Origin of the sequence: Dulcicalothrix desertica PCC 7102 (assembly GCF_003991905.1) — a bacterium.
Classification (GTDB): Bacteria; Cyanobacteriota; Cyanobacteriia; order Cyanobacteriales; family Nostocaceae; genus Dulcicalothrix; species Dulcicalothrix desertica.
Genome location: NZ_RSCL01000008.1, coordinates 1 through 230,686, shown reverse-complemented (window position 1 = coordinate 230,686; position 230,686 = coordinate 1). Strand labels below are relative to the sequence as shown.

Here is a 230,686-nt window from a genome sequence, read left to right as displayed (position 1 = left end):
TTAAAACGTCACTGTGGGTAAATTTGTTGCTAACATCAATCAATTCAATTGCAGCGCCGATGTTTGCTTCATTATATGTGAAAGGTGATATGGTTGGGCTGCAAAAATTAGTATCGACCAGCGTTAAGTGGATGTTTTTTCCTGCCCTTGCAGTTGGTTTGGGAATGATTATTTTTGCAGAACCTGTACTGCGAATGTTTGGTGAGGAATTTGTCAGCGCGAAGTTTGTATTAATAGCTTTGATTTTAGGGCAACTAGTTAACGTGGGTGCAGGTTCGGTGGGGTATTTGTTGCAGATGACTGGACATCAAAATCAGTGTGCGGTGGTTGTGGGTATCAGCGCACTCGTTAATATTGTACTGAATTTGATTGGTATACGCACTCTGGGAATTTTAGGCGCCGCATTAGCAACAGCGTTTTCGATGATGCTATGGAATTTATGGTTACATCGCTTGGTAGTCAAGCATTTGGGTATTCGTCCTTCGATTGTTGCTGCATTGTTAACACCCTGTATCAATCGTTGAATATCCAAATATTAATATTGCTAGGGTTATAATGATTATTTTAATCCATAAATAAATATTATCTTTTTTATTATTATGTAACGCTGGGAGTATTCCTACTAGAGTTCCGATTAGCGCACCCATTATTAACCATGCAATAGAAGGTTCTTTTATACCTATAAATTTTAGTGGAGATACGAATAAATCCAAAATTACGATAAAACAAAAACTAACTAAAGTTAAAAGGTAAAAAAGTTGACCTGATGTTATAATTATTGGTAATAATATTAAAATAGAAATTATTATTAAATGAACAAAGTTACCGAAAAAATCAAAAATTTTTGTAACAAAATTTACACTTGTAAACTTTGGCAATATTATAATTATTAAACACCCAAACAAAGTTAGGATAAAATTAGGCTCTAAGTTTGTGATTAAAGATATAAGATTATTGTTTGTATTATTAAGATAACAAAAACTTCTCAATTGTACTAATGAAAATGAATTGACAAATCGAATTAGTCCAAGACTGCATCCCGCAAAAAAAGCATAGAAAAAAGAAATAGATAATATATTTTCCCATCTTGTTGGAATTTTGAAAAGTATGGGAATCGAATATTCGCCGACGTTTGTTTTTATAATAATTTTATCTTCATGCGAGCCTAACTGCATTAATCTTGTATCAACTTTTAAATTTATATAAAATTTTGAGCTTTCAAATATTGTCGGTTTTATTTTAATATGCTCTGGCCCAAAAGAATATGCTTGAGTTGAAATAGTACCTTTAATTCTACCTGTAGGTGGTTCGCAACTTACTTTTATTATCTCATCGAATTTAACTTCATCACCTTTAATAACGCCTAAATTTAATTGAGCAGGTTCTAAATAAATCTTAAGTTTTGTAACTTTGTAATTAATATCAATTCGACAATCATAGTCAATATCTTCCAAATAAATATTAATAGTACCTTGATAATCTCCTGGTAATGTGTAAAGTGTATCTATCTCAACAAAAATTGATTTAGTAGTAAGTGAACTAAAAGACGTGTTCATTATAGTTATACTAGGAACATCTCCTTCAATTGTTATCTCACCCCAAGCAAAGCCACGTCCATTATTGCCTATTTCTAAATAAACTTGTTGTTGATATCCAATTGGAATTGTACCAAAGTCTAGTTTATTTGGTTTTACAAAAATTTTGGGGTAAGGGTCGATTTCTTCTGTGCTTTTACAAAGTTCTCGTACAAACATCTCTAACCCTCTGCGTTTGTCCTGTTTATACTCAGATACAAACTTCGTTGATATGCTTGCTAAATCTGTTCTTCCTAAATGTCCTACAAACCATTGCTCAAAATAGTTAATAAATAGAAATTCCGTAGCTTTTTCAGGATATTTGTCGCATAAAGCAATTAATTCTAGTACATTAGACGCTTCTTCGTCATTGTTAAATTTAAAACGTATTAATTTCCAAGCTTGTGCTTGACTTGCTTGTAAAAACTGATAGTCATCGTTGCTCAGTATTTTTTTATCTGCCCATCGCAGTGCATCTTCTAATGCTTTTCCTTGTAATAATCGCGAATCATCCATACGTTCAGACATTAGCCAAGCATTTATTGCTTCAGCGTATGGTCGTAATTTCGCCAACTCCTTGTTAATCCAAGTCTGGTCAAATACTACTTGATAAATACGGTTATAAACTTTTAGCTTGTTTTGTTTTTCAACAACTAACCCAGATAGACGTAGTTCCATTTCTTCTAGATTGTCATTAGGTGCAACTTCGTCGTTTTGCAAAATATGTTGATATAAGCCTAATAATCTTCCAGCGCTCTCGCTTTCTAAAATTCTATCGCGGATTGTGCGTAAATGTGCTTGCTCATCTTGATATTCCCAATCATTAATCACGCGAGCTTGTACCAAGTTTTGGATTGATTCCGCTTCATTACCTGCAATTATATATGATTGTGATTCATTAACAAGTTTACAAAGTCTGTGTGTAAGATATGGTTGTCCTCCTGTCCAATTTAATATCTGCGTCAATATTTCTAACGGGTTATCAACTTTTCCTTCTAACCCTTTTGCTAAAGGGTCTACTTCGTTCAACTGAAAACCATTAAGTTCAATTGCTTGACCGATATTAAATGGTGTACGTGTTTTATCTTTGATTAAATCAGATGGAGTCGCTACTCCTAAAAGTGCAAAAGTTAGGCGCCTATATTCCAGGTTATCGGCACGTTGATTAAAACAGTATCGAATGAAAGCAAAAAAATCATCTATTTTAAACTTAAGACTAATAATGCTGTCGATTTCATCTATAAAAATTACAATTTTTTCATAATTATAATTGATTAAAATTATTTCAATAAATTTATTAAATTTTTGTGTTGGAGACAAACTTTTGTAACTAAACCACCAATTGTCTAAATTAAAATTATCTGCTAAATCTAATTCATTAATTAAGCAATCTATTAAATCAGTGTACCATTCCTCTAAAGAAACATTAGTATTGATGCTAATATCTATTGCAGCACAAAGAATGCCTTCCTCTTTCAACCGCTGCATAGTTCTTACCCGAAGACTAGATTTACCCATCTGCCGCGAATTAAGAACATAACAAAACTTCCCTGCTTTTAGTGCTTGGTAAAAATCCTCATCTGCTTGCCGTGTTACATAAGTCAAAGATTCAGCAGGTAAAGTGCCTCCATCTTGGTATCCGTAATTTCCTTGAAATACTGCATTCATGAATTAACCTCTAACCTATCTTTAAAATAAAGGCGAAATAAATCACATAAAATCTCAACGGAATTACCTTTTGATTTTACTAACCCCATATTTTTCAATTTTGATGCATTCTTAGCATCTATTTTTACTGGAGTATTTGCATTTACTATTTGCTGAAGTGCTTCAAGTAACTCTTGATTATCTTCTAAGAAACTTAAATAGCGCAGTAAGTAGTCACCGTACAAACCTTCTTCAGTAGGAGCAGTTTCAAGAAATTCTTCAAGTGTGATTTTTTTATATGCAATTTGCTCCAATGCTGTCAGTACTAAATAGGGATGACCACCTACCATTCTCATCAGTTGTTTGACTTGTTCTTCATCCCAATTTAATTTATATTTTTGTACTAACTGAAAAACTTGCTTCTGACTTAATTCTTGAAGTTCGACGTTCTTGCCAACATTAAATGGGGACTGATTTTGAGGTAGATAAATATTATCTTCTCTGGAGTAAGCTAGTATTAATCGTAATTTTTGCCAAATTGGCTTTACCTTCGCGTCTTCATGCCAACTACGTAGTAAGGAAAAAAAGTCGTGAGCAGTTGTTAAGTTAGAAAACAGTAAATCAACATCATCTAATCCTAAAATCAAAGGGTTATCAATTGATGCTAATAAATATTTTTCAAAATAATTACTGCAATTCCTTTTTATACCTCTTGTTTGGCGCCAATATTCATCTAGCTTATCTGACAAATTTATTTCATCAGTAATTTTAGAACAAAACCACTTTAAAAATTGTTCTGAATCGATAAAAACATTTGAGTCTGCTTGCTTAAAATCTACTCTTACAAATTTATATCCTTTTTGATTACCATAATTTAAAATGTGCATCATTAAGTATGTTTTTCCCCATTTTAAAGGAGCTTTTACTCTAATTAATGCGCCTGGTTTATCAATTTCTTTACAGCAATCAGAATAGAAACTAGAATCCAATAAATAATCTTCTGATTCTGTTAATAATTCTTGATGTGTAGCGTGCAAATCTTGTTTTTTATCGGAGCTTGGTAATGTTTTAGAATGAACACTTTTTTGTGGAAAATTATTTAAGTCTTCAAGTAACTTTTTAATGTTGAGTAATTCCTCATGATTTTTCTGTACATTAGTACTTGTCCGAGACTGAGACAAAGTTGTAAAGATGCGATAAAGTAACTCATACTCTACTACTTCTTCTAAAAAACAGTCAGATATTTTTTCAAATAAGCCACTTTTTTGGTGCTTTAGCTTTTGCTCATAGATAGCTACGGGGCAGTTTTCTAGCGCTAATGGTAGTAGTTTATCTATAAGACTTGTAGAGGTTGAACAATCGGCTCCAGCTTTAGATGCTAATAGTTGCTCAATTTCTGTTAGACTAAAAATAGGTATACTGCTTGGGTTCTTTTTAATCAAAAGTAACTGTTTTTTTAGAGAGTCAATTTTATGTTGTAGATTATGAATATCAATATGGTTTTGCTCTGGCTTATAGGTAATTAGTCCGCGATAATTAGCTTGGGTAGAATTACGTTTGAGTTCTTCAATACATTCGTTTGCAATATTTTTTTGTGCATTAATAAAACATTTAGCAAGTGCCGAAGCTAAATATTGATTTAATTGATGATTATTTCTTATTTTTAAAATGAAAGTTTCTAAATGTAATACTTCTTCAATTACATCATAAGCTACATTGGTTAAACAGCCTTGCCAAACAGTATTAAACAGTGCCACCATACATGTAGAAGAAATAATATCCATCTTACCTCCATTTGGTGTTCTGCCACTGCCATTGAGAATTTATATTTATTTATACCAATAAATACCAAGACCGTCTGTTTTATTTATTACAATAATCGAAGTTTAAGTTTTTTACTTTAACTATAGTTTTAAAATCCCCCTAACCCCCCGCATGAAAGGGGGGTTGGGGGGATTAAATACGTATTGAATTTTACTTTTCAAACATCTTCTAACACTGCTAATACTGCTTTTGGTTGTAATTTGTCTTTGAACCAAACTATGCGTGCGGGTACGTCGTTTAATTTTACACCTGCTTTTTCTAAGTTGAGTCTTTCAGAAATAGCCAGTATTAAATTATTACATGCTGAACGTCGCACTTGAGAAAATTTCTTCTGTAGATATTCTGGGCGCCAGTACCCTACAATTTCTAATAAGTAATCTCTACCGTCAGGATGAACGAGACGAAAATCGGGAATCATGACACTACCGGGAATGGGAACTAAATCAACTTCACGTTCTAGTTTCCATTCGGTTTTTAATGAATCCCATTTATCAGCAAACGATGCTTCTAACATGCTATCGTATGGTTTGCCAGGTGGGTAATGTGTAACTAAACCACAATCTGCTGAATTCAACGCAAATCTTCCGATTTTCCAAGTATCGTTGTAAGTATCGCGGACTTGTAATGTTGCTGCTAGACTCCATTTCGTGACGTGAAGTATAGCGGGAATTAATTTAGCTATAGCAAGACCATACCGTGTACTCGGATTAAATAAACTAACTGGCCCATCAATAGTAATAGTAAACCCGTGGTCTGAGTCACCTTCGATATAAGCCATTAATTGAAATAATTTTAAGTACCTAAATAATAACTTGTACTCTCCAGGGTTGTTACGATGTGCGTTGATAACTAGCTGACTCGCTTTGTAAAATATCCCCTGCACTTGTGACAAGTTGTATCTATGTATCAAAGCTTCAGGATTTGGTTCCTCAAAAGCTGTTAAAATCCTATTTTCTGACAAATCGGCATATAACCCTGATTTTACCTGTTCGGGTAACACCTCGCGTTCAAGTTCTTTAGTTAATACATCAGCTACATATGTAAGTGTAGCCTGCGTTTGATTTCTACTAGGAACAGATAATGCAGCACGTGCGAATACACGTTCGCGTAGTAAAAGTGGGTCAATGGGACTGACTATTTCAAAATTGCAAAAGCTGCTTTTAAGAATATAAGCTAATCCTCGCTTCACACGGTAATCAGTACTTTCCCCCTCTAATTCAGACAATTGTCGTTCTAAATCACCTTGGGTTTTACCTCGCATACTGAGAAAACAATTAATTAGCTCAGTCGCTAACTCCAAACTTTTCGATTCAATTTTCAAACGTTTAGGTATAATCTGTTCACCATTTTGGCGATAAATAAGTAAATCAGTTGTTAACATGGTCAATACCGTAGGGGCGGGTTAACCCATATCCTAAAACTGTATAACTATTTCGTAAACGTTTGATGATACAGTCATACCAAATAATGTTTGGAAACTAACTCTATCTTATCATCATAGTTGTTGATTTTTTACGGCATATTGCCGTATATAATAAAAATGTAGGCTTAAGCTTATTTTCTATGAATGATACAAAGATAGCTCGACTAGAAGCGCGCGTTAATCCTGAGATAAAAGCTTTATGGCAAAAGGCTGCTGACTTACAGGGAGTCACGTTAACAGATTTTGTCATCGCGAGCGTTCAACAAGCAGCTTGCAAAGTTATAGAGCAGCATCAAACGCTCAAGCTAAGTTTAGAAGATGCTGAAGCTTTTGTAGAAGCCCTAAAGCAGCCAGCGATACCAAATGATGCTCTGATTGCAGCAGCTTTACGTTATAAACAGGTGATGCAAAATGGTATTAACGATTGAGTTGCTCGATAGTAAAAGGCATAATCGTTCAGTATTTTCCTGTGGAAACGATAGTTTAGATAACTACATACGTAAATCCGCATCCCAAGACCTCAAGAAAAAAGTTGCTACAGTGTTTGTTTTGATTGATTCACCAAGTACTGATATTATTGCTTACTATACTTTATCTTTTTATACGCTAGATATTAATAATTTAAACGAAGCTTTTGCTAAAGGTTTACCTCGCTATCCTTTGCTTCCTGCTATTTTACTTGGTCGCCTTGCTGTTGATAGTAATCGGCAAGGTCAAGGTTTGGGAGGGGTCATTTTAATAGATGCTATGAAACGCGCGCTTAGAACGACAGAGCAAGTTGCATCCGTTGCTGTAGTTGTAGAAGCTATAGATGAAAATGCAGTTGCTTTTTATCAAAAGTATGGTTTTCAACAATTTAAGGAATATCCCTTTAAGCTGTATCTGCCTGTTAAAGCAATAGAGGAACTTTGTCAACGTTTTGATATTTAACTTTATTGAAGTAAGTAAGGGCGGGCAAGGATGCCCACCCCACAAGAGTTAATTTAGAACTAACTAGTTAATCATCTTTTTTATTTGGTGACCGTTTTTTATCATCGTCATCATCGTCATCGTCATCGTCATCGTCATCATCACCTTCGTCGTTGCTGCCACCATGTGGACGGGAGTTACCTGGGTCACATCCTTCGGCGCCGTTTCCGATACCTTGGTTACAGGGACGTTTAGGTTTTTTGCGCTCTGAGTCATCATCGTCATCATCGTCGTTGCGCGATTCAATTTCGGTTTTGTTTCCTCCACCAACATACTCAGAAGAAATGTCGCTAACTTCACCTTTGCTAACCAATGCTTTGTAAATTAAAGCACAAACTTCGGCGCGGGTTGCGACTTTATCAGCATTGAGAGTTTCGATATTTGGATAGTTAACGACGATACCGCGTTCGGTAAGGGCAGCAATAGAAGAGCGAACATCACTACGAATGGTAGTAGCATCGCTGTAAGCTGCTAATATTGCTTCGGTTGAACCTGTAACTGTGTAATTCAAACCGCGTGCTATTGCTAGCATTGCTTCTAGACGCGATAAACCTTGGGTTGGTTTAAATTGACTACCAGAACTAGTTAAAAATCCTGTTTGATAAGCTTCGCGAATTGCATTAAATGCCCAGTAACGCGAGGAAACGTCGCTGAAGGAAGCTACTTTGCGAACTTTCGCTTTTTCAAATGCTTGGGCAATCATTGCTGCAAATTGGGCACGAGTTACTTGTTCTTCGGGACGGAAAGAACCATCGGGGAAACCTTCGATAACTTCCATTGCTGCTAACTCGGCAATAAAATCTTTTGCCCAGTGATTTACAGATACATCCGAGAATTTAACTTGAATACCGTTTGCAACACCTACTTCACGATAGTCCATCATCTTTTGACTGACATCGAAAGTTGAGTCATCGCTAACTTCATTCACTTCCACCAACTGACTTGGCGCCGCTTTGAGTGCTGAAGCGAGATTTGTACTAGAAGCACTCACAGACTGTCGAACTAGCGCATATTCACCTTGGGTAAAAGATGCAGGATAAACGCTGCGACTGGCAACTGCTGATAATCCTTCAATTTGGAATTGACTGACATTTACTTGCTGCGAACTTCTTAAGAAAGTAACGCGCTGTTCGTTTACTTGGGTAAAATAATCGTAAGTTGTGCTACCTGAGTCAATGGCGCCATCAAAATTGGTATCTAAACCATAAACGGTGCGAACAACTTTATAGCCACTGGGATTATTCGACAAAATCAGATTAACAGCAGTATTTGCCGACAAACATTCAAATTCGCTGTAGCCGATAAAGCGATTTTGAGTATCATACAACCGGACAACAATTCTGTCGCCAGCTTTCAAACCTTTAACAAATTTGGCTTTTTGTTGGATTTTGTACTTATAATCACCCAAAAAGCGTTCTTTGAGATAACTCTTACCGCGTTTACCTTTTATAGAAACGCGCGCTATAACTTCTTCAAAACTACCTGACGGTTGCAGAATTGCCAGACTGAAACCGGGTTTTTTGCTTTTTACGTCAACAGTTGCAGCACTAACTTGCATACTACTGCGACTAACAGCATTTATATTTGCTTCATCCTCACGACTAACCGCAGTAGTTCTGGCAGCGAGTACTTGACTGCGACGTTGAATAGTAGTAGTGCGACTGCTAATTTGTTCGTTAACAGTTCGTGTTTTGAGAATTGTTGCAGTCACTGACTGACTTGATGTTTCATCAATTTTGGCTATACTGCCAGATTCATTAGTACGATAAACCCAAGCTTGGGTACTGCCAGCAACGACGACTTGCCAACCAGGAAGCAACGTTTGTGAACAAACTTCATCGGATTTTAAACCCAAACAGCCATTAGACCAAGTAGTCTTTTCGGCTCTAAGAACGCGCAAAGAAGAAACTTCTACATTTGTGCGCTGAGAAATATCTTTAAAAACAGATGTTTTAACGACTTCCGGCAAATCATCATCATCGTCATCGTCGTCGTCATTGTCATCGTCTGCGCTTGCTAGTACTTTTGATTCTTGCGGATTAGTAGATTCTTCAATGCTGGTAGGCAACCCTGATGCTGTATTTGCAGAAGCTATTGGTGAAACCATTGCCACATAGGCAACTGCAAAAATAACTTTGCTAAAAAAAGCCAAGAAACTTTGATTTTGGTTTTTCATCCTACACCATACCGAATTAATAAAACTCCAAGAAGCGATAATCACTTCTTGTCCTAGTTATCCCGTGTGGCGCCTTAAACCAAACATCAAACACAAACCCTTAAGCAATTTTCATAAATTATGTAATTATACATAATAAAATTATGGTGGGCACTGCCCACCATACGTAAGTATTTTAAAAATTAGGTGTATCTCCTGAATCATTCCATAAACCTAACTGTTCAGCAGCGCGCGGAGTTTTCTTTTGCCCAGTACCATACACAACCTTTAAATCTCCTTTCTTCTCCCCCTCTTTGCTTTGAGTCCTTTGTGTTCTTTGTGGTTCATTCCTTCTTCTTGCGGATGTTCCTTCCTCGCTAGTATCTTCCGTCACCACCTCATATAAAATCGCTTGCTTATTAGCTTCCTGACCCTTTCTCAACACCCGCCCCAACCTCTGCGTATATTCCCGTACAGACCCAGTGCCAGACAAAATAATTGCTATTCGTGCAGCAGGCACATCCACCCCTTCATTCAACACATGAGAAGCAACCAAACTCTTAAACTCACCTTCTTTAAACTTAGTCAAAATCTCATGTCGTTCCTTCACAGGAGTTTGATGAGTAATCGCAGGAATTAAAAATTCATTAGAAATTTTATACACAGTATTATTATCAGCAGTAAAAATTAATATCCTGTCTGGATAATGCTCTGCTAACAAATCGGTGAGAATTCTAATTTTACCATCAGTACCCAAAGCAATCTCCTTCGCTTCCCGGTGCGCTAACATCGCTTTGCGTCCAGCTTGCGACCGAGCGGAAGCCATGACAAAATGTTGCCATCCTTGAATGCTGCCCAAAGATATTTTTGATTCTCTTAAAAAATCGTTGCGAATTTGCATTAATTTATTATATCTTTCCCGCTCATGCTGCGATAATTTCACCTTAATTTGGACGATTTCGTGTTCAGCTAAAGCTTTCCCTGCTAAATCTTCCGCGCGCTTGCGATAAACCTCCTTACCAATCAAAATATTTAAATCAGCGTGTTTACCATCGGTACGTTCAGGAGTTGCCGATAAACCCAGTCGATAAGGAGCAATAGCATACTCCGCAATTACCCTATTAAAATCAGTCGGTAAATGGTGACATTCATCGAAAATAATTAGCGCGTACATACTACCTATCGTTTCCGCATGAATTGCGGCACTATCATATGTCGCTACTAATATAGAACTTTTATCGCGCGAACCTCCTCCTAATAAACCCACATCCGCATCTGGAAACGCTGCTTTAAGATGCGCGTACCACTGATGCATTAAATCTAACGTTGGCACCACTATTAATGTAGTTCGTGGTGTCGCTTGCATTGCCATTTGCGCTAAATACGTCTTTCCTGCTGCTGTTGGAAGCACAACAACACCTTGCCTACCTGCCAACTTCCACGCTGCTAGCGCTTCACTTTGGTGCTGGTAAGGTTCCATTTCAAGACTCGCTACCAAGTCCACCTGGTAAAACGCTTTAGCATCATCGTTAAAAATAGTATTCTCCGCTTGTAGTGATTCGACAAGCGCGCGGTATTGAATCGCGGGTATACGGAATTTTTCTACCCGGTCATCCCATGTGGCAAAATCCATCCAACTTCTGCCCCTAGGTGGTGGATGTAAAATCAATGTGCCACGATCAAAAGTTAAAGTAGGGGTGCGAGCCATTTTTCGCGGTGAGCGTTGTTGTATCTATTTATTACTAATAGCGCAAAAGTGGCAACGGATGATAAACGGATATAACGGATGATTTATACAATTCAGGAAGTCTTTTTAAGGTACCATAAATAATGGTTACTATTTTCACAAAATAAATAATCCCTTACATCCGCTCTCATCCGTTGCTAATTCACGTTTATCTATCGGCGCCAATTTAAAATAGTATCAGGTGAAAATTACCCCTTCCCCCTCTTCAGGCATGAAGCTACCATTGATTCGACGACAGATTAATCTTGGTTTAGGGTTAACGCTGTTACTAGTTATTTTTAATGCAGCGCTTTCCTATCGTAATACTTTGAAAGTAGTTCAGAATGAACGGTCGGTTGCTCATACACATGAGGTAATTAGTACACTTGAGAAAACTTTGTCTATGCTTAAAGACGCGGAAACTGGGCAACGTGGTTATTTACTTGTAGGTGATGACCGTTATTTAGAACCTTATAAGACTGCTATTAATACAGTTAATCAACAAATTGCTGGTTTGCAGCAGCTAACGAGCGATAACCCTCAACAGCAGCAACGGATTGTTGATTTAAAAAAGTCTGTAGATACAAAGTTAACTGAGCTTGAAGGTACTATTGATATTCAGCGAACTCAAGGACAACAGGCTGCTTTGCAACTACTGCGAAGCAATCGAGGTAAGCTGATAATGGATAAAATTCGGCGCCAAATAGCTTCGTTGCAACTCGAAGAAAATAAACTGTTGCAGCTACGTAATGCTGAGTCTAAAGCTAGTATTGATAGTACATTATTATCTTCAGTTATAACGAATAGCGTAAATATACTAGGAATAGGAATTATTTATTACTTATTTCGTCGTGATAGAATTCTTCGGCATCAAGAGCAAACTAAGCAAAATCAGCTTTTCTCTGAGTTGCAGGCAGAACGTAATCGTTTGGAAACGATGATGCAACAATTACCTGTAGGCGCCGCAATAGCAGATAATGAAGGAAAATTAATTCTTGGTAACAAGCAAGCAGAAAAGATTTTAGGACACGCACTTGTTGCAACAGAAAGTATGGATGATTATAGCGAATACCAAGCTTTACACCCAGATGGACGACCCTACGAAGCTCATGAGTATCCAATGGTTCGCGCTTTGACCACAGGGGAATGTGTTGTAGATGAAGAATTTAGGTATCCTCAACCCGATGGTAGCGAGAAAGTTGTATATATTAGCTCTACACCTGTTCGCGAGTCTAATAAAATTGTTGCTGCGGTTGCAACGTTCTATGATGTTACCCAGTTAAAAACAACCGAAGCAGAATTACGCAGCAGCGATGAGAAATTTCGCCAGCTAGCAGAAAGCATTCATGAAGTTTTTTGGATTTTTGACCCACGTAACGGCCAATTAATTTATGTTAGTCCCGCATATGAGAGAATTTGGGGACGCACAATTGACAGTCTTCAAAATAATCCTATGGGGTGGAGTGAGGCTATTCATCCAGATGATAAACAGCGTCATGCAGAACTACACCGAGAAAATATACATCGTGGAACGTTAAATATAGAGTACCGGATAATTCGTCCAGATGGTGAGGTGCGCTGGATACAAGACCGAGGTTTTCCGATTCGCAATCAAGAAGGAGAAATTTATCGAGTTGCTGGTATAGCAGAAGATGTCACCGAACGCAAGTATAAAGAGGCAGAAATTCAGCTACTTAATGAGACATTAGAGCAACGAGTCCAAGAACGCACTTTACAATTACAAGAAGTGAATTCTGAAATGGAGGCTTTTGCTTATTCAATATCTCACGATTTACGGGCGCCGTTAAGAACGATGCAGGGTTTTGCTCAAGCTTTACAAGAAGACTACGCTGACCAACTTGACGAAATTGCACAGGAATATATTCAATATATAACCGAAGGCGCCGTTCAAATGGATGCTCTCATCGCCGACTTATTATCATACAGTCGTTTAACGCGCGTTCAAATAGAACTACAACAAGTAGATTTGAATAGCATCGTCCAAGAAGCATTGAAACAACTTGGCGCCTCTATCAAAGAAAAACATGCCTTAATTACAATAGACACGTTACCATCAGTAATGGCGCATCGTCCGACATTGATGCAAGTAATTACAAATTTAATTAGCAATGCCATTAAATTTGTAGAACCAGCAATACAGCCAAAAGTACATATATACGCACGCAAACAGCAAAATTCGGTATATTTATGGGTTGAAGACAACGGTATAGGTATTGCACCCGAACACCAAGAAAGAATTTTCCGTGTTTTTGAACGCTTACACGGTGCAGAATCTTATCCAGGTACAGGTATCGGTTTAGCTATTGTACGGAAAGCCGTAGAACGTATGGGCGGCAAAGTTGGGGTAGAATCACAAGTTAATAGTGGCAGTAGATTCTGGATTGAATTGATCAAAAGGGTGTAGGGGCGGGTTTACCTATATCCTGGTAAATAATTGAAAATATCGGTGAACCCGCCCGTACACTATATCCTGGTAAATAATTGAAAATATCGGTGAACCCGCCCGTACACGTATTAGTAGTAAAATGCTCCATGTCTTAGTTATTGATGATAACAAAGCAGACCGTGCATTGGTAATTCGAGAACTAAAGCGCGAATTTGCTCAAATTGAGATTCAAGAAATTCTTGATGAAAAGGAATTAGCTGCTGCTATCACAGCAAAACAATTCAATGCTGTTGTTACTGATTATGACCTACGTTGGACTACTGGACTTGATATTTTAAGAACTGTTAAACAGTTATACCCTTACTGCCCTGTAATTATGTTTACTGGTACAGGTAGCGAGGAAATTGCCGTTGAAGCAATGAAGTCTGGATTGGACGATTATGTTCTCAAATCGCAATCTAAGTATATTAAATTACCAATCTCATTACGCATTGCGATTGAACGCTTAGAAAATCGACGCTCTTCTGAGTTATTAGAAATTCAGTTGCGTAGATTACTCAATCAGTTGCAGATAGGAACGTTTAGGGCAAACAGTAATGGCAATTACATTGAAAGCAATACAGTTTTTCTCAAATTGCTAGGCATAGATAATTTAGCACAATTACAAACCAGAGATATACTGAACATTCGCGAATACTACTCAATCTTAGAAGAGCTACCAGAACCACAGCAAGAGCTAGAAATTGAATTGCAACGTCCTGATAGTACATTTATTTGGATAGCTTTAAGTATAACTATGAATGAGATTGATAAAGAAAAGGTACTTGATGGCTTGATTGAAGATATTACTACACGTAAGCAAGTTGAACTCGAAAGACAGCAGCTAAACTCAATTTTAGAACAGCGAGTAATTGAACGTACTGTTGAACTCGAAGCTACAAATCGTGCGCTAGATGAAACAAATCAAAAGTTAATCATTGCAAACCAAGATTTAGAAACATTTAGTTACTCGGTTTCTCATGACTTGCGCTCACCACTACGTGCAATTCAAGGATTTGGTACAATACTGCAAAATCAACAACTTGAGCCAGAGCGTCAAAAACAATATTTACAGCGTATTATTATTAGCTCACAGTCTGCTTTCAGACTTATTGATGATTTGTTGACGTACAGCCGTATTAGTCGTAGCGAGTTACCATTAAGACTTATTGATTTGTCTTGTGTAGTCGCAGAAGTATTAATGCAGTTAGAATCAACAATACAGCACAGACAAGCAACAGTACAAGTCGAAGAACCTTTACCTGAAGTGATTGGCAATTATACCATTTTAATTCAAATTATTTCTAACTTAGTAAATAATGCGATAAAATTTGTTGCTCCCGAAGTTAAACCTGTGGTGCGAATATATACCGAGTACACTTTTAATAAAATACGTCTCTGGATAGAAGATAATGGGATTGGAATTGCTCAGAACTATCAAGAGCGTATATTCACTGTATTTACGCGCTTACATAGCAATGACGAATATCCCGGTACTGGTATCGGTCTAGCTATCGTCCGTAAAGGCGCCGAGCGTTTGGGCGCCCATGTTGGTGTAGAATCACAGCCAGGACAGGGTAGTCAATTTTGGATCGAATTTAGTGCTGAGTGCTGAGTACTGAGTGCTTAGTAATACTCCTAACCCCTAACTTTGAATAAATGAGTAGTCAAGACACTATATTATTGATAGAAGACAATCCTAAAGATGTTTTGTTAATGCAACGTGCGGTTCGTAAGGCAGGAATTGCCAACCCGCTACAAGTTGTTAACGATGGTGATGCCGCAGTACTGTACTTATCGGGACAGGCGCCTTATAATGACCGTAATAGTTATCCTCTACCTGTGCTGATTTTACTCGACTTGAAACTACCACGTCGGTCAGGGGCTGAAGTTTTAATGTGGTTACGACAACAACCTGGTCTCAAACGCTTACCTGTTGTTGTTCTGACTGCTTCTCAAGAATATATAGATATTAACAATGTTTACGACTTAGGTGTAAATGCTTACATAGTCAAACCTGTTGCTTTTAATGATTTAGTGGAAATAGTTAAAACTCTCAATTTACATTGGATAATTTTTAACGAAAAACCACAAATCACTATATGACTAACAACAGTTCTTTAAATATTCTTAATCTTTATATAATTTTCAAGAATTTTTAAGAATTTAATAAATTTTAGATTATGCTAACCATATGATAATTTTTATATATTAATTATTGTTCACATTTATTTGTTACGTTTAATTTAAAAAGTCTCGTGTTTGTTTTCGCACATTGATGGTGAGTTGAAAGTGCGTATTTTACTTATTGACGATAACTACGATGACCGCTTACTCATAACTCATGCACTCGAACATGAATTTCCAGAAGTAGAACTTCAAGAAGTTTTTAGAGCGCAAGACTTAGAAAAAGCTTTATCTTCAAGGCAGTTTGATTTAGCGATTACTGACTATGAACTGCGCTGGACTGATGGTTTGACCGTGGTGGGAGCTATTAAAAGTTTATACCCTGATTGCCCAGTAATTATGTTTACCGCAAGTGGTACGCAAGAAATTGCTGTGGAAGCGATGAAATTAGGGTTAGATGATTATATTTTAAAATCTGCTCATCATTACGTTCGTTTACCTGCTGCCGTTAAATCAGCTTTAGATAAAGTTGAAGCGCAGCGTAAAGTCGCAGGGTTAGAATCAAGATTACAAACGCTGCTCGATAATTTAAATGTGGGAATTTATCGTTTAGGTGAAGGTGGGGTATTACTCGAAGCGAATAAAGCATTTTTACGACTTGCTGGCTTTAGTTATATCACACAGAATGCTGAGATATTGAGTAAATTAGAGTTCAACGGTACACGCGATAGGGAAATTATCTTGCGTTACGAGAATGATATCCCAATTTGGGTACGAATTAGTCAAACTGTCACAACTAAAGAAGGCGCCGTTATTATAGATGGGTTGATGGAAGATATTAGCTTATCTAAGCAGCGTGAAGCAGAACGTTCTAGAGTCATGGCAGAGTTAGCAACTGCGAAAGAGGAATTAAAAAGGCTTTTAGGAGAAGCATGTGAAGCTAACCGTATTAAAGACCAGTTTATCGCAATCGTGTCGCATGAACTTCGTAGTCCCTTAACTTCAATCTTGGGATGGGCAAAAATACTCAGAAGTGGAAAAGTCAGTGAAACAAAGCTAGCACAGGGTTTGGAGACTATTGAGCGAAATGCTAATCTCCAAAACACGCTGATAGAAGATATATTAGATATTTCGCGCATTATTCAAAATCGATTACGTTTAAACAAGCAACCAATTAATATAGCAGCGATTATTCAAAGTGTTTTATTAGATGTGAAACCGCGAGTTCAAGCAAAATCCATTACTCTTGAGTCTAAAATCGGCGCCGAGGTTGGTAGAATAATGGGAGATGCAGCGCGGTTACTGCAAGTTATTTCAAATTTGGTCAATAATGCCATTAAGTTTACTCCGCAGGGTGGACATATATTTGTCGAGTTGCAACAAATTAATTCTTCTATCCAATTTACAGTTAAAGATACAGGAATTGGAATAGGCGCCGATTTTTTGCCACATGTATTTGAACCCTTCCGTCAAGCAGATAACACTAAAGCACGCACACACAATGGTTTAGGTTTAGGTTTGGCAATAGTACGTAATTTAGTTGAAATGCATAACGGCGCCGTCAGCGTGAAGAGTGAGGGTATCGGCAAAGGTGCTACATTTACAGTGGAGCTTCCTATATATAGTATCCCTAGTCAGGAAATAAACGAATCGTTAGAAAAATCTAAGCAAGATGAAGTTGAAGAAGTTCCATCACTTTCTGGAATACATATATTAATAGTGGATGATGATAAAGATACACGCGAGTTACTAGCTCAAATAATTGAGGGGTATGACGCAAAGGTTACGACTACTGCATCTGCCTCTGAAGCATTATCCGTACTACTTCAATTAGAACCTGATATATTACTATCGGATATCGCCATGCCACAAGAGGATGGTTACTCATTAATTCGTAAAATTAGAAGTCAACCTGGAGATATACAGCGTATCCCAGCTATTGCTTTAACTGCTTTTGCACGTGAAGAAGATAGAAAACAAGCATTAGAAGCAGGTTTTCAGCAGCATCTCGTTAAACCCGTTAACCTTACAGAGTTAGTTAGTGCGGTTTGTAGGTTGGGTATACGCGCCAATCTCAGATAATCATTGTTGGGTTATCAGCAGTTACAATTGTATTGCTGCTATATATATTTTTTGCTGTGTCTGACTCTCTATCATTGCGCGATAAATATCTGGCTTTAATCTCGGAAATCGTCGAAGCCACGTTAAAGGGTAAGATTAGTTCTGTTGAGCAGGTTTATCAAATGCTGCTCAAGGGAGTTAGTGTTGATACAGGGGAAGTGTTTGAGATGATATTGGGGGAGCAGGTTAGTTCTACCCAACTTTCGGTTGACTCAGAAAAAGACGAGCTTAAAAAAGCTAAACTAACCCGTAGTCTACGTGCGATGAAGACTATTCAAACGCAATGGCAACGTGCAGAGGAGCAAAACAAAGCGAGTGCAGTAACTGCGTCGGCAATTAGAGAAATTATTACGGCAGAGTCAGATAAACAGTTAGGTGTATTTTTACGTGCGGTTGACCCAAATCAAAAGCAACCTTTGAATATACAGCAAATTCAACAGTTGGCGAAGTCTTTACAACAATACGCCCAAGCAGATTCTAATTTACAACAAATATATGATGGAGTCAATCGTGGCATTGCATCATGGCAAAGAATCCAAGATAACTTGGTAAGTTGGATGTATGAGCGGCAAGAAACAATGGGATTTGGTGGGGCGCCTTCTGAAAGTGGTCCTTGGGCAACTTGGGCAAAACACGTAAAAAGTGAAATACCCCAAGCGTTGTTTAAGACTTTGGCAGCAGAAAAATCAGCAATCGAATTTGCCGAACAGCAACGCGCGTTAAAATTAAGTGATTGGGTTGAGTTAGCTATCGTTTTACAATATATTCAACGTGGGTTAGTTCACTGGTTCGATCAGCAACCATATAATGTCAAGGCAGGTTCCAAACTTTCGATTTCGACGTTTTTGACTTTTGCCGTAATTTGGAGTTTGCTAGCAAATGGTTTTCAGAGTATTTCTAAGATGTACACTGATGGCTGTTGGCAAATTATGATACAAATATTACGGACTTTTTCACAGCGTCAGTATTTTCCTTTGTATGGAGGAATTTTTGCGTCGTTTTCAGGTAATTATTTACGCGATGCATTAAATTATTTAGACGAACCACTACGTAATGCTGAGGGAACGCAAGAAAAAGCCAGAATTTTAACGTTACTTGGATATTCACAACGTGCGATGGGACAAAACCAGCGTGCGAAAGGTTTTCATACCGAAGCGTTAGAAATAGCAAGAAGTGCAGGTGATAGAACTTGTGAGATAGCAAACCTCAACCATCTGAGTCGTAGTTGTGTGGAAGAGAAAGATTATAGTGAAGCAATAAATTATAGTCAGCGTGCATTAATATTTAGTCGGCAAGCAGGTGATAAAGTAGGGGAAGAGAATGCGCTGGTTAATTTAGGCTACAGCGAAGTCATGAACTTACAGCAAGAAGATGCTGAAGCTGATAGTTATGAAATGCCGATTAATTATTTACAGCAAGGTTTAAAGTTATCTGAGCAACTCGGTGATATACAGGGTAAAGCTTTGTGCTTGAGTAGTTTGGGGATAGCGTATCAAGTCATTGGAGAATTACAACTTGCTGTCACAAATTTAGAAGCAGGGTTTCAAGCTGCACAAGTAGCGGGAGACTTATATTCACAGGGATTAAATTTATCGCATTTAGCTGCTACTAATTATAGTCTCGCCAATTTTGAGCGTGCGGTATATACTGCTTCGTTAGGAATGTACTTATTAAATCAAATTGCATCACGCGAATGGCATAAAGCTGCATCATTACTAGTTAGACTAGAATCACAATTAGGTGAGAATAGTTTTCAACAAGCATTAACCCAAAGTCGTCCTAGAATTATTGCGGTTATCGGTGTAGATGGTTATGATTATCTTCCACAATTATTAGAAGATTATAAACGAGAATTATAATTGTATGCAAATTACTCTTGTAGAATGGGCATCCTTGCCCGTTCCATATAAATAATCCAAAAGTAGTACCGTCAATTATCATTCACTATTTAAACATCAATCTTAAACGAGTCGGCGCCTAAACTAGTAAACGACTATAATTTAATTTGATTATAAAAAGCACTATGTATATAAAAACACCTTCTTGATCTTAAATATGACAACACTAATAAACTACTACCAACAAGTAAAAGATAAATTAAAGTCTCAGCTTCAACCTAACACGGCGCCTGAAGTCGCTGTCAAGGTTATTCAACGAGAAATTAACGCACTTACAGATATTAATAGTGAGTATATGCAGAGCTTGACTCCACCTCAAGCACGTCTAGCACAGACTTTGTTACAATCTTTGAGTCACTATACAAGCGTATTATTATTAGTCAAACCTCAGATAGATGAAAATAATGTATTACCACAACAAAATTTTGCAGAATTAACGACAAAGTTAGTATCACCGATAAAAAATGCAATTACGGCGCCTAATTATAAGTTAGCATTGATACAAAAAGCACAGCAAAGTAGAGAATTGCTAAGTAGTTTTCTAGCTGGGGGTTTGGCAGGAGTTCTTGAAGGTGGATGGTATTGGGGATTGATAGGTGCCGCAATAGGTGGTATAACTGGAGGCACAATAGCACAAGTTATAAAACCAAAGAAAGAAAATCAGGCTTTAGAAATAAATCAAACTGCAGTGACTGAAGTAAATATAGATATAGATAAATTACTAAATTATCTTTATCAAGCTTTGCAGTCAATCGATATAACAGTAGCAGGATATAGAAACGAGGATAAAGTACCCAAGGAAGGTATAGAGAATAATCTTGACTTATTAGAGTATCTGCAAGATTTAATGGCAGATGGACTCGATGATAACATTGATTTGCCTGTAAGTGTAAGGCGCCGGATAGAGCAAGCAGCAAGTATTTTAAGACATCATGGAATTGAATCACGTACCTACCAACCAAATGTAGACCAAAACATGTTTTACTTTGAGCCAAGTTTGGATGCAGAAATTACCGACTATATTACGCTAAAACACGCATTAGTAAAAGATAACCGCGTTTTACTACCAGGTTACGTTCTTGAACCCAGCACAAAACCCTCGTAATAAGCACTTCAGTGCTTTCCAAAAAACAACCATGCAAGATTACCTAAATACAAAAATTATCGGTTTCGACTTAGGTCACGGAGAAACATCACTCACCTGGGTCAGCGCAAATAACCAAGACACTCCCCAAAGTCTACTAATCAACAACCGCAAAAGTCAAATAACCGCCATCGCCAACCACCCAACACGCGGTACACTAATAGGCGATATGGCTTTTCAAATATCTGATGCCAACACATTTGATATAGCATTCAAAAGTCGCAGATTCGATGATAAACAGTACCAAAAGACCATCCAAGACTTTGTTACAGCCATCTATGACCACTTAATATCTACCACACAAATCCAAACCTCCGACACAAATTACTTCTTTATCGGTTGTCCTTCGGGATGGTGGCAAGAAGAAATTAACACCTACAAACAGCTTTTAAGCGAGATTTTACCCAATTCTAACATCGTCAAAGAATCCCGTGCAGCTTTAATGCACGCCAAAGAAAGCGGTATATTTACAATTCAAGAACTCCAAAAATCTGTATTAATCATCGATATCGGCTCCTCAACAACCGATTATACCCTAGTCAAAGGTATGGCTGATACCCCTATTGACTTTGGATATGATTTAGGCGCCTCGCTCATCGACAAAGAAATATTACAATTAACTTTAGAACTACACCGTCAATACCGTCAAGGAGATGAAAAAATAATTCATCTTGCTGACCATCTCAGTGAAGGTGAAATTTTGCAGTTAGAAGAAGTCGAACAGCTAGAAGCGATATTTCAACAACATCCTATATATAGAAACCGTTGCGAGTTACGTTGTCGCAAAGCCAAAGAAGAATATTTTAACTTTTTTCAACTACACGAAGATAGTTTTGTAAATGTCGGTAGTGAAGATATTCAGCGTAAATATAAATTTATGCCTTTGGTTAATGGCAAAATAATGGATGTTATTTTAAATAAACCTTTGGCTAAGTTAGATAATAACAGTTGGCGCCAAGCATTTACTGAGCAGTTAGTAACAGTACAGAAAAAATTATCAGAATTAGATATTGAGCCAAGTGCTATTTTACTTACAGGTAGTGCATCTAAAATGTACTTTATATTAGACACCTGTCAAGAGGTATTTCCGCAACTGTCTTGTAAACGTGATGGAGAACCCGAACTTAGTATAGCTAGAGGACTTGCACGTTGGGGAAGGGTATATCTTCGTACATCTGGCTTTGTAAAAGAAATAAGTCAATTTCTTGACAAAGAACTTACAGATATTGTGGGTAATTACGTACCAACATTTTTAGATAGACTTGCACAAGAGCTAGCAACAGGTTTAGTTAATGAAGTAATTACGACTAGTATAAAAGACTGGCGCCAGCGTAAGATTATTACATTAAAAGCACTCGAAGCAGATATTGAGCAAAAAGCCAAAGCTTGGTTAGCAGGAAGTGAAGGAAATCAAAAAGTCACAAATTGCTTGTTAGACTGGTTATCTACAGTGCAAAGTGAAGTTCGCGAACAAACTGATGAAATTTCTCGTAAATATAGCTTGCCAATAGGTACATTAAATGCTAGAGAAATAAATTTAAGTGACCAAACCGAGAAAGTATCAACATCGGTATCGTTCGATGACTTAACTGGACTTTCGGTGTTTATGGGACACTTAGTTGGGTTAATAGTAGGCGCCGTTTTAGCAGGGTTATTCCATATACTACTATTTGCGGGAATATTGGCGCCTATTTTAGGAATAGTCGCATACTTTGCCGGAGAATCTTTGGTTAAAGAAACTGATATACCAGGTTGGGTACGCAACTTCATCTCCGACACCCGCATTAGTAACCTAGCAACAACAAAGAAACCAGAACTCCAGCAAAAAATCCATGAAACCCTAACAAAAGACCCGACTATTGCAATTAAACTAGCTAAAGCTATCAGTGAATGGTTAAAAGAAAGCGTTCAAGAACAAGCAGACAAAGCAAGGTTATTAATAGCTTAAAATAAACTCTTGTGGAGCAGGCATCCCTGCCTGCCTCCCCAAAAATATCTTCTTATTTACCACAGAGACACAGATTATTTCTTTGCTTAGAGATAGCTGTTTGCCGTTTGCTCAAAAAATATTTGAAGATTGGGGTGTTGCGAATTACACTCACAGGACAGACGCGCGTTATTGCCAAGCTACCTGGAGCAACGAGCGGAATTGCTTTAGAGTCACCAGGGGTTTATATTGTTGCTGTTAATCGTCAGGATGTGAAACCTGCCACAAGTCTATGGCGCACGTCGTGTCTTTAACTCGCAAAAACAAACAACAAGCAATATTCATCAGTAAGGCAATTACATTCATAAGCTATAACTCATGCTATGCATAGTTTTGTTTAATTTGCTAGCTGCATAGAGTTTGCTTATCATATTTATCTCTTGCGGCTTCTACTGCATCAAAATTTTGATTTGACCAATCACATAATGATTTTAGTACCCCATTTAAGCTTTCTCCTAGTGGCGTTAAAGAATACTCTACTACTGGCGGAACCACTGGATACACTTTTCTGTTTACCAGCCCATTACGTTCTAAATCTCGCAAGCTTTTCGTTAGCATTCGCTGAGAAATATCACCGATTTCGCGTTGTAACTCCCCGTAGCGTTTCGTTCCGTTTGAGAGTACGTACAAAACTGCCACAACCCATTTATCGGCAACCAATTCCAGCGTTTGTCGCAAGAAAGGATGGTTATCTAGCACGTTTAAAGATATATTTACTTTCGACTCTCGACTCATTCAATCTCCCCCATACATACATTTTTGTATGTATAGCAGTTTTTTGTTCGTACTTGTCAATCTTAATTAATGATTTGATAATTAAATCATGCAGAGCTAAGGCAGTGTTAACTAGGGCTGGCAAAGCTATATTTTTAAAGCTATCGAGGTTTTTTATGAGCGAGCGCAATCTCTTTTCATCGATTCAGCTTGGTGTACATCGTCTGGCAAATCGGATCGTGATGGCTCCCATGACGCGGTTGCGAGCAGTGGATTCAATACCTAATGCTACGATGGCAGAGTATTACCATCAACGAGCATCTGCTGGACTGATAGTCACAGAATGTACAATGGTGTCGCCCATGAGCAATGGATACATCAACTGTCCGGGTATTTATTCGCCTGAGCAAGTTGCAGGCTGGCAACAGGTGACTGATGCTGTCCATCAATCTGGTGGCAAGATTTTTCTACAACTTTGGCATTCGGGTCGGATTTCTCATCCTGCGTTACTCAATGGGGAGTTGCCTGTAGCGCCCAGCGCGATAGCACCTGTGGGAACGCTACATACCCCAGTAGGAAAAGTCACAATGGAAACTCCGCGCGCCTTAGAAACCGAGGAAATAGCTGGTATTATTGAGCAATTTCGTCAAGCTGCAAAAAACGCTATGCAAGCAGGATTTGATGGTGTGGAGCTACATGGAGCATTTGGCTATTTAATAGATCAATTCCTACAAGATGGCTCCAATCAGCGAACTGACCGCTATGGCGGTTCGGTTGAAAATCGCGCTCGCTTTCTTTTGGAAGTTGTGGAAGCCGTTTGTCAAGTATGGGGTGGAGGGCAAGTTGGAATTAAGCTATCTCCCAGCAATACGTTTTATGGAATACGTGATTCCAATCCTATCACAACGTTCAGCTATGTAATCCAACAACTCAATCAATTCAATCTGGCTTATATTCATTTAATGGAGCCAAGTGAAGACGACCTCAAAACGGAAAGCGTAATCAATCCAGTGCTAAAAACCTTTCGTCCCTTCTATTCTGGCTTAATTATCACAAACGGAAATTACAACAAAAGCAAAGGCAATCAAGTTCTTTTGAGCAACGAAGCAGATTTAGTCTCCTTTGGCAGACCCTTTATTGCAAACCCCGATTTACCCCATCGGTTTGTCCTCGATGCACCTTTGAACGAGGTAAATTTTGCAACTGTTTATGGTAAAGGCAATCAAGCTTTAGAGCAAGGGTATACAGATTATCCTGCTCTAGCAAGATAACTCTCGCCACATCCCCGTCATGGAGTAAGTGTCATTAATTTTGATAGAGCAATATTTTCTAAAACCCTGGCGTTCGTAGAAGGAAATATTGCGCGAATTGGAAGAAACAAGGTAACACGGAAGTTGATTTTTATCTGCGTAATCAAGAACGGGTTTGATTAAATCTTGACCGATACCCTTTCCTCGTGCGGATGGTTTCAACCCAAGAAAAAACACTTCACAATGACTTTGTTGTGGTTCGTGATTACCAACTTGTTCTATTAAATGTTGAAAACGTTGAGCGGATTCTTCTCCAGCAAGCTTGGTAAGAGTTTTAATAACTTCCATCAACATTTGCTCAAATTGTTCGTCAAAAATTTCCACTTCGGTTGGATACCAAATACAAGCACCTTGCAAATTAGGCGCCATAATAATTTTGCCGCGTTTGGTGGCATCCGCCACAAATGGCTCAAAAAAAGCACGTATAGTAGCTAAACGATTGGGATTTTGACCAAAGACAAGGTTAAAGCTAGGGTCATCAGCAAATGATTCTGCCAACACCTGGGCAATGGTAGAGATAGAGCTATAAGATTCCAACGTCAAATTATTACTCATCGTTACTGTACCGCTATTTATGCCGAATTTATTTAGATATAGGACTTGGGCTGCATTGAAACCCTGAAGCTTACTTGCTTTTGGGTGGCAAACATAATTAGAATTTAAAAAGTTTTTAGCGAATGTGCTATTTAATTCTTGCGGTAATACTACAATCTTGCTGCATCTTTCGCCTTGAATGCAATTCCTGTCAAAATGAACGATGAACATAGCACTCAACTCAGAAATAACAGAAATAATTTATTCATCCAATGAAGGCTTAATTGTTTCCAGCCAAGATTTAGGTTGGGAGTCAATTATTGTAAAGGAATACCGTTTACCACCGAGTCAGTGTTCCTACCCAGCTTTGGCTGTACATGATTTTACCTTGTGTCTCTCAGCACGTCCCCAGCGTATCCATCAGATGATGGGACGGCAACGCTATGTAGGAATTTATCGCAAGGGAGATATTTGTATTACACCCGCAGGAATTGAAGGTACATTTAGGTCGGAAGGTGGAGACCATTTTGTTCAAGTTCAAATCGAACCGCAGCTATTAAAGCTTGCAACTCAGGAAATTGCAGAAATTGACGCAAGCAACCTAGAACTAATCCCTCAATTTCATTCTCGTAATTCTCAAATGGAGCAAATTACAATGATGTTGCATTCCGAACTCATCCAGGGTAATGGTTGGGGAAACAAGTTGTATATCGAATCCTTGAGGAATGCTTTGGCTGTAATTTTACTGCGGAACTATTGTATCAACAGAATCAGCACAAGTTTTTACGAGGGAGGATTATGTAATCGTTTGTTACTTGTAGTTACCGATTATATTAATGACAATTTAGCCACAGAAATTAAATTATCAGATTTAGCAGAGCTAGCAGGAATTAGCCAGTTTCATTTTAGCCGTTTGTTTAAGCAATCTATGGGTATGTCTCCATATCAGTATGTGATGACAGAACGCATCGAACGAGCCAAATCTCTTTTAAACAATTCCCACCTATCTATTACCGAAATCGCCCTAACTTTAGGTTTTAATAGTCACAGCCATCTCGGTAAACACTTCCGCAAAGTCATGGGTGTTACACCTAAAGATTATCGTAGCAGATATTATTAAAATTGTATTAGCGGCTCTTCCGTACTTGGCGTGCTAAATGTATTGATAAAATAGCTTGAAAATCCTGCTATGCCTATCTTGCAGCCATTATTACCTTTGTAAAAAATAAAATTCCCAAAATTTCAACTATAAGTGCCTGTAAGCCTTGATTTTAAAGGAAAAGTATCGATTATAATTAAAATTTAGCACGCTACATACGCAAGAACCAGGACTGTCTAACCATCTATAATAAATCATCCCGCTTGCTCCAAAGATTTCAACAGCAATTGGTATTGCGCTTACTCAACCTCCTTTAATTGCCATAGCTATTTTTGAAGTATTAGGCTTTGGGTTAGCACTTCCTTATGTAGTAATCTGCTTCACTCCAGGGTTACAGCGCATCCTACCAAAACCAGGCGCCTGGATGGAAACATTTTCGCAAGTTTTAGCCTTTCCAATGTATGCTGCCACCGCTTGGTTGGTATGGATACTAACATTACAAGCAGGAACTAATGGTTTAGCTGCTGCTTTGGCTGGACTTGTATTAATTGGTTTTGCTGCTTGGTTCCACCAAAAAACACGTTTAGCCAAAGTACTATGGCAACGTTTAGGAACCATAGGCGCCTTAGTAGTAGTTGGATTTGCGTTAACTTTAGCCCAAATTCCCAATAACACTACAAACACAGTCGCAAATAACCCTTCTCAAAACAGCTTAATTAATTGGCAACCGTATACTTTAGTACGGTTAACCGAACTTCGACAAGCAAGAAAACCAGTATTTGTAAATTTTTCCGCAGCTTGGTGTGTAAGTTGTCTCGTAAACGAACAAGTAGCTTTAAATCAACCAGATACAATTGCAGCTTTTAAATCAAAAGGCGTTACTTTGCTCAAAGCTGACTGGACAAATCGTAACCCAGAAATTACCAAAGCATTAGAATCTTTTGGGCGTAGCGGAGTACCCTTGTATGTTTTATATCCTGCTACCAACTCCGACAAGCCGATAATTTTACCTCAGTCGCTTTCAGTAAGCGAAGTTGTAAACACCTTGCAACGGATTTAACGGATGTAACGGATGATTTATTAGTTAAAAAAACAACCTTCTTTACGAAGCCCATTTATTTATCCGTTACATCCGCTGTATCCGTTGCCATCAACCCATAAAACCAACCATGAAAACACGTCTACAAAAACTCGACTGGAAAAAGCTAGCTATAGCAGGAATTACTACACTAGCTATAGCCTCAACAGCAGGTTGCCAAAGTTCTACTAATTCAGCAGATAGCTCGGTGCCACAAAATGTATCAAGTCCTGTTTCACAAAATACTGATACTACTGCTGTTAGAGTAGGCGCCCCTGCACCTGCATTTACAGCAGTAGATAGCAATGGCAAAACACACAATCTTAGTGATTTCAAAGGTAAAACAGTTGTATTAGAATGGACAAATCACGAATGTCCATTTGTGAAAAAGCATTATGAAAGCAATAATATGCAAGCGCTGCAAAAGGAAAAAACTGGTAAAGGAGTGGTTTGGCTATCAGTAATATCCTCGGCGCCTGGACAACAAGGAAATGTAGCTCCACAAAAAGCCAACGAATTAACAAAAACTCGTAATGCAAATCCGACAGCAGTACTTATTGATGCAGATGGAAAAGTTGGTAAATTGTATCAAGCTCGTACAACGCCTCATATGTATGTAATTGATAAAAACGGCGTGTTACAATACACAGGCGCCATTGATGATAATTCGTCTAAAAATCCTCAAGATGCCAAAACAGCCAATAATTATGTGCGTGCGGCTGTAGATAGCGTCCTCAAGGGTGAAGCAGTAAAAACATCTACAACTCAACCTTATGGATGTAGCGTCAAATACGCTACATAAGTGTAGCCCCAGTGTAGCCCCAGTGTAGCCCCAGGCTTCAGCCTGGGGTATGGGGTATGGGGTATTGGGGAATAAGAGATTATTCGGGATTCAATATTTTGGGCACTTTGAAAAATTCGCCTTCTTGAGCAGGCGCCCCATTTAGAATTGCTTCACGTTCAGGATAAGGTTGTAAGTTATCGGCACGTGTGACATTACTAACATCAATTGCTCGCGTAGTGGGAAGAACATCGGTAACGTCTAGTTCGTCTAATTGGTCTACGTATTCTAAGATACTTCCCAATTGCGTAGTGAATTGCTCTTCTTCTTCAGGTGTTAATTCTAAGCGCGCTAAAAAGGCGACTTTATGTACTAGTTCGCGGTCAATCATTTTTTAATTTATGGATTATTGACATATGTATTGACATATGTAGAGACGTGACATGTCACGTCTCTACATTGTTGGCTTTTAAAAGAATATGTCAACTTGGGAGCGTCCGGTAGTCTTGAGCCAATTTTGTGCTTCGATGTAGTTGTTCGGCGCCAAACGAATTGCACGAATCCAATAATCGGTAGCTTGGTCAAACAGCGCTTCCCCTGCATCGTTGTCACCTGCTTCCTTGGCTCTTTCACCTTGGAAGTGGTAAATTACGGCGATGTTATTCAATGCTTGAGGCATTCGTGGGTTTAGTTCGATGGCTTGGTGGTAATATTCCAAAGCCTTATTATGGTCGCCGTTACTTGCGTATATTAACCCCATGTTGTAAAGAACGTAACTACGGTCATTGGGGTCTTGTTCAAGTTCTAGCGCTTCATTGTAATAATCTAAAGCTTCGGCATACTCACCTTCTGCCTGTGCCGACATTCCGTCACGGTAGTAAACGAACGCTTCTTTGGCTTTTTTGTTTGCTGGCAGTATCTTAAGGATGATGTCCGCCATTACTGTGAAGGATTTATCAATAAAGTTATCGTTTTTCTGGGTTCTTGGCATATCCGCCTCTTTAATAGTTATATCAATAGAAATATTGTAGAGGCAGGTTAAGGCGTAAATCAGGACTATATACAAATTAATAAAATAAACCTGCCTCTATGTGCCCCGTTATCCAACAGGCGCCACGCACTCAGGTGTATTGTTTTTGGGACTGTTTACGATGGTGCTTACTGGATATGCCGTCATAGCTTCGGTTGAATAGGGCTGCAATAGTGGTTGTAACATTTTTGGGTCTTGCACTTGCACGTCAAGCCACAAATCGTAATCTTCTGGCTTTAATATTACTGGCATTCGGTCGTGAATTGGCGCCATTAGAGAATTGGCACTCGTTGTCAAAATAGTACATGTATCAATTTGTTCGCCTTCATTTGAGTGCCATTGCTCCCAAAGTCCAGCAAAGCCAAACGGTTGAGAGTCCTGAAGTTGGAAATAATAAGGCTGTTTTTTACCTTCTGTACGCTGCCACTCGTAAAACCCGTCTGCAATTACCAAACACCGACGCTTTTTAAACGCTGACCGAAATGAGGGTTTCTCAGCGACTGTTTCTGAACGCGCGTTAATTAGTTTTGATGCGATGCTGGGGTCTTTTGACCACGAAGGGATTAATCCCCAATGTAATAATTGAAACACATGATGATGTTCTGGATGATGCAATACTGTCATGACGGTTTGCGTAGGCGCCACATTGTATTGTGGTTTGAAATCTGGAATATTTGGAATATCGAAAACTTCAGCCAATTTTTCCTCTAATCGTGTTAAAGTAAATCTTCCACACATAATTTAAACCTTTAGTACCTTGCTAAAAATGAATTTCGCGCTTCCGGAAATTAAACATTACTTTATAAGGGAGATTTCTCTCTTTTTTATACCTTCGATAAGGTATATATAAAATTTTATCCTAATTATTGGGTGAATCTGATAATATATAGTTTTTTCCCCCTTCTTAAAAATATCAACTTCATCCCAATTTCTTGGCATGGAAACTTTGCGTTTGTTCGATTTTTTACCTTCTGGAAATGGTTATAAGATACGGCTTTTACTAACACAACTGGGGATACCTTTTGAGCGCATAAATCTGGATATAACCAAGGGTGAGACTAGGAGTCCAGACTTTTTGAGCAAAAATCCAAATGGTAAAATACCTGTGTTAGAAGTACAACCGGGTCAGTATTTAGCAGAATCAAATGCTATTTTAATTTACCTTAGTGAGGGTACTGAGTATTTACCATACGACCGTTGGCAACGCGCTCAAGTTTTGCAATGGTTGTTCTTTGAGCAGTTTAGTCACGAACCTTACATCGCATCACCGAGATTTTGGATTTCTATTCTCAAAACTCACGAGGAACATCAAGCCGAAATCGAAAAACGACAGCAGCAGGGTTATGCAGCACTACGCTTAATGGAAAATCATTTACAAACGAATAACTTTTTTGTGGGAGGACGTTACTCGATAGCAGATATCAGCTTATTTGCATACACGCATGTGGCACCTGAAGGTGGTTACGATTTAACACCGTTTCCTGCTATCGGCGCCTGGATTGATAGAATTAAAAGTCAACCCGGATACATTGATATTACGGAAGATTAAACACAAAAGATGTAGAGACGCCATACGTAAAGACGCGATTAATCGCGTCTCTACATATCAATTTCAACTAATTTCTGCCGTGCGGATAAACCAGATTTGATTGTAACGTCAGATTTTGGCACATTATATTTCTCAGCAAGAGTCTTAATTAACTCCTCGTTTGCTTTACCATCCACTGGTGGCGATTTAAGATGTACCGTAAGGCTACCATCTTCTTCTTCAATAATTTTCGGCGCCTTGGAGTTAGGTTTTACTTTGACTCTTATTTGCATTTTGATAACTATTCACAATAATAAAAATGCTCACCGCGACGATGAGCAAAGAGAGGATTACGTTTCAGCTTTAAAGCTTAGACTGTATATAATAAGCAAAACGCCAAAGCTTAAAAGTTTTGTAAATAACTTTTTGACTTTGGCGCCTCCTAAAAGCTTACTAATTTTCTAAGGTTCGCTACGACTACCATTACCAATTACTGATATTTTATGGCGATATACAAGTTCTCCACCATACCAGCCAGATAACCCTAAAGCTGTAGCGACTATAAGTGAAATAACAAGCCCCCAAGGTAGTACCGCAGAAACGGGATGATTCCAACGAATTAACAAGTTAACGAGTGTTAAACCTAAAACGATAACATTTAAAATTAAGTGTGCCCAACCTGCGGTGCGCTTACGAACTCTCTCAATACGGAAAAAGTCTGATAGTCCAGTAGCAGCAGCGGCAAGTCCAGCAACGAAACCACCAAGAATTAACCAGTATGCACCTAGTGCCCAGAAACTATCGCGATTAAACCAAAAAACTACATCTGCTAATGTGGAGCCAACCAGAAAAGCAACTGGGAACTGAACCAAAATAGGATGAATTGGATGTCCAGCAATTGCTACTGTGCTTGGTACACCAGTATCACGAAATTCGCGACTATCGCTTTCAAGTACAGCAGGAATGTTTGGATATGGGGTAGTGTTTCTTTGTTCGGTTTCCATAGTTGTTTGTATTAATGGTTTGTTGATAACTAGAAACCTGGTTACTTTGTCGATATATCGTCATAAAAACAATAATTTCGTGTAGAAACCAGGTTTCTTTCGGTTTGTTTTAAGCTGAAGGAATTTGCTCTACATAAGCTTCAGCAGCAATAATGAATTGACCAACTTCAGGGTATAAACCTTTAATGGTCAGCGTCATACCTTGTAAATCAAAATTATCCAGGTTTAAGATTTCGCTTGTAGCATCAATCAAGGATTGTGTGATTGACGAGCTTTCTTCTCCTTGTGGATATTCGACGTTTTCTAAATTAATTGTTTTGCCGTTCGCGCTAACAGTTGGAACTGCTGAAAATTCAACTAGATGATTCTCATTATTGTCTAACTGCACATCGGCTTTTAGTTCAACTCTATTTTGTCCTGGCAAATGAAAGTCAACTTGCTTCAAACTAACTGCTACAGGTTGACCTGATAAGTTAATTGTTTGGCTTTGCAATTTGCTGCGAATATAATCTGAGTTAAACGCGCAATTAATATCAGTTTCAGTCAAAACAATCTTTGCACTGCCTTGAGTTGGTCTTGTCAGTTCGACTTTGCCAAATGCAACGCTAAGAGGATTTATAGCAACGTTGTCAACCTGCATGTGCAATTCTTCCACACGCAGACTTTTTTGCATTACTAAACCTTCACCATCGATTTTGACGCTATCTAGTTCCCCCTGCATAAGTTTTAGAGGATCTGTCTTTACGTTTACATCTAGGTTTTCCACTTCGTCTAATTGGCTAGTTATACCAATTTCGGCAGCTTTATTCAACGCCTGCTCGCCTAATCCAGGATTGTTAGGCATTATTAGTGCAATCTCCCATCTTAACCTTCACTGTCAATCTAGAAAATTGCAATAGAATTTTGCTCTATCTATTGGAATAGGACGTATTCATTTTGGCTCTATCGAAAAGTATAAATCTAGTTTTGACAATTAGTTCTTTATTTATTAATACAATGCAAAAAATAAAATCATGCGTTTCTACCTTACGGTTTTAATGGTAATCGCTCAAAAGTCAGATGGAAGCTCGTAATCTATGTGGCAACCTTGAAATTAAGGAATTAAACAAAACCCTTTAACAGGAGAACACACAAATGGTAGCTACATTAGACGATACCAAGCGCTTTGCTATCGGCATGAAGCTAGCTGATATGAAAGCGTTGCAAGAATTGTTGATTCAAAACGAACAGCAGTTTTTGCGTGAGTCAAATGATTCTGAAATTTCTGAGCGCTTCCAGAAGATGCTCGAAGATGACCAAAAGAATCTAGGTGTTTTAGATACTGTTATCGTACAGTACGGCGTACAAGCACAACCTGAGCAAACGATCACCAAAATGATTGACACGCTTAAGCAGTTGATGCAAGGTTCAGAGTTAAGCTTCTACGAAAAAGTATTCCAACATGAATTGTTGAAGCACCAACAAGTAATGAGTGGTTTGACCATTCATAAGGCAGCACAAAAAGTTGGCGCCGATGTGATGATGGCAATTGGACCTTTAAACACCATCAACTTTGAAAACCGCGCGCACCAAGAGCAACTCAAAGGTGTATTAGAAGTACTAGGTGTTCGCGAACTAACCGGACAAGATGCTGACCAAGGTATCTGGGGACGGGTACAAGATGCTATGGCTGCTTTAAGCGGTGTATTTGGTAGCGCTGTTACCCAAACCAGTGATAAGACTGACATGAACATTCAAGACATTATTCGTCTTGACCACAATAAGGTAAATACCTTGTTCACTCAGTTATTTGCGAGCAACGACCCTCAAAAAATTCAAGAGTACTTCGGTCAAATCTACAAAGATTTATTAGTACACTCGATTGCAGAAGAAAAAGTTGTATACCCCGCAGTACGTCCTTTCTACGGTGAAGACGACACCAAAGAATTGTATGACGAACAGGCACAATTGAAAGTAGAGTTAGACCAAGCCAAGGCAATGGATCCAGCTTCTCCTCAATTCAAAGACAAAATCAAACAGATCATGGATGCAGTTGGCGACCACATTCGTCAAGAAGAAAGCACCATGTTTGCTGCTATCCGTAACAACTTCAGTACTGAGCAAAGCGAGCAATTAGCTACACAGTTCAAGAGTGTTAAGAGCGAAGAACAACAAAAAATGGCTAAAGAAGCCGGCATGATGAAGTAATCGTAGGGTGGGCACTGCCCACCGTACATATTCGATATAATATTAAAATTTGTAGAGACGTGATTAATCACGTCTCTACATTGTTTTGTAACTATCATGGAAAAAAGTATGTAGTTTAATTGAGATATGTTGACTGATATAAAAGATTTAGCAACAAAGTTGGCGCCTCGCTTAATTGAAATTCGTCGTCACCTGCACTCGCACCCAGAACTAAGCGGTCAGGAATATCAAACGGCAGCTTTTGTTGCTGGTGTTTTATCTTCGAGTGGTCTACATGTACAAGAAGGTGTAGGCAAAACAGGTGTAATTGGAGAGTTGCAAGGTACTGGAGAAAGTAATCGCATTTTAGCGATTCGTACTGATATGGATGCACTACCAATTCAGGAGCGTACAGGATTAGATTTTATCTCGCGCGCGTCGGGTGTAATGCACGCTTGTGGTCATGATGTCCACACAACAGTTGGTTTAGGAACAGCAATGATATTGTCGCAATTAGCAGAAGAATTACCAGGAAAAGTTCGGTTTTTATTTCAACCTGCTGAGGAAATAGCTCAAGGTGCAAGTTGGATGGTTAAAGATGGGGCAATGAATGATGTTACCGCAATATTGGGAATACATGTTTTTCCGTCAATACCTGGTGGTTCGGTTGGGTTACGTTACGGCGCCCTAACTGCTGCGGCTGATGATTTAGAGATTATTATTATAGGAGAATCGGGACACGGCGCCCGTCCACACGAAGCAGTCGATGCAATTTGGATAGCTTCGCAGGTAATCACAACATTACAACAAGCGATTAGTCGAACCCAAAACCCATTACGTCCCGTAGTATTGAGTATTGGACAAATTAATGGAGGACGGGCGCCGAACGTAATTGCCGATAAAGTAGAATTAAAAGGAACAGTACGCTCATTACATCCAGAAACACGAGCAAATTTACCAGCTTGGATTGAGAATATTGTGGCAAACGTTTGTGACTCGTATGGCGCCAAATATGAAGTTAAGTATCGTCAAGGAGTTCCCAGCGTCCAAAACGATTATACGTTAACGCAATTACTACAATCCGCAGCCGAAGAAGCATGGGGATGCGAGAGAGTTCAGGTACTACCAGAACCGAGCTTAGGCGCCGAAGATTTTTCAGTATATTTAGATTATGCACCTGGTAGCATGTTCCGTCTCGGTGTCGGCTTTAAAGAAAGACCAACAAACTACCCATTACATCATCCACAATTTGAAGTAGATGAAAATGCCATCATTACAGGTGTAGTCACAATGGCATATGCTGCATCCAAATTTTGGAACTCATAGAATAAACATCTTGTGGGGTGGGCATCCTTGCCCACCCTTTAAAATCAGTCTCCACCCAGTTCTACCAACTTACCAATATTAAAATCAATCCTTATCCAACCTCGATTTTTCTGCAAATTTTGAATTAACAGCAAGAAAATTTGCCAGTGAGGATTCATCAAAAACGGTAACGGGTCTTGCCAAGAAAAAATAGCATCTTTACCATGCTTAATAATTTTGAATCTATAAACAAAATCTGACCAGGAACGAGTATTAAATAGGCGCCATATTTCATGGTATGTCCAGTAAGTTGGTTTACTCGTAAATTTTGGTTGAATAGGTTCTGCCAAATTATTTCCTGTACCTAGATATGCATCTGCTACACCTGGATGATTATAAAACATCGTGATAGCACTGTGAGTACGAGGATTACATTCAATAGCGTATATATTCCCGTCTTCTGCTTCAATAAAGTCAAAAGAAACCTGCCCAGTAATACCTAGCTCTTTAACAAAACGACTTACCCATTCAAAAATCTTAGGGTTATCAACATTTTCATAGTTGACTTGAAACGCACTAGACTCACAGCAGCAGTGCAATGTAATTACCCCATTACGAACGGTACTGTGGGTGCAATATTCTTTACCTGGAATAAATTCTTGCATAATCCAGGGTTTTTCTGAACTAATAGGTAAACTTCTCACGAATGCTGCGGTTGCTTCGGGAGTATCGCAGGGAAGTCTAGTTAAATCTAACCTACGTACTGAGTCGTAAGGAATACTTTTAAGAATGTATTTACGCTTTTCTTGGGAGAAATCAAAGTTTATAACTTGTTCGGGGTCAGTAATTTTAAAAGACTTAGGAACTGATAGACCAAAACTTTGTGCAGTTTGTGCGAATGCGTGCTTATCATCAAGCATTTGTGTCATTTCTGCATCGCAATGTATAACTTCACATTGTGGCAGTGCTTTCTTCGCGAGAGAATCATAGTAACTCGCAACAGGACTACACACAGGTACATAAACATCGATATTTTCTTTTTCTACGATGTCTACTAATGACTGAATATAACCTTCTGGGTCTTTTTCAGGCGCCTCAACTGTGTAAAATTTATTTACAGCAGACGAAAAGCGGTGTCCAGTTAACCAATATTTATGCGCTTCTAATAAAATAACTCGATGCCCAGCATTATGGAACGAGCGCGCAAGTTGTAATGCTTTGGTCATTTTACCACCGCTAATCAAAATATTTTTAGGTTTTTCAGTGGTAAAATTTTGAGGACGCAAACTTTTTAAAAGTAGTGCGACCAAAACAAGAGATGCATTTAATGGTAAAGCAAGCAATAGAAGTGTAAGAGTGCCTAAAGTTTTTAGCGAAGAAGCGCTAATACCAGGAGCATGTGTTTTTGCAGGTGAGGAAAGCGAAATTGACTGTGCCATGTGTATAATCAAATTCTTCTAATCAAAGTAACGCCATCACGCAAAGGTAATATTACTTGCTCCACACGGGAATCATTTGCGACCACTTGATTAAATTCAGTAATTGCTTTACCGTTAACACTACGTTGTTCGTTAGGTAGATATACTTGTCCTTGCATTAATGTGTTATCAACACATATCAAACCACCAGGCGCCAGTAAGCTGCTGTCTAATATGGTGTGGAAGTATTCAATATACTCTTTTTTATCAGCGTCGATGAAAATTAAATCAAACGACTCACCGTTTTGAGCTAACTTACGTAGTGTTTCAAGAGCAGGCGCCACTTCTACACTAATTTTATTACCATGAGGGGAATTTTGAAAACAAGCTTGAGCAAAGCTAGCAACATAAGCATCAACTTCACAGGCCACAAGTTTACCATCATCGGGTAATGCTTCCGCCATTGCCAACGCCGAATAACCAGTAAACATACCCACTTCAAGAACACGTTTGGCTTTAGTCAAGTAAACAAACATCTTCAGCGTTTGTCCTTCAACATGTCCAGATAACATTTCTTGTTCGAGTTGACGAACAGTTTCACCATCAGAAAACCGCTTAGACCAATCTTCAGTACTCGTCTTCTGTGCAAGTGCCTTCAAACCCTGAGATTCATTCGTCGTATATTCACCAATATAAGGTTCCAAACCTGCCGCTAGATTATATATCTGCTGTAATGAAGTCAATACCTCTGCGGAAGTATTTGATGATTGCGCGAGTTGTAATGTACTTTGGAGCAATTCCACCAAAATACCATGAGGTGTAACAGCTCTCGGTTGATTAATTTGAGTAATAGTCATTAGATTTTAGATTTTAGATTGTGGATACCATAGGGGCGGGTTAACCAATATCCTAAAACTGTGTGTACCATCTCGTAAACCCGCCCCTTACAGATATCATAATTTTACAAACCACCCCGTAATATTTACACCGCAGCCATTTCCACCTCTTCTGTGCCAATATAAGCATCAATACCAGCACCAGAACGCGGTAAAGCTGCACAAATTTCTTTATGCGCGACAACCGCAGCATCTAGCTCCTCGCGAGTCAAATCATTAACAAAGAAGCAAGTTCCAATTGGTTTTGGCATTGCTGCACGTAATTTCCCATCACGAGTCTGAGTAATTGACTCAGTAGCGTGCCAAAGTAAATCACCTTCTAATAGTGGATGGTCAAGTGACAAACCAATGCGAGACATTAAATCGAGAATACGGTCACGTTCTCCTACAGAAATATATCCGCGTCGAGATGCAATTGTTGCCGATAATGCCATATCAATATTTACCGCATGACCATGATATAAAGGAACGCGCGGCGCCAATTCCAGTGTAGGACTCCAAGTATGACCATAGGCAATTACCCGGTCAAGGTCGATTTCATGCAAATTAGGTGTTTCTAACTCTAGCATTGTTTTAATCGCTTCGTAATTCACCTTATGAGCGATTTCTTGTAAATGCTCTGAACCATTTACATAACCAAAGTGAGTTTGTAGTAAATCATGACCGTACTCGTACAGCAGTTCAAAAACTTCAGAATTTGAGACTACGGCAATCTTGACTAGCTCTGCCATTCCGTTACGAACTTGTGCAACAGGCAGAGTTTTTAAGAACGAAAAGTCAAGAATTACCTTCTGTGGTGCATGATAGGCGCCTAAACGGTTCTTCAACTTCTTGTGATTCACTGCAACTTTAATTGCGACACCTGCATCAATTAAACCAATAAGCGTTGTTGGAATACGGATATAGTTAGTCTTACGACGATAAGCAGAACAAGCAAAACCCACTACATCAGTAACTAGTCCACCACCCACTACCAAAACTGGTTCTTTACGAATCAAACCAAAATCAGCAAATGCATCTACAACCGATTCAAACGTCGCTAGCGTCTTTGCAGGTTCGGTAATAGTAACAGGATGTACCGTCAAATCAATGTCATAGTAACGGAAGTAAGCTCGAATTTGCTCACCATACAAACGGTTAACGTTCGCATCAACCACTGCCAAACAGCGTCCAAACGGTTGGTAGCTGTCTGCGACTTCAGTATTTTTAATATCAAACGCACCGTTGACATACTCTAGACTGAAGTCTATTTTTTCATACCCAGTAACGTGAAACGCTTTTTCAGTCGCTGTAAAAGATGCGTGAGGTATACCCATATCTCTCGTCCTTGATTTAATAATTCAAAATCGAACAAAATTGAAAATACTGTGCTTTAACGTCAGTCACCCGACGACCATTACAACTCAACAGAACAGACTATAATCAAACAGAAACCGGGTTTCTACACCAAATCGTCATTTTTATCACAGATTTCAACGAAGAAACCCGGTTTATAATGCCCTAAATTTGGACATTCGGGAGTAAAAATATTAATGTTTTGCTTCTGTTCCTAGTAATACTAAGTATGTTTACTGTGGAACCTCTAACGTAATCACTAGTAAAATCTGTACCGTGGAAGATAGTTTATTTTTATCTCCTAATTTCCACTTGAGATTACAGCCCTGATTAATATTCAGTTCGCTGCCTTTAAGCATTCACTTTTGACCTCATTTAGCTAGAAACAGAAATAATTTGCAGCAAAGACTGCCGCATTGGCCGTGCTTACATTAGTAATATCGGGCAAATTGGATGTGAAGTTATTTTTCGCTATGAACCATAAAATTCAGATTAACTCTATTAGGTGACATATTTACCAATCGAAATATTAGTATTAATTATCGGACACAACAAATTAAATAATTATTAAATATATAGAGAATCTTTCAAAAGTATGATATGGCGTAAGGTGGGGATTGCCTACCCCCACCGTCAAGATAATTATTCGCGTCTTTCTGTAGTTTCCTCGGTTATTTGCTCGGTTGAACAAACGCTACCACGCGCGCCCCTCTCAATCTTAAATTTTTCGCAATCACGTTTTTGAGGACGTTGTAATGACCAACCATAAGGTTTGTCACCAGTAACTAGACCGTTAGACAACGTTGTTAAACGAAAGTTGGCGCCGCGCATATTTACCATCATGCTGGTTGAACCTTTAAGGTTTGCACCCTCTAAGTTGGCGCCCATCATGCTAGTAAACCTCATATTGGCATTTTCTAGGGATGCTGACTTTAATAAGGCGCCTGTGAAAGAAGTAGCAGTAAGATTTGTATTACTTAATATAGCACCTTCCAAATTTGCACCAGTTAAGTCAGCACCACTTAAGTTTGAGCCGCTAAAATTGGCGCCTTTGAGGTTGGCATCGCGTAAAATCACCCTAGTTAGATTAGCTCCGCTTAAGTCGGCGCCGCTCAAATCACAACGAGAACAGACACCAGTAGCCTTAAACTGCTCTAAATCTTGTTGGTTGACTGCTTTAGCTTGTTGAGTTAATCCCAAACAAGCTAGTACCGCTAAAGTAGCAAAAATTGTATGTTGTTTATGTCGCATATTTTTAGAATTTTACCAATCGTGCGTATAGCCATACTTACATATAGGACTTTTTTCGCAAACAATAGGAATAAAGAAAATGTAAAGAAATAGTAAAATAACTATAAACTATACACTTACATAGGTTGTGTTGGTACGATACATGTAATCTAACAAACAAAAAACCTCAGTAATGCCTGTAAATACTAGAGATAAGACGCATGTAAACATAAAGAGCCTGTAAAAACTCTGTGAAAATACCATAAACTCGCGTCTTTGAACCACCGAATATTGGACGTAGATATTAGAATGGACATAACTGCTAATTATACAGAAACTCTATAGTCTAAGCCTTATGTAATCCCTCGGTCAGATAATGACTGGGGGATGAATATTTATGAGTAATGAGTGCTGAGTAATATTCTTAATTCCGCTCCACAGCACTCAGCACCCAGCACTCAGCACTCTTTACTTCCAACCTAAAAGCTTTAACCAAGGAACTACTAAATAATGACTTAGAGCTAGGTAAAAGCTGTTGAAAATACCTAGTAAGCTAAAAAAGATAACTTTAGGCGCCAGTTGAGATGCTTCTGTGGAAAGTAGAAAGTTAAATAAGCTAGGTGACAAAATACCAAGATTAATTAGTAAAGCAAAAGTTAACGCTGTACCGAAAGCGCTAGTTAGTGCATGAACTATGTTATGACTACGTAGTCCTAAACCAAGAGTTAGCAAAGAAACCGCGATTAATATCAACCCCATTAATCCTTCGGCTGTAACTGAGTAAGCGAGATTAGCAGTAGGTACACTAATACTAGCTAATACTACCCATCCTAAACCGTAGCCAATAATACTTGTAATTAAAGCGATGAAGTAACGGCGCCTTTGTCCAAATGCACCGCTAATAGTTAGTGCCCATGAAGTTCCTAAACCAGCAACCGCGAATGATATTATTTCTGACCCTGACACATTGCTTGTATTATTCAATACACCTGGAAGTTGGTTAGCAATATATACAGAAAGTTGTTTTCCCCAGATGGTGTTATTAGCGAGTAGTAAACCAACGATTGTACCAATACAGGCGCCAATTGCAGCAAGGAGCATTGCCCAAGTAGTACTAAGACAAGCGAGAATAGTATTAATAAAAGTCTTGACTGTAAAAAGTACTGTTTGAGAAGTCGCTTGTGCGAATGCAGTAGTTATTTGTACGCTTGTACCTTTTAACCGTTGCCAGAAGTTAGATAACGGTGATGCGGTGTTATTAACTTGATGGGTAATTTGAGTAAATTTTTTCTGAACGTTTTGCCCAACCTGAGAAAATAATGATATGGCAGGCGCCGCTTGAGAAATACTAGCGAGTCTTTTTTGAATAACGGTAGCAGATGCAGGACGAGAGCGGGCATCGTATTTAACCATTTCGTCAAGTAAATCGCCCAATTTGGGTTTAACGTCAACTAAATGGCGCCAGCGTAACTCTCCTGTAACAGGGTCTTCCAAATCTGCAGGGTTTTTCCCAGTAAGTAATTCTACCATCGTTCGACCAAGCGCATAAAAATCGGCTTGGGGTCCAACGTTAGCACCAGTTAGCTGTTCTGGGGGACTATAACCCGACGAAAACAACCGCGTTGAGCGACTAGGAAAGCGCAGCAATGCCGAACTAACTTGCTTGACTCCACCAAAGTCAATTAACACTAGCTGGTCTCCACGTACCGCCCCACGAGAAAAGGCGCCTGTACGTAGCATAATATTAGAGGGTTTAATATCACGATGGATAATTTTACGGGAATGCAAGTGATTTAAAATATCAATCGCTTGCAGCAGCCAGTTGAGTACTAATACTTGAGGACAACCTTGCGGGTAGTGCTTTTGAATTTCCTCCAGCGTCAACCCATGAATTTTTTCCATCACCAAACATGGCAGTTTGCGAGGTTTGGGGTGTGAGAACTCAACCTGAAAATGCCCGCAAATATCAACAATCGGAACTCCAGGGTGTTCAAGATTACATAATATTTCTGCTTCTTGTACAAACAGTTCGAGTGCTTTAGGTGAATCTTCAATTAAGACTTTTAGAACCTTTTCGGTTTGCGCTATTGTATCCCAAACCGTATAAATTTGGGCAAATCCACCAGAACCTAGGGTTTGCAATGGCACATAACGTTCAAGTAGCTGTAGATTGGCGCCACAGCTATTGCAAAATTTATTACCCCAAGGTTGCGGATAGGGACGCAAACAATCAGGATTTATACAATGAATCGCACTCTTGTTTACCTGGGACACAACTGTTTAAGAGACACTAGCTTAGTTGATTATACTAAACACAGGGTAACGCGAACTGTGTCTCATTAACTATTGTTAAGCTTTTACGGGTCTAATCGTTACAAAATTTGTAATTAAATTATTATCTCATTGTCATACTGAGGAACGTTAACGCAGTTTTCCCGCAGGGTAGCATCTTGCATTTGTCACACTCAAGAACAAAGCATCTCCTTGTCATGCTGAGGAACAAAGCATCTTACATTTGTCATGCTGAGGAACGTTAACGCAGTTTTCCCGCAGGGTAGCATCTTGCATTTGTCATGCTGAGGAACGTAGCATCTTGCATGTGTCATGCTGAGGAACGAAGCATCTCTAAGATTTTCTTATAATATTGTAGGAACAGGAGACCCAACAAAGAGCTTCTTACGAAGATATTCTGTGAGAAACAGAGATTATTTCTCAATCTTTATAAAATTCGCTGATGATTTCTAGGATTTCGTTTACTTGAATATGTTCTCTATCAAATTTTGAAGAAATTGTTATCACCAAAATAGTTGTAGGCGCCTCAACTTGATATATGACTAGATACCAGCACTAAAATAATATCATGATTTAGTATCAATCCGACTCCATAGCTCGCTTACAGGTCTAGTTTGCCCAGCTTTTGCTTGCTGAAATCCTCTCCTTAAAATAGCTTTAACTTCTTCGATGGGCGTATCATCAGGGTCAATTTCTTCTTGGTCAGTAAACAAAACTATGACTCGAACCCTATTAGAGTGTTCTTCTGCAAGAATCGGCTCATCCAAGATTAAATTTCCATTTTTGTCAATACTGCCAGTGACTTCAACAGCTTTCAAACGGAGCAGGCGCCTCAATTTTTCATATTTTAACAAAAACACGCGCCTGTGCAGTAATAGTAATTATCTTTACCACGCACTACTAGGCCTATTGACGAGATGGTACGAATAAATAGAAATTGAAGTAATGTAAAATTTTGACACGGAGAAATAGATTTGTTAGGGACGAATTCGGCATCAAATAAACTTGCTAAGATGATTTATGGCTATTGGCAAAGCCAGTGTCTTTATATAGCAACAAATTTAGGTATACCTAACCTGTTACAGTCAGGGGCAATGACTGTGGAAGCGATAGCAGAAAAAACTTCGACAAAAGTAGAAACTCTTTATGTTCTTCTTCGTGCTTTAGCTCATCTAGGTGTGTTTGCAGAAAAACCTGGACGTGTATTTGCTGCAACAGAACTCTCAGAACTCCTGGTTACAGATGCAGAGCCAAGTTTAGGACATTTTTTGTTACATATTACAGAACCACCGATGTGGGATGCTTGGAGAGAATTAGGTGGTTCATTGAAAACAGGGGAAGTCGCTTTTGAAAGGGCACATGGCAAAAATTTTTATGAGTTTTTCATGTCGGAAAACCCCGATAGTAAAAACTTGTTTAATAATGCCATGAGCTATTTGACGAATCAAGCAATTGATTCACTGTTTGAGGTCTACGACTTCGGCCAATTTGATACAGTTATGGATGTTGGAGGCAATCGAGGCTCACTAATTGCCCATATTGTCAAGAAATTCGGATGTAAAGGTATATTATTCGACCTTCCACATGAAGTTGAGATAGCTCCTGCTTTCCTCGCAAGTCAAGGAATTGATAGTGATGCTGTGCAAGTTGTTGGCGGAAATGCTTTAGAGGAGTTACCAAAAGGTGCTTCGGCAATTATAATGAAGTATTTCTTGTCTGTATTTAATGTTGAAGACGCGCGTCAAGTAATTACTCGGTGTAGAGAAGCTCTTCCTCCACAAGGTAAAGTCGTACTTCTACAAACACTTGTTCCACCTCGCGGGGCGCCAGTAGAATATCCAGATGGAACTATTCCAGGTCTTGCCGCAGTTCAGATGATGGTGACAAATCCAGGGGGTTATTGGCGCACCGAAGAAGAATATAAGGAGTTGTTTAGTACTAGCGGCTTTCAACTAGAACAAGTGATTCACACAGGAACCAGTCTGACAGTGATGGAATTTAGCAAAAAGTCTTGAGCATCCTAAAAACCCGGTTTCTTTCCGAAACCGGGTTTCTTTTATCATATTTTTAGACTTTTTCTGATTTTTCTTTTGGAAATCATCAAAAATAGCTATAAATGTAGTTAATTACCTCTGTTGACAGATTTTTTTTAATGTGTTGCACTCGGACAATTGTAATAAAATGTAATAATTATGACATTATATATTTGTACGCTCAAAAAAGCGACAAAGTAGCAAGCAATACAAATACATTTGATAATCTAATTGGAAATTAATGCTCAAGGTAAAATCGAAACTCCCCGGCGAACAACTATTCGCATCACCAACGACCGTAGCACTTGCTTCTTTGTTACTTAGCCTAGTGGCTCTATCTTTCTCGCCAATTCTGATCCGTTTGAGCGAAGGTGAACTAGGTCCTAACGCTACAATTTTTAATCGTTTTTGGATATCTACTGTCGCTTTTGTGCTGTGGAATCAATTTACAGCAGCACGCGGGCAACTGTCGGGTAGTCAACCGAAATTACCGCAACGTTACACAATCCGGCAAATCTTGCTCTTGATAGGAGTTGGAGTTGTGATGTTTGCCACTCTTGCTCTTTGGGCTTGGTCTTTAGCTCATACCAGCGTCGCAAACTCTACGCTCATGCACAATTTGGCGCCACTGTTCACGGTTTGTGGGGGGTGGTTGATTTGGGGAAAGCGCTTTGATAGTAAATTCCTTAGCGGTATGTTAGTAGCAATAATAGGAGCTTGCCTCCTGGCATACCATGATTTTACCGAAGCTGCGACTGACAAACTCCAAGGAGATTTAGCGGCAATACTATCAGCCGTTTTTCTTGGCTTATACCCACTTTTAGTAGAGCAACTACGAACTCACTTGAGTCCAGTAGTTATTATGACTTGGTGTTCTGCAATTGGCACGGTTTTGCTTTTTCCTATCGTCATACTTACAGAAGGTCAGATTTTCCCCCATTCGTTGCATGAATGGATTTACGTAATTTCACTAGCATTGATATGTCAAATACTAGGGCTGGGACTTTACGCATATTCACTAAATTGGTTAACTTCAGGATTTGTTTCCTTATGCGATTTGTTTGTTCCCGTTCTTAGCACCCAAGAAGCTTGGGTGATTTTTTCGGAAAGTCCTAGCTGGGTTACTTTGGTCAGTTTTGGTGTAATTCTGGTGGGGGTATGTATAACTTCAACCAGCCAATCTGCGATTAAAACAGAAGCAGAATCAGCCTAGTGGAGGTATGGAAATTGGAACGATTAAAGTTATTATTTTATTAACTGGTGCATTTTTTAGCTTTACAGTATAAACATGCAAAATCTTCCAATTTCTATCTCAAAAGACATACAATTCAGATTTTTACGAGATGACGAAAAAACATACAGCACGTCGGAAAAAGAGCTACCTTTGGTAGTTGAGCCTGTACAAGAAACATCCTTTGCACATCTTTCACGATTACTGGCTGAAAATGGCGCCGAGTTTAATAAACTGCTAGATAAATACGGCGCCGTTTTGTTTCGAGGATTTGATATTAAGGATGGTAATCAATTTCAGAAAGTTTTAGAGTTCTTGAATATCCAGTTAGAGTCAGTTTACCACTTTGGTAGCGCTCATCGTGTACGAATAACCGATAAAGTCTTCACGTCTTCAGAAGCTCCACCAAATACCGTTATTGCTCCTCATAATGAACTCAATATGGTACCTTGGCGCCCTAATCTACTTGCTTTTTTTTGTCAAGTACAGCCAGACGTATATGGTGAAACTCCGATAATAAATACAGAAAGGCTATTTAATAACTTATCTCCGAGTTTACAGCACAAAATTGCCAATTATCCGCAGCGATTTGTGCGATATGTTCCTGAACATCTACTAGGATTAGTCTTTGAGGGACTATCGAAACATGAGATTAGCAAACTTATTACTGAACAAGGATTTGATTTTAACTGGGAAGAAGATGGCTCTTTAAATTTTGAGTGTTCTTATATTACCTTATTTAGTCACCCAAGAACAAGTCGGCTCTGTTTTTGCCTAAGTATTGTTGATTGTTTAGTAAGTAGAGAATGGTATAAAAATATTAGCCAGCGGTATTCATTGGCAAAAAGGCTTTATTATAATTGGCTACCAGCTTCGTTGTACAAACAATATCAGCAAAGACTAACAACGGCAGCAACTGTTGTTGATGGTTCGCAAAAACGAACTAGTACACTTAATGCGTATTTTGTCAATGGTGATAATGAATGTATTACAATAACCGAAGCAGAAGCGAAAGAATTGGGAAAAGCTGAATGGAAAAATGCAGCAATTTTTCAATGGAAGCAAGGGGATATTCTTCTCATCGATAATCTACAAGTTGCTCATAGTAGACTCAATACTGCACAGAAGCGAAAGATACTCACTGCTTTCGGAAACATGTGTAACATTCGCGATATGACACCAGCTACTCTTGGTCTAGCTTCAGCAAAGGAATTAAAAGCCAGCAAAATATTGTAAATACAGCACTGATAATCACAAGAACGTAAACTGGAGTTCCCCAACCATATAAGTAACCTCCCAAAATAGGCCCAGGTTGTCTAACTAGCTGATACACAGACATTAGTATTGCATAGGTGGCACCTTCTACACCAACAGGACAAGACCTTGCTGCAATTTCTAAGACACCCAGCATGGCTATCATTGAAAAAAATCCAAAAAATACACTAACCAACATAGCACTTTGTGCATTGGTTATGAATAATAAACCAATTGTAGAGGCAGCTGTAAACCCAATTGCTAAATTTAACAACAGTTTTCGCGAAATCCTAAAGGCAAAGATACCAAACATGAGGGCGCCTATACCATTAGACAAAGCTTCAAATGTACCCAAAATACCTATAAATTGAGAGTCAAAATTCAAAGCATCCTTGTAGTAATAGACAAGGTAATTTACTAGCGTTGGCACAAGAGTAAATTGTAGGCAAGCAATAAAAGCTATAACAGTAAGAAAACGTCGTGATTTTACTGCTAACCAAACAGCTTTTAAATTATTTTTAACCGGAACAGTGTTACGCTCCTTTTTTTCATCTGCAAGTAATATAAAGGTTGCAACTAAACCAATCAATGGTACAATTGCTGTGAATATAAACGCCATCGATAAATTAGAATTTTGAGCAAACCAGCCGCCAACAAAATACAGTAAAGCTTGACCAAAACTTAAAGAAGTCCATTGAATTGCCTGTAAGCGAGCTGTATTGTTTAAAATGCGACCCTGAACGACCATTATTTTATCTGTTAGTACGTCGCTAAAGGCTATGAAAAAATTAACTAAAATTAGACTAATCGCCAACAACCAATATGTGTTAACTTGAAATATACCTAACCCTAATAAGACAGCAAGCGTTGACGCATAGCAAATAAAAAAGTAGCTTTTGAACTGGTAGCCAAATAATGAAACAGCATCTCCAAGCATTCCGTAAATTGGTCTAACTAACCAGGGAGAGAATATCAGACTGCTAAAGGTTGCTAACTGTGCTGGTGAAAGTCCAAGGTTATCTTTGAGATAAATGGTCAGCGGAAGACCAAAAAGTCCTGGATTACATCCGTAAGTTTGAATTAAGTAAAACAGAACCATGATGCCAATAAGTTTCTGTATTGTCATCGAATCTTGCCTAGTTGTGTTGGACATTAGTCACCTGATTTGATAGTTACCTGATTTAATTAAGCCATTAAACTTTATAATAGATTAAATTCTTAGCAGCGTGACGCTGAAAGCATCAATTTCTATGTCTTCTATGTCAAAACTTCAAGCATATTGGGAAAAACATCTATCCGGAGAATTACCTTTACTCGAATTTCCTACTAATTTACCTCGTTCTACTAAAAAATATAATTGCGCTTCTCATAAGTTTGTAATCAATAATAAACTAACTGCGTTACTTAAAGAACTGGCAAATAATCAAAGTGTCAGCATTGATAACGCTTTGTTAGCAGCATTTAAAGTTTTGCTTTATCGTTACACAACTGAGAAAGAAATTATTGTTGGTTTGCTACTCACTAAGCTTATCTCTAACGTAGTCGTTTCAAAAGATTTGATTTCGGAAACTACCTCATTTAAAACCTTTTTGAGCCAAGTTAGTCATACTGTTTCAGAAATAAGCAAGTATCAAGATTATCCCTTTGCTTCATTGATAAAGCAATTACAGTCAAAGTCTAATTCAAGCCATTTATCTATTTGTCAAGCTTTATTTACTTACCAACTTGAACTAGAGTACCAGAAACCACCCCAAGATAATATAGAATTCGATTTATGCTTGGAAGTCATCGACACTTATGAGTCACTACTGTGTAACTTTAAATACAATAGTAATTTGTTAGATAAAGTAACGGTTGCTCAGTTCAGCGAACATTTTCAAAATTTAGTGGAAAGTATTGTATCAAATCCAGAACAAGCAGTAGCTCAGTTATCATTGTTGAGTGAGAGGCAACGAGACGAAATACTGGTAGAGTGGAACGCAACTGAAAACGATTATGAATTTACAACTCTTCATCAATTAATTGAGGCACAGGTCGAGCGAACACCAGATGCAGTAGCGGTTTCCTTTGCTTCTAAAGAGCTTACCTACCGTACACTAAACTGCTGTGCAAATCAACTGGCACACTATTTACAAACACTGGGAGTTAAACCAGGGGTATTGGTTGGTATTTGCGTTGAGCGTTCTTTAGAAATGGTAGTAGGACTTTTGGCTATCCTCAAAGCAGGTGCCGCTTACCTACCTTTAGACCCAGGTTATCCACAAGAACGTTTAGAATTAATATTATCTGATTCTCAGGCGCCAGTATTGCTGACTGATAATATAAAGTTATTTTGTGATGATAACCAAAGGAAAACAATTTGTTTACAAACACACCAAGAACATATTGCTACCCATAGCCAAGAAAATTTGGCGCCATGTGCAACCGTCGAAAATCTAGCATATGTTATTTACACCTCTGGTTCAACAGGTAAACCGAAAGGAGTAGAAATTCCTCATCGCGGTGTGGTAAATTTTCTAAAATCGATGCAGCATGAACCTGGAATTACAGCAACAGATGTACTATTAGCAGTTACTACAGTATCATTTGACATTGCCGCCCTTGAGTTATATTTACCTTTAATTACTGGTGCTAAGGTAGTATTAGCTAGCCGAGAAATAGCTAGTGATGGTAGGCGCCTGTTAGAACTAATAAATAGTAGTGGTGCAACGATAATGCAAGCCACACCAGCAAGTTGGCGAATGTTACTCGCAACTGGATGGAATGGTTTTGAGCGATTAAAAATTCTTTGTGGTGGTGAAGGTCTAACAAGTGAGTTGGCGCAGCATTTATTAGACAAAGGTGAATCAGTATGGAATTTATATGGGCCAACTGAAACTACTATTTGGTCAACTGTTTGTAAAGTCGAAGCCAATAAATTATCTCATGCTCTAATCCCTATCGGTCGTCCCATTGCCAATACACAAATTTATATATTAGATGAGCATCTCCAACCAGTACCAATAGGAGTAAGCGGCGAATTATATATAGGTGGTGCAGGAGTTGCGCGTGGTTATCTTAACCGTCCTGATTTAACTAGCGAAAGGTTTATTGATAATCCTTTATTACCAGGTTCGCGTTTTTATAAAACTGGAGACTTAGCTCGTTATCTGCATGATGGCAACATTGAATACATTAATAGAATAGACAACCAAGTAAAAATTCGGGGTTTTAGGATTGAATTAGGGGAAATAGAAAACGCTCTATCTGCTCATCCAGAAGTGCGAGAAGCAGTCGTCATTACCCGTTCTGAAGAATTAACCGAAAAACAAATAGTAGCTTATATTACTACAAATTGCGAACCAACTCCAGGCAAGTTGCGTGATTTTTTGAGACAAAAGCTACCAGATTACATGATACCCGTAGCTTTTGTGATATTAGAGGCATTACCCTTAACACCGAGTGGAAAAGTAAACCGCCGTACTTTGCCAAAGCCAACAGCTTCAAGCTTTAGCCAACATGATGAATTTATCGCACCGCGCAATGATACTGAACAAAGACTGGCAAAAGTGTGGTCAGAGATTTTAAACATTCAACCAATAGGTATTAAAGATAACTTCTTTGAAATTGGTGGAAGTTCTCTTTCAGCAATATTCTTGATAGCAGCCATTGGGCAGCAATTTGGTAGGGAATTACCGATTTCAACACTCCTTACAAATCCTACTATTGAAGAATTTGCTGTACTTCTTAATACCACAGATACTTTTGATAACTCCCTTCTAATTCCCATCCAGCCAAAAGGTAACAAGGCGCCATTTTTCTGCGTACATCCCGCAGGTGGTCATGTTATGAGTTACTTAAAATTAGCGCAGCACCTAAGTAACGACCAACCATTTTATGGCTTACAAGCACAAGGATTTAATGGAGAAGAACCTTTAACGCGCGTCGAGGATATGGCTAGCGTCTATATTGAAGCTATTCAGAAATTTCAACCAAATGGGCCATATTATATTGGTGGGTGGTCATTTGGGGGAGTTGTCGCGTATGAAATGGCGCAGCAACTACACAAAATGGGACATGAAGTCTCTTTGTTAGCAATAGTAGACTCTTATATTCCAATTCTCTTAGATAAAAACAAGAAAATTGACGCTCCTTATTTAGTTGGCGCCCTTTCGAGGTATTTTGGTGGAATGTTAGGTCAAGATAATTTGGTAAACAGTAATGAAATGAAGCACTTGGATGCTGAGGAACAAATCGACTACATCCTTGACAAAGCAGTAGAAGCCAAAATATTACCACCATCAAATCAAAGCCAACAAAACCGACGCATCGTCGATGTATTAGTTGGCACACTAAAGGCAACTTATTCCTATGTCAAACAGCCATACCCAGGAAAAGTCACCGTATTCAGAGCTAAAGAAAAGCATATAATGGCGCCTGACCCAACTCTCGTATGGGTAGAATTTTTCTCTATCATGGACGCAGAAGATATAACAATCATTGATGTTCCTGGTAATCATTACACATGCGTCTTAGAACCGAATGTACAAGTATTAGCAGAACACTTAAAATCATCGTTTTAATTAAGATTCCCGACAACTTTTACAAGGTCGGGAATCTCTATTAATCTTTTTTTTTGTCGCTATAATATTGACCAATAATTTCTTGAATTTCGTTCGCTCCAATATCTTCTCTGTCAGATTTTGAATAAATTGTGATCAGCAGAACACTTGTTGGTGACTCAAGTTGATATACCAGACGATACCCAGCACTTTTACCCTTTTGAATGTTGCTGTTGCGAACTCGTACTTTATAGACTATGTATTCTTCGCCAATACCAACAATTCTATCTCCAGTAAAGTTCCCTAATTGTAGCTGCCCTATTATTGATTGGGTATCCGAACGAATATTACGATAACGTTTAGAAAGCTCACGTAAGTTTTGCTTATATTCAGGAGTTAAGTCAATTGAAACTAATGGTAAATCATTCGGCATCGATTCCCTCCCACATTTGGGATAATGGCAAGCGTTGACCAGCTTTAGCTTGCTCAAATCCTCTTCTCAAGCTAGCTTTAACATCTTCTATGGGTGTATCGTCGGGGTCACTCTCTTCTTGTTCTGTAAATAGTACTATCACCCGGACACGACTAGGGTAAGTTTCTACGTGAATAAGCTCATCTAAAATTAGGTTTCCCTTTTGGTCAATACTACCAGTCACTTCAATCGCTTTCATGCAGGCGCCTCAATTTTTTATATTTTAGCGTTAGAGTAAGCACAGAATGAATGATCCAGGGGTGTTATGCCCAGAAGTATCTCAAAGCGTAACATAAATGTAGTTTTGCCTCAAAGTAGGATATCCGGGAGATTCTACCTCTGCGCCCTAATAGTCTCCGTGGTGACAAAGTATTCTATTTTACTACAGAGGCATATAGTCCACAGACAGAAGAAGCCCAATCAATAATCAACTAACCTTCTTCCCAAGAAATAGGCAAAGCATACTCTGAAATACTAGAAAAATCACGATTCTTATTACTAGTTTCTGCATCCAAAACTTTCGTGACCTTATTGTAAATATCTTCAGCCTCTTGTAGCGAGTCGCCAATACTTGTTAACCCTAATTTTCCAAACTGTGACAAACAGCCCATCAAATGGAATACTGTTCCCGTCTCAGTGCCAGAGTCAAAGTGCAAACGGTGATGGGCAATGATATCCATCAAGTCATTCGGTAATAATCCTTTATAGCGGTCTTTTTGTAGGTTATCAGTAGCAATATAGTATTTCGGGCGCCCTTGTTGGCTGTAAAATAAACCTGTTGAAAGATTATAACGACCGTTCGTTAGCAATTTTAACGTCATGAATGGGTGAGTTGTACCACCTTTTCGCAAGTTAATTTCAATTGCTTGAATATCCCACTCGCCATTTTCTTTTTGGACGGTAATAAAGTCAACACCATAACGCTCTAAGGCGCCTTTTTCTGCTAAATTCTGACCAACTTTTAAACCCAACTGCTGTAAGCGTAGTCTATATGCTTCATCAGCAGGGAATTCGCAACCTAAGTATATTTGCCCATCGGGGCCACCTAGTATTTGGTCGTGAGTAGATAAAATTTCTACCTCACCTGTGGGAGTAATGCGTCCTTGTACACTAGGAGAACGTTTGATTTCTCCTTCTACAAAAGCTTCGACGATGGCGCCAAGTTCTGCAATACGTCCAGAAAAATTATCCCAACTTTCTTGGCTTGCTTGGAAGCGCAGTAACAAGAAATTTTCTTTAATTGCTGCAACACGAGATGAATGTGTCTCGTTTGGTGGCGCCATATGAGATATTGGTCGTAAGTCCAACAAAGCATTTCCTTCACCAGAAATACCTTCGTTGAGTTTAACAACCATACGTTGTAATGTTGGTTGACGCTCCCACAACTGTGCTGCAACTTCCGCTAACTCCGAAACAGTTTTAACCAAAGGACTTCCATCAGGATGAGGCACATTTGACTCTGCGAAAATTTGTCTACTACCGCTTTTCGTTCCCCATATCTGTAAGTCAGGCGCCGCAGCATATAGAGGCACACCTAACTTTATAGATAATTCAGCCTCTAAATCGGTAGAATTATAGCACGTCATAAATGACTTGTTTAAACGTAAAGCTTGACGAATCCGCTCAAGCAAACGAGGACGTTCTAAAATTTTTTGACTAAGGGGCTTTTGCGATGAGTCGTAAGTAGATAATAGTAACAGACGGTTACGTGCGTGAGAAAAGGGAATTCCTGGCAATAACTGTAAATAATAATCAACAACACTCGGATGCAATGGCATTGAAGTCACGTAAACTAACCGTGTCCGAGGATTTCTTAACCTAATTAAAGAGAATAATAATCGTTCTTCATAATGTTCACAACCTTCAACCTTCATAAGTTCGCGCTGGTCGAGACTTAGCGAGGGAATGACAAGAATATCAGCATCGCTGTTGTCGAATAATTCAATGGTTTTCCAACGGTCGCGTAAAGTAGTTTGCAAGTCGCGGAAAGTATCAACCTGCTCTATTACATGCGAACTACTATCAAAGGTTTGCATAGCACTTGTGCCTCACTCATATACTCCCAATTAGATGCTCAACACAAAGGTATACCTCGACAAACGCGCGGATGCTTGCTGTGTTTAAGTCACATTATATAAATCTCGAACATTAATGTGAGGAAAGCAATTACTCTAAAGAAGCAGTTTTGCTCAAAAAACCCTAGAAACCTGGTTTCTTTGTCATAACTTGTAATATAAACAAAAATTTGGGGGTAGAAACCAGGTTTCTTGTATCCTTTCTTGTATCCAAAAAAATCCTAGAAACCAGGTTTCTTTGTCATAACTTGTAATATAAATAAAAATTTGGGGGTAGAAACCAGGTTTCTTGTATCCTTTCTTGTATCCAAAAAAATCCTAGAAACCAGGTTTCTTTGTCATAACTTGTAATATAAACAAAAATTTGGGCTAGAAACCTGGTTTCTTATATCTCAAGGTTGAGATATTCGGAATTTTTTTATTATTTCTTTATATCAGAAGAACGATTAATTAATTTTAAAGAGAGTTTAAATTGTATAAACAAGTTTACAAACAATCCTTTATTGCAATAGGCTTGTGAGTAAATAGCGTTGTCGGTTACGAAGGTATAATTTTGGGTGTGAGGCAATAAAAAGTAATTTTACCTTGATTATTGAATACCAGTAGTAACTAGCAATGCACATGGGAACACACACACATCTTTATTACCTTGGAGAGAGTAATCAATCCAAGGTTTAGTTTTTAATTGCGGCTGATAGTTAATTAATTTTAAGTTTTGTTATGCCACAAGAACAATTACAGCCACCACAATCTCAAGAGTTACCAGGTTCTGAAGCGCAAATGACTCCAAAACCCGTATCTGATGATGAAAAATATCGGGGTAGTGGTAAATTAGAGAATAAAGTCGCATTAATTACAGGCGCCGATAGTGGTATCGGACGTGCTGTTGCCATTGCCTATGCAAAAGAAGGCGCCGACGTAGCAATTCTTTACTTAAGCGAACACGAAGATGCCAAAGAAACAAAGCATCTAGTTGAGAAATACGGTCGTCGCGCGGTTACAATAGCAGGTGATATTGGTTCAGAATCTTTTTGCCAGCAAGCAGTTCAGCAAACTGTAGACGAATTGGGCAAGCTAGATATTTTAGTCAACAACGCTGCCGAACAGCATCCGCAAGAAAGTATAGAAGATATTACCGAAGAACAATTAGAAAAAACCTTCCGTACAAACATTTTTTCAATGTTCTTCATGACCAAAGCGGCAATGAAGCACCTACACGAAGGTAGTGCAATTATTAACACAACTTCAGTTACTGCCTATAAAGGCAATCCGCAATTACTAGATTATTCTTCTACCAAAGGCGCCATTGTAGCTTTCACCCGTTCGCTATCACAAAACTTAGTAGAAAAAGGCATTCGCGTTAACGGTGTTGCACCAGGGCCAATATGGACACCTTTAATACCTGCAACATTCCCTGAAGAAAAAGTAGCTAATTTTGGTAAACAAGTACCAATGCAGCGGGCAGGACAACCCGAAGAAGTGGCGCCAAGCTATGTATTCCTAGCTTCAGACGACTCATCATATATAACAGGTCAAGTATTGCATCCAAATGGTGGCGCCGTCATCAATGGTTAATATTGAGAAGCAGCAACCCCCCCGCAAATTCGGGGGCTAAGAATTCTCTATCTTGTTCCCCCCTTATCAAGGGGGGTTAGGGGGGATTAATATTTCAACCGTAAGAAAGAAGACTCAATAAATATAAATTGTTACTTTAACCAAAGTGGCGAATATAAAATAAAGGATAAAGTAATGGCATCTCTAGAAAAATTACAAGGCACAGAACTAGTAGACTGCGCGCGTGCGAATGCCAAACAAGGAATACAAACCGCTGCACGACAATGCGGTTATGGTGATAATCTCAACGAGTTTGCCAGAGACTTACGCAAAGCTTGCGAAGATATGAACCTACAAGTCAAAGAATTAAGCGAATTAATAACCGATCAAGACATGATGTTGGAAATCGGCGAAGGTGAAATTGTGGCGCCGGACACAGAAGGTGTATTGTAAAAAAATTTATTGTGGAGCGGGCATCCCTGCCCGCCCTCAAATTATTAATAGGCGCCAGTTTTATTAAACACAACCCCAACAGTTTTGAACAAAATTTTCAAATCAAGCCAAACCGACCAATTTTCAATATAAGTAATATCCAATCGCACACCCTCTTCAAAATTATCAATATCCGAACGTCCAGACACTTGCCATAAACCAGTTATACCAGGCAGAACTTCCTGACGAATAAAATGCATAGTCTTAAAACGTTCCACATCACGTAACGGAAGTGGACGTGGACCAACTAAACTCATTTCACCAAGTACCACATTAAATAACTGTGGCAACTCATCAAGACTATAGCGACGTAAAAACTTACCAACTTTAGTAATGCGTGGGTCATCTTTAAGTTTAAACAGTACCCCATCTTTAATTTCATTTTTGGCTTCTAATGCAGCCTGTAGTTTTTCTGCATTCGTCACCATAGTTCTGAACTTCCAAATTTTAAACTTTTTACTATGTAACCCCACTCGGTCTTGCTTAAAGAAAATAGGCCCTGGAGAGTCAAGTTTGATGAGCAGAGCAATACTAATGTACAGTGGCGAAAAAGCAATTAATAGTATTGTCGAACAAACCAAATCAAAAATTCGTTTCAGCCAAAAATCAGTACCAGCAACAATAGGCGCCGGAATAGTTAGACAAGGAAGGTCGCCAAGCATCCAAACTTGAGATTTGGGGTGATATAGCTCGCGCTTATTCGGCAGTATACGAATTGTAATGCCAGCAGTATAAAAATGCCAGCAAATATACAAGCGGTCTTTAATAGAACTCCAAGAAACAAAAGCTTCCACTACACCGAGTTCGCGTAGATACTGCAATGTCTGTTCACGATTAGCTAAATCAAGACAACTCGAATCAGCAACACCTTGAACTATGTAGCAATTTTCTTTTTCTATCAAATTAACTTGCTCTTGTTGCTCTTCTAAATCAGTAATTAGAAAGATAGCGTGACGCACGGCGCCTTGATTACGGAGAAGTTTTGTACTGGTATCAAAGATAAAGCGAGAAGCACAAGTAAAAATTACAGACAATAACCAAGAGAGCAAGAAAATTGAGCGCGATACATATACTTCAGGAGCATAGAGAAAGCCAATGAGTAGCAGCAGAATAGAAGAAAGTGAAATGGCTTTAATAACGCGCGTATAGTTACGACGATTAGTACCAGCTTTGTATAAACCTGAAGTTATGAAGATAGTAAGTCCAACAGTTACATTTAGTAATAGAAAAGATACTTCTTGTGTCCAAGGTGATTGAATTGGAGTCCCGAAATATATTGCTAGCCTCCATGCTAAAACTAAGGATACAGCATCTAAAATTACCAATGTGATTACCCGAAGTAATCGAACTATGAATCCTCGCTGAATTTGGGCGCCTTTTGCTGACCTTAAATCTGGTTTAAAAGCTACTAGCGGTAATGATTTGTAAGTCACGATTCGCTTCTATACCTCTTGATAATTTTGTTCTTAAGCTAAATGTACGTACAAATTAGTTAATTTATATAAATACAAACTAACTATTTAAAACTCAACTTAATTACTTGAATAACGAACAAGATTTTTCGGTGATAACTTTGATAGTGGGGAAATAGCAAAATAAGCATCCAACAGTTTTGGTGCTTGATGGCGCCATTCAAGAATTTCTTCCATTCGTCGTCTTCCTTCCGCTCCCATAGATTGGCGAAGTTGCGGAGAATCCAGCAATTCAATGATTCTATAAGCAAACTCTATTTCATCATTTGGCTTGGCGTATAGAGAAGCCTCCTGTGCTGAACGTCTTCCCTCTCGTAAATCGAACTGAACAATCGGTTTCCCTAAAGCCATGTACTCTAATATTTTATTCATTGTACAGTGTTCGTTATAAACAGATGTTGGGGATGGTTCTACACAAACATCGCAAGTAGAAAGGCGTTCTAAAAGTTCTTTACCAGTTTTAAATCCAGTAAATTCTATATATTCTGTAATCCCCAATTCAACTGCTAAAGTTTCTAGCCGATCTTTTGCGGGGCCATTTCCAATTAGCATGAAGTGAATATTTTTGCGATTCTCCTTCTGAACTAGGTACTGCACGATTCTCAGCAAATAGTCAATACCCTCTGGTTCACCCATAACACCCATGTAGCCTATCAAGAATTTTTTACCTTTTTTGTAGATTGGATTTGGAGGCATTAAAGTAAAGCGTGAAAGGTCTGGCGCACTCCGGACGATAAAAACTTCCTCTGGCTTTTTACCACCTCTGGTAATAGCTACCTTTCGGTGGGATTCATTTGTGGCGATGGCAAGGTCTGCTATTGCATAAGTCAAACGTTCTGCCCAACGCAAACCGTGGTAAAAAATATCTTTGCGGTTGTACTTAGCAATGTACATTTCTGGACTCAAGTCGTGGTGGTCGAAGATAACTTTTACACCATGAAATAGTTTGAACCATCCTGCTGTCAAAAAAAGTAAGTCTGGGGGATTACAAATGTGGACGGTATCGAAACCCTGTGTTTGCCAAACCTTGTGCGCTAAACGGAACTGCCAATACACAGCCCAAGCATATTCTCTAAGATAACCCTTGACAGAACTCTCTTCTACAGGAAGTGGATGACGATAGATATGAATTCCTTCAATTACTTCATAATTTTTATTACAAGTATCACTTATTGGGCAAATCACTGAGACTTCATAGCCAGCCTTCTTCAAAGTAATTGCTTCCATCCATACCCGTCGGTCAAAAGGTACAGGAAGGTTTTCAACAATAATCAGTATTTTATTCGCTCGGTCTAAACTGGACATAACTATCTAATCTCCTAGCTCTTGATTTCGTGAAAACAAATTAGCTTTAAACTACATAATGTAAAAGCAATTTTTGTGATTAACATATATAAAATTTATCTTCATTATTTCAAAATTTATTGACTTCATTATTTAGAGCCAACTATATCAATTTTTCTGCTTGAGCAAGCCAACGTTTTTGACGTTCTATAATTAATTCACTAACTGCTTGAGTTAATTCATTTTTTCTCAGTAAAGCTTCTTTACAACCTTGTGCAATCGAGTTAGAATCAATAGCATCTACATAAATTGCTCCTTTGTAAAAAAGTTTTTTCAAAATATGTGTATTGGCAAGAATCATTGGTTTTGCAGCCCCTACAGCTTCATTTGCAACACTAAGCTGAATGCCGTCTAATTTTGTTAATCCTAAAATTGCATCTGCATTGCACAGCAAATTATCGAATTCCGATTGTGAAAGAAAACCAGGGAACTTAATATTAGTTGGAATACAACTTAAATCATGGATACCTTTGGCTCGTTCGACTTTTCCTGTCAGAACATATGTAATTTCTGGAGTTAATCGAGCAGCATCTAAAACTGTTTGAATTGGTTCATCATAGTTAAAAGAACAGGGACATAAAATCAAGGGGTGTGTGAATAATTGCTGGTTAAGTTTTGTGTTATTTTCTACTAATGCAGGTGGGTCTTCTAACACATATAACTTTTCTGAATTTACACCAATTGCTACGGCCTGCGCTTTGACTAAATCATTATGTATCAGAATTAAATCGCAACGATTAAGGAGAGTTACTATTCCAGGAATTTTTATCCAAGGAGAGCGAAAAGTAGCATTATGACAGTCTGCAATAATTCTAACTGTTTTGTCAAAAAATATCTTATAGAAATAAGCTATATGAAGTATGGGGCTTGGAGGAAGTTGCACCCAGATGACTTGAGGATGCTGGTGTAAAAATAGCGTTAGAGTTTTCCAAGCTTTAAAAGCATACTCTAATGGCCTTAAAAAACGACTTTTAAATGCAAATGATAAAAATTGAAGTTCATATCCAAAATACGACTTCATAGATATTGAACGACGTTGAAAAGGAACCCATGCGATAAATAATTGCATCATGATTTTAAATTAGATTTTTTATGCTGACATTTTTTATAATTATTTATTATTCAAATCCATCGCTTCCATCGCAAAGCCCAGACTTTATCTAAGCCGTAAAATAGAGCTAATATAAAGGTGACTACTATCCAAATTAATCCAACAATGTATAACAGAACCTGATTGTCATAAAGAGCCATGCACCGCTCTAAAGGATAACGTAGCCTTCTATGCCAAAATGTTAGAGGAATTATTTCTTTTACATAAGTGTTATATATACGTTCTAATTCAAGAGTAATTTTGTAGCCTCCCGTACTAGTCTTATTTTGACCATCTTGAATAGATACGCTTAACACATCATCAATGCATTTCCAATTAGCACCTTGACATTGAAAATAATTCCAAAGTTCTGTGTCCATTGCATAGTTATAAGTTTCGTCGATTGGTTTAGGACGATTCAGCAAACTACGTCTAAAAAAGCAACTTGGTTGGGCAATAGGATTCTGAACAGATATAAGAGAAATTTGTTTGAGTGTAGGAGCCTTGATATACGTCTGTTTACTTTGCTTGTTTTGGATTATAGAACGATTGCCTAACCCAATAATTTTACCCAATAAATTTAGCCAAAAGTTAACTTTCCCATTTGATTTATCTAAATTTTCACCTGTGAAAACAATCTCGCCACGACCAACCAAAACATCAATATCGGGCAACTCGATAAAGTACTTAGCCACTTTATGTAAAGCACCAGGTTTAATAAAATCATCGCTACACAACCAGTTAACAATTTCACCAGAACAATTTGCCAAACCTTTATTGATAGCGTTAGATTGACCATAATCTTTTTCACTTACCCAGCAAGCTAAATAAGACTCAAATTCTTTAATTACTTCAAAACTATTATCTGTTGAACCGCCATCAATGACAATAATTTCTAAATTCGGGTAGTTTTGTGCAATTAAACTTTCTATGGCGGCTCCAATAGTTTTTCCACTATTATAGTTAGGAATAACTATAGAAATAGTTGGAAATTGTGTTAAATCTTCTGTTTTTAAATTTTCGATTTGCTGTGAAGCTAACATTGTTGGTTACTTTTTAAGTGTTGAAATTGGGGTGTAATATGTTGTTGCCTAATAATGAAAAAAACTAACGAATTGCTTTAGAAAACTTTTGTTGTAAAAGCCGATAGAAGAATAAGGGATTACCGACCAGGTAGCGGCTCCACAAGCGTCTTGGTTCAGTGAATAATCTAGTTAACCACTCCAACCCTAAATTAGTTATCCAAACAGGACCTCTATAGACTTCAGCAGTATAAAAGTCAAGGCAGGCGCCTAGAGGTAAAAAGACTTTAGCATCAATTTTTTCTAAATTATTTAAAATCCACTTTTCTTGTACTGGCATACCAAAGCCAACGTACAAAATATCTGGTTTAAATTGATTAATTTGTTGAATAACTAGGTCGTTTTCCTTGCCATTCTTATAAAAATAGCCATGATGTCCTTTGACTTTTAATTTTGGTGCGACAGTTGATAATTTAGTAATAGCTTTTTCTACTATACCTGGCTTGCCAGCGAGTAAAAATATAGAAATATTTTCTTTCTCACAAGCTAGCGCTAAGTTTTCAATATAATCTGGACAAGTCATACGATGATGAGATTCAACGCAATTACCACAAAGTTTTGCTCCTAATAGAATACCAAATCCATCGCAAAATACTAAGTCAGATTTATTAATAAAATCTCGGTACCAAGGTAAATCATAGGCAAAATTAACAGCTCTTATATTTACATTACCGACAACCGTCTTTTTGTTTAATTTGGCGGTAATAATAATATAATCTATTAATTCATTAACTTTCAATTTGTGAAACCTGATTCCCAATATTGATATTTCATCAAACTTTTTAATTAGAATACTATTATTCATATCTACTCCAATTTATTCTTGTCAATTAATTTTTAATAAAAAAATTACCAAGCACCATACTTATCTGCTGGTAAGCCACCTAAGATTGACCTAATATAAGATTTAAGTTTTCTAGCTAAATGTGGTTTAATTAATAACTTAATTGGTAAAGCTAATAGTTCTTTTAGCATCCAAACAATATAAAAAATTAATCGCTTTTTTAGAAAAAAATTTGATTTTTTATCAACAAAGCTAGAGGCAACTTTCCAACTTTCATAAATTTGTTTAAATTTTGTTAATGGTTTTCCAGTTACGCCATTTAGCGAATAACTAACAAGGGGAGTATTAATGTGGTAAAAGTTAATCCCCATTGTGTAAGCTCGAAAAATAAAATCATAATCGGCAGCCATTGAATATTTTAAATCAAATATACCTACCTTTTGGTAAACTTCCTTTCTTACAAAGCAACTAGGATGATTAATTGTAAATTTAAATATTAAATTTTCTAAACTTCCTGGAACAAAAGTATTTAAATACTCATTATTAAAGTAATTATGTATTGGTGAATAACTAATCTCTATATTTGTGTTATCAAGAAAAGTCTTTTCAACGATTTTAAATGCTCCATCGTTATACCAGTCATCAGCATTAATAATGCCAATTATATCTCCAGTAGCAATAGCTAACCCTTTATTCATGGCATCATATACACCTTTATCTGTTTCCGAAATAAATACGCTTATTCGGTTGAAATACTTTTTAATTATTTCTATAGTACCATCATTGGATTTGCCATCAACGATAATGTATTCTAACTGGAATTCAATTTGCTGATTAATAACACTAAGAATAGTTTTCTCAATGGTATTAACAGCATTATACACAGGTGTAATAATCGATATTTTCATGTGGTCTACATTTAATTTGGAAACAAATATGTTATAAAAAACTGCCAAATATTTGAGGAATTAAAATATAATAACACTTTTTTATTATAAGCTATCAATTCATTAATGATTGTTTACTAATATAAAAGCTAATTAAATAGCTTTAATCGCGTAATCAATTTCGTTAAAAAATTTATTTCTCCTTAAGCAGTACCAGTTTTTTGCATTGTGAAAAGTTTCTTGATGATGTGAAGAAGCTGTTGCTTTTACAAGAAGTTTAGTAAATTCCTCTGAGGTTTTGGCAACTTTGACTGTTAAAGGAGGCTGAGGAATTCCCCGCATAGCCACTGGAGTAGCTACGAGTAAAGATCCAGAAGCAATGGCATCCAAAGTTTTAATTTGTATACCACCACCACTCAGGGTAGGAACAGCGACTACCTTTGCCTGTGCCATAAACTCTTGGGCATTAGGAACAATACCGCGATAATGAATATTAGGGTATTCTTTAATTAGCCAATCAGCACCTTTACCAGCTACATGAATTGATAGATTATTAGGCAATTGTGGATATACATTTTGTAAGAACCAATGTAAGGCTTCTTGATTTGGCTTCCACAACCAACTTCCAATCAAACCAATATCAAACTTTTTATTAATAGGTTTATCTGGTAATTTACCTGAACCAGGGCTTAAAGGAAAGACCTTTACTCCCATTGCTCCCTTTACCCCACGAAAATACTTAGCATCATGTTCCGTTAGTGCCCAAACTTGTCTTACTCCTGTTACCAATTTATCTTCGATTCTCTTTATTAACCTGGCTTCTCGTTTATAAATCAATTTTGATATTAAGTTGCTTGATTTTTGAAAATGGTAATGATAGATTTCATGCTCAATATTATGAGCGATAAAAATTAGCTTATCTTTATTTTTTATGAAAGGCGCCAACCAGCCTAACTGAGAGTGTTCAATAATAATGGCATCATATTGATTACTTGATACTAGCGATTTTATTGTTTTGACATAAGCACTGGAATAATACTTTGCTGCTGAGTAAGGAATTCCTTTGAATAAACTGATGATAAACCAAAAAATTGGGTATAGTTTTGCTTTTTTGGTTTCTATATACCGCTTACTTATGACTATCTCTTGAGAATTTGGCTCAAAAACATCATCTTGCCGCATATATCCTACAACTGTGACTTCATGACCCTTCTGCTTAAGAGCATCAATGAAGCATTGCGATGCAACTTCACTACCCATCTTTTGTTGACGGGGAATGATAGTGGTTAAGAAAAGAATTGACATAAATTTTACACTTTAAAACAATTTCTTTAGCTAAACTTGAGTTGAAATTCTTTTATCTAACTGGAATATTGCTTGTTTGTTTCTAAGTCGTTTGTAATAAACAGCAATTGTAAGTGCTATTGATACATAAAAAGACCAAATAGAATCGTTACTTAATACACCACCACTATCAGCCCAAGCTAATAGAAACATTGCAACTAAATTTTGAATTACCCAGAATAATGTTATCCTGTCTTCTATTTCAAAAGTTGAATTAAATAAAGTAATCGAACGCAATAACACTGTTAAGTAATTAATAAGGTATAATACAAGACCTGGAATTCCTATTTGTAAAAGTATTTCCATATAGCTATTATGTGAATTAAAGCGGAAATCTTTAGCGCCTCTTGCCCAAGAATATTGGAGAATATATGAAGATTCATCAGAAGTCCAGAACGCAGCAAAACCATAGCCTGTCCAAGGTCGCTGCCAAACTTTATCAAACATCAATTCCCAAATTTGGGTACGTCCATTAAATGTTAAATCTTTTCCTAAAATGTCTACCAAAAATATTTCTAAGTTTTGTAAAAGTAATGCTATGCTTATGCCACTGATAATCAGTGAAGTTAATAGTAATAGTGTTTTTGACTTATAACCAATACTAGTTAACTTATATAAAGGAAAAAGTATAAGCATAATGGTCATAATTATATAACAAGACTTAGCTTGAGAAAGAATAATTAATATTATTGCAAGCGCAGACAAGAAAGCATATAACCAAAAAGCTTTACCTCTTTTATAAATTTTAGCTAGAAAAAGTATTGCAGTGAAAACCATTATTCGAGCTAAGTGATTTTTGTATCCATATATCCCAGTCCAAGCAGTATTGATTGGGTTAATGCCAAAAATTAAGCAGAGAACGGCAGTTGACCCTAGAACCCAACTCCATAATTGCATTTGCTCTTTCAAACTAAAGCGAGTTGCTAGATATGCTCCAAATAATGTAGAACGAACCAAGGCTTTAACTTCATTTGAGGTATAATTTGGGGCAGCAGACCATAATTGCGATGTTAAACATAGTACTATTAAAACTAGAATCAATATATCCATTGTAGAAACGTACATAAAACGTTTCCATTGCCCAATAATTAAAATACCAACTATTGGATAGCTTAAAGCTTTAAAAACGGGGTCAAAAGGAGGTGGAGCTAAACCCGGAATTAAAAAATAGAAAAGATAGAAGATAACAAGAAATATTTCTATTTTTTTTGCTAAAGGTTTTAGTGACTTAAGATTCAATAAAGATTCTCCTAAATATTTTTCGTTTTATTTTTAACGCTCAATTTGTTATTTATGCTTTAGACAATTAGATTTAGACAGAACATCATTATAAAGAGATGAGTAACGATGAGCTTGAAGTTCTAAGGAAAATTCTTGCTCTGTTTTTTGACGCGCGCGCTCTTGAAGTTTTTGATAGCGTTCTTCATTTTCTAGCACCCAAGCTACACCAGATGCTAAATCTGTAATTTTAAAAGGTTGTGCTAGGTAGCCATTTTTGTAATGCTCAATCATATCAGGCATTCCACCAATGTTAAAGGCTACACAGGGAGTTCCACAAGCTATCGCTTCAAGCACAGTGTTTGGTAAGTTATCTTCTAGTGAAGGTAAAACAAATACATCTGCTGCTGAATATAAAAGTGTTAAAGATAAATCGTCAGTCAATGTACCTAAATAATTAGCTCTAAAACCGAAATTAGGAGGATTCTCTGGTTGAGTAGCTCCAAAAATCACTAGCTCTAACTTATTGTGCCATCCTGCTTGACTTAATTCTTGTAGTGTAGTTTGTAAAAGGTGGAACCCTTTTCTTTTATCACTAGTTGCATTTAATGAACCAAATAAAACAAGCTGCTTATTTTGGGGTAAGCAAAGTATCTCTCTAGCTAGTTTCTTATTTATTGGTCTATAATTCTTTGTGTTCAATCCATAAGGAATTTGTTCAATTCGTAAACCCTGAAATAGAGAGCTAGCACTCGCACACTTTGCCAACCACGAACTAGGAGTGGCAATAGTAAGATTCAGATTTTTCCAAGCTTTAGCTTTACGTTGCCATACCCAATGAGACAAATCCCACTTGGTATTACTACCGAGTTGAGGACATGAACCACAGGAAGCTGTGTAATTATTACATTCGCCACTATAATGACATCCTCCTGTAAATGCCCACATATCATGCAGTGTCCAAACTAAAGGTTGTTTAAATTTTGCAAGAGTCTCTGCTCTAATATACGCAGTACTGACCCAATGAAGATTGATTATGTCCGCCTGAAAATTAGCAACTTTTTGAGGTATTTTATCAGGTAGCCATTGTAAAGAGAATATGGGAGCTTTTCTTTGTCGATATTTTTGATAAATATTTAATGGCAATACATCAATACCAACCCTCAGTTTGGAAATACTTTGCTCTAAATTACGTGAGGGCGCCATTACTGCTCTATTATCGCTAGACTTACTTTGTACCAGCATCCGAGAATCAATACCAATTTGTTGTAAGCCTTCATGTAAACGATAGGCAGAACGACTGGCGCCACCTAAAATATCAGAGGTACTTAGTTGTATTACTTTCACTTTTTTAATTAATCAAAGTATTATTTGACTGTTTTTGGGATAACTCACATCTTGCGCCAGGGTTAGAAACCGGGCAACAGTCACAAAAGTTTCGCTATAAACCCCCAATTTATCGTACATAAGCCCGGTTTATGCAGGGCTTGTTGAGAATGCTGCAAGATGTGGAATAACGAAATTTATTCTAAGGACTTATGAAAAAGTAACACATATTAATAGTAGAATTTAAAATCGTTTAAAGTGACTAATAGCTCTTTATTAAAACGATATGAAAAAGCCAGTACATTTTTTAATCTTTTTAATATACTTTTTTTTAAGCTTCTGGAAATATATGAATGTTGCCTCACAGCTAATAACTTATTTAATCTACCTTCTTGAATAGACCATCCAGCCTTAGCAGCTGCAAAACCAATTGAATTTCCATCACCGTAAACTCCTCTAAAGTCTAAATATCTAGCCACTTTATCCCACTGCTCGATAAACTCAGTTTCCTTACCTTCATCTTTAGTAATTACAAATAAATTTTCTTGAACCCAACGTACATCTTTAATAGAAAGATTCATTTTGTTACTTAACCTGTTCAAAGTATTTGATGCCTTCTTTTCTTTATTTTTAAAGAAATCGAGAATATGTAAATGCTCATATACAGTAATACCAGGTAAAAATTCCATATCTTCAGGAACATAACCGATAATTCGAGTATCAGCATCTATACAAATAGCAGAGTCGAACATTGATAAAGCTTTTTTGATAGCAAATCGTTTATCATTCCAGCAACAACGAACACCTTTTTGTGAATGCCGACAAGCAATGACATTAGAATGCTCTTTAAAATAATGAGGTAAGTCTGTATAAACTATCAATAAAGTTCCGGGAGAATATTTCTCTAAATCTTTGGCAAGGTCTTGTGCTAAAAGATTATATGGACGGCTAATTGCCAAAGTACAAAAACAAAATAATTTTTGCATTTTTCAGTTGAATAAAAATTGTAAATATTGTAATTATAAAATTAGGGCTACATCAATAACTAAATTGTAATAAAGCGCGATTTATACACTTACAATTTTATATGCTATTAATGTAAACCCAAAAACTTAACCCCGTGAACTTTTCAAAGGTTTTCTAATGAATTGCGCTATTCGCATTAATTTAGGCCGCTGAGATAAATAATGGTATAGGTCTGTTTGTACTTTATTCGGCACTGAGTAGTGTTTATGTCCTACTGGAGCAAGTTTATATTTCATACCTTCGTATGAAGCGTACTCCACAGCTTTAGGAGATGTTGCATATCTATTACCAAATTGATATTTACTGGGAAGGTAATGAGCAGTTAAAGATTTTCTAGAGTAACTAGCATCTAATGTTGCGCTTGAACCGTGGATTGTTCGAGAATTCCAAAACAATACATCGCCCTTTTGTAAAGCAGGAGCATACATTTCTTCTTTGTGAGCTTCTAAATATTTTTTTAATTTTTGTTGGTAATAAGGACTAGAAATTTTTTCATCAATAGTTAATTCAAAATCTATCAAATGAGATTTTGGAAGTACATAGAATCGACCTGCCTCTTGTTGAATATCTTCTAGAGCAAACCATCCAGCTAATAAGTGACCATTGGGCATTGAGTCTAAATAATACCAATCTTGATGAGCAGGTGTAGCTGTATTTAAGTCAAAAAACATGGTTTGCATTACGTTATGCTCATGCTCACCTGTAAGAAGAGTTAAAGCATTTCTAACTTCTGGTAAACAAAATATACGTAATGCACTGTCGGAAAAAGAGGAATGATTTGGATAATCGTGAATATCTAGAAGTGATTCTTCGCAATAACCGTAGATGGAGATTTTATTTTTTTCCCACTTATTGCTTGATTGTCTAAAAAAGTAGTCGTTACTTGCTACTATTTTAGACTGATATTCAGCTAATAAGCTATCAATTAATTCATGAGAAATTAACTGACGGAATATATAATAACCTTGTTCTTGATAGTATTTGTATGCTTCCATTATGACCTCTGTGTAATTTCGTAAAGCTATGAACTATGAATTTTTACAAACGCTCAAAAATTGGTATATCTAAGCAAGCTGATTTTAAAATAGTTTCCAGTTTTTTAATATTGATATAAGTATCTAATAAGCGTAAATCTTGATTATTCTGCTTTAGAGATTCGCCTTGTAAATAGAAATAATCAGCTTCTGCATAGCTTGCAAGTGTGTAAAAACAATTATTTGTATAGTTATCAGGTAATAGTTCAATAACTTTTGAACCTGGTTGTACAAACAGTAAATTGGTTAAAGCTGCTCCATGAAGCGCAATTATAGCCTCTGCTTTTGAGAATAAATTTGCTTGTTCTTGGACTGTTCTATTATCCATAGTAACTGTTTCAAAACCATATTTTTCTATTAAATAAATAACTTCTGCCTCATTAATTATTTTTCTTCTACTTACATTACCTCTACTTACATAAATACGAGATTTTTTGGTATAACGTAAATTTGAAGGCTTATAAAATAAGTTTCTCGTAAATTCAAATGATTCTTTGTTAATTGGGTCATTTACTTGATTATTGAGATGCAGAGAGCGGTTAGTTACGGCTATTAGCAAATGCTTTGCCGTACAACCTTCCTGAATGACTTTATCTAAGCACACACCTGCTGCTTGTAAAGTTTCTTTATGGAACTCAGAGATAGAAAACTTGCCAGTATAAAAATAATCTATTTTGGCTAGCGTAGACAAATTTTGGTAAAATCTGAGCAGTGGTAACGTTCTACACATCCAGTGGTAATAATTTGCTGGGTCAGGGTCTGATAAGTAAGCAATTGTTCCATCTAGGCAAATAGTTTTATCAATAAACTTTGTAATAATAGGTAGAGGAAGTCGAGCATCAAATTCTTTCGTTCGAGTTTCTCCTAAAACATTCAGTTCTTTGTCTAATAAATGACTGTTACGGAAAGAAAAGCAATTACAACTATTGTTTATTTCTAATAAAACCGTTTCTGTTGTAGCTATATAAGGTTGTATTGTGCTTTGTAATTGCCCAATATAATTCACAACGGGTTTGATTTCATCTGACTCAACAAATTTGTAGTTGTTAATGTCTGTTTTATATTTTAACAAAATTTCATCTACGTTTGAGTGATTAAGATGGATATATTTATTAGATATTGATAAATTGAAATAGCTCAATATTTTTCTTATGCCAAGCAGTCTTATTACTCTAAACATTAGCAATCTGATATAATTACGTTGCTTTAGAGGGAATAATTTGAAAACAATTTGTTTAACTAATGACATAAATTGAAAGCCTAAAATATGTTGTGGGTTAGATTAGTTTTATTGCAAATATTTGTTCTCATTTCTTTACGCAATTTATTAAGCCTGAGAATAAGCTTCTTCTAAAACAACTTCTTTGTAAGTTCCTGATTTAACTATATGACCTTCTTTCAGCATGTAGAGACGGTCACAATGTTCGACTGTAGTTAACCTATGGGCAATAATAATCATTGTTTTGCTGCCAGATAATGCTCGGATTGCTTCTGTTACTAAAGCTTCAGTCTCATTATCTAATGCAGAAGTAGCTTCATCTAATATCAATATTTCTCTCTCGTTGTACAAAGCGCGTGCAATTCCCACCCTTTGACGCTGACCACCCGAAAGTCTAACTCCACGTTCACCAACAACTGTATTAATGCCATCTGGCAGTTGATTGATAAACTCTGTGATTTGAGCAGCTTCAATAGCGTTTTTGAGCCGTTTTTGGTCAATTAGATGTTCTGGAACGCCAAAAGCTATATTTTTTTCAATGGTGTCATCTATAAGAAAAATTGATTGAGGAATATAAGCAACTAGGTTTTGCCAAGAAGAAATATCCTGATATATAGAAGTTCCATCTACACAAATATCACCACTTGTGGGTTGTAAAAGACCCAAGATTAAATCAACTAGAGTCGTCTTACCTGCACCAGACTTACCAATTAAAGCTATTGATTCTCCCTTTTTTAAAGTTAGCGAGATATTTGAGAGGGCAGAGTATTCAGCATTTGGATAACTATAGCTGATATTTTTCAAATTTACTTGATTAACGAAAGGTATAATTTTATTATTGTCTTCCCTAGTCTCAAAATTTTTAACACTACTTATTTCTTTCATGGCTTTACCATCTTGGTACAATTCTGTATCCCGTAAGTCCTTGTAAATAATATCAAGAGAGTAAGCTGTATTTTGTACATAGCTGATTGCTGCAATCGATTGACTTGCAGACGGAACTAAACGAAGCGACGTTATTACAAAAACGCTCAAAATAGGAAGAATATCTTGTAATCCTTTATTAAATAAAACTAAATTGACACAAACGAGAAGTATCAAAAATAATACTAAAATTGATTCAATTGCAACGCGCGGAATAATTTGTGAAGACTTAAAAAGAGATTCCGATTTTGCATACTTTCTTCCTTGCTCATACATTTTGCTCTCGAAGTATCTCTCACAGCCAATAATTCGTGTCTCTTTAATACTACCTAAACTGTGGTTAATAATACTAACCATTTCTTTTCTAGCTTGAGATGCTTGTTCTCCCCATCGACGAAAGCTTTTTCTAAATTGATAGAAGATTATTATTACTGGTAAAATAACTGCTGACGTTACTGCCAAAAAAATTAAATCGGTTTTTGCTAGCAATAATATTAAAACAATAGTCACAACTGTGTTAGCGCAGCCTTCTAGCAGAGGTAGAACGTAATCATAGCAAACTTTATCGGTCTCCATTACTATATTCTTAATGATTGTAGCAGTATTTTTGCTTAGAAAAAATACATATGGAACTGATAAATAAGTATGCATTAATCTAGAGCAAAGCTGTGCTTTTAAATTAGATGCAAACTCATAAATATATCTTTTAACAAAAAAGTATGTTAATGATTTTACACAAAATACTATTGAAATAAATAATCCGGCAATCACAATAAAATCTCTAGCCGTTTGTAAACCTGTTTGCTTGTAAATAGGAGCCAAAAATGCGTTGTTATGTACTGACTCTGGATAAGAAGCTAAATTTAAAAATGGTCCAATTAGCCCAATACCTATAGCTTCTAATAAAGATGCCATTAAAGCTGCTAATAACAACCAGAATAGTTTAACCTTTTCTTCTCCAAGAATATAAAAGAATTTAGAAAAAAACTTAATCACTTAATCAAATCCTCACTGTAAATATTTAAATAAAAGTATGGAACAATGATATAAAGATGTAAATTACTTATAACGACTCTTTGCATTGATTCCCATACTGAGTAAATTCTGCCAAGACTACCTTACTATAAATACTCTTATTTCACTTTTACTAATACAGAATCATTTGATGCGCTTTTTGATGCGGTTGTAGATTCAAGATTGTTTAGATTGTAGTAGAAATAACTATCAGGTTCTCGCTTTACATTCACACCATTGATAACTATCCCTAAAACTTTTTGACTTGTCTGAGTTAAAAATCCTTTTGCAGCATTGGCGCTAGCGTAATCAATCACCCCAGGACGTACTACTAATAAAGTACCATCAGTTAAATTACCTATAACAGCCGCATCAGCGGTTCCGGCGAGAGCAGGCGTATCGAAGATTACAAAGTCATAGTCACGTACAAATTCATCAACTAATGCACTCATTCGCATCGAGTCGAGCAATGCCAAAGGATTAGGTGGTAAAACTCCAGATGGTAAAACAAACAAGTTGGGCATTACTTCTTGTATAACCTTATCACTTTCCATTTGTTCAACAAGTAAATTAGAAAGACCAATGTTATTATTGAGATACCAAATATGATGTTGAATCGGATGGCGCATATCTGCATCAACTATTAATACTTTTCGTCCAACTTGGGTCATTGCCAAAGCCAAGTTTGCAGCAACCTCAGATTTACCCTCTTTAGATATAGAACTTGTTATAGTAAATGATCGCAGTTCATGGTCTGAACTTAAAAATTTCAAGTTGGCTCGCAGCATTTGATAAGCATCACCTAGCGGATAGTGCGTAAAATCAGTCGCAATTCTAGGAATACCCGCTTCAACAACATCAAGCGATGAGCGATTTCGCGCCCGTTTGCTGACATTTGGAATTACCCCTAACAAAGTATACTTGAATAATTCTTTTGCTTCTTTTACCGTCTTTAATGACCTGTCAACCAAATCTAACCCAAACGCGGTTATTATACCTAATATTATTCCTGCTGCTGCCCCGGCGCCTATAAATATTATCCTGCGGGGACCACTTGGCTTACTAGGTACAAGCGCACTAGATATAATTCGAGCATTTCCAACTTTCTGATTTTGTGCAACATCTACTTCTTGTAGTTTAGTAAGTAGTGTTTCATAAGTTGTTTGTGCTGCTTTCAGGCGCCTTTCAAGTTCACGCTGAGTTTGTTCAAGCTTGGGCAGAATTTGAGCGCGTTGTTGATAATTAACTTTTGCCCGTTGTAGTTGAGAAATCTTGGCAGAAAGTCCATTATATTGATTTTCTGTGCTGATTAACTCTCCTATCAATTCCTGCCGTAATTCCCCAATTTGAATATTACCCTCTGGAACAGACTTATTGCTACCAGTTATTTGCTGCGTTCGCTCATTCAATAAACCTTTAAGAGCAGCAACCTTCTCTTCAAGATTTATCACTGCTGGATGTCCAGGCTGAAAGCGTGTTTTTTCTACTTTTAAGAGACTCTCCGCTTGTTGAAGTTGAGTCAAAACATCTTGAGTTCCCTTTATTTGACTCAAATCAGCATAAGTTGCAGCTTGCTCTGATTGAACTTTGGCTTGACTACGTAAATTTACTAATTTTCGTTCAACCTCAACTAAATCAGCTTGAGCTTTAGTAATTTCTGTTTCTAATTGCGAAATTGTAGTAACTGCGTTTGATGCTTCCTCTTGCAGCACTAAAACTTTATTATCTTCTTTAAATTTACGCAAGGTTAACTCTTCTTGCTTAACAGCCTGCTCGCGTTCTGGTAGCTGCTTCCAAATAAACTTACGTGCTGAAATCGCCTCTGCCTGATTATCTGTAACGTTTCTGTTGATATATAAGTCGATAACCTTGTTTACTACTTGAGCTGCCAGTTTCGGGTCATCATCTGTATAAGATATTTCAAGCACATCAGTGCCAACTGCTCCTTTAACTTTAAGTTTTTTGACTAGTGCTTCAATTTCAATCGGTTTACCTTCCTTATCTTCAAGGTTCAAAGATTTGATAGTTTCTTGAATTACTGGTACTGATGTTACAATTTTTGCTTGCGTCTCTAATGGGCTACCTTCTTGCGTTAAAGCTTGAATTCTTCCCAAGTTTTCGCCTAACCCAGTCAAAGAATAAGTATTATCGCTTTTAATCAATACACTTCCTTGAGCTTCATAAGTTGGCTTTAATGAAAACGCATACACTGATGCCGCAGTGACAATAACCCCAAAAATTCCAACAGCAGGCAACCAACGTCGCTGTAATATCTGTAAATATTTTTGAAAATCAATTTCTTCTACGTTTGGAAGTGAATCTATCATGCAGATATCTCAACTACTTCATTACTTTAATTGCGGCGCCTGAACATACAAACCGGGGTCTGCAATAGTTATGTACCGCGAACATGAAATTCCTCTTTGACATTGTAACCAGTCATCCGTGCGTGTCTACGGGTGAACTCTCCAACAGAAGAATTTCCTTCAGGGTTTATTACTCCTATCGCACGCTGCCAGAGTTCAACAGGCGCCACCGATATTTCATAAACACGGTCTTTTTTCTTGACATAGTACCATTCAATACTTTGACATTGGTCGCACCAGAATGCTTCTAACCATTCACCTTCTAAACTAACCGCAGTCTGGGATGCGACCAACATCATAGCTTCCTTTCTGCGAACACCGCGCTGCTGGAGTTGCCCAGGAGTGTCAGCATAAAGCGGATATTTTTGGCTAGCGCTATCGATATAGCATCCATGTATCGGACAAAATATCGCTCGTCGCTTAGAGCGTTTCCGGTTTCGTTCACATCTTTTCAGCAATTTCAGATACCCCCTACACCAACACACAATGCAAACTGCTTACCATATCAGCAGCCATAAATGCCATACAAGTTATACAATTTTATTTTTCAGTAGAATATTATTTTGGCGCAAATAAATGCGAGTAACAGTAGTAATTACTGACTCGTCATTTTTACTCCACAAATGCGGATTCCTTTATTTACATAATTTACGTTAATAAATAATAGTGTGTGAAGCGATAAAAGTGATTCTTAATCAACATACATTGATGTATTCATGATGTATTTAAAAATCTATACAATAATTCTGTCATTTAACCCTCTTCACAAAAAACGACCATGAAGAAGGTGTGACCAGAGACCGAGATCAAAATGACCGTCAAAGCCCCATTCGTAACAACTGGTTATTTGATTGCAGCTAGATAGTTAAAACAGGTCTCTCAGTTCATCTCAATAAAAAATCACACATAGATTTAATAACCTACAAATTATGTGAATTTTCAAAGCATTCTTTCTGATAGTCCTCAAATAATCATGCAGTTATCTTAAGAGACACTACTCAAAGATAATAACACTGCATACACAACATATCACAAACAACTCATAAAATAAGTAATAAATTTTGCTTGTCTGTCTAAAGGAATAGATACCGTACTTATTGGGTGCATATTGGTTCCAGAGCCTCTCGTAAATACATTAATAACAAATCTAAAACAGTTGTGTTGCCAGATTGGCAGGTTTCTAACATCGACGTAATTTTGCTTAGTTGGTTTCACTGACTTTAAAAAAAGTTTTACCTGCTGAAATAACGCTATACAGATAGTTCCCGACTTGTGAACGGCGCCAATACAAATAGCTCAAGCTGTGAAAAATATGCTTGGTATCTACGGCTGATTCGTTTTTCAGTCAATCAAGAAATAATCATTGGCGTTCTTCTAGATACTAAGCGAGATTATCACTATCAACATTGTGAAATTGTCATACAGACTACATTAACTATTCTCTCCTTCATGCTAGAAGTTAACTCCTTGCTGGCAAAACAGCACCCTTAAATATTTAACAATTCAGTAAGAATAACCAACGATAATTATATAGCAGTTGTATACTGCTATGCAAACTAATCGAGGTTATTCAAAACTTATCTAACTGTTAATTTCCATAGTATTACAGCTAAAGTACATAGAAGTTACTATCTACTACAGAATATTTTTATACAGTTTTATTTAATACATCTTCAATCACAATGAATTAATGTTTAGTATTTTTATACACATTAATTCCCGTGAAAGTAAATTTGAGATGCTGGTTACTTGAAAACTAGTATATTGGTATTTACTTAAGTGTATACACGGCACATCAATATAGTTGCGGCACAAGTGTGATTTGAATCACAATTATCTAGTGAATAGGTCATTGACAAAATTATTATGTATTCAATGTACATGATATTATTGTTATCAACTTATGCGTGCGGATAACTATAATGTTGCTAATTTATACTATGCGATTACTAGTAGTGACAGTGAAATAATAGTATCTTTTTTTATATATTTCTTTACATACTCATTAAAAAATACACGCTCTTCTGCTGAGTATTGCTTTTGCGCGCAAAATTTCCAACTTTTATTCGATAAACAACGTATTTTAGCGGCTGTCAGACTTTTTCTGATCTAAATTTCTTGTTCAGGGTGAATTTTTCAATCAAGCCTCAACTTTATCAAGACTTTAAAATATAGTAGCGGTGTCTTTATATTTTCTTTAAATTTGGGTGGGGATGGGACGGGCAAGGATGCCCATCCCACAAGATAATGTTAATCTCACTCTTAGGATGCCTATGTTTATCTAGTAAAAGGCGCCTACGACCCACTGAATAAAAGTAGGGCTGTTTGCAGTAAGCCGACGACGAACCCTAAAATACCACCTAAGCTGACAATGGCTTGCAATTCATTTTTGACGATTCCTTCGATGGCTGCTTCAAGGTCTGCGGGTGATGTGGATTTTACGCGGTCAACAATAACCTGGTCGATAGAAAGTATAGGTATTACTTGAGCTACGATTTTTTCTAAATCTCTCTCCAAATACCGTTCTAGAACTAAAGCGAGTTCTTTACTAACGGTTTCCAAGGAAGCGCTTACTACTGGTGAGGTGCCTAAACGGGTAATAAGTACTGCTGCGATGTTGTCCCAGTCCATAGAGTCACTCAATCCTTGAAGCAACTCACCACCACTGGTTTGCAGGTAATGACGAACGCTCTCGCGCGTTGTTTTGCGTAATTGGCGAACTGTGGCGATAGGGAGATTTTGTAGCGACAGGTCGAGCAAAAATCTTTTAATGCGGTTATTAACGTTTAAATCTTGGGTGAGTTCGCGTATGCGGATGTTTGTTGCGTCTTTTTCGTCAAGGCAAAAAGTTCTCAAGCGCGTTAAGGTGTTGCGTAACCCAAATAAGTTGGCCACCACCCAGTAAGTACCACTGGTTTTTTCGCGAAAACTCTCATCTATAGTTTGTATCGTGCGGTCGGTTAAAAAATCAACGATTGCCGACCGAATTGTATCGGGGGGTAAAACAACTTGCAGCAACCAATCAGCAAGACGTTTAGCTTGTTCGTCGTTAAGCTGAAATTCGAGTAATACTTGGTCGAATATTTGGTTGATTTGCGTCTCTAAAAAATCTTCGCGACGCGCTAAAGTCTTGAGCAGACGCGGCAAAGACTCGCCGAGCAAGTCACGCAAAATACTCGCTAGAATTTTGGCGCTTTTCTGGTCTTTGTCAAATTTTATTTGTTCGAGTGCTGATTGCAGCAACCAAAGAATCGCACCCTCAACACGATCTGTTTGCAAAAGGCGCCGCGCCAAATTTTGCAATTCTTGGGGTGTCAACAACGACCCCATAATCGTATCCGAAATATTTTTAGCAAGACGTTCCTGGTTACGGGGTATTAAACCAGGAGTAAACGGGATACGCTTATTACCAATATAAAGCGCGCGGTAAGGACGGAATAGCATTTTGATGGCTACATCGTTGGTGAAGTAACCAATAATTCCGCCGAGAACCGGGGGGGACACGTAAAGCCAGAGATGAGACCAATCCAAGGGATTAACTTAGTTAGGAGTTACTAACTTAATATTTATTAACGACTAATACTCCCATCATACCGTTTGCAATTGGGTAATGTGTGGAAGAAGCAAAACCAACTTGGCGCGCGATGGCAACTTGTTCGCTACCAATAGGGAAACGGTCTAAGCTGGGACTGATATAAGCGTATTCTTCTTTCAATCCCATTTGTGTAGCAGTACTCACGACTAAATTATCTAGATACCATTGCTGAAAAGAGCGCATTATTGGGTTACTCGGACGGTGAAAATCTAGTATCGCACACGAGGCGCCTGACTTTAAAACACGATAAATTTCTTGTAAGCAGCGCTTTATATCGCCAACGTTTCGTAGTCCATACCCCATTGTCGCAGCATCGAAGAAATTATCCTCAAATGGTAAATTTAAAACATCCGCTTCTATCCAAGTAACTGGGGGTTGCTTGTACAAACTTTTTGTCCGTGATGCTGCTACAGCTAATAACTCACTCGAAAAATCAACCCCGTATACCTTTCCCGTGCCGATACGACGCGCTAACCGTAACGAGATATCACCACTACCGCAGCATAAATCGACACATGTATCACCTGGTTTAGCTTGGCTCCATTTCACCGCCATTTCTTTCCAAACCCGATGCTGCCCAAAACTTAGCTTGTCGTTGAGTTCGTCGTAAACAGGAGCAATGCGGTTAAAAATAGCACGTACTTCTTCGCTCATGAATCAGGCAGAAATATTTATTCTATAAGAATACTAGAAACCGGGTTTCTTTATTGAATGTCTTGCAATAAAACAAAGATTTTGCATAGAAACCCGGTTTCTTTGGTTTCTTTAATGCTTCGCTTCAGGTAACTGAGAAATAAACAGCACGACTACAAGAATAAGTCCACCACCTAAAGTCTGAATTAACGAAAGTCTTTCTCCAAGGGTCACATAAGCAGTTGCAACACCAAATAATGGAATAAGCGTTAGATATAGCGAAGTTACACTCACACCAGATGTTCGTAGTGCGAGTAAATATAGCCAAAACGCCAAACCTTGTCCGACAATACCTGAAATCATTGCTAACAAGACACTTTCAAAATGGAATTGCCCTAAGTTAATGGGGTTTTGACCCATCAACTGCAATATTGTAAGAATTAGTACAAACCAAGCTAGTGCAAACGACTGTTGAAGCGCTACTAAAACTAACGGCGCCACTTTTTTAAGTAAAGGTCGAGCTACAATCGCATATAGTGAAGCGCATACAACCCCAAGCATTACAAGAAAATCCCCAGTTAAAGAATCACCTGTAATATTAGTTATACTTGGAGATGCGACCATCCCAACTCCCACACAAGCAACGAGTGCTAATTTAATAAGTGGTGAACTAATTTTTTCTTTGAGTAAAACCGCTGCTAAGGCAATAGTTATAATTGGTTCGCTAACAGAAATGAGTGTCGCATTACTTGCTGTCGTCAAACTTAAACCAATAGTCGCGAAAATATATGACAAACCCGGTTCTAAAAAACCGATTAAACTCGCACTCCAAGCAACTGATTTTTTTGGTAACTCCACTTTTTGATATAAGACAACTGACCACAAAAAAATAATGCTTGATATACCTTGAATTACCAAAATCATTAAAGGTGATAAATCAACAAGCGATTGCTTCGTCATTGGAACCGTTACACCGAAGCAAGCAGCACATAACACTGCAAGTCCAACCGCTGGAAATTTTGATAGTTTGGTTGATAATGTTGTCGATATAGGTAAAAGCGTAGCTTCCCCAAACGAATCTTTCTTTATAGTTTCTACTAGCTGAGTCATAAAAAATTTTGGTAGTTCGAGACCTTAAGCTAGTGGATAACCACGCGCTTCTTGCAGAAAACCAGAGACAATACAAATGATGTCCCTACTTAGTTTCCACTCATTGGAAAGTTTTCTTTGTCTCTTTTTCTTGATGTGAAGCATAGGATATTACCTACGACTTCAAAAATGCTTGAAACGCTTGCTATTACTTATCGAATTTCTAATTCTTCTTTACACAAATATACTGCTGTATTTTCAATAGCAAGCTTTGTTACAGCTATCTACCAATAGCTATATATCAGGAATTCCTTCTAAAACATCATCAAAGTTATACATAAAATCGCACCTCTACTACTACTGATATAAAATTCTTTGGTAGTAGCTTTCTTGATTGATTACAAGTTTATTTTTTATAGCACTTACACCTACAATACAATAATTAATAACTTTAGTCAAGAAATTTGGTTGAAGAGTAACAATCTTTCTATACAAATAGAGCGTTATATATCTAAATGTAGAGGCGTTATAGAATGTATAGATGTAAATAGATACATACAAATATAAATAATGTAGAGACGTGAAATTTCACGTCTCTACACACGTGGGATTTTTACAATAAAGTGTAAACACTATGTTAGCAACAGCGAGTAGCAGTAAGTGCTATAGCAGCAAGTTGAGCAGAACTATGAATAAGTTTGAGTTCGTCTTCACGTAAAGCAAAGGGTTGTTTCCATTGGAGCGACAGCACAGCAAGAGTTTGACTGCGATAGATAATAGGTACCATTAAATGCGCTTTAACACCATTATCTGAATAGTGTGAAACTGCTGCTAGCTTTTCATCATTACTCACATTTACTGAGACTTGCATTTGACCAGATGCTATTGCCTGCGTAGTTAGTGGGTCAGATCTTAGCCAGTTTTCAACTTTTCCAGCAGTCGAGTAACTTCCTTGTATCGGCGCCAGTTCCCGCGCGTCAATCATTTGTAAAATACAACCATCACAGCCAAAGCTTTCTCCAAATGACCTTGCAAGGGGGTCGAGAATAGAATCAAAGCTCGTTGATAGCTGTGTAACATTGACCAAAGAAGTTAGAAGTGCCATCTGGGCATTAGCACGACGTAATTCTTCTGTACGCTGCTTAAGCAAGTCATAAGTTTCTGCCGCACGTTGAACCACTGCCTTGAGTTCAGTAGGGTCCCACGGTTTGGTGATGTACTTATAAACTTGTCCAGCATTAATTGCTTCTACCAAGTCCTCAATATCGGTAAAACCAGTGAGGATAATACGAACGGTATCAGGAAATTGAGGTACAGTTTTACTAAGAAACTCAGTTCCCTTCATTTCTGGCATTCGCTGGTCAGAGATAATAACAGCTACTTCTCCTTCAGCAGCAAGAACCTCAAGCGCGTTGATACCGCTGTCTGCTTTTAAGACATTAAAGTCTCGTCGAAAAGTACGATAGAGCAAATCGAGATTATCTGGCTCATCGTCAACGACTAAAAGCTTAAGTTTTTTAGGTTTTTCTATCGTCATTAATTGCCTACGGATTTTATCAATTTCAGGAATCGGATTATCCATAAGATAATTCCTTTAATTCTTATTGATATTGTGATATTCAATACCAAGCTTAATTTAAAAAAAGAAGTATTAACTTGTGGAATATCCTGAATTATTTAATTTGAATATCAAACCTTACGTATTTATTTCTAAATGCAGTATCCGTATTTGCAGATTTTGCATAAGATAAAACACGCAAACACACTTACGCTATCAAGTATTTTTTATTTATAACCACAATCATACATGGTCGGCAAGTGTTACATCCCAAATCGCTCTATACGAGCTTCTGTAACAAATTGTGTAGAATCAAGCATTAGTTTTCCCGTAGTTACAGAGCATCATAACTATATGTTGCGTAATCAAGAACAAGTACAAGCGCCTACCGTAGAATATATCTGACTAGTAAAAATGCCCAGCGTTCTATGACCTCCCAACCACAAGATACTCAAAACCCCGGCAATATGAGCTCTGAAGAGAAATCTGAGCTATTGCGAAAACTCAGACAAAAACAAGGTAATTGGGTGGAATGGGGTTCTGCCATTACGCAGTTGCAAAAATCTGGTTACAATCCCCAAACAATTTTTGAAGAAACTGGTTTTGAGCCAGTTCAGCAAAATCAAGTCACAGTTGGCGCCCAAGTTTATTCGTCTATCGAAAAAGTCGGCGCCTCCTCTGAAGTACTATCCCACTTTAGTCAACGTGCCAGCGATGTACTATACGAATTTCGCTTATTGACTCAAGAAGAACGCGCTTCTGCGGGAGAACTTGCCTTTAAACACCAACTTGACTGCGACGAAGCCAGAGAAATTGCGCGAGCAATCAAAGATTATTCTCGCTTCCGTAACCCTCCTGAAGGTTTTACCGCACACCCAGGTGATGCAGTTGCCTATCAATCTTGGAAACTCGCACGTCAATACAGCGACTTACAAGAACGTTCGCGTCTCATAGCTAAAGGACTACGTTTTGCCCACTCACCCCAAGCACGTAAACAAATCGAGCAATTATTAACAGACTTTACAGTAGTAAGTAAACGTCCGGCGCCAACTTTACCTTTTTACCGTCTGGAATCAACAAGCGAGTTAGCACGCATTTTACCCGTAGCAGGTGAAATGCCATTAAAACCCGAAGACTTAAAAGCTGTACCAATAGTTGAAGAAATAGGCGCCTTTCGCATGGTGCGAGTTTCGGGAGAACAAGCATGGATACCACTACCCGGTTGGCAAGTAGTACTAGCCATAGAAGACCCTGTAGTTATTTTATCTAGTACCGAAAGACTACCCAACCAAACCGCGAATTCACCATTAGAACAAGTGGTAGTCGTTATCGACCGTGCCCAACGTCAGTGGGACGATAATAGCTATTTTGTCATCGATAATAATGGTGAACTAGACTTTCAATGGTTTGAAACGGCGCCGGAAGTACCAATATTAGGGAAAATTACGGTTATAGTGCGTGCGAAAAAAGTACTCGACGAGGACTTTAACAAAGACTCCTGGCAAATTGAAGAATAAAACACCCAAAATTGTATTGTGTAGTCTTGTGGAACGGGCATCCTTGCCCGTTCAAGCATAAGCAGAATTGATAGAATAAAAATATGACCGAAGCGGATATTAAGGAGGAAGCCTACAAAATTTTGGAAATCCTCATATCAAAGCCATTCTCACAATGCTACTGTTTAACGAGAGATTTTAAACAATTACCCACATCTCCTGGTATTTATGCTATTAAACATAAAAATGAAGAAATTCTTTATATTGGCAAATCAGGTGCTATAAGAGCGCGATTCAGAAATGGTCATAATGCCTTAACACAAGCTTTTTTCGATAGATTGGATCCAGCAGACTTGAGAATTGCGACTTTTGTTGTAACGAATCGACAAATTCGGCAGCTATCAGAAATAGAATCTTTAATTCTTCAAAAAGTAGATAAACCGAAATATAACAGTAGAATTCCATTAGTAGAGTAACTACCATGCAAGCACAAGATACAACAGCACTAAAAAATATCTTGGACTACCTGCCAGAACGTATAAAGCAGGCAATACAAGAATACTGTCAAGAAACTCAACTTTCTCCTGAATTGGTTATTGAATTGGCTATTGCTCACTTCTTAGATGTTGATTCTGTGACTTTTGATGATTGCCAAATTGAATCACCAGGGGTACTTAGAGAACAAAATAAAATCCTGAAGATTGAGTTAGCTGCTGCTAAAAATAATAGTTAAAATTTGGCACCAATAGAGACCGTATTAATACAGTCTCTACGTATCTCTGTGGTGAATATCTTAAACCTCTCGGATTACCTTAAAAGGGTTATAACTTTATTTTTTAAACAAGCATCAAAATATTTTAAGATGCTACCCTGCGGGAAAACTGCGTTAACGTTCCTCAGCATGACAATTAAGATGCTTCGTTCCTCAGCATGACAAATGTTGAGTATAATAGAATGCACGATAAGTTTTTAATTTCTACACCGATAAAGTTGGTAAGGAATACCAATGCGGTAATATTGCTTCTCATCTTTATTACAACTCAATTGTGAAGAAACATTTATTTGTTGGGGAAAATCGCGTCTTCGCAAACCCGAAGCAACAACCCATAAATTTAAAGGCGCCTTCTGGGTTGGTAACTGTGCTAATTTATCTATAACTGCTTGAAAATTAGGTTTCTTATCAAAGAAGGCTAAATTGTATGGTGTTAAAGAGTTACTTTTGATTTGTTGTAATGCCAACCCAAAGCTTAATCCTAAAGCCACATCCTGATAATCACTGTATCCGACTACTACCATTAATGGAACTGAAGGTTCTTGGTTAAAGTTACGCGCGACTAGTTCCGGTTGGAAAGGTTTTTGAAAAACCAAGTTGAAGTTTAAAAATATACAGCTAACAATGCCAACAACTAAAACAGCAGGAAACGCTTTACCCCTCCCCAGTAAACTCACAGCGAGTAAAGCGCAAAAGCCAGGATAATATACAAAGTTATAACGCGGTACGACGGTAATATCTTTCTGAGTTAGATAAATAATGGCAAAAAATTCTAAGACTACGCAAGCAGTAAAACCCAATAGTGTTAGGGTAGAAAGCTGAGTGTCTGGATTTTTTAAAAGTTGTCTTAATCCTTTTATTGCTTCACAAACAAACCATACTCCGCAAAGCAGCATAAAAACAGCACTAATAGCAGCGTTGACTATTGGTTGTTGTTCTACAGGAAAGGCAATCAGCATTAATAGCCAATTAATTATAGTTTGGTATAAGGGTGCCACATGTTGAGGCGCCTCTAACCAACCAGTTTCAGAACGTTTGGAGTGATGCAGCATTACCATCAACCAAGGAACAAAACTAACTGCAATACCTGTAATAGACAAAATTAATGTCAACCAGATTTGACGGCGCCTGACTTTTTGCCATATTAATAGTGAAACTAACGTAGCTATTTGAGCGACTAAAGCCAGAATACAAAAGTAATGGACGTAGAGACTAATACTATTGACTATTGCCCAACAGCCCCATACCCAAACGCGAATTCTTTGATGACGAAAAATATCCTGCTGAATTTTAACTAGAAAGAGCAGCGCTAAACTAATTAACAGCATTGGCAAAGTGTAATGTCGCGCTTCTTGAGAAAGGTAGACAGCAAATGGAGAAACAGCCATACAAGCTGCTGCAGCTAACCCAGCTTGAGGTGAAAACGCAATTCGGTTTACCCAATAAATCACAAAAACTGTCGCCACACCAAATAAAGCGGGTAGAAATCGCAATTCAGCTATCCAATTTTTTAATGGTTGCCACCACCCCAACCAAGTGTACATAGTGCAGAAAAACAATGGCGGGTGTGTAGATTGCAAAGCGAGATTGGCAGCAATATCATGACAGCTTTTTCCTGATTGATAGCTAAAAATATCTGTTAAGTTTGTTAATGGAAATACCTTATCGAGAGGTAAATCTTTGTAATTTTTACCTAAACTAAAGATAGCGGTGATTACTTCATCCATCCATAGCGGTTTAAAATCTAAATTCCAAAACCGTAGGAAGGCGCCGACTAAAATAACCCCTAGTAAAATTAGATAATGTAAATAAACTTTCTGTTTTATCATTCAGCTTAGTCAAAATGTGCAATGTAACCTTATGTAAGGACGGGTTTAGAAGTTTTTTCAATCACCACGAGGATATTTATAAACCCGCCCCTACGATAATCTATAATCTAAAATTCTAAATTTTATATGTCAGACGCTTATATTACCAATTCAGTGCCGCTAGATACATCCGCACTTAGAAATGCAGCAATTAACAGCATTCGTAATGGTTTGCGCCTGGGGCAGCAGCAAATGGCAGATTGGACATCTGGGAAACTCGCGGTTTCTGCGGTTCCTGGCGCCGGGAAGTCAACCGGGATGGCAGCAGCAGCAGCTATTGCAATTGCGCGTCAGTATGAACAGTCTGCGATTAGTCTTCGCAATACTCGGCGCCAATTAATTGTCGTTACATTTACTCGTTCTGCTGCTGCAAATATTAAAATCAAAATTCGTAATTACCTGCGTGATCAATTATCCTTACCTCAAACTGGATTTGTTGTCAATACACTGCATGGATTAGCGTTAAATATAGCCAGTCGTCACCCCGAACTTTCAAATTTACAGCTTAACGAAGTAACTTTAATAACTCCTAACCAAAGTCATCGTCTCATTCGTAACGCGGTTGAACAGTGGATTGCATATAATCCAGGACGTTACATGCGGTTGCTCGAAGGTATCCAATTTGACGGAGAAGAAACTGAAAGATTGCGGCGCCAGTCTGTATTACGAACCGAAGTATTACCCGAATTAGCAACGACAGTAATTCACGAAGCCAAAAGTTCTGGCATATCTATAGAAAACCTGCAAAACATGAGCAGGTACATAGACGATGAATACAGAATATTAAACGTTGCCGCTGGGTTATACGAACAGTACGAAAATTTAATGAAAGCGCACGACTTTATCGACTACGACGATATGATTTTAGCAGCATTGCGAGTCTTAGATGACCCTCATGCACGACGTATCGAACAAGGTCAAGTATTTGCGGTATTTGAAGACGAAGCGCAAGACTCAAGTCCTTTACAAACGCGACTTTTAGAAATTCTTGCCACAGAACCGCAAGGAGGACAAGTTAATTTAATTCGAGTTGGCGACCCAAATCAAGCCATAAATTCAACCTTTACTCCCGCAGACCCTATATACTTCCGCGAATTTTGTGAAGAATGTGATGGCGCCAATCAACTCGCCACAATGGACCGTGCCGGACGCAGTAGCCGTATTATTATCGAAGCCGCCAACTTTACACTAAATTGGGTCAACAGTTTCTACGGAGCAAAAGCAAATGGGGAAAGTAGAGACCGAATTAATACGGTCTCTAGCCAAAATTTCCCCAGTCCTTTCCGTCCACAAATGATTTGTACTGTTGACCCAGATGACCCACAAACAGATGCAAACCCTCCTCATGTGGGACGTGGGCTAGAAATTTGCAGTCCGCGCGATATTCATCACACTGTTGAATTATTAAGTAAACGTATTGTTGAACTTTTTACCCCAGACCCAACTAAAACGCGCGCTGCGATTTTAGTACGCGAAAACCGTCAAGGTAAATGGCTAGCTGAAGCACTTGTTCAGGTATGTAAAGACAATAATATAATTTTGTATGATGCAGGCGAACGAGATAGACACTCACACGTTCCTGCCGAAATTTTGGCGTTACTACAATTTTGCGACCGTCCTCACTCCCCTGATTTTCTCAAAGCTGCTCTCGATGTTTTGGTAAAGCGTCAGTTAGTCCCAACCCAAGACCTTAATACTCTTGCCGCACAACCAGAAGACTTTTTATATCCGGGTCCACTTGCTCCCGAACAACCTGAACCCGTGCAAAAAGCCGCACGTTTGTGTCGGAGTTTGCTTCAAGCCAAGCTAGCACTACCGTTGTATCAATTAATATCTTTTATTGCTTTAGCGCTCAACTACGACCAAGCCGAACTAGCAACTGCCGATAAACTTTCTGAACGGCTAACACAGCAAATAGCTAGCACTAATTCAATGGGTTCAATGCTGGGTTTTTTAAGCGAAATTGTTAGTTCAGAACGTTTTGAAGCCGTCGAAACCGAAGATGTCGAAGCCCGCTACACCCGTGCAGGACAACTGACTATTATTACCATGCACAAAGCCAAAGGGCTAGATTGGGATTATGTATTTCTACCGTTTCTACACGAAAACTTAATACCAGGAAAATTTTGGATACCACCACAAGGACAATTTTTGGGTAACTATACACTTTCCGAAGTCGCACGCGCTCAAATTCGTGCAGCACTCCACGGAGAAGAAGACATTCCCAGCGTTACCGAAGCTTGGGAACAATCAAAATATCTCAAAACTGCCGAAGAATACCGTTTACTATATGTCGCAATGACGCGCGCAAAGCGTTTACTATGGATGTCCGCTGCCAAAAAGGCGCCCTTTACTTGGAGTAAACCCGAAAATCTACAAGACCAAAACCCATGTCCCGCATTTAATGCATTAAGGCGCCAATTTCCGCAAAGTATTGTAGACCAAGCAGTTTCCTCACGGTCGTAGCACAGGCGTCCCGCCTGTGCAGTTCGGGATGCCTGTGCCACAATTAAGTTTTGAGTAGCTTGGCGATAGCGTTTACTAGTTCTTCTGGGTCGATAGGTTTTGCTAGGTGTAGCTGAAAACCTGCTACCTTGGCTTTTTCTTCATCAGAGTCGCTAGCATATGCTGTTAATGCTATTGCAGGAATTTGATTACATTTATATTCTGATTGAAATGGCGCCATTTCTCGAATTTGACGAATTAGTTTATAACCGTCGGCTTGTGGCATAGCTATATCACTTAAAAGTATATCTGGCTGTACTTGTTCAATAATACTTAATACTTCGGTCACGGAAGATGCAACGGTGACAGTGGCGCCACTTTGTTCGAGTATTAATTGTAATAACTCGCGTGTATCTGCTTCGTCGTCCACAATTATTATCTTGACTCCTAATAGTGAGGTTGAAGAATTACTCGCAGTCGAAATATTAGATTCAGAAAATACTTGTTCCACTTGGTAAGCTGGAAGTATGACTGTGAATATGGCTCCTTGCCCTTCTCCAGCACTGTATACTTGTACTGTACCATGATGCAGTTCGACTAACTGACGGACTATTGCTAAACCAAGTCCTAAACCACCAGATTTTCTAGTTGTACTGTTATCAGCTTGACGAAAGAAATCAAAAACATATGGTAGAAAGTCAGGTGTTATACCTTTACCTGTGTCGCTGACTGTAATTTGAATTTGAGAATTAAGTCGCTCTAATCGAATTGAAACTTTTCCTCTTGTCGGAGTAAATTTTATCGCATTAGAAAGTAAATTGCCTAGAATTTGCTGAATTCTATTTGCATCACCCCAAACAAAGTTAAATGGTGTACTAATATTATTAACGTAATCTATATATATATTCTTCGTTTGTGCTGCTAGTTCTATTGTTTGTATAGCGGATATAATCATCGATGACATATCAACAGCAGCACAGTTTAAATTAATCTTACCGCGTAAAATTCTTGATACATCGAGTAAATCATCTATTAGCTGCGTCTGCAATTTGACGTTCCGCTCTATTGTATCCAAAGCCCGTGCTTCGGCTGCAGCATCCAATTTGCCACTTTTAAGTAACTTTGTCCATCCTAATATCGGGTTGAGGGGAGAACGAATTTCGTGGGAAAGAACTGCAAGAAACTGGTCTTTGAGTAAATTAGCTGTTTCTGCTTCGGTTCTTGCTTGGACTTCCCGCATTAACAACTCTTCACGTTCAACTTCGGCAGCTTTTTGGGCACTAATATCTTGTACGGTTCCTAACATCCGAACTGGTTTGCCATCAGTGTCATATAGTGTACGACCACGCGCTGCAATCCAATGAATGCTACCATCAAGCCAAATAACTCGGTATTGTGTATTGTAATCTTTGTGATTTAATATGGCGCCTTGCGCTGTCTCTAAAACCCGTTCTCGGTCTTCTGGATGTACATTTTCTAGAAAAGTTTTTTCACTTACATCCATACTGTCGAGCGTAAAGCCCAATATGTGCTTACACTGATTTGAGCAGAACGCCATACCCGTCTGTAAATGAAAGTCCCACATTCCTATAGCTGTAACTTCCAGAACAAGTTCCAAACGTGCTTGGTTATTCACATCAATATTCAGTAAGGTCACACATTTCTTATAGAGGGAAGTAAAAGTTTTCAACCGAATCCTGAATGAGTAAAAAGTTACATAGCATGTAAGCTGTTACTTAAATAGCAATTCGGTCAACTCTAAATTCCTCTGCTTTGTAACAGCGGTCAAAGTTCAGCGATTGGCACTTTCATTTGCAATACTCGTAGTTAATAGAAGTTTTGCAAAGTCATAAAGCGTTGTTTGAGTACTTTCACCAACAATGACCCCAAAATAAGAAATATTAGTGAATTAGCCTTAACATTGCTCACAATAATTTACCTTATTTTTAGATCAGATAAAATATAAATCAATTTTTGTTATGAAATTTTTACTTTTGAACACAATTACCTGTTGGGGATGATACAGAGAGATTTTACAAATCAAGAGAAACCTGGTTTCAACAAAGAAACCAGGTTTCTTGAGATTATGCGGTAAAATCGACAAAATCGTAGTAACATATTAGATTGTGTCGTTTTAAAGCCAATTATGCCTAAGCTAAAGACCAGAAAAGCTGCGGCGAAACGGTTCCGCGCAACAGGAAGCGGTAAAATCGTCCGTCGTAAAGCTTTCAAAAACCACCTTCTCGAACACAAATCCTCGAAGAAGAAGCGTAACTTGTCCAAAATGCCAGTTGTGGATGAGCGCGATGCTGAAAACGTGCGTATGATGCTGCCTTATTTGTAAATTCAGATTGTAAATTTTGGAACTCTCAAGGACTATTTAAGTTATGACACGGGTAAAACGCGGTAATGTGGCGCGCAAACGCCGCAAAAAGATTCTCAAGATAGCTAAGGGTTTTCGCGGTTCACACTCAACGCTGTTTAGAACTGCAAACCAGCAGGTTATGAAAGCACTTCGCAGTGCATATCGTGACCGCAAAAAGAAAAAGCGTGATTTTCGCCGTTTGTGGATAACCCGTATTAACGCTGCTGTACGTCAACATGGAATGAGCTACAGCAAGTTTATCGGCGCCCTCAAGAAAGCTAATATCAACCTCAACCGTAAAATGTTGGCGCAAATGGCTGTTCTTGACCCACAAGGTTTTAGCAAAGTAGCTGAAATTGCCGCAAGTCAAGCATCATAAAAGGTAGAAGGACAAAGGTAAAGGTAAAAGACTACCAACAAGGTTTGCTTATCTAGGCTATGATTAATCGACATAGTTCAGATGCACCTTGTATTTTGATTAGAATGCGATTTTCAATCGTGTAGGTATGAAAATGCGGTTTATAGTAATCATATTTTTTACTTTTGCCTTTTGCCTTTTACCTTGTACAAAACCTTGTGGCGCCGCCCAACTCGAAGAAATTCAGCAACGCGGTCATATTAGAATTGCCGTTAAAGATAACCTTCCCCCGTTGGCATTCCGTGATCAAAGTGGTAATTTACAGGGTTTAGAAATAGATTTAGCGCAACGTTTAGCACAAGACTTACTTGGCGCCAGTAAAGCTTCTAAGTTAAAACCAGTTCTAAATCGTGACCGTATTTCTCAGGTTTTAGATAATAAAGTAGATATTGCCATTGCTAGAGTCACAGCTACCCCATCGCGCGCACGTATTGTAAATTTCAGTATTCCTTACTATTTAGATAGCACTGTTTTAGTAACTAAAGACACATCGCTTCAGAGTTTAGATGACTTTAAACAGCTCAAAATAGCTGTTTTAGCAGGCTCAAGTACAATTGCTCCGATAAAATATTTTATACCTAATGCTGATTTAGTTGGCGTAAATTCTTATATCGAGGCTCAAAACCTGCTGGAAAGCAATAAAATTGATGCTTTCGGCGCTGATGCAACAGTTCTTAGCGGTTGGGTGCGACAATATCCCCAGTACCGACTATTAAACGTTAGACTCTCCACAGAACCATTATGTGTAGTTATTGCTAAAGGTTTACAAAACGATAAACTCCGGCGCCAAATTGACATATTAATCGCAAGCTATCAAGAAACAGGATGGTTAACTGAACGCATCAAGTACTGGGGACTTCCACCTTCCAGTATTCTAGATAAAGACGCAAATCGTAGAGACGCGATTAATCGCGTCTCTACGCGATAATAAAAACGAAGATGACGTTTAATAAAAACAATGGATAGTAAATTAGCGGTTTTTTATCTCTCTGTTTTCGTAGCGATACTAGTATTCGCACTGGTTAACGTGGTGCGGCAAATTTTTAAAACTCGTCGAGTTGAAAGCTCGTTCTCGAAACTGCGAACCAAACTCACCAAAGAAAAGGGCACAACGCAAGAGTATTATGAGCTTGCGAGTATTTACTCCGAAAAGAAACTGTACGCACAAGCCATTTCCTTATTTCAAAAAGCTTTAAAGACAGCTGAAGAAGAAGGTGAGGAAATCGTTGCCCCTATATACAACGGACTTGGGTTCGTATACTTTGCTCAAGAACAGTACGACTTAGCGATTCGCCAATACAAAGAAGCAATCAAATTTAAGAGTGATTACGTTGTCGCTTATAACAACCTAGCACATGCTTACGAGCGCAAAAAGCTAACCGCACAAGCGCTAGAAATGTACGAACAAGTACTTAAATATGATGCTAACAACACAGTCGCAAAACGTCGTGCTGAATCTTTACGGCGCCTAGTTTCAGCGTAGTTTGACCCCCCCTACGGGGGATTATTCCTTTTTCTTTATCATTTTTGCTAGTACATTGCGCGTTATTGCTTGTGCGTCTTTACTTAATAGTTGAGGACGCAGTTGTGGTGCGTTGAAATTATCTAAACCCCAACTCCATTGAATGGAACCTGTGGCAAATACGGTTGCTCCTGAATCGGTTGTATAAGTTGTCATATCTGAATATTTGGTTCTGCCGCTGTGACGGTAAGGTGTATGAGCTATACGGATAGTATTTGGCGGCGCCGATTTAAACATTTTATCTACTTCGTAACCTAATAAGCCTGTTAGCCGCATTTCTTTTTTATCTGGATATAAAAAGGCTAATAACTTATTTGATGCTTGGTTGGCAGTTTGACTTAATTGTGTATCAGCAAGAAACCACTGTGGCGCCGTGTTTGGTACTACAATATCGGCGTTTACTTGAAACGTGTCGTACATAACTCCAATTAATGCATCTTCTGGACGGTTAATTGGTTTCTGGCGCCATTTTGTTGTGACAAGATAATCATTATTTGTGTCTCTATCGCGCGCAAATGGGTCTAACGCTTCACCTTCTTTGTAACCAACTATCACCCGGTTAAGGTCTCGACCGATACGACTTGCCTCAAACCGTATTTGCCAGTAACATGTGTTCGCTGAGAAAAACCCTAAACTTACACCTGCATCACGTGCTGCTTCAACGTTGTCCCGCATTTTCCAAGACCAGTATTCATCGTGTCCTACTGATAAAAATGCTTTGTGTAGTAACAACGCCGGTTTACCACTCAATTCATCTAAACGATTTTCGTGAGTATCTATATTAGTAGAGTAGGTGACATCATAACCATTTTTTTCTAACCAGCGCACCATGTTATACTCCCAACCGGCATTATAGGTTCGACGTTTGGGTTGAACGTTGGTTAAAAATTCTCCAGCACCCACACCGTATCCAGCAGCTTTATTTGGACTAGCTGCATAAGGACGGTTAAAAGAAACTTTCGACGCTTGTTTACCTCTACTGTTCCAACGATACAGCGACATTCCACCCCAGTTGTTATATGCTTGGTACGTTGTTACACTCGATTGAAATAATATATCTGATGGGCGCCCATCATCGCGAACGACAAAAATAATATAGCTTTGTTTACCACTTCGACTTCCTGTTAACTTCGCTAAATAAAACCCACTTGCCCATTGCGAGGGGTCATCAATATTATTTGGTATCTTTAATATATATGGGTCTTTCCAATCACATTCAATTAACCCTGTTGCCTCATCAATAATTGGTGCTGGCTGTTTTACGGCTTTACGAAATACTGCGGGTGCTACCTGGCGTCCACCTTTACCGCCATACCAACCCATACGGTAAAGTTCAATTGTGTAAGCTGGGTCTTTAGTTTTGACAAACAGCTTGATTTCATCACCACGATTGACGCTAGTTAATGAAGCATACCCTTCAATTTCATGATTTATCGCGGGTTTCCTCAATTGCCAGTCAGAAGTCCCAGGTTTGATATTTTCGATTTGAATCGGATTATTCTTAAGAGTTGTAGGTGGTAAATCGATTGCAAATACTGGCGCCTGAATAAAAAACAAGGCTGTAATAATAGGCAGTAATCTTACAATCAATAACCCGTAAATAGCTTGTATTTGTGTTCCAAGTATCATTTGCTTTGACTTGTGGCACTATGAATTCTAAATAGATTGTGTCACTTAGTTCAAAACTTTGGAACTTAACATGTAATGCTGTATACGTTTGTTAGGGTAATTTTATTTGTAAAACCTAATATATATATCGTGGATAGCAAACGATATATAAGATACATAAATTTAAACAATGCACCGAAGAAAAGCTACCCACTCACCTGAAAGAATAATCAAATTCTCTACTCAGCGCGATGCCGCCAAATCACGTATTAAAACCAAACGCGAATCTATGTAAATACTTAACGCCGTAATTTCTTCGGTACTGAGTATTCCGTTGTATTGAAGTTGTCTGAGTAGCTGCTGTACGAGTTCCGTATCGCTAAAACCCAGAAGGATGTTAGTTTGAGTATCTTCGACCACTGACCAAAATTGGCGTAGCAACGAAGAGTTGATAGGACATACCCGCATTGCATTAGCCTTTGTAATTGTTTGTAGCATTGCAGTGCTTCCGTAAACCTTAAAACAATCTTAAGTTATTAAGATGGAATCGTCTGTAATATTTACATTTTATTTGTAAATAGATACAAATCGAAATATCCTGTTTACAAAAATTAATGATGTGGTGGGTAATGCCGAACTAACTATTGAGTCACGAAATCTTAGTCAAAAGTCCTAAAAGTCGCTTGGTTCTAGGAGTGAGGAGGGTTCGACGGTATGCGTCAGCAGCTTTTCTAATTGCTTCAGCTTGAGTTGGATAAGGATGAATCACGGTAGTAAGTTTGTTTAAACCAAGTTTGTTAACAATTGCCGTTGTAACCTCAGATATCATCTCACCTGCGTGCCGCGCGACAATTGTAGCACCAAGAATTTCGTCGGAACCCTGACGGAGAAGAATTTTTACAAAACCTTCTTCTTCTCCATCTGCAATCGCTCTGTCTACGCTGCTAAAAGGTATTTTAATGGTATTGGCGCCACTACCTGCGCTATGGTCATACATTCCTACATGGGCAACTTCAGGGTCGGTGTATGTTACCCAAGGCATGATTAAGCTACTTAGTCGCTGCTTTGATAAACCAAATGGTGAGAATAAAGCATTTTTAATGACGATTCTAGCTGCCGCATCTGCCGCATGGGTGAATTTCCAATCCATGCATATATCTCCAGCGGCATATATTTGTGGATTCGTTGTTTGTAAAAAATCATTAACAACTACACCTCGGCTTTTGTCGTAGTCAACACCGACTGCTTCCAAATTTAATCCTTCAACATTCGGCGCCCGTCCAGTACCGACTAAAATTTCATCAACGGTTATTGAATTGCGCTCTCCCTTGCTACTAAAATAAATTCGTTTACCGTCGCTAGTTTTTTCAACTCGTTCAACTTCGCAGTTAAGCTCTAGACGTATCCCTTCTTTGATAAAAGCGTTTTGTACAACTTGTGCAGCTTCTATATCTTCTTTATTCAGAATATGCGCCTTGTTATGGAACACTATCACGTCACACCCCAAGCGTCTAAACGTCTGTGCCATTTCACAACCAATAGCACCACCACCAATTACTGCAAAACGCTGTGGTCGTTGGGTTAATGAAAACACTGTTTCATTTGTTAAATATTTAGCTGTTTCAATTCCTGGTATCTCTAACGAAGCAGCCCTGGCGCCAGTAGCAATTACAGCCTTTTTGAATCGAAGCGATTTTCCAGCAACTTCTACGGTATCACGTGAAGCAAAGCGCCCGCTACCCAAGAAAACATCTACACCTAACTTTTGAAACCGTTCTGCTGAATCATTATGACTAATCGAAGCTCGTACCCTTCGCATCCTTTGCATGACTTCAGGAAAATCAACTTCAATATAATGAGCAGTAGAAATACCAAAATCTCTAGCACGAAGTATTTCTCCAACTACCCGTGCGGAACGAATAATCGTTTTAGAAGGTACACAGCCATAATTTAAACAATCTCCACCCATGAGATGCTTTTCGACTAACGCCACTTTTAACCCTACATCTAACCCTGCGGCGCCTGCTGCCACAACTAAACCAGCTGTTCCGGCGCCGATAACAACCAAATCGTAATAATCAGCAGGTTGTGGATTTACCCAATCTGGCGGATGCGTATAAGAAACAAGTCTTTGGTTATACTCGTCCATTGGACGTAAAGAAATAGAGTGAGATTCAAAATTGGGGATATCAGAATTTGACATAATAATATTATTTTTAATGTAGATAGATAATTAATTCTTTTCTAACGCATTTCGCGCAATACGGGTAACATAAATTGTGACGGCTACAGTAGCAATAAAACCGACAATGCGAACACTCCACTGCAATGTTGGATTTGTCGATTGCTTCGTGCCAATCATCGCAATATCTCCTGCAAGCGAACCAATATAAACATACATAATGGTTCCTGGAATCATGCCACTTGAACCTAGTATGTAATCTTTAAGTGAAACTTGGGTGATACCAAAGGCATAATTCAATAAATTAAATGGAAATAAAGGTGATAAGCGAGTTAAAAAAACTATTTTCCAACCTTCACGAGCGACAGCAGAATCAATTGCCTGAAACTTTGGATATTTTTCAAGTTGTCGTGATACCCAATCACGCGATAAATAGCGCCCAATCAAAAATGCTACAGTAGCTCCAATCGTAGCTGCAATAAACACATAAATCGACCCCCAAAATACCCCAAATAACACGCCCCCACCCAAAGTCAGAACAGAACCTGGTATAAATAATATTGTAGCTAAATTATAAATAACCATAAAGGCGATTGGTCCTAACACACCAAGACTTTGTACCCATCTTAAAGCTTGCTGCAATAAACTTTGAAAATTTAAAGCTTTGGCGAGAAAAATCACAGTTCCAACAGCAATACATACTAATAAAATCTTAATAATCAATTCTAATTTTAGCTTGCCCATATAGTTATATGATGGTTAATTGAATACAATCCTCAAACTTTTCTTAAACTTATCTTAATTTTCTTCCTCTATACCAATTAGCTAACCGAGTCGGAGAAACACCTATAAAATACCCTATAATTATAATTTGATTAATTAAAGTAGTCCTTAAAATTCCACGCAGCAACCATCGGCGCCCAGAAGTAAGCACAGGTGATGGAATAATTGTAATTTTTCCAATACTTTTCAATCGTCGCACTAACTCAAAATCTTCCATTATCGGTAATTCAAGAAAGCCATCTATTTTATTAAAAATCTCACTTTTACAAAAAATTGCTTGGTCTCCATAAGGAAGCTGAAAATATTTGGAGCGCACGTCAACTCCCCACTCGACCAATCTTAAACCCCAAGGTGTACCATTAATTTTTAATTGAAATGCACTTGCCACAACACCAGGTCTTTGTAACATTTCACGAACCATATCATCAAATTTAGGCGGTAACAGCGTATCAGCATGAAGAAATAATAAAATATCTCCACTTGCAACTGCGGCGCCTGTATTCATTTGTATCGCACGTCCTCGCTCAGAAGCAATAACTTTTACACCTGTCCCTAAAGCTAGATCACAAGTTTTATCGCGTGAACCAGCGTCTACCACAATGATTTCAGTATTTGTACTTTTTTGAGCAGTGAGAATAGTCGCTAATATATGTTTTTCTTCATTGAGAACTGGAATAATAATAGATATTTTGTTCGGACTACGCATTTGCGACTTACTCAAGCCTGTTGACTTATCCAGGGTAATACGAAATTTTGATTAAAATGAATTTATTGTTACTTTTTACTTAAATTTTATCCCCCTCAACTCCTTCATTAACTGTGTAGATTGACTCTCCCCTGCCTAAAGGCGAGGGGATTCACTAAGATTTTCTACCGTATTTCTTAGTTATCCGATTGTCGAGCGAGTGATAGTCAGTTGTATCAAAGAGGGACAACTGTGTTCCACTCACCCCATAGGTATGGTTCCTAGGCTCAACCACTTTGTGTTGATGACTCCTAGGCGTAACTTTCGCGCAGTCCGCACGTAGAGACTTCTTATTTTTAGGGAAATCTAACCCTGCTTTTAAAGCAATTGTTCTGCTCGCTTTCGTGTCGGCGTGGTCAGTATGACCGCAATTAGTACACAAAAACTTCTCACCTTCACGGTTTGCTTTGTCAATATGTCCGCACGCTGGACATTCTTGACTAGTATGTTTTGGATTAACAGCAATTACATGCTTTCCTGCTTTTAGTGCAAGCCAAGCAATCTTGTTAAAAATATCTCCCCAACCACAATCTAAAATTACTTTATTTAATCCCGATTTGGCGGAAGCACCATTCATGACGTAACCACCTTTCCCATCATGTTTTGGTTTAGCACGTTTGACCATGTTCTTAATTTTGAGGTCTTCACGTACCACAACATCCGCAGTTTTTACTATATCATTCGCAACTTTCCAATTGCGCCCATTCCTTGACGCTGCAATTTTATGCTTGGTTCTTGCTAATTTTATTACTGCTTTTTTTCTATTCTTTGAACCTTTGACCTTACGAGCAATACTACGTTGACGCATAGCCAAACGTCGTGCTGTCTTCTTATTTGTTGCAGGTTTCGTATTCTCAGCAAAGCTACCATCCGAGGATGCTACTAACTTATTAACTCCAACATCAATCCCTACCACTGACTTAACTTTTTCTAGTGGCATTTGTTCTTGAATTAAATCAGGTATTTCTACAATGATGGAAATAAACCAGTATGTTGCTTCCCTTGATACTGTGACGCTTCTAACATCTGTAACTGTATCGAACTCTTTTTTACGACTATTATGAAACTTTACGTTACCAATGCCAGGAAGATAGGCCGTAGCGTAGTTTTTATTAGTTAATCCAATCTTGGCTTGACCTGGTTTATATTCAAACGAATCAAGTCGAGTCACATAGCCTGGATAACCACGTCCGTGCTTAAAGAAGTTAGTGTAAGCATCGTCCAATCTTTCTAAATTACCTTGCAATACAGCAGAATATATTTCTCCAAAGTATGGTGACTTACCACGTAATTCCGTGGTTACTTTTTTCTGTATACCGCTTGCGTCATCCCATTTAACAATACTTGGCTTTAACAACTTACCCGTTTTAGTATCAAACTTTTCTTTAGTGTTTTTGAACGCAATAGACAGCTTTTCTGGTACTACACCATGCTTCAAAACAGGACATGTTAAAGGGCAACATGCACCATATTCTACTCGCGTTTCTAAGTCACAATAACTACCAAATGCGTAAACTATTTCCTCTACTACATCCTGATTGTTCGTACTATATCCTTGCTCTCTTTCTCGTAGCGCATAGTTACGATGTTTTCTAAGCGTGATAAGCCATCGCTCCATCGTTTTGACATGCGTCTTATTTGGTTTTAACTTAAAGTTCCATCTCACTTGCACTACTAATCACCTCCTTGGTTGTTGTGAATCTGTATTGTTTAATCTACAGTGTAAGTATACAACAAAGCAATATGGAATTACAAGATATGGCGAAATTTTCCCCAGACGAATACCGTCATGAAGGCAATGCAGTATCACTGCTAAATTACCACTTTGTTTTTATACCTAAACGTAGAAAGAAAGTACTAGTAGGAGCAATAGCAGACAGATTGCAGCAAATCATATGTGAGGTTTGCAACGAGAACAGATGGAAGATTATAGCTATGGAAATTATGCCCGACCATGTACACCTGTTTTTGAACGCAAAGCCAACAGATGAACCTTCTTTGATGATGAATCGAATCAAAGGACGAGCATCTCATCACTTACGCAAAGAGTTTCCTGAACTACTTAAGCTTCCAACAATGTGGACACCAAGTTATTTTGTTAGTACTGCTGGCAATATTTGTACTGAAACCGTGAAGCGTTATATAGCACAGCAGCGTGAATAGTTAATGGAGCGTGAGGCGTAAACGCCTTCTTTTAGCTTTCATCCCCTGGCTAAAGCCTAGGGGTTTTCAGCATATTCCTTATAAAAAAAAGCTAAATTTATCGTGCTTGTTCGTTTTAGAACAATATAATTACCGAGTCAAGCAATAAATCTAAAACACTGTGTTTCGAGTCAAACATTTAACGATAGTAAGTCTAGCCCTAATAACTACCGCTATATTAATCGTAGTTGCTCCAAGCTTTGCTGTAACAACCCTCAGTTTTAACGGTATAGCATCGGGAGACGCCACTCAAAACAGCATTATTGTATGGACACGCGCTTTCAATACTGCTACAAACCAAGGTATCGTAACTAACTTAACTGCTCAAATTGCCACAGATTCTAAATTTCGCAATATCGTTTCTTCGACTAAAACTAGTACAGACCCCAAACGCGATTATACTACCAAACTAGATATAAAAGGCTTAAAAAGTGGTACGCGCTACTATTACAGATTTTTAACCAAAAATAAAATCAGTCCAGTTGGCACCTTTAAAACGGCACCATTAAATAGTGCAAAAGTACCTGTACGTTTAGCATTTAGTGGAGATGCTGACGGTCAATGGCGCCCATATCCTTCTACACAAAACTTTGACAAGCTGAATTTAGATTATTTTATTTTGCTGGGTGATGCAATTTACGAAACCAAAAGTGCCATATCCTCTTCAACCGCTGACCCGTTTACAAATACATCTCAAGCATTATTAGACTATCGTCGCAAATACCGCGAACAGTTAGAACCTGTCAAAGCAGGTGGTTTTACAGGTTTACAAAAGCTGTTTGCAGCAAACGGAAATTATACACTTCTCGATAACCACGAACTCGCTAATAAACAATTTATCAACGGTGGGGCGCCTGCGGGAACTCCTAATGGTTTTGGTGTAGACGCTGCTAACTCGCAATATGATGTCAACACTGCCAATAAATTTATCAATAAAACTCAGGGTTTCAGAACCTTAGTTAAAGCTTATAGTGAATATGAACCAATTCGAGAGAAAACGATTTCCGTCAAAAACGACCCTCGTACAGATAAAACACAACAGCTATATTTTGCACAGCAATGGGGTGCAAATAGTATTTTTATCAATTTAGATGACCGTTCTTATCGAGATATTCGACTCAAAACAGAGAAGAGCGCAGATGATATTGGCGCCCGTGCGGATAATCCAAACCGTACCATGTTAGGTAAAACTCAATTAAACTGGTTTAAGCAAACACTTTTGGATGCCCAGAAAAAACGTATACCCTGGAAAATAGTTGCTATTTCATCTCCAATTGACCAAATAGGCAATGATAGTGGTAAATCTTGGTACGGTAATTATCGGGCTGAACGTAATCAAATACTCAAGTTTATCGACGATAACAAAATAGAGAACGTAGTTTTTCTCTCAACAGACGACCACCAAAACCGCATCAACGATTTAACGTACTTAACAGACTTTAACAATCCTGAAACTCGTACAGTCAGTCAAAACGCTTTTACCATTGTCGCAGGGCCAATAGGCGCCGGTGGCCCAGATAAATTTACCAAACACGACTTTGACACAATTCAATTTTTAACCGATGGTCTTGTAACTTTACAAAAAGCCAAAGGTATTAACCCTATTGGTTTAGACCCAAAATTTCCAGGACTGCAAAAAGTATACCGCGAAGGCGACCCACAAGCAGATCAACACCGCGAACCAATAGATTTTTTCAGCCCAGATACATTTAATTATGTAACGCTTGATATTGGCGCCGATGGTAAAACATTATCTGTTAACACTTACGGTATTAACTCCTATGCAGCTAATAGTTTTCCTGAACCTGAGCAGACAAACTCACCTCGTCATATTTTAGGCTTTGAAATCACCAAATCTTAGTAAGGTGGGCAGCGGGCAGTGGGCAGTGCCCACCCTACTGTGTAGAGACTGTAAACTAAAAATTCTCTCTTGTGGAACAGGCATCCTTGCCTGTTCTTTACACTATTTTTTAAATCTAGCTCTTATCCTAAAAATTGTATTGTCAAATACGAAACACCGGATAATCAGGATGCTTTGGATTTGGAATTAAACATCTATTTTCATAATCAACAACGAAATCTAATGTTTCTAAAGCAATAAGACCAATTATCACCTCCGAACCCTGAGTAACTACAGCACCTCCTCTTGTCTCACGTCCTTGTACTTGGATAATTATTGGGTCGCTTAATCCTACTGTTTCCTCTCTACCATCCGCGTAGCTAACTGTTTCATAACGCCGAATATCTAAACCCAGTTTTTCCGCAATCTTTGTTGGTAGTACTGTACGTATAGAGCTTGCATCTACCAAAGCCTCTGTTTCTAAGATATGTACTTGGTCTGAATTGAGTAGTCCACGAGAAACTAATTCTTCATCTATTTCGTTTATTAGTTTTACCTGAACTTTTATTTCTGTATCATTCTCGCTTATCAAGCGCCGTGAACGATTAAAATCAAGCATTATCTTTACCACCTATTAAATAGTTAATGTCTTTTTTAAGCCAAGTTCGTTATGTTGCTTTTATGCAATACTTTAATTTTATGATGTTTTTGAATTTAGAGTTAAACGTTCACCTCTACAATCTACAAGTAAATTTAAATCTTCTAAGACTGTTTGACCAATTAGCACCTCCGAACCAGTAACTAATGCAGTTTGTATTGTGTCCAGTCCTTCTATCTGGATAATTACAGAACTCGTCAATCCTACTACTTCTTGTCTAGAGTCAGCAAATTCGGCTATTTGCTGACCGCTAATTTTTAACCCAAGTAGTTGTACTATATTCATAGGTATGACAGCATGTGTTGCTCCAGTGTCTACCAACGCTTGTGTTTCATAAACACGCAGTAAATTGGGGTTTAGTAGTCCACGATTGATTAATTTTTCATCAGTCGCATTTATTAATTTTACCGTCACTCTAACTTCCCCCATTTTTTCTCCACTCACTATGTGATGCAAATTTAAACTTAAATATAATATGGAATCAATCTTGTGGAACAAGCATTTTAACCTGTTCTTAACATCATAGGAGGGGCAAGGATGCCCGTTCCACAAGACAAACTTAAGTTAATGTCAAATATACTATGCTATAAAATAGTATAAGATTATTACATACAATAGCGGTATAGCTCACAAATATTTGACTAAGAACTGAATTTCACTAATTCTATGAGCCAAACTAACACTAAACCAACACCAGAAACGCTAGAACAAGTAGTGAAACGAGCGCAAGAAATTGTACGGCGATATATTCCCGAAGGGCAGTCGCTTAGTAATGAACTTATAGAAAAACGGCGCCAATAAAATCTAGTTGAGTAGTTATGCTTTGGACGCTTCTGTTATTTCGGCTCTTTTAAATAACGAAGTTACTAGCAGAATAGAACACAGTTGGTCAAGCTATTATTCAAAATTTTGGTCGCGCGGTGGTTCAAATCACAGTAATTTCATTTGTGAATTTTTAAATAATAAAAATTAATTTTAAATCAAATTATTTCCACAACGCGCGCGCGATAATCACACCTAATTGAACACCAATAACTCCAAGTATAGCGCTACCTGCCCAGTAAAAAGCCGCACGCAGTAAGTTACCTGTACGCAATACATTAATAGTGTCTAGTCCGTAAGTCGAAAATGTGGTATATGAACCTAAAAAACCGACTGCTACGAGTAAACGTATTTCTGGAGGTATAGTTGGAATTCTTTCGAGTGCTAAAGTAGCAAAGAATCCCATAATTAAACAACCTGTGATATTTATAAAAAATGTGCCATAGGGAAAACTGGCGCCAAATTTTTGTACAAACCATAATGACAAGTAGTAACGAGTTAAAGCACCTGCTATGGCGCCTAAACTTACTGCTATTGCGTTTCTTATTTCTTAGTCATTTTGCATTTATTAATTTATAAAGCTGTAAGATAACTCTGCTCAGAATTCATTGGTAATAATCGTAATTTATGGTTTTGTAAATCTGGCTCAAGTCCTAAACGTTGCATTGGTATTACACCTAATAAAGCATAAGGTACTTCGGTAAGTTCTAAGCAGTCGAAAATACCTTTACGCTCTTCAATACATAAATCAACGTCTTTAAATATTCGCTCTTGCGTGATTCCAGCACTTGTTTGTACGCTTGCTTCTCCTGCTTGAATTAAACCTAATTGAGTAATCACAGATGGAGGTAGACATAGTAATGTGGCGCCTGTATCAACTAAAACATTTGTTAAAGTCAACGAACGAACTTCCTCTGCGGAAATAAAACCACGTTCAGCTAAGATTTGATCAACATGGTTAGTTATGCTTAAAGTAACTATTACTTGCCCCATTTGTCTTTCTCTAAAATCTGGTATCGGTAATTTCATCATAATATCCTGCCTCGGTGTATAACTGAATATTAATCTCATATACATCTTAAATCATTCTGAGTGAAGAAGACGGAAAACCGTACTAAACTAGAACGTAATTTCTACCTGAAGAGTTCATGTTTGAGTTGATACAATGATGATGTGGCTAAAATTGTGCTGCTAGCTATAAAGCTTAAGTAATTATATAGCAGTGTTCAGGAGAATATAATAATATGGGAAATCAATTCAAAACTCTAGGTTTGCTTGCTGCGCTCAGTGGTCTTTTGATTGCAATTAGCTATTACTTTATTGGTGGAACTGGTGGTCTAGTTATCGGTATTGGTTTAGCAGCAGCTACTAATTTATTTTCTTGGTACCAGTCAGATAGAATTGCTTTGGCTGTGTACGGCGCCCAAGAAGTAAACGAAGCGCAGGCGCCTAGACTTTATCGGATGGTGCAAAAATTATCCCAACGTGCGGGTCTACCAATGCCAAGAGTATGTATCGTTCCTGGTGCAGGTGCGAATGCTTTTGCTACAGGCCGCGACCCTGAACATGCGGCAGTTGCTGTCACTGAAGGTATTATGAGCATTTTACCCGAAGATGAACTCGAAGCTGTTATTGCACACGAACTTACTCATATTTCTAACCGCGACACTTTAACACAAGCTGTTGCTGCTACCGTTGCTGGCGCCATTTCTTTTTTAGCGCAAAACCTGTTTTGGTTCGGTGGTGGTTCCCGTGACGACGAAAACCGTGGGGGCAATTTTGTCGGTGTGTTATTAACAATGATATTGGCACCTCTAAGTGCCACCGTTATTCAAATGGCTATTTCTCGCACTCGTGAGTTTGCCGCTGATGCTGGCGCCGCGCGTATTACAGGTAATCCTCGCGCCCTTGCCCGCGCGTTGCAACGTTTAGAAGCGACAGCAAAACAAATGCCTATGGACTCAGCAAATCCTGCATTTGAACCATTATTAATTATCAACCCATTTTCAGGCGGGTCTTTGGCTAATTTGTTCAGAACTCACCCCACAACCGAAAAACGTATCGAAGCGTTACTTCAAATCGAGCAACAACTCTCTGCACGTTAGATATTTAGTAGGCAGGCGCCTATCCTAGTATCCATTAATAAAGCCCACCGAAATCAAGTAGTTTCCGGTGGGCTATTTTAGTTAAGACTCAAGAGCCAATATCAAAAATTTCTAATTATTCTACTGTTATAGTAATTTGAATTAGTTGTGGTAGACTATATAACTAATAAGAGACTCTAACATTCAATACCAGGGATTCATCTACCTTTTTCTTGGTAAAAATTTTGACTACAACTAATTGGCACATACAGTGTGATAATTTTAAACTTACCGACGCTTGTAATGTATTTAATTGTCGGTTGAATTGATTTCATTGATAAAAATTATACAGCTTGGTCAAGCTTTTTGCTTTCTTATCTTTTACTTTGAATTCTTTCTTACTATACCTTTTGATAGATTATGAATATTGCTATATAGGCTACGGAATTTAGATATACTTTCTAAAAAAAGAATAAAATTTTAATTGTTACGTAGGGTGGGCCCTACATAAGGTGCATTCCGGTCAGGTAGTGAGCAGACAGTTAATTAAGAATCTTCGGTTAATTGCCAAATTTTGATGGTTTTGTCTGAACAGCCACTAACTATAAAGCGGTCATCAGGAGTAATTGCGATAGAGTTAACGGCGCCCAAATGTCCGGTAAGAGTTTGCAGTAGTTCACCCGATGGTAAGTGCCAAATTTTAATAGTTTTATCACTGCTTCCACTTATAATTAATTTGCCATCGCGGCTAATAGCAAGACTTCTTACTTCGCTAGTATGTTCGATTAAATTGTGTAATATCTTACCAGAGTTTAAATCCCATACTTTAATGGTGCAGTCTGTACTACCGCTAACTAAGATTTGTCCGTTTGGATGCAGTGCTAAAGCTTTAACTTCTCCCGAATGTCCCATAAAGGTACGCAGTGGTTCACCTGTTTGAGGATTCCAAAGTTTTATTTTGTTGTCGCTGGTACCACTAACTAAAATTGTGCCATCGGAAGTAATAGCAGTCGCGTTAACTGCGGATGAATGCCAAAGCGTGCAAACTCTATCTCCTTTTTGCAAGTTCCAAATTTTGATTTTATTACTGCCACTAGCAAGTATTTGACCGTCGGGACTAATGCTTACGACGTTAACGGGTTTGTTGTGTCCAAGCAGTGTATGAATTAATTTGCCTGTTTGAAGGTGCCAAACTTTAACATTACTACGAGGTGTATCACTAATCCCTACTGCTAAAAAGGCGCCATCTGGACTTACAGCGACTGAAGATATTTCCCCTGAATGTCCTGAAATAGTACGGATGACTTTGCCGGTGTGAAGGTTCCACACTTTCACCGTTTTGTCAGCACATCCACTCACAATTGTTTCACCATCAGGACTAACAACGACGGATGTAACTTTTTCAGCGTGTCCAGTAAGAGTATTGACGACGTATGCATATTCAGAGGAACGCAGCTTTTTTAAGTCATTAATTGCCGAAAGCATTTCCTCCACTAAGTTAAGATTGGGCAAATCTCCAATCGCAGTAAAATAAATTTTGAGATTACTAATATATTTTTCATCTTCAATTCGTACTGCGTTTAACATTGCGGTTAGCGGATTACTAGTCTCTTTCGGGGAAATTTGATGGAGTTGTAACCAAGCTTCGAGTGAATAACTTACTTGTTCGCTTGCCCAAGTTGGGTCATTTAAGCCCGATAAACTATTCGCCAATTGTAATGCTAATTCGGGAACCCAATGCCCTCGTTCATTTTCCAATGCCTGATAAACTTGTTTGTATCCTTCGGCAATGGCGCCTACTGATTGAAAATCAATACCATCTTCTACTAAAGAAGGTAATAATTCGGGTAATAGGGGCGAAACATCGTGATGAATTAAGTGATATACATCAGATATCCAGCTAGCAACCAAACAGTGACAATTAGTTAATACCTGACACAACTTTTCAAAATCTTGGCGATTAACTCGATACTTTAGTTCAATTTTACTAGTATCAACTCCCTTGTCTTTCCATTTTTTTTCGCGCTCTAAAAGGTCTAAATTATAGACGTTATCTCCTCCCATTTGATTTATTTCGTCTATGTCTTCCCCCAGAAGTATTAATTCATCGCGGATTTGCCTCCACTGTAGGGCGCGGTTTTTTGCCGACTGATAAACAATATCTCTGTAAGATATTCTTGAAATAGTTTTGTAATAATAGTTGTCTTGACCTAAACCCCAATAGCCAATACGAAAATTAATATAATCTCCGTCAGTTTCCGATTCTAATATAAGTATCGGCTCCGATTTCAACATTCCAAACAAAGCTTTAATGCTCGATTCGCTATGAAACCTTTTACTATACCAGGCACCTGCTAAAAATTCAGTTGGACGAACTGGGTTATGCAGCGAGTAATAGCAATTCAGAAAATCACGCAAACCCTCTGCTAACATCGGTTCAATCTCAGAAATATCTCCTTCACGAGTATCAAACTTATCAAATAGAATTTTGGGTGGCGCCACAAATATTTTTAGCGGAGTCCTAACTGTATTATCTTTATGAGACTCCAAAATTTGCGATGGATATAACCGCAGAGGCCAACTATCTAGTATACGATTGACTTCAGGTAACTTTAGTGTAGTTTCTCGTTCGTACTTTGCTATATACAACTGAGTTTGACGGTTATGTACAGCTAGTTGCTGCTGAATTGTCTTTTCCCGTTGATACTCAACTTGTGCTAATTCCGATGTATTACTCTCTACAACCGAATTATTTATAACTTCAAGAAACTCTTTAACTTCATTCGGTGGTTGAAGTTTCGCAAGCATTGAACTTGCTTCGTTCCTTTTTTGTACCAAATTTGCTACTACGGGTGCAAATTCAAGCACCAACTGAATTAATACTCTTAATCCTTGCTCCATAAGGAGTTTCCATTTTAGTTTCTTAAACTAATAGTGATTTTTCGTGTTCTAGCTTTTACTTTTTCTTCACTCATTGCTGCTGTAAATCTGGAATAACACCAGTTATATAAACTTTATTGGAACTTCACTTATATTTGCAGGGCGCCCAATACGGGATTATTTCCCTACCTACAAGATTTATACCAAAATCTCTACAGTCCACTCACTACATATATTTTAACCCATTACAAACTAAAGTATTTTTGAATTGGTCGTATTGACCATACAAACTTTACCCACTATTGCCTATAAAGACAAGTAGCTTGCTGAATAGATACCCACTTAATTTTATAAGATGCTAGAGATACTCCAAAAACATTATATCTACGTTACTTATTTCAATTCACATCATTTCTACCATTTCTTTATGTAAATTTACTGTAAAGATAACTTTCAAAGATTTTAAATGCCCTTACAATCACGTATTGTATGTAATTTTTACAACTTTAAATACTTATTCACCGAAAGCTGACAATTCAAGTTCGCCAATTGGCGAACCTGAAAATAGTTTTAATTACTTTTAGGGGGATTATTATTATATCAAATTAGAAGCTAATTCCTAACTGTCCGTTAAAGCCACGCACAGAATTGTAACCGCCTCCTACAAAAAAATTATCACTTGCGCGAACTTGAACTCCACCAGAAAATGCAACACCTTTATCTTCAGAATAGTATCCTAACCCAACATAAGGTGATACAAATGGCAAAGATAAGAACTTCAAAACATCCACACCAGTAGAACCATCGGGTCCAAAACCGAGTTCGGCGCCTAAGTCTAAAGCACGGGCGCCAACCGAGTAAGTAACATCACCTTCATTACTACCAACAGAAACCCAAGGTTGAGGTATAAGTTGTGCCGACGCGCGCAAGGGCGAGAATAAAGTCACAAAACCAACCGATGCTATAAGTGTTTTAATAAGTGCTGTTTTCACCGTTCATCTCCTCTAATAAGAACTTGTCTGTAATCTTTATATCAGCACTTTTACAAAATGCCGATGTTATGACATTTACAAAGACGAATTTAACGTTGCCTGTGTGCCAGAATAAGACTCAATTATTTTAGGTATGAGTCAAAATGAGTAATCAAATATATACAACAGATGTATTAGTCGTTGGTGGTGGAACAGGGGGAACTGCAGCAGCTATTCAAGCAGCGAGACGAGGCGCCAAAGTAATATTAGTAAGTGAATTTGCTTGGCTGGGGGGTATGCTAACTAGTGCAGGAGTTACGGCGCCTGATGGTAACGAGCTTGCAGCATTTCAAACGGGTTTATGGGGTGAGTTTTTAATTGAGTTGCGCTCTCGGCAACCTGGAGGATTAGACAATAGTTGGGTTAGCTTTTTTAGTTATGAACCACGCATTGGCGCCCAGATATTTGCTGACTGGGTGAATGCATTACCAAATTTACAATGGATTTCTGGATATGTACCTTTAGAGGTACTGCGTCAAGGTAACTGCGTTACAGGTGTGAAATTTGCTTCATTTACTGTTCATGCCAAAATAACCATCGATGGTACTGAACTTGGTGATTTATTAGCTTTAGGAGAAATACCACATCGTTGGGGTTGGGAACTTCAATCAGAGTTTGGTGAGATAAGTGCCCCTACTGAATATAATTCTCTCACTAAAAAATATCCTGTACAGGCGCCTACTTGGGTAGTAGTCATGCAAGATTTTGGTGATTCTGCTCCAGAAATACCACAAGCACCCAATTATGATGAATCGTTATTTATTGGTGCCTGGGATAATTATGGTGCCGAGAAATTTATGAATTATGGGCGCCTGCCAGGAAATCGATTTATGATTAATTGGCCCCAGCAAGGTAATGATTGGGGTGTAGGAGCAGGCAGATTAATTGAATCAGAAGCAAAACGACAAGAATTTTTACAGGAATGTTTTTGGCATAGTCAAAATTTTGCCCATTTTATTCAATCACAACTAGGGCGCCGTTACGGATTAGCGCCAAATATTTTTCCCCAACTCAACACTCAGCACTCAGCACTCAGCACTCAGCACTCAGCACTTACAAGTTTCGCATTACATCCTTACTATCGCGAGAGTCGCCGTTTAATTGGTATAACGACGGTGCGTGAACAAGATATATTACCGGGGAATGGTGGTAATGCAGCACCGTTACATAAAGATGCAATTGCCATAGGTAACTACGCTAATGACCATCATTATCCTGGTATAGAGTTTGCTTTACAACCTAAATCGATTCGCTGGGGTGGACGTTGGACAGGGACACCCTTCACTATTCCTTATCGTTGTTTGGTAAGTGAATACATCGATGGTTTTTTTGCCTGTGAAAAAAATATATCAGTATCTCATATTGCTTCGGGCGCCACTCGGCTCCAACCTGTTGTTATGAATATTGGTCAAGCTGTAGGTATGGCAGCAGCATTATGTATTGAATATAATCAATTGCCACAGCATTTACACGTAGAAAAATTGCAAGATGCCTTAATCGAAAATTCACATTTACCTGCTTTAATTGTGCCATTTTTTAACTTAACCCTTGAACATTCTGAATGGTTAAAATGGCAAAAATATTATACAGTCAATCATACAGCTTATCCAACCACTGGTATTTGTCCCAATCTTAATATATCCCAGTATTTAGACTTACATAAAAATTCAGTAAACTCACGTATAAATATTTCATGTGTTGGAACTTTTCATTTTTATGGTCAGCAAGATTACGCATTTACCGTTTTAACCCCATCTGAATACGAAGGACAAACTTGGCAGCTGGTAACTTTACATCCACATATTGATTCGACACTTGAAAAGCTTGTAAACGGTGAGCAACTTCAGCTTCAGGGTCGTTATAACTCAGCAGGTAACTGGTTACTAGTAGAACATATAGAAAAATAACAACTTTTTTGTCGGAGTAAAAAACAATACTTTTTTTGAATCATCCGGATGCACTAAATAAAACTAAGTACTAGTGGATGGAGAGTTCTAAAATAAACATCTGCTATGCGTACTGTCATCTCACTTTTGGTCACAACATTTTTCTTCGGGTCTCTATCGTTAGAGTGCCAAAACAACTTGCACTCTGAGTCTGTTACTCCAGTCACAATAGCTTCAAGAGCTTCATCAAAAGCGAGACCCAAGCAACCACAACCATTTCCTCATCGTGGTAGTGGGCGCCGAAGTTTTACAGAGTACTTAGTCAGTACCTTTCATTCTGTCTAATTTACAACATCTTATATACTTACAAGGTTTAGATCGTGTTGTAGCATTAGATGCACGCTAAAAATATAGTAGCATGTTAAAATTAACACTGTTAATACTAGCTACGTTAAAACAATAAAATAATTAACACATAAGTTACTTACGCAATAGCTCGATACAATATTTTGAGCAGTGTGTGATTTGTTAACCTTATGAACACATAATGTTGGAATGGCACCGACAATATATCAAAGTGCGTATTACTCGCAAATATATTGCACTTCACTACAACACGAGTTGAGTTAACGAAACTGCATCAATACCGCTACAAATTAGTTCACACCAAAATATTTAGATTTTTAGGGCTAACCGGAATATAGCCAACTCAAGTTGATTGTCATTAATCAACAACAATTTAGTCTAGCAGCCTACTGCTAGGCTAAATCGCATATATATATTTTTGGATTACATCATCATCTAGCAGATGTCCATATCCAAAATAAATGCTATCTTGAATAAGTTTTAATATTGCAAGCAATATAAACGTAAACAATTTACCTAACTACAAAACAAAAGTAACTATTTATACTATGCAAGAGTAGTATATACCTTATATAAGGGTTTATATTAAAAAATTATTAATAAATATTATTTTATGACATTCATATGGTAGAAATGCATGTAACATGATATTATCAAGCATGTAACTTGATTCATTATGGTTGTAAAGAAAAAGAAGAGATTTTTATGTAAAAAAAGAATTAAAATTTTTGTGTTTTTTGCGACAGTTACAGTGATTTTGCGAAAAAATAGTCAAAAATAAAGAAAATATAAAATTATCACGTTATGTTAATCAATGTGTATGTTGTAGCGTAAGTTCGATTGACTAGGTAGTTTTGGCGCCTGCTTTGTCAATTGGAGCGAAGGCTGCTTGTAACTGCTATAGTTACACCATTGCCGTTTGCTCATAGTGAAAAAATATACGCTTAGGAGCGTCAATCAATATTATGCAGTTGCTTCCACAACCTCGGAATAATAAAAAGTTACCATTAAAAGTAGAGTCAACCGCGCATGAGCATTTGGCGCCTTATTCAGAGATTGAATCAAAAATTGAGAGTCATGCAGAGATTACAAGTAATATAAAGCATGAAGTTGGTTTCCCAAAAGTTCGCGCAGCATCGGCTATGGAAGATTCGATTATGCCTGGAATTATTGGACTGAATAATGCTGAGAATTTTCCAGCAGTATTAAGACGCGAGCGTCGTATGTCAAGGTCAAGCGGTTCGGCAAGTGAAGAAAAGGTAGCAATATTTATAGATGGGGCAAACCTGTTTTACGCGGCAATGCACCTCAATTTAGAAATTGACTATACTAAGCTTCTGCGTTGTCTAGTTAAACAGCGTCAACTTTTACGTGCTTATTTTTACACCCCAGTTGATAATGGCAACGAGAAGCAGCAAGGGTTTTTATTATGGATGCGCCGGAACGGGTATCGTGTATTCACAAAGGAATTAGTGTATCTTCCTGATGGCTCTAAAAAAGCCAACATGGACGTAGAAATCACAGTAGATATGCTGACATTAGCTAGATATTGCGACACCTTAATTTTGTTAAGTGGTGATGGTGATTTAGCTTATGCAGTCAACGCTGTTGCATACCAAGGTGTACAGGTAGAAGTAGTAAGTTTAAGTTCTATGACAAGCGAAAGTTTAATTGATGTCGCTGATAGTTATGTTGATTTAGAGCAACTGCGAGAAGAAATCCAAAAATAATATAAATAATATAATGTAATGTGCTGTAGAGACGTTACATGTAACGTCTCTACTATTAATTTCGACGTTTCGGCAGACAAACAGTAACCACAGTACCTTGTTCGACATGACTGTCAAGGGTAATACTGCCCTCATGCAATTCAACACAAGCTTTAGCAATAAATAATCCTATACCTGTACCTGGAATTGTATCGACGTTACTAGCACGGCTAAACGATTGGAACAAGTTATCTAGCTCTCTAGGAGGAATGCCAATACCTTCATCTTTAACATGAAATATTATTTCGGTTTCTTTATCTATCAAATGAAACTCAATATTTCCCCCATCGGGAGAATATTTAATCGCATTTGATACTAAATTTGTAAATATTTGTCTTAATAGTCCTTTGTCTCCCCAAAACAAATGAGCATTACCAGTAACTTTAAAAATTAACTCGTGAGCATCAGTTACCACTAAACGCTGCTGTTCCATCAAATCGGAAAAAAAATGCATCAAGTCGAGCGGCGCCGGTTTAAACTTGGTTTTATCGAGTTCAATTTGGTTAACTAGCAGCATGTCATCAACGAGTTTTGACAAATGTCGAGCTTTCTGCTCAATCATTTCCAAAAAACGCTGTTGCTTTAATATATCTAACTTGTCACCATGTTTATGAAGTGTCGAAGCAGCTGCCAAAACTGAAGCTAAAGGCGTTCGATATTCATGAGAAACTGTAGTAATAAACTGTGATTTAAAGTTATTCAACTGCTTTTCTTTTATAAGTGATGCCTGAGTTTGAGCTAGTAATTCAGCTTGTTGAATTGCAATTGCTAACTGCACCGAAACTTCGCTGAGAATTTCCACCTCATCCGGTTGCCAAAGTCTTTCTTCTTCATGGTGATGAGCAACTAACAAACCCCATAGCTTACTATCGTGACTTAAATTTATGGGGATTACTAAATTCGCTTGTGTTTTACCGTTTTTTTGTACTAAATCATATGGATGTTTCATCCCTGCAGCATAAATATTGCTAATTGCACCCCGACATTGCCAATGATGATGGTTATTTTGGGTATCAACTTGGTAACAACTGCCAAATAATTCAGCGTGGGATATTGTAGATTCCCTAGATGCTGCAATCAAATTCGTAATATTATCTACTGAGAAATCTGGGGCGAACTGATATACTGCTACACTACAGCGAAGTAACTGCTGTACCTCTGCAACTGCCGTAGACAAAATTTGTTTTAAGTCAAGTGATTTACGAATTCTTAGCGCTGTTGTTGCTATCAAGCGCTGCCGTTCAAGAGTTTTATTTAACTGTGCTTGCAGGTGCGATTGCTTAATTGCATTTCTAACCGCTAACTGCAATACATCCGATTTTAAATTGTTTTTGACTAAATAATCTTGTACGCCAAGCTTCATTGCCTGCACTGCTAACACTTCGTCCCCATGACCAGTCAGCATAATTACGCAAGGCCTATTATTAACTGTTTGAGAGGCAAGAAGTTGAAAAAACTCAAATCCGCTCATTTCTGGCAAACAGAAATCAAGCAGAACAACATCGAACTGCATCTGCTGCCATAGCGTCAAACCAGTTTCCGCAGAATCTGCCTCCACAATCTCATAGTTAAAGTGGGGGTCTTTTAAAAGGTATCGGCGATATACTTTTCGGTCTTCCGTACAATCGTCAACGATTAGAAGCGTCCTATTATCTGTCATACCAGTAACAAGGAGACATCTATCTCCCAAAATTTTTTATAGATTGCACTATTTTGAAACAAATCTAAATAAATTATAAAGAAAATATACGTATATTATCTATATAATAGTGATTACTTATCAATTCTTAATATTCATTAGCTTTTTAGTATTTTATCATTGGCGCCACATTAGCCTCCAACCAGTAGTTGACAAACGCGCGCATAATGTTGTGAAGCTCTTTGTAATCCATAGGTTTGATTAAATAACCATTGGCGCCTTTTTGGTAGCATAATTCAATATCTTCGGGGTTAGATGATGTGGTAAATACAACTATGGGAATTTCTCTAAACGTTATATCCTGCTTAATTCGTTCAAGAACATAACGTCCATCGACCCCAGGTAAATTCAAGTCTAAGAGAATAACCGACGGTCTTGGCGCCTTTCTTGGGTTATCATAAGCACCCTTGTGGTAAAGATAGTTCAATACCTCATCTCCATCGCTACAGCGATATATTGGATTTTTGACTTCAAAACGCTGCATCAAGCGTTGCAACATTCTAAAGTCTTCGTTGCTGTCTTCTACGACAAGCAAGGGTTCTTGAACTGCATCTATCATGAGTTATAAATGTAAATAAACTTTTTTAAAGAAATATTATTCATTTTATAATATAAACAAAAATGTCGAACCGTGACCATAAGTAGATTCTACCCAAATTTTGCCACCGTGGCGCTGCACGATTTTTTTGGCGATTGCTAAACCGGCGCCAGTACCACCCCCATACTTTTCTCTAGGATGAAGACGCTTAAATAAACGGAAAATAATCTCTTGGTGATGGGGTTGAATACCAATACCATTATCTCGAACATAGAACACAGGAGATAGCGTATCGTTTTTGTGAATTTGCCCCTCAAGATAACCAATCTCAACCCATTTGTGTGGCTGCTCGTTATATTTAAAGGCATTACTAATCAAGTTAGTAAATAACTCGTTGATTAAAATTGGGTCGCATTCTATGACAGGAAGATGTTGGAGTATACGAATCTCAAAATTATCTTTTGTACGACTGGCACGAAACATCTCTATAATATTATTAAGCAAATCATTCAAATCAATAAATTGTTTTCTTAATTCGGCTTGACCTAACTGAGATAACCGCAGCAACACATCAATTAGCGTATCCATGCGTTGAGTTAATGTAACTAAAGTGTTTAAATAATCTAATCCTTCTGCATCAAATAAATGAGCATAATCTTCAATGAGAATATTAGAGTAATTATGAATACCTCTTAATGGTTCTTTAAGGTCATGAGAAGCTACATAAGCAAACGAGTCGAGTTCTTGGTTACTGCGCTGAAGTTCTAAATTTATTTTTGCCAATTCATCTGTCTTGTTTAAAACAATTCCAACCATCGCATTCCTTAAGTCGATGGCACTATCAAGCTCACATTGCATCCAAGGCAGCGAAGTTAAACGCACTATTCCTTTCCATACTTCAAACGATTTACGTGGCGATAGTTTTAAACTACCATCAGCAGTAAATTCATATAAAGCATTTGGGGCGCCTGCCCAGTTTACAGTTTGTATAACTTCAGGTCGAAACCAAAGGATATAATAGCGACGAATACGAGAAATTCGTAGTACAAGCAAGCCACTGGCAAAATCTTTAAAAGCTTCAGCATCTGGATAAATTTTGGGAAGCGAGTCAGTCGAAAATAAATCTTCATCAATTGTATTTTGACACCACTCAATCAGTTTCTGAACCTCTTCCAGACTCGGTGTGGCGCCAATTAAAGTAATTTCATCATCAAAACAAACTGCACAACCGTTGGCACTAACAACATCAAGCAAACGAAGTTGAGGGTGAATTAATGCGTCAATAAAATTATCAGCACTCGATATAGTCGCAATAAATTGTGATTGTAATAACTTTAGCTTATTTTTATAATCGAATTCTTCGGTAACAATTTTGTTACCTAATTCAAGTGAAACAATTTGTCCGAGAAATGCACAAGCTGTTCTAACTTCTGAAGTCAAATATTTGGGATTTGAATTGTGACATGTAATTAATCCCCAAAGCTTTTGGTCATAAATAAGTGGAATTACAAAAAGCGCGCTTACACCCATATTTTGATGATATTCAATACAACAATTATCAATGCTGCGTAATATTGCATTTGATAAATCAAGAGGTTGTGAGGTGTGGGGGTTATCGCGTGGAATCAAATTACTTTGCTGTGCATTAAGATTTGGGATATAGCGTAACGAACAGCGTTTGTATAATCTTCGTGCAGTTTCGGGTATATCGCTTTCAGGATAATGCAGTCCTAAATATGATATTAATTCTTGATGTTTTGCTTCAGCTACGACTGAACCAGCACCAGACTCATCAAATTTGTATGTCATTACCCGTTCAAATTGGGTAAGATTTCGTAACTTTGAAACAACTAAGTTTAAAAAATCACTTAATTTAGATGTTTGCTGGATTTGTGATACAGCATCACCTATCAAAGAACGGAAATTCAAAAAACTCATTTCGGTTTTTGTAAATGTTGGTTCTAATTCCAGAATGATAGTTGATTCACTTTTATGAATAGTCGCATCAAAATATTTTTCGCCGTTTGCTGTATTCAGTATTACTTTTAAAAAGTTAAAGCTAGTTGGTGTCTGTGATGTTGATGTAAGTAAATCTTGAAGCGCTTGAATATATTCGGCGCCTAATAAAGTAGATAATGGTTGGTTCAGTAAGTTTTCTGGTTTTACATTTAAGTACTCTTCAACGTTCTCACTAACCTGTAAAATTGAGAGCGACAACGAAAGTGCGATTAAAACTCCATGTGGTTGAATTGAGCCAGGTATATGAATGTGGTTATAGTTTGGTTCTTGAAATATTTTACTCGTCATTTATAATTATTTCTTAAAAAATTTTCTTTTTAGTAATGTGTCTATTTCATAACCAAATACTTTACCAGTGGTCATCAGCAAATATCCAACAACAAATAATGCTGCTGCACAAAGAATTGCTAATAAATTAACTGATGCAAACAAATTACCTGTAAACAGTATTATACCAATACCCAATGCAATCAAAATCCATCCAAAGTTACGGTTAAATCGTCGCTGAAGTAGGAAGACAGCACCAGAAATACATAATAACACGCCAGGAATACGAACAAAAAATCCCACTTGAGTATTAGCTGCGAAAACTATAACAGATGCAACCATCAACGCTAACCCAATGAATTTACTCGTTTTATCGATTTGGGTTGTCTGATTTTGTTGTACTAGTTTTTTAGCTTCTGGTTGAAACACTGTCCGAGATGCTGGTAAATAAGTTGAAGAAGGCGCCTGTAGCTTGTGCTGTAAAATAAAAGCAACTTTATTTTCCTTTCCCAGCGAAATTATATCACCTGGCTTGAGCAAATAACGCCGTAACGGTTCTAAAAGCTCATCATTAAGATACGTACCGTTGACACTACCATTATCAACGATGTAATAACTATCTTCACTTCTGTGAATTTCTGCGTGTTGACGCGACACAATATCTGTATCTGGCAAGCCGGATACATTTACTTCTGGTATAATTAGGTCGTTTGGCTTACCGATACGTATCACATCTTGAAGAGGCAACTCGAACGAGGTGTTGCTTTGAAGGTGAACTAACTCCAGCAGCTTTGCATTACTCACAATATCTATATCTTCTTGCATATTTTATTGTTGCTCGCAAGTGATTAGTATATTCTAAAAGCTTTTTGAATAAGTAGCACAGGCATACGAACTGTGTATTGAATAGTAAAAACCCAAAACCTTGAGGGTTTCGGGTGATAAAACGAGACGATAGATAATCTAGTTTGGTTTTTCAGCTCTTAATTGTGCTGTAGTGGTTGATGCTACCTGGAAGTTCTGTTCACATCACCCATGTATTTAATATACGAAACTACATGTGACAAACTTGTGACAAAATCAGTCAAAAGTGCTGAGTGCTGAGTAGGTATTTAAGACTCATTACTCAGCACTCATTAATACTGAGTGTAAATATTTACGGACTGTAGTTAAAACTTTCTCAGCGACAACAGGTTTAGACATGAAATCAGTAGACCCAACTAACTTGGCACGCATTCTGTCTACTAAACCATCACTACCAGTTAAGATAACGATAGGCGTATTGGCAAAATGGGAAATACGTCTAATTTGTGTACAAAGTTCATACCCATTGACAACGGGCATAACTAAATCTAGAAAAATAAAGTCTGGTTTATGCTCTAATAGCAATGGTAGCGCTTGAACAGCATCTGGAATTTTGACGAACCTCATCCGGTTTGAAGTGATAATACTTTCTAGCATTTGACAAACTTGTGGACTGTCGTCAATGCAGGCAATTAAAGGACTATTGGCAATTTGAGGTTGGACGTTACTTGTTCTAGTTGGAATTTCAACTCCTGGTAAAGCATAATCTGCTACTTCTACTAATTGCACATAGCCATTGTCTATATAAGGCAACAGCGAACAAGCGATTTGCAAAACTCCCTGCCGCATTTTCACCGCTAAATCTCGCAGTGTATATTTACCATTGAGCAAATTCACAAAGTTATTGTACACATTCTGTGTAACAACTTGCTTCAGTTCTGCTGGCTGCTTTAAAAATGGCGCCAAATTTGGAGAAAACCGTTTTAGCCCAGAATCATTCCAATTACGCCATTCTTTCTCCATTCTTTGAATATGTACATTTGTATTGGCAAAATTAATCGGTAAATCTAAAATTAGTTTTGGGTTGCGCGCACAGTTACAAGTGGCGCCATTCAAATGAGTTTGTTGTGCAAGGTCGAATAAGACTTCTACTATAATATTTTCTGCAATTGTATCAACTTGTTTAGAGTCTATTTCCTCTCTTCCGTATAAAAGAGTTAGCAGCTTATAATCCCAGTAATCTAACTCTACATCATTTGCAGTTAAACGTAGTTTATTTGTATCGACTCCTGGACAGTGTTGAGCTATTTGCCTTTTCCAACGTCGGAAAGGATGTAGAGTTCCAGTCGCCCAAATAATTCTTCCAAACCGATAATAAAAAGTCCAGCTTTGACCCTGATATGATTGAATATTTAGACTACCGCTATACTTGAGCTGCGTACAACTTCTCAGTTCGTCAAGCAGGTTGTTGGACACCATGAGTTGAAATGCACCCTAAATTAAAACTAGTCATTTTTGATACACCAATTATATTTCTAAATTTCATACTTTACCACTCTTGACAATGTTTTAGTTTCTAAGAGTGCTTCTTAGAAACGGGAAATTTTTCATTCCCGTGTTATCACGTGATTAGTTAACATAACTCATTTTTAAAGATGGCGCCATAGATGAACTGTAATTTGACGCATTTACATTAGTTTGCCAGTACCTATGTATTGTCTGTATAATTTTATCTTCTACAACAGGTTTAGTAATAAAATCTGTTGAACCAGCAACTTTGGCACGCATTCTATCAAAAATTCCATCGCTGCCAGTCAAAATAACAACGGGTACATTAGCAAGAACTGATACTCTGCGTATTTGTGAGCAGACTTCATACCCGTTGGTGACAGGCATTATTAAGTCTAAGAAAATGAAGTCAGGCTTATGCTCGATTAAAATTGGTAAAATATTAAGAGGGTCTTTGATACCGACAAACTTCATACCGTTAGCTACAATAATTTGTTCCATCAACATACAAATTTGCGGACTATCATCAATGCAAGCAATTAAAGGAGCTTTTGCTTGTATTTTTATTGGTTGTGATTTTGCCGATGTATTTTGAGATGAATTTATATGCTCTTTTACTGGGAAAAGTGGAATTATTGTATGGTCTTCAACTTCTACTAATTCTATAATTCCTCGTAATACATAAGGTAGTAAGGAACGGCTTACCGTCAACACATCTTGTTTCATTTTGAACGCTAAGTCCCGTAGCGTGTATTTACCTTCCATTACTCTAAGAAAATTTGCATATACTGCGGGACTCACTAAATGCTGTAGCTGTTCGGGTTGACGTACAATAGGCGCCAAATCGGGTGAGAAATTTGCCAAACCAGCTTCAGCCCAAGAATGCCACGATTGATACATTAGTTTTAGTGACGTATCTGTACTCGAAAGAGTCATTGGTGCCTCTAATATTACATCTTGGTTACGCTGGCAAACAACAGTGTCGCAGTTTACCTGCTGTGCCAAATCAAATAAAACTTCGGCAATTGTACAATCAACAATTGATATTACTTGCTGACGGTTGATTATTTTCTGTTTACATAGAGTTTCTAAAATTTGATATTCCCAATGTTCAACTGCGGTATCTTGAACGTTTAGTCGTATCGTATCAAGGTTAACTTGGGGGCAATACTGTGACATCTGTCTTTTCCAGCGTCGAAATGGATGCTTTGTTGCAGTTGCCCAAACGATTCTTCCCAAACGGTAGTAAAAACAGAATTTATTACCTTTACACGATTGAATTTCTAGCTTGCCATTAAATTGTAACCGTGTACAAGTTTTAAATTCATCGAGCAAGTTAGCAGGAATAATTGAATCAGATAGCAGCACCATTTAGATAACCTCTTTTACCAGCCATAGCCACATAGCTTAATTTAAGAGTTGTGACAAAGTTGTGACAGAAACCTAGAAACCGGGTTTCTCAAAAAATTTGATTAAGCTTGATAGTAAAGCTAAAAACCTGGGAACAATAAACTTGACAGCATAAGTAAGGTTTCGTAGGTAAATAGCGTGGCAGGGTAAAAACACTTACGTTCCCATAAATGCGGTGGCTAATCTATCATTAAAAGGCGGGTTATTAAATGAGTCAGATGACTAGAGACGATGTGCGTGAACGGCTTGGCAATATTGACCAAATTCGAGATATTATTTTTGGCACCCAAATTCGCGATTACGATAATCGTTTTAGCAAGTTGGAAAAAGACATTTCTCTAATACAGCAAGAAATGCGCGCTCAATTCGAGCAACTCAAAACCAATTTTTCAGCCGAGCTAAAAGCGGCAAACGAAATAATCGACAAGAAGATCAAAACACTAAGCTTGACGACCCAAGAAGAGGCAGCCGATTTTCGACAGCAGTTTGATAGACTAAATCGTAGGTTTTCCAGCAGTTTTCAAACTCTGGACGAAGAGTTGGATACTCAAACCAATTCGATACGCGAAGAATTGTTTCAAACAAAAGGTAAACTGCAAGATGACATTGCTGGATTACGCGACTTAGTATTACAAGAGTTAGAGGAACGCTTTGGTGCATTAGCACAAGATAAAGTTTCTAAAGAAGACATTGCTGAAACCTTATTTGCTTTAGGAATGCGAATCAAAGGAACTGAGTTTATTCCAAAGCTACGCGAAGCAGGAGATGATGGTAACGGCTATAAGTCACTGCCATTTATGGACTCAGGTGCATCTAAAGCACTAAAGTACGGCAACGGCAACGGTAACGGCAACGGTCATGGTGCTACAGAAATTCACTCTTAAAGTAGAACAATTGTATGCCCAGATTTTACTAATCAACAGTTAAGAACCAATTCATTAATCACGCATCTGCCCAGTGTTATCAAATGGTATTTAGTGTCATGACTCAGGTGGGAAATTCCAACAGTAAATCTAAACATAATAGTACTAATTATAGTACTATATTGAATGATTCAAACGAGGAAGCAGTTCTGGAAGGATTTATAAATCTCCTTGCAGACCTAAATATTATCACCTCACCTGAGACTGGCACTTTAAATCATGAAGAAATAACAACTATTGAATACGAAGAAATATCACACCAGACAATCAAAGCAGACTCTAAGCAAAGTAATTTCATTGAACTTACAGAATCTTTAACAGAATCTAGCAGTGACGCTAAAATATTTACTGACGTAGAGTATGCCGTCATCGATTTTCAAGCTGAAACTGTAGATTCTTCGAGTAATTTTGCTGCATTCGAGCAATTACAAAGCATTTTAGTTGGTCCCGAATTAACAGATTTACAGTTGATTACAGACAAAATTAACAACAGTTTGAGCAAGTTAGAACATCAAATCTATGACCCTAATGCTTTAGTTGAGTTGCTTGTGCCTTGTATTCACGAAATATTAAGAGTTAAAATCGGTGAGTCTAGAGAAGATATTGTAAAAGTAATTACTCCAATTATCGATGAGGTTATTCAAAATCGCACTCAGCAGAGCAAAATTAGTATGGGTGTAGCTTTTGCCCCTATTATACCTGAAGCGATTTCTCAGCAAATAAATAATGCACCTGATGAAATGACCGAAGCTCTTGCTCCAACAATGGGACGGGCAATCAAAAAACAAATCGAAATCGAGCAAGATTCAGTAGTAGATGCTCTCTACCCTATTATTGGTAGTACGATTTCTAAATATATGGCAGAAACTATTCGTGCGATTAACCAGCAAATCGAGGATAGTCTTAGTGTCAAAGGTATTCAGAGAAAAATTCGTGCTAAACTCCAAGGAATTTCTGAAGCTGAATTAATTTTTAGAGAAGCAATACACTTTACTGTTCAAGCTATCTTTTTAATTCACAAAACATCAGGTTTAGTTATTTCAGATATTCAACGTTTAGATGCTCAACAACTCGAATCAGAAATGGTTGCTGGAATGCTAACTGCAATTCGTAGCTTTGCGAACGACTGTATTATTCAATCCGGTGCCTATAATGAATTAGACGCAATAGAATATGGTACATCTAAAATAATTTTAGAAGTTGCAGGCTACTGTTATTTAGCAATTGTCGTCAAAGGAGAGCCACCAAAACAATTTATCAGCAAAATGCGACAAATGCTCATCAACATTGTTCGAGAGCATGGAACTATAATAGAAAACTTTGATGGAGACCCTGGAACTATACCGAATGAAATCAATGTTAACCTAAAAAACCTTCGAGATTATGATTTAGAATTAGATGTAAATCATAAAAATAAACCATCACCCCTTATTTTATTAACATTAGGGATTCTTGGCGCCATTTTTATTCCCTTGGGAATTTGGAAATATCACACCGGAGTTATTGATGCAGTCGAACAAAAAACTTCTACAGCTTTAGCTTCGGCGCCAGAACTCGCAGTCTACCGTCTCAATGTCGAGGAACATCATGGTAAACTCAAGCTAACCGGACGAGTACCAAATCAATTTTTAAGTCAAAAAGCTGCACAAATTGCGTCCTATGCTGCTCCCAAGTGGTCGATAGATAATCAAATATTAGCAGTCGAAGTACCAGCAGACCCCGTAACTGCCGCAGCTGAAGTCAAGCGAGTTACCGAAGTTTTTAATCAAATAAAAAGTACAGCTATTTCCACTCAATACACCAATGGTCGAGTTTTGATTCAAGGCAGTGTTAGAAATAGCTTAGATGTTACAATGATTACTAACGCATTTGAAAAAATTCCAGGTGTCAAGCTTGTTTCCAGTGCAATAGAAGTACCACCTGCAAAAATAGGTATTAGATTTTACTTTAATATAAATTCTGAAGCTTTAATGACGGCAGATTTTGACTCAAAAATTGAGCAAGTTAAATCTTTTTTAAATCAATACCCAATTAAACGCTTAAAAATAACTGGTTATAGTTATTCTCATAAAGGAAACTCAGAATATCAAAAGTTAGGACTGAAGCGCGCACAAACTGTAAAAAAAGTTTTAATAAATCAAGGTATTAACGGTGCGCGTTTAGAAATTGCGGGTAAAACAAGTTTACCACCTGGGGTTGATATTAATCAGCCTGAATGGCAAAGGCGTTCTGTAGTATTGGAACCAGATTAGAAACCGGGTTTCTTTATTAAATCTTGGAATAAAATGATAACTTTGCTTAGAAACCCGGTTTCTGGTTTATTTTATATTTTAGAGAAAATTATTATGTCAACAATATCTAAAAAAATATGTTTAGTAGGCGACTTTGGAGTTGGGAAGACTAGCTTAATTCGTCGATTTGTAGATAGACAATTTAGCGATAAATATTTATCTACAGTTGGAGTAAAAATATCACGTAAAATAGTGGATTTAATAGATGTAAACCCAGAGAATAAAAAAGAGCTACAGCTTTTAATTTGGGACATTGAAGGAAGTAACAAATTTAAAGCAATTGCTCCTACATATTTTCAGGGGGCAAAAGGCGCCATTATCGTCGCTGATGTCACTCAACAGGATACACTAACAAGTATAAGTGACCATATCCAAACATTTTTAGCAGTCAATCCTCAAGCTTCTATAGTTATAGCGCTAAACAAATCAGATTTAATCGAGACTGAATATCTGGAAAAAATTAGACAAATGTATCAATTTGATAATAATAACCACGTTTTGTCTACATATGTGACTTCAGCTAAAACAGGCACAAATGTTGATGAAATATTTCAATTATTATCACACTCATTAGTTTAGCTTCAAGTTCATTGAAAATCAACATAAATAGTTCACCTAAAACCTTAATAATACACAACATGAATACATTACTAAGCAATCTTTTCTCAGTTAATTCAATTGAATACATAACTATTTGTGATAATTATAAAATTATCGAAACATCTTCAAATGTCAAGCATTTTTCAGATAATCCTAATCAAGTTAAAAAAGGCAGTGATATCAGAATTAGCTTTCCGGAGCTAACAGGAACCGAAGAAATTTTAGATGAAATATTACAAGGTGAGCAAAATGATTTTAAACTCAAAGGAATTAGTCGTTCACTCGATAATCTTTCACCTTTATATATAGATATATATATTATAAAAAATCACAAAGAGAATTCTCAATGTAAAGAACTGATGATTTTGGTTGTAGATTCAACCGAGCGTATGGTGATGGAACAGTCACTAATGCAAAGTGCCAATCAAGCAAACTTTTTATTACGTAACCTTACCGCTTCCAAACAATACATAGAGCAAATTTTAACTTCAATGTCTGATGCAATGGTAACAACCACACCATCAGGAAATATCAAAAGAATTAATCCGGCAACAGTAACTCTTTTAGAATATGAAGAAACAGAAATAATTGGTAGACATATATCAAGTATTTTCAAAGGAATTGAAGCTGCTGCATTTGGTGAGGTCGAAGCTAGTTGTCAAACCAAAAGTGGTAAAACTATTCCCGTTGCGGTTTCTTGTTCGATGCTGCAAACCGATATTGAGCATTTTCAAGGTTACGTTTACATTGTTCGCGACATGACCGAACGTAAACAAGCAGAACTTGCTAAACAGCAATTTATGGCAATGATTAGTCATGAAATTCGTACTCCTATTACATCGGTGACAGGAATGGCAACTTTGCTATTAAATACCGAAATGACTATAGAGCAACGTGATTTTGTTGAAACTATTTATACAAGTGGCATTGCGTTACATAAAATTATTAATGATATTCTTGATTTTTCTAAAATTGAAGCTGGAAAATTAGAAATGGAAGCGCAACCTTTTGAGGTAAGACGCTGTATTCACGAAGCAATTGCTATCCTTATGCCGAAAGCGAAAGAGAAAGCTTTAAAATTAAGTTTTATTGATAATACTGAAACTCCTAAAATGATAGTAGGAGATGTTACACGAGTACGACAAATTTTAGTTAACTTGATAAGCAACGCTATCAAATTTACTAGTACAGGTAGCATTGCAATTTATGTTACACCAAAACAAAAAACGACTAATAATACGAGTGCTGACGACAGTAGCAACAAATTAAATACTTGTACATTACAATTTGCCGTTAAAGATACGGGGGTTGGCATTGAAGCATCGGAGCAAGAGCGTTTATTCAAAGTTTTTAGTCAAGTCAATTCTTCGATTACACGACAATATGGAGGTACAGGTTTAGGACTAGCTATTTGTAAACAGTTATGTGAGTTAATGGGGGGCACAATTTGGGTTGAGAGTAAAAAACAAAAAGGTAGTACTTTTTACTTTACAATTCAAGTCGATGCAATTCCTGAAAGTGTTGCCAGTGTAGTTTGTCGAGGTGCAGAAGCTTTAACGCTTCCAGGTTTAGATGTATCAAGTGATGCCAAAATAGAATTAATTGCTCAAGAACATCCATTAAAAATACTGTTAGTTGAAGACCATGCCATTAACCAGAGAATGATAAAGTTGATGTTACAACGTATGGGTTATGAACCTGCGCTAGCAAATAACGGTTTGGAAGCACTCGATGCATTGCGAAATCAAGTTTATGATGTTGTGTTAATGGATATGCAAATGCCAGAAATGGATGGTTTAACAGCAGCAAAACATATCCAGCAAGAATGGGCGCCTTCACAACGTCCAGTAATTATTGCCCTCACAGCTAGTACAATGTGGGAGCAACGCGAGCGCTGTCTAGGAGTAGGGATTGATAATTATCTCGCCAAACCTCTTCGCATTGGTGAACTAGTTGAAGCTTTAAAAAAGTGCCAACAGCTAGAAAATAAATTAGAAAATCAAAATGAGTTTATTTCAGATTACGTTCCAAATTACCCCTTAAATACAAATTCTTCGATAGACTCAAAAGCACTACAAGAAATACTTTATATGGCTGATTTCAATTCAGCAATCAACGCTAAAGAATTTCTTGTAGAAACAATAGATTTATATCTTGATGACGCTCCTAAATTACTCCAAGATATTCAGCTTGCACATTCAGAAACTAATTTAAAAAATCTTCAAAGACTAACACACACTTTATCTTCTACAAGCGCAACACTAGGAGCAAACCATCTAGGACAATTATGTAAAGAAGTAGAAGAAATGGTGGCACAAAAAAGCTTAACAGGAATTGAAGCAAAAATCAGCAAAATTGAATCAGAATATCAGCAAGTACAAATTGCCCTGTTAACAGAACGTCAAAAGTATAGTACATAAACTTTAATCATATGGTGGGCAATGCCCACACTACGCAAAAAAGTTGATTTAATCCTTTTGCAAATACAATTCGTGTGTAGGATAAGGAATTCTAATGCCTTCTTGTTGATATCTTTTGTGCAATTTTTTAATAAAAATATGTCGAGCAATACGTTGGTCAAAAAACTCATTGACTCGAATATAAACAGTAAAATCGATACTAAAATCAGCAAATTTTTGATACCGAATAAACGGTTCGCTGTTTATTAATTCTGGCGCCACTTCTTGCATTACTTCTTTAGCAACATCTATAGTTACATCTTCAACATAATCTAAATCACTTTCATAATCGACACCGACATTTACAGTTAAACTAATTTCTTTGACAGGAAGATGGCAATTAGTAAAAATAGCCGATGCTAATTTAGAGTTGGGTACAATAATAACATTATTAGTCAACTCTTGAATTGTTGTGTTCCTCCATGTAATATCTGTAACATATCCTTCATGTCCACCATCAAGTTTGAGATAATCACCAGTTCGTATTTGTTTGGAGAAAATTAAATAAAATCCTGAAAAGAAATTTTCTAACGTATCTTTTAGTGCTAAACCAACAGCTAAACCGCTTATTCCTAAAGTGGTAATTATTGGAGTAATTTGCACACCCACAGTTTGCAGCAGTATTAAAGTACCTAAAATTAAAACTGCTGTTTTCGCAATATTGGCAAACAGTGAAGCTGATACAAGTTGTGACCTACGAATGTAAATAGTTACAAACCCAGAACTCAAACGGGCAAAAACCACCGTTACTGAATACAGAAAAGCTATAGTTATAATTTTTTGCAGGGCGCCATTAACATCGGGTGTAAAATAAGGGTAAGCTAATATAGCCCCATAGCAACCAGCAAGCACAAACCAAAGTAGTGTCATTCGATGCAGCGAGTGAATAATGATTTCGCTACCTGGTATTTGACGCTTTGCTACAAAATTTTTCAATCGCTTATAAATAACATTTTCACCGATTAGACCTGCTATCAAGCCCAAAAACACGAATAGTATCGGTATTATTAATTGCATTTGCAACATAAGCAATTTTCATGTCTCAATATCTCTAGCCATTTTCTACAATACCAGTTAGTAACGAAAAATATCAGTATCGAAGTCACTCTTCATGAATTTGCCAATCGTTTATCATCCAGATTATGTCGTTCCATTACCAGACGGTCATCGCTTTCCAATGGAAAAATTTCGGCTACTCTACGAATTATTACTAAAAGATGGCGTAGCTGATTTTACCCAATTTCACGCTCCGGCGCCTCCACCACAGGAATTAATCGAGTTAGTTCATACAAACTCATACGTAAACGCTTACTGCCAGGGTACTCTTGATGCGAAAGCACAGAGACGAATAGGTTTACCGTGGAGTCCAGCATTGGCAAATCGTACTTGTGTAGCAGTTGGTGGAACAATTAAGACGGCAACTTTAGCTTTACAATCTGGGTTAGCTTGTAACACTGCGGGTGGGACGCATCATGCTTTTCCAAGCTATGGTTCAGGGTTCTGTATTTTTAACGATTTAGCTATTGCATCACGTGTTTTACAAAAACAAGGTTTGGTAAAAAAAGTTTTAATTGTAGATTTAGATGTACATCAAGGAGATGGAACCGCATTTATTTTTCAAGGAGATGATAGCGTTTTTACGTTTTCCATGCACTGCGACGTGAATTTTCCTGGTACCAAACAAAAAAGTGACTTAGATGTTCCTCTACCCGTAGGGATGGAAGATGATGATTACTTGCTTGTTTTAGCGAGTTACCTGCCAGATTTATTATCAGACGTAAAACCAGATATCGTTTTGTACGATGCTGGTGTAGACCCCCACATTGCCGACAAACTTGGCAAGCTAGCTTTGACAGACAGAGGAATTTTTAAACGCGATATGCAAGTTCTAACTACCTGTGTTACAGCAGGTTATCCAGTTGCTTGTGTTATTGGGGGTGGTTACGCAGATAATTTAAATGACCTTGTTTATCGTCATTCCCTTGTATTGCGTGCAGCTACAGAAGTTATGACCATGCAAAAAATGTAGAGACGTTACATGTAACGTCTCTACATGACATTTCAACCAAAATGCATAGGCGCCTAATCGTAATGTTCGATACAATTTATATGTAAAGGAGAGACTAGGAGATATTTAGGTGGCGCTATTGAAAGGCTTTGAAGTTGAAATGTATACTGGAACGCCGAATGGTGATGTTGTAGGTCTCTCCGACAAAATTGTCGCGTCCTTAGCTTCAGATGGGTTTGTTCGTGAACCAGATAGTCGTAACGTAGAGTATACAACGGCACCAAGTGCGAATTATGAAAAATTATTATGCAGTCTATTGCAGCCTCGGCAGCAGTTAAGGTCATATTTAAGCAAATTGGGTGACTATACTATCATTCCGGGAAGTACCTTGTCTTTAGGAGGTAATAATCAATTTTTCCGTTCCGACCCAAGTAACCCATATCATGACTTTATTGAAAAAACATACGGCACTAAAGTCGTTACTGCCAGCATTCACATCAACGTCGGCATTAGTGACTTAGAAACATTAATGCGTGCCTGTAGATTAATTCGTGTTGAAGCACCTTTATATTTAGCTCTTAGTGCAGCATCACCATTTATAGATGGCGCCACAACTGGATATCACTCGACTCGTTGGGGAGTATTTCCACAAACACCTGCGCGCGTGCCTTTGTTTACCAGCCATGCCCATCATATTCAGTGGGTTGAAGAGCAATTAGCAGCAGGTACAATGCAGAATGTTCGCCACTTATGGGCTTCTGTACGTCCAAATGGAAATGGGCGCCCTTATGATTTAAATCGCTTAGAGTTGAGGATTTGCGATTTAGTGACAGACCCCATTGCTTTACTTTCCATAACAGCCTTACTCGAAGCACGTTTACTACAGTTAATCGAAAATCCGAATTTAGACCCGTTAGTTAGTAGTAGCTTTACAGACGAGGAATTAATAGATATTACTTCAGCCAACGAAATGGCAGCGGCATCACTGAGTCTAGATGCGAAACTTCAACATTGGCAGGACGGCAGAACAGTAACTGCCCGTGATTGGATTGGTGAACTTTATGATGGCGCCATTATAACAGCCAAGCAGCATGGTTTTAGCTGTTTTCTTTCACCACTGCAAAAAATCCTCCGCGAAGGTAACGAAGCACAGCAATGGCTCCAACTTCACGCCGTAGGTATTTCGACTCGTAACGTACTTACCCAAGCAATTGCTGCTACACGTGACCGTGAAATCGAATTACAAGACAAAATCTGTTCCTCAGTTGGCTAAAATCTTAGAAACCGGGTTTTTTAGTTGAAATCTTGCAATCAAAACAACGATTTTGCGTAAAAACCCGGTTCCTTTGTATTAAGTGCCTCAAATTCAGTATTAGACAATACAATTTCTCAAAATATTTTATTGTCAAGTTTCTATAAAACAATTCATCGTCTGTTTTAAATTTCTAATCAATCGTGGTAGATTAGCAAATATTAATAAAAACTATCATTGACCTCTATCTTAAGGTAGATTCGCAATGAGCAATACACTGTGTATTTGAATACATACATACGAATTAGCTAGCCTCGATGCCTCAAGTTGTCTTAATCAATCCGTTAATACCTCCAAACACAGGTAATATAGCCCGAACCTGCGCTGCAACAGGTACTGAATTACATTTAGTTGGTCCACTAGGGTTTGAATTGAGCGACCGTTACTTAAAACGGGCTGGTTTGGACTATTGGGAATATGTGAAATTGCATTATCACGAGACATTGGCAGATTTTCTCTTGGCACATCAGCAGCGTTCTGGTCGCTGTCTGGGATTCACTGTGCGCGGAAACCATAATTATTCTCGCTTTGAGTATGAATTAGATGACTGGTTGCTATTTGGTAGTGAGACCAATGGGTTGCCACCCGAAATGCTCTCCAAATGTGATGAAACGCTTTATATACCGATGTCTGAGAGTGGAGTTCGCAGTTTAAACCTTTCTGTGAGCGTTGCAGTTGGTTTATTTGAATGTCGGCGCCAGTTGGGGTATTTAGCGTAATTTTTTTCGTGTACTAGTTGACTATATTAAAAACAAGTTAAGTAAAGTAGGTTAATACGTATTTTTTTTGTAAAGACAATATTTTTACGTATAATTCCTGTAGCGTTGTAGTGGGTTTTCCATGTAAACGAGCATTAACTGAGTGATTATACTTAAAAAGCTCAGTGTGTTTATATAAGAAATTTGTATATAAACTGCGAGGTTAATTCCATATTCAAACATAGAGATTTATAAATTGTTATCTGTGATTTTATTGGAACAAAATAGACAGGATATAGTCATATTAGGCATTTGAGCCAATAACAAAAAAGCAAAAACTTTTTTGTGTAAAAGTACCTGTCCTGTTACTACGGTTGTTTTTTTGGGAATAATTAACGTAAATTCTCGTGAAGAGGAAGTCAATTGGGTGCATAGTCCTGTTTTTGGGTATATACCGAAAAGACATATATAATTGTTTGTTCCTCAAGATGTTAAGCACGTCTTCGACTGCTTTGTGTTTTTCGTACCGATGTGTTTGTCGTCTGTTTTATCCTGAAGAACAGCACATAACGAGATAACTGTAAAGAGGGAGACCTGTAGAGCTATGAGGAATAATAAGACAAGTAAAGAAAAAAATTAAGTTTTTTTGAATCATATGAACTTGTCTAAATCAGAGAACCAGGTTAATCTTGCGTAAGTATCTCTGGTGAATGTGATCTTGATCAATCGTTCGTAGTGATCTAAATCATTGACTATTGTCCGACTGAAAACAAAATCGAGGTCAGTTAAGCGCTAGCGATCATAGGAGGTCGTCTTTGAAACGAGTATTAAAAAGTAAAGTAAAGGCTAATCTAGAAAATAACTCCAGTGAGGATGCCACGGTGGACAGTTTGAATTTACCAAGTCAAAAAGTAAACCGCCGCAAGCGGACAAGCGCAGCCATGATTGGCTTGGCAATCTCAATGGGAGCGGGTAGCCTTTTTGTGACTCGGCAAAGCGACCAAGCCCTGGCAGCGGAACCTGTAGGCAACCAAAATACAGCTTCTGCCATTCCTGCTGCTGGTGACACTGGGGTGAAATTAGCAACCACTAACCAGATGGGAAGCACATCCGCCGTCTCGAATGTGAGCGCGCCAGAAAATCCCGTTTCGGTAGTTGAGCCAACAGCAATTTCACAGGTGCCTGGGCTTGGTGCTAAATTGCAAATTGCGGCAAGCACAAGTGAGCAGTTCGCTCCCAACGCTTCTTCCTTTACTAAGGCAACTACTGAACATAATTCTGTTTCCGATGTTCAGACAGCCAATAAAGGTCAGAGAATAGGAAATGCAATTGCCAGAGTGCGTTTCAAAAATCTTGCACAGGCGCCAGTACCAACAAGTTACGGTATTACAAATGGTACGGTTGCTCAATCGCCAACAGCAAACACACAAACATTATCGTCATTTACCAATTCTAACAATAATGGCGATGTGGATGCTCAACTCAAAGCACAGCAAGAGTTTGCGATTAATAAATTACAGCAAAAATCTGACAGACTAAGGAATAGTCTGAACAAGTTGCGTCCGAGTGACGAAATCTCGCAGCAAAATGAGACAGTTGGAACAAGCCAGCAGTCACAGAGCACAGCAACAAATAGCTCAGAATCAAGTGCAACTCCTAACAATGGTAGTGTAGCAGAAAGACCTAACAGTGTTGTAGGGGCAGTGGTACCATCTGCATCTAAAGTTTATGAAGTAAAATCTGGAGATACGCTAGCTGTAATTGCAAGCAGCAACGGAACTTCAGTTAATGAAATAGTTAAAGCGAATGGGATTCAAAACCCAAACGAGTTAAAAATTAATCAGAAATTAAATATCCCTGTAGCGAATGTTGCTACAACAACCGCTACGCCTTCGGTAACAGCATCAAATCTGACGGCGCCAACAGCTAGTAACGTAGCGATTCCAACACCAGCGCGATTGGGTACAGTTGCATCGAACGACACAGTAGCTCCAGTAGTAGTTCCAACACCTTTTTCAACTACCGAAGCTTCGACAGTTCAAGAAGATTCAACACCAATTGACCCAACAGCAAGCGGTGTAGGTGGTGAAACAGCGCCTAAAGTGTTTGCTGAAATGCGGCAACGTAACGCAACAAGCAAGCAAGCAAAACAAGACCGTGGTCTTCGCAGTTTGCAAGCAGAAATTGAGCGTTTACGTGAAAAATATCGCGCTCAACAATCAGGCAGTCAAGTACCGACACAAGCTAACTTAAATAATGTCTCGGTACCTGTTCCTACCTATACTCCAAACGCTGTAACAGTACCTTCAATTCCTGCGGCTACAAGACGTAACAACATCGCTATCCCAGTTCCTGCAGTCAGACCAAATACTGTAGCTATACCAATTCCGGTTCCAACACCTATGGCGCCTAACTTTAGTGCCGAGCCTGTTAAATCAGAATGGTCTACCCGCAATACACGCAATAACAACAGATTGTCAGTACCACCAGTACCAACAACTGTCAATGCCTCCGAATCGCTAGGTAACATGCGAGGAGTAACAGTAAGTCCACAACTACCTCCTTTGGCTGCGGTTGATAGATATCTACCCAGAGCAATTGATGAAAACACTCCTCCAATCGCACCAGGGGCGCCAGGAATTGGAAACACAGCTTTTATCTGGCCAGCTAAAGGCGTTTTAACATCAGGTTACGGCTGGCGTTGGGGTCGAATGCACCGTGGTATTGATGTCGCAAACTCCACTGGAACACCAGTTTATGCAGCAGCAGCTGGTGTGATTGAAAAATCCGGTTGGAATAATGGTGGCTACGGTAACTTAGTTGAGGTTCGTCATGCTGACGGTACTATGACTCGTTACGGTCACAACAGCAAACTCATGGTTCAGGTTGGACAACAAGTCAACCAAGGCGACATTATTGCCCTAATGGGAAGCACTGGTTTTAGTACTGGCCCGCACACCCATTTTGAAATTCACAAAGCAGGTAAAGGCGCAGTTAACCCAATTGCGATGCTGCCTCCACGAGTCTAAACACCCAACTGTATCCAACTTAATAAATCATCCTGTGGGATGTATTTATTGTGGGGTGGGCATCCTTGCCCGCCCTTAATATTAGACACTCTTAAATCGGACGGCGCCTCATCCAAAAATTTATTTGAAAAAAGACTAGTCAACACATTAATCTTGTGCTACATTAATAAATCGTTGGACTAAATCGTTGAACAAAAATTGTTAAACAAAAGTTTTCCAACAAATTACGGCTCAGTAGCTCAGTTGGTTAGAGTAGGGGACTCATAAGCCCTTGGTCGTGTGTTCGAGTCACACCTGAGCCATCCATATTTCAACCATTACAAGCCCCTCGTCGAGGGGCTTTCAGTTTTTTATCGGGTCATTTTAGGTTTACCACCTGATTGGAGCGAAGAGAATTTTACTACTCTTATTAACTGCGTTCATCCTGACGATCGCGAGTTGATGCGTCAATTACAAACACTAGCGATAGATGCTCAAGGTAAATATGAAGCTGAGTTTCGCGTAGTTTGGTCCGATGGTAGCATTCACTGGCTTGCTGATAGGGGACAAAGTTTTTATGACCAAACGGGACAGGCTGTAAGGATTGTTGGTATGGTAGAGGAAATTACTGAGAAAAAGCAAGCCCAAGAACAAATTAAACAACTTTATAACGAGTTACAAAGCCGCGTTGATGAACTGCAAACTCTATTTGATATTATGCCGGCAGGAATTGCTATATCACATGACCCAACGTGTGAGGTAGTTCGTACTAACGCTTTCGCTGAGAATTTAATGAATGTGGCGCCTAACTCATATCTTGCACCTGGAAATTTGAATGTCAATTCCTTGACTCAGTAGCAAGTCTCTCAGCCGTTCGATATGTTGTAAAAGAAGTAACACTACGTTTAGGAGGAAATATAGTTTGGAACGCAATTTCTGCGGCTTCACCCCAGTCAGGTAGTGAGCCGTTGGCGCCTGAATAAGATAAGTATGCCCAGTGCGCCAAAACATAAGATATAAGGGACAGTATCAGCCAACGATAAACACCCAAGAGGGTTCCTTGTCCAAACCGATGCAGCCCAAAACGGTGTTTTGCGGTTTTAAACCAACCCTCTATCTGCCATCTTCGTTTACCCCACCAAGAAATGGTGCTAGGTTTTAAGGCTTTGGTAGAAATAACAAATCGTTTTTCATACTTGCCATCATGGCGTTTAAAATAATACCAAGATATATAAACAGGAAACTTCAAACCCTGAAGATAAAGCTGCTGTCCTCTTTTATGTAATTGGGCGACACTGCGCCCATCAACTAACTTGCGCTTTACTTGCGATGCCAGCAATTATGTGATATTTTTTCTCTCGAACACCGTGTATAAATTGGATACTCCCAAAGCCTGTATCTACTAGAACTATCACCTCCTTAAAGTGCTTGGTTAATTTTTTTGGTAAAGATTTAACCATTTTTAATCCTAGCCTAGCTGGGGAAGTGGCGCATGCATCCCCGCCAAACGCGAAAATTCCAGGGTACTCGCCAGCGACCAACCACTAAATACACCACAACCAAATGCAACCCTCGCTTTCCGTGGTATACACTGATTAAGTTTTCAAGTGCTTTAAATTTTCCGGCTTTCTCCAAAGTTGTCAGATCAACAATGACTTGTAAAAATGGTTGGCGCCAAGCGCGAACGCTCGGATAAAATCTCCTTAATAATACGGTCGCGAGCAGTACGAATTACACTTTTAGTTGACCAATTATAGATATTTAGAAATCTACTCAAAGCGCTGGGCGACTTACTTTTACTGTGTTGGGGTAAAGGATAGCCTTGTGCCTCTAAGAACATCCCAAACATAGCTTCGAGATTTTCTTGTTGGTAAGTAGAAGGCATCAATGACAGCAAAGTGTAAACTAGATTTTGTCCCGCGCCTAAGAATTGAAACCATTTTTCTTGCTTATTCATATAAACTTCAACGCCCTTTTTCTCATGTTTTGGCGCCACAATGCAAATGAAATTCATTACTACTCACTCTTAATAGTACACAGGTATGTAGTTTTCCAAATTAACGGCGCCATTGTCAAATCAAAATTTGAGAAATAAATACCGTATTAATTCGGTGTAACCTAGTTAAAAATATGTATATTAAATACGCAAAAAAACATTTATATTATAGTTATATTTTTGCCCACTCTAATTCGTTTTGTACGGGTTTACACGTTAGGTGCAAGATATGAGCTAATACTAATATGTCAGCAACGGCGCCTCAAGCAGAGAGAGTACCATACAAGCAATTACGCGATGGCAAAGAAATTCCTTCAGAAGAGTTACCAATGTCTATTTCTGCTAAACAAGGTATAGAAATACGCAACTCCGAAATACAAATTGTGCGAGCGGATGGAATAAGCTTCGACCTTTTAGTAAATACAAAACCGCTTTTTGACGCACAGCAAAAAGTACGAGGTTGTATTGCTGCATTTATGGATATTACCGAGCAAAAGCTTGCTCTATCTGCACTGCAAGAGAGTGAAGCTCTTTTCCGAGGCATATTTGACTCTGCTTTAATCGGTATTTTGGTTTGGAATTCTCAAGGTCAAATTACCAATGCCAACAATGCATTTATAAAAATGACAGGTTATACCCGCGAAGATTTACAAGCAGGAAAAATTTCTTTTAAAAACATTACCCCAAAAGAATATCACGAAGCAGACGTTCAAAAAATTGAACTTTTATATAAAAATGGAGAATACAAACCCTTTGAAAAAGAATATATCTGCAAAGATGGTAGCCGGATTCCGGTTTTGATCGGTTGTACATTTTTACCCGGTTATCAAGACCGTGGTGTCGCTTTTTGCTTAGATATCAGCGAGAGAAAACGCTCCGAGCAAGAGCGTGAGAGACTTTTAGCCGAAGCACAAGCCGCGCGCACTGAAGCAATTGTTGCTAATCAAACAAAAGATGAGTTTCTTGCTATAGTCTCTCACGAATTAAGGGCGCCTCTAAACTCAATTTTAGGTTGGGCAAAACTATTACAAACTCGTCCATTTGACCAAGCTACAGCCAAACGCGCATTGGAAACTATCGAACGTAATGCCAAATCTCAATCGCAACTAATAGAAGATTTACTCGATATTTCGCGCATGATTAAAGGAAATCTTCGCCTAGAAAAAGCGCCAGTAAACCTAATAGAAGTTATCGAGACATCTATTAATATAGTATCTCCAACAGCTTTAACAAAACAAATTAATCTCGAATTTGCGAAAAATAATGAAACAAACACACCTCTTATAGTTTGTGGTGATTTTAACCGCTTGCAGCAAGTAGTACTAAATCTACTAACCAATGCAGTAAAATTTACTCCCAATCAAGGGCAAGTACGAATAGAACTATCACGCTCCGAAACCCCCACACATCCACACCTTCATTCCGCAATTATCAAAGTTAGAGATACAGGCAAAGGTATTAATTCAGACTTTCTACCATACGTATTTGAGCGCTTTCGTCAAGCTAGCAACAGTTCTAGAGCAAAAGACGGGTTAGGCTTAGGTTTAGCAATTGTCCGTAACCTTGTAGAGTTGCACCACGGTACTGTGACTGCTGCAAGTCCGGGTAAAGACCAGGGAGCAACATTTACGGTTATATTACCGATATTAGTGCATGGAGAGTAGAGATTGTCAACTCTCTAGTGAAATAGTTTGATTTTGATAATCATATCCAAAGATAGAGATGCTTGATACTCCTGTAGTGGTATTTTAGAAACACATCATTGTTGTAATTAAGTTTACTAACACTGATAAAATTATTTTCTTAAGTCAAAAATAGCAGAAAATATGCACACTTCTAATTTAGAAAACCGTTTTTTATCCAAGAATAAATGGGCAAAAGATATACCTAAATTTAGTAGCATTTTTGCTTTCCTTGTTGGCTGGATTGTTTTAATTGGTTGGAATTTTAATATTGCTGTTATCAAAACGGGAGCGATAGAAACTGCGACCATGAAAGCAAATACAGCAGTTTGTTTTATATTGGCTGCCATTTCGCTCTGGTTTTTACCATCTAAGAAAAAAATAGCTACAGCTTGCGCTATTGCTGTTTTAGCAATTAGTACGCTAACTCTCAGTCAATATCTTTGGGACTTTAATATTGGTATTGATGAATTATTTTTCCGAGATGCGCCTTTGTCCTCAGCAACTTCGCATCCGGGACGAATGGGTTTAAACACTGCATTAAATTTTATACTTTTAGGAGCGGCTCTGTTACTATTATATACAAATGAAAAGCGAATAAAAAGCTGGAAATTAAATGCAATTGCTTTAGCTCAAGGATTAGCTACTATTGCTTTTTTAATTGCTCTCCAAGCATTAATTGGTTATGCTTACGGAGTTAGAGTCTTTTATCAACTAAGTATTTATACTACTTCGATGGCGCCACATACGGCGCTGGCATTTATAGTCTTATGTATTGGTTTATTGTTTGTTAGTACTAATCGTGGTATAGTTGGCACTTTTACCAGCAAGCTTAATGGTGGAACCGTAGCGCGGCGCTTACTAATGAGTGTGATGCTATCACCTTTAATTTTTGGTTGGTTAATCGTTTGGGGACTGCGAGCAAATCTTTATGATCCAGTTTTTGCTATATCGTTATTGGTCATTTTACTATTTATTACTTCGCTGCTATTACTGTGGCAAAGTGCAAGATATTTAAATAGGGTAGATAAAAGGCGCCAGGATGTAGAATCAGAACTGCGCTACAACCAAGAGTGCTTGCAAAAAAATATTCACGACCTCAAGCAGGCAACAACATATCTGGCAAAGCAAGAACAAAAATACAAATATATTTTTGATGCTGTCGGAGTTTCAATTTGGGAAGAAGATTTTTCGGAGGTCAAACTAGCTCTTGATGAATTAAAAAATCAAGGTATTCAAGACTTTAAGCAATATTTTGCTAATAATCCAGATTTTGTAGATTGGGCAATCGGCGCCGTGAAGTTAGTAAATGTTAATGATATCTCGCTCCAAACATTTGGAGCTAAAGATAAACAGCAGCTATTAACTTCGCTAAATCAGATATTTCTTCCAGAAACGCGAGAGACCTTCACTCAAGAGCTATTAACACTGGTCGCAGGAGAAAGATTTTTTAGCTCGGAAGTGGTTGTTCAAAATCTCCAAGGCGAAAAACTTAATATTTTGCTAACAATCAAATTTCCTCCACCAACCGAAAACTGCAAATGCGTTTTGGTTACACTGATGGATATTGGCGAACGCATACAATTAGAGCAAAATCTTCAGCAAAATGTTGCAGAATTAACCCATGCAAACCGTGTTAAAGACGAGTTTTTAGCTGTTCTCTCCCACGAACTGCGAACTCCACTCAACCCTATCTTAGGTTGGGTAAAATTATTGCAAAGCGGAAAGTTAACTCCCGTGAAAATGACCCAAGCATTTGATGCTATCGAGCGTAACGTCAACTTACAAATCAACTTAGTCGAAGATTTACTTGATATTTCGCGAACTTTGCACGGTCAAATCAAACTAGAAACTCAAACAGTTGACGTTGCTCTTGTTATCGAAGCTGCGATTGAGACGGTAAATTTTGCTGCTGAAGTTAAATCTATCGACATTCAGTTTACTATTTTGTCATCAGCAACTGTCATCGGAGACAAAAAACGCTTACAACAAGTTTTCTGGCATTTGCTCTCCAATGCCATCAAGTTTACACCTTCATGCGGTCGTGTAGAAATTTGTTTATCGTCTGTCAACAATTGTGCGTTAATTTCCATCACCGATACAGGTGTTGGTATTTCTCCAGATTTTCTGCCTCATATTTACGAATACTTCCGTCAAGCAGATGCTAGTAAAACTCGTAAATTTGGAGGCTTGGGTCTAGGTTTAACTATCGTCAAATATTTAGTAGAACTGCATGGAGGTATTATTCAGGCAACTAGTTCAGGAATTGGGCTAGGCGCCACATTTACAGTTATGCTGCCACTAATGCCTGCTTTAATTACTAATCTTGATAAAAAAGAAGCAAACGACATTTTGCCAAGCTTGGACGGAATTAAGGTTTTAGTTGTAGACGATGAGCCGGATAACTTAGAGCTTATTTCTTTTGCGTTGGAAAATTCTGGCGCCAGCGTTACATCTGTCAATTGTGGTACAGAAGCTTTGCGAGCAATTAGCGAAAATCTACCAGATATTTTAGTGAGCGATATAAGTATGCCAGGAATGGATGGTTATGAACTACTGCGCTCATTACTTAAGTTAGAAAATGCTTGTCATATACCTAGTATTGCTCTAACTGCTTACGCAGATGATACAAGTCGTGAGCAAATAGTTGCGGCTGGCTTTAAATACCATCTCGCTAAACCTATCGACCCGTATGAATTAATAAAGGTTGTCGCTCGGATGTTTCAATCTAGTCACATTCCATTATAACGAGAGGCGCCTTTATTGCTTGTGGTAACAGGAGAAGATATTAGCGGTAATTGCACTGTGAAAGTCGCTCCCAAACTTTCCCCTCGACTGTCTGCGGTAATAGTACCTCCGTGCAATTCCACAAGGTTACGAACAATTGCTAAACCTAAACCTAAACCATCTTTAGTTCTTCGGGTGGTGTTATCTGCTTGACTAAATCGCTCAAATATGTAGGGTAAGAAGTCAGGACTAATACCAATACCTGTGTCTGTTACTTTGATAACTGCTGTAGGCGCCTGCTTGCCTATACCATTTGTGGGTTCTGAGTATAATTCTATTTTTACCTGTCCGTTATCAGGTGTAAATTTAATTGCATTGGTAAGTAAATTAACTATAATTTGTTGTAAGCGGTTAAAGTCACCAGAAACTTGCCCAATTGTGTCATCAAGCTGAGATTGAATATCGATTTGTTTTGCTTGGGCTGCTGGGTTTACCATATCCACAGCTGCAGTAATGGTAGTGGCAAGGTTTACTGAAGTGAGATTTAAACGTAAGTTGCCACGAACCATACGCGAAATATCGAGTAAATCTTCGATCAGTTGAGATTGAGCTTTGGCATTTCGTTCAATAGTTAAAAGCGCGCGGTTGGTACTATCTGCATCGAATTTACGGGTTTGCAATAGTTTTGCCCAACCAAGAATCGAGTTTAGGGGTGATCGTAATTCATGGGAAACTACAGCTATAAATTCGTCTTTACTGCGATTTGCTGCTTCTGCTTCAGAGCGCGCTGCTTGTGCTTGGACTAAAAGTTCCTCCCGTTCTTTTTCTATCTGTTTACGTTCGGTAATATCCGTTGAAACACCACATATAGCGTAAGGAGTTCCGTCATTATGTATCAGAGGAGCTTTAACTGATAGATAAGTGCGAAGTTGATTATTAACTACAACAATTTCCTCTATTTGTACTGCCTGTTTCTGTTTTAAGACTTCGTGGTCATTGGCAGTTAATAAATCTGCTATCTCTTTCGGAAATAATTCATAATTTGTTTTACCTAAAATTTCTGATTGCGATAAGTTAAATATTGTTTCAAATTCGCGGTTTGCTAATAAGTGGCGAGTTTGTAAGTCCTTAACATAAACTGCCGCTGATATTGCATTAATAATGGTTTGCAAAAGTTGCTGATTTTCACGTAAATTTTCCTCTGCTAATTTACGTTGAGTTATATCACTACTGCTACCAACAATCCGAATTGCATTACCTGCATTATCTCGCACTACATAATTGACATCTTGCACCCAAATGTAATGACCATGTTTGTGACGCACGCGATACTCTAGACAATTTCTATTTTGTGTTGCAATAATTGTCCACATTTCATCGCGTCTTTGATGTATTAGACGATAATCATCAGGATGGATAATTTTTGACCACCATTGGAAAGTTGGCTCTGCTTCTTCAATCGTATAACCTAATAAATCCGTGAGTCCGCGACTTCTTTCTACAATATTACTTTGTAAATCCCAATCATAAATAATACAGTTAACTGCTGATGCTGCAAATTCAAAGCGCTCATTAGCTTTTACTAAAGCTAGCTCAATGTTTTTACGCTCAGTTATATCTTGACAAATACCTACAATTTGCTGCGGTAAACCCAACTCAGTTCTCTTGAAGAGAATTTCCCGTGAGCATAACCAACGCCACTCACCATTGGCGTGTTGCATTCTATACTCGAACTCTAAAATATCAGTATCGCTAGCAGTATTAAATCGCTGCAAATGAGCAGCAACGCGAGGTAAATCATCCGGATGGATAAGAGAGGGTAATACTGATGCTCCCATCGCCTGAATTTGTTCTGGAGTGTATCCAAGTAACTCAGTAGTCTGACGATTTATATAGACATTGCACCGCTTAATTAGGTCATGGACGTACAATAAACCTGGTGTAGTCTCAGCGATGCTTTGGATAAAATGCTGACTTTGCTGCAATTGCTCTTCAGTTTTTTTCTTATCTGTAATATCTCGTCCTTGGGGAATTAAAAGTACAATGTTTCCTGCTTCATCGCGCACAGGTTTAAGAGAAAAATCAATAGTTATTACCCTATCATCCGCACCAAGAACATCAACTTCATATCGCACAAACTCCCCCCTAGAGGCTCGTAAAATTGCTTGTTGCAATTCTATTTGTGTCTCAGAACTAATCGTCCACCACCTTGCTTCCCAAAACGGACGGTTGACCACATCCGCTCGTGTCAATCCGCCAAAATCGAGCGCTGTTTGGTTCGCTTCTAATAAAATACCATCAGGCGCCAACAAGCCAATAAATTGAAATGCAGAATCAAAAATCGCGCGAAATCGTCTTTCACTCTCCAAAAGCGCAATTTCTGACTGCTTGCGCTGTGTTATATCTCGCCAAGAAACAACAATCCCATCTTCTAACTTATTCGCGTGCAACTCGTATACTCTGGTTAAATACTCACCTCCAAAGGTGTCGGTATAAATTAAGTCTTCTTTAATCAAGGGTTTACCCGTTTGCACTACCTGGCAATATTCTGCAAACAACCCGCTTTCGTAATGAGATGGCAGCAGTTTGCATAAACTATCACCAATATCAGCCCTAGTCATGCGATTACTTTCCAATGCCGCAGCATTAAGATAATCAATGCGAAAGTCTACAATTTGCCCCGACTGATCACGGATGGCAGAGAAAACACCAAAACAGTCAAGCATATTCTCTACTGAGATACGGAAACGTTCTTCACTCGCTTTCAATTTCCGTTGTAATTCAGCATTTTCAATTGCACTGGCGATAGCACTTCGGATGTCCTCTGCTGTTGTTTTCCCCTTAACTAAAAAATTTTCCGCACCACTTTTTATCGCTTTTACTATTATTGCTTCATTTCCACAACCTGTAATAATCACTATCGGTGGAAAACAATATTTTTTTTGACCTTTGAGTTCCTGAATAAACTCTAAGGCATCAATATCTGGCAAGTAAAAATCTAACAAAATCGCGTCAATTTTATATTTTTGACACAAATCTAAACCTTTTTTCCCAGATTGTGCTTCTAAGACTGTGTAAGCATAATCTGAATCAGTTAGTAAGTACCTTTGATAAGTTTCCCTATCGGGAGAAAAATCATCAACAACCAAAACTGTGCGATTTAGCTGTGCCATGATTACAATAAGTAATTAACAACATTTTAGATTTTTTCTTTTGATGGTATATCATAACACGTTAATAGACAAAAAAGATCAAATATTTTAATGCAATTAAAATTATTATTATTTGCAAGAATAGAAAAAATTGGTATTTAGATACTGGTTTGTTAAGTAATTTTCTCGGAATCGATTCTCCCTGACAGTTTTATTATAAAAAAATTATGATGATTAAGAACATACATCTATCAAAGTAATTAAAAATTGCTTCATTTTATATATCTCTAGATATAGATACAAATGATTTAACTCATGGCTAACTTTATCCTGGCAAATCATAAGGAAGTACCGTAATTTCAAACCAGTAGCTTAACAATGTGTGAATACTTTGCTTTAATAAATTGATGTCCATAGGTTTAATCACATAAGCATTTACCCCTTGTTGATAGCAGGTTTCGATATCTCTGGGATTATTAGATGTAGTAAAAACAACCACCGGAAGCGTTTTTAAATTTTTATCCTGTTTAATTTGGTGCAGCACCTCTCGTCCATCTGTTCCCAGTAAATTGAGGTCTAACAGAATTAGTCCAGGACGCGGCGAAGTTTCAGGGTCGCTGTAGCGATTGGTGTGGTAAAGAAACGCCAGCGCTTGATCACCGTTAGTACAGCGATAAACAGGGATTGCTAACTTATACTGGTCCAGGTAGCGTTGGAACGATTCAAAGTCTTCATTGCTGTCTTCAACGACCAGTAAGGGAGGGAGTTGCACATTAGACATGACATTTGATCTGATCATAATTTTTCTGCTGATAATGTGAAGTAAAACGTGCTGCCTTCATCGGGTGTAGATTTTATCCAAATTTTACCCCCATGTCGCTCGACAATCTTCTGCACAATTGTCAAACCGGCGCCTGTACCTCCTCCATATTCGTCTTGTGCATGAAGCCGCTTAAAGATTTGAAATACCCGTTCCAAATGCTGATGAGGAATTCCAATGCCGTTGTCGCGGACGTAGAAAGTGTAAAGCGACTCTTTACTATTTTCATTTTCTGATTCGATAAAGCCAATTTCAACCCATTTCTCGATTTTATCGTTATATTTAATGGCGTTGCTAATCAGGTTAGTAAATAATTCGCTGACTTGAGTACGGTCACAGCCAATTGTCGGCAAAGGTCGAGGCAAGCGAAACTCAATCACCTGCTGAGGCTGGCTAATCTTGAAGGTGTCAATCACTTGCCGCACCAGGTCATTTAGGTTTGTTGATTGGCGCAAGAGTTCGGTGCGTCCCAAGCGGGAATAGTGCAGCAGGGAGTTAATCAAATCCTCCATGCGCTGGGTTAGGCGCACTAACGTTTGCAATTTGGCGATACCGCTTGAGTGCAACACATCCGCATAATCTTCCATCAAAAAGTTACTATAATTATGAATTCCCCGCAACGGTTCTTTGAGATCGTGGGAGGCAACATAGGCAAAAGCATCTAATTCAGTGTTGCTGCGTTCGAGTTCCAAATTGATTTTTGCCATTTCATCTGCTTGGCTCAAAATTATACCGACGATTAGGCTACGCAGTTCGGTGACGATTTCAATTTCACAGGGTTTCCAGGCTGACGAGCAGCCCTGCACCGTTTCTTGCCAAAGTTCAAAGGATTTTCTTGGAGACAACCGTACTTCGCCATCCTTTGTGATTTCTACAGGTTTGTTGGGGTTGCCTCCCCAGTTGACCGTTTGAATTACTTCAGCACGAAACCAAAGGATATAATTTTGGTTGACTTTAGAAATTTCTAATGCGAGTAGTCCACTGGCAACTGCTTTAAATGTCTCTGCTGCTGGATAAACCTTAGACAAAGATCTGGTTTGAAACAGGTTGTGTTGAATTTGTGTTTTAATCCAGTCCCGCAGGGCAAGCAGTTCACCGATAGGAGGCGTGTTACCTATGGATATAATTTGTTCCCCAGCGCAAACCACTGCTCCCGTGGCGCCTACAAGATCAAGTAGGCTTGAGTCTAGTTGAACTAATCCATCCAAGAAGCTTTTTGACTGAGATAGTGATTCTACAAACTTACTCGATAGCGACTTTAACGCCATTTTGTAGTCTAAGTCTTCATGATTTTCTTTAGTTACCAGTTCGATTGACATTACTTGCCCCACAAACTCACAAATGGTTCGCACCGTGTAGGGTACATATCGACTTTTTAAGTGATGACAGGCAATTAGTCCCCATAATTTTTGGTCGCGGATGAGTGAAATCGACATTGAGGCGCCCACACCCATATTATTGAGGTATTCCAGGTGCAAAGGAGACACACTTCGCAGCACAGATAAACTTAAATCCGTTGGGCTATTGTTATCGGGATTAAGCGCTGGCACTAACGCTACAGATTGATAGGTAGAGTCGGGAATTAACCGCAGCCAGTTGAGGGTGTAAAGCTGTTTGGCTTGCTTGGGAATGTCTGTAGGAGGATAGTGCAAGCCAAGATAAGGAGTCAGCGCGTCTGCGTGATCTTCTGCAATCACCCGCCCGGCTCCTTCCTCATCAAATTGATACACCATTACACGGTCGAACCCCGTGAGTTTTCGTACCTCTTTAACCACGACCTCGCACATTGAAAGTAACGTTGGCGCCTTTTGAATCTTTGTAATCGTGCCTTTGACTCGCTGGTAAAACTCGAAAAAATTCGCTTTCTGTCTCGCTCGTAATGGTTCTAATTCCAAAATAATCATGCCATTCCAACGATGAACAATGCCATCAAACCGCAGTGTTTTATTTTGACACTTAATGGAAATATTCAACGGATTCACATGCTCAAAATCTTCGCTTAAGCATTGGCAGATGGCATTAACTTGCTTAGGGGCAAGTAAGTTTAATAATGGTTTACCCAACAGTTCTTGGGGATGCTGACCTAACAACTCAAATGTGTTGCTACTGACCTGGATAATGTTCAAGTTGGGTTCGCAGCATACCAACAGCACCCCGTGGGGCTGAATCAACCCTGGAATATGAATTGGTTCGCGGTCGCAATTGGTTAAATCGACAGCCTGATTTATCATCATATTTTATAAAACGCAACGAATTGTTTTTTATTTATGTACTAATTGAAGAATCAATTCGATAACTTTGTTTTGATCAATCGGTTTTGCAAGGTGGTATTGAAACCCAGCGGATATTGCTTGCTGCTGATTCCCCTCTCCCGCATAAGCAGTGAGAGCAATTGCGGGAATTTGACAATAAGGTTCGTGAGTTTGCCCTCGAATCATTTGGATAAGCGTGTAACCATCAATTTCAGGCATTCCAATATCACTGAGCAAAATATCAAAATGGCTTTGCTCTATAGCTTGCAATGCTTCAAAGGCAGATGCAGTTACGGTGACGTTGGCGCCACTCACCTGCAATAAAAACGCCAGAAAGTCGCGAGTATCAGGTTCATCATCCACGATCAGGGCGCAAACGTTCGAGAGTGGGGCAGCGTCAGACGTGGTTTGGGAAGGAGTTATTTTGTCAGCTTGAATTTGAGGATTTGAAGCCTGAAGTAATGGAATTTTAACCGTAAAAGTTGCTCCCTGATTTTCTCCCAAACTTGCGACCTCAATGCTACCACCATGCATCTCGACAATTTGACGAGCAATCGACAGTCCCAACCCTAAGCCGCCAAATTTTCGTGTCGTGGCAGAATCTTCTTGGCGAAAATGTTCAAAGACGTAAGGCAAAAATTCCGGATTTATGCCCTTGCCTGTATCGATGACTTGAATTTGGGCATAAGTTTCTTCTACCTGCGTCAATCGAATGGTTATTTGTCCCCCAGACGGAGTAAATTTTACGGCATTGGAGAGTAGATTCCAGACCACCTGTTGCAACCGTCCTGCATCCCCAAAGACCAAAATCAAACTGGAAATAGGTTCCAGATTGAGTTGAATTTTCTTCGTTTCTGCTGCCAGCCTTACCGTTTCCATCGCTGCAAAAATCACGAACTTTAAACTGACGGGCACAGCATTGAGGGTGAGCTTACCCCGCATAATACGGGAAATATCCAGCAAATCATCAATTAATTGTACCTGTAATTTAGCGTTGCGTTCAATCGTGACAAGTGCCTCTCTGGTTCGAGATTCATCTAACTTGCGCTGTAGTAAAAGATTTACCCAGCCCACAATGGGATTGAGTGGTGAGCGTAATTCATGGGACAACACCGCCAAAAATTCGTCCTTAATTCGGTTGGCTCGTTCCGCTTCTGCCCGTGCCCTTTGCTCCTGTTGTAAAAGCCTTTCTCGTTCTAGTTCTGCCTGTTTGCGCTCAGTTACGTCGATTGCTGCTAAAATTGCACTCTTTGGTCGCGCCGAAGCACCAGAACCATTAAAAAAAACTTGTTTGCGAACACTAAGCCACTTGACCTCACCATTTTCCCAAACAACACGATGCTCACGGGCAAACCAACCGGCGCCTGTTGGGTCAAGCACTTGCTCAATAATTTTTAGCAGTTCGTCACGCTCGTCGGGATGAAACGTAGCGTGGATGCGCTCGCGGGTGACAGTTAATTCTGAGGCAGAAATTCCAAATAAATCAGCAGCTTCTTTTGAAAGCTCAACCAGATTTGAGGCATAATCAAATTTGGCAAGCGCAACTCCTGCCACTTTAACCCCTAATTGTAATTGTTCCTGCGATTCTTGCAAACGCTGTGTAATGCGTTGAGCAATTTGAGACAACAACCGCTCTTGTTCAGTAGAGCGCTGAAGTTTAAGCGTTAATTGGGCATTTTCAACGGCAAAATCTATAGCGCATTGCAATTCATGCGCTGAAAACTGTCCCTTGATTAAATAATCCTTTCCACCACCTTTCAAAATCTGAACCGCGAGTGCTTCATTGCCTTGCCCCGTCACCACAATTACAGGGGGAGGATTCTTTGATTGAGCTTGCAGTGCCGTTATAAATTTTAGTCCTTCATAATCTGGAAGGCGGTAATCTAACAACACAGCATCTAACTGAGTCGTTCGGCAAATTTCTAGCCCAGCATTTCCTGTCTTGGCTTCTAAAACCCTGTAAGTACAATCCGTATCCTGTTGTAAATACCGACAGTAAACCTCTCGGTCTTCTGGACAATCTTCTACTACTAACACCGTTCGGTTCTGCGGCTGGCTTTGAGGGAGCAAGCTCTTTAAAGTGGGTTCAACCTGTACAGATTTTTGCTCCGTCACATCCCAAAAAGTCGCCACTGCTGCCCAAGGAGTCGAACTATGGGCTTCAAATAAGGGCTGGGCATTAATTTCTATCCAAATCAAACTGCCATTAGCTTGATAAACCCCCATAATGACTCCTACAACGGGTTGACCCGTTTGGAGCGCTACCATTGTTGGATGAGTCTCTCCCGGAAACGGTGAGCCATCCTCCTTAATGGTTTGCCAGAGGTGGTCAAGCGACGTACCTCCACGCATTTGCGTCAGCGTAAAGCCCAGAATCGTTTCTGCCGCTGGATTACAGGCTTGAATCGTACCGTCAGCCAGTTGAAACACCATTCCAGGGGCAATTTCTGGGCTAAACCGTTCTAACAAATCAGAATCATTTATATCCAAGCTACTGGGGATTTGAATTCCAAAATCATGTTGGTTCTGCATTTTGTATACGTGGCTGGTAAATTTATTTACAAATATATATTTAATTTATGGCTAATTATTACATAAATCGTAGAAATAACTCAATCTCTACAGTTTTCTTTAAGTTACTTCTACTGCTGTTTAGTTAGATACTTGTCAAAGAAATGTTGTAGCCTAAAACATAAGTGACCAAAACACCAAACGTTGGTTGGTTTTCACTAAGTATAAGCCAACTGTATAAAAAATTATGTCGTTTCACGTGAAGCGTAAACTAACTTCAGCACGCTTTCCCACAATGAAAGCATTTGTTAATTAAAAATTAAAAAAAAAGAAATATCCAATCTTACAACTTATAGGCAATTTCTACTCACCCTTTTTCCTTTGGAATATTAGCAATATTAGCTTAATTAATTCACATTATTGATGCCTTGAGTTTTTAAAGCTATTTTATTCTTAATTTTAACTCTCAATTTCCATATTTATTTTTATAATTCCCTCGCTTTAACTATCAATTTTATCCAACAATAAACCAGTAAACATAAATTTTTATTATCAATTTAGCATATATGCTTATTGATTACTCAATTTTTATTAATTGATGCTTATTGACATTATCCCCAGGCGCCAACTACCAACATTATCAGCACGCTTACTATTTTAACCCTTCGGGAAGACTACGTTTACGTGAACGCGCACCGAGCAATATTGACTAATACCATCATTTTCTCCTAAGATTATATTAACCAAAAAAGCTTAACCTATAGGTTAAGCTTTTTTGCAATATTTAGGCATATTTAGGTACTTTAATATACAAAAGCTAACGATAAATGTTTGAACCATTACAACCACAAGAGTTTTGCGCTAAATGGGTTCCAAGGAAAAGTAACAAAAAGGTAGGACGGTACGGTTATCGCAAAGAGTGCTGTAAGCTACTAGCTGAACTAACTGGATACAATGAAAGTAGTTGCAGTAATTGGTTAACAGACCCAAGCGATATACCCAAGCTGGCACCAGGTTACCTGCGATTATTAGATATCGTTTGGGAAATGCAGATAATAATTCCAGCAAAAGACAATAATTCTAAAGAATCGTAACAAGTCAAACTTAGAAGTGCCTTTTTGGGTATAATTATTGAAATAGCAAAAACCCCCCGCATTCTGACTCGCAATCGTTTCGGAGGGTTTTGCTTCCCACATTAGTAAAAGGGATATCTCTTAATTATGCACTCAATAGCACAAGACGACAAGGCGCCCATCTTTAACATTTCATTAAACTTAGAATATAGTTTCGACTACACTCGATTTAATGAACCCAGCCTGGAAAGCACAGCAAAAGCCACTCTAGGTAACTTCTTTGGCTTTGTTCGTCAAAGCTTCGACGGTCTGCTTCAAGTTGGTTATAGCCTAGAAAATTTTTACTTAGAGTGTCTTTCCAAATGCCCTGATGGAAAAAAAGTGTTTGAAGAATGGCTCAAAAGCGACGATTTCGGGAGTTCTCGCTACATAGCCACATCAGCGATGGAAATATGGGCATGGTTTAACAAGCTTCCTGTAAAAATACAACAGATTGTTCGTCAAAATGTCCAAAAGTGGAGTGTTTCAGCACTTCGTCAATTAACCAAAGTCAGCAACGACTTGGTAAAAGAATTAGTAGGTACAGGCAAAAAAACAGCGCAACAGGTGAAAAGTGGAGGAGGTTCAAGAAAGGGAGGAAATTTTTCTTCCCCCTCTACTCCCCCACTCAAGACCTCAAGAACTCCGGAACAGGCACCAGAATTGTTTACTGCTGCCCAAGTGGAAGAGAAAATAGCCGAAGCTTTGGCACAACGAGATAGAGAACAAGCAGAAGAGAAGCAAGGGCAATATATAGAACTTCGAGACGCAGCACGACAAGAAGTGAAACGCGAACTCATAGCAGCTGAACAATACGCTTCATCAATGGCACAAGCAAAACAAGCATTGCTTGAGCAACTAGCAGCGACTCAACAGGAGCTACAGTCTGTGCGTGCTTTACAAATTAAAAACGAACAATTAGAACAACGAGTGACGGAATTAGAAAAAGCTTTAGAGGGCGCCAGTGCAAACAACTGGAATAATACTTTTACAACCCAAGCAGCAAAAGTAATAAATTCAGATTTAGAGAAAACAATTACGCCATTGTCATCAGAAGTAGAAAGGCTGCAAAACCTTGTGAAATCTAAGGAGCAAGAATTATTAGAACTTCAAACTCAAAACGAGAAGCAACACGAGGAACTAGTAATACTCCAGCAATCATCAGTACAAGTGTCTGAAAACATTCTTACGGAGTTTGGTGAGATTGGAGAACAATTGGGCTGGGCTGGCTGGAGTCGGCGAGGTTATAGAGCCGCAAGTGGAATGTTACATACTGGAATAAATGCAATTGCTGCTTTTATCGCGGATTTATCCTCACAGTTGAGCTATCGGGAAGAAATGGCTTTTTAGGCGCCGCAACCACCAGACGCATAATTCCTAAGTTTTAGAACAGAAACTCTCACTTTCAGCTAAGATAATAAAGTATTGTTAAGATTATTTACAAAATTATTATGAATATCATTTGGCTGTTAACGGTGGTGCTAGGGCTAGGAATAATCTATCTCTTTAGTGCGCGTCGCTACCAATCGAGTGATTCTGTAGCAAATGCCTACGACGAATGGACTCAAGATGGGATTTTAGAATTTTACTGGGGCGAGCATATTCATTTAGGTCACTATGGTACCCCTCCAAAACCCAAAGATTTTCGTGCCGCTAAGGTAGATTTTGTGCATGAGATGGTGCGTTGGGGTGGGTTAGAAAAATTACCACGCGGCGCCTCCGTTTTAGATGTGGGTTGTGGAATTGGAGGTAGTAGCCGAATTTTAGCGCGAGATTATGGTTTTAATGTTACAGGCATTACTATTAGCCCAGAACAAGTAAAGCGGGCACAGGAATTAACGGCGCCAGAAATTCCGGCTAAGTTCCAAGTAGATGATGCGATGAATTTGTCTTTTCCAGATGCCAGTTTTGATGTTGTTTGGTGTATAGAGGCAGGACCTCATATGCCAGATAAAGCAGTTTTTGCAAAAGAACTATTGCGGGTACTTAAGCCAGGAGGTGTGCTTGTAGTAGCAGATTGGAACCAGCGAGATAGCCGAAAGCAACCCTTGGTATTATGGGAACGTTGGGTAATGCGGCAACTACTCGACCAATGGGCACATCCAAAATTTGCCAGTATTGAAGGATTTGCAGAACTTTTGCAAGCAACAGCATTAACACAAGGGGCAGTTACCACTTCTGACTGGACACAAGAAACGCTACCAGCTTGGCTTGACTCCATTTGGCAAGGAATTATTCGTCCTAAAGGTTTAATAAGTTTTGGTTTACCTGGTTTTATCAAATCACTGCGAGAAGTACCCACCCTGTTGTTAATGCGTTTAGCATTTGGTGTTGGTCTATGTCGCTTCGGCATGTTCCGAGCAGTACGTGCGTAGGTAGGGTGCGTGAAAGCCCTAAACAAATATAAATGAAAAAGCAAAACATAATAGCTTTCACGCACCAGATAAAAAATAAGTAAATATACCAATAATTAATTATATTAGTAATTTAAATAACGTATGATTACGTAAAAAATCCTGTGAATAATCTACTTTGCCTGTTAAGTTGATTGTTGGTAGTAGTAAACAGGAATACAATGAGCGATATTAGTCTGCTGATGGCGGGCGTATTAACAACAGGGCAACCATCATTGCCTGTATCACCTATAGAGCCAGAAACTCAGCAAGACAAAACTGCTTTATCTGGCGAAAAATTAGAAAAGCAAAAAGAACCGCAATTCGTTTCTTCATCAAATAAAGTAGCTCCACCAGAGTTTGCACAAACCGAAAATAGCTCCGGACAAACACCTGTGGAACTAAGAACACAGCAAAAAAATATACTTAATAAACTTAAGAAAAAAAGCAGAACGGAAAAAGTAAACGAGGAAGATAAAAATAAACAAGTAAAAAATCTTTCTCCAGTTCGTTTAATTCCTCCTAATGTAACTACCCCCACTTTAAAAAATTCCCCAACTCCTTTAAACCTACCTGAATCTATTTCCCCTGAGACACTTGAGGCAACAGAATCTCAAGAAGATGGGATGTCACAAGTTACATCTGTATCGCAGTTAAATGATGTATTACCTGACTATTGGGCGTTTACAGCTTTACAGTCTTTAGTAGAACGGTATGGATGTATTGCTGGATATCCAGATGCAACATTTAAGGGTAATCGCGCGTTGACTCGTTATGAATTTGCAGCAGGATTAAATGCTTGTATAGACAAAGTGAGCGAGTTAATTGCTGCAAGTAAAGAAAATCTAGCATCGAAAGAAGATTTGGTGACACTGCAACGCTTGCAAACAGAGTTTGAAGCTGAACTGAAAGAAGTTACTGCGCGTGTAGATAATCTTGAAGTTCGTACTGCTCAAGTTGAGGCAAATCAATTTTCTACAAGTACAAAACTTTATGGGCAGGCAATTATTAGCGCTCAAGGAACTAACGAAACTGATATATTTTTATACCGGGGTGAGGAACAACCTCGTAAAGCCAAAACAAACACAACTTTAACAGCGAGTAGCCAAATTACTCTTGCGACTTCGTTTACCGGACGCGATTTACTTTTGACTGGATTATCTGCCGGAAACCTGAAACCTTCTACAGAGTCGGTGTCTACAAATATGGGCAGGTTGGCTTTTGAGTCGGATACTGCAAATGATTTATATCTCAGCGAATTATCATATCGGTTTCCTGTTTCCGATAATTTAGGAGTCATAGTTGGAACAGCAGGAGTTAATGCCGTTAATACTTTTCGTGGTATTAATCCATTAGAAGGTGCAGGTGACGGCGCCATTTCTTTGTTTGCTCAACGTAATCCAATTGTGGCAATTGGTAGCGGTACTGGTGGTATAGGATTCGATTGGCAAATTAGTGACCGAGTAAGTTTACAAGGTGTTTATAGTTCCCAAATACCCAGCTTTTCCGGTGATATAAATATTGGTGGTTTGTTTGGTGGTAACTACACCGCAGGCGCCCAGTTAACGCTCGCACCCAGTAACAATGTAGATATAGGAATTCATTACCTGTTTAACCACTCACCTGACGGCAATATAAGTACTGGTATTGGTGACACACAATTAGCTTCACCTTTGGTACCAGAAACAAGCTTCGATACTCATGCTGTTGGCGCCACTGTGGCATGGCGTGTTAATGAAAATCTTCAATTAGGTGGATGGGGTGGTTGGACTACTTCTAAGCCATTCAACGTAGAAGGTAACGTTGAAAGCACCAACTGGGCAGTATTTGCAGCGCTTCCCAATTTATTGTCACCTGGAAACTTGGGGGGAATTTTATTTGGACAACCACCTAAAATCACATCAAGTACTATGCCAGACGGTTATAACTTACCAAACTTTGCTATCCCAGACTTCGAGACAGGTGGTGCCCAAGGAGGACGTGATGATACTTCATTACATCTAGAAATGTTCTATCGTGCCCAAATTAATGACAATATTGCTTTAACTCCAGGTTTATTTGTAATTTTTAATCCTAACCATAACGCCGATAATAATGCTTTGATTGTCGGCGCCTTGCGTGCAACATTCCGGTTTTAGTTTTACATCTATGTAAATGTAACTAAACGTACTACGTGTGCGGTTTAGGAGATAAAAATGCACCTTTCAAACAGTAATTCAAACAATAATTTAGGCTCACAGTCAAATACAAGCGATAAGTTACAAAATCAAAACTTGTATAAATTAGGATTTTCTGCCCTAAGTTGTGGTGGGTTAGCGTTTCTATTGTTAGGATTAGGAGCTTCACATGCAGCAGCTCAGCTGACAATTCAAAGCACAGGAACAATATCTGGGACATTACGATTTCCATTTGGACCAACTACTAACGGTCGCGTGACTCGTATTGACACAGATAAAAACGGTACTTACTTCCGTAATATTGGCACCAGAAGTAATCCAAATTTAGTACCAGTTTATTCTTCTCAATTTGTACAAATTGAAACAAATCCAGATGGTTCTTTTAAGAAAGCTTTTGTAGACTTTTTAGGACTTCAATTTATATCATCAAACGGGTCAATTACTTCACCAGCGCTTTCAGGAGGTCAACTCAAAACTTATAGATATCAAGGTAGACCAAACCCAGAATTTCAAATTAATTTTCAAGCAGCAGTTCAAGACGAATTAGCTTTACAAAGAGCTTTTTACGAAGGTGTTGTAACTGACCCCAGAACGGGACAGCAGTATCAAGGAGTCTTTGAAATCAACGGACAAGGGCCTCGTTACAGCGATAGAAATGGTGGGGATAGTCCTACAGTTTTTGATTTTAAAACAGACTATAACCCTAAATCTGGTACTAGACCTAGACCAGCGCTTAATTCCTATACGATGAAGAACACCCCCTTGGTGCGGTTAACAATTACAGTACCAGCGGGAATGCAACCAATTAATCCTGGTGGGACTCCAGTGGCGCCACCCGTTGTAACTCCAGTGGCGCCACCCGTTGCAACTCCAGTAACACCACCCATTGCAACTCCAGTAACACCGCCCATTGCAACTCCAGTAACACCGCCTATTGCAACTCCAGTAACACCTCCAATCATGGCGCCTATTGAAACTCCAGTAACACCTCCAATCACGGCGCCTATTGAAACTCCAGTCACGGAGCCTATTGATAGTGATTCATTTATTTCTAGTTCACCAACGGCGCCTACTATTTCAACTCCCACATCGCCTTCAGAACAGACAGGTATCGAATTTAGCAGCGGAAAAGTCGCAATAAATTCCGATAGCGCAATTCGGCAAATTACATCAGAACAAACAGGTTGTTTGAAAGATACAGTCAACTGCCGTCCACAAAATCAGTCCAGACCAATAGGCCCTCGTAGTCGTGTATTAGTGCGCTAGTAATATAAAGAAACCTGGTTTCTGGAATTTCTGTAATTTCACGTGTAGATAGTTAAAATAGCGATAATTGGTGTAAAGTCAGCACTCATACATTAAAAATTCACACTTTTGCCACACTGCCACCACTATCGATGTCGCTATACTTTAACAAAACACGTGAAAATTTTTCCTAGGGTCTTCTACCCAGGATGTATGTACTACTTTATTTATTTTTCAGGAATAGGTATGAAAACAGAGCTAATAGAATTAACTGCTAGAGTCACGCAGGTTTTACAAATCAATAGCACATGGATGGTTTGGAATCTTTTTCTGGCATTTATACCCTTAGTTCTTAGTATTTGGTTATTTCGCAACAAACGTGACCATATAGGCACTTGGGCACTTGGATTTCTTGCGTTATTTGCCTGTGTATCTCCTAATAGAGACTATATAAAAAGATTTTCAATCGCTATCATAAATCACATCACAAATTTTTCCACGCTTAAGTTAGCTTTACTTTTGGCTTTTGGGTTACTACCACTTGGCATTTGGATATACAAGAGTAAGTACGGAAGTTCTACGTTTTGGTGGTTAGGTTTTGTTGTATTCTATGCTTTTTTACCAAATGCTCCTTATTTATTGACTGATGTCATCCACCTTATAGATGATATTCGCACGATTCAATCAGTGTGGATGATTACTTTAGTTTTAATTCCTCTTTACATATTTGTAATTTTTGCAGGATTTGAAGCTTACGTAGTTTCTTTGATAAATTTAGGTTCTCACTTACACCGCGTTGGTAAGAGTCAATGGATTTTAGGAATCGAAATAACAACCCATGCTCTATCTGCGGTTGGTATATATTGGGGAAGATTTTTACGCTTTAATAGTTGGGATTTGGTTACTCAACCTGATTATTTGTTAACGCGCGGAGTTGAAGAGTTGCTAGGGAAACAACCTTTGGTGATTATTGCTATTACCTTCGCGATTTTAACTGGGTTGTACTGGTTAATGAAGCGGGTAACTTTGGGTTTTGTCAGGCAATCAAACCGTAGAATGAATATTCACTCGGTAAATAATTAAGGCAACGGATGTAACGGATGCAACGGATGCAACGGATGTAACGGATGAAAAATCGGTTACAAACAAATTTAAAAGCATTGCTTAAAATTCACCATCCGTTACATCCGTTTACAATCCGTTGCCAATCCACTTGGAATTAATTACAGTTGCAATTACACTTCTGCCGCTAAGAGTTGTATTGGTAAACGATTCAAACAAGTTTGCATACTTCTAAGTAATTTTGTATCAGTCAACCATCTGCTGTGAATCTGTTTGCTTCCAACTGGGCAAGGATAAGCAATTTTGCCTTAAATCTATCTGCTGCTAATCATTCAAGCTTAGAGTACCGAGAATTCTGAGCAATTTTTGCAGTTTTATATTCACGAGAGGGTTTTTCTTGCCGCTTCTAAAATAATTCGCTGTTCCGCACGTGCTATTGCATGGTGAGTTCTTTGTATTGCTTCGGGTTCGACGGAAATTGATGTTATACCCCATTGTACTAATTGGTCGATTATTTCTGGGTATAATACAGGCGCCTGACCACATATAGAACAAGGTATATTGTACGAACGTGCTGTGTCAATTAATTGTTTTATCGCGCGCATTACGGCAGGATGACACTCGTTTAAGTTTCTTAATTGCTGAAATTCTCTATCGACTCCTAGCAAGAGTTGTGTTAAATCATTTGTACCAATTGCAATTCCTTGCACTCCAGCTTTTATATACTCTGGCAGCATGAATAATACGCTGGGGACTTCTGCCATTATCCACAGTTGGAATTGGGGTATGTGTGTCAGTCCAGATGATTCAACTTTTTGACGACAAAATATAAATTCTTCGACGCTGCGAACAAACGGTAGAATTAAACGCAGGTTATTAAATCCTGCTTGTTGAACTTGTGCTAAAATAGCTAGTTCAAATTCAAATATTTCTGGATTTTGCACATAGCTGAAGGTTCCACGTTCTCCTAAAGATTGTGATGTTGACGTTGCTTCTAATACGTTGAAGCGTAAATCAAGTGACCGATAAAAAATGGGTCGAGGTGTAAATGATGAAGCAAAGCTTATAATTTGCTCGAACCAACGTGTGTGAAATTCTATTCGTCGTTCTTGATTTTGTAAAATACTCAAGTTTTGTTCATTTAAAAAATATACAGCCATCAATTCGGAACGCAGCAACCCAACTCCGTCAATGGGTAAGCTTTGAATTTGCTCTATTAAATGAGCTTGGCTTAAGTTAACCATTAATTGAGTTGAGGTGGGAATCTGTGTAGAAAAGTCTTGCTTTTGTTTCGATTTGGTTATTTCTGTTAAATCCTGGTCAGATGATATTGTGCTAAATTTGACTTTATTTATCTCACCATTATCACCATTAATAGTTAATTTATCACCATTTTTTATTAGTTCTGTAGCTTTATTTACGTTGACTACAGATGGTATTTCAAGCTCACGGGCTAAAATTGCAGCATGAGATGTCAAACCACCAAATTCTGTTATTACTCCTTTACAGTTACGCATTAAAGGTAACCAATCTATACTGATTGAACTCGCAACTAAAATAGTATCTGATGCTAATTTTTGCGGTTTTTCTTGGAAGTTTGTGATTAAATATGCTGTTCCTGTGACTTGACCGGATGAGGCGCCTAGTCCTTTAATAACTTGTTGTGGTGAGTTAGTATAAGCTGTATATTCACCTGGTGTGACCTGCGTTAAATATAGTGTTTCGTTATTTTTTGTTATAGTCCACTTGTAACTGAAGCTTGTAGCGAATTCCTTTGTTAGTTGGTTTGCAAGTTTTAATAACTCTTGTAACTCAGTTTGAGAAAGTGCAAATTTTTGTTGTTCTTGTAGGTCTAATAAGCAACTAAATAAACAACTCGATTCAGGTTCAAGTATAGTATTAGTCTGAGCTAAAAATCCCTGAGAGCAATCTTTGACTTTATATGCTAATATTTTATCACCTAATGATTTTTCAATAATTACACCATCTGGCTTAATTTTGTAATAATCTCCATTTACTTCTCCACTATCAATTGCATTTCCTAATCCCCAATTAGCTTGTACTTCCAAACCAGAGGAATTTGCAACTAATAACCCACTCTTTGTTGCATCCCATAATGGTTGTACCAATATACCAAAATTAACTTGCCGCAGATTAATTCCTTTTTTTTTACAATATAATAAGCTACGAGCGCGAAATAATTGACTCCATGAGCGTTTTAGTGCCAAAGCAATTTCTGTGATATTACACCAACAAACTTGTGATTCTAAAAGTTCAGAGAAATCTTCTATTTCTGAACTAGTATCATTTGTTCCAACGGTTGGACTAAATATCAAACAATTTGCTTGCCATTGACTTGCTGCATCAAATATTAGCTTAACCCATGTGGATGGTACATTCGCAATCATTATTTCCTGACGCAAACTACTAGCGACCTGCTGTAACTGGCGCCAGTTGGTAATATCTAGGTGTAGTTCAGAATAGGGTAAGTCGGTGATAAGAGCTTCTGTATCGAGATTTAAAAGAAACTCGCGTGTTACATCCGCAGCTATAACAAAACCAGGCGCCACTGGGTAACGAAGTTGCAGCAAGCGACCCAAGTTAAACGCCTTATCACCAACGCGGACAAGGTCTTGCTGTTCTATTTGATTAAGCCAATAAAGTCTTTCCACTCAAGTAGTCTTTTTATTGTTGATTAGCGTTTGCAGGCTGACAATTCAATCGAATAATAAAAGTGCTTTTGTGAATATTTCTTCTCCACTTCGAGTTTGAAGTATAGCTTTGACTAATTCTACAAAATTATTGTCTGCTTTATCGTCTGCTTCAATGGTTTTTGTTGCAGCATAAAAGCTAACATCATCCATTTTTAATTCGTTTGTTACACCTGTTTGTAACTCACGTTTTTTATTATCCCAAGAAAGAGATTTGGCGCGTAATGTAAATTGAAACCATACTATCTCCGCATCTTTAAGTTCAAAGAAAATATCAAAGTAAGGTTCTTCTCCTTGATACCAAATTCGCTGTATGCCCTCTTGATTAGGTTTTTTCAGGAGTTTCTGCTCAATTTTGTGTAGAGAAGCTCCTAGCGATTCTATTTCATTGCGACTTAACGCTTTATTACTGTTTTGCATCTTGAACTGTTCCGTATGAGTAGCATTTGTTTCTATAGAAATAATTATTATTTATATGTATGAAAATAATACAAATATAACCATTTATTTATTTATATTAAATCAAACAGCATTTATATTGAAGATTGGGTATAAATTTTCCCACTATCAACCGAAAGTATTTGTGATGAATTCAACCACTGTGAATCAAAAGACCCTAAATGGGTAGTAGTAATCAAAGTTTGAAAACGGTCTTGAATTGCATCAAGCAATTGATTCTGTCTTGACGGATCAAGTTCTGCCAAAACGTCATCGAGTAGCAGTAAAGGAGGTTCCCCAACAACTTCTTCAATTAATTGTAACTCTGCCAACTTAAGGGCTAGAACCAGCGTTCGCTGTTGACCTTGCGAACCGTACTGACGAGCAGGTGTTTGATTGATTGTTAATTCTACTTCGTCACGATGAGGCCCGACAAGGGTAGTTCCTTGACGTAGTTCTGGTATTACACGTTGTTGAATTTTATCTAAAAAGGCTTGCTGAACTTGTTCTGATTGATTTTCAACAGTTTGTACATTTGGAGCATATTTAATTTGCAGTATTTCAGTACTACCACTAATGCTAGCGTGCCATTTAGCAGCAATAGGCGCCAAACGTTGTATAGCTCTCTCGCGTCTTCTAATTACTCTAGTTCCTGTTGTAACAAGTTGTGCATCCCAGATACCCAATTGTTCTGAGTTATGAGTGCTGAGTGCTGAGTGCTGAGTACTGAGTGGGGAGTTGTTGGTTGTGTCGGTACGGGAAGTTGCGGCAATGTTTTTTAGAAAAGCGTTACGTTGACGTAGAACTTGGTTGTATTGCTGTAATATATAGGCATAAACTGGCTCTAATTGTACTAATAATGTATCAAGCCAGTGGCGCCGACCTTCAGGTCCACCACGAACTAATTCTAAATCTAAACTCGAAAATTCAACGGCGTTAAGAACACCAAGAAAATCGGTTTGGCGCCGTATATTTTCTCCATTCAAGTTGACAGTACGGCGCCCGTTACGACGTAAAGTTAAAGCTAGGTCACTAACACCTGTTTGCCGCTTCAAACAAGCTTTAATTTGAGCAATTTCCTCTCCATCACAAACTAATTCTTTATCGCGTGCCATGCGATGGCTTCGCAAAGTCGCCAATAACTCCACAGCTTCCAACAAATTTGACTTACCCTGAGCATTATTACCTAACAAAATAGTTTTCGGAGCTGTGAAATCAATATACTGCTCCCGATAATTACGAAATGCTCGAAGTTGGATAGATTGCAGAAACATAAAACAAAGTTAGGAGTTAGGAGTTAGAAGTTCTGAGTTCTGAGCTATGAGTTAAAACTCAGTACTCAGCACTCAGTACTCATAACTTTTTTAGACGTTTTTCTTGCCAATGAGACGGAAGAAAATTTTCTCAGATTCAATCCAAACGAACATCAGCGCACTAAATCCTATACATACTAACAACTCAGTCATGTTTAGGACATGAGTACCAAAGAAGTCGCGTAGTGGTGGAACGTAAACCAACATTAGCTGCAAGATAGAGGTTACTACTACTGCTGCTAATACATAAGGGTTTGATAGTGGGTTGACTTCAATAGTTAAGCGGTTGTTGGAACGAATTGCAATAGCATGACCCATTTGAGCTAGACACAATGTTGTAAATACCATTGTTTTCCAAGTATCTGGGTTGCCTTGGTAACCCGGAGCGTGAGTATATCCATATGCCCATACCATCATTGTAATAGTAATAATCGCGAAGACTATTCCAATGCGAATCATGTAAGCTCCCAAACCGCGTGCGAATATGCTTTCACGTGGGCTAAATGGTGGACGCTTCATTACATCTGGTTCAGGGGGTTCAACAGCTAATGCTAAAGCGGGCAGACCGTCTGTAACCAAATTCATCCATAAAATTTGTAGTGGGTCTAATGGTACACCTCCTAAACCAAGTAGCGGCGCCGCTGCTACTGTAATGACTTCTCCGATATTACTACCTAGAATATATTTGATAAATCTACGGATATTAGTGTAAACTACACGACCTTCTTTTGTGGCAGCAACAATGGTAGCAAAGTTGTCATCGAGTAAAACCATGTCGCTGGCTTCTTTACTAACATCAGTACCAGTAATACCCATTGCAATACCGATGTCAGCTTGTTTGAGTGCAGGAGCATCGTTAACCCCGTCTCCTGTCATTGCTACAAAACGACCACGCCGCTGTAACGCTTGTACTATTCGTAATTTATGCTCAGGCGCCACTCGTGCGTAAATGCTTACCAGGTCTACTTGCTGCTCAAGTTCCTGGTCGCTCATTTTTTGGAGTTCCTGCCCAATTAAAACTCTGTCGTTACTACCATCAGCAATACCTAAATCTTTAGCTATTGCGCGTGCTGTTAATTGGTGGTCACCTGTAATCATCACAGGACGAATACCAGCTTCGCGAGATTCTTGTACAGCAGCGCGAACTTCTGGACGTGGTGCATCCAGCATTCCCACTAAACCAAGCCATACTAATCCCTGTTCAGAAGTTTCATCAGAATTTTCGGGTGGTATTTCAGTTAATGGCTTGTAAGCGAAACCTAGTACACGCAAACCATTACTCGCCATGTTGTCGTTTTGAGCGAGAATTACTTTACGTATATCATCTGTTAAAAGGATAGAGTGTTTACCATTATCTATTTCATTACAGCGAGCTAATATCAGTTCGGGTGAACCTTTGGTAAACATCAAATATTGTTCTTGACGTACCCGGTCTTTTAACACTGGGTCAATACTGTTCGCTAATAAACCTGTATCAACTGGTTCCACTTTAGTAATAACACTCATCCGCTTGCGTTCGGATGAAAACGGAAATTCGCCGACACGAGGCAGTTTGCTTTCCCACTGGTCTTTTTCGATGCCGCCTTTTCCCGCTAACGTTACTAAGGCGCCTTCTGTAGGGTCTCCTAAAATTTTCCAGTCACCTTTATCGTTTTGTAAGTCTGAGTCATTACAAACAGCACAAGCGACTAACAAAGCAGAAATTTCTGGATTTTGTTCAGGCGTAACAGTTTTTCCATTTAAACTAAACTCACCTTGTGGAGCATAACCATTTCCTGTCACCCCAAATAACTGATTGTTAGTGAAGACTTGCTGCACCACCATTTTATTTTGGGTGAGGGTACCAGTTTTATCAGAACAAATCGTTGTCACTGAACCAAGAGTTTCTACCGCTGGCAACTTACGAATTAAAGCTTTTTGCCTAACCATGCGCTGAGTTCCCAACGCTAAGGTAACAGTAATAACAGCGGGTAGACCTTCTGGTACAACAGCTACAGCCATTGATAACGAAACTTCTACAAGCTCTCTAAACGTGTTTAGCAGTTTGTTTCCAGTCACACCAGAACTTATAGCTTGAAACATCCCAGCCGCAATTACTAGAGCAACTAGAACCAAAGAGCCAGTAACAAGTACATTACCCAATTGAGCCATTCGCTGTTGTAATGGTGTCGGTTCGCTTTCAACGGACTGCAACATTTGGGCAATTTTTCCCAACTCGGTTTTCATACCCGTGTTGGTAACGACAATTTTGCCACGTCCATTTACTACTTCGGTTCCTTGGAAGACTAAATTAATCCTATCGCCCAAAGCTGTTTCTTCTGGCAACGTTAAATCTGACCGCTTGTTAACAGCTTCAGCTTCTCCCGTCAGTGCTGACTCTCGAATTTGCAGGTTTGATTGTTCAATTACTCGCCCGTCTGCTGCTAACTGCACGCCTGCTTCGACTAACATTAAATCACCAGGGACTAAATCCTTACCTGCAATCTCTACTTGTTTGCCGTTGCGGATAACACGAACATTTGGAGAAGATAATTTTTTTAAGGCTGCAAGTGCTTGTTCGGCGCGGCTTTCTTGTACATAACCGAGAATCCCGTTCAAAATAACGATTGCTAAAATGGCAATTGTATCTTTAAAGGGTAATTCGCCCGGTTTGAGTTCTCCCGCACGCCAAGACAGAAAATCTAAAACCCCGGAAACAAAAGCCACCCCAATCAACATCAACAGCATGATGTTTTTGAACTGGTCTATCAAAATTTCCCAGGAACTGCGACCACCAGACTCTTCTAACTCGTTCGATCCATATTTTTGTAAACGCTGTTGAACTTCTTCTGGCGTTAAGCCCTTGTCTGCGCTAGTTGACAGTTGTTGTATTGCTAATTTCGGTTCTAAACTATGCCACACGGCATTATCAGGCAGAGAATGAGCAGACATCGTATTAAGTACTAAGGATTTAGTTACAAATTTCAATCATAATTTAGATATGGTTAGGAAACCATTGACTAAGCTTACACGCTTTATTGTTATAGATATACATCTATATAAGTACTACACAAGTAATACTATATAGATGTTATTAACATTTCATAGGCAAGTTTTCCTCATTCCTAAGTAATATTGACTTTCGATAGAGTAATTTGTAACACATAATTTACCATCATAAGAGTAAATATTGTCTGAAATTGTGCATGAATGAGATAGAGCTTCTTGGAGTTTCAGGCAAATCAAAGCGTTGGACAAATAAGTTTAGTATGAGTTACGCACTGGATAATTTGAATAATCTAACTACGGGTAAGATGTTTGGGCAACGAACAATTAGACCACTTTGTGCAGCCTCGATTTATGGCATCGCCTTCATCAAGGATACACTTATTGCGATTGACCAAAGAAAGGGATTTTTACTAGAAATCAACCCTTATACAGATAACACTAAGGTATTGAATCCACATCAGGTGCGTGAATTTACCGGGGTAACAGGCATTGCTCTCTGCGAAGATACGCTATGGGTGGTGCGAGATAACAGTGTTTATTTATGCAAGCTCAACTCCTTGGGTTTAGAGCATTTCATCACGTTACCTTATCCTGCTGATGGCATAGCTGTATGGGGGTCAACCATTTACGTCAGCTGTCAAAAACTGGGTGGAATTCTCATTTTTGACCGTAACACACGCAAGCAAATTACACACTTTTACGCGCCCGGAGTCGGAGTAGAAAATTTAGCAGTATGTGAAGATACGCTTTGGGTTTGCGACCGTACCGAACAAACCGTTTATGCTCTCGACCGCGCAACAGGAGAAATTCAGTTTAATGTTCTTACACCGTTTGATTCTCCTACAGGCATAGCTATCCACACAGACGAAAATGGCTTAAGTAATATCTATGTTGCTTATGCATCAGATGAGCCTTACGTGCGCGATAATCCTAACGCCGACCCAAACTATGAGGTTGCATATCGTGACCGGACGTTTGTTCATAAGTTACAATATCATTACGACCCAGAAAAGCGTGTTGCTTTATCGAACGGATATCGCATAGAAATGTCTTATGTTGAGGAAGTGGCGCCTCTCGAAGAAATTTATTTGCCCACTTTAGAATGGCATATTGCTTTACCCAGCGATACCGACCGTCAAAAAGTCGTCAGTGTTGAACCAATTGGGCTACCTTTTAGCGAACAAACCGTTGAAGGACAGCGAGTTGCGGTTTTTAAATTTGACGCCCTTACCCCAGGTGAACGCCATGTTCTTGGTTGGAAGGCAATTGTGGAAGTGCGTGGCATTAAATACCGCATTACTCCGCGCGATGTCGAAAATATCCCTGAACTGCCCGAAGAATTCAAAACGCGCTATCTCGTAGACAACGATGACTTGGCAATGGATACGGGTATAGTTATTCGCGCAGCACAAGACGCTGTTGGTACAGAAACTAATATTTTACGGAAAATGTATAACATCCGTAATTATGTGTATGACCAGCTTTCATACGGTATAAAACCTTATATCGACTCTCCTGATGTTGTACTTGAACGTGGTGTAGGTTCGTGTGGTGAGTACGTAGGAGTTTTACTCGCACTATGTCGTTTGAATGGCATAGCTTGCCGTACAGTTGGACGCTATAAATGTCCTGCATTTGCCGAACATCAAAATGTTCCTTTACAACCTGACTTCAATCACGTCTGGTTAGAATTTTATATCCCTGGCTTCGGTTGGTTGCCAATGGAGTCTAACCCTGATGACTTAGGATATTATAGCGCTCATCCAACCCGATTTTTTATGGGTCTATGCTGGTACCATATCGAAATCGGTAAGGGTATTTCATTTGAAAGCTTGTTTAGTAAAGGTGTACGCCTGACAAAAGAAGATATTTCAATCGGTGAGCTAGCTATTAATCACATTCGCTTTACTATTCTTGATGAGTTGCCACCTCAAAAGTAATGAGTAAAAAGTTCTGAGTGCTGAGTTCTGAGTAGAGATGCAAGGTAAATTGCGTCTCTACAATTACTTTTACAGATAATTCATCGTTTTATAGCAAAGCTTTATTCAAGCTTGATTAATCTCAGTATATTCATAGATTACTTTGGAAATTATCACGCACTAAATTTAGTCACTCATATAAAAACAGTAAGATGCTTAAGTAAAATTCTTTAATTATAATCAGGTAATATTATCGATAAACAGTAAATTTTCTTAAGTTAAGTACATCAGTAAATATATTTAAATTTTATGAATATTATTTCTTCAATTAGCGGTAATTGACATTGCATAAGAGATAAAAATAAAGATAAAAATATAAATATTAAATTTGACTTTAATCTACTATTAAATGACACTCGGCACAAGAGGCGACATGTCACGTCTTTACATTCAGCACTATATATTAGCGGTGAAAGCAAGTGAGCAATTTAATAAATCTCTACTATACAAGCCTTCCTGAAAAACAAAAGATATATCAACATTTGCTACATTTTGTGCAAGTTGAATCACCAAATCAGATGCTTGTACGTTTTAAAGCACTTTTTATAAATGGTTTTGATTATCCAGAATCAGAGATATTATTGGCTTTAGATAAAATTACTACGTCTGAAACCGCTGAACATGAGTTTAATTTTTTTCTTAATCGTTGCTGCCATATTTTGATTAATCGCTGGCACATGCAGCCACAAATACATAGTTTTATCCCCGATTTAATTACCTTATTTCAATCTTCACCTTCTCGTCATAAAATTATTAGTATTCGCGAAAAGGCAATTCGGCGCCTACACATATTAGTGAAAAATTTTATCCAAAGTGAGCAATATGTTGCTTTGCGCCGATTAACACAAGTAATTTCACACAATCAAACACAGCGCAATGTTCATCAACCCCTAGCTACGTTAATGCGACGCTACCCATATTTATATGAGCATTGTTTACTAACAGAAGACTCAACAATTGAACATAAGTGGACTGTTAAGAAAATTAAAGCTGAAGTTCAAAAAGACTTTGAGCTTGATTTATCGCGTTATGTTACTTGGAAAGTTCGTTGCCATCAAGCTTCACAAATCGATAAAAATAATAATACAAGTAAACTAATTTTGCCCGTTAATAATCCGACTTTATTAAGTGAAGCAAATTTAAACGCTGCTCTCACACAATTTATGGGTAGAGTTGAGGGTGATTACACTTATGAACAATTGGCACGAAGATTTTTAAATTATACTCAAGCTTCTTGTTATGGCGCCTTTAAAGATGACTTATATGAATATCTTACTTCTGGCATTGATAGAGAATATGGCAAGCTACAATTTAATAACCGTTTGTATAAACAATTACAAAATACTTTAAGAGATACTAACGACCAAAAAATGAACGAATTTTTATTAGTTCGTACCTGTAGTCAATTACTAAACTTTTTAGTTGTAGAAAGTGCAACATCACCCCAGCATTTTACTTTTATTGATTTAATTGCCAACCAAGGTACCCTGATTACAACAGGATTGTTACTCAAAATAGTGTTGATTTGTCGTAAAGTCAAACCTTATTTAACAAAACGATTCGCAATTCTGTTTAATCATTATGAGTCAGCGACGACAAGCGGTATAGTTTGGCTTGTGGAAACCCTTGAACAGTTGAATATTGCCTACAGTATTCATTTTGGAAATGTAGACATTTCATACTTTAATCAGATTAAAACTAAATAATAGTACCACAATATATTTATACTATTTTTTTAGGTACGCTGGAAAATTGGCAAATGGAGTTAAACGGGCAAAAACGACAGTGGTAGCCTGGGTTTGGTGGAAATATTGTGTTAAAGAACTGTGCTTTTTGTTGATATCTTTCGATATCTTGCTGGTGTTTAGTAGCTATATTTGCCAGTTCTTGCTCGATTTTATCTAATTCGCTGTCAGAAATTACGATTAGCTCAGATTTTTTGCCAACTTCTAAATTATAAAACGAAGCTATAGCTTGATACTCAGGGTATAAATATCGTGCTGCGACTAAATAAACTAACGCTTGTCGGCGGTCAAATGGTGATTTGCCTGTTTTGAAGTCTAAAATATGTAAAGTCCGTAGTGATGCAGGTTGATGTTGGATATTTATGTCACCTTCTATAAAAACACAGTCCATTGCTGCGTATAATCGAAAACGGTAATCTTGTTTTTCTACGGCAATTGGTTTTGGAAAACCTTCATCACCACGTGTCAACTGGATTATTTGCTTATTATGTAGTAAAGGTGAACTATGATAGTTTTTTAAGATTTGCAACACCCGTTGTTGGACTTCTGTGGTTGTATAATTTAATTTCAGTAGTTGTGCGACTTTTTCAACGCCATCATCTCGCTTTAGAAGGTGTGGGTTGTGATGAAATTCATATACTCCTTTTTGCGCTAACAGACCTATACGCTGTGATGGAGTTGCGCTTTTTAATAAAGCTTTTACTTGTGGTTCGTGCTGACGTGCTTTAATAAACCCCCTTCGCATTTGACAATGCAAACGTTGTTGTCCTGCTGCCGGGGTAACTAATGACCAAAGATGATAGCTTATGAATGGTCGAGGGGTTAACATTGTTCGAGTCAAGTTATAGCTTAATGTAAAATTTGACACCAACTTCATTCAAATGAAATTTGGCGCCTCAGCGACAAAAAACTGCTTTTATTTATTAAAAACGGTGCTTTCAACAGCTATATTGATAAAGCCTATACTTAAGCCAAATTAATTTTGGTTATTTGGTATACTACTTAAGCGCAATTTAGCTTCATCAACCAGCAGTAGCGAGCGGAAACAATGTAACAGAAACAGCCACAACAGTAGTTTGTTTACTATTGTGGCAAATATAAAAGCTATGTTGTATACCAATTGATGAGTTTTTTATAAGATGTGCTTTAACCGCAATTCGCCATAATCCTGTTATATACAGCGTTATACGTTCGACTGACCTAGCTTTAACCTTAATAAAACGCTAAAAAAGTAAACAAAATGAAAACTATTGCCAACCTACTAACATCTTTACTAATAGCGTTCTGGGTAATTGCGATTGCTATTGTTGCCGTCCAAAACGCTGAACCTGTATCTTTAAGATTTCTGTCCTACCAGTCGATTCAAATACCTTTCGGCTTACTATTGGCGTTTAGTGCTGGTATTGGAATTATTAGTATGGCTCTTCTAATACCAGTATGGGGTCTTAGCGGCTCTGTTCGAGGGAATTCGGTCTCTGATGATGACCCAGAATTTTTTACTGATGAATATTAAGTAAAAAAAAGAAGGACAGGCAGGATGCCTATCCTACAAGAGGTAATATTATCGCTGTAAACTGCGTGGGTCTAGGGCATCACGTAAACCATCTCCCAGTAAGTTAAATGCGAGTACAGTCAAAATAATTAACAATGCAGGTGGTATTATCAACCAAGGCTGTAGCACTATAATCGAAGCGTTTGAAGCTAACGATAACATGTTACCCCAAGAGGCATCTGGTTGTTGAATGCCTAAACCAATCAAACTTAATACCGATTCTGCCTCAATAAAACTAGGAATTGAAAGAGTCGCTGCAATAATTATATAAGTCGCTGTTTGGGGTAAAATATGGCGCAAAATAATGTATATAGGTTTACCTCCCATTGCCCGTGCAGCTTGAACAAATTCGCGCTCTTTAATTGATAATACTTGACCGCGAATTACCCGTGCCAAACCAGCCCAACGAACAAACGAGGTAATAACGATGATAAGTAAGAAGCGTTCAGTGCTACTTAGTCCGGGGGGTAGTACTGCAGCAAGAGCAATTAATAAATAAGTTGTAGGAATTGTCATTAGCACTTCAACAAATCGCATAATCGTGCTGTCTGTCCAACCAGCAAAGTAGCCAGAAATACCACCAACTAACATCCCGATAGGAAAAGAAATTGCAACCCCAACAATTCCTATAAATAAGCTGATACGACCACCGTGCAAAAGACGACTAAATTGGTCGCGACCTTGGTCATCAGTTCCCAAAATATTTACTCTTCCGTCACCATCCGCACCAAATAAGTGCAAGTTGAGAGTGATACCTGGCAGAATATCAACTTCTTGCCATGAAGGTGGTAATGGTAAACTTAACTGAAATAGCTTATATTCAGGCCCTGCGGTAAATAGTCGAATCGGCGAGGGTTTGGTGTAATCTACGATAATTTCGCGTTTGCCCGTATTCAAATCGGTCTTTCCCTGCGTCGTTGGGTAAACGTGAGGGCCAATAAACCTTCCTCCATCGCGCGTTTGATAATAAATCTTAGTGGGTGGAAGCAATGAACCGTTTGCTTGTGGTTCATTGGGTCTATATGGAGCAAAAAAGTCTGCTCCAATTACCGATACATAGAAAATTATCAATAGTATTGCCCCAAACCTTGCTAAAGGGTTTTTCTTTAAACGTTGCCACCAATTCATAGTCAGTTTATGTAAATTGTCAAGTGCTTATAGTTATAAGTTAATTGTTTATCGTCAACGTTGTGGGGCAAAATGTCAATCTTTACAAAGTGCTGAATAGAAAGTACTGAGTAGAAAGTGCTGAGTGCTGAGTTTTTTTTTACTCCTAACTCCTAACTCCTAACTACTAACTCTACTCAGCACTCAGCACTCAGCACTTTTAACTAACGAGGTACAGTTTTTCTTCAATTTGGCGCTCGTGTTCGACGACAAAGACGTTGGAGTATAGATTGGCTATGATTTGTTTACCCTGTTGCGTTAAAGACAAGTAACGTAAACCGTCTTGGATATAAGGGAACACACCGTTCCAGTAGAACTTGGCGTAGTTTTTACGCAAATCCGCAGGTGTTTTATACCCTAATACCTTGTTCATTCCTGTTTCTTCAAATTCGTAGAACAATGAAGTGATTTTATTTAGGTAACGAGGGTCGCTCAATTGTCCAATTAAATCAGCAGCACGTACCAACCCTGCAAAACACTGGGTTCCTTGACTGTCTTCTTTTGCAGGTACTGGGAAGCGAGTTAATTCAATGTTGCTTTTGATAACTTCTGAGTCAATAAGTTTATGACCACCGAATCGCTCATCAATAAACAGTTTCGCTCGGTCTACATGATAAGGTGTCAGACTTGCATCAGAGGCGCCAGGTGGTAAAGGAATCATTTTTCCTTCTTTGCCTGTAGAATATAAACCATCAATTTCTTTGTCTTGACGGCATACTCCCTTGACATAGCCAATATCATGACATAACAACGAAATAATACAGTGTAACCAGTCTTCGCTCGATACTCCTCCCTCACGGATATGCTTACCACGAAGAATCTCTTGCCCAACTAGGGTTACTAAAATAGAATGTTCGACGTTGTGATAAAGAGCGTCACTGTTGGCAATGTTCTCTAACGCCATATTGCCAGCCCAAGCGATAATATCTTGATAATCTGTTTTTAGACAGCCGTAAGTACGTCTATATCCTTCACGAATCTGCTTTACAAACGCATCAATTAAAATTTCAGTTGTATTAAACATATTGGTATGAATCTAGATACTATGTATTAATGGGTTTTCTTAATCAATCTACTTAGACATAGTTTGATTAATTAAGGGTTATACAGATTTTTCCCAGATTTTGTTCGTAGCTACCATCACTATTCATTAAATTGCCCGAATCGCTTGCACAGACGAGAAAAGTTTTTCTGCCCTTATCACAGGATATGCTATGCCTTTAGGTAGATGCAAAGATTTATGGTTAATGAGTTATATATTTAGGCGCCTTAAAACTGCAGGCTTACTACGCTAACTCACTATAATACATAATAACTATTAAATTTAGTTGGTAAAGCATAAGCTTTGAGAAACCGGGTTTTTTTGTCTTAATTTGTAATCAAAACGAGAATTTGGGCTAGAAACCCGGTTTCTTTGGTGGACAAATTTAAATAACCTATTATGATTGTTATTTTTTCACATCAACTCATTGTGCTGCGGTGATTTGACGATGATTTGATGGTGATTAAGGCATTGTCAAGAGTGTGACGCGCTTCGTCATTGATTAAAAATCATGCTATCGGGTGACATATTCTACAGGCAGAAGTCAAATTTGTGCGGCATAGTTAAGATGTAGTAATTGTTTGAAAACTTTCTTAAACAAAACAAAACTGCGTAAATTCAACTTGGTCATACTGGAGGCATTAATTGTGGGGGAAGAAAGTTTTTCTGAGTTGGAAGTGCGGAAACCAATATCGGTTGATGAGGAAGATTGGCATTCGGAACCACCAAGACCAAAACGGGGATGGTTGACTCCATTGATGCTTGGTTTGGGAATGGGAATAATTATTGCCCTAGGAGGGATACGAGCATTTAGCCAGCGTCCGGGTGCTATGCCACAAGCCAAACAGGTAGCAGCGTCAACTAGTGTGGCGCCAAGTATGACTGTGACTCTTGCACAAGCTGAAACAACTCGAATTGCTCGTACCTTGCCAGTAACGGGAAACATTGCCGCACGAGACTTGACGCCAGTATTGCCACAAAGTAATGGTTTACAAGTTAAGCAAGTGTTGGTAGATATTGGTGACTTTGTAAAAGCAGGTCAAGTCATGGCAGTACTTGATAACTCAGTCATACAAGACCAAATTCGTCAAGCAAGAGCAGATATTGAATCAAGACAGGCAGATGTTTCATCGAAGCAAGCTGATGTAATATCAAGGCAAGCAGCAGTTGAAGCAGCACAAGCGGCAGTCGCATCTGCACAAGCAGTTGTGCAGCAAAGACAAGCTGATTTAGGACAAGCACGGGCAAGATTAAATGATGCACAGCGAAATGTTACCCGTAATCAACAACTTTTCGCTCAAGGCGCCATTAGTCGTCAAGCATTAGACACCTTAGAAACCACTTTGGCTACAGCGCGTGAAGCAGTGCGTCAATCTGAGGCAAATATACGTAATGCTCAAGCAAACGTTGCCACTGCACAAGCAAACGTCGGTAGCGCAACTGCAGCGGTTCGTATTGCTGAAGCTGGAACGTCGAGTGCAATTGCTAGTGTCAAGAGTAATAATGCTAGATTAGAGCAAATCAAAACGCAGCTAAGTCAGACTGTTGTTCGGGCGCCAGTTTCAGGATATATAGCAGAGAAGCTAGTGCGTGTGGGTGATGTGACGGGAGTTCCACCACAAAGTCAAATTGGTACTGTAGTTGGTGGCTCACAAAAGCTATTTTCTATTGTTCAAGACGGCAAATTAGAATTACAAGCGCAAGTCCCAGAGGTTCAGTTACCTCAAGTTAGAATTGGCGCTTCGGTACAAGTAACTTCAGACCGCGATAACCGAGTTCGTTTAATTGGCACAGTTAGAGAAATTGAGCCAGTGGTAAACCAACAGCGACGCGAAGCAACCGTAAGAATAGACTTGCCACCCACAAATTTGCTCAAACCAGGAATGTTCGCGACTGGTGAAATTAACACATCAACTGCTATTGGTGTTGCAGTCCCACAAAAAGCTGTTCAACCACAATCTGATGGCAGTGCGATTGTATTCATTCTAATGGGTGAAGACAAAGTAAAAGCCCAGAAAGTACAAGTGGGAGAAATACTCAATAATAACCGTATTGAAATTAAAGACGGTTTGAAAGTAGGTGACAAAGTGGTCATCGATGGCGCCGGTTACATCAAAGATGGTGACACAGTTAGAGTGGCAACTAACTCATAATTCCTAATTCCTAACTCCTAACTTAATTTAATGTCATTTAATATTTCAGCTTGGTCGATAAAAAAACCAGTCCCGACCATAATTTTATTTATAATTTTGACCTTAATTGGTTGGTATTCGTTCACTACTTTGGGAATAGATATCAACCCTAATATTGACGTTCCGACTGTTTCGGTGACAGTAACACAACCTGGTGCAGGTCCTGCCGAACTGGAATCACAAGTTACTAAAAAAGTAGAAGATGCCGTTGCTTCTTTGGGTAATATCGACGAGTTACGCTCGACAGTCACTGATGGTTCTAGCGTTACAACGATTAATTTTGTTTTGGGTACAAACACTGACCGTGCAACAAACGATGTTCGTAACGCAATTGCCCAAATACGACAAAATTTACCCCAAGATGTTAATGACCCAATCGTAAGACGGTTGGAATTTTCTGGTGGTCCAATCATGACCTACGCGGTGACATCAGAATCTCGTTCGGTCGAAGACTTGAGTAATTTAGTTGACCAAACAATTAGCCGTGCGCTTCTGGGTGTTCGTGGAGTTGCTCAAATTAACCGTGTTGGAGGAGTTGACAGGGAAATACGTGTAAACTTAGACCCAGAAAGATTACAGTCTTTGGGTATTACTGCCACTCAAGTAAACGACCAAATTCGAGCGTTCAACATTAATTTACCTGGAGGACGCGCTGAAGTTGGTGGCAGCGAGCAAAGTATTCGTACTCTTGGTAGTGCCGAAAGTGTTTCTGCTCTCAAAAATTATGAAATTGTCTTGCCTGGGGGAGGAAGTGTACCTTTAGCTTCTTTGGGAAATATAGATGATAGTTTTGGCGATGTTCGTCAAGCAGCAAAATTAAATAATAAACCCGTTGTTGCTTTTCAAGTGTTGCGAAGTACGGGTAGCGTTATGGTGACTGTTGAGGAAGGAGTAAAGCAAGCAGTCGCACAACTACAAAAAACTCTGCCTAAAGATGTCAAACTTGAGCTAATTTTTACACGCGCTACCTTTGTTAGGCAGTCTTACGAAAGCACCATTGATGAATTAATTCAAGCGTCAGTACTGGCGGTAATAGTAATTTTATTATTTTTACGTGATTGGCGTGCGACATTAATTACTGCTGTGGCGTTGCCTTTATCGATGATACCGACTTTTGCTGTACAGCAAGCGCTAGGTTACACGCTTAACAATATGACATTGTTAGGGTTAGCTTTGGCGGTGGGTAACTTAGTCGATGACGCGGTAGTAGAAATTGAAAATATGGAACGGCACATGGCGATGGGCAAAACGCCAATGAAAGCTGCCTTCGACTCCTCTGCTGAAGTCGGGTTAGCTGCAATTGCATCGGGTGCTACAATCATTGCCGTATTTTTACCTGTTGCCTTTATGGGAGGGGTTCCAGGTCAATTTTTCCAACCATTTGGTGTTACTGTTGCCGTTTCTACTCTTTTTTCTACCTTAGTAGCGCGCATGGTTACTCCTATGATGGGCGCCTATTTACTCAAAGATAAGCACGAAGGTCAAAATGCTGAAGGTAGAGACGCAGTTCGTGTGTCTAATTTGAATCGTGGTAAGGGGCGCCGTTTTAAACCTTATGCCTCACTGTTAAAATGGTCATTGCGCCATCGCATCATTACAATTGGCATCGCCATTGGATTCTTTATAGCTTCTTTAATGCTTGTACCGCTTATTCCTAAAGGGTTAGTGGATGGTGGAGATATCGGTATTTCTACGGTAAATATTGAATTACCACCAGGTTCAACGTTAAAAGATGTTGAAAGAGCAAGCGCTACAGCAACTAATATTATTCGCCAAAATCCTTTAGTAGAAAGTGTTCTCGCAACAGAACAAATAAATACGGCTTCACTGACAGTTAAACTAAAACCTAGAGAACAACGTAATATTTCTCAAATTGAATACGAAAATCAAACACGCCCATTACTTGAAAAAGTACCTGGCGCCCGTATTAGTTTTGCTTCGGCAGGTGCCGTTGGTGGTCGTAAAGACTTAACTATATTATTACAAAGCGAAAACCCCGAAGCGTTAAATAGGTCTGCTGTAACGTTGGAATCACAAATGCGGACAATACCTGGTATCGTTGAAGTATCTTCAAGTGCCAGTTTAGTTAAACCAGAAATACTTGTCATTCCAGACCCACAGCGTGCGGCAGATTTAGGAGTCACCGTACAATCAATAGCACGAACAGCATCGTTAGCAACAATTGGTGATAACGAAGCCAACCTGGCAAAATTTAATTTACCCGACCGTCAAATTCCCATACGTGTACAAATTGACCCCAAAGCTAGGGCAGATATTAATACACTCAAAAATCTTCGTGTACCTTCTTCAAATGGGGGCACAGTACCGCTACTTTCCGTTGCGGATATTAAATTTGGTAGTGGACCTTCAACAATCAACCGTTTTGACCGTCTGCGTCAAGTCTCAGTAGAAGCTAACTTAACCGGATTGTCATTAGGTGATGCTTTAACCAAAGTTTCTCAGTTGCCAGCGCTGCTTTCTTTGCCTGCTGAAGTTATTCAGCGTAGCTCAGGTGACGCAAAAATTATGCAGGATATTTTTAGTCGCTTTGGTTTAGCTGTACTTTTGGCAATTACCTGTATATACGCGATATTGGTGCTACTTTACAACAACTTTTTGCACCCTATTACCATCATGGCAGCATTACCATTTTGTTTGGGAGGCGCCTTAATTGGCTTATTAGTATCACAAAAAGCATTGGGTATATACGCGCTGATTGGAATTGTATTGTTGTTAGGTATCGTTACTAAGAACTCTATTTTGCTCGTAGACTACACCATTATTAACATGGAAGAAGGAAAACCGCAGCGCGCAGCGTTAATCGAAGCTGGTGTATCGCGATTGCGTCCTATCATAATGACATCATTAGCGAGTATTGCAGGCACAATTCCATTAGCATTAGGAATTGGAGCAGGCGCCGAAGTTCGTCAACCAATGGGAGTGTCAATTTTAGGAGGTTTTACAACATCAACATTGCTAACACTGCTTGTTGTACCAGTCTTATTTAGTTATATAGACGACTTCCAAACCTGGATTATAAACTTATTCAAATATGGGTTTGGTAAAAAACGGCGCCCTCGTGGAGACGTGAATCGTGGAGACGTGATTAATCCCTCCGGGAAATCCTCCGGATTACACGTCTCTACAAATCCTGACATGGAAGAAACTAGAAAATAATTAACTTCAATATAAAATTAAAAAATTAATTTTATGCTCAATCAACAAAAACTACCATTTCTAGAGTCTATTGGTTGGCAGCTAAAAAATGTATATCAAATGAGTGAAAAAGAAATGGTTCAATTGTATCAACGCAATTGGCATCATCAAACTACCTTCAACAATTTAAAACGAGAAGAAAAGGATTTTGTTCATTATTTAGCAAAAAAATATAACTCTTGGATATTACCGGATTTTGAAATGTTTAGTATCGAACATCACAATAATATACTTAAAATCCTTGATGCTTTTAATCCAGAAGTTTTCAAAAAAGCTTTTGCATACTTTGGCGGTGGTACACTCTTGGCGTTAGAGTATGATGAATACAGGCTTAGTAAAGATGTTGATTTTCTCTTCCCTTATGGAACTGAAAATTACAGGTATTTAAGAAATTTGATTTACGATGAAGGAATTGTAGCATTATTTCAAAGTACAAGAGATATCGAATTAGGTGACACTACAATAAATCAATATGGCATTCGTTTCCCTGTTGTAGTCAATGAAACAACTATTAAAGTAGAAATTGTAGCCAATGGTACTTTTACTTTAGACCCTCCTGTTTATCCTCAATGGACAAAAATTCCTTGTTTGAGTATAAGCGATAGATTTACATCTAAACTAATGGCTAATGCTGATCGATGGAACGATTCAAGTACACAATCTAGAGATTTGATTGACTTAGCAATATTGCGTGTAAATAACGAAATACCTGCACGGGCAATCGCTAAAGCTGAAGAAAGCTACGAAGTCAAGAAGCCATTACTTAAAGCCATTACTAATTTTACTCAACAAGAAATATATAGAGATAAATGTTTTCAGGAGTTAAATGTACCTGAAGAAAAATTTCCAATAATAATGGATGGAATAAATAGACTTCTTGTTGACTTTGAATTTGTGAATTAGAGGTCATTTATAAAGTAAATCTTAAATAGCTGAAACGGAGGTTGGGCTAAATATAGCCTAGAATTTAATAAGAGATAAACTTAGCTTACGGAGTGGCTTAATACTATTTCATTATTGCTCCGCTTAAATTAGCGTCTGCAAAGTTTGTGTCTTTCAAATTTGTGTCGCGCAAATCGGCGCCACGTAAATCAGCGTTCTTGAAATTAGCGTTACTAAGATTGGCGCCACGTAAGCACGAACCAGATAAGTTTGCTGCTGTTAAATTGGCGCCACTCAAATTTATATTACTTAAGTACATACCCATCAAATTAACACCTGTTAAATTAGCAGCGCTCAAATTATGTGTAAAATCTTGCACATACTTAAGATTAGCTTTGCTAAGATTAGCTGTAGTTAAATTAATATGTGTTAGTTTAACGCGACTCAAATTAGCCCCACTTAAATTAACACCAATCATATTTGCTGGAAATTCGCCTTCTGGGTCACTTAGTTGTGCTTCAGTCAAATCAGCATCACTTAAATTAGCAAATAATAAATTAGCACCTTCTAATCTTGCTTTAGTTAAATAAGCACCACTTAAATTAGCTTCACGTAAATCTGTTCCACTCAAATCAGCACCAGTTAAATTTGCACCCTTAAGATTGGCACCGCTTAAATTAGTGTTACCAAGCTGTACACTAGTTAAAAGCGCGTTTTCTAAACAGGCACCAGGTGCTATTAAATAGGCGCCTTTTGTGGCAGGATCAAAATTATCAGGGAAAACAGTAGCTTCGTTATAAACCGCATGTTGGAGATTTGCATCGTCTAAATTTACACCCGCTATATTGGCATCTAATAAATCAGCTCGACTTAAACGGGCGCCTCTCATGTCTATATTTTTCAACTCAGCTTTACGTAACGTAGACCAACTTAAATTTGCACCACTTAAATCAATTCGATTTAGCTTAATTTCACTAAAATCAACACCGCTTAAATCAGCACAACTAAGATTTGCACCATCTAACTTAGTACGAGTTAGCTTTGCTCCACTCAAATTAGCATTGTTGAGATTAGCATTTGTCAAATTGGCGCCATATAAGTTAGTATTATGCAGGTTGGCATTCTGAAGATTAGCATCGCTAAGGTCAGCATAGCGTAAATCAATACCGCTAAAATCGGTGCCGTTTAAATTAGCTCGATTTAGCTTAATATTATTTAGCGAATATCCAGTAAATAAAGCACCTTCTAGTTCAACTTCACAAAAATTACGTTCTCCGTTTTGATAACGATTTAGCAATTCATCAAGATTGATGGACGTGCGCTCTTGGGCTATATACATTTGATTAAGTAGCAATAGCATACGCTCTATCTTAAATTCTTCATCATTGAGTTTTTTAGAAGGTCTTGTTGTATTGCCAGTGTTATTACTTTTTTGAACATAAATAGTATCAATTGCTTCTAAAAAAATAGCAGTAGTGTGTAGCAAAGATTCAGATTTATCAAATTTAGAAAATTCTATATCTGAATTTATGTCAGCTTGTTGATAAAAAAGATTTTGTAAATCTGCTACTTCCCACTGTAAACTTTCTACAATTTGGACATCGGGTCGATTCTCAAATTTATCTATTAAATTATCTAACTCGCGTTTCATCCCTTGCAAATACTGTTTGAGTAGTACTTGCTGGCGTTCCATTTGTTCTAGCCTAGAAACCAAAGATAAAAATTCTCGTTCAGAGTTAGAAATATTCATCGATTTATAAATAAAAGTAGAGTGCTAACCTGATAACCTATATGCCATGAGCATAGAAGAATCCGTATACTCGAATCCTATATCTATGTTTCCCAAGATGAGACTGCCTATAACAGGACACGATGATGCGAACACTTGCGGAAATCAATGAAAAAATTGGTCAACAAAAAGCTGTAGTTTTAACCGCTTCTGAAATCAAAGCAAGAGTTGCAGAAGTTGGTGTTACTCAAGTCGCTAAAGAAGTTGATGTAATTACCACTGGAACATTTGAACCAATGGAATCAAGCGGCGCCATAATAAACTTAGGACATACTGACCCACCAATAAAAATTCGGCGTTGTTGGCTAGATGGAGTGCCAGCATATTCTGGTTTTGGTGCTGTTGATTTATATATAGGCGCCAGTTGTACAGTAGAAACAAAAGACGGTGAAGAAGCGCGTGTTCGGAAAACGACACCTAAGTTTAAACGTGGTGGTGGGCACGTCATAGAAGATTTGATTGCCGGAAAACCAATACAATTGCGGGCAGAAGGGCAAGTAACCGACTGTTACCCCCGTGCTTCATTTGAAACGACAATTTCGCGCGAAACCATAAATCAGTTTTATTTATTTAACCCCAGAAACCTTTATCAAAATTTTATAGTGGGTGTAAATGGAGGAGAAAGACAACTATTTACATATTTAGGACCGTTACAACCCCGGTTGGGAAATGCTGTATTTTCAAATCCGGGTGCAATATCACCGCTTCTCAACGACCCAAAATTACAACTCGTTGGTATCGGTACAAGGATTTTTCTAGGTGGAGGAGTTGGTTACGTGACATGGGAAGGTACTCAACATTTTCCTTTACAAAAGCGATTACCTAACGACACTCCTATAGGTCCGGCTGCCACTTTAGCATTGATTGGCGATGCGAAATCAATGGACGCTCGTTGGGTGCGAGGCTGTTACTTTAAAAATTATGGCCCATCTTTAATGCTGGGTGTAGGCGTTCCTTACCCTGTACTTAATGAAGAAGTAGTAGCTCGCTGTGCAATTCAAGACAAAGAACTAGTGGCGCCAATAGTAGATTTTTCAATTCCTCGACGTGTTCGTCCGACATTTGGGTTAGTAAGTTATGCCCAACTAAAATCAGGACGCATTACCATCGAGGGTAAAAATGTAAGAACCGCCCCCCTTGCAAGTATGTATCTTTCATTACAAGTTGCAATTGAATTAAAACAATGGATTGAAGAGGGTAAATTTACGCTCACCGAACCTGTGGCTTCAATTTCAATGGAGCGTTCGTTTTTACCACAAGACCGATGGACAGAATTTTAAGTGTTAAGTGCTGAGTGCTGAGTGCTGAGTGTTGAGTGTTGAGTGTTGAGTGTTGAGTGTTGAGTGTTGAGTGTTGAGTGCTGAGTGCTGAGTGCTGAGTGCTGAGTGTTGAGTCCCTTCCTTTGTTATGAATCACCGCAGTGAAGCATCTCTATAACTTATTGAGGTCTTAAAGATTCTAGCCTGCGGCAAATGCTCCGCCGGAACGCTGCGTGGCTAATGACAACTTATAACTTCTCCAACTCCTAACTCCTAACTCCTAACTCCTAACTTTTACTCACCACTCAGCACTCAGCACTATTTCATGCTTCTTCAGGTTTTGGACGTTTAACAGGTTTGGGAGTTGGGCGCCCCGACGTTGTTGTAGGTCTAGGTGCTACGTTAACATCACTACCTTTTTTAATTGGCAGTGGTGTTTCGCCGTTGCTTGGTCTCTTGAATGGCTTTTTAGAACCACCTTTATTAAAGCTATTAAAGGGTCTTTTTCCTCCTCCTGGGCCTGCTTTAAATGGTGGGCGCCGTTTTTTGGGCAGGTCAGCAATTGCTTTTCCGCTTTCGATGGCAAGATCGTCACCTTGGCGTATAACTTCTATATCCCAAAACTTACCTACAGCTCTGGCGTCAAGAGTTCCTTTAAGCTTTAGTTTGAAATATTTAGGTTTATCATCCTGCTTGCGGGGAGCTTGCTTGATTTTTATGACCAAATTGCTACCATCTTGCGCTTGGTAAACAACCTCACCACGCACAGAGAACTTACCATCTAAAACAGTTGATGAAGATGTAGGAACTTCGGATGATTCATTACTGTGTAAGGATGGTAATCTTTCTGTTTCTTCAATATTATTTGATTTAGCAAGTTTTTCTGGCTCCCAAACACCAACTATTTGAAGGTGTAGTTGGTCATTCTCTTGGCGAGTACGTGGGTAAACAACCCATAAATGTTCTTGTTGCAGGTCGAGATGATTTTTAACCAAACTCATCATCCGTCCAAGGAGAACGGTGTTGATAGAGGCGCCATCTGCGGTAACAAGCGAACCTTGAGTAAATTGTTCGGCACTACTCACGTAACGACCTCGAATTAGACCAATTGCTCGGTACTGCATCGGTTCGCTAGGTGGTGGAATTGGAGAAACACGATTCGCGCTTTCATCTAAAGTAGCTTCGCTATTGTCTGATAAAGTTTCTTTTGCATAAGCATGATTTTGAGTCGGAGTAGCAGATACGGATAGCTTGGCTGAATCAAGATTTGACGTAACTGGTAAGATCGGTTCGGATGACGGCATCAGGTCGGAATTCATAGAAACTCCTTGCGACGGAGATATATTCCCGCTGTGGGATTAGATTAATCGTAAACACAGAAAGAGCGTTTGTGTGGATGAATGGAAAGTATATTTCTTCCATAAGCACCGTGAAGAGCATACCTTATGTGATACTGAAGACGCGATGCCAGTTATTTCAACAAGGAACACCCACATGAAAGATACTGACTCGCGCACTCCTATTCATCTCACAAGTTAGGTGTAAAAAGCGCGTCTTTATACTAGTTTCGGAAGCATATCACAGTTACAATTCTGACGATTCCTCCTAAAGTTAGCACTCCTAGACTGCTTTGTTTTTTGCTATTTGTTATAAAGTTCACAACATAAACGCGGTATTCCGCAAAGTTTTGCAAATTTTTAAATTTTCCTATCACGTTTAATTTAACGGAGGTTTTGTGGCTAAATCGGAAAATCGCTTAGTAGTTAGGGTTATACTCGGATTAGCCGTCTTGGCTTTTATAGGTGTTTCCGTACTCCCCATTATTGACGGATTCAATGCGTCGCGCAGTTCTCAGGCTAATAATTCTAGTAATAACAAAGGAACGGCGCCTGTTGACCAAAAAACCAAGCTCCAAGATGAGGTACGGGGTTATGAGCTAGTTTTACAAAGAGAACCAGAAAATCAAACTGCGTTAAAAGCTTTGCTACAAGCACGTTTACAACTCCTAGCTCTGAAGCAGGGAGAAATAAAAGATGTAATTCCACCCCTTGAAAAGCTTGCTAAGTTAAACCCCGACCAAACCAGGTATGCTGTTTTACTTGCTCAAGCCAAACAGCAAATGGGTGATCCGGAAGGCGCCGCACAAACTCTGCGCGCAGTTTTAGAGACAAAACCTGGTGATATGGATGCTTTGCAGTCGATGGTAGCGTTGCAAATGAGTCAAAAACGCCCCGAAGCTGCTATTGGTTTGTTACAAGAAGCTTTGGCTAAAGCACCCCAAGCCAACAAAATTCAACCTGGTAGCATTGATACAATGGCCATCCAAGTCTTAATAGGCAATATCCACGCTTCCGAAAAGCGATATGGAAAAGCTTTTGAAATTTACGAGCAAGCAATTAAGAGCGACCCCAAAGATTTTCGTCCGGTTTGGGCGAAAGCTCTCGTTCTCAAAGAGCAAGGCAAAATTGACGAAGCCAAACCTTTGTTTGCCAACGCTGCTGCTTTGGCACCTGCTCAGTATAAAGATGAAATCAATAAAACTGCTACCGAGGCGCCTAAACCGACTGCGGAACCAACAGCAACAACTTCACCTTAAAAAGCAGTTATAAACCAGGTTTTTTAAAAAACCTGGTTTCTTTATTTAACTTTTTTCAAATACTGCAATGATTCCAAACACTATAAACAAGAACCCACCGATAAAAGTAAGCTGCCGCTCACTGATGCGTCCACAGAGCATTTTGCCGCAGGTGACAGCTATTGCTGCACAAATCGCGTGCCCTAAAACGGCGCCAGATGTTAAACCAAAGGGGTTATTATCAATTGCGAGTGAAATAGTCGCAAGTTGGGTTCTATCTCCCCACTCCGCAATAAAAGTTAATAAAAATCCTTCAAGCCAAATTCCTAGAGCATTTTTCTCACCTAGTTGTGCTTCTGCTTTGACGACTGCTTCTTTTGCTTCAGACAGTACCTGGTCGCAGTTTGCCACCACTGGCATTTTAGAGGCATCGTATATTAGCTTCAACCCAAAGCCCAAAAATAATCCTATTTTCGCATGATAGACAAAACTGGCTGGTAAAAGCGAAGCAACCTGTCCTAATCCAACAGAAAGTATCGTCATTGCTGCTAACGCTGCCGAAACTGCGGTAAACACTAGCCGTCGCGAATGTTGCATCGCTAAGAACATTGCAATAAAGAAGGTTTTATCACCTAGTTCCGAAACTGTAATTATAGACAATCCCGCAGTAAAAGCTGTTAGCACTTAATCAAGCTCCTTTTAATTATGTTGCGGTATGGAGCTTGATGAATGTAACAAAGACCTCACCAAGCTCCACACACGTCTAGGCTGTGTGAACTTAGTGAAGGTCTCGCTCGCAAAATCTTATTTGGTGTATGCCATCTGAACCAGGTTTATCACCAGCATGTTGATTCAAATGTACTGACTAACTTTTAATTTTTATTTTAAAGCTGTCAGCAGCTACTCCCCTTCATGTATAAGCAATTATACACATACTTGTACGAACATGTAAATAAATTAGAAAGATTTTATTACTGCTGTCGCTTGAGTGCTGGTTAACTTTCAAATTATTGAATATTTATATACTATATAGTACTAATTGCTTCTACTAAAATATGACTCTAACTTTAGCTGTTACGGATGGCATTACGACTTTTCGTGATTGTGAGGAAAAACTTGGGTTGACTTTAACTGGGGACAACGATTTTTTTACAGAGTGGATGACTGAGCTACCTGCATTAAGTCAAGCAGAGCTAGCAAGACTAAAGCAAGTACGTCAAAACTATCTGTATCAAATTTCGGATGGAGTTCTTTTAGAGGAAACTGTCAAGATGGTGGTACTTTCCCCTTTGCTCGAACTCGCAGGTTTTTATCAGGCGCCTTATAGATTTAAAACAGAAGTTTCTGTAGAAGTTGAAGCAATTGGAGATAACGACGAAATTTTGCGTGGACGAATTGATGCGCTAGTTTTACAAGCAAAATTGTGGATTGTTTTGATTGAGTCGAAAAAAACAATTTTTGATTTGGAAGTGGCAATACCTCAAGCGCTTGCTTACATGGCAGCAAATCGTGAGCCAAATCAAGTACTTTATGGGATGGTAACGAATGGCAGCAGTTCTTTATTTATTAAAACCTCTGGAAAACAGTATGGAATTTCTGATATCTTTACAACTCGCTCCCAATACCGAAATAATCTAAATGAAGTTTTAAGAATTCTAAAGCGATTGGCACCATTTACTACCCAATAATTAAGCTGTTTTGTGGAATGTTCTTGTGGGATGTTCTTGTGGGATGTTCTTGTGGGATGTTCTTGTGGGATGGGCATCCTTGCCCGTCCCTTAAATCTCAACAAGTTTCAGATTGTTCACAGGCGCCAATACTAACCCAGTTACTCGTACCATCTTCCCAAAATTCCTTTTTCCATATAGGAGCATTGTGTTTAAGGGTATCGATAGCATAGCGACACGCTTCAAACGCTTCGCTTCGATGAGGACAACCGACTGCAACTAAAACGCTAATTTCTCCCTTTCGTAGACGCCCGATTCGATGGTGGATAACTACACGGTTAACGTCTGGCCAGTGAGCGCGAATTTGATTAGCAATTTGGTAAAAAACTTGCATCGCCATCGGTTCATACGCTTGATATTCTAGGCAGATCACGGGTTTTCCGTCGGTAGAGCAGCGAACTGTACCGCTCATTGTCACAACGGCGCCGTTTTTCCAGTCTGAAGCGAGTTCGTAAATTTCTGTAACAGATAGCGGAGCAAAGCTAATTGCAAAACTATCTTCTTGATGCGGCTTTTTTGACAAAGCCTTCGAGAATGTCACGCCTGAGTTCATTTGAATCTATATAGATTGTAAAGAGGATTACTTATTCATTTTACTTAATTATTAAGCGCTTCTAAGTTGTTGATACACGTAAATCAAGCTGTAAACATAGGGTTTTGAGAAGCTAGAGTATATAGAAAAACTTAAATATATACACAAAAATACATAATTTTTCTATAATTTAAGTGATTATACGTATATTAGAAAACAAAATAGTCATCCTCCTTAAGGCATATTACTATAGTAGGGTAACAAAATAGCTTTATAACCCTATTGAGTAATTCATGGCATTTAGCATGGATTGCTAGTTACTCGGTTGCTGTGCGGTGCGAAACGTGTAAGGTGGCTAGGAGGCAAATACCAAAAATTGAATCAGCTTTTATTACGTAAGCACCATTTTTGACGACGCGGCGCCCCGTCAGTGGCTGGACATAAAGTGGCTTGACATATTGCACAACCCGTAAACTCCTATTCCGTGAATTTGACGCACGTATTTATCGAGCAAGACTAGTGTGAGTACTCACGTTTAGGCTTGACCGAAAAACTGTAATTGGTTTTATAGCTAGGGTTATTTAGATGAATTCTGTAGTATTGAATAAAGAGAGCGCCCGGCTTTCGACCCTGAGACAATACCAAATTCTTGATACGTCACCAGAAGAGGCGTTTGACGATTTGGCAATGTTGGCTGCACAAATTTGTGATACTCCGATTGCGTTGATTAATTTAATTGATGCCGATCGCCAATGGTTTAAAGCAAAAGTTGGCATTGATTGGACTGAAGTGCCTCGTGAAATCGGGTTTTGCTCTATTTGCATAGAAGCTGACGATATTTTAATTATTCCTGATACATTAGCTTCAGAAAAATTTGCTACTTCTTCTGTTGTAATTGCGGAACCGTATGTGCGATTTTATGCGGGTGTACCGCTAACAACACCGCAAGGTTTGGCGTTAGGAACACTTTGTGTTGTTGATACAAAGCCCAAACAAATAACACAAAAGCAGGTCGATAGTTTAAAGTCTATAGCTCGTTTAGTAATGCGGCAGTTAGAGGTTCGCAGAAATATTAATCAGTTAGTTGATATTCAAAGCGATTATAAAGAAGCTAAAGAAGCGCTTCATCAAAGCGAGCATATTCTCAGTAGTTTTTTTAATAGCGCTGCGATGATGATGGGTGTTGTTGAGATATACGAAAATGATATTAAATTAATTTCTGGAAATGTTGCTAGTGCCAACTTTCTAAGAGTACTTCCTCGAGAACTACAAAATTGTCGCGCCAGTCAAATAGGTCTTTCGCAAGAATACATTAAAAAATGGATTGGATATTATCGCAAAGCAGAACGAATCAAGGCGCCTGTTAGATTTGAATATATCCACGAAAGTTCAGGTAATGTCAAAGTTTTTAATGTTACAGTAACGGCAATAGATACTTACAGTGATGATACAAGTATAAATGAAGATAAAAATAAAAAGTTTGCTTATATAATAGAAGATATTACAGAACGTAAACAAGCCGAAGAAGAACGGTTAAAATTACTTGAGCTAGACCGCACAGCTACTAACCGTATCAAGAATATATTTGAAAGTATCACAGATGGTTTTTTTGCTTTAGATAATAACTGGTGTTTTTCTTATTTGAATAAACAAGCCGAACCATTATTACAGCGTCAGCGCGAAGAATTACTGGGTCATAATATTTGGGAAGCTTTCCCTGATGCTGTCAACTCAAAATTTTATCATCAGTATCACCATGCTGTAGCAGAACGAGTTAGCGTTGAATTTGAAGAATTTTATCCACCTTTAAATACTTGGTTTGCAGTTCATGCATACCCTTCTAAAGATGGCTTATCAGTATATTTTCAAGATATTACAAAACGCAAACAAGCCGAGGAAGAACTAAATTGCCAACAAGCTATTATGCGGTCAATAAATAGCGTTTCTCCTTTAGGTTACTATGTTGTAAATAAATGTTCTGGTCAAGTTTTCTTTCTTAACAATCGTTTTTGCGAAATTTGGGGCATTGAACACTTACAACAAAAAATTGAGCATTACCAATTAAAAAACAAAGATATTATAACTGAGTGCTTAAAACTTGTTGTAGATGTTCCTGCTTTTGTCGAAGCTGATAAATTAATACATAATCAAAATAAGTTGAGTGTCAGCGAAGATGAAATTTTATTGAAAGACGGACGAGTTATTCGTAGGGTTTCAACACGATTTCGTCAAGAGGGTGACTGTTGTGCTGGTAGATTATATATATTTGAGGATATTACCGAGCGTAAACGCACTGAACAGCAAATGCGTTCTAGCGCCGCATTACTTGACGTTACTTCTGATGCAATTGTTTTACGCGACTTATCGAATAAAATATTATTATGGAATAAAGGTGCCGAAAAGCTTTATGGCTGGCAAGCAGAAGAAGTTATTAATAATAATAATGCTAACGATGTATTATCTTGTGTAAAATCACCGCAATATAAAGATATATACAATACAGTTTTAGAGAAGGGCTGCTGGCAAGGAGAATTAGTCAAGCCAACAAAATCAGGTCAAGAAATTATTGTTGATAGTTGCTGGACACTTGTACTTGATGAACATCAAGAGCCTAAATCTATTTTAACTGTCGATACTGATATTACACAAAAAAAACAACTTGAAGCACAATTTTTACGCGCACAACGTGTTGAAAGTATTGGAACTCTTGCAAGTGGAATTGCACATGATTTAAATAACGTGCTTTCGCCAATTCTTATGTCCGCCCAATTATTAAATAATAAATCTAACAATTTGCGAGATTCACAAATTTTGTCAATTATTGAAAATAATGCAAAACGTGGCGCCGACTTAGTAAAACAAGTACTATCGTTTGCGCGCGGAATGGAAGGTGAACATACAAAAATTCAACTTCAAGATTTAATTAAAGAAATCAAGCAAATTGTCGAACAAACTTTTCCAAAGTCAATAGATTTTTACACCGATATTAAACCAAATTTACAAGTTATTATAGGTGATAATACTCAATTGCATCAAGTATTAATTAATTTATGCTTAAATGCTCGTGATGCAATGCCAGAAGGTGGAAAGTTGACACTAAGTGCTGAAAATATTTTAATCGATGAAAATTTTCAAAGTATGCACATTGATGCAAAGGTTGGGCAATATATTTTACTCACACTTACAGATACAGGTATTGGAATTGATAGACAAAACTTAGACCGAATATTCGAGCCATTTTTTACAACTAAAGAGTTTGGCAAAGGTACTGGACTAGGTTTATCAACTGTTATGGGTATCATTAAAGGTCACGGAGGTTTTGTTAACGTTTCTAGTACTGTAGGCAAAGGTACGCAATTTAAAGTTTATTTACCTGCTGTTAATAGCCAAATCATTTCCAATAACTCATATACAAAAATTCCTCATGGAAATGGTGAACTTGTTTTAGTTGTTGATGATGAACCATCGATTAGAGAAATTACCAAAACCTCACTAGAGAGCTATAACTATGAAGTTATGACCGCAAGTGATGGTATCGAAGCTGTGGCTATTTTTGCTCAATACAAAAATAAAATTAAAGCTGCAATCATTGATATGATGATGCCGAATATGGACGGTTCAACTACCATAAGTACTTTACTTCGTATGAATCCTTTACTTCCTATTGTTGCCGTTAGTGGGTTAGCAACTAGTGAGCAAGTTAATATCGATAAAAATTCGCAAATATTTGCTTTTCTTCCTAAACCATATACTGCCCAAGAATTACTGAACTGTGTATATAAAGTTTTGTATTCATTTTAATATGTATGTTGGGTGGAGTGCGAGTGCGTAACCCAACCGATTGTATATAATTTTATGAAGTTTATGAAGTTTTATAAATACATAGAGCTATTGTGAAGCTAATGATAAAAAAAACTAATTATTTTTCAGATATAAACTTAATATAAAAATGCTAAAAATATAGTCCAACAATAAAAACACTACTAAACTCGAATTAAATATTATGTTACGATACTTTACACGCAAAACTATTTAATAAAAAAATACTATTAGAATTTGATTAATTATAAATTATGAACAAAAAAATCTTGCTTTAAAATGAATAATTTAATTTTAGTTGTAGACGATGACGCATTAACTCGGATGCAATTGCGCGAGTTACTTGAATACTCTGGATATCAAATTATAGAAGCTTGTAGTGGCTCTGAAGCGCTGGTGCTGTATGAAGAGCGACAGCCAGACATGGTATTGCTTGATGCTTTAATGGGGGAAATGGATGGTTTTACTTGCTGCGCTCAGTTACGGTCATTTCCCCAAGCCGAAAATCTTCCAATTTTAATGGTTACAGGACTTGCCGACCAAATTTCGGTTGAAAATGCCTTCTCAGCAGGCGCCACAGATTATGTTACAAAACCAATTCACTGGCAAGTGTTGCGTCAACGGGTTCGTCGTTTGCTCGAAGCCAAGCACACAATGGAAAAATTGAAAGAGCAAACAGAGTACGCATTACGACGTGAAACACAGTTAGTAATAGCTTTAAAATCTGCCCAAATGGGCGCCTGGGATTGGAATATAATTACTGATACAGTTACTTGGTCGGATGATAAAGAATCTTTATTTGGATTAGAAAAAGGTACATTTACAGGTAATTATGAAGCTTTTATACGTTGCGTTCATCCGAACGACAGAAACTTAGTTACGAATGCTGTCAAACGCGCGGTTGAAGAAGGGGCAGAATATGACCTAGAATTTCGAGCTTTGCTACCCAATAATACAACTCGCTGGATGGCAAGTAAAGGTGTAGTATTTCGCGACGAAAAAGGAAGAGCAGTGGGAATGTCTGGAGTTGATATGGACATTACCAAGCGTAAACAATCAGAAGAAGCACTAGAAATATATGCTAACCGTCAAGCAATTGTAGCTGAGTTAAGCCAATTAGCGCTGGCAGGTTCTAGTTTAAATACGTTAATGCAACGTGCAGTAGTCGTCATTGCCCAAAGTTTAGAAGTTGAGTATTCTAAAATACTGGAATTGTGTGTTGATGAAAATAATTTTTTATTACGTTCTGGAGTTGGATGGCGCGAAGGTTTAATAGGGAAAGTAAAAGTTAATACTGGACACTTATCGCAAGCTGGATTTACTTTAATTTCCACTGAACCAGTTATTGTCAATGATTTTGCAAGTGAAACACGATTTAGTAAATCACAATTGTTAGCAGAACATGATGTTGTTAGTGGTGTCAGTGTTGTTATTCATTGTCAAGAACGACCTTTTGGTATTTTAGGCGCCCACTCAAAGTCACCAAGAAACTACAACCGCGATGAAGTTTACTTTTTACAAGCAGTAGCCAACGTTTTAGCAACAGCAATTGAACGTAAGTTAGCCGAAACACGGTTACAGCAAAGTGAGGAAAGATTTCAAATACTCGCGCAAGCAACAAATGACGCCGTATGGGACTGGGATTTAATAACTAACCGCGTATGGTGGAATGAAAGTGTTGCTACGCTTTTCGGATATTCAACATCGGATGCTAGCTCGACATCAACTTGGTGGCGCGAACGCATTCACCCAGATGATAGACGGCGGATTGTCGTCGATATGCAAGCCGTTATTGATAGCGGAAAACAAGTTTGGTCAAACGAGTATCGTTTTCGACGAGCAGATAATTCGTATGCGTATATTTTAGACCGAGGTTATGTTGTAAGAATTGGAGGCGCCGCAGTTAGGATGATTGGCGCCATGATGGATATTTCTGAGCGTAAACGGGTTCAAGAAGAATTACAGCGTCAGAATTTACGTACTCAATTATTTGCTGATTTTACTCTAAAAGTTCGTCAATCGCTGCAAATCGACGAAATCTTATCGACTAGCGTTATTGAAGTCCAAAAAGTACTCAACGCTGACCGTGTATTAATTTTGCGGTTGCGGTCAAATGGTGCGGTGACGGCAGTTCAAGAAGCAGTTGTTCCTGGTTTTCCTGTAATGTTAGGGCGAGAGATTTTTGACCCTTGTTTTAGTGAAAATTATATTCAGAAATATCGGCAAGGACACATTTCCTCGCTGTCGGATATTGAGAATGGTAATATTCAAGCTTGCCACGTCGAATTTTTGCGGCAATTTGCCGTCAAAGCAAACCTTGTTGTGCCGATTTTACTTCAAAATCAACTGTGGGGATTGTTAATTGCCCATCAATGTGGGCATACCCGTTATTGGACGACATGGGAAATTGAGCTATTGCGTCAACTTGCCGACCAAATTGGCATTGCTCTGGCTCAAGCAAAACTTTTAGAGAAAGAAACATTACAGCGTCAAGAACTTACCCGTTCCAACGAGGAACTTCAACAATTTGCCTTTATTGCTTCCCACGATTTACAAGAACCACTACGAAAGATTAAAGCATTTGGAGACCGACTCAAAAGTACATGTAATGAGAATCTTTCTGTTCAAGGACGTGATTATCTTGAACGAATGCAAAATGCCGCTGAGCGTATGCAGGCACTAATTGAAGATTTATTAACATTGTCGCGTGTAACAACGCGCGCTCAACCGTTTATACCTGTTGACTTGTCGCAAATTGCTTATGAAGTATTATCTGACTTGGAGGAAACTATTGCACAAGCTTCTGGACGCATTGAATTAGGCAATTTACCAACAATTAACGCCGACCCACTTCAAATGCGACAACTATTACAAAACTTAATTGGGAATGCTCTGAAATTTCATCGTCCGAAACTTGCTCCAATTGTAAATATTTATAGCGAGATAATCACCCAAGAAAATATACAAATGTACCAAATTATCGTTCAAGATAACGGTATTGGGTTTGATGAAAAATATTGCGACCGTATTTTTCAAGTTTTCCAACGATTACATGGACGTAGTGAATATGACGGGACAGGTATTGGGTTAGCTATCTGCCGCAAAATTGTTGAGCGACACAAGGGTTGCATTAACGCCAAAAGTCAACCTGGACAGGGTGCAAAATTTATCGTCATATTACCGATAAGTAAATAAAGAGGGTTTTTAGTCTTTAATTACCAATTTTTAAGTTTGGGAAGGATTATGATACCTTCATAGTGTCAGAGAAAATATGTATTATTGTCACATTTTATATTGAGATTTAATACTAAACCAATACTATTGTTAGTAAAAAAGGAGAAAATGCATAGTGATAGGTCGGCAGACAACTGTAAAAATTCTATTAGCAGATGATGATGAAGACGATTGCATGTTAGCGCGCGAGGCATTGGCAGAAAGTCGATTGTCAAGCGAATTGTACGTAGTGAAAGACGGTGAGGAGTTGATGGATTATTTGTATCATCGCGGTCGGTATGTATCTTTGAGCAGTTCACCTCGTCCTGGGTTGATTTTACTGGATTTGAATATGCCCAAAAAGGACGGTCGTGAAGCGCTTAAGGAAATTAAGAATGACCCGGAGTTACGAAAAATCCCTGTAATTGTACTGACGACTTCTAAAGCACCAGAAGATATATATCGTACATACGAATTAGGTGCAAATTCGTTTATCATTAAACCGATGAATTTTACAGCTTTAGTTGAAGTGATGCGAACAATTGGAAAGTACTGGTTTGAAATTGTAGAACTACCGTTTTAAACGGGGAGGAAACCATGAAAAATAGCCCCATCCAGGTGCTTCTTATCGATGACGATGAAGATGACTACATCTTAACTCGTGATTGGTTTTTTGAATTTCAGGTGGCTGGGTGCGAATTAGAATGGGTCAGCTGTTATGAAGCTGGACTCGTGGAAATTGCCAAACATCAGCACGATGTTTATCTTGTTGATTATCGTTTGGGTAAAGGTAATGGTTTAGAGTTATTACGTGTTGCTGTAGCTTCGGGTACAACGGCGCCAATGATTTTACTGACAGGTCAAGGCGAACGTGACATTGATATTGAAGCGATGCAAGCTGGCGCCGCTGATTATTTAGAAAAAAGTCAACTTAATGCAGCATTACTCGAACGTTCGATTCGCTACGCATTAGAACGTAAGCGTGCGGAACGTAAAATTCGTGAACAAGCAGCGTTACTTAATGTTGCCACCGATGCCATTTTTGTTTGTAATTTAAAAAATCAAATACTTTTTTGGAATCAAGCCGCAGAACGTTTGTACGGATGGAAAGAGGAAGAAGCAATAGGTAAACAAACAATACAGCTTTGGCAAGAAAAGAACTTGTCACAATTACAATCAGCTTTTAATATCCTGCTTAGAAATGGCGCCTGGGAAGGCGAGTTAAAACAAACTACAAAATCAGGTAATATCATTATTGTTGAAAGTCGTTGGACACTAGTACCAGAATTTGATAATAAAGCACAAGCTGTTCTTGTAGTAAATACTGATATAACGCAAAAAAAACAGTTAGAAGCCCAGTTTTTTCGCGCACAACGTTTAGAAAGTATTGGAACTTTAGCAAGCGGTATTGCACATGACCTTAACAACGTGTTGGCGCCGATTTTAATGACAGCACAACTTTTAGAGTCGCAGTTGCGCGACGAACGCAGTCAACGACTTTTACCAATACTAATATCTAACGCCAAACGCGGCGCCAATTTGGTGAAGCAAGTACTATCATTTACACGTGGTATTGAGGGTGAGCGTACATTGACACAAATCAAGCACCTGCTTACTGAAATTCAACAAATTATTAAAGAAACATTTCCAAAATCGATTCAAGTATCTGTAAATATCCATCCGGAATTATGGACTGTTATAGGTAATGCAACTCAACTCCACCAAGTTTTGATGAACCTTTGCGTCAATGCGCGTGATGCAATGCCACAGGGAGGAAAACTAGAAATATCCGCTGAAAATCTTTTTATTGATGAAAATTTTGCCAATATGAATATTGAAGCGAAAGTTGGTAATTATATATTAGTATCAATTACAGATACAGGTGTTGGCATACCCTCAGATATAGTAGACCGTATATTTGAACCATTCTTTACAACCAAAGAGCTTGGTAAAGGTACAGGACTAGGACTTTCTACTGTTTTAGGAATAGTCAAAAGTCATGGAGGATTTATAAACGTCACCAGTGATGTTAACAGAGGTAGTAAATTTCAAGTTTATTTACCTGCACAGCAAATTCCCGAAACCATAGAAGAGAGTGAAACAGAATTACCACAAGGTAACGGTGAGTTAATATTAGTCGTCGATGACGAAGATTCAATCCGCAATGTCACTAAAACATCGTTAGAAACTTACAATTACAAAATTATAACAGCTTGCGACGGTATTGAAGCAATAGCTTTATACGCCGAACACCGCGATAAAATCGAAATTGTGCTGACAGATATGATTATGCCCGCAATGGATGGACTAACAACTATTCGGACACTACAAAAAATTAACCCCGCCGTCAAAATTATTGCAGTCAGCGGACTTATCTCCAGCGATAAAATAAACAGTGCAACAGAAATAGGTGTCAAAGCCTTCCTATCCAAACCCTACACCGCCAAGCAACTCTTGCAAACCATAGGCGCCGTCAAAAATACTGTCGGCTAGGCATTTCGCTTGACCGAATGCCTAACTATTGCACAGCCCAAGAAGACCTATGCTACTTTTGTTCTTTTTCTGGCACTTTTGGTACCCAACCAGGTGTCTCGCTAGCTTCCCAACCTGCGGGACGCTTCGAGTTATACCAACCAATTGAGCCAAGAATCGTAGCTGCTAAAAATCCTCCTATACCTACAAAAGTCAAAATCGCCTGGAGATGCGAGTTGTAAGATGCCTTGTCTATAGCCACCAGAAAAAAATTCATATTGAAAGAACGTAAAGTTTGTTAACAGTATATTAATAAATATTAATACAAGCAGCCAAACTCATCAATATATCCGCAACATATCAGCAACTGATAAGTTCTACTGCATCGCGACCATCAAAGTCATTCAAGTAGACTTTAACGATTTCTTCTTTCGCAGTAGGTAGCTGCTTACCAATAAAGTCAGGATGAATCGGGACTTCTCTATGACCTCGGTCAACCAACACAGCCAAACGAATTACTTCTGGTCTGCCATATTCGTTAACAGCATTTAAAGCTGCTCGGATAGTTCTACCTTTAAAAATAACGTCATCAACAAGAACAACTGTTTTATCTGTTAAGTCATAAGGAATATCAGTTTTTGCTGGAGTTCGCAGACCAATTTGGTCGAGGTCATCTCGATAAAACGTGATATCCAATGCTCCCACTGGAACTTCTATTCCTTCCATTGCTTCGATTTGACGCGCGAGTAATTGTGCAAGTGGTACCCCTCTTGTAAAAATACCTAGAAGCACCAACTGCGATAAATCACGAGTTCTTTCAATAATTTGCGAAGCTAGACGGTTCACAGTGCGACGAATTTCTTCAGGTGAAAGTATGGAGACTACTTTCGCAGACAGATTCATATAGTTAGTTTCCCTAATTCTTAAGCTTTATATTTATGATTACCTGTTTGCCACCAAAAAGCCTATAGAGGTAGCTACCCCTAACCAGATTAAAAACGAATATCTCGTTAGTTGTAACGAATCTCGGATTGAAGATGGTTCAATTCGGTGAATGTTATCTCCCAACTTCGGTTTATGTTTAATTATTCCTCGGTAAGAGTTGGCGCCACCGACTTGCACTCCTAGTATGGCAGCATAAGCGCACTCACTCCACCCAGAGTTGGGACTAGGGTCTAATACTGCATCACGACAACAAATATTCCATACATATAAAAGTTTAAAAGAGATTAAAGCTAAAGTTATTACAGTCAAACGACAAGGTACCCAAGTTAAAACATCTTCAGTTCGTGCGCTAAACCAACCTAAATATGTGTAGGGCTGCTGTTTATAACCTACCATTGAATCAAGTGTACTACTAGCTTTGTATGCCAGCGCTAAAGATACAGGTTCAAATATTGGTATATAAGCACTAATCAATATGCCAACAATTGCATAAAATAAAGGCGCCATAACAGCGTCGGTGGCGTTTTCGGTAACAGTTTCTAAAACAGCACGTAATATTTCTGATTGAGAGAGATTTTCAGTGTCGCGTCCCACAAATTGGCGTATGTTTAGACGTGCAGTCGCAGTATCTTCTAAAATTAATGGCTCCAAGACAGTTTCTGCCGCGTTTCTTAAACTTTTTGCAGCAAAACAACTAGCAAGTAAAATACATTTAGTAATAATTCCTAGTACTGGATGTATCCATAAAGTAGCTTTTATCAATATACTGCTGATGGCGCCAGTACCAAATATTAAAAGAATAGTAAGGAGAATACCAGCGATTCTTTGTGTCAAAGCATTCTTACATAAGAATAAAGCGATATTAGTAAAACGAGAAATTACCCACCCCATTACTTGGACTGGATGAAGCCAATTAATCGGGTCGCCAATTAAATAGTCTAAGAGTGCTGCAATCAGCAACACAAAAACGTTAGTAATTAGTAATTTATCTGTAATTGTTACCATTGACTATCGACTATTGACAATTAATTAAACAATAAAACTAGCTTCTTCACCAAGCGATGCTTGCCGACTGCGGGCATCGTAATAAAGGTCAGCTAAAGTGATACTATACAAAGCTTCTTTGAGTTTTTGATTTAGCCGTTGCCAGAGAGTTGACGTTACCCAGTCAAGAGCTTGGTCGGGTTCGGATTGTTGTTGCAGTTTCGGAGAAATTTTTTCACCTGCTGCCTCTAAAATTTCTCCTATTGATATTTGTGCGGGTGGTTTGGCTAGCTGGTATCCGCCTACGGCACCACGAATTGATTTTACCAGTCCTGCACGTCGCATCTCGATTAGTAATTTTTCTAAATAAGGGGCAGGAATATCTTGACGAGATGCAATTGCTTTAACAGATGCGCTTTTCGTAGGTCGAAGCATACTCAAGTCGAGTAATGCTTTAACGCTGTAATGTCCGCGAGTGGTCAGTTTCATAGGAAAACACTTGTGCTATTTGTTTTAATCGTATTTATGTTTTGTTATGAGGTGTTACATACTTAACCCATATACCAATAATAGATGCAACTCAACAGTGGTTGAGAGATACCTTTTTATACGTCAATGAAAGTATAGGGTGTAGCAGATAAACTGTAAATCTAAAAACTACATCTATATATGTAGGGATTTTGGAAATAGAAGAGGCATAACTGCTGTAGACAATGGCGCCACTTATGTGCAAAATTTACACTCGTCGCGTTACGGACTTTTGTCTGCGATATTTAACTTCATGATTCAAAATTCATTACAAAACTTGACACTCTTGTTGTACGAATAAGCGGTAAGACACGCTCAACAGCTTGTGGGTGGATACTATAAATAAAATTGTTTTGATGCGACGTTACGAAAGACTTTGATTGCGGATCCCCTTCAGAAGTTTGACATAAGGCTAATATTGCTTTTCTCAACCACCTAATTATGTAATATACTTAGCTAGGCTGATATAAAAATAAAAAGTTCTACTCGCTTAGAGCAAATTGTCAGCTAAAATAAAAACGATTCGACCTTTTGAACCATTCATTTTTGTTTTACGTTGATGGCTAAACAGAAAAAAATTGAACCCCTCGTCGGCGAAGATTTGCTCACCAAAGTCAAAGAACTCGAAAATCTGAGCAAAGACGAAAAAGCTAAACGTTGTGGATACTACACCGTTACCAAAAACGGCATCGAGCGCGTCAATATGATGAAGTTCTTGAATGCCTTAATTGATGCAGAAGGCATTCAATTAGATAGTTCACCTAGTGCAAATGGACGTGGTGGACGCAGCGCTAGCTATCGGATTAGCGTGCAGTCAAACGGTAACTTGCTTATCGGTTCGGCTTATACCAAACAAATGGGTCTCCAAGCAGGAGATGAGTTCATCATCACGTTAGGTAAAAAGCACATCAGACTCCGGCAGGTAGACTCAGAAGAACGTGAAGAAAGTGAAGCGATGGAAGCTACAGCTTAAATAGCTTCAACTCAAGTTGTTTATTAGTCATTAGTTATTAGTCAGCACATTCGAGCGCTTATTACTCAATGCCTGTTTTTATGGGCGTTATGAAATAAGAAAGCGCTTGTGTGCGCGTAAACTATATACGTAATATAGGGTACTGCTCTGCTTGGGAGGGGGCTATTTATGCTGCGAACGTTTGATAGCGCGCTTTCACTTGAGTTCGCGCGCTTAAACTAGCACAACCAATATGCGTACTATAAGCCAATTGACTAATGGCTATTGGCTAACAAGACACTCTTCAACATCAGTTTTGGAGGGTGACGGTAAGTAATGACTCAAAGCTTTGCGCGTTGCTGCTAAATTGCAGGTCAATGCAACTTGTTCGCGTTCGAGTAAACCTAAAATCTGTTCGTGATTGTTTCGCGCTACTACTGGTAATTGATGTAAACCTCTTAATGCCATTCGGTCTAATGCCTCGGTTAAAGGTTCATCGCTGTAAGCATACAGAATATCAGTAGTAGATATTTCTTTCAAGCTCAGATTTGACAAATTGTGTTGTATTTGAGTGGCTAAATCCGAATTGTTTTGATAATTTGCGAGCGTGCGGTTGATATCTTCGAGAGTAACTATACCCACTAGTTGTTCTTGTTCATCAATTACTAGTGCGCTATGAGTACGAGCGTGCCACATCGACAAAGCTGCTTCTAAAACTTTCATTGTAGAAGGCAGCTTTTTTGGATTGGCATACATTGCATCAATGACAAAGATTTCTTGCAACATTTCTGCTTGCTCATCTTTTAGCTCTGATAACCCAATCCGCTGCAAATTGGAGTTAGAGTTTTCGTTAGGCAACATTTGTTCTACTAACCAAAAGCTCAACCCAACTGCTGCCATTAATGGCAGAACAATTCGGTAGTCACGAGTTAATTCAAATAGCAGTAAAATTGATGTTAAAGGCGCCCGAACACTGGCAGCGAGTACAGCAGCCATACCGACCATTGCATATGCAGGGGGTGCCGCCATGTAAATAGCAATATTGGGTGCAAGCAGAGCGATAATTTTTGCGTATGCGGCGCCGAATGATGCTCCTAAGAACATTGCTGGGGCAAATAAACCACCCACAAAACCACTGCCAGCAGACACAGCAGTCATTAGCATTTTTAATACTAACAAGGCAAGCAAAAGCTGAATTGATAAATGCACATCTTGAAGCATCGCTTGTACTGTTCCATAACCAATTCCCAATATTTGTGGAAATTGTAGCGCTACTGCTCCAACGATGGCGCCACCAATAATTGGATGAACTGGTTTTGGAATACGACCTAGCCAGTTTAATACCGGAACTTTTCCGTCAAAACAAGCTTTTGCAAATCGAATTGCTTGGGTATACGATAGCGAGACTAAACTTGCTCCCAAACCTAAACCTATATATAAAGGCAATTCTAAAGGGCTACGAACTTGATAAGCTGGTAATTCAAAAGCAGGCTGTGAACCTAAACCAATTTGAGCTATAAGCCCCGCTAGTACAGCAGCCAATAGTACAACACTCACCGCCGAAGTCGCGAATGATGTAGCACCTAATACGACTTCTAACGCAAAAAAGACTCCAGCAATAGGGGCATTAAATCCTGCTGCTAAACCAGCAGCAGCTCCCGCAGCTAATAGCAAGCGCAAGCGTTCTTGTGAGACTTGTAGCACCTGCGACAGTAAAACACCAAAATTGGCACCAATTTCCACACTCGGTCCTTCAGGGCCAAGCGAGGCGCCGCTACCCAAAGAAACGGCGGCAGCGAGCATTTTTGTAACAGGTCGGAGTTTTTGCTTTAAACCCCCAGCTCTAGAAGCAGCAATTAGCGAAGATAAACTCGGACCAAAATCTTGAGTGCGCCAGCGCATTAAACTGACAATTAAACCGCCTATAATTGGAACACTCCAAAGAGTCCATGCACCCCAAGTACCTACTAGCCCCATAAAATCTTCTAATAGCAGGTGATGAATAATCTGAATAGAGTAATGGAAAGTAACAATACCCATACCAGTACCACCACCGATTAGCAGACCTAAAAGTAATATCAGTGTTTCGGGTGATAATTGAAACCGATTGAGCAAATGTGTTAGATGTTGTGTAGAAGGAGTAGACACAGGTTGGTCTGCCACCTTCTTTTCAAACGTGGGAGGCAGGAGAGTCATGGATGGCAGGAACTTAAATCTAATAAAAAAATTAAAATATATGTCTTACTCAATATTGTCGTGCATTCCACACCAACCAGACAAGCTGTATTTACTCAAAGCATAATGTTCTGCCGATTTTTTAATTATTTAGGTAAGCACGTGCCTATTTGCCCCTTGAAAAGGCAGAAAGTGAGCTAGCATTATGGATGTCATCTCCGAGAATTGCATAAAACAATGAATCATAATTGATGCATAGGTGTAATTAGTGGAGTTAGACCATAGGGACGATCTAAAATTGGGATTAACTCGGAAATCAAGATAACTAAGTTGTAATTAGCGAATAAGTGGACTTGACGGATTAAGTAGATGAATACACACACTTTTGACAATCATTACCTGACCTGCCCAATTTGCCAAAAGAATGCTACGCCAAAACCTGTTAAATCTTGCGTCGGATTATTTAGTTGTCCGTATTGCCAAGAACGGTTAGTTGTCTCGCAAAGCGGACATTATGTCCGTGACCCTTTTATACTGAGGCAAATTATTGTAAGTAGCGCTTTACGCCGTCAAAGCCGTCCACTGGCTCGGATTCTTCGTGATTTTATGCTACTGCGTCCAATGTTAGCTTTGGCTGTTGGGGGAGCAATTGTGTTTGGCATGATTGCCGCAACGCAGCAAAATACTAGTTATGAGCAAAACTTATACAAAGTTGAAAAAACTGATAATTTTATTGATAAACAGTAAATTATGAATTTAACGGATAGTCATTAATCCAATAATAAACTATCCGCACTTATTATTTTGAAATTGATAATTGATTTTATCTAGCAATAACGCAATCTTAAATTCTACTAGTACTTTTAGTAATTAGTACAAATACTTGATTGCCAGCTTTAGTGCGCGCAACAATTTCTGCAGCATCTAGCTTGAGTTTTGCTTTGTCAGATTCTTCGAGTAATACGTATGGTTGTCCATTTTGGCGCCAATATTGTTCAATCACGTTTGGCTGATTAGTGGCAGGTATAACCCTATTACTGTAAAAATCGAGTGATGGACGATGGTAAGGTGAAAAACTGTAAATTTTGCCTGTAGGATTTACTGCGCGTTGAATCATTTGGGCAACTGGTTTAACTGGATAGTTTTCATTGAGTTCCCACACCCAGTAATTGGATTTTACAAATAACAGCAGCGAAATATAAGTTCCCCAAAGTAATACCTTTAAAAATTGTGCGTCACCTCTCTCTGTTAGAATGGCGCCCAATGCCATAGTACCTGCGACTGCGGCAAATATTAACTGTAAGTCGGGGTGTACTGGTTTTGCAAAGCTGTAATAAATACTGCCGACCGTTGCAACAACAGCAAGAATACCTAAACCTGTTCCCCAAAGACGTGGATAGGATGAGAACAAAGGTGTACTTTCAATTTCAGCAGCCTTGGCGCCGAGAGCAAGCGCTAAACTTGGATAAATAGGAAAAACGTACCAAGGCAGCTTTGTAGTCATTATAGAAATAGCAACTAAATATAAGCAACTCCATACAAGTACTAGTTTTGCCCAACTGAGGTTACGATTTTGCCAAGTCAAGCGAAAACTTGCGAATAAGAATAATAACCAAGGATGAGTATATTTAACAATTTCTAATGGATAGTACCAAATTGGTTGTGAATGTCCTTCTACAGGTTGCCAAATACGACTTAGCGACTGGTCAACCATACCAACGTTAGTAAAAGTATTGCCGTAGTGAAGCCATTGAGCAGCGTACCATAACCCTACAGGTAAACAGCCAATTATAATGCCCACCCACATATAAACGCTGGTTATTAGTCGGGGAGTGTCCCAAAATAAAAAGGCAAATGCAATTGCTGCAAATAAAACTCCTAGTATTCCCTTAGTTAGACAAATTAACCCCAACCCAATGCCAACTCCAAGACAATAGCGAAGATTTCGACGTGAACGCAGCAAGCACAACATCATCACCAAAAAGAAACATACCGAGGCGCCGTCTAACATTGCTAAACGTCCATGCCGCACTACTGGTAGCATAGTGACATAAATTAGAGCGCTGTAAATAGCAGCTGTACGTTGATGGAATATCTCACGCCCAATAAAATACAGTAATGGTACTGAAACAGCGGTTAAAACTGCACCAGGCAAACGCGCCGTCCACTCATGCACTCCCCACAACGAATAGCAACTAGCAATAAGTATATGTATCAAAGGCGGTTTATTATGATACGGTACACCTCCTAAAGTTGGATAAAGCCAACGTAATGAATTAAATGGCGCCTCAGATATTTCACGCGCAACTTGTGCTACCGTACCCTCGTCCCAGTCCCGTAACGGCAAGTCACCCAAATCAATAGTAAAAATGATTACTGCTGCTAATAGCAATAAAATTACCCATATCGAGTCTGGTCGTTTTGAAACCGTGCGGTACTTTTTCTCTAGACGACCCCAAATGAAGTTTACGAATGGCATAGTGTAGGATATTTATTTTGCATGAGAATTTAGTGATTTACAACAGACGGTTTAATGCAAGAGTTGGTTGCCACCCTCGCAACCAGCGTTGTGGATTGCCAAGCTTTAATTTATCTCAACTTTGCTTGATTGGAAAAAACGCGCTTTGACAATCTGTGAATTTTCTTTTAAATTTGTGTCACGTTCTAGGAGCTTAAAAATAATCATTAAAGGAGTAAGACAATTTTATATTATTTAATCGTTATTTGGTGATACTTACACTAATTTTAACGTAAAGTTACGTAAAATGTAGGGTAGCTTCGCCCTGCTTACTAATGATGAGGAGTGAAAAATATATGAATTTACCATTTATCTTAGATGTCTCAATAGGGCTAATATTTATATATTTGATATTAAGTTTATTGGCATCAGAAATTCAAGAGTTACTTGCAACAGTTTTTCAATGGCGTGCTGAACATTTAAGAAAATCAATTGAAGTATTATTGACGGGTAATGCCCAAGATGCAGAACAAGCACGAATTTTAGAGCTTGCCAATCAAATTTATGCGAATCCGTTAATACAAAGCATTAATCAACAAGCAAAAGGCATCCTTGTTAATATACCACGTCGTTTGACTTGGACAATGGCAAGTACTTATCGTTCAATGACAAATATTCAATCTGACAAGAAACAAACTGTATTTAATAACGAAAAAGTTGGTGATAGTAGGCATAGTGGGCCATCATATATTCCTTCAGACGTATTTGCAACGAGTTTAATTGAAACATTAGAAATTCCAACTATTGAACAGTCACTTTCAAGCACGCGGTTAGACAATTTTAAAAATCAGCGTTTAGCGGAAATTGAGAATGTAGTTTTTAAATTACAAGAGCAAGTAGGAGAAAACGAGGAAAACGAAGATTTTTTTAATTTTTTGTATCAAAGTTACTCAGAAATACAAGCTGATTTTGAACAGGTTGTTTGGAATTTTCAACAAAATAAATTTGACTTGAATAATAGTATTGGTAGCATGATTGCTAGTTTTGATAGATTTATTGAGTCATTAAAAGTAAATTCACCTCTCCCACAAGAAAGATTATCAAACTCATTGCAGCAATTGCAATTTTTAAAAAATAATTCAATGCCATCGGTTGAAAATACAATTTCACGAACAGGTTTAAAACCAAATGTTCGAGAAATAGCTCAAGCAATTAAACGTGGAACTGATGTATATCAGGAACTGACTTCAGCGCTTCAAGACAAAGATAATCAGGTATTGCAAAGAATGGAGAAGATAATTGATAGATTACCTCCATCAATAGCTGATAATATTAAGGATTTAGCAGAACGCGCAGAGCTTAATATTAATAATACTCAACAAGGTGTAAATGCATTACGCCAAGAAATAGAACACAATTTTGATAACTCGATGGAACGTGCGTCAGGTGTATACAAGCGTAATGCAAAAGGTGTAGCTTTATTACTTGGCTTAATTATTGCAGCGGCAACTAACGCAGATGCTTTTTATATGATAAGTCGATTATCAAAAGATTCGGCATTGCGCGACACTATTACACAAAATGCCGGACAAATTGTGTTACAAAATCGTAATCAGTTAGGATACGTTGATATTAATACATTAAGAAGTCAAACCGACGAAGCATTAAATCAAATTGCTTTACCTATTGGTTGGGGTGATGCAAACCTAGAAAGACAACTTTCGTGGACAAGCAAACAGCGTAGACCATTTCCAATATGGAGAATTATTACTTTAATGCCTGGTTGGATAATAAGTGGAATTGCAATTGCAATGGGGGCGCCGTTCTGGTTTGATTTATTAGGTAAAGCAGTAAACGTCAGAAACACCGGCAGACCACCAGCATCAACAGTGAGAACTGAAGAATAAAATAAAAGTAGGGTGGGCAGTGCCCACCATACGAAACAATAAGGTTTTTTAGTTTTGCATAGCGAATCTAGCTATTAATTCTTCGCGAGATAATTGCAATAAAATAGGAGTAAATTCAGATGGAGATAGTGTTAAGACAGATGGAATAATTGCTTGGAGTTCTGGGTCTAACGAACCAAAGCGGACAGTTAGCAAGTTTTCTATAACCTGGCGCCGCTCTTGCTCCTTACCAATCTCCTTACCAATCTCCTTACCAATCTCCTTACCAATCTCCTTACCAATCTCCTTACCAATCTCCTTACCGCGCTCTACAGTTTCTTGTTCCCACTCTAAGTAAGCTTGTGATAAGTTCATCATTATTTCTTCCCTATCTTCAATATCGTCAATCTCTGTGCTTACTTCCATGTTAATCTTCCAAGTATAGAGTAGGTTTAAAATTTTGGAACGCTTGGGGTTTCCTTTTGGTAAAGCGACTACCTCATCGGCAGCTTGTTTTTGTATTAAGCCTTTACCCAAAATTCTCAACCAAAGCGTTTCAGGGGTACGTGGTAATCTATTAATCGCGACAATTCGAGTTAGAAGTGTTTTTCTTGAGAAATATATACCGTCTGGCCAAGAAGAGTCTCTGTAAACAGGAAAATCATATAACGCCTCATCCGAACAGGTGCTTGTGATAATCCATAAGCGTGGAAGCTCATCGTAAGATAGCTTATCCTCATCTCGTTTTGCTTCACGTCGCAGTTCAGCCTCTAAATGGACTAACTTGCCGAGACAACTACGAATTTCTTCATCTGCGGGTTGATTGCGAAATGGCTCTAACAAACAGGGAGTTTGAGCAATTCGGGCTAAAATACCCAAATCTGACAAAATCTCAGCGCTAGGTTGAATTGATGGAATAAACCAAATATCAACGAATTTTGGCTCACCAGGAATTTCTTCACTGATTTTCACTTCGCCTAAAGGTGATAAACATTCTTTAAAAAACTGCTTTGAGAATTGGTCGAAAGGATTTTTCGTCATTGAACTTGTAGAGATACAGAGCCTGGTTTTTTGTCACCTAGTTTTTATTCTCTAACCAGTTAAATATAATAATATACTTGGTTAATAAATCTTGAGATGAACATTGGCTATATTTCTATTTATACAAGTTATATAAAAAGAAAATTCCCGATTTCAAGAGAAATCGGAAATATAAATCATCTAAGTATGCTTTCTAAGCAGGTATCATTTGCTTAGTTTCTTTTTTCTCTTCTCTTATCCAGTGACGGTGCTGTGCAATAGCTTTTACAAAGTCTTGGACAATTTGTTTGACATCAGATGCATTACGGCTAGTAATAACACCTTTGTCTGATACTGATTTTTCTGCGTCAGCTAGTTTTATATCCTTGATGTTAGCTGCTGCAATTAAATCTACACCTTCGCCAGTTGCAGCTATGGCTTTACAATGTTTGAATGCTGAGTAAATAAATTCGCTTACATCATTATCCATTTTGAGAGTTGCTATGCTTTTCTCTCCACCAGGAATGTAAATAGCATCAAACATTACAGAAGCACTAGTAAGGAAAGTTCTTTCTACGTCAATTTCTTTACCGTCTGTTCCCTTTATCTTACCGCCAAACTTGGAGACAATTCTTGTTAAGGCGCCTTCAGCTTCAAGAGCTTTTTTTATAACCATTAATTGAGCGGCATCAACACCATCAGCAGCTAAAACGGCAATTTGACGAGTTTTAATTGAGTCTTTAGGCTGATTTTCCATGCTCAAAGCAGGAGAACTCTTACCATGATTAGGAATTAGTTCTTTGGCAGGCGCCTCTAAACCTAATCCTGCGGCAACTAAAGTAGCAAACTCATGGTCAATGTGGTTAAATAAACCAACTACACGTTCTTTGACCTCTTTGTTCATCACCTTGCCTAACTCGAAGTGGGCAGCTTTAACTAAATGCTCTTTCTCAGCTTTCGACATACTATTTAAAAATAGTGTTGCTTGCGAGAAATGGTCGCTAAAGCTTTCGCTACGTTCGCGAACTTTTCTACCACCTAACTTTTCAGCGTAATGTACAAAGGCGCCCATATTTTCGGGTGATGCCATTGGACAACCACCACCGAGTGAATTGGGAGAGTAGTTTACCTTGGAAGTGTAGATATTGTATTGCGAGAAGCCATCACGTTGGTCGTTATGAACCGGACACACAGGTCTATTGATGGGCAAACTTTCAAAGTTAGCTGTTCCTAAACGATGTCTTTGTGTATCTGGGTAGGCAAATATCCGACCTTGTAATAATGGGTCATCAGAAAAATCAATTCCTGGTACTACATTTGTAGGTTGGAATGCGACTTGCTCGGTTTCGGCAAAGAAGTTATCGGGGACGCGGTTGAGTACCATTTTACCTATTGGTTTAATGGGTACTAACTCTTCGGGAATTATTTTTGTTGAGTCGAGGATATCGAAGTCAAATTTAAATTCGTCTTCTTCTTCAACAATTTGCACACCAAGCTCATACTCTGGATAATCACCCATTTCAATAGCTTCTAACAAATCGCGACGGTGGAAGTCAGGGTCTTTACCACCTAATGTTTGAATTTCATCGAACACCATTGAATGTATACCGAGCAATGGTTTCCAATGGAATTTAACGAACCGCGCTTTACCTTGTTCGTTGACAAAGCGAAATGTGTGAATACCGAAACCCTGCATCATTCGATAACTGCGAGGGATGGTACGGTCGGATAATACCCACATTATCATGTGCATCGATTCTGGCATCAATGACACAAAATCCCAAAAGTTATCGTGTGCCGTCGAAGCTTGGGGCATTTCGTTATGAGGTTCAGGCTTAACTGCGTGAATTAAGTCTGGAAACTTCATCGCATCTTGAATAAAGAAGACGGGGATATTATTTCCTACCAAGTCATAGTTTCCATCTTCTGTGTAAAACTTAACGGCAAATCCACGTACATCACGTACTGCATCCGCCGAACCCCGGAACCCAGCCACAGTTGAGAACCGCACAAAAACAGGAGTTTTTACTGAAGGGTCTTGAAGGAACTTTGCCTTTGTTAATTCTTTAAGTGATTCGTATGGTTGAAAATAACCGTGGGCGCCAACACCACGAGCATGAACAACGCGCTCAGGAATCCGCTCGCGGTTAAAGTGAGCATTTTTCTCTAGTAAATGAAAATCTTCGAGCAGGCTTGGACCGCGTGTACCTGTTTTGAGTGAGTCATTGGTATTATTGACTTTTACGCCTTCGTTAGTCGTTAATAATTCTCCTGGCTCTTTGCGGAACTGTTCTAAATCCTGATTTTTGCTTTGTTCGTTGGTATGTTCGCTCATAGAATCTTTGTTCACTAGTCCGTTTACGAATCAAGGTATAAATACAGTGTTTTGCAACCAGCAAACAAACAGCTTTTACCATCCCAGCAAGCATCCATTCCACGCACAGGATAATAAAAGCGTTTTTGTAGGGTTTGTAAATTGTTTGTGTCGCTATTTATATATTCAAACTTTAAAATTCGGGCGCCATCAGCCACCAGGAGTAGTTGTTTTGAACTGTAGCTATATAAAAAGGCTGAGATTTTGTTTAATAAAAAAATAAACAGGCAAGGATGCCTGTTCCACAAGATTGATGATTTAATTTTGAAAATGTTTTATTAATCTAGAACTTCTACTTTTACTGATGCGATACCGCTGCTAATCATACCCAGTTGTTTTGCGGCGCCGAGTGAAACGTCAATGATGCGACCACGGATGAATGGACCACGGTCATTTATTCTTACTATTACAGAACGACCATTCCAATTATTAGTAACACGAACGCGGGTACCAAAAGGTAGAGTGCGATGTGCTGCTGTTAAGTCCTGAGGATTGAATCTTTCGCCATTTGCGGTACGAGTTGAATCTCCATAGCCGTAATAAGAAGCTGTACCACTCTTTGTTGCTGTGACTCTAGCATTTGTAGTTTGCTGTGGCTTTTTAGCTACGGGCTGTTGCTTAGTTACTTGTGGCTTTTTAGCTATAGGTTGTTGCTTAGTTGCTTGTGGCTTTTTAGCTGTGGGTTGCTGTGGTTGGGTCTTTTCTTGTCGCGCAATGGTTGGTTGATTTAAAGGTTGGGCGCCACCAAGAAGTCTTCGTAAACGATTAGTAGCTTGTAATGTGTCTTGGGCTAAATTATTAGTTGTGTCTGGTAATATTGTGCTAGCATCAATTTTTATTAGTTCTTCACCGTTGACTTTGATGCTTTGTCCGTCTTTTGTCCAACTAGCTGTAATTTGATTTGCGTCAACATTAGAAGCGACTAATTGATTAATTTTGGCTGCAATTGTATTTGCTCTTTCAACGGGATTTGTTTCTTCACCAACAAAAGTTAATACAGGAATACTGCGAACGTATAAGGTTGCTGCTTGACGACCTGCGATTTGGTGTGCGTGGACTTGAGTAACTGTAGTAGGTGTACCTGGTTTTGCGGTTGCAGATGATTCTCCTGTTGTTGTATCACCCGACGGTGGCAATTGGGGAGAGGTTTTTTTAGCCGTTGTAGCACTAGCAACCGAGGGTATTCCTAAAACAGTAGTTGATAAAGCAACAACTGACCACAGCTTAGTATTATTCATCTGTTCGGTTTTTTTGATAATAGGGAACTAAGGCAAGATTTAAAACTCCAACGTGGTCAATTTATCAAAATCAAATCACTGTTTCCAAGTGATGTACATCACAATATTTCCTTTTTTTGGTAATATTATTTTTATTTTCTTGCTAAATAATCGTTTTTAGTAGCCCTGTATACAAAAAAGCCAGATTTTTATCTACCTTAAGATATACTTAATGTGATTTATATAACTATATGTACATGCGTTAACAGTGTTTATTTTGGTAAACATGTCTGAAGATTATTTAACCTCTCAACGGCTTGGTTGCTTTCATTTTTTTTGCCAAGCTGTGTGTATATGTCTACCGCGCGTTGATAATCTTGGATAGCATTTTGCTTATTGCCTAAAGTACAATTTACGACTGCGCGATTTATATGAGCAACAGCCGACTTGGAAGAAATACCAATTGCTTTTGTATAATCGGCAATAGCAGCTTGGTAATTTTTGAGGTAAGAGTGAGCGTTGCCACGTTCAATATAGGCATCAATATTTTGCGGGTCTAACTTAATAGCACTAGTATAAATTTTAACTGAGTCTTGATAGGCGCCTTGTTCAAACTTAGTTTGTGCCTGTGTTAATAATCTTTCATATGACTTAGCGTTAGATGCTCTAATAAAAATCACTACTGTTGCAGCCGTAAAAACTAAAATCCAGATTAAAGCAGTTTGATTTACATACTTAGAGTTTCTTGTCAATGCAGCTAAAATCTTTGAAGTTTTAGCTGTGAGAGTTTTTTGTTCAAACAAAGCAATATCATCTGGCTGTAAACATAAAAATTTTTGAAGAGACTGTAACTTTTGACGGTCTTGTTCTGTAATACCTTTTTTACTGCGTTTAAAATAATCTAATTCTTTTTTATACTGTATTAATTTTTGCTTGTATTCACGTTGAGCTTGGGCAGTTACTTCCTGCTGTACTAAGTCGGCATCTTGATTTTTTATACCCAAGTAATTCTTTATATCGTTTAAATTATTTAAAGCTTTCGCTCGCAGTGGATATTCTTGAACGATTGCGGCGCCGTAACTATATCTATATTCTTGTAAACGCTGCTGATATTTTTTTATTTCTACTACAGTTGCTTCGATACCTTGAGATATATCAGCTAAAGCAGCATCAGGATTTTGCCAACTCTTGACAGGCATACCATTTTTTGGTAGAGGAGCAATATTACCCAATAGCTTCTGCCATCCCTGAACTTGATATAAAAGTATAGGTATAGCAACAACCTCACCAAGAAAATGCTTTTCTTGTAATTTGGCGATTTCACTATTCCAGTCAATTCGATTTTGAATCAAACCTAAAAAATCCGAACTAATTAGTAATACGATTACATCAGCAGTTTGCAAATGGTAAGAATTCTCATAATCTTCATATGTGTTTTCACTGTGATGCTGATACCAAACCATCACAACATCCAATTCTTCCAATCTCATCAAGTGTTTTTCTAACACAATTCTTAATTGCTCATCTTGATAAGAAGGAGAATAAGCGAAAAAAATTTTGATAGGTTTAGCCGACTCTGGTAGTAAAAACATAACTATAAATCCAAGTAGAACTTCACCCAGGCAAAGTAAATCATCCAGCTACTAACTGTATGATTTCAGCTATATACTGCTACTTGACATTTAGCAAAAACCCTAATTTAAATCAATAGGGTAAGTAGCTATTAATACTTAAATATTTAAAAAATAATGGCGCCTTACTTATACCTAACTCTTCAAGTTATATTATTAACATAAAAATTGTATAAGTTATATCGAAATCACCTTGTGTTATAAAAAATAAACTAGTTATTAGCTAGCTTTTGACGGTAAAATTTCTTGTAACCTAGCGACCATTTCCGCACGCGCACTGACTTCAAGTTTACGGAACATTCGCTTTAATGCTTGTTTAACAGAGTTTTGTGTAATCCAAAGTTTTTCTCCAATTTCAGCATTAGTCAAACCGCGTGCTACTAGTTCGGCAATTTCTAATTCACGTGGAGTTAAGAGACTCGAAGCAGTAATATTAGAAGATGGTTTAGTTGCTCGCAAGCTAGCTAGTTTTGCTGATAAATGTAGGCATAATGCGCTTAAATCAGCTAAATCATTGGCTGTAAAAGCGGGGTTTCCTTTGGCGCGCGCTAAATTTAATGTTCCCACAAGGCGCCCGTCAGCAACAATTGGACCACTCATAACATGGGCATGGTCATCGCGCGAACAAAATTGTTTCCAGTCACCAGCAGGTAGTATTAATTGTTCATGTGCTGGTGCGTGACGTTCGACAACATATTTACCAACAGGATTTCCCCGCAAGCAAACTTCAGGGATGTCGGGAAAACCTTGAGAATTTACTTTTACTTCGGGTTGCTCATCTAAAAGATAAATACCCCAGCGTTGTACATCAAAATGTTCGCCGACCGTTTCCATGACAGCAAGTTGGAGTTGTTGTTCGGTTTGGGCAAAAGCTATTGCATCAAATACGGTGTGGAGGGAATTTGGCATAAGTGTACCCAGTTGGGGTCTAGGCGGACTGACTCGATTACTTCTATCCTAATAAATAACAGAAGCAACTAAAAACAAGCATACATAACAGTTTATAGGAGAAGTACATGACAGCCACACAAGTATCAGCCAGAGAGCTTTTCCGCGCTGCCTACGAAAACCGTTACACCTGGGACAAAGATTTTCCTGGTTATACAGCTGATATTACTTATAAGTACGACGGTAAAGAGTATACAGGTAAAGTTACCATTGGCTCGAATATGAAGGCAGAAGTGTTGGGTGTCGAAGACGAAGAGGCACAAAAAGCTATTCACGGTCAAGCATGGGAAATTGCCGTTCACCGCGTCCGTCGCACTTTTGAACAAACCCACGGCGAAAATACCTTTACTTATGGCGCCACAGATGAAGATGGTGCAGTAGAACTTTTAATGGGTGGCAAAGCAACAGGTGACAAATACAAAGTTCGTAACAACGAAGTTAGCTTAGTTCACCGTCACATTCATAACGTAGTTGTCACCATCAACACCTTCAGCAGCCATGATACAGGTGAAGGATATCTTTCCCACACCTACGACTCGATATACCATGACCCTCAAACAGGCGAACAAAAAGGTGGCAAGAGCTTTTTCGTTGACGAGTATGAGAAAGTAGGCAAATACTTTGTTCTCAACCGTCGTGAAATTACAACCGAAGTTGACGGCAAACCCTCAGTTCAAGAGTTTATCTTCTCCAACATCCAATTACTAGAACCTACTGCTTAAGTACAACAATCTTGTACAACAATCTTGTACAACAGTCTTGTACAACAGTCTTGTGGAACGGGCATCCCTGCCCGTCTCATAACACAACATACTTAAAATCCTGACTTCTTCAAGAAGCCGGGATTTTTATTTTTTCCGTAATCTAATTATCTCAATTTGAAGTTTGTTAAAAGTAAAGTAGTATAAATTTTTATATATGTAACAGGCAGGGATGCCTGTTCCACAAGAGTGTTCCACAAAATTGATAAATTATATGCTTAAAATTATAATATTAGTTACACTATGTATTTTGGGATTATTATCACTTTTAAACTATTTTGCTTGGTCTTATCCTCTAGAACTATTAACACACTTTCGCGTTCAATATTTTGTTGCAGCGTTAATTATTACTGGAATTTTATTAATTTTACAGCAAAAACGTATTATAAAAAACAAAGCTATTATTTTTATTGCCGTAGCAATAGTTAGTTTAAATTTAGCTGAAATACTACCTTGGTATCTACCTAACTCACAAAAAGTGAGTAACAACGAATCTCCTCAAATTAAAATAGAAAGTTTTAACGTCAACGTCGAAAATCAAGAATATACTACTGCTATCGATGTAGTTCGCAAAGATAAACCTGATGTTGCTTTATTTATAGAAGTTCACGATACTTGGTTTAATAACTTAAAAATAGGTTTAAAAGATATTTTTCCTTACTCGTTCCGTAGTCCTGGTGGTGGACTAGCTGTTTTTAGCCGTATACCACTTGAAGGCTCGCACGGTGTTAATTTAGATGAAGTAGGTCATCATTTAGTAACAAACTTTAATGTAAATGGAAAAACTGTTCATTTTATTGGCACACATCCAATGGTACCAGTTAAACCCAAGACTTTTCATCGTCGTAACCGTCAACTAGCCGCTTTAGAAAAATATATAAATCAACAGCAAAACCCTGTAATCATAGCAGGTGACTTTAATGTAAGTCCTTGGTCGCCATATTATCGAAAATTTATTAAAAAAACAAATTTACATAATACACGCTTGGGTTTTGGTATTTTACCAAGCTGGCCTCGTCCAGCTACACATGTCAAAATACCTAGCTGGTTAATACCATTGGTAAACATTCCTATTGACCATTGTTTAGTGAGTAAAGACTTTGGGGTGGTGAATACCCGCATTAGTCAAAATGGAAATTCAGACCATGCAGCAATTGTAGTAAGTTTGGTATTGCGTTCTTAGATTTTTATGATTCTTTCAATTTGTGAATATTTGCTTCCCAGTTTTTTCCATCGAACGGCACTATTTCAAAGTTGTTTATCACGTCTCCGTCTAAACACCGCGCGTTTACGTCTATACAGTCTGGGTGGCTGCGAGGTATGTAAAATGAGTGGATACCGCAGTTACTACAAAATTTATGCTTTGCTGTTTGTGTATTAAATGTATATGTTTGTAATTTTTCTTCTCCTTGTAGTAATGTAAATTTATCTTTTGTAACAATTAGATGTAGAAAGCCTTTCTTACTGCAAATTGAACAGTTACAGTCGTCTAGTTTGTGGTTTTCTACTGTGACTTGGAAGCGGACGGCGCCGCAATGGCATCCACCTTGATATGTTATTGTTTGGTTGGTTGTTGGCATAATGATTTAAGAAAATTGAACCGCAAAGTACGCTGCATTACGCAAAGGAAGAGGGAAGAGAGAGTTATTATTTTATTATTTATGAGTTTTTACCAATTTCCAAATGATTTTTGTTGGGGTGTGGCTACTGCTTCTTATCAAATTGAGGGTGCAACTGAGGAGGATGGGCGCCAAGCTAGTGTGTGGGATACTTTTAGTGCTACTCCTCGTAAGGTGCTAAATGGTGATACTGGAAAGGTGGCTTGCGACCATTATCATCGTTATGAAGATGATGTTAAATTAATGGCTTCTTTGGGTATTAAACATTACAGGTTTAGTATTGCGTGGCCGCGAGTTGTTCCTGATGGTAGCGGACAGGTTAATGAAGCTGGTGTTGATTTTTACAAGCGTTTAGTTGATTGTTTGCTTAAATATGGCATTACGCCACATGCTACTTTGTTTCATTGGGATAGTCCCCAAGCTTTGGAAGATAAATATGGTTCGTGGCGCCATCGTCAAATGGCTTATGATTTTGCTGATTATGTGACGGCAGTGGTTAGTCGTTTGGGTGATAAAGTCACTAATTGGATGACCATAAATGAAATTTCGTGCTTTACTCATATGGGTTACGATGTAGAGCAAGAAGCAATTCATGCGCCTGGTACTCGTGTAAGCAGTAAGAAAGAAGTATGGCAAACTTCGCATCATGCAATTCTTGCACATGGGTTGGCATGTCAAGCTATCCGTGCAGCAACCCCGGTACCTTGTAAAATTGCGCTGGTTGATAATATGAGTGTAACTGTACCTATTAGCGAGTCACCAGCTAATATCGAAGCTGCTAAAAAAGCTTTACACACCTCTATGCAAAATGGTGGGATTATTTTTCCTGTACTTACAGGCGCCTATAGTTCCGCAATGTTGGAAGAACTGGGTGAGATGGCGCCTGATATTCAACCAGGAGATTTAGAAATAATTCATCAAGCACTTGATGCTATAGGGTTGAATATCTACACAGGTGGATATGTACGCGCTACAGATAATAATCGTGGTTATGAGTTTCTCGCTCTACCTCAAGGCTATCCACGAATGTATATGCCTTGGTTGAATATTTTACCTGAGAGTATTTATTGGGGTGTTCGACATATAAGCGAAACGCTAGGACACCCAAATTTACCTGTATTTATCACTGAAAATGGCTGTGCAGCACAAGATGAGGTAAATGCAGCAGGTGAAATTATCGACCTTGACCGCATTATGTACTTACGACAATATCTCAAAGCAGCACATCGTGCGGTGAGTGAAGGATACCCATTAAAAGGGTATTTTTTATGGAGTTTTATGGATAACTTTGAATGGGCTTGGGGTTATGGGCGCCGTTTTGGTATTACATATATAGATTATGCAACGCAACAGCGCATTCCCAAAGCCAGTTTTGAATGGTACAAAGAATGCATCCGCCAAAACTCCGTTGTCTAAAGCTTTAAGAGAAATTTAGAAATGTCATGCTGAGGAACGTTAACGCAGTTTTCCCGCAGGGTAGCATCTGGAACGAAGCATCTGGAACGAAGCATCTCAGCACATCGTTAAAATGCTAGATTGTACCCTGGTGCGCTTTACGTTTCGAGTAGCGAAACTCACAAAAAAACGTATCTTAAAAAAAGTGAAAAATAAACGGATAACGATATGGTATATTCTCGTTCTCAATTACTTTGACAATAGCAATAATTGGCACTATCAAACTAAAAATACCAAGTAGTATTAAAAGGGGAATACCAATCAGTACAAAACTTAATAATCCAAAAATAAATGCCGCTATATAAAGATTAATATGAAGGTTTAAAGATTCCCTAGCGTTCTTTTTAACCACTGGGTCATCTGTAACAAAGAGTATAACGATAGGTATACCTACTGATATAAATAAAGAACTGAAAAATATGGCGCCGTGGCATAGAGCGGACAGGAGCTTACGTTGAGCAATTGTTTCCATACAATAATCCTCCTATATGTAATATTTTTTACTTCTTCATTTTAGCTTTATTGGTTGAGTTAGCTGCCAATCTATAGGAGATATTTAGATTTAGATTTGGATTTAGGTTTTGTTGGGTTGCGCTGTCGCTCCACCCAACCTACAGCTAATTAATGCTAGGATGCTTAGGATTGTTAGTAGGGGTGTTAACCAGTCACCCCAGCGTGTGTATAAAGTTTGGGTTTGGCGCCTATAAATTGTTTCTGCGTGTGTTTCGTAGGTGTTGTGTCCAGATATCCACAGGGTTTTTCCGTGGGGATCAACGAATGCTGATAAACCTGTGTTAGTTGCGCGCGCTGCCCATCTGTCGGTTTCTATTGCCCGCATTGTGTCTAATGCGTGATGCTGCATTTGCATTGCTTGACTATATGGGTCGTTATTCGATGCTGTAATAATAAATTCTCCACCTGCATATGCTTGGCGCCTAAATTGTTCAGGAAAGGCAGATTCGTAACAAATGCCAGCAATTACACGTCCAAACGGTGTATCAAATATTTGATTTCTTGAACCTGGTACTTGTCGTGCTGTTACTGGTGATAGGCGCCTAATTAATTTACCAAGTATTTCTTCAAACGGTACATATTCGCCTAAAGGTACTAACTTAGACTTTTCAAAGTGACTATAAATTTTACCGTCTTTTGTAAAGGTAAATAAACTATTTGCATAGGTATTAGAATTTGGACGTTCTGCAAAACCACCAATCCACGCAACAATTCCTTTTTGTTTCACTGCTGCAACTAAAGAGCTATCAAGTATATCGCGCGAAAAAAATGGTAATGCTCCTTCTGGAGTTAAGACTGCATCTACACCTTGGTCTACTAGTTTTAAATATCCAGTTGTGTAACCTTCAATGGCACGACGTAATCCATAATAATCAAATTTAATTCGGTTGGGTATATTTCCTTGGACAATTCCTATTTTTATTGCTGCTTCCTGTGTTTTAACTAACGGCTGATTGTATAAGTTAAAACCTATTAAATGTAGAATGATAAATAAACTTAAAGGTATAAAATAATATTTATTAGATTTGCTATTTTTTCTTGTTTTTATCCAAACTTCAGCTATTAAGCCGTTGATAGCAACGATTGAAGCAGTAACAGCACTGGCGCCACTATATTGACCCAAATGTAAAATTACTAAATTATGGGGACTTTGGGTGTACGAAAGTGAACTCCACCATAATGGGCCATTAGTCCAAATATGTTCGAGAACACACCACAGAGTAGTACCAATAAGAACACGGAATATTGGAGTTAAAGAAGATGTTGTTAGTTTTTGACTAATCCAAAAAAAAGAAGTTGCCCAACTCATTGCAAGCAGTGTTCCCCAAAGCGTTACAAAAGTCCAGGCAAAAAGCGCAATAGCTATGCTCGATAACCAAGGAACTCCCATCCAAGTTAAAGGATGAAGTCCTGTTATCCATGAAAGTGTGGCGCCATAGTAACCTAAACCCCAGACGCCTGCTAGTTGTAATCTAAATAATTTTGGTTTGTACGCTGGGTTAAATATTAATACCCATAGTGGAGCTAGGGCAAACCAAGCTAAAAACCAAGCACCAAATGGTGCAACAGTTAACCCCATTAGTACTCCACTCAATAGGGCAATAATCAGTGGTGAGTAAAAATTATTTGATTTACTCATAAATTTTTACTCACCTTTCTAGTGTTTAATTACTTGGCTACTCAACTTCAGCACCTTCAGCACCTTCAACAACTTCAGCAACTTCAGTACCTTCAGCGTCAGGTGGGACAATTGCTACCCCAGTGATAGCATCGTCTTCATCGAGACGTTGAACACGCACACCTGTAGCTGAACGCGATTGAATCGAAATTGCGTTTGTTGCTTGTCGAATGATGATACCGCGATTTGTTACCATCATGATTTCGTCGTCGTTGTTGACGATGTGCAACGTTGCAAGTTGGTCTTTGGTTTTGCGGTTCTTAAATTTAGTTGCCATTAATCCTTGACCTGCACGGTTTTGCAGACGGAATTGAGCAACAGGAACACGCTTGCCATATCCTCCCATTGTAATTACCAGTACCCAAGGCCCAACCGAAGCGGTTTCGCTAACTTCAGTTGTTTCCTCACTTTCGGTATCAACTTCGATATTATCTGCATTATCTGGCGCCTCAATTTCTTCTGCCTCAACTTCGCTTGCTGCTGCAAAAGTTTCGAGAATTGCGGCTGGTAAAATATCCATGCCAACAAGCTCATCACCTTTTTTGAGTTTCATCGATTTAACACCGCGAGTTGCTCTACCCAAGGGACGAAGTTGGTCGTGGGTACATCGGAAGTGAATTGCCATTCCATGACGCGAACCCACAAGAATGCTGTCTTCTACTTTCGCACGACGTACCCAACGTAATTGGTCACCTTCTTCTAAGGAGATAGCAATCAAACCGTTGGAACGAATATTACTAAATGCTTCCAGTGCAGTTTTCTTGATATTTCCGCCTTTGGTAAGCATGACGAGATATTCTTCGCTGCTAAATTCATCGACTGGTACGATTGAAGTAATTTTTTCTTCTCTAGGAATTGGCAGCATTTGCACGATGGGAGTACCCCGACTGGTACGTGAACCAACAGGTATTTGGTACGCTCTCAAACAATACACAACACCTCTATCGCTGAAGAACAACACGCTGTCATGGTCGCAACAGGTGAGAAAATGCTCAACGGTATCATCATCTTTTACTTTTGCAGCGGCTTTACCGCGCGTTGCTCGATGTTGCGCTTCAAAAGTATTGACTGGCATCCGCTTTATATAACCTTGTTTGGTTAGCAAGATGATAGCTTTCTCGTTAGCGATTAAGTCTGTATCTCCTAAATCGCCTTCAGCGTGAGTAATTAATGTGCGACGTGGTGTTGCAAATCTTTCTCTTAAAGAAGTAACTTCACTCTCAATAATTTCGAGTATGCGCTCACGTTTTGCCAGAATATCTTGTAAATCAGCGATTTGAACTTGCAAATCTTCGTGTTCGTTACGAATTTTATCTGCTTCAAGTGCTGTTAACCGTCGCAATTGCATTTGCAAGATTGCGTCTGCTTGTCCTTCCGAAAGTCCATAGGTTGTAATTAATTCACCTTTGGCTGTTGGTGCGTCGGCAGCGTGACGAATCGTGGCAATAATTTGGTCTAAATGCGACAGCGCAATTAGCAAACCTTGTAAAATATGGTCGCGTTCTTCAGCTTTTCGCAGTTCGTACCGGGTTCGACGAGTAATTGCTTCGATGCGGAAATCGAGGAATACTTGTAAAAACTGTCCAATTGTCAGTATTTGCGGTTCGCCATTTACTAACGCCAACATATTGGCGCCGAAGTTCGCTTGTATAGGGGTTTGCTTATACAAGTTGTTGAGAACTACGCGGGGATAAGCATCGCGTTTGAGTTCAATAACAATCCGCATTCCGTCACGGTCACTTTCATCGCGAATATCGGCGATTCCCTCAATCCGTTTATCGTTCACCAACTCGGCAATCTTTTCAATTAAAGCTGCTTTGTTGGTTTGATATGGTAGCTCAGTGATAATTATTGCTTCCCTATCTGGGCGCCCACGATGTTCGATTGTTTCAATATTCGCAACACCACGCATCGTTATTGACCCGCGTCCAGTCATGTAGGCATCTCGAATTCCAGAGGTGCCGAGAATAGTGGCGCCTGTTGGGAAATCGGGGCCGTGAATATACTGCATCAACTGGGCATTAGTAATTTCTGGGTTATGTATCATTGCCACTAACCCATCAATCAATTCTCCCAAATTGTGCGGAGGAATATTCGTTGCCATTCCGACGGCAATACCCGACGAACCATTTAGCAACAACTGTGGTACACGGGCTGGTAAAACCGTTGGTTCTTGCTGCGAACCATCGAAATTACTTGCAAAATCTACAGTTTCCGACTCGATATCTTGCAACAGTGCATTAGTGGTCAGCGCTTGCAAACGAGATTCGGTGTATCGCATCGCCGCTGGTGGGTCATTATCCACCGAACCGAAGTTACCATGTCCTTCGATTAAAGGTGAGCGCATCGAAAAATCCTGCGCCATCCGCACCAAGGCATCATATACTGCCGTATCGCCGTGTGGGTGATACTTACCCAATACTTCCCCAACTACACGCGCGCATTTACGAAAAGGTCGGTCGTGCGTTAAACCCAACTCATGCATAGCGTAGAGGATACGACGATGCACAGGTTTCAGACCATCCCTGGCATCTGGCAGCGCCCTACCCACGATGACACTCATTGCATACTCCAGGTAAGACCTGGACATTTCATTCCGTAGGTCTGTTGGGATAATCCTCTCCTGAGAGAATGTCATAGCCTAAATAACTCCAAAAATCGCTGTTAAGTGCCTTGATAGCCGGAAAAAAGCCAAATTATTCCAAAATTTTCTTGAATAATAGCTATATTTGTATACAATTCTATCATAGAATGGTATTTTTATGCCCCTAGAGTACCTCATTCAAAGATAAAAAATACTGAGTAGAAAATTAAAAATTAAAAACTTTTTTTCAGAATTGAGCCAACCTATAATATAACAAATTTTTTTTCGATTATGCACATCTTTTGTTAATCTTACTTAATTCAAGATTTAACTAATAATAATTATAAAATTTGATGTGAATTTCAATGTAAGTTTATGCGATTATAATATATATTAATTAATTGCGATTAAACTAGTAAATAGAAGTATTAAAAAAAATTAAATTAGAGTAACGATAACAATAATATAATAATATTTCCAAATAATAACAAACAAAATAAGCCCTAAGATAGTGTGCATATAAGCATTACAGAAAATAAGATGTAAGCAAGCTAGAACCGGGTAAAAATTATGAGTGAAGACAAAGCGTCTAAAAAACAAGAAAATTCATCTACAGAAAGTAGTTCAGAACAGCTACGTCCAGAATTACTAGATATGATTAAACATCCTCCAAGAATTGATGATGCAATGCGCGATTTACCCGTCGAAGAGCGTGTAAGTAACCCAGCAATGGCGCCTGAAATGCTTGACGACCGTCCCCAAGACTTAGGATAAGAGTTAAAAGTTGAAAGTGCTGAGTGCTGAGGAACGGAGGAACGGAACATTTACTCAGCACTCAGCACTCAGCACTCATTACTCTCCGTTTTCCTTTAAAATTTCAAAATCGCTACTATTGCTCGTGCTATGCTGCCAGTTATTTACTCTGACGAGTTTCTCGAACATAAGACTGGAAGGGGACATCCAGAAAGACCCGAACGTTTAAGTGCTATCACTGCTGCACTGCGGGAATGTAATATCGCTTCCCAAATTGAATGGCGCCTGCCAACACCGACAAGTGGACGTTCTTTAGTACCATTAATCGAACAAACGCACGACCCCAGTTATATTCAAAAAGTTCAAGAAATTTGTTCGGCTGGTGGCGATTGTATTGATTATGAAACAACTGTCTCATCTCAAAGCTATGATGTAGCGTTATTAGCTGTAAGTGCATGGCTAGATGGAGTTGAAATTGTTTTAGAAACGGGTAAACCCGCTTTTGTTTTGGCACGTCCACCCGGACACCATGCTGAACGCGAGACTGGGATGGGATTTTGCGTATTTTCTAACGCCGCTATTGCAGCAGCTTATGCTCTTGAGAAACCAGGTATTAATCGTGTTGCAATTCTGGACTGGGATGTTCATCATGGTAATGGTACTCAAGCAATAGTTGAAACGAACCCAAACATAGCTTATTGTTCGCTACATCAATATCCGTGTTATCCCGGTACTGGCAGGCATACAGAACGTGGATTTCACAACAATGTACTGAATTTACCTTTTCCGCCTGGTAGCGATATTAGCCTTTATAAGCCCGCATTTGAAAAAATGGTAGTTCCATTTTTATCTAATTTTGAGCCAGATTTACTCATTGTTAGTGCTGGGTATGATGCTAACGCTGATGACCCACTGGCAAATATTAACCTTCAACCACAAGACTACGGAGTGTTTACTGATTACTGTTTACAAATAACTCCTAAAATTTTGTTTGGTTTAGAGGGGGGTTACGATTTGTATACGCTTTCCCAGTCTGTAATCGCAACAATTGAGAAGTGCTTGTAATAAATAGCGATTACTGTTATGCATTTTTAAATCTTGTGGGGTGGGCATCCTTGCCCGCCTTGAAAATGAGACGGGCATACTGAAGATGAGACGGGCAGGGATGCCCGTTCCACAAGATGGTTAATAATCATTTGGCAGTTTAACCAATTAGCTTTTGCCAAGTAGCAGGTCCAATTATTCCATCAGCAAATAAACCATTTTGCCTTTGGAATCTTTTTACTGCTTCTTCAGTTCCAGGCCCGTATACTCCATCTATCTGAACATTCATGCGGTGCTGCAAGTAGCGAATAACAGGCCCTCCAGCGTGGTTGAGTCGAATAATTCGCTTTGCTAAAATTTGATTGATGGTTTTCCAGCTTGTTTCACCTGCAACACCAGTAACTTGAAGTCCCACGATGCGTTGAAATTTTTCGAGTGCAAATTTTGTTTGAACATCGATGGTACCGTCTTCGATTAATACTTTTCCATTTTGGTCGGTAATTTTGAGTCGGTTCAAAGCGCGCTGTAATCGTAACACCGATACATCAATATTGTCTTCTTCGTCGGGTAAGGCATTGACGTTTTCAGAAGGCAGTCGCCCAGTTAAACCTTTAACGATAGCATTGGCTAACGCTTCCGGATTATACAAAGCCATATCTTTTTTTGAATCTATAAAACAGCCTTCTACCAGTATTCGAGTCATGTTTGTGTTTCTTAACACAAATAAATGCGAGCCATTTTTAACACCACGATTAAAAAAACCTATCTTTACTATTTCGTCTAATACTGATTTCGCAACTTTTCTACTTTGTTCTCCAACAGCAAACACTTCTGTTCCGTTTGCCTGTTGGTTAAAGGCATTAAAATGAATCGATACAAATGTTTCAACTCTTGCGGAATTGGCTCTATCACATCTTTGTGACAGTGATTCTCTGACTGTACCAGCTTTTTGCGGTCTACATTCGATTACTTCATGTCCTAATGCTCTTAACTTGGATATTACCCGATTCCCTACATCTATAGTTAGATTATCCTCAAATTTGATACCACGGGCGCCTGTGTCAGGGGGACAATTATGACCGATATCAATTCCGAATTTCATGAAAAATACCTCAATCAGCGATAATGTTGTTTCTGTCAGTTGAAGTTGAATATAGGTAGTTAATTACACTTCCGCTAAAAAATAATGTATACTTTTTAGTTTCCAGACCCCAATATACATCAATAATCATCTTATATATAAGTACTTTATATCACATTCTATTCTATGTACATATGCTCAAATATACTATGATAAACATTTATTATGAAAAATAAAAATTGAACGGTTAACATAGATAATAACTACAATTACAATGTACTTTTTTAACATTTTTATCAGTATTATTTCTGATAAGATTGAAGTTGTGTAATAAATAAAAATTAACTTGCAGCAGTAAAAAATATGGTAAAAGCATCTAATTCCAAATTTAAAGACCCTAAAACACCTCCAGATGTTGAGATACGGTTTGAAGCGCGTAAACCAATTACAGATTCAACCCTTGGAATACCTGTAAATGTAACTAAAGTAGGAAATCCACAGCATCGATTAGTGACAATTGGAGATTCATTAACACATGGGTTTCAAAGTGGGGCAATTTTTAATACAAATCAGTCATATCCAGTAATCATCGCCAAAGAAATGGGGTGGTCAGATATGAGATACCCTGTTTATTCTGGCCCAGAAGGTGGATTACCGTTGAACTTGGAATATTTGTCTCGTGATTTAAGGAAAAGATTTGGGGATAAGGTTAACTGGTTGAATGGTTTACCAGCAATATTGTCAATTCGTCAATATCTTGATGCAATTGAAGAGTATTGGGAACGCGGCAAAGGTAATGTGTATAGAAGTCAGGGCAAAATAAATCATAACTTAGCTGTATATGGATGGGATTTGCGAAATACATTATCCCGAAATGCAGATATTTGTTTAGATATTTTGGCTCAAAATAAGCCTAAAAATGACTTTCTGCGTCAAGTTGTTGAATATCATAACGAACGTTCTGCAATAGTTGTATTGAATAGTGCGCGTGATAGTAATGGTAAAGCGCTAACACCCATACAAGCAGCAACGGTACTTGGGGTTGAAGGTAATACCGAGGAAGGAATTGAAACTTTAATCGTGATGATTGGTTCTAATAATGCGCTTGGTTCAATTTTAACGTTTAATGTTTCGTGGAGCGATGAAGGTTATAATGATATGAGTGTCAATGATAAATATACAGTTTGGCGCCCAACTCACTTCAAAGCTGAACTAAATTTATTAGTGACAGAAATAAAAAAAATTAAAGCTAGACACGTTATTGTCGCGACAGTACCTCACATTACAATAGTGCCATTTGCGCGCGGAGTCGGTGGAAAAGCTCGTAACAAGTCGCGGTATTTTCCTTACTACACATTACCCTGGATTCAGGACAAAGATTTCAACCCCGATAAACATCCACATCTTACAGAAAACGAAGCACGTGCAATTGATTGTGCTATCGACCAATATAACGATGCCATTACAGAAGTTGTACGGCAAGCGCGCTTAGAAGGTAGAGATTGGTATCTAATGGAACTTTGCGGACTACTTGACCGTTTAGCATCACGTCGTTATATAGAAGACCCACTAGCGCGTCCTGATTGGTGGGATGAAGTAGGAGGAGAGTATCAATTACCACCTGAACTAGAAGCAATTTCACCACCTTTAAATTCATGTTTGTTTCGTACAGAACCAGGTAAAGGTCGTACTGATGGGGGTTTATTTTCACTGGATGGTATTCACCCAACAACAGTAGGATACGGAATTATGGCACAAGAAATCATCAAAATTATGCAGTCTTCAGGGGTGAAGTTTTATAAAGAAGACGGTAGTCTTAGAGAGGGAGAGGTAAAAGTAGATTGGAAGCGTTTGGTTGCACAAGATAGTTTAATTTCTCAAACCCCACCAAATATAGATAGTATTTTGGATTTTGTTGGTGGTATCGACAAATATTTAAATTTGTTTAGCGGAATGCTAAGAAGGAATTACTAAAATAAGAGTAAGAACCAAGCAATACACAAAAACCAATGTTCGGCAAATTTCAACAAAGTCAACTACGTATCGAAGTCGAGGCGCCTTTTTCAGCCATACGCGACAGTTTACTGCGTCCTGGAAACCTTGGAAAATGGCTTCCATCCGGTAATTTTACCAACTCAATGCCAGAAGAGTTGCGTCCTGGATTAGAGTTTACGCGCGTTCTTGGACCAATTTCGATTCACCATCAAGTCGATGTCGTTAATTCCGACAGCTTACGTTTATTACTAAGTCAAGGAATTGACGGTTTCCACGAATGGTACTGGGGTGACGGTTGGGTACAGTCACGTATAGAAGGAGTCACAGTTTTACCATTGTCATTGGGACAAACACTCTCGTTATTGAGCTTGAGGCAATTTTTGGCGAGTCAGAAAAAATCTAATTAGCTGTGAAAATTTTAGGGTAGTATGTGTCTGTTACTTTTATTGTAAGCAATAATTAAATGGAAACTCTACCCAAAAAATGGGCGGATATTCAGCCTGATGTGACATATAGTACAGCCAAGGAGTTATCAGTTTCTTTTAGCCAGGAACAAATAAGGCTAGGATTGAAATATGATCCTAATGACAAGCATTTAAAAGCAATTGAGAAAGGAGCAGTGCCACCACGATCTAGTGTAGGACTAGTACCTTCTCAAGAAGAAGGTTATGATTTAAAGTCTAAAACTCTCGGTAAAGGAGGTGATAAACGATTTAACGCGAAATTAATCGATGGTGTATTGCATTTTCCAGGTTTGATGACAGAACATTGATATCAAAAAATATTAAATCAAAAATTATGGTGTTTTTAAAATTAAGAAATCATCAAGTGTGGGATAGCTTGAATGAAATACTAAACAATATAGACACGAGTGTTCTTGTAAAAAAACACTTAGAATTAAGTGATTATAAGATAAATGGATATTGGGATGATCAAGATGAATATTACGAAGAAATTATTTTACCGCGAACTTTAGAAGCAAGATTAATCAGCAGTTCTGTTGGGATAGCAAATAATAAACGTTTTTTACAAATGAGGTTTTCTCTTAGTACTTATAATGAAAAAACAAGTAGGGGTGATTCTTTCGGTGAACTGCTTTTAATTTACAATGAAGATTTAGAGTTTATAGACGAAAATTGGGATTTGGATATTAACTCTCCTTTTATTGAAGTAAAGCGTGCTTAAGTAAATTCTTAGCGTAATTACGGCTAATCAGAATTCACGCTCGTTTAATGAAGACTACTTTCTTCAGTTGAGGGATTTACTATAAGACTCAGCAAAACGGAGTTTTTAAAACTAATGAAACTCCATTATTCTTGAAGACTACCCTTTTTATCCGAGGAAGATATAGTATTTGCTCCTATTTACTTACAAATATACCCAAACGTTGGGCGCCTGAAAAAGCATGAAGTTTTTGATTGACACGTGACCTATCATCTGCCGTAATTTTTAAAAGCCTGATATTAGAGTTTTCATTTTCAAATCGTATACTTGGCTAAGTGCCTTGATTATGTCGCGTTTATCGCTTTCTAGGTTGAGCTTATCTACAGCTTGATTTAAAGTACTTCCACTACGTATCAACTTTACTAAGCTTTTTTGCTCTGATTGATTCAATATTTTCGCAATTTCGCGGTTATGTCCTTGATTTATTGCTTGAATCATTTGACGTTGACGAGGAGTAAGGTCGAGTTCGATTAAATTTGATTTTGTGGTATCAGTGACAACTACATTTTTGTTAAGTTGTGGTGGTAGTGCATTTGCTATCCCTGGCGCCATAAATACTGTGGCGAATATCAGCACTATCAGTAAAAGTTGTCGAGCTAAGTAACTCATCAGACTCCCGTTCCTTCCAAAAAGTATCCACTGTTGTATAATTTACCAGCTTATGGGAACCAGGAACAGAAAATAAAGCATTAGTAATGAAACGAAATAATTGGATACTTTTGCTACATGCTTACGACTTGTTTGTAAGTATGGAAATGGTTGGTTAACTTGATAGGGTTAACGAGTGACGATGTAAAATAGCTTTTGTCTTTAATGCGCTCAATTGCATAATTGCCTGAATTGTGTCCCATTGGTCGTGGTCAATGTCTAATGTGTTGATAGCGTATTCAAGGTCATGACCAGAACGAAGGAAATGTTCGAGTTGGCGCCGTTGTGACTCGTTTAGTACAGAAGCAATTTCACGGTTACGGCGCTGACGTACTGCTTGTAACTCTTGGTTTTCCTGTGGGGTAAGGTTTGTGTCTGTTGCGACATCGAATTGACTGGGAAATCCTGAAGCAATGTCCGGCGCCATCGAAACAAAAATGATGATTAGTGCCAAAATAGACAGCAATTTTTTCAGGTTAAGAGCTATAGCCATATTAGTTTTGTTGATATTAGGTGTGGAATAGGGAATTCCCCACTAAGAATAGTCAGTTCGGTTGGTTTAATATGTTCTCTCAATGACTTACCAAGGATATTGATAATTAAAAAAAATATATCAGTCTCATTAGAATTACAATCTTTTATATTTCCGGACTCAGGTTATCATCGAAAAAACCAACGAAGGTAGCGACTATGAGCGAGCAAGTTCTGGAAAAAGATTTAGTTAGCGCTGTAGGACACGATATACAAGATACAATCGATACCCCTATTGATTTAGAAGCTACATTTCGCGAATCCCATGTGCAAGAAATCTTAGACCGACTTGACCAAGAGTTAGTCGGGTTGCAAGCTGTCAAAAACAAAATCAAAGAAATGGCAGCTTTGTTGTTGGTTGACCGCGTTCGTAAAAGTTTAGGTTTAACCGCAGGCGCTCCAACTTTACATATGACATTTTTGGGAAATCCGGGTATGGGTAAAACCACAGTCGCAATGCGGATGGCAGAAATTTTGCATCGTCTTGGCTATATCCGTAAGGAAAATGTCATGTTGGTGACGCGCGATGATTTAGTCGGACAGGGAATTGGACAAACTGCTCCGAAAACACGCGAAGTTTTAAATAATGCAATGGGTGGGGTATTACTCGTTGATGAAGCGTATACCTTATTCCGTCCAGATAATCCTGGTGACTTCGGTTTAGAAGCAATCGAAATTTTGATGCAGGTAATGGAAAATCAACGAGATGATTTAGTTGTAATTCTCGCTGGTTACAAGCAGCAAATGGAGCATTTCTTCCATAGTAATCCTGGAATGAATTCGCGTATTGGTTTACACATCGAATTCAATGATTATTCGGTAGATAACTTGATGGTGATTGCCCAGTCAATACTAGTTTCGCAGCATTACCACTTTAGTCGGGATGCTGAGAAAGCTTTTCGTGAGTATTTAATTAGACGCAAAGCAATGCCACATTTTGCCAACGCACGTAGTGTACGCAATGCTATTGATAGAGCGCGTTTGCGTCAAGCAAATCGTTTATTGAATATACGCGATAGACAGGTAACAAGAGATGATTTGATGACTATCGAAGCTGCTGATATTTTAGCAAGTCGTGTGTTTAGAGATGGTGTACCTGATTGTGAGGCTGAAAGTTAAATAGTTAATCTCCACAATCCTCACTTAATAAGGTTACGGTAAGTAAGTCGGCGCCAATAAACCAAACTATGTAAAGATATATAAATACGGAAATGCATCTACATGAGGTAACACAGCT

General features: G+C 38.5%; 180 protein-coding genes, 1 tRNA gene and 1 pseudogene (1 of these 182 cut by a window edge). 84 read left to right on the top strand and 98 right to left on the bottom strand.

The window, feature by feature from the left end; genetic code table 11:
* On the top strand, positions 1-524 hold the 3' end of the coding sequence (locus DSM106972_RS18515) for a flippase (protein WP_127082083.1). 829 nt of this gene lie to the left of the window's left edge; only the last 524 of its 1,353 coding nucleotides appear in the window; its start codon lies beyond the left edge, outside the window; it ends in the stop codon at positions 522-524.
* On the opposite strand, the gene DSM106972_RS18510 is transcribed toward DSM106972_RS18515, so the two are convergent.
* The 3 genes from DSM106972_RS18510 to DSM106972_RS18500 form a co-directional block, all read right to left on the bottom strand.
* Positions 501-3,242: an AAA-like domain-containing protein gene (locus DSM106972_RS18510; protein WP_127082082.1), complete on the bottom strand. Its 2,742-nt coding sequence runs from the start codon at positions 3,240-3,242 to the stop codon at positions 501-503. The genes DSM106972_RS18515 and DSM106972_RS18510 overlap by 24 nt on opposite strands.
* Entirely contained in the window at positions 3,239-5,005 is a 1,767-nt protein-coding gene (locus DSM106972_RS18505) for an AAA-like domain-containing protein (protein WP_127082081.1), read from the bottom strand. The genes DSM106972_RS18510 and DSM106972_RS18505 overlap by 4 nt, the downstream gene beginning before the upstream one ends.
* A 197-nt stretch (positions 5,006-5,202) precedes the next feature.
* Positions 5,203-6,426 carry a DUF790 family protein gene (locus DSM106972_RS18500; RefSeq protein ID WP_127082080.1) on the bottom strand — a complete coding sequence of 408 codons (1,224 nt, stop codon included), beginning with the start codon at positions 6,424-6,426 and terminating at the stop codon, positions 5,203-5,205.
* Positions 6,427-6,608: 182 nt separating this feature from the next.
* Between DSM106972_RS18500 and DSM106972_RS18495 the strand changes: the two genes are divergently transcribed.
* A complete protein-coding gene (locus tag DSM106972_RS18495; RefSeq protein ID WP_019491336.1) occupies positions 6,609-6,896 on the top strand; it encodes a type II toxin-antitoxin system TacA family antitoxin in 288 nt (95 codons plus the stop codon).
* Positions 6,880-7,398: a GNAT family N-acetyltransferase gene (locus DSM106972_RS18490; protein WP_127082079.1), complete on the top strand. Its 519-nt coding sequence runs from the start codon at positions 6,880-6,882 to the stop codon at positions 7,396-7,398. Before DSM106972_RS18495 ends, DSM106972_RS18490 begins: the two co-directional genes overlap by 17 nt.
* 67 nt (positions 7,399-7,465) lie before the next feature.
* On the opposite strand, the gene DSM106972_RS18485 is transcribed toward DSM106972_RS18490, so the two are convergent.
* Together DSM106972_RS18485 and DSM106972_RS18480 are read right to left on the bottom strand one after the other, a co-directional pair.
* The gene (locus DSM106972_RS18485; protein WP_127082078.1) at positions 7,466-9,613 is read right to left on the bottom strand and encodes an S-layer homology domain-containing protein; all 2,148 of its coding nucleotides are present in this window, start codon (positions 9,611-9,613) and stop codon (positions 7,466-7,468) included.
* A 175-nt stretch (positions 9,614-9,788) separates the two neighbouring features.
* Positions 9,789-11,300 (bottom strand): DEAD/DEAH box helicase family protein, encoded by a 1,512-nt coding sequence (locus tag DSM106972_RS18480; protein ID WP_127082077.1) that lies wholly within the window; start codon positions 11,298-11,300, stop codon positions 9,789-9,791.
* A gap of 220 nt (positions 11,301-11,520) precedes the next feature.
* On the opposite strand from DSM106972_RS18480, the gene DSM106972_RS18475 reads away from it, so the two are divergent.
* The 8 genes from DSM106972_RS18475 to DSM106972_RS18440 all read left to right on the top strand — a co-directional run bounded on the left by DSM106972_RS18475 (position 11,521) and on the right by DSM106972_RS18440 (position 23,295).
* Positions 11,521-13,743 (top strand): CHASE3 domain-containing protein, encoded by a 2,223-nt coding sequence (locus DSM106972_RS18475; RefSeq protein ID WP_127082076.1) that lies wholly within the window; start codon positions 11,521-11,523, stop codon positions 13,741-13,743.
* Between the two features lie 121 nt (positions 13,744-13,864).
* Positions 13,865-15,379: a sensor histidine kinase gene (locus DSM106972_RS18470; protein WP_127082075.1), complete on the top strand. Its 1,515-nt coding sequence runs from the start codon at positions 13,865-13,867 to the stop codon at positions 15,377-15,379.
* A gap of 44 nt (positions 15,380-15,423) precedes the next feature.
* A complete protein-coding gene (locus DSM106972_RS18465; RefSeq protein WP_127082074.1) occupies positions 15,424-15,870 on the top strand; it encodes a response regulator in 447 nt (148 codons plus the stop codon).
* A 186-nt stretch (positions 15,871-16,056) separates the two neighbouring features.
* A complete protein-coding gene (locus DSM106972_RS18460; RefSeq protein ID WP_186538425.1) occupies positions 16,057-17,973 on the top strand; it encodes an ATP-binding response regulator in 1,917 nt (638 codons plus the stop codon).
* 56 nt (positions 17,974-18,029) lie between these two features.
* Positions 18,030-19,871 carry a tetratricopeptide repeat protein gene (locus DSM106972_RS18455; RefSeq protein ID WP_186538424.1) on the top strand — a complete coding sequence of 614 codons (1,842 nt, stop codon included), beginning with the start codon at positions 18,030-18,032 and terminating at the stop codon, positions 19,869-19,871.
* A 196-nt stretch (positions 19,872-20,067) separates the two neighbouring features.
* Positions 20,068-21,015 (top strand): hypothetical protein, encoded by a 948-nt coding sequence (locus DSM106972_RS18450; RefSeq protein ID WP_127082071.1) that lies wholly within the window; start codon positions 20,068-20,070, stop codon positions 21,013-21,015.
* A gap of 31 nt (positions 21,016-21,046) precedes the next feature.
* Positions 21,047-23,002 carry an Hsp70 family protein gene (locus DSM106972_RS18445; RefSeq protein ID WP_127082070.1) on the top strand — a complete coding sequence of 652 codons (1,956 nt, stop codon included), beginning with the start codon at positions 21,047-21,049 and terminating at the stop codon, positions 23,000-23,002.
* Between the two features lie 11 nt (positions 23,003-23,013).
* Positions 23,014-23,295, top strand: coding sequence for a hypothetical protein (locus DSM106972_RS18440; RefSeq protein WP_127082069.1), 282 nt, complete (start codon positions 23,014-23,016; stop codon positions 23,293-23,295).
* Positions 23,296-23,386: 91 nt separating this feature from the next.
* Here DSM106972_RS18440 and DSM106972_RS18435 read toward each other — a convergent pair whose 3' ends face one another.
* Complete coding sequence (locus DSM106972_RS18435) at positions 23,387-23,776, bottom strand: winged helix-turn-helix transcriptional regulator (RefSeq protein WP_127082068.1); 390 nt, start codon at positions 23,774-23,776, stop codon at positions 23,387-23,389.
* A 155-nt stretch (positions 23,777-23,931) separates the two neighbouring features.
* Between DSM106972_RS18435 and DSM106972_RS18430 the strand changes: the two genes are divergently transcribed.
* Positions 23,932-25,026, top strand: coding sequence for an alkene reductase (locus DSM106972_RS18430; RefSeq protein WP_127082067.1), 1,095 nt, complete (start codon positions 23,932-23,934; stop codon positions 25,024-25,026).
* Here the strand turns inward: DSM106972_RS18430 and DSM106972_RS18425 are convergent.
* On the bottom strand, positions 25,015-25,830 hold the full coding sequence (locus DSM106972_RS18425; protein WP_201800747.1) for a GNAT family N-acetyltransferase: 816 nt from the start codon (positions 25,828-25,830) through the stop codon (positions 25,015-25,017). The genes DSM106972_RS18430 and DSM106972_RS18425 overlap by 12 nt on opposite strands.
* Between DSM106972_RS18425 and DSM106972_RS18420 the strand changes: the two genes are divergently transcribed.
* The 3 genes from DSM106972_RS18420 to DSM106972_RS18410 all read left to right on the top strand — a co-directional run bounded on the left by DSM106972_RS18420 (position 25,823) and on the right by DSM106972_RS18410 (position 28,578).
* Positions 25,823-26,719 carry a helix-turn-helix domain-containing protein gene (locus tag DSM106972_RS18420; RefSeq protein ID WP_127082066.1) on the top strand — a complete coding sequence of 299 codons (897 nt, stop codon included), beginning with the start codon at positions 25,823-25,825 and terminating at the stop codon, positions 26,717-26,719. The genes DSM106972_RS18425 and DSM106972_RS18420 overlap by 8 nt on opposite strands.
* A 403-nt stretch (positions 26,720-27,122) precedes the next feature.
* Complete coding sequence (locus tag DSM106972_RS18415) at positions 27,123-27,758, top strand: thioredoxin family protein (protein ID WP_233787125.1); 636 nt, start codon at positions 27,123-27,125, stop codon at positions 27,756-27,758.
* Positions 27,759-27,867: 109 nt separating this feature from the next.
* A complete protein-coding gene (locus tag DSM106972_RS18410) occupies positions 27,868-28,578 on the top strand; it encodes a thioredoxin family protein (protein WP_127082065.1) in 711 nt (236 codons plus the stop codon).
* Positions 28,579-28,657: 79 nt separating this feature from the next.
* Here the strand turns inward: DSM106972_RS18410 and gatC are convergent, their stop codons facing one another.
* From gatC to DSM106972_RS18395, 3 genes are all read right to left on the bottom strand, one after another.
* Positions 28,658-28,948, bottom strand: coding sequence for an Asp-tRNA(Asn)/Glu-tRNA(Gln) amidotransferase subunit GatC (gatC, locus tag DSM106972_RS18405; protein WP_073619417.1), 291 nt, complete (start codon positions 28,946-28,948; stop codon positions 28,658-28,660).
* Between the two features lie 78 nt (positions 28,949-29,026).
* Positions 29,027-29,548, bottom strand: a complete 522-nt coding sequence (locus DSM106972_RS18400) for a photosystem I assembly protein Ycf3 (RefSeq protein WP_019491256.1) — start codon at positions 29,546-29,548, stop codon at positions 29,027-29,029.
* Positions 29,549-29,656: 108 nt separating this feature from the next.
* Complete coding sequence (locus tag DSM106972_RS18395) at positions 29,657-30,325, bottom strand: SOS response-associated peptidase (RefSeq protein WP_127082064.1); 669 nt, start codon at positions 30,323-30,325, stop codon at positions 29,657-29,659.
* A 199-nt stretch (positions 30,326-30,524) separates the two neighbouring features.
* On the opposite strand from DSM106972_RS18395, the gene DSM106972_RS18390 reads away from it, so the two are divergent.
* Positions 30,525-31,136 carry a glutathione S-transferase family protein gene (locus DSM106972_RS18390; RefSeq protein ID WP_127082063.1) on the top strand — a complete coding sequence of 204 codons (612 nt, stop codon included), beginning with the start codon at positions 30,525-30,527 and terminating at the stop codon, positions 31,134-31,136.
* A 50-nt stretch (positions 31,137-31,186) separates the two neighbouring features.
* On the opposite strand, the gene DSM106972_RS18385 is transcribed toward DSM106972_RS18390, so the two are convergent.
* From DSM106972_RS18385 to DSM106972_RS18375, 3 genes are all read right to left on the bottom strand, one after another.
* Positions 31,187-31,408, bottom strand: coding sequence for a DUF167 domain-containing protein (locus tag DSM106972_RS18385; RefSeq protein ID WP_127082062.1), 222 nt, complete (start codon positions 31,406-31,408; stop codon positions 31,187-31,189).
* Between the two features lie 168 nt (positions 31,409-31,576).
* Positions 31,577-32,119, bottom strand: coding sequence for a DUF2231 domain-containing protein (locus tag DSM106972_RS18380; protein WP_127082061.1), 543 nt, complete (start codon positions 32,117-32,119; stop codon positions 31,577-31,579).
* Positions 32,120-32,228: 109 nt separating this feature from the next.
* Complete coding sequence (locus DSM106972_RS18375; protein ID WP_127082060.1) at positions 32,229-32,963, bottom strand: LmeA family phospholipid-binding protein; 735 nt, start codon at positions 32,961-32,963, stop codon at positions 32,229-32,231.
* A gap of 290 nt (positions 32,964-33,253) precedes the next feature.
* Here DSM106972_RS18375 and DSM106972_RS18370 point away from each other — a divergent pair, with 290 nt between their 5' ends.
* Positions 33,254-34,306 (top strand): hemerythrin domain-containing protein, encoded by a 1,053-nt coding sequence (locus DSM106972_RS18370; protein ID WP_127082059.1) that lies wholly within the window; start codon positions 33,254-33,256, stop codon positions 34,304-34,306.
* Between the two features lie 126 nt (positions 34,307-34,432).
* A complete protein-coding gene (locus DSM106972_RS18365; RefSeq protein WP_127082058.1) occupies positions 34,433-35,611 on the top strand; it encodes a M20 family metallopeptidase in 1,179 nt (392 codons plus the stop codon).
* A gap of 44 nt (positions 35,612-35,655) precedes the next feature.
* Here the strand turns inward: DSM106972_RS18365 and DSM106972_RS18360 are convergent, their stop codons facing one another.
* The 6 genes from DSM106972_RS18360 to DSM106972_RS18335 form a co-directional block, all read right to left on the bottom strand.
* A complete protein-coding gene (locus tag DSM106972_RS18360) occupies positions 35,656-37,029 on the bottom strand; it encodes an ATP-grasp domain-containing protein (RefSeq protein WP_127082057.1) in 1,374 nt (457 codons plus the stop codon).
* An 8-nt stretch (positions 37,030-37,037) separates the two neighbouring features.
* Positions 37,038-37,865, bottom strand: coding sequence for an O-methyltransferase (locus DSM106972_RS18355; RefSeq protein WP_127082056.1), 828 nt, complete (start codon positions 37,863-37,865; stop codon positions 37,038-37,040).
* Positions 37,866-37,990: 125 nt separating this feature from the next.
* Entirely contained in the window at positions 37,991-39,220 is a 1,230-nt protein-coding gene (locus tag DSM106972_RS18350; protein ID WP_127082055.1) for a sedoheptulose 7-phosphate cyclase, read from the bottom strand.
* A 661-nt stretch (positions 39,221-39,881) separates the two neighbouring features.
* Positions 39,882-40,490, bottom strand: a complete 609-nt coding sequence (locus DSM106972_RS18345; protein WP_127082054.1) for a pentapeptide repeat-containing protein — start codon at positions 40,488-40,490, stop codon at positions 39,882-39,884.
* Positions 40,491-40,937: 447 nt separating this feature from the next.
* A complete protein-coding gene (locus tag DSM106972_RS18340) occupies positions 40,938-42,743 on the bottom strand; it encodes a serine/threonine protein kinase (RefSeq protein WP_170213584.1) in 1,806 nt (601 codons plus the stop codon).
* A gap of 584 nt (positions 42,744-43,327) precedes the next feature.
* Entirely contained in the window at positions 43,328-43,579 is a 252-nt protein-coding gene (locus DSM106972_RS18335; RefSeq protein ID WP_127082228.1) for a type II toxin-antitoxin system RelN family antitoxin, read from the bottom strand.
* Between the two features lie 156 nt (positions 43,580-43,735).
* On the opposite strand from DSM106972_RS18335, the gene DSM106972_RS18330 reads away from it, so the two are divergent.
* From DSM106972_RS18330 to DSM106972_RS18320, 3 genes are all read left to right on the top strand, one after another.
* Complete coding sequence (locus DSM106972_RS18330; protein WP_233787124.1) at positions 43,736-44,776, top strand: methyltransferase; 1,041 nt, start codon at positions 43,736-43,738, stop codon at positions 44,774-44,776.
* Between the two features lie 259 nt (positions 44,777-45,035).
* Positions 45,036-46,007, top strand: a complete 972-nt coding sequence (locus DSM106972_RS18325; protein ID WP_127082053.1) for a DMT family transporter — start codon at positions 45,036-45,038, stop codon at positions 46,005-46,007.
* A gap of 75 nt (positions 46,008-46,082) precedes the next feature.
* Positions 46,083-47,261 carry a TauD/TfdA family dioxygenase gene (locus DSM106972_RS18320; RefSeq protein ID WP_127082052.1) on the top strand — a complete coding sequence of 393 codons (1,179 nt, stop codon included), beginning with the start codon at positions 46,083-46,085 and terminating at the stop codon, positions 47,259-47,261.
* Here the strand turns inward: DSM106972_RS18320 and DSM106972_RS18315 are convergent.
* Positions 47,209-48,432, bottom strand: coding sequence for an MFS transporter (locus DSM106972_RS18315; RefSeq protein ID WP_127082051.1), 1,224 nt, complete (start codon positions 48,430-48,432; stop codon positions 47,209-47,211). The genes DSM106972_RS18320 and DSM106972_RS18315 overlap by 53 nt on opposite strands.
* A 97-nt stretch (positions 48,433-48,529) precedes the next feature.
* Here DSM106972_RS18315 and DSM106972_RS18310 point away from each other — a divergent pair, with 97 nt between their 5' ends.
* Positions 48,530-51,841, top strand: a complete 3,312-nt coding sequence (locus DSM106972_RS18310) for a non-ribosomal peptide synthetase (RefSeq protein WP_233787123.1) — start codon at positions 48,530-48,532, stop codon at positions 51,839-51,841.
* 40 nt (positions 51,842-51,881) lie between these two features.
* Here the strand turns inward: DSM106972_RS18310 and DSM106972_RS18305 are convergent, their stop codons facing one another.
* The 3 genes from DSM106972_RS18305 to DSM106972_RS18295 form a co-directional block, all read right to left on the bottom strand.
* Positions 51,882-52,253: a type II toxin-antitoxin system RelE/ParE family toxin gene (locus DSM106972_RS18305; RefSeq protein WP_127082049.1), complete on the bottom strand. Its 372-nt coding sequence runs from the start codon at positions 52,251-52,253 to the stop codon at positions 51,882-51,884.
* Positions 52,243-52,491, bottom strand: a complete 249-nt coding sequence (locus DSM106972_RS18300; RefSeq protein WP_127082048.1) for a type II toxin-antitoxin system RelN family antitoxin — start codon at positions 52,489-52,491, stop codon at positions 52,243-52,245. Before DSM106972_RS18300 ends, DSM106972_RS18305 begins: the two co-directional genes overlap by 11 nt.
* A gap of 232 nt (positions 52,492-52,723) precedes the next feature.
* Positions 52,724-54,328 carry a peptide ligase PGM1-related protein gene (locus DSM106972_RS18295; protein ID WP_127082047.1) on the bottom strand — a complete coding sequence of 535 codons (1,605 nt, stop codon included), beginning with the start codon at positions 54,326-54,328 and terminating at the stop codon, positions 52,724-52,726.
* 759 nt (positions 54,329-55,087) lie between these two features.
* Between DSM106972_RS18295 and DSM106972_RS18290 the strand changes: the two genes are divergently transcribed.
* Together DSM106972_RS18290 and DSM106972_RS18285 are read left to right on the top strand one after the other, a co-directional pair.
* Positions 55,088-55,942 (top strand): SDR family oxidoreductase, encoded by an 855-nt coding sequence (locus DSM106972_RS18290; protein WP_127082046.1) that lies wholly within the window; start codon positions 55,088-55,090, stop codon positions 55,940-55,942.
* 174 nt (positions 55,943-56,116) lie between these two features.
* Positions 56,117-56,374, top strand: a complete 258-nt coding sequence (locus DSM106972_RS18285) for a hypothetical protein (protein WP_127082045.1) — start codon at positions 56,117-56,119, stop codon at positions 56,372-56,374.
* Positions 56,375-56,418: 44 nt separating this feature from the next.
* Here DSM106972_RS18285 and DSM106972_RS18280 read toward each other — a convergent pair whose 3' ends face one another.
* The 19 genes from DSM106972_RS18280 to DSM106972_RS18190 all read right to left on the bottom strand — a co-directional run bounded on the left by DSM106972_RS18280 (position 56,419) and on the right by DSM106972_RS18190 (position 81,442).
* Positions 56,419-57,849: a sugar transferase gene (locus DSM106972_RS18280; RefSeq protein ID WP_411675318.1), complete on the bottom strand. Its 1,431-nt coding sequence runs from the start codon at positions 57,847-57,849 to the stop codon at positions 56,419-56,421.
* A 96-nt stretch (positions 57,850-57,945) separates the two neighbouring features.
* Positions 57,946-59,190, bottom strand: a complete 1,245-nt coding sequence (locus DSM106972_RS18275) for a glycosyltransferase family 4 protein (RefSeq protein ID WP_127082043.1) — start codon at positions 59,188-59,190, stop codon at positions 57,946-57,948.
* Positions 59,191-59,332: 142 nt separating this feature from the next.
* On the bottom strand, positions 59,333-60,301 hold the full coding sequence (locus tag DSM106972_RS18270) for a glycosyltransferase family protein (RefSeq protein WP_127082042.1): 969 nt from the start codon (positions 60,299-60,301) through the stop codon (positions 59,333-59,335).
* A gap of 50 nt (positions 60,302-60,351) precedes the next feature.
* Positions 60,352-61,362: a glycosyltransferase family 2 protein gene (locus DSM106972_RS18265; protein ID WP_127082041.1), complete on the bottom strand. Its 1,011-nt coding sequence runs from the start codon at positions 61,360-61,362 to the stop codon at positions 60,352-60,354.
* Between the two features lie 64 nt (positions 61,363-61,426).
* Positions 61,427-62,206 (bottom strand): WecB/TagA/CpsF family glycosyltransferase, encoded by a 780-nt coding sequence (locus tag DSM106972_RS18260; RefSeq protein ID WP_127082040.1) that lies wholly within the window; start codon positions 62,204-62,206, stop codon positions 61,427-61,429.
* Between the two features lie 44 nt (positions 62,207-62,250).
* Positions 62,251-63,093 carry a glycosyltransferase family 2 protein gene (locus DSM106972_RS18255; protein ID WP_127082039.1) on the bottom strand — a complete coding sequence of 281 codons (843 nt, stop codon included), beginning with the start codon at positions 63,091-63,093 and terminating at the stop codon, positions 62,251-62,253.
* A 132-nt stretch (positions 63,094-63,225) separates the two neighbouring features.
* Positions 63,226-64,377: a glycosyltransferase gene (locus DSM106972_RS18250; RefSeq protein ID WP_127082038.1), complete on the bottom strand. Its 1,152-nt coding sequence runs from the start codon at positions 64,375-64,377 to the stop codon at positions 63,226-63,228.
* A 30-nt stretch (positions 64,378-64,407) separates the two neighbouring features.
* Positions 64,408-65,655 carry an O-antigen ligase family protein gene (locus tag DSM106972_RS18245; protein WP_127082037.1) on the bottom strand — a complete coding sequence of 416 codons (1,248 nt, stop codon included), beginning with the start codon at positions 65,653-65,655 and terminating at the stop codon, positions 64,408-64,410.
* 48 nt (positions 65,656-65,703) lie between these two features.
* Positions 65,704-66,981, bottom strand: a complete 1,278-nt coding sequence (locus DSM106972_RS18240) for a glycosyltransferase family 4 protein (protein WP_127082036.1) — start codon at positions 66,979-66,981, stop codon at positions 65,704-65,706.
* A gap of 209 nt (positions 66,982-67,190) precedes the next feature.
* Entirely contained in the window at positions 67,191-67,946 is a 756-nt protein-coding gene (locus DSM106972_RS18235; RefSeq protein ID WP_127082035.1) for a hypothetical protein, read from the bottom strand.
* A gap of 126 nt (positions 67,947-68,072) precedes the next feature.
* Positions 68,073-68,981 carry a phytanoyl-CoA dioxygenase family protein gene (locus tag DSM106972_RS18230; protein WP_127082034.1) on the bottom strand — a complete coding sequence of 303 codons (909 nt, stop codon included), beginning with the start codon at positions 68,979-68,981 and terminating at the stop codon, positions 68,073-68,075.
* 43 nt (positions 68,982-69,024) lie between these two features.
* The gene (locus DSM106972_RS18225) at positions 69,025-70,269 is read right to left on the bottom strand and encodes a glycosyltransferase family 61 protein (protein ID WP_127082033.1); all 1,245 of its coding nucleotides are present in this window, start codon (positions 70,267-70,269) and stop codon (positions 69,025-69,027) included.
* Between the two features lie 78 nt (positions 70,270-70,347).
* Positions 70,348-72,159: an ABC transporter ATP-binding protein gene (locus tag DSM106972_RS18220; RefSeq protein ID WP_127082032.1), complete on the bottom strand. Its 1,812-nt coding sequence runs from the start codon at positions 72,157-72,159 to the stop codon at positions 70,348-70,350.
* 137 nt (positions 72,160-72,296) lie between these two features.
* Positions 72,297-74,504 (bottom strand): GumC family protein, encoded by a 2,208-nt coding sequence (locus DSM106972_RS18215; RefSeq protein ID WP_127082031.1) that lies wholly within the window; start codon positions 74,502-74,504, stop codon positions 72,297-72,299.
* 68 nt (positions 74,505-74,572) lie between these two features.
* Complete coding sequence (locus tag DSM106972_RS18210; RefSeq protein ID WP_127082030.1) at positions 74,573-75,001, bottom strand: hypothetical protein; 429 nt, start codon at positions 74,999-75,001, stop codon at positions 74,573-74,575.
* Positions 75,002-76,838: 1,837 nt separating this feature from the next.
* A complete protein-coding gene (locus tag DSM106972_RS18205) occupies positions 76,839-78,074 on the bottom strand; it encodes a DUF445 domain-containing protein (protein ID WP_127082029.1) in 1,236 nt (411 codons plus the stop codon).
* 28 nt (positions 78,075-78,102) lie between these two features.
* Positions 78,103-78,792 carry a bifunctional demethylmenaquinone methyltransferase/2-methoxy-6-polyprenyl-1,4-benzoquinol methylase UbiE gene (ubiE, locus tag DSM106972_RS18200; protein WP_127082028.1) on the bottom strand — a complete coding sequence of 230 codons (690 nt, stop codon included), beginning with the start codon at positions 78,790-78,792 and terminating at the stop codon, positions 78,103-78,105.
* Positions 78,793-78,903: 111 nt separating this feature from the next.
* Positions 78,904-79,881, bottom strand: a complete 978-nt coding sequence (locus DSM106972_RS18195) for a DMT family transporter (protein ID WP_127082027.1) — start codon at positions 79,879-79,881, stop codon at positions 78,904-78,906.
* A 616-nt stretch (positions 79,882-80,497) separates the two neighbouring features.
* Positions 80,498-81,442: a response regulator gene (locus DSM106972_RS18190; protein ID WP_127082026.1), complete on the bottom strand. Its 945-nt coding sequence runs from the start codon at positions 81,440-81,442 to the stop codon at positions 80,498-80,500.
* Between the two features lie 404 nt (positions 81,443-81,846).
* Between DSM106972_RS18190 and DSM106972_RS18185 the strand changes: the two genes are divergently transcribed.
* The 3 genes from DSM106972_RS18185 (at position 81,847) to DSM106972_RS18175 (ending at position 83,647) form a co-directional block, all read left to right on the top strand.
* Positions 81,847-82,935 (top strand): RuBisCO accumulation factor 1, encoded by a 1,089-nt coding sequence (locus tag DSM106972_RS18185; RefSeq protein ID WP_127082025.1) that lies wholly within the window; start codon positions 81,847-81,849, stop codon positions 82,933-82,935.
* A gap of 83 nt (positions 82,936-83,018) precedes the next feature.
* Positions 83,019-83,390: a GIY-YIG nuclease family protein gene (locus DSM106972_RS18180; RefSeq protein WP_127082024.1), complete on the top strand. Its 372-nt coding sequence runs from the start codon at positions 83,019-83,021 to the stop codon at positions 83,388-83,390.
* Positions 83,391-83,395: 5 nt separating this feature from the next.
* The gene (locus DSM106972_RS18175) at positions 83,396-83,647 is read left to right on the top strand and encodes a hypothetical protein (protein ID WP_127082023.1); all 252 of its coding nucleotides are present in this window, start codon (positions 83,396-83,398) and stop codon (positions 83,645-83,647) included.
* A gap of 236 nt (positions 83,648-83,883) precedes the next feature.
* Here DSM106972_RS18175 and DSM106972_RS18170 read toward each other — a convergent pair whose 3' ends face one another.
* Positions 83,884-85,515 (bottom strand): glycosyltransferase family 39 protein, encoded by a 1,632-nt coding sequence (locus DSM106972_RS18170; RefSeq protein ID WP_127082022.1) that lies wholly within the window; start codon positions 85,513-85,515, stop codon positions 83,884-83,886.
* A 126-nt stretch (positions 85,516-85,641) separates the two neighbouring features.
* Here DSM106972_RS18170 and DSM106972_RS18165 point away from each other — a divergent pair, with 126 nt between their 5' ends.
* Positions 85,642-88,020: an ATP-dependent helicase gene (locus tag DSM106972_RS18165; protein WP_127082021.1), complete on the top strand. Its 2,379-nt coding sequence runs from the start codon at positions 85,642-85,644 to the stop codon at positions 88,018-88,020.
* Positions 88,021-88,063: 43 nt separating this feature from the next.
* Here the strand turns inward: DSM106972_RS18165 and DSM106972_RS18160 are convergent, their stop codons facing one another.
* Positions 88,064-89,656, bottom strand: a complete 1,593-nt coding sequence (locus tag DSM106972_RS18160) for a hybrid sensor histidine kinase/response regulator (RefSeq protein ID WP_145837571.1) — start codon at positions 89,654-89,656, stop codon at positions 88,064-88,066.
* 489 nt (positions 89,657-90,145) lie between these two features.
* Here DSM106972_RS18160 and rpmI point away from each other — a divergent pair, with 489 nt between their 5' ends.
* From rpmI to DSM106972_RS18140, 4 genes are all read left to right on the top strand, one after another.
* Positions 90,146-90,343: a 50S ribosomal protein L35 gene (gene rpmI / locus DSM106972_RS18155; protein ID WP_127082019.1), complete on the top strand. Its 198-nt coding sequence runs from the start codon at positions 90,146-90,148 to the stop codon at positions 90,341-90,343.
* Positions 90,344-90,386: 43 nt separating this feature from the next.
* Positions 90,387-90,743 carry a 50S ribosomal protein L20 gene (rplT, locus tag DSM106972_RS18150; RefSeq protein ID WP_019491212.1) on the top strand — a complete coding sequence of 119 codons (357 nt, stop codon included), beginning with the start codon at positions 90,387-90,389 and terminating at the stop codon, positions 90,741-90,743.
* Between the two features lie 133 nt (positions 90,744-90,876).
* On the top strand, positions 90,877-91,710 hold the full coding sequence (locus DSM106972_RS18145; protein WP_127082226.1) for a transporter substrate-binding domain-containing protein: 834 nt from the start codon (positions 90,877-90,879) through the stop codon (positions 91,708-91,710).
* 30 nt (positions 91,711-91,740) lie between these two features.
* The gene (locus DSM106972_RS18140; RefSeq protein ID WP_127082018.1) at positions 91,741-92,265 is read left to right on the top strand and encodes a tetratricopeptide repeat protein; all 525 of its coding nucleotides are present in this window, start codon (positions 91,741-91,743) and stop codon (positions 92,263-92,265) included.
* A gap of 21 nt (positions 92,266-92,286) precedes the next feature.
* Here DSM106972_RS18140 and DSM106972_RS18135 read toward each other — a convergent pair whose 3' ends face one another.
* The 6 genes from DSM106972_RS18135 to DSM106972_RS18110 all read right to left on the bottom strand — a co-directional run bounded on the left by DSM106972_RS18135 (position 92,287) and on the right by DSM106972_RS18110 (position 99,294).
* Complete coding sequence (locus DSM106972_RS18135) at positions 92,287-93,933, bottom strand: N,N-dimethylformamidase beta subunit family domain-containing protein (RefSeq protein ID WP_127082017.1); 1,647 nt, start codon at positions 93,931-93,933, stop codon at positions 92,287-92,289.
* A 222-nt stretch (positions 93,934-94,155) separates the two neighbouring features.
* Positions 94,156-94,410, bottom strand: a complete 255-nt coding sequence (locus DSM106972_RS18130; RefSeq protein WP_186538423.1) for a hypothetical protein — start codon at positions 94,408-94,410, stop codon at positions 94,156-94,158.
* 151 nt (positions 94,411-94,561) lie between these two features.
* On the bottom strand, positions 94,562-96,115 hold the full coding sequence (locus tag DSM106972_RS18125) for a mercuric reductase (protein ID WP_127082016.1): 1,554 nt from the start codon (positions 96,113-96,115) through the stop codon (positions 94,562-94,564).
* 30 nt (positions 96,116-96,145) lie between these two features.
* Positions 96,146-96,838 (bottom strand): TVP38/TMEM64 family protein, encoded by a 693-nt coding sequence (locus tag DSM106972_RS18120; protein WP_127082015.1) that lies wholly within the window; start codon positions 96,836-96,838, stop codon positions 96,146-96,148.
* Between the two features lie 49 nt (positions 96,839-96,887).
* Positions 96,888-97,583, bottom strand: coding sequence for a TIGR04283 family arsenosugar biosynthesis glycosyltransferase (locus tag DSM106972_RS18115; RefSeq protein ID WP_127082014.1), 696 nt, complete (start codon positions 97,581-97,583; stop codon positions 96,888-96,890).
* 154 nt (positions 97,584-97,737) lie between these two features.
* Positions 97,738-99,294, bottom strand: a complete 1,557-nt coding sequence (locus DSM106972_RS18110) for an RNA-guided endonuclease InsQ/TnpB family protein (protein ID WP_233787122.1) — start codon at positions 99,292-99,294, stop codon at positions 97,738-97,740.
* 86 nt (positions 99,295-99,380) lie between these two features.
* Between DSM106972_RS18110 and tnpA the strand changes: the two genes are divergently transcribed.
* Positions 99,381-99,785, top strand: a complete 405-nt coding sequence (tnpA, locus tag DSM106972_RS18105) for an IS200/IS605 family transposase (protein WP_127082013.1) — start codon at positions 99,381-99,383, stop codon at positions 99,783-99,785.
* 160 nt (positions 99,786-99,945) lie between these two features.
* On the top strand, positions 99,946-101,685 hold the full coding sequence (locus DSM106972_RS18100) for an alkaline phosphatase D family protein (RefSeq protein WP_127082012.1): 1,740 nt from the start codon (positions 99,946-99,948) through the stop codon (positions 101,683-101,685).
* 142 nt (positions 101,686-101,827) lie between these two features.
* Here DSM106972_RS18100 and DSM106972_RS18095 read toward each other — a convergent pair whose 3' ends face one another.
* Together DSM106972_RS18095 and DSM106972_RS18090 are read right to left on the bottom strand one after the other, a co-directional pair.
* Positions 101,828-102,283 carry a pepsin/retropepsin-like aspartic protease family protein gene (locus DSM106972_RS18095; RefSeq protein WP_127082011.1) on the bottom strand — a complete coding sequence of 152 codons (456 nt, stop codon included), beginning with the start codon at positions 102,281-102,283 and terminating at the stop codon, positions 101,828-101,830.
* A 78-nt stretch (positions 102,284-102,361) separates the two neighbouring features.
* The gene (locus DSM106972_RS18090; RefSeq protein WP_127082010.1) at positions 102,362-102,751 is read right to left on the bottom strand and encodes a retroviral-like aspartic protease family protein; all 390 of its coding nucleotides are present in this window, start codon (positions 102,749-102,751) and stop codon (positions 102,362-102,364) included.
* A gap of 237 nt (positions 102,752-102,988) precedes the next feature.
* On the opposite strand from DSM106972_RS18090, the gene DSM106972_RS54935 reads away from it, so the two are divergent.
* Positions 102,989-103,123, top strand: coding sequence for a hypothetical protein (locus tag DSM106972_RS54935; protein ID WP_267901131.1), 135 nt, complete (start codon positions 102,989-102,991; stop codon positions 103,121-103,123).
* A 184-nt stretch (positions 103,124-103,307) separates the two neighbouring features.
* Here DSM106972_RS54935 and crcB read toward each other — a convergent pair whose 3' ends face one another.
* Positions 103,308-103,691, bottom strand: coding sequence for a fluoride efflux transporter CrcB (crcB, locus tag DSM106972_RS18080; RefSeq protein ID WP_127082009.1), 384 nt, complete (start codon positions 103,689-103,691; stop codon positions 103,308-103,310).
* A gap of 26 nt (positions 103,692-103,717) precedes the next feature.
* Positions 103,718-104,176, bottom strand: coding sequence for an aspartyl protease (locus tag DSM106972_RS18075; RefSeq protein ID WP_201800746.1), 459 nt, complete (start codon positions 104,174-104,176; stop codon positions 103,718-103,720).
* Between the two features lie 212 nt (positions 104,177-104,388).
* Here DSM106972_RS18075 and DSM106972_RS18070 point away from each other — a divergent pair, with 212 nt between their 5' ends.
* Positions 104,389-105,249: a zinc metalloprotease HtpX gene (locus tag DSM106972_RS18070; protein ID WP_127082008.1), complete on the top strand. Its 861-nt coding sequence runs from the start codon at positions 104,389-104,391 to the stop codon at positions 105,247-105,249.
* Positions 105,250-105,774: 525 nt separating this feature from the next.
* Here DSM106972_RS18070 and DSM106972_RS18065 read toward each other — a convergent pair.
* Together DSM106972_RS18065 and DSM106972_RS18060 are read right to left on the bottom strand one after the other, a co-directional pair.
* Positions 105,775-108,129, bottom strand: coding sequence for a WD40 repeat domain-containing protein (locus DSM106972_RS18065; protein WP_127082007.1), 2,355 nt, complete (start codon positions 108,127-108,129; stop codon positions 105,775-105,777).
* 584 nt (positions 108,130-108,713) lie between these two features.
* Positions 108,714-109,100: a hypothetical protein gene (locus DSM106972_RS18060; RefSeq protein WP_127082006.1), complete on the bottom strand. Its 387-nt coding sequence runs from the start codon at positions 109,098-109,100 to the stop codon at positions 108,714-108,716.
* 143 nt (positions 109,101-109,243) lie between these two features.
* Between DSM106972_RS18060 and DSM106972_RS18055 the strand changes: the two genes are divergently transcribed.
* From DSM106972_RS18055 to DSM106972_RS18045, 3 genes are all read left to right on the top strand, one after another.
* Positions 109,244-111,046, top strand: coding sequence for an FAD-dependent oxidoreductase (locus tag DSM106972_RS18055; protein WP_127082005.1), 1,803 nt, complete (start codon positions 109,244-109,246; stop codon positions 111,044-111,046).
* A 105-nt stretch (positions 111,047-111,151) separates the two neighbouring features.
* Positions 111,152-111,370 (top strand): heterocyst-inhibiting protein PatX, encoded by a 219-nt coding sequence (gene patX, locus DSM106972_RS18050; RefSeq protein WP_127082004.1) that lies wholly within the window; start codon positions 111,152-111,154, stop codon positions 111,368-111,370.
* Positions 111,371-112,614: 1,244 nt separating this feature from the next.
* Positions 112,615-113,121, top strand: coding sequence for a LabA-like NYN domain-containing protein (locus DSM106972_RS18045; RefSeq protein ID WP_233787202.1), 507 nt, complete (start codon positions 112,615-112,617; stop codon positions 113,119-113,121).
* Between the two features lie 55 nt (positions 113,122-113,176).
* Here DSM106972_RS18045 and DSM106972_RS18040 read toward each other — a convergent pair whose 3' ends face one another.
* From DSM106972_RS18040 to DSM106972_RS18015, 6 genes are all read right to left on the bottom strand, one after another.
* A complete protein-coding gene (locus DSM106972_RS18040) occupies positions 113,177-114,820 on the bottom strand; it encodes a hybrid sensor histidine kinase/response regulator (protein ID WP_127082003.1) in 1,644 nt (547 codons plus the stop codon).
* 145 nt (positions 114,821-114,965) lie between these two features.
* Positions 114,966-115,418, bottom strand: a complete 453-nt coding sequence (locus DSM106972_RS18035) for a response regulator (RefSeq protein WP_127082002.1) — start codon at positions 115,416-115,418, stop codon at positions 114,966-114,968.
* A 45-nt stretch (positions 115,419-115,463) separates the two neighbouring features.
* Positions 115,464-117,704, bottom strand: coding sequence for an ATP-binding protein (locus DSM106972_RS18030; protein WP_127082001.1), 2,241 nt, complete (start codon positions 117,702-117,704; stop codon positions 115,464-115,466).
* Positions 117,705-117,710: 6 nt separating this feature from the next.
* Positions 117,711-118,508 (bottom strand): FHA domain-containing protein, encoded by a 798-nt coding sequence (locus DSM106972_RS18025; protein ID WP_127082000.1) that lies wholly within the window; start codon positions 118,506-118,508, stop codon positions 117,711-117,713.
* A gap of 297 nt (positions 118,509-118,805) precedes the next feature.
* Entirely contained in the window at positions 118,806-119,966 is a 1,161-nt protein-coding gene (locus DSM106972_RS18020) for a response regulator (RefSeq protein ID WP_127081999.1), read from the bottom strand.
* A gap of 150 nt (positions 119,967-120,116) precedes the next feature.
* The gene (locus DSM106972_RS18015; protein ID WP_325052196.1) at positions 120,117-121,367 is read right to left on the bottom strand and encodes a response regulator; all 1,251 of its coding nucleotides are present in this window, start codon (positions 121,365-121,367) and stop codon (positions 120,117-120,119) included.
* 248 nt (positions 121,368-121,615) lie between these two features.
* On the opposite strand from DSM106972_RS18015, the gene DSM106972_RS18010 reads away from it, so the two are divergent.
* The 4 genes from DSM106972_RS18010 to DSM106972_RS17995 all read left to right on the top strand — a co-directional run bounded on the left by DSM106972_RS18010 (position 121,616) and on the right by DSM106972_RS17995 (position 127,640).
* Entirely contained in the window at positions 121,616-122,290 is a 675-nt protein-coding gene (locus DSM106972_RS18010; protein WP_127081998.1) for a hypothetical protein, read from the top strand.
* A 98-nt stretch (positions 122,291-122,388) separates the two neighbouring features.
* Positions 122,389-124,581 carry a BON domain-containing protein gene (locus tag DSM106972_RS18005; RefSeq protein WP_127081997.1) on the top strand — a complete coding sequence of 731 codons (2,193 nt, stop codon included), beginning with the start codon at positions 122,389-122,391 and terminating at the stop codon, positions 124,579-124,581.
* A 93-nt stretch (positions 124,582-124,674) separates the two neighbouring features.
* Complete coding sequence (locus DSM106972_RS18000; protein WP_233787120.1) at positions 124,675-125,199, top strand: Rab family GTPase; 525 nt, start codon at positions 124,675-124,677, stop codon at positions 125,197-125,199.
* 59 nt (positions 125,200-125,258) lie between these two features.
* Positions 125,259-127,640, top strand: a complete 2,382-nt coding sequence (locus DSM106972_RS17995; protein ID WP_127081995.1) for a PAS domain-containing hybrid sensor histidine kinase/response regulator — start codon at positions 125,259-125,261, stop codon at positions 127,638-127,640.
* Between the two features lie 48 nt (positions 127,641-127,688).
* On the opposite strand, the gene DSM106972_RS17990 is transcribed toward DSM106972_RS17995, so the two are convergent.
* Entirely contained in the window at positions 127,689-128,705 is a 1,017-nt protein-coding gene (locus tag DSM106972_RS17990) for a mechanosensitive ion channel family protein (protein ID WP_127081994.1), read from the bottom strand.
* A gap of 85 nt (positions 128,706-128,790) precedes the next feature.
* Here DSM106972_RS17990 and DSM106972_RS17985 point away from each other — a divergent pair, with 85 nt between their 5' ends.
* From DSM106972_RS17985 to DSM106972_RS17960, 6 genes are all read left to right on the top strand, one after another.
* On the top strand, positions 128,791-129,708 hold the full coding sequence (locus DSM106972_RS17985) for a histone deacetylase family protein (protein WP_127081993.1): 918 nt from the start codon (positions 128,791-128,793) through the stop codon (positions 129,706-129,708).
* A gap of 109 nt (positions 129,709-129,817) precedes the next feature.
* Complete coding sequence (gshA, locus tag DSM106972_RS17980) at positions 129,818-130,960, top strand: glutamate--cysteine ligase (protein ID WP_127081992.1); 1,143 nt, start codon at positions 129,818-129,820, stop codon at positions 130,958-130,960.
* Between the two features lie 296 nt (positions 130,961-131,256).
* The gene (locus tag DSM106972_RS17975; protein ID WP_127081991.1) at positions 131,257-131,718 is read left to right on the top strand and encodes a tRNA (cytidine(34)-2'-O)-methyltransferase; all 462 of its coding nucleotides are present in this window, start codon (positions 131,257-131,259) and stop codon (positions 131,716-131,718) included.
* Positions 131,719-132,512: 794 nt separating this feature from the next.
* Positions 132,513-134,726 carry a peptidoglycan DD-metalloendopeptidase family protein gene (locus DSM106972_RS17970; protein WP_127081990.1) on the top strand — a complete coding sequence of 738 codons (2,214 nt, stop codon included), beginning with the start codon at positions 132,513-132,515 and terminating at the stop codon, positions 134,724-134,726.
* A 228-nt stretch (positions 134,727-134,954) separates the two neighbouring features.
* Positions 134,955-135,028 (top strand) — tRNA-Met (locus DSM106972_RS17965).
* Positions 135,006-135,563, top strand: coding sequence for a PAS domain-containing protein (locus DSM106972_RS17960; RefSeq protein WP_127081989.1), 558 nt, complete (start codon positions 135,006-135,008; stop codon positions 135,561-135,563). The genes DSM106972_RS17965 and DSM106972_RS17960 overlap by 23 nt, the downstream gene beginning before the upstream one ends.
* Here the strand turns inward: DSM106972_RS17960 and DSM106972_RS55815 are convergent.
* Both DSM106972_RS55815 and DSM106972_RS55810 read right to left on the bottom strand, forming a co-directional pair.
* Complete coding sequence (locus tag DSM106972_RS55815; protein ID WP_201800745.1) at positions 135,544-136,044, bottom strand: transposase; 501 nt, start codon at positions 136,042-136,044, stop codon at positions 135,544-135,546. The genes DSM106972_RS17960 and DSM106972_RS55815 overlap by 20 nt on opposite strands.
* A gap of 306 nt (positions 136,045-136,350) precedes the next feature.
* Positions 136,351-136,719, bottom strand: a complete 369-nt coding sequence (locus DSM106972_RS55810) for a hypothetical protein (protein ID WP_201800744.1) — start codon at positions 136,717-136,719, stop codon at positions 136,351-136,353.
* Positions 136,720-136,946: 227 nt separating this feature from the next.
* Between DSM106972_RS55810 and DSM106972_RS17950 the strand changes: the two genes are divergently transcribed.
* Positions 136,947-138,365, top strand: a complete 1,419-nt coding sequence (locus tag DSM106972_RS17950; RefSeq protein ID WP_127081988.1) for a PAS domain-containing sensor histidine kinase — start codon at positions 136,947-136,949, stop codon at positions 138,363-138,365.
* 162 nt (positions 138,366-138,527) lie between these two features.
* On the top strand, positions 138,528-141,131 hold the full coding sequence (locus tag DSM106972_RS17945) for a hybrid sensor histidine kinase/response regulator (RefSeq protein WP_127081987.1): 2,604 nt from the start codon (positions 138,528-138,530) through the stop codon (positions 141,129-141,131).
* On the opposite strand, the gene DSM106972_RS17940 is transcribed toward DSM106972_RS17945, so the two are convergent.
* The 4 genes from DSM106972_RS17940 to DSM106972_RS17925 all read right to left on the bottom strand — a co-directional run bounded on the left by DSM106972_RS17940 (position 141,116) and on the right by DSM106972_RS17925 (position 149,866).
* Positions 141,116-144,283 (bottom strand): PAS domain S-box protein, encoded by a 3,168-nt coding sequence (locus DSM106972_RS17940; protein ID WP_127081986.1) that lies wholly within the window; start codon positions 144,281-144,283, stop codon positions 141,116-141,118. The genes DSM106972_RS17945 and DSM106972_RS17940 overlap by 16 nt on opposite strands.
* 304 nt (positions 144,284-144,587) lie before the next feature.
* Complete coding sequence (locus DSM106972_RS17935; protein WP_127081985.1) at positions 144,588-145,043, bottom strand: response regulator; 456 nt, start codon at positions 145,041-145,043, stop codon at positions 144,588-144,590.
* Positions 145,044-145,057: 14 nt separating this feature from the next.
* Entirely contained in the window at positions 145,058-147,313 is a 2,256-nt protein-coding gene (locus DSM106972_RS17930) for an ATP-binding protein (protein ID WP_127082220.1), read from the bottom strand.
* Positions 147,314-147,343: 30 nt separating this feature from the next.
* Positions 147,344-149,866 (bottom strand): response regulator, encoded by a 2,523-nt coding sequence (locus DSM106972_RS17925; RefSeq protein WP_158632840.1) that lies wholly within the window; start codon positions 149,864-149,866, stop codon positions 147,344-147,346.
* Between the two features lie 806 nt (positions 149,867-150,672).
* On the opposite strand from DSM106972_RS17925, the gene DSM106972_RS17915 reads away from it, so the two are divergent.
* From DSM106972_RS17915 to DSM106972_RS17890, 7 genes and pseudogenes are all read left to right on the top strand, one after another.
* A complete protein-coding gene (locus DSM106972_RS17915) occupies positions 150,673-150,939 on the top strand; it encodes a hypothetical protein (protein WP_127081984.1) in 267 nt (88 codons plus the stop codon).
* 126 nt (positions 150,940-151,065) lie between these two features.
* Positions 151,066-152,307, top strand: coding sequence for a hypothetical protein (locus DSM106972_RS17910; protein WP_127081983.1), 1,242 nt, complete (start codon positions 151,066-151,068; stop codon positions 152,305-152,307).
* 101 nt (positions 152,308-152,408) lie between these two features.
* Positions 152,409-153,332, top strand: coding sequence for a methyltransferase domain-containing protein (locus tag DSM106972_RS17905; protein WP_127081982.1), 924 nt, complete (start codon positions 152,409-152,411; stop codon positions 153,330-153,332).
* 200 nt (positions 153,333-153,532) lie between these two features.
* Positions 153,533-155,488, top strand: a complete 1,956-nt coding sequence (locus tag DSM106972_RS17900) for an iron uptake porin (protein WP_127081981.1) — start codon at positions 153,533-153,535, stop codon at positions 155,486-155,488.
* Between the two features lie 57 nt (positions 155,489-155,545).
* Entirely contained in the window at positions 155,546-156,793 is a 1,248-nt protein-coding gene (locus DSM106972_RS17895; RefSeq protein WP_233787119.1) for a hypothetical protein, read from the top strand.
* Positions 156,794-156,985: 192 nt separating this feature from the next.
* A pseudogene (locus tag DSM106972_RS55805) lies at positions 156,986-157,213 on the top strand (DUF1361 domain-containing protein); the annotation flags it as partial.
* A gap of 24 nt (positions 157,214-157,237) precedes the next feature.
* Complete coding sequence (locus DSM106972_RS17890) at positions 157,238-157,855, top strand: DUF1361 domain-containing protein (RefSeq protein WP_411675317.1); 618 nt, start codon at positions 157,238-157,240, stop codon at positions 157,853-157,855.
* 359 nt (positions 157,856-158,214) lie between these two features.
* On the opposite strand, the gene DSM106972_RS17885 is transcribed toward DSM106972_RS17890, so the two are convergent.
* The 4 genes from DSM106972_RS17885 to DSM106972_RS17870 all read right to left on the bottom strand — a co-directional run bounded on the left by DSM106972_RS17885 (position 158,215) and on the right by DSM106972_RS17870 (position 165,227).
* Complete coding sequence (locus DSM106972_RS17885) at positions 158,215-160,506, bottom strand: putative PEP-binding protein (RefSeq protein WP_127081979.1); 2,292 nt, start codon at positions 160,504-160,506, stop codon at positions 158,215-158,217.
* 45 nt (positions 160,507-160,551) lie between these two features.
* Entirely contained in the window at positions 160,552-160,965 is a 414-nt protein-coding gene (locus tag DSM106972_RS17880; protein ID WP_127081978.1) for a hypothetical protein, read from the bottom strand.
* A 113-nt stretch (positions 160,966-161,078) separates the two neighbouring features.
* Positions 161,079-162,257 (bottom strand): DNA replication/repair protein RecF, encoded by a 1,179-nt coding sequence (recF, locus tag DSM106972_RS17875; protein ID WP_127081977.1) that lies wholly within the window; start codon positions 162,255-162,257, stop codon positions 161,079-161,081.
* Positions 162,258-162,347: 90 nt separating this feature from the next.
* Positions 162,348-165,227 (bottom strand): cation-translocating P-type ATPase, encoded by a 2,880-nt coding sequence (locus DSM106972_RS17870; RefSeq protein ID WP_127081976.1) that lies wholly within the window; start codon positions 165,225-165,227, stop codon positions 162,348-162,350.
* Between the two features lie 317 nt (positions 165,228-165,544).
* Here DSM106972_RS17870 and DSM106972_RS17865 point away from each other — a divergent pair, with 317 nt between their 5' ends.
* Positions 165,545-167,224 (top strand): transglutaminase domain-containing protein, encoded by a 1,680-nt coding sequence (locus DSM106972_RS17865; protein ID WP_127081975.1) that lies wholly within the window; start codon positions 165,545-165,547, stop codon positions 167,222-167,224.
* A 458-nt stretch (positions 167,225-167,682) separates the two neighbouring features.
* Positions 167,683-168,969 carry a Sll1247 family protein gene (locus tag DSM106972_RS17860; RefSeq protein ID WP_127081974.1) on the top strand — a complete coding sequence of 429 codons (1,287 nt, stop codon included), beginning with the start codon at positions 167,683-167,685 and terminating at the stop codon, positions 168,967-168,969.
* A 16-nt stretch (positions 168,970-168,985) separates the two neighbouring features.
* On the opposite strand, the gene DSM106972_RS17855 is transcribed toward DSM106972_RS17860, so the two are convergent.
* A complete protein-coding gene (locus DSM106972_RS17855) occupies positions 168,986-169,837 on the bottom strand; it encodes a PD-(D/E)XK nuclease family protein (protein WP_127082217.1) in 852 nt (283 codons plus the stop codon).
* A gap of 411 nt (positions 169,838-170,248) precedes the next feature.
* Between DSM106972_RS17855 and DSM106972_RS17850 the strand changes: the two genes are divergently transcribed.
* Complete coding sequence (locus DSM106972_RS17850) at positions 170,249-170,521, top strand: lipopolysaccharide assembly protein LapA domain-containing protein (protein WP_127081973.1); 273 nt, start codon at positions 170,249-170,251, stop codon at positions 170,519-170,521.
* A 48-nt stretch (positions 170,522-170,569) separates the two neighbouring features.
* Here DSM106972_RS17850 and DSM106972_RS17845 read toward each other — a convergent pair whose 3' ends face one another.
* Together DSM106972_RS17845 and DSM106972_RS17840 are read right to left on the bottom strand one after the other, a co-directional pair.
* On the bottom strand, positions 170,570-171,688 hold the full coding sequence (locus DSM106972_RS17845) for an ABC transporter permease (RefSeq protein ID WP_127081972.1): 1,119 nt from the start codon (positions 171,686-171,688) through the stop codon (positions 170,570-170,572).
* Between the two features lie 199 nt (positions 171,689-171,887).
* The gene (locus DSM106972_RS17840; protein ID WP_019491173.1) at positions 171,888-172,751 is read right to left on the bottom strand and encodes an Npun_R2479 family HD domain-containing metalloprotein; all 864 of its coding nucleotides are present in this window, start codon (positions 172,749-172,751) and stop codon (positions 171,888-171,890) included.
* Between the two features lie 665 nt (positions 172,752-173,416).
* Between DSM106972_RS17840 and DSM106972_RS17835 the strand changes: the two genes are divergently transcribed.
* The 3 genes from DSM106972_RS17835 to DSM106972_RS17825 are packed head-to-tail and all read left to right on the top strand — an operon-like array spanning position 173,417 to position 179,080.
* Complete coding sequence (locus DSM106972_RS17835) at positions 173,417-174,922, top strand: efflux RND transporter periplasmic adaptor subunit (protein ID WP_127081971.1); 1,506 nt, start codon at positions 173,417-173,419, stop codon at positions 174,920-174,922.
* A 30-nt stretch (positions 174,923-174,952) separates the two neighbouring features.
* Positions 174,953-178,138: an efflux RND transporter permease subunit gene (locus DSM106972_RS17830; RefSeq protein WP_233787118.1), complete on the top strand. Its 3,186-nt coding sequence runs from the start codon at positions 174,953-174,955 to the stop codon at positions 178,136-178,138.
* A gap of 33 nt (positions 178,139-178,171) precedes the next feature.
* A complete protein-coding gene (locus DSM106972_RS17825; RefSeq protein ID WP_127081970.1) occupies positions 178,172-179,080 on the top strand; it encodes a nucleotidyl transferase AbiEii/AbiGii toxin family protein in 909 nt (302 codons plus the stop codon).
* A 103-nt stretch (positions 179,081-179,183) separates the two neighbouring features.
* Here the strand turns inward: DSM106972_RS17825 and DSM106972_RS17820 are convergent, their stop codons facing one another.
* On the bottom strand, positions 179,184-180,809 hold the full coding sequence (locus tag DSM106972_RS17820) for a pentapeptide repeat-containing protein (protein ID WP_127081969.1): 1,626 nt from the start codon (positions 180,807-180,809) through the stop codon (positions 179,184-179,186).
* Positions 180,810-180,934: 125 nt separating this feature from the next.
* On the opposite strand from DSM106972_RS17820, the gene DSM106972_RS17815 reads away from it, so the two are divergent.
* Complete coding sequence (locus tag DSM106972_RS17815; RefSeq protein WP_127082216.1) at positions 180,935-182,128, top strand: homocysteine biosynthesis protein; 1,194 nt, start codon at positions 180,935-180,937, stop codon at positions 182,126-182,128.
* Between the two features lie 302 nt (positions 182,129-182,430).
* Here DSM106972_RS17815 and patR read toward each other — a convergent pair whose 3' ends face one another.
* Positions 182,431-183,426 (bottom strand): heterocyst master regulator PatR, encoded by a 996-nt coding sequence (patR, locus tag DSM106972_RS17810; protein ID WP_127081968.1) that lies wholly within the window; start codon positions 183,424-183,426, stop codon positions 182,431-182,433.
* 416 nt (positions 183,427-183,842) lie between these two features.
* Here patR and DSM106972_RS17805 point away from each other — a divergent pair, with 416 nt between their 5' ends.
* Complete coding sequence (locus tag DSM106972_RS17805; protein WP_127081967.1) at positions 183,843-184,703, top strand: tetratricopeptide repeat protein; 861 nt, start codon at positions 183,843-183,845, stop codon at positions 184,701-184,703.
* A 45-nt stretch (positions 184,704-184,748) separates the two neighbouring features.
* Here DSM106972_RS17805 and DSM106972_RS17800 read toward each other — a convergent pair whose 3' ends face one another.
* Positions 184,749-185,366, bottom strand: a complete 618-nt coding sequence (locus DSM106972_RS17800) for a TMEM165/GDT1 family protein (RefSeq protein WP_127081966.1) — start codon at positions 185,364-185,366, stop codon at positions 184,749-184,751.
* A gap of 371 nt (positions 185,367-185,737) precedes the next feature.
* On the opposite strand from DSM106972_RS17800, the gene DSM106972_RS17795 reads away from it, so the two are divergent.
* Positions 185,738-186,370 carry a type I restriction endonuclease gene (locus tag DSM106972_RS17795; RefSeq protein WP_127081965.1) on the top strand — a complete coding sequence of 211 codons (633 nt, stop codon included), beginning with the start codon at positions 185,738-185,740 and terminating at the stop codon, positions 186,368-186,370.
* A 97-nt stretch (positions 186,371-186,467) separates the two neighbouring features.
* On the opposite strand, the gene DSM106972_RS17790 is transcribed toward DSM106972_RS17795, so the two are convergent.
* The gene (locus tag DSM106972_RS17790) at positions 186,468-186,962 is read right to left on the bottom strand and encodes a molybdenum cofactor biosynthesis protein MoaE (RefSeq protein ID WP_127081964.1); all 495 of its coding nucleotides are present in this window, start codon (positions 186,960-186,962) and stop codon (positions 186,468-186,470) included.
* A 564-nt stretch (positions 186,963-187,526) separates the two neighbouring features.
* Here DSM106972_RS17790 and DSM106972_RS17785 point away from each other — a divergent pair.
* From DSM106972_RS17785 to DSM106972_RS17770, 4 genes are all read left to right on the top strand, one after another.
* Positions 187,527-190,742, top strand: a complete 3,216-nt coding sequence (locus DSM106972_RS17785) for a hybrid sensor histidine kinase/response regulator (protein WP_158632839.1) — start codon at positions 187,527-187,529, stop codon at positions 190,740-190,742.
* A gap of 297 nt (positions 190,743-191,039) precedes the next feature.
* Complete coding sequence (locus tag DSM106972_RS17780) at positions 191,040-193,955, top strand: PAS domain-containing protein (protein WP_127081963.1); 2,916 nt, start codon at positions 191,040-191,042, stop codon at positions 193,953-193,955.
* A gap of 154 nt (positions 193,956-194,109) precedes the next feature.
* The gene (locus DSM106972_RS17775; protein WP_127081962.1) at positions 194,110-194,556 is read left to right on the top strand and encodes a response regulator; all 447 of its coding nucleotides are present in this window, start codon (positions 194,110-194,112) and stop codon (positions 194,554-194,556) included.
* A 14-nt stretch (positions 194,557-194,570) separates the two neighbouring features.
* Positions 194,571-196,466, top strand: a complete 1,896-nt coding sequence (locus DSM106972_RS17770; protein WP_127081961.1) for a hybrid sensor histidine kinase/response regulator — start codon at positions 194,571-194,573, stop codon at positions 196,464-196,466.
* A 52-nt stretch (positions 196,467-196,518) separates the two neighbouring features.
* On the opposite strand, the gene psb35 is transcribed toward DSM106972_RS17770, so the two are convergent.
* The 4 genes from psb35 to DSM106972_RS17750 all read right to left on the bottom strand — a co-directional run bounded on the left by psb35 (position 196,519) and on the right by DSM106972_RS17750 (position 198,863).
* Positions 196,519-196,722, bottom strand: a complete 204-nt coding sequence (psb35, locus tag DSM106972_RS17765) for a photosystem II assembly protein Psb35 (protein WP_127081960.1) — start codon at positions 196,720-196,722, stop codon at positions 196,519-196,521.
* 83 nt (positions 196,723-196,805) lie between these two features.
* Complete coding sequence (pyrR, locus tag DSM106972_RS17760) at positions 196,806-197,348, bottom strand: bifunctional pyr operon transcriptional regulator/uracil phosphoribosyltransferase PyrR (protein WP_127081959.1); 543 nt, start codon at positions 197,346-197,348, stop codon at positions 196,806-196,808.
* Between the two features lie 39 nt (positions 197,349-197,387).
* Positions 197,388-198,395 carry an adenosylcobinamide-phosphate synthase CbiB gene (gene cbiB / locus DSM106972_RS17755; RefSeq protein ID WP_186538422.1) on the bottom strand — a complete coding sequence of 336 codons (1,008 nt, stop codon included), beginning with the start codon at positions 198,393-198,395 and terminating at the stop codon, positions 197,388-197,390.
* 24 nt (positions 198,396-198,419) lie between these two features.
* Positions 198,420-198,863 (bottom strand): Rrf2 family transcriptional regulator, encoded by a 444-nt coding sequence (locus DSM106972_RS17750; protein ID WP_127081958.1) that lies wholly within the window; start codon positions 198,861-198,863, stop codon positions 198,420-198,422.
* A gap of 598 nt (positions 198,864-199,461) precedes the next feature.
* On the opposite strand from DSM106972_RS17750, the gene DSM106972_RS17745 reads away from it, so the two are divergent.
* Positions 199,462-199,875 (top strand): AbrB/MazE/SpoVT family DNA-binding domain-containing protein, encoded by a 414-nt coding sequence (locus DSM106972_RS17745; protein ID WP_019491155.1) that lies wholly within the window; start codon positions 199,462-199,464, stop codon positions 199,873-199,875.
* Positions 199,876-200,136: 261 nt separating this feature from the next.
* Here DSM106972_RS17745 and DSM106972_RS17740 read toward each other — a convergent pair whose 3' ends face one another.
* Positions 200,137-202,050, bottom strand: coding sequence for a chloride channel protein (locus DSM106972_RS17740; RefSeq protein ID WP_127081957.1), 1,914 nt, complete (start codon positions 202,048-202,050; stop codon positions 200,137-200,139).
* Positions 202,051-202,398: 348 nt separating this feature from the next.
* Between DSM106972_RS17740 and DSM106972_RS17735 the strand changes: the two genes are divergently transcribed.
* Positions 202,399-202,776, top strand: a complete 378-nt coding sequence (locus DSM106972_RS17735) for a hypothetical protein (protein WP_019491153.1) — start codon at positions 202,399-202,401, stop codon at positions 202,774-202,776.
* Positions 202,777-202,873: 97 nt separating this feature from the next.
* Here the strand turns inward: DSM106972_RS17735 and DSM106972_RS17730 are convergent, their stop codons facing one another.
* Positions 202,874-204,508: an ArnT family glycosyltransferase gene (locus tag DSM106972_RS17730; RefSeq protein ID WP_127081956.1), complete on the bottom strand. Its 1,635-nt coding sequence runs from the start codon at positions 204,506-204,508 to the stop codon at positions 202,874-202,876.
* A gap of 335 nt (positions 204,509-204,843) precedes the next feature.
* Between DSM106972_RS17730 and DSM106972_RS17725 the strand changes: the two genes are divergently transcribed.
* Entirely contained in the window at positions 204,844-206,394 is a 1,551-nt protein-coding gene (locus DSM106972_RS17725) for a hypothetical protein (RefSeq protein WP_127081955.1), read from the top strand.
* A gap of 48 nt (positions 206,395-206,442) precedes the next feature.
* Here the strand turns inward: DSM106972_RS17725 and DSM106972_RS17720 are convergent, their stop codons facing one another.
* The 5 genes from DSM106972_RS17720 to DSM106972_RS17700 form a co-directional block, all read right to left on the bottom strand.
* Positions 206,443-207,414 carry an RpnC/YadD family protein gene (locus DSM106972_RS17720; protein WP_127081954.1) on the bottom strand — a complete coding sequence of 324 codons (972 nt, stop codon included), beginning with the start codon at positions 207,412-207,414 and terminating at the stop codon, positions 206,443-206,445.
* Positions 207,415-207,607: 193 nt separating this feature from the next.
* Positions 207,608-209,728: a catalase gene (locus DSM106972_RS17715; RefSeq protein WP_127081953.1), complete on the bottom strand. Its 2,121-nt coding sequence runs from the start codon at positions 209,726-209,728 to the stop codon at positions 207,608-207,610.
* A 317-nt stretch (positions 209,729-210,045) separates the two neighbouring features.
* On the bottom strand, positions 210,046-211,005 hold the full coding sequence (locus tag DSM106972_RS17710; RefSeq protein ID WP_127081952.1) for a septal ring lytic transglycosylase RlpA family protein: 960 nt from the start codon (positions 211,003-211,005) through the stop codon (positions 210,046-210,048).
* A gap of 251 nt (positions 211,006-211,256) precedes the next feature.
* Positions 211,257-212,576 (bottom strand): tetratricopeptide repeat protein, encoded by a 1,320-nt coding sequence (locus DSM106972_RS17705; RefSeq protein ID WP_127081951.1) that lies wholly within the window; start codon positions 212,574-212,576, stop codon positions 211,257-211,259.
* 258 nt (positions 212,577-212,834) lie between these two features.
* Positions 212,835-213,524: a LuxR C-terminal-related transcriptional regulator gene (locus DSM106972_RS17700; RefSeq protein ID WP_127081950.1), complete on the bottom strand. Its 690-nt coding sequence runs from the start codon at positions 213,522-213,524 to the stop codon at positions 212,835-212,837.
* A gap of 107 nt (positions 213,525-213,631) precedes the next feature.
* Between DSM106972_RS17700 and DSM106972_RS17695 the strand changes: the two genes are divergently transcribed.
* The gene (locus DSM106972_RS17695) at positions 213,632-214,285 is read left to right on the top strand and encodes a DUF3386 domain-containing protein (protein ID WP_127081949.1); all 654 of its coding nucleotides are present in this window, start codon (positions 213,632-213,634) and stop codon (positions 214,283-214,285) included.
* Positions 214,286-214,538: 253 nt separating this feature from the next.
* On the top strand, positions 214,539-215,507 hold the full coding sequence (locus DSM106972_RS17690) for an endonuclease/exonuclease/phosphatase family protein (protein ID WP_233787117.1): 969 nt from the start codon (positions 214,539-214,541) through the stop codon (positions 215,505-215,507).
* 4 nt (positions 215,508-215,511) lie between these two features.
* Here the strand turns inward: DSM106972_RS17690 and DSM106972_RS17685 are convergent, their stop codons facing one another.
* Positions 215,512-215,904, bottom strand: coding sequence for a GFA family protein (locus tag DSM106972_RS17685; RefSeq protein WP_127081948.1), 393 nt, complete (start codon positions 215,902-215,904; stop codon positions 215,512-215,514).
* 81 nt (positions 215,905-215,985) lie between these two features.
* Between DSM106972_RS17685 and DSM106972_RS17680 the strand changes: the two genes are divergently transcribed.
* Positions 215,986-217,359, top strand: a complete 1,374-nt coding sequence (locus tag DSM106972_RS17680; RefSeq protein ID WP_127081947.1) for a GH1 family beta-glucosidase — start codon at positions 215,986-215,988, stop codon at positions 217,357-217,359.
* A gap of 175 nt (positions 217,360-217,534) precedes the next feature.
* Here the strand turns inward: DSM106972_RS17680 and DSM106972_RS17675 are convergent, their stop codons facing one another.
* The 3 genes from DSM106972_RS17675 to gyrA form a co-directional block, all read right to left on the bottom strand.
* Positions 217,535-217,870: a DUF4870 domain-containing protein gene (locus DSM106972_RS17675; protein ID WP_127081946.1), complete on the bottom strand. Its 336-nt coding sequence runs from the start codon at positions 217,868-217,870 to the stop codon at positions 217,535-217,537.
* A 102-nt stretch (positions 217,871-217,972) separates the two neighbouring features.
* Positions 217,973-219,550, bottom strand: coding sequence for an apolipoprotein N-acyltransferase (lnt, locus tag DSM106972_RS17670; RefSeq protein WP_127081945.1), 1,578 nt, complete (start codon positions 219,548-219,550; stop codon positions 217,973-217,975).
* A 37-nt stretch (positions 219,551-219,587) separates the two neighbouring features.
* Positions 219,588-222,227, bottom strand: a complete 2,640-nt coding sequence (gene gyrA / locus DSM106972_RS17665) for a DNA topoisomerase (ATP-hydrolyzing) subunit A (RefSeq protein WP_127081944.1) — start codon at positions 222,225-222,227, stop codon at positions 219,588-219,590.
* A gap of 516 nt (positions 222,228-222,743) precedes the next feature.
* Between gyrA and DSM106972_RS17660 the strand changes: the two genes are divergently transcribed.
* Complete coding sequence (locus DSM106972_RS17660; protein ID WP_127081943.1) at positions 222,744-222,947, top strand: hypothetical protein; 204 nt, start codon at positions 222,744-222,746, stop codon at positions 222,945-222,947.
* Between the two features lie 129 nt (positions 222,948-223,076).
* Positions 223,077-223,991 carry a histone deacetylase family protein gene (locus DSM106972_RS17655; protein ID WP_127081942.1) on the top strand — a complete coding sequence of 305 codons (915 nt, stop codon included), beginning with the start codon at positions 223,077-223,079 and terminating at the stop codon, positions 223,989-223,991.
* A gap of 139 nt (positions 223,992-224,130) precedes the next feature.
* Here the strand turns inward: DSM106972_RS17655 and DSM106972_RS17650 are convergent, their stop codons facing one another.
* The gene (locus DSM106972_RS17650; RefSeq protein ID WP_127081941.1) at positions 224,131-225,072 is read right to left on the bottom strand and encodes an N-acetylmuramoyl-L-alanine amidase; all 942 of its coding nucleotides are present in this window, start codon (positions 225,070-225,072) and stop codon (positions 224,131-224,133) included.
* A 342-nt stretch (positions 225,073-225,414) separates the two neighbouring features.
* Between DSM106972_RS17650 and DSM106972_RS17645 the strand changes: the two genes are divergently transcribed.
* Genes DSM106972_RS17645 through DSM106972_RS17630 form a run of 4 tightly spaced genes read left to right on the top strand, consistent with a single transcriptional unit; the run spans position 225,415 to position 228,231 of the window.
* On the top strand, positions 225,415-227,025 hold the full coding sequence (locus tag DSM106972_RS17645; RefSeq protein ID WP_127081940.1) for a hypothetical protein: 1,611 nt from the start codon (positions 225,415-225,417) through the stop codon (positions 227,023-227,025).
* 35 nt (positions 227,026-227,060) lie between these two features.
* Positions 227,061-227,453: a hypothetical protein gene (locus DSM106972_RS17640; RefSeq protein ID WP_127081939.1), complete on the top strand. Its 393-nt coding sequence runs from the start codon at positions 227,061-227,063 to the stop codon at positions 227,451-227,453.
* 56 nt (positions 227,454-227,509) lie between these two features.
* Complete coding sequence (locus tag DSM106972_RS17635) at positions 227,510-227,818, top strand: hypothetical protein (RefSeq protein ID WP_127081938.1); 309 nt, start codon at positions 227,510-227,512, stop codon at positions 227,816-227,818.
* Positions 227,819-227,844: 26 nt separating this feature from the next.
* Positions 227,845-228,231, top strand: a complete 387-nt coding sequence (locus tag DSM106972_RS17630) for a hypothetical protein (protein ID WP_127081937.1) — start codon at positions 227,845-227,847, stop codon at positions 228,229-228,231.
* A gap of 264 nt (positions 228,232-228,495) precedes the next feature.
* Here the strand turns inward: DSM106972_RS17630 and DSM106972_RS17625 are convergent, their stop codons facing one another.
* Positions 228,496-228,879 (bottom strand): helix-turn-helix domain-containing protein, encoded by a 384-nt coding sequence (locus DSM106972_RS17625; RefSeq protein ID WP_127081936.1) that lies wholly within the window; start codon positions 228,877-228,879, stop codon positions 228,496-228,498.
* Positions 228,880-229,033: 154 nt separating this feature from the next.
* Complete coding sequence (locus tag DSM106972_RS17620) at positions 229,034-229,411, bottom strand: hypothetical protein (protein ID WP_127081935.1); 378 nt, start codon at positions 229,409-229,411, stop codon at positions 229,034-229,036.
* Between the two features lie 197 nt (positions 229,412-229,608).
* Here DSM106972_RS17620 and DSM106972_RS17615 point away from each other — a divergent pair, with 197 nt between their 5' ends.
* Positions 229,609-230,568, top strand: a complete 960-nt coding sequence (locus tag DSM106972_RS17615; RefSeq protein WP_127081934.1) for an AAA family ATPase — start codon at positions 229,609-229,611, stop codon at positions 230,566-230,568.
* The last annotated feature ends 118 nt before the right edge of the window (positions 230,569-230,686 follow it).

Bases quoted from the DNA above. Each gene is read 5' to 3' on its own strand.
- DSM106972_RS17705 (WP_127081951.1), bottom strand. From the start codon at position 212,576: ATGTTTTTACTACCAGAGTCGGCTAAACCTATCAAAATTTTTTTCGCT.
- DSM106972_RS17815 (WP_127082216.1), top strand. From the start codon at position 180,935: ATGCGAACACTTGCGGAAATCAATGAAAAAATTGGTCAACAAAAAGCT.
- DSM106972_RS18315 (WP_127082051.1), bottom strand. From the start codon at position 48,432: ATGTCCAACACAACTAGGCAAGATTCGATGACAATACAGAAACTTATT.
- DSM106972_RS18095 (WP_127082011.1), bottom strand. From the start codon at position 102,283: ATGCTTGATTTTAATCGTTCACGGCGCTTGATAAGCGAGAATGATACA.
- DSM106972_RS18430 (WP_127082067.1), top strand. From the start codon at position 23,932: ATGAGCGAGCGCAATCTCTTTTCATCGATTCAGCTTGGTGTACATCGT.
- ubiE (WP_127082028.1), bottom strand. From the start codon at position 78,792: ATGAGCGAAGAAGTACGTGCTATTTTTAACCGCATTGCTCCTGTTTAC.
- DSM106972_RS18295 (WP_127082047.1), bottom strand. From the start codon at position 54,328: ATGCAAACCTTTGATAGTAGTTCGCATGTAATAGAGCAGGTTGATACT.
- DSM106972_RS18355 (WP_127082056.1), bottom strand. From the start codon at position 37,865: ATGACTATTACTCAAATTAATCAACCGAGAGCTGTTACACCTCATGGT.
- DSM106972_RS18350 (WP_127082055.1), bottom strand. From the start codon at position 39,220: ATGGGTATACCTCACGCATCTTTTACAGCGACTGAAAAAGCGTTTCAC.
- DSM106972_RS17940 (WP_127081986.1), bottom strand. From the start codon at position 144,283: ATGGCACAGCTAAATCGCACAGTTTTGGTTGTTGATGATTTTTCTCCC.
- DSM106972_RS18230 (WP_127082034.1), bottom strand. From the start codon at position 68,981: ATGGAAGCATACAAATACTATCAAGAACAAGGTTATTATATATTCCGT.
- DSM106972_RS17900 (WP_127081981.1), top strand. From the start codon at position 153,533: ATGAGCGATATTAGTCTGCTGATGGCGGGCGTATTAACAACAGGGCAA.
- DSM106972_RS18465 (WP_127082074.1), top strand. From the start codon at position 15,424: ATGAGTAGTCAAGACACTATATTATTGATAGAAGACAATCCTAAAGAT.
- DSM106972_RS18300 (WP_127082048.1), bottom strand. From the start codon at position 52,491: ATGAAAGCGATTGAAGTGACTGGTAGTATTGACCAAAAGGGAAACCTA.
- DSM106972_RS17625 (WP_127081936.1), bottom strand. From the start codon at position 228,879: ATGAGTTACTTAGCTCGACAACTTTTACTGATAGTGCTGATATTCGCC.
- DSM106972_RS18090 (WP_127082010.1), bottom strand. From the start codon at position 102,751: ATGGGGGAAGTTAGAGTGACGGTAAAATTAATAAATGCGACTGATGAA.
- DSM106972_RS54935 (WP_267901131.1), top strand. From the start codon at position 102,989: ATGAGCCAAACTAACACTAAACCAACACCAGAAACGCTAGAACAAGTA.
- DSM106972_RS17630 (WP_127081937.1), top strand. From the start codon at position 227,845: ATGGTGTTTTTAAAATTAAGAAATCATCAAGTGTGGGATAGCTTGAAT.
- DSM106972_RS18320 (WP_127082052.1), top strand. From the start codon at position 46,083: ATGCAAAATCTTCCAATTTCTATCTCAAAAGACATACAATTCAGATTT.
- recF (WP_127081977.1), bottom strand. From the start codon at position 162,257: ATGTTTCTGCAATCTATCCAACTTCGAGCATTTCGTAATTATCGGGAG.
- DSM106972_RS17985 (WP_127081993.1), top strand. From the start codon at position 128,791: ATGAATTTGCCAATCGTTTATCATCCAGATTATGTCGTTCCATTACCA.
- DSM106972_RS18120 (WP_127082015.1), bottom strand. From the start codon at position 96,838: ATGGGCAAGCTAAAATTAGAATTGATTATTAAGATTTTATTAGTATGT.
- DSM106972_RS17620 (WP_127081935.1), bottom strand. From the start codon at position 229,411: ATGGCTATAGCTCTTAACCTGAAAAAATTGCTGTCTATTTTGGCACTA.
- DSM106972_RS17975 (WP_127081991.1), top strand. From the start codon at position 131,257: ATGCCTCAAGTTGTCTTAATCAATCCGTTAATACCTCCAAACACAGGT.
- DSM106972_RS17785 (WP_158632839.1), top strand. From the start codon at position 187,527: ATGAATTCTGTAGTATTGAATAAAGAGAGCGCCCGGCTTTCGACCCTG.
- DSM106972_RS18360 (WP_127082057.1), bottom strand. From the start codon at position 37,029: ATGGCACAGTCAATTTCGCTTTCCTCACCTGCAAAAACACATGCTCCT.
- DSM106972_RS18005 (WP_127081997.1), top strand. From the start codon at position 122,389: ATGACTCAGGTGGGAAATTCCAACAGTAAATCTAAACATAATAGTACT.
- DSM106972_RS18410 (WP_127082065.1), top strand. From the start codon at position 27,868: ATGAAAACACGTCTACAAAAACTCGACTGGAAAAAGCTAGCTATAGCA.
- DSM106972_RS17795 (WP_127081965.1), top strand. From the start codon at position 185,738: ATGACTCTAACTTTAGCTGTTACGGATGGCATTACGACTTTTCGTGAT.
- DSM106972_RS17720 (WP_127081954.1), bottom strand. From the start codon at position 207,414: ATGACGAAAAATCCTTTCGACCAATTCTCAAAGCAGTTTTTTAAAGAA.
- DSM106972_RS18055 (WP_127082005.1), top strand. From the start codon at position 109,244: ATGAGTAATCAAATATATACAACAGATGTATTAGTCGTTGGTGGTGGA.
- patX (WP_127082004.1), top strand. From the start codon at position 111,152: ATGCGTACTGTCATCTCACTTTTGGTCACAACATTTTTCTTCGGGTCT.
- DSM106972_RS18215 (WP_127082031.1), bottom strand. From the start codon at position 74,504: ATGATAGATTCACTTCCAAACGTAGAAGAAATTGATTTTCAAAAATAT.
- DSM106972_RS17725 (WP_127081955.1), top strand. From the start codon at position 204,844: ATGAATTTACCATTTATCTTAGATGTCTCAATAGGGCTAATATTTATA.
- DSM106972_RS18290 (WP_127082046.1), top strand. From the start codon at position 55,088: ATGCCACAAGAACAATTACAGCCACCACAATCTCAAGAGTTACCAGGT.
- rpmI (WP_127082019.1), top strand. From the start codon at position 90,146: ATGCCTAAGCTAAAGACCAGAAAAGCTGCGGCGAAACGGTTCCGCGCA.
- DSM106972_RS18470 (WP_127082075.1), top strand. From the start codon at position 13,865: ATGCTCCATGTCTTAGTTATTGATGATAACAAAGCAGACCGTGCATTG.
- DSM106972_RS18170 (WP_127082022.1), bottom strand. From the start codon at position 85,515: ATGATAAAACAGAAAGTTTATTTACATTATCTAATTTTACTAGGGGTT.
- DSM106972_RS18445 (WP_127082070.1), top strand. From the start codon at position 21,047: ATGCAAGATTACCTAAATACAAAAATTATCGGTTTCGACTTAGGTCAC.
- gatC (WP_073619417.1), bottom strand. From the start codon at position 28,948: ATGATTGACCGCGAACTAGTACATAAAGTCGCCTTTTTAGCGCGCTTA.
- DSM106972_RS17735 (WP_019491153.1), top strand. From the start codon at position 202,399: ATGAATACACACACTTTTGACAATCATTACCTGACCTGCCCAATTTGC.
- DSM106972_RS18375 (WP_127082060.1), bottom strand. From the start codon at position 32,963: ATGCCTAACAATCCTGGATTAGGCGAGCAGGCGTTGAATAAAGCTGCC.
- DSM106972_RS18035 (WP_127082002.1), bottom strand. From the start codon at position 115,418: ATGATAGATGCAGTTCAAGAACCCTTGCTTGTCGTAGAAGACAGCAAC.
- DSM106972_RS17660 (WP_127081943.1), top strand. From the start codon at position 222,744: ATGAGTGAAGACAAAGCGTCTAAAAAACAAGAAAATTCATCTACAGAA.
- DSM106972_RS18345 (WP_127082054.1), bottom strand. From the start codon at position 40,490: ATGCGACATAAACAACATACAATTTTTGCTACTTTAGCGGTACTAGCT.
- DSM106972_RS18270 (WP_127082042.1), bottom strand. From the start codon at position 60,301: ATGATGCAATTATTTATCGCATGGGTTCCTTTTCAACGTCGTTCAATA.
- DSM106972_RS18020 (WP_127081999.1), bottom strand. From the start codon at position 119,966: ATGGTGTCCAACAACCTGCTTGACGAACTGAGAAGTTGTACGCAGCTC.
- DSM106972_RS17740 (WP_127081957.1), bottom strand. From the start codon at position 202,050: ATGACTCTCCTGCCTCCCACGTTTGAAAAGAAGGTGGCAGACCAACCT.
- DSM106972_RS18265 (WP_127082041.1), bottom strand. From the start codon at position 61,362: ATGTTAGCTTCACAGCAAATCGAAAATTTAAAAACAGAAGATTTAACA.
- DSM106972_RS17930 (WP_127082220.1), bottom strand. From the start codon at position 147,313: ATGATAAATCAGGCTGTCGATTTAACCAATTGCGACCGCGAACCAATT.
- DSM106972_RS18070 (WP_127082008.1), top strand. From the start codon at position 104,389: ATGGGAAATCAATTCAAAACTCTAGGTTTGCTTGCTGCGCTCAGTGGT.
- DSM106972_RS18015 (WP_325052196.1), bottom strand. From the start codon at position 121,367: ATGGTGCTGCTATCTGATTCAATTATTCCTGCTAACTTGCTCGATGAA.
- DSM106972_RS18140 (WP_127082018.1), top strand. From the start codon at position 91,741: ATGGATAGTAAATTAGCGGTTTTTTATCTCTCTGTTTTCGTAGCGATA.
- DSM106972_RS17655 (WP_127081942.1), top strand. From the start codon at position 223,077: ATGCTGCCAGTTATTTACTCTGACGAGTTTCTCGAACATAAGACTGGA.
- DSM106972_RS18310 (WP_233787123.1), top strand. From the start codon at position 48,530: ATGTCTTCTATGTCAAAACTTCAAGCATATTGGGAAAAACATCTATCC.
- DSM106972_RS18260 (WP_127082040.1), bottom strand. From the start codon at position 62,206: ATGAATAATAGTATTCTAATTAAAAAGTTTGATGAAATATCAATATTG.
- DSM106972_RS17895 (WP_233787119.1), top strand. From the start codon at position 155,546: ATGCACCTTTCAAACAGTAATTCAAACAATAATTTAGGCTCACAGTCA.
- DSM106972_RS18435 (WP_127082068.1), bottom strand. From the start codon at position 23,776: ATGAGTCGAGAGTCGAAAGTAAATATATCTTTAAACGTGCTAGATAAC.
- tnpA (WP_127082013.1), top strand. From the start codon at position 99,381: ATGGCGAAATTTTCCCCAGACGAATACCGTCATGAAGGCAATGCAGTA.
- DSM106972_RS17780 (WP_127081963.1), top strand. From the start codon at position 191,040: ATGAATAATTTAATTTTAGTTGTAGACGATGACGCATTAACTCGGATG.
- DSM106972_RS17945 (WP_127081987.1), top strand. From the start codon at position 138,528: ATGCACACTTCTAATTTAGAAAACCGTTTTTTATCCAAGAATAAATGG.
- DSM106972_RS17905 (WP_127081982.1), top strand. From the start codon at position 152,409: ATGAATATCATTTGGCTGTTAACGGTGGTGCTAGGGCTAGGAATAATC.
- DSM106972_RS18285 (WP_127082045.1), top strand. From the start codon at position 56,117: ATGGCATCTCTAGAAAAATTACAAGGCACAGAACTAGTAGACTGCGCG.
- DSM106972_RS17820 (WP_127081969.1), bottom strand. From the start codon at position 180,809: ATGAATATTTCTAACTCTGAACGAGAATTTTTATCTTTGGTTTCTAGG.
- DSM106972_RS18000 (WP_233787120.1), top strand. From the start codon at position 124,675: ATGTCAACAATATCTAAAAAAATATGTTTAGTAGGCGACTTTGGAGTT.
- DSM106972_RS17910 (WP_127081983.1), top strand. From the start codon at position 151,066: ATGCACTCAATAGCACAAGACGACAAGGCGCCCATCTTTAACATTTCA.
- lnt (WP_127081945.1), bottom strand. From the start codon at position 219,550: ATGAGTAAATCAAATAATTTTTACTCACCACTGATTATTGCCCTATTG.
- DSM106972_RS18450 (WP_127082071.1), top strand. From the start codon at position 20,068: ATGACAACACTAATAAACTACTACCAACAAGTAAAAGATAAATTAAAG.
- DSM106972_RS18255 (WP_127082039.1), bottom strand. From the start codon at position 63,093: ATGAAAATATCGATTATTACACCTGTGTATAATGCTGTTAATACCATT.
- DSM106972_RS17750 (WP_127081958.1), bottom strand. From the start codon at position 198,863: ATGAAACTGACCACTCGCGGACATTACAGCGTTAAAGCATTACTCGAC.
- DSM106972_RS17770 (WP_127081961.1), top strand. From the start codon at position 194,571: ATGAAAAATAGCCCCATCCAGGTGCTTCTTATCGATGACGATGAAGAT.
- DSM106972_RS18510 (WP_127082082.1), bottom strand. From the start codon at position 3,242: ATGAATGCAGTATTTCAAGGAAATTACGGATACCAAGATGGAGGCACT.
- DSM106972_RS17635 (WP_127081938.1), top strand. From the start codon at position 227,510: ATGGAAACTCTACCCAAAAAATGGGCGGATATTCAGCCTGATGTGACA.
- DSM106972_RS17935 (WP_127081985.1), bottom strand. From the start codon at position 145,043: ATGTCTAATGTGCAACTCCCTCCCTTACTGGTCGTTGAAGACAGCAAT.
- DSM106972_RS18135 (WP_127082017.1), bottom strand. From the start codon at position 93,933: ATGATACTTGGAACACAAATACAAGCTATTTACGGGTTATTGATTGTA.
- DSM106972_RS17995 (WP_127081995.1), top strand. From the start codon at position 125,259: ATGAATACATTACTAAGCAATCTTTTCTCAGTTAATTCAATTGAATAC.
- DSM106972_RS18425 (WP_201800747.1), bottom strand. From the start codon at position 25,830: ATGTTCATCGTTCATTTTGACAGGAATTGCATTCAAGGCGAAAGATGC.
- DSM106972_RS18190 (WP_127082026.1), bottom strand. From the start codon at position 81,442: ATGGATAATCCGATTCCTGAAATTGATAAAATCCGTAGGCAATTAATG.
- DSM106972_RS18420 (WP_127082066.1), top strand. From the start codon at position 25,823: ATGAACATAGCACTCAACTCAGAAATAACAGAAATAATTTATTCATCC.
- DSM106972_RS17615 (WP_127081934.1), top strand. From the start codon at position 229,609: ATGAGCGAGCAAGTTCTGGAAAAAGATTTAGTTAGCGCTGTAGGACAC.
- DSM106972_RS18500 (WP_127082080.1), bottom strand. From the start codon at position 6,426: ATGTTAACAACTGATTTACTTATTTATCGCCAAAATGGTGAACAGATT.
- DSM106972_RS18305 (WP_127082049.1), bottom strand. From the start codon at position 52,253: ATGCCGAATGATTTACCATTAGTTTCAATTGACTTAACTCCTGAATAT.
- DSM106972_RS18480 (WP_127082077.1), bottom strand. From the start codon at position 11,300: ATGGCTCGCACCCCTACTTTAACTTTTGATCGTGGCACATTGATTTTA.
- DSM106972_RS18125 (WP_127082016.1), bottom strand. From the start codon at position 96,115: ATGTCAAATTCTGATATCCCCAATTTTGAATCTCACTCTATTTCTTTA.
- DSM106972_RS18075 (WP_201800746.1), bottom strand. From the start codon at position 104,176: ATGATGAAATTACCGATACCAGATTTTAGAGAAAGACAAATGGGGCAA.
- DSM106972_RS18365 (WP_127082058.1), top strand. From the start codon at position 34,433: ATGTTGACTGATATAAAAGATTTAGCAACAAAGTTGGCGCCTCGCTTA.
- DSM106972_RS18065 (WP_127082007.1), bottom strand. From the start codon at position 108,129: ATGGAGCAAGGATTAAGAGTATTAATTCAGTTGGTGCTTGAATTTGCA.
- DSM106972_RS17700 (WP_127081950.1), bottom strand. From the start codon at position 213,524: ATGCCAAATTCCCTCCACACCGTATTTGATGCAATAGCTTTTGCCCAA.
- DSM106972_RS55810 (WP_201800744.1), bottom strand. From the start codon at position 136,719: ATGAATTTCATTTGCATTGTGGCGCCAAAACATGAGAAAAAGGGCGTT.
- DSM106972_RS17855 (WP_127082217.1), bottom strand. From the start codon at position 169,837: ATGTTAACCCCTCGACCATTCATAAGCTATCATCTTTGGTCATTAGTT.
- DSM106972_RS18145 (WP_127082226.1), top strand. From the start codon at position 90,877: ATGCGGTTTATAGTAATCATATTTTTTACTTTTGCCTTTTGCCTTTTA.
- DSM106972_RS18225 (WP_127082033.1), bottom strand. From the start codon at position 70,269: ATGTCATTAGTTAAACAAATTGTTTTCAAATTATTCCCTCTAAAGCAA.
- DSM106972_RS18495 (WP_019491336.1), top strand. From the start codon at position 6,609: ATGAATGATACAAAGATAGCTCGACTAGAAGCGCGCGTTAATCCTGAG.
- DSM106972_RS17790 (WP_127081964.1), bottom strand. From the start codon at position 186,962: ATGAACTCAGGCGTGACATTCTCGAAGGCTTTGTCAAAAAAGCCGCAT.
- DSM106972_RS18370 (WP_127082059.1), top strand. From the start codon at position 33,254: ATGGTAGCTACATTAGACGATACCAAGCGCTTTGCTATCGGCATGAAG.
- rplT (WP_019491212.1), top strand. From the start codon at position 90,387: ATGACACGGGTAAAACGCGGTAATGTGGCGCGCAAACGCCGCAAAAAG.
- DSM106972_RS17915 (WP_127081984.1), top strand. From the start codon at position 150,673: ATGTTTGAACCATTACAACCACAAGAGTTTTGCGCTAAATGGGTTCCA.
- DSM106972_RS17880 (WP_127081978.1), bottom strand. From the start codon at position 160,965: ATGCAAAACAGTAATAAAGCGTTAAGTCGCAATGAAATAGAATCGCTA.
- DSM106972_RS17850 (WP_127081973.1), top strand. From the start codon at position 170,249: ATGAAAACTATTGCCAACCTACTAACATCTTTACTAATAGCGTTCTGG.
- DSM106972_RS18485 (WP_127082078.1), bottom strand. From the start codon at position 9,613: ATGAAAAACCAAAATCAAAGTTTCTTGGCTTTTTTTAGCAAAGTTATT.
- DSM106972_RS17990 (WP_127081994.1), bottom strand. From the start codon at position 128,705: ATGTTGCAAATGCAATTAATAATACCGATACTATTCGTGTTTTTGGGC.
- DSM106972_RS17680 (WP_127081947.1), top strand. From the start codon at position 215,986: ATGAGTTTTTACCAATTTCCAAATGATTTTTGTTGGGGTGTGGCTACT.
- DSM106972_RS18045 (WP_233787202.1), top strand. From the start codon at position 112,615: ATGTCAAGGTCAAGCGGTTCGGCAAGTGAAGAAAAGGTAGCAATATTT.
- DSM106972_RS17830 (WP_233787118.1), top strand. From the start codon at position 174,953: ATGTCATTTAATATTTCAGCTTGGTCGATAAAAAAACCAGTCCCGACC.
- DSM106972_RS18025 (WP_127082000.1), bottom strand. From the start codon at position 118,508: ATGCAAGAAGATATAGATATTGTGAGTAATGCAAAGCTGCTGGAGTTA.
- DSM106972_RS18390 (WP_127082063.1), top strand. From the start codon at position 30,525: ATGGAAACTTTGCGTTTGTTCGATTTTTTACCTTCTGGAAATGGTTAT.
- DSM106972_RS17950 (WP_127081988.1), top strand. From the start codon at position 136,947: ATGTCAGCAACGGCGCCTCAAGCAGAGAGAGTACCATACAAGCAATTA.
- DSM106972_RS17730 (WP_127081956.1), bottom strand. From the start codon at position 204,508: ATGCCATTCGTAAACTTCATTTGGGGTCGTCTAGAGAAAAAGTACCGC.
- DSM106972_RS17645 (WP_127081940.1), top strand. From the start codon at position 225,415: ATGGTAAAAGCATCTAATTCCAAATTTAAAGACCCTAAAACACCTCCA.
- DSM106972_RS18400 (WP_019491256.1), bottom strand. From the start codon at position 29,548: ATGCCAAGAACCCAGAAAAACGATAACTTTATTGATAAATCCTTCACA.
- DSM106972_RS17690 (WP_233787117.1), top strand. From the start codon at position 214,539: ATGCTTAAAATTATAATATTAGTTACACTATGTATTTTGGGATTATTA.
- DSM106972_RS18030 (WP_127082001.1), bottom strand. From the start codon at position 117,704: ATGACGAGTAAAATATTTCAAGAACCAAACTATAACCACATTCATATA.
- DSM106972_RS17845 (WP_127081972.1), bottom strand. From the start codon at position 171,688: ATGAATTGGTGGCAACGTTTAAAGAAAAACCCTTTAGCAAGGTTTGGG.
- DSM106972_RS18165 (WP_127082021.1), top strand. From the start codon at position 85,642: ATGTCAGACGCTTATATTACCAATTCAGTGCCGCTAGATACATCCGCA.
- DSM106972_RS18250 (WP_127082038.1), bottom strand. From the start codon at position 64,377: ATGTCAATTCTTTTCTTAACCACTATCATTCCCCGTCAACAAAAGATG.
- DSM106972_RS17925 (WP_158632840.1), bottom strand. From the start codon at position 149,866: ATGCAGAACCAACATGATTTTGGAATTCAAATCCCCAGTAGCTTGGAT.
- DSM106972_RS18380 (WP_127082061.1), bottom strand. From the start codon at position 32,119: ATGGAAACCGAACAAAGAAACACTACCCCATATCCAAACATTCCTGCT.
- DSM106972_RS18385 (WP_127082062.1), bottom strand. From the start codon at position 31,408: ATGCAAATAAGAGTCAAAGTAAAACCTAACTCCAAGGCGCCGAAAATT.
- DSM106972_RS17640 (WP_127081939.1), top strand. From the start codon at position 227,061: ATGTTCGGCAAATTTCAACAAAGTCAACTACGTATCGAAGTCGAGGCG.
- pyrR (WP_127081959.1), bottom strand. From the start codon at position 197,348: ATGAATCTGTCTGCGAAAGTAGTCTCCATACTTTCACCTGAAGAAATT.
- DSM106972_RS17710 (WP_127081952.1), bottom strand. From the start codon at position 211,005: ATGAATAATACTAAGCTGTGGTCAGTTGTTGCTTTATCAACTACTGTT.
- DSM106972_RS18040 (WP_127082003.1), bottom strand. From the start codon at position 114,820: ATGACAGATAATAGGACGCTTCTAATCGTTGACGATTGTACGGAAGAC.
- DSM106972_RS18235 (WP_127082035.1), bottom strand. From the start codon at position 67,946: ATGCAAAAATTATTTTGTTTTTGTACTTTGGCAATTAGCCGTCCATAT.
- DSM106972_RS18490 (WP_127082079.1), top strand. From the start codon at position 6,880: ATGGTATTAACGATTGAGTTGCTCGATAGTAAAAGGCATAATCGTTCA.
- DSM106972_RS18010 (WP_127081998.1), top strand. From the start codon at position 121,616: ATGAGTCAGATGACTAGAGACGATGTGCGTGAACGGCTTGGCAATATT.
- DSM106972_RS18395 (WP_127082064.1), bottom strand. From the start codon at position 30,325: ATGTGTGGAAGATTTACTTTAACACGATTAGAGGAAAAATTGGCTGAA.
- DSM106972_RS17745 (WP_019491155.1), top strand. From the start codon at position 199,462: ATGGCTAAACAGAAAAAAATTGAACCCCTCGTCGGCGAAGATTTGCTC.
- DSM106972_RS18185 (WP_127082025.1), top strand. From the start codon at position 81,847: ATGACCTCCCAACCACAAGATACTCAAAACCCCGGCAATATGAGCTCT.
- gyrA (WP_127081944.1), bottom strand. From the start codon at position 222,227: ATGACATTCTCTCAGGAGAGGATTATCCCAACAGACCTACGGAATGAA.
- DSM106972_RS17695 (WP_127081949.1), top strand. From the start codon at position 213,632: ATGACAGCCACACAAGTATCAGCCAGAGAGCTTTTCCGCGCTGCCTAC.
- patR (WP_127081968.1), bottom strand. From the start codon at position 183,426: ATGAATTCCGACCTGATGCCGTCATCCGAACCGATCTTACCAGTTACG.
- DSM106972_RS18115 (WP_127082014.1), bottom strand. From the start codon at position 97,583: ATGCGTAGTCCGAACAAAATATCTATTATTATTCCAGTTCTCAATGAA.
- DSM106972_RS17825 (WP_127081970.1), top strand. From the start codon at position 178,172: ATGCTCAATCAACAAAAACTACCATTTCTAGAGTCTATTGGTTGGCAG.
- DSM106972_RS18415 (WP_233787125.1), top strand. From the start codon at position 27,123: ATGGAAACATTTTCGCAAGTTTTAGCCTTTCCAATGTATGCTGCCACC.
- DSM106972_RS17865 (WP_127081975.1), top strand. From the start codon at position 165,545: ATGAGTTACGCACTGGATAATTTGAATAATCTAACTACGGGTAAGATG.
- DSM106972_RS17870 (WP_127081976.1), bottom strand. From the start codon at position 165,227: ATGTCTGCTCATTCTCTGCCTGATAATGCCGTGTGGCATAGTTTAGAA.
- DSM106972_RS18325 (WP_127082053.1), top strand. From the start codon at position 45,036: ATGCTCAAGGTAAAATCGAAACTCCCCGGCGAACAACTATTCGCATCA.
- DSM106972_RS17715 (WP_127081953.1), bottom strand. From the start codon at position 209,728: ATGAGCGAACATACCAACGAACAAAGCAAAAATCAGGATTTAGAACAG.
- DSM106972_RS17650 (WP_127081941.1), bottom strand. From the start codon at position 225,072: ATGAAATTCGGAATTGATATCGGTCATAATTGTCCCCCTGACACAGGC.
- DSM106972_RS18180 (WP_127082024.1), top strand. From the start codon at position 83,019: ATGACCGAAGCGGATATTAAGGAGGAAGCCTACAAAATTTTGGAAATC.
- cbiB (WP_186538422.1), bottom strand. From the start codon at position 198,395: ATGGTAACAATTACAGATAAATTACTAATTACTAACGTTTTTGTGTTG.
- DSM106972_RS18130 (WP_186538423.1), bottom strand. From the start codon at position 94,410: ATGCTACAAACAATTACAAAGGCTAATGCAATGCGGGTATGTCCTATC.
- psb35 (WP_127081960.1), bottom strand. From the start codon at position 196,722: ATGAATTTTTTTCTGGTGGCTATAGACAAGGCATCTTACAACTCGCAT.
- DSM106972_RS17685 (WP_127081948.1), bottom strand. From the start codon at position 215,904: ATGCCAACAACCAACCAAACAATAACATATCAAGGTGGATGCCATTGC.
- DSM106972_RS18275 (WP_127082043.1), bottom strand. From the start codon at position 59,190: ATGTCCAGTTTAGACCGAGCGAATAAAATACTGATTATTGTTGAAAAC.
- DSM106972_RS17675 (WP_127081946.1), bottom strand. From the start codon at position 217,870: ATGGAAACAATTGCTCAACGTAAGCTCCTGTCCGCTCTATGCCACGGC.
- DSM106972_RS18505 (WP_127082081.1), bottom strand. From the start codon at position 5,005: ATGGATATTATTTCTTCTACATGTATGGTGGCACTGTTTAATACTGTT.
- DSM106972_RS18195 (WP_127082027.1), bottom strand. From the start codon at position 79,881: ATGACTCAGCTAGTAGAAACTATAAAGAAAGATTCGTTTGGGGAAGCT.
- DSM106972_RS18175 (WP_127082023.1), top strand. From the start codon at position 83,396: ATGCAAGCACAAGATACAACAGCACTAAAAAATATCTTGGACTACCTG.
- DSM106972_RS17840 (WP_019491173.1), bottom strand. From the start codon at position 172,751: ATGTTTAATACAACTGAAATTTTAATTGATGCGTTTGTAAAGCAGATT.